The following is a 230,686-nucleotide window of genomic DNA, read 5'->3' as shown; positions in this document are numbered from 1 at the left end:
ACGGCCGGACAGGCTCGCCAGCACCCGCGCCCACGCCACATGGAACAACGTCGCCGGACTCGTCCCCAGCTGACGTGCCTGCTCCCGTATTCGCTGCGCCAGACCGTCGTCCAGGGCCGACCGCGCCCGCCGCGCGCCGGTGCCGTCGCCATGGGCATCAGCCAGGCCGAACGGCAGCGTCGGCTCCGTCACGTCACCCAGCAGATCCTCGAAGTACTCCTCATGCTCCTGCCGCGAGACACCCAGCCGGGCCTGTGCCACGAACTCGCGGAACGGAAGCGGCACCGGCAACTCATCCCCACGCCCCGCCAAGAACGCAGCGACCTCACCCAGGACCACTTCCAGCGCCGTGTGGTCCTGCAGCAGGTGATGCACCTGCACCAACGCCAGCCACCGGTCGCCGCCCGGCTCCGCCGCCACATGCACCCGCAGCAACGGTGCCAGCCGCAGATCCATCCACGAGCCGGCCGCAGCCAGCAGCTCAGTCACGGGGTCCGCGTCCCCTGACAGCTCCACCTCGGTCACCGGTACGACCGCACGGCGCCGCACCACCTGCACCGGCTCCGGCAACCCCTCCCACACCAACGCCGTGCGGTAGATGTCATGCCGGTCGACCACCCACTGCAACGCCGCCACAAACGCGTCCAACCGCTCACGGCTGTCGAAGGCCAGCGTCATCGGCACGAGATACACGTCGGGAGTACCGGGCTCGGCGAGCAGGTGGTGGAAGAATATGCCCTCCTGCAGCGGCGCCAGCGGATACACGTCCGCCACGTTCGCCGCGCCGCCCTCCACCGCCGCACACACCAACTCCACCTGCTCAGGCGACAGATCCACCAACGGCAGCATCTCCGGCGCGATCACCTCCGCACCCTCCGGGATCCCGTTCGCCGGCACCTCCACCACACCACCGACGCCACCAGCCGCGGCCAGCGCCGCCGGAGTGGGCGACTCGAACAACGCCCGCACCGACACCCCCACCCCCCGCTCACGCAACCGCTGCACCAACGACACCGCCAACAGCGAATGCCCACCCAACTCGAAGAAGTTGTCCTCAGCACCCACCTGCTCAAGGCCCAGGACCTCCGCGAACGCCTCGCAGACGATCTCCTCAGCCACCGTGACAGGACCCCGTCCACCACCGGCCGCCCCGTACTCCGGTGCGGGCAAGGCGGCCCGGTCCACCTTGCCGTTCACCGTCAACGGCAGCTCGTCCAGCACCACCACCGCCGACGGCACCATGTACTCCGGCAACCGCCCGGCAGCGAACACCCGCAGACCCGCAGGCAGGAGCCGATCCTCCGCAGCGACGTCTCCGCCCTCGGGCACCACGTAGGCGACGAGGCGCTTGTCGCCGGGGGTGTCCTCACGGGCGATGACGACAGCCTGGGCGACACCGGGATGGGCGGCCAGGGCCTGCTCGACCTCCGCAGGCTCCACCCGGAACCCCCGGACCTTCACCTGCTCGTCCGCGCGCCCCACGAAGACGAGCTCACCGCCCGCGGTCCAACGGGCCAGATCCCCCGTCCGGTACATCCGCTCACCCGGCCCACCGAACGGACACGCCACAAAACGCTCCGCCGTCAGGGCCGACTGGGCCTGATAACCACGGGCCAGACCAGCCCCCGCCACATACAACTCCCCCGCAACCCCCGGCGGCACCGGCCGCAGATACCCATCGAGCACATACGTACGGGTATTGTCCAACGGCCGCCCGATCGGCAGCACCGCCGACACCGCCCGGGCATCCGCCGCCACACATTGCGTGGCACACAACGTGATCTCCGTCGGACCATACAAATGCCGCACCACCACACCCGGACACGCCTCCAACACCTTCGCCACCGACCCCGCCGGCACCACATCCCCACCCGTCAGCACCTCACGCAACCCGCCAAAACACCCCGGATCCTCATCCGCCAACACGCGCAACAACCCCGCCGTCACATGCACATGACTCACCCCATGCACAGCAACCAACGACCGAATCGCCTCACCGTCGAGGTCACCGGCCGGAGCCAGCACCACCGTCCCACCACGCCCCAACGTCACCCACAACTCAAACACCGACGCATCAAACGCATACGGCGCATACCCCAACACCCGCCCCAGCTCCGTCCAGCACCCATCCGAGACCAGCGCCACCACATCCCGCTGAGACACCACCACACCCTTCGGCGCCCCCGTCGACCCCGACGTATACATCACATACGCCGCCACATCCGCAGACACCGGCACCGGCACCGGCACCGGCAGCACCCCCGCACCCACCACACCCGGATCATCCACACACACCACCGGCACACCCAACTCCCGCCCCACGCCGGAAGCCGCCACCACACACACCGGCCCCGCATCCGCCACCATGAACCCGATCCGCTCCCCCGGATACGACGGATCAACCGGCACATACGCAGCACCCGCCTTCCACACCCCCAACAACGCCACCACCAAGTCAACAGACCGCTCCAACATCACCGCGACCACGGACTCAGGCCCCGCCCCACAAGACACCAGCACCCCAGCGAACCTCGACGCCCGCTCATCCAACTCCGCGAACGACACCTCCTCATCCCCACACACCACCGCCACCCCACCCGGATCCACAGCCACCCGCCCCGCAAACAACACCGGCCAGGTCACATCGGCAGCGGCCACCGCCGTGTCGTTCCAACCCTTCACCACCAGCTCACGGTGGGACGCAGGCAGCACCTCAAGCTCACGCAAGGCTGTCCGGAGGTCGCCTTCCAGTTCCCCTACGAGGTTCTCGATCGCCGCGCGCAGCATCCCGCACACCAGCTCCGGGTCCCCCGGTGCGACGGCGTCGGCCGTGATCCCGAAGACCGTCTTCATGTCGTCCACCGACACGGCCAACGGATAGTTGGTGAGCTCCGTGTCGTACACCATCTCCACGCCGGTCAGACCAGCGGATGGCCGATCAGTTGCCCGCCGGCCGTGCCGGTAGTTGAACAGGGAGGTGAACAAGGGGGCGGACGCCGGGATACCGGTGGTCTTCTGTGCGAGTGCCAGGGGGGCGTGCTCGTGCACCAGCAGGCCGGCCAGCTGGGACTGCATGGCCTTGACCGCACCGACCACATCATGAGCGGCGGTGTCGAGCCGTACCGGCAGGGTGTTCATGAAGGGGCCGGGTATGCGGTCCGCGCCCGCACCCGCGTTCATCCGGCCCAGCAGTACCGTCCCGAACACCACGTCCGTACGCCCGGACAGACTTGCCAGCACCCTTCCCCATGCCACGTGGAACAGCGTCGCCGGACTCGTCCCGAGTCCACGCGCCTGCTCCCGCACCCGCTTCGCCACGCCCTCGTCCACCGTCACCCGTGCTCGTCGCGCACCGATACCGTCGCCATGGGCATCAGCCAGGCCGAACGGCAGCGTCGGCTCCGTCACGTCACCCAGCAGGCCCTCGAAGTACTCCTCGTGCTCCTGCCGGGACACGCCCAGCCGGGCCTGTGCCACGAACTCGCGGAACGGAAGCGACACCGGCAACTCGTCACCACGCCCCGCCATGAGCGCAGATACCTCAGCCATCACCACTTCCAGCGCCGTGTGGTCCTGGAGCAGGTGATGCACCTGCACCAGCGCCAGCCAACGCTCACTGCCCGGCTCGGCCGCCACATGCACCCGTACCAACGGGGCCCGTCGCAGATCCATCCACGCACCCGCCACGGCCAGCAGTTCAGCCGCAGCCTCCCCGGCCCCGGGCAGGACCACCTCGGTCACCGGTAGCACGGCACGGCGCCAGACCACCTGTACCGGTTCCGGCAATCCTTCCCACACCACTCCGGTGCGGTAGATGTCATGCCGGTCCACCACTCGCTGCAAGGCCGAGAGGAACGCGTTCAACCGCTCGCGGGCGTCGAAGGCCACCACTGTCGGTCCCAAGTACACATCCGCCTCGCCAGGCTCGGCGAGCAGGTGATGGAAGAAGATGCCCTCCTGCAGCGGGGCCAGCGGATACACGTCCGCCACGTTCGCCGCGCCGCCCTCCACCGCCGCACACACCAACTCGACCTGCTCACGAGACAGATCCACCAGCGGCAGCATCTCCGGCGTGATCACCTGGGCACCGTCCGGGATCCCGTTCGGCGGCACCTCCACCACACCACCGACACCGTCACCGGCCATCGCCAACGCCGCCGGAGTGGGCGACTCGAACAGCGCCCGCACCGACACCCCCACCCCACGCTCACGCAACCGCTGCACCAACGACACCGCCAACAGCGAATGCCCACCCAACTCGAAGAAGTTGTCCTCCACCCCCACCCGTTCCAGACCCAGCACCTCGGCGAACACCCCGCACACGATCTCTTCCGACACCGTGGCAGGACCCCGCCCACCACCGGCCGCGGCATACTCCGGTACCGGCAACGCGGCCCGGTCCACCTTCCCGTTCACCGTCAACGGCAGCTCATCCACGATCACCACCACCGACGGCACCATGTACTCCGGCAACCGCCCGGCAACAAACCCCCGCAGCTCCTCCCCCACTCCAGGGCCGTCAACGGGGACGGCATAAGCGACCAGTCGCACGTCGCCGGGAGCGTCCTCGCGTACCACCGCCACCGCTTGAGCCACGCCAGGATGCGCCGCCAGTACGGCCTCGACCTCGCCCAGTTCGATCCGGAAGCCCCGCACCTTCACCTGGTCGTCGACACGTCCCACGAACACCAGCTGGCCGTCGGCCGTCCAGCGGACCAGGTCCCCGGTGCGGTACATCCGCTCACCCGGTGCCCCGAACGGACACGCCACAAAGCGCTCCGCCGTCAGCGCCGGCCGGTCGTGATACCCCCGCGCCAGCTGAGCGCCTGCCACATGGAGTTCACCCGCAACCCCGGGAGGCACCGGCTGCAAGAACCTGTCCAGTACATACGCCCGGGTGGTCGCGAACGGCCGGCCGATCGGCACCGGCCCCTCGCCCGTCTCACCAGCACCGACCGGGTAGTGCGTACAGCCGACCGTCACCTCCGTCGGACCGTAGTGATTCACCACTGCGACGCCCGGATACCGGTCACGCCAACGCCGCACCTGCCCCCAGCTGAGCGCCTCCCCTCCCACCATCAACTGTCCGGTGGGGGCACACTGCTCCGGCAACTCCTCCAGGACCGGCAGATGGCTCGGCGTCACCTTGAGGAAGGTCAGACGCCGGTCGCCCAGCAGCGCAGGCAATTCCTCGTCCAACGCACCCACATACACGCAACCACCGCTGACCAGGCCTCCGAACAGACCCGTCACGCCCGCGTCGAACGACACCGGCGCATGCAGCAGACTGCTCTCACTCACTCCCGGATACGCCTTTCGGCACCACTCCGCATAACTGGCCAACGCCCCGTGCGACACGACCACGCCCTTCGGGCGTCCGGTCGACCCCGACGTGTAGATCACATACGCCGCGTTCTCCGCCGTCGGCCGCGCTGTCACCGGCTGTGCCGACTCGTCGACCACGGGCGGGGTGTCCACGCGCACTACCGGAAGAGGCGGACTCTGCGGAAGACCTTCGGCCAGATCACCGGTCGTCATCAGACACACCGGTCGGCAGTCGCCCAGCATGAACGCGATCCGCTCGTCCGGATTACCCGGATCGATCGGCAGATAGGCGCCACCTGCCTTCCACACCGCCAGCAGCGCCACCACCAGATCAGCCGACCGCTCCAGCATCACCGCGACGACCGACTCCGCGCCCACTCCATGGGACACCAACGCCCCCGCCAGACGCGACGCACGCTCGTCCAGCTCCGCGTAGCTCAGCTCCTGGTCCGCGCCCACCACGGCGACCGCATCCGGAGTCCGCGCCACCTGCGCCTCGATGAGCTCAGGCACGACGGTTCGTGCCTCGATCACACCCGAGTCGTTCCAGGTGACCAGTGCCCGCTGCCGCTCATCTTCCAACAGCACGTCGATCTCACTCGACCGAAGCCGGGCATCGCCCACCAACGCCGTCAGCACCCGCACATACCGCTCGGCGATCGTCTCAACACTCGGCTGGTCGAACAGATCCGCCGATCCGGTCAGCGACCCACGCAAACCACCGGGACGACCGTCGATCGTGGCCTCGCTCAGGCTCAGATTCAGGTCGAACCGTGCTGCCATCGGCCCAGCCGCGGCCGGCGTGGCCCGCAAGCCGACCAGGTCAAGAGTAGGAGTGGCGTTGTTCTGCAGGCTGAGCATGACCTGGAACAGCGGGTGCCGGGACATCGAACGATCCGGAGCCAGCGACTCCACCAACCGCTCGAACGGCACATCCTGATGCTCCAGAGCCGCCAGACCCGCCTCCCGCACCCGACCCAGCAACTCCGCGAACGTCGGATCACCCGACACATCAGTACGCAACACCAACGTGTTCACGAAGAACCCGACCAGATCATCCAACGCCTGATCCGTCCGCCCCGCCACCGCCGTACCCACCGGAACGTCCTCACCCGCACCCAACCTCGACAACAACACCGCCAACGCCGCCTGCACCACCATGAACACCGTCACACCCTGCTCACGCGCCAACACCACCAGCCGAGCATGCACCTCCGCAGGCACATCCACCGCCACCACATGCCCCCGATGCGACGCCACCACCGGACGCGCCCGATCCACCGGCAGCACAAGCTCCTGCGGAGCCCCCGCCAACGCCTCCCGCCAGTACGCCACCTGCCCAGCCAGGACGCTCTCCGGATCCTCCTCACCACCCAGCAACTCCCGCTGCCACAACGTGTAGTCCGCGTACTGCACCGGCAACGACGACCACCCCGGCACGCCCCCCGCACACCGCGCCGCATACGCACGCGACAGGTCACGGGCCAACGGCCCAACCGACCAACCGTCACCCGCCACGTGATGCAACACCACCACCAACACACCCGCATCCGCACCGGTCTCGACCAGCAGAGCCCGCAACGGAACCTCGACCGCCAGGTCGAACCCATAACCGACCTCAGCCGCCACCAGACCCGCAACCTCACCCTCGCCGGCCCGCACGACGCGCAGCACCTCACCCACCTCACCAGGCGCCACCACACACTGGAACGGCTCACCCCCATCAACAGGAAACACCGTACGCAACACCTCATGCCGTGCGGCGACATCCGTCAACGCCATCGTCAGCGCGGCGACGTTCACCTGGCCGTCCAGGCGCAGCACCACCGGCAGGTTGTACGTCGGACTCGGCCCCTCCAACTGCGCCAGGAACCACAACCGCCGCTGCGCGAACGACAACGGCACCCGCTCAGGCCGCTCCCGAGGCGCCAACCCCACCCGCGCCGGACCCGCACCACCGACCCGCACCGCCAACTCAGCCGGAGTCGGCGACTCGAACAGCGTCCGCACACCGAGCTCAGCGCCGAACAGCAACCGCACCCGCGACACCAACCGCGTCGCCAGCAGGGAATGCCCGCCCAGCTCGAAGAAGTTGCCGTCCGCACTGACGTGATCCACACCGAGTACGTCGGCGAACGCCCCGCACATGAGCTCCTCGGCCACCGTGGCAGGACCCCGCCCACCATCGGCCGCCGCATATTCCGGCGCCGGCAACGCGGCCCGGTCCACCTTCCCGTTCACCGTCAACGGCAGCTCATCCACGATCACCACCACCGACGGCACCATGTACTCCGGCAGCCGCCCGGCAACAAACCCCCGCAGCACCTCCCCCACCACACCATCGCCCGCGGACACCACATACCCGACGAGGCGCTTGTCACCACTGCTGTCCTCACGGGCAACGACCACGGCCTGAGCCACGCCGGAATGAGCCGCCAGCACCGCCTCGACCTCAGCAGGCTCGACCCGGAACCCCCGGATCTTCACCTGCTCGTCCGCGCGTCCCACAAAGACGAGCTCACCGCCCGCGGTCCAACGGACCAGATCCCCCGTCCGGTACATCCGCTCACCAGGAGCCCCGAACGGACACGCCACAAAACGCTCCGCCGTCAGGGCCGACTGGGCCTGATAACCCCGGGCCAGACCAGCCCCCGCCACATACAACTCCCCCGCAACCCCGGGCGGCACCGGCCGCAGATACCCATCGAGCACATACGTACGGGTATTGTCCAACGGCCGCCCGATCGGCAGCACCGCAGGTATCCCCTCACCCTGTCCGGTCACGCACTGCGTGGCACACAACGTGATCTCCGTCGGACCGTACAAATGCCGCACCACCACACCCGGACACGCCTCCAACACCTTCGCCACCGACCCCGCCGGCACCACATCCCCACCCGTCAGCACCTCACGCAACCCGCCAAAACACCCCGGATCCTCATCCGCCAACACCCGCAACAACCCCGCCGTCACATGCACATGACTCACCCCATGCACAGCAACCAACGACCGAATCACCTCACCGTCGAGGTCACCGGCCGGAGCCAGCACCACCGTCCCACCACGCCCCAACGTCACCCACAACTCAAACACCGACGCATCAAACGCATACGGCGCATACCCCAACACCCGCCCCAGCTCCGTCCAGCACCCATCCGAGACCAGCGCCACCACATCCCGCTGAGACACCACCACACCCTTCGGCGCCCCCGTCGACCCCGACGTATACATCACATACGCCGCCACATCCGCAGACACCGGCACCGGCACCGGCACCGGCAGCACCCCCGCACCCACCACACCCGGATCATCCACACACACCACCGGCACACCCAACTCCCGCCCCACGCCGGAAGCCGCCACCACACACACCGGCCCCGCATCCGCCACCATGAACGCCACCCGCTCCCCCGGATACGACGGATCAACCGGCAGATACGCAGCACCCGCCTTCCACACCCCCAACAACGCCACCACCAAGTCAACAGACCGCTCCAACATCACCGCGACCACGGACTCAGGCCCCACCCCACGAGACACCAGCACCCCAGCGAACCGCGACGCCCGCTCATCCAACTCAGCGAACGACACCTCCTCATCCCCACACACCACCGCCACCCCACCCGGATCCACAGCCACCCGCCCCGCGAACAACACCGGCCAGGTCACATCAGGAACAGCCACCCCCGTGTCGTTCCAACCCACCACCACCCGACCACGCTCCACCTCCGACAACACCTCAACCCCACCCACCCGCACCAACGGATCCGCCGCCACCACCGACAACACCCGCACCAACCGCTCAGCAAACAACCCCACCGAATCCACATCAAACAGATCCGCCGACCCGATCACCGACCCCCGCAACCCCACCGGCCGACCCACACCATCAGTCACCTCACTCAACGTCACTTCCAGGTCGAACTTGGCCGCCGCCAGTCCGCTCTGCATCTGCTGCGCCGTCAGTCCCGGGACCTCCAGGGTCGCCGGACCGGTGTTCTGAAGGGTGAGCATCACCTGGAACAGGGGGTGCTGGGCCAGGGAGCGGTCCGGGGCCAGGATCTCGACCAGGCGCTCGAAGGGCACATCCTGGTGGTCGAGGGCCGCGAGGCTGGTCTCGCGCACCCGCTCCAGGAGGTCGGTGAAGGTCGGTTCACCCGTCAGATCGGCACGGAATACGAGTGTGTTGACGAAGAAGCCGACGAGGTCGTCCAGCGCCTGGTCGGTCCGGCCGGCCACCGCCGTACCGATCGGGATGTCCTCACCCGCGCCCAACCGCGACAGCAGTACCGCCAACGCGGCCTGCACCACCATGAACAACGTGACACCCTGCTCACGCGCCAACGCGGTCAACCGCTCGTGCAACTCGGCAGGCACATCCAGTGCCACCACATGTCCCCGGTGCGATGCCACCGCCGGGCGCGGCCGGTCCACCGGCAGAGTGAGTTCCCGCGGTGCGCCCGCCAGTACCTCCCGCCAGTACGCCACCTGCTGGGCCAGGAGGCTCTCCGGGTCCTCCTCGCTGCCGAGCAGTTCCCGCTGCCACAGCGTGTAGTCCGCGTACTGGACCGCCAGCGGTTCCCATCCGGCCCGGCCCCCCTTGCGCCGGGCCTCGTACGCGAGGGAGAGGTCGTGCGCGAACGGGCCCATCGACCAGCCGTCGCCTGCTATGTGATGGATGACCACGAGCAGTAGATGGGCGTCCGTGGCCGTCTCGATCAGGAGTCCGCGCAGCGGGATCTCCGCCGCCAGATCGAAGATGTGCCGGACCTCGGCCGCCACCAGTCCCGCGACCTGTTCCTCGGCGGCGTGGGTGACGTGCAGCACTTCACCGATCTCGTCAGCCGCTATGACCTGCTGGAACGGCTCTCCTTCAGCGACGGGGAACACTGTGCGCAGCATCTCGTGCCGGGCGACCACGTCCGCGAGTGCCGCCCGGAGGGCGCCGGTGTCCAGCGGCCCGTCCAGACGCAGTACGACGGGCATGTTGTAGGTGGGACTCGGTCCTTCCAGTTGGGCCAGGAACCACAGCCTGCGCTGTGCGAACGACAACGGCACCCGCTCGGGCCGCTCGCGCCGGGCCAGGCTCACCCGTGCCGGTGCGGCGTCCGCGATCCGTGCCGCCAGTGTGGCGGGGGTGGGTACTTCGAACAGCAGCCAGATGCCTGCTTCGACGCCCAGGACGGACCGGATCCGGTTCACGAGCCGGGTGACCAGCAGGGAGTGTCCGCCCAGTGCGAAGAAGTCGTCGTCGGGGCCCACGTGTTCCAGGCCCAGGACGTCGGCGAAGATCTCGCACAGGAGGCGTTCCTGCTCGGTGGCGGGCTCGCGGGTCTCGGCATCCGTGCGGTATTCGGGGGCGGGCAGGGCTGCCCGGTCCACCTTGCCGTTGACGGTCAGTGGCAGCTCGGTCAGCTCGACCACGGCGGCGGGCACCATGTGGTCCGGGAGGCGCTCGCCCGTGAAGGCGCGCAGTTCGCTCGCCAGATCACCGTCCGCGCCGTTCGCGCCGTCCGCGCCCTTCGCGCGCTGCTCGCTGTGCTCGGTGTCGGGGACGACGTAGGCGACGAGACGTTTGTCTCCGGGGACGTCCTCGCGAGCGATCACCACGGCCTGGGCGACCCGCTGATGGGACGCCAGGACGGCTTCGACCTCGCCGGGTTCGATCCGGAACCCGCGGACCTTGACCTGGTCGTCGGCCCGTCCGGCGAAGACCAGCCGGCCGTCGTGGGTCCAGCGGGCCAGGTCCCCGGTCCGGTACATGCGCTCGCCGGGCCCTCCGAAGGGACAGGCCGCGAAACGCTCGGCGGTCAGGCCGGGCCGGTCGTGGTAGCCGCGGGCCAGGCCGGCCCCGGCCACGTACACCTCTCCCGTCACTCCTGGCGGCACGGGGGAGAGGCCGTCGTCGAGGAGGTAGATCCGGGTGTCGTCCATCGGCCGGCCGATCGGCAGGATCTCCGGGACGGGCCCGGCGCCCGCGACCAGGTGCTGGGTGGCGCAGAGTGTGATCTCCGTGGGCCCGTACAGGTGCCGGACCGCCACACCGGGGCAGGCCGCGAGTACGGCCGTCACTGCCGAGGCCGGTACCACGTCGCCGCCGGTGAGTACCTCCCGCAGCCCGGTGAAGCACCCCGGGTCCTCTTCGGCCAGTACCCGCATCAGTCCGGCCGTCACGTGCACGTGGCTGAGTCCGTGTTCTTCCGTCAGGGACCGCAGGGCGCGGCCGTCCAGGTCGCCCGCGGGAGCCACGACGACGGTGCCGCCGCCGGCCAGGGGCACCCACAGTTCGTACACGGAGGCGTCGAAGGCGTACGGCGCGTGCCACAGCACCCGGTCGGGCTTTCCCCAGCACCGGTCGGACACCAGCTCGACCAGGTCGCGTTGAGAGACCACCACTCCCTTCGGGGTGCCCGTCGAGCCCGATGTGTACATCACGTACGCCGTCACGTCGGCGGGCCATCCGGCGGGCGGATTTGCCGCGTCCTCGTCGTCGCCTGCCTGTGGCGGGAGGATCGCTGTTCCGGCCGCGGCGGCCGCCTGTCCGAACGTGCCGTCGGCCGCCGCCGTGTCCGCCAGGGCGACGCGCGCGCCGCAGTCGTCGAGGACCATCGTCATCCGGGCCGCGGGCCAGCCGGGATCCACCGGCAGAAGCGCTCCGCCGGTCTTCCAGACGGCCAGCACGGCCACCACGAGTTCGACGGAGCGGTCCATCGCCACCGCCACCGCGGACTCGGGACCCACCCCGCGGCGGGCGAGGGCTCGCGCCAGTCGGTTGGCCCGCGCGTTCAGCTCCGCGTAGGTGACGCTTTCCTGCTGGGACACCACTGCCACCGAGCCCGGTGTGCGGGCCGTCTGCTGTTCGAAGAGCGCCGGCAGGGTCCTGGGGGCCTCGGCGGTGTTCCACCCGCCGAGAACCTGCTGTCGTTCGGTGTCGGTGAGGATGTCGATCTGCCGGACCCGCGCCTGAGGCTTGGCGGCCACGCCGGTCAGCACCCGGGCGAACCGCTGACCGATGGTGTCCGCCGTCGCCCGGTCGAACATGTCCGCCGCGACCGTCAGCGAACCTCGCATGCCGGCGGGACGGCCGTCCTCGAAGGTCTCGGTCACGGTGACGCTGAGGTCGAACTTGGCCGGCTTCGTCTCGGGCGGCAGCGCTTCCATCCGGATGCCGGGGAGTTCGAGTGTCGTCGAGGATTCCTTCTCCACCGCGAGCATGACCTGGAAGAGCGGGTGACGGGCCCGCACCCTGGTCGGGGCGAGTACTTCGACCAGCCGCTCGAACGGCACGTCCTGGTGGTCGAGGGCTGCCAGGCTCTGTTCGCGTACGCGTGCCAGCAAGTCGGTGAAGGCCGGGTTGCCGGTGAGGTCGGTGCGCAGGACGAGGGTGTTGACGAAGAAGCCGACCAGCCGCTCCAGTGCCTGGTCGGTGCGCCCTGCCACGGCGGTGCCGATCGGGATGTCCTCACCCGCGCCCAGCCGGGCCAGCAGCACCGCCAGCGCGGCCTGCACCACCATGAAGGAGGTGACGCCGTGCTCGCGGGCCAGTGCCGCCAGCTGCTCGTGGACGGCACGGGGGATGTCGAACGTGACCGGGTGTCCCCGATGCGACGGTACGGCGGGTCGTGGCCGGTCTCTCGGCAGCGTCAGCTCCTGCGGAACACCGGCCAGCGTCTGCCGCCAGTAGTCGATCTGGGCGGCCTGGAGCGTTCCCGGGGTGTCGTCCGCGCCGAGCAGTTCACGCTGCCACAGGGTGTAGTCGGCGTACTGGACCGGCAACGGCTGCCAGTTCGGCGCACGACCCTCGCAGCGCGCCGTGTACGCCACGGACAGATCCTCGCTGAGCAGGTCCGTCGACCAGCCGTCCCCGGCTACATGGTGGATCACCACGACCAGCAGTGCGGTGTCCTCGCCCGTTTCTGTCAGCAGCGCCCGCAGCGGGATCTCCGCGGAGAGATCGAAGCCGTGCCGGAGTTCGGCGGCCACCAGAGTGGCGGCCTGTGCTTCGGTGGTGGCCTCGGCGAGCCGCAGTACCTGCCCGACCCGGTCCGGCTCCAGGATCCGCTGGCAGGGTTCCCCGTCACTGTCGGGGAACACGGTGCGCAGCACCTCGTGCCGGGTGACGAGGTCATGGAGGGCCGCTCCCAGCGCGGCGGCGTCGACGCGTCCCCTCAGGCGCAGCACCACCGGCAGGTTGTACGTCGGGCTCGGGCCCTCCATCTGTGCCAGGAACCACAACCGCCGCTGTGCGAACGACAACGGCACCCGCTCGGGCCGCTCGCGCCGTGTCAGCCCCGCCCGCGCCAAACCGGCGTCCCGGCCCGCGCCCGCGATCCGTGCCGCCAGACCGGCCGGAGTGGACGTCTCGAACAGGACCCGCACCCCCAGCTCGACACCGAAGACCGACCGCACCCGCGACAGCAGCCGCATCGCCAGCAGCGAATGACCGCCCCGCTCGAAGAACCCCTCGTCGGCGCCGACCCGGTCGACACCGAGGACCTCCGCGAACAGACCGCACACGATCTCTTCCGGCGCCGTGGCCGGGGCGCGCCCGCCGGTGCCCGCCGCGTACTCCGGCGCGGGCAGGGCGGACCGGTCCACCTTGCCGTTCACCGTCAGCGGCAGCCCGCCCGGCAGCAGCACCACCGCCGACGGGACCATGTACTCCGGCAACCGCTGGGCCGTATACCCGCGCAGCTCGGTCGGCAGGTCCCGGTCGGCACCGGCGGGGCCGTCCTCGGGCACCACGTAGGCGACCAGCCTCCTGTCGTCGGCGGCATCCTCGCGGACGACCACCACGGCCTGCGCCACCTGGGGATGCGCCGCCAGGGCGGCCTCGATCTCACCCGGCTCGATCCGGAAGCCCCTGATCTTCACTTGGTCATCGGCCCGTCCCATGTAGAGGAGTCGCCCCTCAGCCGTCCACCGGCCCAGATCACCGGTGCGATACATCCGCTCTCCCGGCCCGCCGAACGGGCACGCCAGGAACCGCTCCGCCGTCAGCCCGGCACGACCCGCGTATCCCCGCGCCAACTGCCCGCCCGCCACGTACATCTCTCCCGTGACACCTGTCGGTACCGGCCGCAGGAAGCGGTCCAGGACGTGGACGCGCAGGCTCGGCAGCGCCCGTCCGACCAGGCTTCCGCGGGGCAGCCCACCGCCGGCGGGCGGCCGCACCTCGTCGAAGGTGACATGGACCGTGGTCTCGGTGATTCCGTACATGTTCACCAGGACCGGCCCGCCGGCCCGGTGGTGTGCCCACCACTCACCCAGCCGGTCCGTGTCCAGGGCCTCACCGCCGAAGACAACCCACCGCAGCGCGGACTCTCCCCCGGCCAGCCGCCCGGAGCCCTCCGCCCGGAGCAACTCGTGGAAGGCCGACGGGGTCTGGCTCAGGACCGTCACCCGTTCCTCGGCCAGCAGCCGCAGGAACGCGTCCGGAGACCGCGACACATGGAAGGGCACGACCACGAGTCGGCCTCCGTGCAGCAGCGCTCCCCACATCTCCCACACCGAGAAGTCGAAGGCGAAGGAGTGGAACCACGACCAGGCGTCGCCGGGGCCGAGGCCGAACCGTTCGCGAAGCGCGCCGAACAAGGTCACCACGTTGTGGTGTGTCACCAGCACACCCTTCGGCGCCCCCGTGGACCCCGACGTGTAGATCACATACGCCGGATGCGCACCCGCCGCCTCCGGCCGGTTCTCATCCCGGAGGTCCGCGGGCGACTCCCCCGCGAGGTCGGACGTCATCTGCGGGCCGTCCAGCACCAGCACCGGTACGGCCGGCTGGGCGGGCAGCACGGGCGCGAGCGCGTCGGTTGTCAGCACACACACCGGCTTCGCGTCCGACAGCACGAACGCGATCCTGTCCTGCGGGTAGGCAGGGTCCACCGGCACATATGCGCCCCCGGCCTTCAGCACGGCCAGCAACGCCACCACCAGGTCGGCGGAGCGGTCCATCAGCACCGCCACCACGGACTCCGGCCCCACCCCCCGCCGTACCAGGACCCGCGCCAGCCGGTTCGCGCGACCGTTCAACTCCTCGTAGGTCAGGCGCTGTTCGCCGCTCACCAGGGCCACCGCCGCCGGCGTTCGCCCCGCTTGCTCCTCGAACAGCGCCGGCAACGTCACATCAGGCGCCGGCACCGGCTCGGGCACCAGGACCGGCTCCGGCTTCCGCTCCGGCTTCCGATCCGGCTCCGGCTCCGGCTCCGGGAAGAGCCGGTCGCGCTCGTCCTCGGACAGGACGTCGATCTCGTGGAGGCGTACATCCGGGTCCGCGGCCGCCGCCACCAGCACGCGGACCAGCCGGTGGGCGATCGCCGTGACGGTGTCCGCGTCGAACAGGTCCGCCGCCCCGATGACCGAGCCCCGCAGTCCCGCCGGCCGGCCGTCCTGGAGGACCTCGGTCAGCGTGACGTCCAGGTCGAACTTGGACGGCAAGGGCACCTCTGCGTGCGCTGCGCCTTGCACGCCAGGGAGATCGAGGATCGCGGGGTCGTTGTTCTGGAGGGTGAGCATGACCTGGAACAGCGGGTGGCGTGCCATGGAGCGCGGCGGTGCGATGAGTTCCACCAGTCGCTCGAACGGCACCTCCTGGTTCTCGAACGCCTCCAGGTCGCGTTCACGCACCCGGCCCAGGATCTCGGCGAAGGTGGGATCGCCGTGCAGATCGGTACGCAGCACCAGGGTGTTGACGAAGAAGCCGACGAGTTCGTCGAGGGCCTGGTCGGTGCGGCCGGCCACCGCGGTACCGATCGGGATGTCCTCGCCGGCGCCGAGGCGGGACAGCAGCACCGCCAGTGCCGCCTGAACCACCATGAACAGGGTGACGCCCTGCTCGCGGGCCAGCGCGGCGAGCTCGGCATGTGTGTGCGCCGGGATGTCCAGACGCACCGTGTGTCCCTGGTACGAGGCCTCGGCCGGCCGGATCCGGTCCGCCGGCAGGGCCAGCTCCTGCGGGGCACCGGCCAGCGCCTGCCGCCAGTAGCCGACCTGGGCTGTCAGCAGACTGTCGGGACCGTCTTCGGCCCCGAGCAGCTGCCGCTGCCAGAGCGTGTAGTCGGCGTACTGCACCGGCAACGGCTCCCACTCCGGCGGCCGGCCCGCACGGCGGGCCGCGTAGGCGCGGGAGATGTCACGGGCGAGCGGTCCCATGGACCAGCCGTCTCCCGCGATGTGATGGAACACCACCACCAGTACATGCGCGTCCGGCCCGGTCTCGATCAGGAGCACGCGTACCGGTATCTCCTGGGACAGATCGAAGCCGTGACCGCTCTCAGCGGCCACCAGTTCCGCGACCCGCTCCGCACCGGCGGCCCGGTCGAGCCGCAGCACCTCTCCGATCTCTGCCATGTCCAGCACCCGCTGGTACGGCTCGCCGTCGTGGGCGGGGAACACCGTGCGCAGCACCTCGTGCCGTGCCAGCACGTCTTTCAGCGCCGACCTGAGCGCGGTCGCATCGACGGGCCCGGACAACCGCAGCGCCGCCGGCATGTTGTAGGTCGGGCTCGGGCCGTCCAACTGGGCGAGGAACCACAGCCGCCGCTGTGCGAACGACAACGGCATCCGCTCAGGCCGCTCGCGCCGTGTCAGGGCCGCGCGCGCCGGGCCCGCGCCCGCGATGCGCGCTGTCAGACCGGCCGGAGTCGACGTCTCGAACAGGACCCGCACCCCCAGCTCGACACCGAAGACCGACCGCACCCGCGACAGCAGCCGCATCGCCAGCAGCGAATGACCGCCCAGGTCGAAGAAGCTCTGCTCGACCGCGACCCGTTCCAGGTCCAGCACCTCGGCGAACACCGCGCACATGAGTTCTTCGGCGACCGACGACGGTCGCCGCCCGGTGTCGACCGTCGCATGGTCCGGCGCCGGCAGGGCGGACCGGTCCACCTTCCCGTTCACCGACAGCGGCAACTCGTCCAGCACCACGACCGCGGACGGCACCATGTACTCCGGCAACCGCCGGGCCGCCAGTGTCCGCAGTTCGAGTGCCAGGTTCTCTGTCGCCGCGCTGTCCGATCCCGCGCCGCCCGGCACCACGTAGGCGACGAGGCGTTTGCCGCCGGGGGCGTCCTCGCGGGCGATGACGGCGGCCTGGGCCACGTGGGGGTGAGTGGCCAGGGTGGTCTCGATCTCACCGGGCTCGATCCGGAAGCCGCGGATCTTCACCTGCTCGTCCGCCCGCCCCGTGAACACCAGCACCCCGTCGCCCCGCCATCGCACCAGGTCACCGGTGCGGTACATCCGCTCACCCGGGCTCCCGAACGGGCAGGCCACGAACCGTTCCGCGGTCAGCGCCATGCGCCCGACGTAACCGCGCGCGAGCGGCAACCCCGCTATGTAGAGTTCGCCGGCCACGCCGGGCGGCACCGGCCGCAGGAAGTCGTCGAGGACGTAGAGGCGGGAGTTGGGGATCGGACCGCCGATCGGCGGCACCGCGTCCTCGTCTCCGCCGCAGCGGTACCAGGTGACCGAGATGCAGGTCTCGGCCGGTCCGTATCCCTGCACCAGGTCGGTCTGCGGGAACAACGCGAGGGCGCGGTCCCGAAGGGCGCCGGGAACTCCCTCGCCGCCACTGGCCAGCTGCCGCAGGCTGGACAGACCGGTCACGGCCGGCTCCTCCAGCACCCCGGCCAGCGCCGAGGCGATCAGGTGCAGCACCGTCACACCGTGCCGCCGCGCCAACGCGACCAGGTAGCCCGGATCGGCCGCACTGCCGGCCGGCGCGATCACACAACTGCCACCGCTCACCAGGGGACAGAACAGCTGCCACACCGACGGGTCGAAGCCCAGCGGCGCGGTCAGCATGAACCGGTCCGACGCCTCCCAGCCGAACTCGGCGATCCGGGCGAGCAGATGGTTGACCACCGCCTCATGGGTGACGACCACACCTTTCGGCGTGCCGGTCGAACCCGAGGTGTACATCACGTACATGGGGTGCGCGGGCAGCGGCGGACGATGCCCGTCGACCGCACCCGCACCCACACCGGCACCGGCACCGGCCGGGCGGGGCGCGTCGGTGATGCCGTGCCCGTCGACCGTGAGCACCGGCACGTCGAGCCCGCCCGACAGCACCTCGGCCAGCACATCCGGCAGGGTTCTGTCGGAGATCACGCACACCGGCCGGGCGTCCTCCAGCATGAAGGCGACGCGCTGCGCCGGATGCGCGAGATCGACCGGCAGGTAGGCGCCGCCGGCCTTGAGCACGGCCAGCAACGCCACCACCAGGTCGACCGAGCGGTCCATGGCCACCGCAACCACCGACTCCGCACCCACACCCCAGCCCGCCAGCACCTCCGCCAGCCGCGACACCCGCTCCGCCAGCGGGGCATAACCGATCTCCTCGTCACCGCAGACGACCGCTACCGCGTCCGGCGTACGGGCCGCCTGACGCTCGAACAGCTGCGGCACCGTCACCTTCGGCACGGATCGGGCGGTGTCGTTCCACTGCGCCAGCAACTGCTCACGCCGGTCCGGCGCCAGCACCTCCACCGCACGCAGCGGTGCCGGCGGCCGCTGCTCCAACGCCACGAGCAGTTCCTCGACCGCCGTCCGCACCAGACCGCACACCAGCTCCGCGTCCCCCGGGGCAACCACCCCGGCCGTCAACGCGAACCCGGTCCCGGAGTCGTCGACCGAGACCGCCAGCGGATAGTTCGTGCGGTCCTCGGCGGACAGCACGCTCATGCCCGCCTGCTCCCCCGGCTGCGGTTCTCCAGCGACGTCGTGGTTGACATGGCGGTAGTTGAACAGCGAGGTGAACAGTGGTGCGGAGGCGGGGACACCGCTCGCGTTCTGCGCGAGGGCCAGCGGGGCGTGCTCGTGCACCAGCAGGCCGGCCAGCTGGGCCTGCATCGCCCGTACCGCACCGAGCGCGTCCACGCCCGCCACGTCCAACCGCACCGGCAGCGTGTTCATGAACGGGCCGGGGGTCCGCTCGGCACCGGCTCCTGCGCTCATCCGGCCCAGCAGCACCGTCCCGAACACCACGTCCGAACGCCCGGACAGGCTCGCCAGCACCCGCGCCCAGGCCACGTGGAACAGCGTCGCCGGGCTCACCCCGAGCTGACGTGCCCGCTCCCGGATCCGCCGCGCCAGACCGTCGTCGACCGGCTGCCGGATCCGCCGCACACCGGTGCCGTCCCCACGTACGTCGGACAGACCGAACGGCAGCGTCGGCTCCGTCACATCACCCAGCAGCTCGCCGAAATACTCCTCGTGCTCCTGACGGGACACACCCAGCCGGGCCTGCGCCACGAAGTCACGGAACGGCAGCGGCACCGGCAACTCGTCCCCACGCCCCGCCAGGAATGCCTCGACCTCGCCCAGCACCACGTCCGACGCGGTGTGGTCCCGCAACAGGTGGTGGACCTGCAGCAACGCCAGCCAGCGGTCGCTGCCCGGCTCCGCCGCCACATGCACCCGCACCAACGGCGCACGCCGTACGTCCATCCACCGCCCGGCCGTCATGGGCAACTCGACTGCCGGGTCCGCGTCCGCGGACAGCGTCACCTCGGTCACCGGCACCACCGCGCGGCGCCACACCACCTGCACCGGCTCGGTCAGCCCTTCCCACACCACTCCGGTGCGGTAGATGTCGTGCCGGTCCACGACCTGCTGCAACGCCGACAGGAACCCGTCCAACCGCGCACGGTCGTCGAAGCCGACGGTGAGAGAGAGCAGATATGGATCCACGTCCCCTGATCCGGTGAGCAGGTGGTGGAAGAAGATGCCTTCCTGCAGCGGGGCCAGCGGATACACGTCCGCCACGTTCGCCGCCCCACCCTCCACCGCCGCACACACCAACTCCACCTGCGCGGGCGACAGATCGACGAGCGGCAGCATCTCCGGCGTGATCACCTCCGCACCGTCCGGGATCCCGTTCGGCGGCACCTCCACCACACCACCACCGTCACCGGCCGCGGCCAGCGCCGCCGGGGTGGGCGCTTCGAACAGCGCCCGCACCGACACCCCGATCCCCCGCTCACGCAACCGCGACGCCAACGACACCGCCAGCAGGGAATGGCCGCCCAGCTCGAAGAAGTTGTCCTCCACCCCCACCCGCTCCAGGCCCAGCACCTCGGCGAACACCTGGCAGACGATCTCTTCCAGCACCGTGGCGGGTCCTCGGCCCTCGCCGGTCGAGCCGTACTCCGGAGCCGGCAGCGCGGATCGGTCCACCTTCCCGTTCACCGTCAGCGGGAGCTCGTCCAGCACCACCACCGCCGACGGCACCATGTACTCCGGCAACCGCCGGCCGACATGCGCACGCAGCTCACCGGGCAGCTCACCGACCGGTGCGCTGTCACCGTCGGGAATGGCATAGGCCACCAGACGCTTGTCCCCCGGGATGTCCTCACGGACGACCACCACCGCCCGGGCCACCGCCGGATGCGCCGCGAGGACGGCCTCGATCTCTCCCGGCTCGATCCGGAAGCCGCGGACCTTCACCTGATCGTCCACCCGGCCGGCGAAGACCAGTTGGCCGTCGGCGGTCCAGCGCGCCAGGTCCCCCGTCCGGTACATCCGCTCACCCACCGCACCGAACGGACACGCCACGAACCGCTCCGCCGTCAGCCCCGGACGCCCGAGATACCCACGGGCCAGCTGAGCACCCGCGACATACAACTCCCCCGCCACCCCCGGCGGCACCGGGCGCAACCGCTCGTCCAGCACATACGTCCTGGTCGTCGCGAACGACCGCCCGATCGGAACCGCTCCCTCCCCCCGTTCTTCCCGGCCGATCGGATAGTGGGCGCTGCCGACCGTCCCTTCCGTCGGCCCGTAGTGGTTGACCAGCGCCAACCCCGGGTGCCGGTCCTGCCATCGCAGCACCCGACCCCAGTCGAGCGCCTCCCCACCCACCATCAACTGCCCCGTCGGCACACACTCCCGGGGCAGCGCCTCCAGCAACGGCAGATGACTCGGCGTCACCTTCAAGAAGGCCAGCCCGCCGCCGTCCAACACGGCCGGCAATCCCTCGTCCAGAGCGGCCACATACACACACCCACCGCTGACCAGAGTCGGATACAGACCCGTCACACCCAGGTCGAAGGATACCGACGCATGCAGAAGACTGCTCTCCCGCACCCCCGGATACGCCCCCACACACCAGGCCACATAGGCGGCCAGCGCCCCGTGCGTGACCACCACGCCCTTGGGCCGACCCGTCGACCCCGACGTGTACATCACATACGCCGCATCCCCCGGCTCCGGCACCGCCCCCACCCGTGCCACCGACCCCACCGGTCCTTCAGCAACCTCCGCACCGTCCACCGCCACCGCAAGACCGTCCGGCAACCGGTCCGCCAAACCCCCGCTCACCACCACACACGCCGGCGCCGCGTCGCCCAGCATCAACCCCACACGCTCCGCCGGATACTCCGGATCGACCGGCAGATACACACCCCCCGCCTTCCACACCCCCAGCAACGCCACCACCACATCCACCGACCGCTCCACCATCACCCCCACCACCGACTCACGTCGCACCCCGCGCGCCACCAACACCCCAGCCAACCGCGACGCCCGCTCATCCAACTCCGCATACGTCAACCGCTCGCGCGCATCCACCACCGCCACCGCATCCGGAGTCCGAGCCACCTGCTCCCGGAAGCGCACCGGCACAACCTCCGCCGCCCCCACCACACCCGTGTCGTTCCAACCCACCAGCACCTGCGCCCGCTCACCCTCCGACAACACCTGGAGTGTGTGCAGCGGTGTGCCGGGGCTGTCGTCCAGTGCCCCGACGAGATTCTCGACCGCCGTGTGCAGCAGCCCGCAGACCAGGCCTGGATCACCGGGTTGCAGTGCGTCGACCGTCAGCTCGAAGCCGACCTCCGTGTCATCCACCGCTACGGCCAGCGGATAGTTCGTGCCTCCTCGCCCGTACACCGTCGTCACGCCGTCCCAGGCGAACCGGTCGCCGGCGCCGGGCTCTCCGTCCGTCCGACGGCTGTGGCGGTAGTTGAGAAGAGAGGTGAACAGCGGTACGGAGGCGGGGACACCGCTCGCGTTCTGTGCGAGGGCCAGCGGGGCGTGCTCGTGCACCAGCAGGCCGGCCAGCTGGGCCCGTATCGCCCGTACCGCACCGAGCGCGTCCACGCCCGCGACGTCCAACCGCACCGGCAGCGTGTTCATGAACGGGCCGGGGGTCCGCTCGGCACCGGCTCCTGCGCTCATCCGGCCCAGCAGCACCGTCCCGAACACCACGTCCGTGTGTCCGGCCACAGTCGCCAGCACCCGCGCCCAGGCCACGTGGAACAGCGTCGCCGGGCTCACCCCGAGCTGACGTGCCCGCTCCCGGATCCGCCGCGCCAGACCGTCGTCGACCGGCTGCCGAGTCCGCCGCACACCGGTGCCGTCCCCGCGCGCGTCGGACAGACCGAACGGCAGCGTCGGCTCCGTCACATCACCCAGCAGCTCGCCGAAATACTCCTCGTGCTCCTGACGGGACACACCCAGCCGGGCCTGCGCCACGAAGTCACGGAACGGCAGCGGCACCGGCAACTCGTCCCCACGCCCCGCCATCAGCGCCGCGACCTCGCCCAACACCACCTCCAGCGCGGTGTGGTCCTGGACCAGGTGGTGTGCCTGCACCAATGCCAGCCAGCGGTCGCTGCCCGGCTCCGCCGCCACATGCACCCGCACCAGCGGCGCACGCCGTACGTCCATCCACTCGCCTGCTGAGGACAGCAGCTCGGCCGCCCAGTCGCCAGTCTGTGAGAGCGTCACCTCGGTCACCGGCACCACCGCGCGGCGCCACACCACCTGCACCGGCTCCGGCAACCCCTCCCACACCACCGCGGTCCGGTGGACCTCGTGCCGGTCCACGACCTGCTGCAGCGCCGACAGGAAACCGTCCAGCCGCTCACGACCGTCAAAGCCCAGCACCAGGGGCACCAGGTACACATCCGCCTCGCCGGGCCCGACGAGCAGGTGGTGGAAGAAGATGCCTTCCTGCAGCGGGGCCAGCGGATACACGTCCGCAACGTTCGCCGCCCCACCCTCCACCGCCGCACACACCAACTCCACCTGTGCCGACGACAGACCCACCAGCGGGAGCATCTCCGGCGTGATCGCCTCCGCACCGTCCGGGATCCCGTTCGGCGGCACCTCCACCACACCACCACCGCCGACGTCGGCCGGCGCCAACTCCGCCGGAGTTGGCGACTCGAACAGCGTCCGTACCGAGACCCCGAGCCCCCGCTCACGCAACCGCGACGCCAACGACACCGCCAGCAGGGAATGGCCGCCCAGCTCGAAGAAGTTGTCCTCCACCCCCACCCGCTCAAGACCCAGCACCTCGGCGAACACCTGGCACACGATCTCCTCAGCCACCGTGGCGGGCCCCCGGCCGCCAGCGGACCCCGCGTACTCCGGAGCCGGCAACGCCGCCCGGTCCATCTTCCCGTTCACCGTCAGCGGGAGCTCGTCCAGCACCACCACCGCCGACGGCACCATGTACCCCGGCAGCCGCTCGGCGGCGAACGCCCGTAGCTCGCCGGACAGTTCACCGTCGGCGCCGCCATCGCCGTCGGAAACGGCATAGGCCACCAGACGCTTGTCGTTCAAAGTGTCCTCACGGACGGCCACCACCGCCCGGGCCACCCTCGGATGCGCCGCGAGGACGGCCTCGATCTCTCCCGGCTCGATCCGGAAGCCGCGGACCTTCACCTGATCGTCCACCCGGCCGGCGAAGACGAGCTGCCCGTCATTCGTCCAGCGCGCCAGGTCCCCCGTCCGGTACATCCGCTCACCCACCGCACCGAACGGACACGCCACGAACCGCTCCGCCGTCAGCCCCGGACGCCCGAGATACCCACGGGCCAGCTGAGCACCCGCGACATACAACTCCCCCGCCACCCCTGGCGGCACCGGGCGCAACCGCTCGTCCAGCACATAGAGGCGAGTGTTCGCCACCGGCCTGCCCACCGGCGGCGCAACAGCGGTGTCAGCGTCCACCGGGCCGGTCGTGACCATGACCGTCGCCTCGGTCGGCCCGTACGTGTTCACCAACACCCTGCCGTCGGCCCACTCCCGCGCCAGCTCGCCGGTCAGCAACTCCCCGCCCACCAGGACCCGTGACAGCCCCGGCACCGCCGCCGGATCGACCACAGCCAGCAGCGACGGCACAACGCTGGCCACCTCCACCCCGGTCCGGACCATCAGGTCGGCCAGCAGCCCGGCATCCGCCCGCTCGTCCGCGGTGGCCACCACCAACCGGCCGCCCGACGCCAACGCCACGGCCACGTCCAGCACGGAACCGTCAAAGCCGAACGACGCGAACTGCAGCGCACCGACCCCCGGACCGGCCCCCAGCACCGGGCCCAGTCCCGCCACCAGATTCAGCAGCGCGCCCTGGGTCACCACCACACCCTTCGGCGCGCCCGTCGACCCCGACGTGTACATCACGTAGGCCGCGCGCGAGCCGAGAGGCGCAGGCCAGATGCGCCCGCCGGCCGCCGCCGCCGGTTCCGCCGCCACCGCCGGGTCGTCCACCGCCACCACCGGCACCGCACCGCCCGCGGACAGCCCGTCGGCCAAGCTGCTCGTGGTGACCACGCACACCGGTGCCGCATCCGCCAGCATCAATGCCACGCGCTCCGCCGGATACGACGGATCGACGAACACATACGCACCCCCCGCCTTCCACACGGCCAGCAGCACCACCACCACGTCCACTGACCGCTCCAGCGCCACCCCCACCACGGACTCGGGCCCCACTCCCCGGTCGGCCAACGCCCGCGCCAGCCGCGCCGCCCGGTCGCCCAGCTCCCCATAGGTCAGTTCCTCGTCACCGCACACCACCGCCACCGCGTCCGGGGTCCGCGCCGCCCACGCCTCGAACAACTCCGTCAACGTCATCTCGGGCACCGCCACACCCGTGTCGTTCCAGCCCTCCACAACCCGGGCACGTACCGGCTGGGGCAGCACGCCGATACCGTCCAGCGCCGTGGCCGGAGCAGCGCTCACCGCCCCGATCAGCTCCTCGGTCGCGGTGTGCAACAGCCCGCACACCAGCCCGGGATCCACCGGCGTCACCGCATCGACAGCCAGCACGAACCCGGTGCCCAGGTCGTCCACCGCGACTGCCAGCGGATAGTTGGTCCGCTCCTGCGCGAACAGCAACTCGACGCCCTCGGCGCCGACGTCCCCACCTCCACCGCTCGCGGACCGGCCACCGTGCCGGTAGTTGAACAGCGAGCTGAACAGTGGGGCGGAGGCCGGGACGCCGCTCGCCTTCTGCGCGAGCGCGAGCGGGGCATGCTCATGCACCAGCAGTCCCGTCAACTGCGCCTGTACGTCCCGCACCGCACCGACCACATCCACGCCCGCGACGTCCAGCCGCACCGGCAACGTGTTGATGAACGGCCCCGGGATCCGCAATGCGTCCCGTCCGGCGTTCATGCGGCCCAGCAGCACCGTCCCGAACACCACGTCCGTGCGACCGGACAGGCTCGCCAGCACCCGCGCCCACGCCACATGGAACAACGTCGCCGGGCTCACCCCCAGCGCGCGTGCCTGCTCCCGCACCCGCTGTGCCAGGCCGTCGTCCACCCGCAACCGCTCCGACCGCACGCCGGTGCCGTCGCCATGGGCGTCGGCCAGGCCGAACGGCAGCGTCGGCTCCGTCACATCACCCAGCAGCTCGCCGAAATACTCCTCGTCCTCCGCACGCGAGGCACCCAACCGGGCCTGGGCCACGAACTCGCGGAACGGCACGGGCGCCGGCAACTCATCTCCCTGCCCGGCCATGAATGCCGCGACCTCACCCAACATCACCTCCAGCCCGGTGTGGTCCTGGAGCAGGTGATGCACCTGCACCGACGCCAGCCACCGGTCGCCGCGCGGCTCCGCCGTCACATGCACCCGCAGCAACGGTGCCCGGCCCACGTCCATCCACGAGCCGGCCGCCGACAGCAGCTCAAGGGCCAGGTCCCCGGTTCCGGGCACGACCACTTCGGCCACCGGCACCACGGCGTGGCGCCACACCACCTGCACCGGCTCGGCCAGCCCTTCCCACACCACGCCTGTCCGGTAGATGTCGTGCCGGTCCACGACCCGCTGCAACGCCGACAGGAACCCGTCCAGCCGCGCACGCCCGTCAAAGCCCAGCACCATGGACATCAGGTACGCGTCCGCCTCAGCGGACCTGGCCATCAGGTGGTGGAAGAAGATGCCCTCCTGCAACGGCGCCAGCGGATACACGTCCGCCACGTTCGCCGCCCCACCCTCCACCGCCGCACACACCAACTCCACCTGCGCGGGCGACAGATCCACCAACGGCAGCATCTCCGGCGTGATCGCCTCCGCACCCTCCGGGATCCCGTTCGCCGGCACCTCCACCACACCACCGACACCACCACCACCCGCCACCGCCAACCGCTCCGGCGTAGGCGCCTCGAACAACGCCCGCACCGACACCCCCACCCCCCGCTCACGCAACCGCTGCACCAACGACACCGCCAACAGCGAATGCCCACCCAACTCGAAGAAGTTGTCCTCCACCCCCACCCGCTCAAGACCCAGCACCTCAGCAAACGCCTCGCAGACGATCTCCTCAGCCACCGTGACAGGACCCCGCCCACCACCGGCCGCCCCGTACTCCGGTGCGGGCAAGGCGGCCCGGTCCACCTTGCCGTTCACCGTCAACGGCAGCTCGTCCAGCACCACCACCGCCGACGGCACCATGTACTCCGGCAACCGCCGGCCCACATACGCACGCAGCTCACCCGGCAGGTCACCGACCGCCCCGCTGTCGCCGCCGGGAACGACATAGGCCACCAGACGCTTGTCGTTCAGGGTGTCTTCGCGGATGGTCACCACGGCCTGGGCGACGTCGGGATGAGCGGTCAGGACGGCCTCGACCTCACCCGGCTCGATCCGGAACCCACGCACCTTCACCTGACCATCCGCACGCCCCACAAACGCCAACTCACCATCAACCGTCCACCGAACCAGATCCCCCGTCCGATACATCCGCTCACCCACCCCACCGAACGGACACGCCACAAACCGCTCCGCCGTCAACCCCATACGGCCGTGGTAACCACGCGCCAGCCCCACCCCCGCGATATACAACTCCCCCACCACACCCGGAGGCACCGGCCGCAACCACCCATCCAGCACAAACACCCGCGTATTCCAGATCGGCCCACCAATCAACACACCACCCGACCCACCCCCAAACACCCACGCCGTCGAATCAACCGACACCTCCGTCGGCCCATACAAGTTATGCAACTCCGCACCACACACCCGCACAAACCGCTCCGCCAACCCCCCCGACAACGCCTCACCCGAACACACCACCCGCCGCAACGACCCCCACCCAGCCGGATCACCACCCTCCACAAACACCTCCAGCATCGACGGCACAAAATGAACCGTCGTCACCCCCTCCGCACGAATCACCTCCGACAGATACACCGGATCCCCCTGCCCACCCGGCCGCGCCAACACCAACCGCGCACCCGACACCAACGGCCAGAACAACTCCCACACCGACACATCAAAACTCACCGACGTCTTCTGCAACACCACATCATCCGCACCCAACCCGAACCGGTCCTGCATCCACAACAACCGGTTCACAATCCCCGCATGCGACACCACCACACCCTTCGGCACCCCCGTCGACCCCGACGTATACATCACATACGCCGCCCCACCAGAACCACCAGAACACACCCGCCCCACCACCGGCACACCAACACCCCCACCACCCTCACCACCCTCCACACCGGAAGCCGTCACCACACACACCGGCCCCGCATCCGCCACCATGAACGCAACCCGCTCCCGCGGATACGAAGGATCAATCGGCAGATACGCAGCACCCGCCTTCAACACCCCCAGCAACGCCACCACCAAATCAACCGACCGCTCCAACATCACCCCCACCACAGACTCCGGCCCCACCCCACGCTCCACCAGCACCCCCGCCAACCGCGACGCCCGCTCATCCAACTCCGCAAACGTCACCCGCTCCTCACCACACACCACCGCCACCACACCCGGAGACCCCACCACCTGCGCCTCGAACAACTCCGCCAACGTCACCCCCGGCACCACCACACCCGTCTCGTTCCACCCCTCCACCACCCGCCACCGCTCCGCCTCCGACAACACCTCGACCTGGCTCACCCGCGCCTGCGGATCAGCAGTCACGGCCCCAAGCACGCGTATCAACCGGTCGGCGAACGACTTCACGGTTCCCGGATCGAAGAGGTCCGCCGAACCCGTGACCGACCCTCGCAACCCCACCGACCGGCCGTCAGTGCCTGTCACCTCGCCGACCGCGACGTCCAGATCGAACCTGGACGGCAACGGTCCCACCGGCATCGGCGTCACCTGCAGACCGGGCAGCCCCAGGGCCGACTCATCGACGTTCTGGCCGGTGAGCATCACCTGGAAGAGGGGGTGCCGGGACAGCGAGCGGTCGGGCGCGAGCAGTTCCACAAGTCGCTCGAACGGCACGTCCTGGTGTTCCAGGGCCGCCAGGCTCAACTCCCTCACCCTCCCGAGAACCTCGGTGAACGAGGGGTCCCCGGACAGATCCGTACGCAGCACCAAGGTGTTGACGAAGAAGCCGACGAGGTCGTCCAGCGCCTGGTCGGTGCGCCCGGCCACCGCCGTGCCGACGGGGATGTCCTCACCCGCGCCCAACCGCGACAGCAGCACCGTCAGCGCCGCCTGGACGACCATGAACACGGTGGCACCGTGTTCGCGCGCCAACGCCGCCAGCCCGGCATACACGTCCTCGGGAACCTCCAGGGCCACCGTGTGCCCGCGGTGCGAGGCGACGGCCGGCCGGACCCGGTCCGCCGGCAGCACGAGTTCCGCGGGGGCCCCCGCCAACTCCTCCCGCCAGTAGCGGACCTGGTCCGCCAGCACGCTGCCGGGGTCCTCCTCCTCACCGAGCGACTCCCGCTGCCACAAGGTGTAGTCCGCGTACTGCACCGGCAACGGCTCCCACCCCGGGGCCCGTCCTTCGGACCGCGCCGCGTACGCCCGGGCGAGGTCGCGGGCGAACGGCCCCAGCGACCAGCCGTCCCCCGCGACATGGTGCATCACCAGCACCAGCACATATGTGTCCGGACCGGTCTCGATCAGCACCGCCCGCACCGGCACCTGTGCCGAGAGATCGAAGCCGCGCCCGGCTTCAGCCGCCACCAGGTCCGGCACCTGCTCCTCGGGAGCGCGGGTGACCCGCAGTACGTCCCCCACCTCGTCAGGCGCCAGCACCTGTTGGAACGGCTCACCGTCCGTCGGCGGGAAGACCGTGCGCAGCACCTCGTGACGCGCCACGACGTCCGTCAGCGCCATCCGGAGCGCGTCGACGTCGAGGGGGCCGGTCAGGCGCAGGGCGCCGGGCAGGTTGTACGTCGGGCTCGGCCCCTCCAACTGTGCCAGGAACCACAACCGCCGCTGTGCGAACGACAACGGCATCCGCTCGGGGCGTTCCCGCCGAGCCAGGGCCGCCCGCGCCGGGGCCGCACCCGCGATCCGTGCCGCCAGACCGGCCGGCGTCGGTGTCTCGAACAGCATCCGGACGCCGACCTCGACACCGAGGCCGGTGCGGACCCGGGAGGTCAGACGAGTGGCCAGCAGAGAGTGCCCGCCCAGGGCGAAGAAGTCGTCGTCCGGCGTGACCCGTTCCACACCCAGTACGTCGGCGAACGCCTCGCACAGCACGTGCTCTTCACGGGAGGCGGGCGCACGCCCACCGCTCGTCTCGGCGGTTCCCGGCGCAGGCAGTGCGGCGCGGTCGAGTTTGCCGTTGGCGGTCAACGGCAGCGTGTGCAGGGACACGAACACCGCGGGGACCATGTGACTTGGCAGCCGCCCGCCGACGTGGGCGCGCAGATCCGCGGCCAGGTTGTCGTCCGGCCGGGCACCGGTGTCGGCACTGTCCGGGACGACATACGCGACGAGCCGTTTGTCACCATGGGTGTCTTCGCCGACGGTCACCACGGACTGGGCGACGCGCGGATGGGCGGCCAGAACCGCCTCGACCTCCGCCGGTTCGATCCGGAACCCCCGGATCTTCACCTGATCGTCCGCTCGCCCGAGGAACAGCAGCTCCCCGTCAGCGGTCCAGCGGGCGAGATCCCCGGTCCGGTACATCCGGTCACCCGCACCGCCGAACGGACAGGCCACGAAGCGCTCCGCCGTCAGGCCCGCGCGACCGTGATAGCCGCGAGCCAGACCTGCCCCGGCCACATACAGCTCCCCGGTCATCCCGGGCGGAACCGGCTGCAGAGATCCGTCGAGAAGGTACACGCGGGTGTTGTCCATCGGCCGGCCGACGGGCAGCACGTCCGGCACCGCCCCGGCCGCCGCGGCCGCGTACTGCGTGGCAGCCAAGGTGATCTCCGTCGGCCCGTACAGGTTCCGCACCACCACGCCCGGGCAGGCCTCCAGCACCGCCGCCACCGCGGACGCCGGCACCACGTCCCCGCCCGTGCGGACCTCACGCAGTCCGGCGAAACACGCCGGATCCTCCTCCGCCAGCACCCGCAAGAGCCCCGCGGTGACGAACACATGGCTCAGGGCCCGGGTCTCGACCAGCGACCGGATCGTTTCGCCGTCCAGGTCGCCTGCCGGAGCCAGCACCACCGTGCCGCCCTGTGCCAGCGTCACCCACAGTTCCAGCACCGAGGCGTCGAACGCGTACGGCGCGTACCCCAGCATCCGGGCCGACTCGTCCCAGCACCGGTCGGACGCCAGCTCGACGAGGTCCCGCTGAGTGATCACGACGCCCTTCGGGCGCCCCGTCGATCCGGAGGTGTACATCACGTAGGCCGCAGCATCAGGCAGCACCGGCCCCGGCGGCACGTGCGGTTCCACCGCCGCCGGCTCCGCGGCCACAGCCGGATCGTCCACCCGCACCGTCGGGACCGCGCCGTTGGACGGCAGCGCCCCCGCCACACCGGAAGCGGTCAGCACGCACACCGGCCGCGCGTCCGCCAGCATGAACGCGATCCGTTCCTGCGGATACGACGGATCGACCGGCAGATACGCGGCACCGGCCTTCCACACGCCCAGCAACGCCGCCACCAGGTCGACCGACCGCTCCAGCACCACCGCGACCACGGACTCGGGCCCCACCCCGCGCGCCACCAGCACCTCAGCCAGGCGGGACGCCCGCTCGTCCAGCTCCGCGAACGACACCTCCTCGTCCCCGCACGCCACCGCCACCGCGCCTGGCTCAGCAGCCACCCGCTCGGCGAACAGCACCGGCCAGGTGACGTCGGGAACGGCCACCGACGTGTCGTTCCAGCCCGCCACCACCTGTCGGCGTTCCGCGTCCGACAGGACGGGCGCGCGTCCGGCCCGCTCGGTCGGAGCGGTTCGGGACATCCAGGTCAGCACTTTCTGGAAGCGGTGGGCTATGTCCTCGGCGTCGTCGGCGTTGTAGGTGTCGGGGTTGACGTCGACGGCGATCTGGAGCGCCGTGCCGGTCCCACGGTCGTACAGGGAGATGTCGACGTCGTCGACGGGCCCGTTCGAAAGGTTGTGGGCCGTCGTCGTGCAGTCCCCGAACCGCACCCCGTAGTCGAAGGACATGACGTTGACCGTCGTGCCGAAGAGGGGTCCCGATCCCACCCTGTTGAGGTCTCTGAGCAGGTCCGCCTGTGGGTAGCGCTGGTGACCGAGCGCGGTGCGGATGGTGCGGGACGTGGTGCGTACGACGTCCGCCAGGGTGGCGCGGGGGTCCAGTCGGGAGCGCAGGGGGACGACGTTGCTGCTCATCCCGGAGGTCGCACGGGTCCTGGCGCCGGTCCTCCCCAGGACGGGGATGCCGAGAGTGATGTCGTCGGTCCCGGTGTACCGGTGGAGGTAGGTGGCTCCGGCCGCGATGGCGAGGCCGGCCGTACTGGTTCGCAGTCCGCGGGCGGCCGATCGGATCCGCGCCGCGTGGTCCGCGTCGATCTGCACCAGGTGCCGGTGGGGAAGGAACTGTGCGCGGCGGACGGGAGAGCCGCTCACCGTGACGGTCTCAGGGTGTTCGGCGAGTGACTCGCGCCAGAACTGCCTGTCCTCCTGGTATTCCGCCGACTGCCGGTACGCGAGGTCCGCTCGCAGCAGGTGGGCGGACGACTGCAGTGCGGCTGCCGACGGGTCGTCTCCCGCCAGCAGTGCGGCATAGATCTGTGCCAGCCTGGCGACGAGCACCGAGCCGGTGAAGCCGTCGCCCACGAGGTGATGGCAGCTCTGGTACCAGAAGTGGCGGCGCTCCGCTATCCGCACGACCGCGTTGGTGACAAGCGGTCCACGGGCGAGATCGAAGGGCCTTCTGATGTCTGCCCGCATCCATTCGAAGGCGGCCTGTGCCGGGTTGTCGGACGAGCTGAGGTCCAGAACGTGGACGGGCAGCGCGTCCGGGGCTACGGGGTATTGCCGGACCTCGGTGCCGGTGCTCCGGAAAGAGGCTTGGAACGCGTCGGCTTCGCTCAGCATCCGGCGAAGCGCGGCCACGAAGAGATCCGTGTTCAGATCTCCTCGGATATCCAGGTACTCGCCGATGTTGTAGATCGGGTCGGTCGGTCCGAGTTGCTGTGCGTTCCAGATGGCGCGTTGTGCCGCCGTCAGCTCCCGACCGTCAATCGCAGCATGGGACATATCTGGACTCCTCGACTGTCGACCGCCCTTTGACGACACAGCGCCATCCTCGCGTCCGGCCGGCGGACCGGCCTTCAACGTGTCAGGACTGGCTTTTCTCCATGGCTTCGATCAGGCTCTTGGGACGCAGGTCGCGCCAGTTCGTCTCGATGAAGTCCAGGCATTCCTGGCGGCTCTTCTCTCCGAAGACGACCTGCCATCCGGCCGGCACGTCGACGAAAGTGGGCCACAGCGAGTGCTGGCCTTCGTCGTTGACGAGCACGAGGTAGTCGGCGTCGGGGTCCTCGAACGGGTTCGTCATTTTCGTTTCCTTTCCGATAACTGGCGGTAAGGGGCGGTCGCATCGGACTTTCGCCGGGTCAGTCGTCGTTCTTGTGCAGGAACTCGATGATGGCCGCGTTGACTTCTTCTGGGCGTTCGAGGTAACCGAGGTGGCCGCAGGCCGCGATCTCGACGTAATCGCAGTCCGGAATCGCCTCGGCGACTTCGGCGCCCAGCAGAGGCGGCGTGACGAGATCGTCGGAGAAGGCGATGACCCGGCAGGGGGCCGAGACGCCCCGCAGTGCCGCGCGCCGGTCGGCGCCGGCCAGTCCGGCCCAGGTCTGCCCGGGCGCCGCGCCCGCGCCGCTGTCCGGGAGCTGGAAGACATCCAGCCAGAGCGAGACCGCGTTCTCGTCGTCGAGGGTCGCGGGCGAGAGCATCTGGAAGACCGACATGGCCGCGGAGTACTCGGGCGGGAGCTGGACACCGGATTCCGCGAGTGCGCGATGAGCCGCCTCGTGCGCGCTGCGGGCCGCGTCGGAACGTGCCTTGGTGGACACCAGCACGGCGCAGCGGACGAGATGCGGCGATGTGATCAGCAGTTCCTGCGCGATGAGGGCGCCCAGGGAGACCCCGACGACACGGCAGGGGCCGAGCCCCAGCCCCTCGATCAGTCCTCTGGTGTCGCTGACCATGTCCGCGAGTGCGTATCTGCCCGGAGGACAGTCGGACGGCGGTATTCCGCGGTTGTCGAAGGTGATGGCCTCATATCCCGCGCGTACGACCGCCGGTGTCTGGTGGACGGTCCAGACCCGTCCGGCAGCGCCCGTGCCCATGATGAACAGGACCGGCGCACCGGATCCGTGCCGTTGATAGGCGAGCCGGATGCCATTGGTCGGCAGCTGACGCACGGGTTCACCGCTCAGCGCCATTTCCGCTGCCCACGATCTGATGTGAGGCCGTTTCCGACGTGTCGTCCCGTGAACTCGGCCGCCTGGTCCGGCCGGCAGTAATTGTCGTTGTGACAGGTCGCCATGACGTGGACCACGAGCCGCTCTTCCTCCCCCTTGGTGAGCATTCGATTCGCCGGCCCTCGGGCCCATGGCGGTACGGCACGGACTCATGGCCAGGGAGCCCGCCCCGACGAATACTGTCTCGCCGAGCAGGTTGGCGCAATACGGTGCCGCCGGTCATCCGTCGTCCCGGCCGCCCCGGGAAGACATCGGGGCCGCGGCACCCGGTCGGTGCTGCGTGCGGGCGGTGTTCAACTGCGGCATGGACTCACTTGAACGGGCACCGCACCGGCCCCGGCCCCGAAAACTGACTTCGCTGTCCCGAGTCCCTAAGGTGTGCCGGGAGTGTGTGCGGTACCGCGAGGAATCCCCGACGTTGGCGCGTTGATTTCGGTGGAGGAGAGACGGATGATCCGCAAGTACGTGAGAAAGGTCGTCCACTGGGCGGAGCAGAAAAACCGTCAGCATTCCCTCGTGCCCACGACTCCCTTCATCACTGACGAGAAGTTCCCGTGGGCCCGCGAAGTCGAGGCACGCTGGCAGGAGATACGGTCGGAACTGGACGCGGTGCTGTCCTACCGGGACGACCTGCCGAACTTCCAGGACATCTCCACGGTGCAGCGGGCGCTGTCCCAGGACGACCAGTGGAAGACCTTCATCTTCCACGGATACGGATTCAGGTCCGCCGACAATCTCGCACGGTGCCCGAAGACCGCCGAGGCACTCGCCGGGATCCCGGGTCTGACCACCGCCTTCTTCTCGGTGTTCGGTCCGGGTAAGCGGCTGCCGGTGCACCGCGGCCCCTACAACGGTGTCCTGCGTTACCACCTCGCGCTGAAGATTCCCGAGCCCGCCGAGTCCTGCGGCATCGAGGTCGGCGGCGAGACGCGGCACTGGCGAGAGGGTGGGGGGATGTTCTTCGACGACACCTACCCGCACTCGGCCTGGAACGAGACCGAGCAGGACCGGGTCGTGCTGTTCCTGGATGTCATGCGGCCGGTGCGCTTCCCGTTCAACATCCTCAACCGGTTCGTCGTCTGGACGATCTCCCAGTCTCCGTTCATCAAGGGTGCCCGGCGTAACCAGGAGGCCTGGGAGGAGCGGTTCGAGCAGCTGCGGGCCGGGCAGGCGTAGCACCGGGCCGCAGCGGCCGCCGGCAGGGTCCGTCAGCGCCGTGCCTCGTGCTCGATGTGGTCGCCCAGCCTCTCGATGCCCTCGCTGATGTCGGTCTGGGTCAGGTAGCTCGTCGACAGGCGGATGCTGAAGTCGCCGCCACCCCGCGGGTAGAAGTAGGACATCGGTGTCCAGATGACGCCGAAGTCCTGCGCGGACCGGGCGAGCGCCTCGTTGTCCGCGCGGTACGGCACCCGGACGGTCAGGAAGAAGCCGCCGCTCGGCGCGTTCCACCGCACGCCCAGGGCCTCGCGGACCCCGGGCGGGAAGCGCTTTTCGAGGTGCCGGAGGGTGGACTGCATCGCCTCCTGGTAGAAGGCGGACGTCCGGTCGTTGAGCCCGGCGGCCTGCCCGCCGCCGGCGAGCAGCATGCCGGCCACCGCGGCCTGGCTCAGCGGGGACGTGTTGACCGTGACCATGCTCTTGATCTTGGCCAGCTCGTCCGCGAGCAGTCCGGTCCGGCCCGTCGCGTCCGTCACCGGCTGGTCCGCGACGGCGAAGCCGAGGCGGGCGCCCGGGAAGAGCGTTTTCGAGAAGGAGCCCAGGTGCACCACTCGGCGGCGCCGGTCCAGGGCCTTGAGCGTCGGCAGCCGCGGCCCGGCGCTCACCAGCCGGTAGGGGCTGTCCTCCAGTACGAGGATGTCGTGGCGGTCGGCCAGGTCGAGCAGTTCGTGCCGGGTTCGCAGCGGCATCGTGGCGCCGGAGGGATTGGAGTGGTCGGGTACCACGTAGAACGCGCGCGGCCGGCGGCCTCGGGCGGACTGGGCCTGGATCACCTGCTCCAGATCGGCGCAGCGGAACCCGTCCTCCTCTTCCTCGACCGGGACGAGTTCGACGTCCAGCAGGCGGGCGACGCCGGTGATCCCGACGTAGCAGGGGCTGGCCACGAGGAGGACGTCGTCCCGGCCGGCGATGAGCGCCCGTACGGCGAGGAGCATCGCCTCCTGGCAGCCGACGGTGACGACGACGGCTTCCGGGGCGACGTCGATGTCCTCGTCCCGGCGCAACGACTCGGCGATGAGTTCACGGATCCGCCCGGCGGTCGGGCCGTACTGGAACATCGCGTCGCGGATGTCTTCCGGAGAATTCCCGTTGTCCGCGAGATGATCCAGGTAACGCTGAATGTGCTGGAATATCTGGCCGGTCTCGAAGAAACCGTCATAGGGGCGGCCGGGTGCGAACGAGATGGCGTGCGGATACCGCAGGGTGATCTCGTTGAGGAAATTCATCGTGTCCAGCGTGGGATCGGACACGCTGCCGTGCAGATCCGCCCTGTGGAGTACGGGGATATTCTCAGTCGTCAACGTCACCCTCCTGCGCCAGGGGGCGGTGGCCCGCGCACACCGTGCCGACACCGCTGCTCGCCTGCCGGAATCCGTTCAACTGCGGCGTGGAGGCAGTTGAACGGCAATTCCGGGGTGCGCTGCTCCGGGGATGCTAACAGTGCCTCTCCGGGTCTCACCAGTGACCGCGACCGCGCAATCCGCGGGGGCCGGGGGCGTGTTGTCAGCCGATCCCGCAGCGGGGATACTCGGCTGACAAATTGACGACGAAGGGGCGGGTGTATTTCGTCCTCCGGTCTGCCCGCGGCCAGTCTTTTCCCAAGACGCGGAACATGATGACGAAGGAGGTCCGCGCCCCCATGGCTGGAGGCACGGCACCGGCCCGGCTGCGCCTCGGTGACTCGGTCACCCGTCAGCAGGTCAAGCCCGGCACGCTCAGACGGATCATTCCTTATGCGAGGCCCTATCGGTGGCGTCTGGCACTGCTGATGCTCGTGACGGCGTCCGACGCGGTCATCACCGTGACGAATCCGCTGATCCTCAAGTCGATCATCGATGACGGTGTCGTACCGCGCCGGGTCTCGGTCGTCGTCGCCCTGTCCCTGACGATCGCCGCGCTGGCGCTGCTGGACGCGCTGGTCCTCTACGTCCAGATCAGGTGCTCGGCCCGGATCAGCCAGTCCCTCATCTACGACCTGCGTACCCAGGTGTTCCGGCATGTGCAGCGGCAGCCGCTGGCGTTCTTCACCCGGGCGCAGACCGGGTCCCTCGTCAGCAGGCTCAACACGGATGTGGTCGGGGCCCAGTTGGCGGTGACCTCACTGCTGTCGCAGGCGGTGTCCACCCTTCTCACGCTGGTTCTCGTGTTCCTGGCCATGTTCTATCTGTCCTGGCAGATGACCGTGGCCGCGCTGGTGGTGATCCCGCTGTTCCTGCTGCCGGGCAAGGTGATCGGGAAGCGGCTGCAGCGGCTCACCCGGGAGCAGATGCAACTGGACGCGGACATCGCCTCCCTGATGAACGAGCGGTTCAACGTCGCCGGTGCGCTGCTCGTCAAGCTCTACGGGCGGCCCGAGGAGGAGTCCGGGCTCTTCGAGAGCCGGGCGGGCCGGGTCCGTGACATCGCGACGGTCAGTGCCGTGTACGGACGTTCCTTCTTCCTTCTCATGGGTCTGCTCACCTCTCTGATCACGGCGCTCATGTACGGGCTCGGTGGCAGTCTCGTCGTCGACGGGAGGTTCCAGCTGGGCACCCTCGTCGCGCTCGTCACGCTGTTGAGCCGGCTGTTCGGCCCGATCAACCAGCTGTCGAACATGCAGGTGGATGTGTTGACCGCCCTGGTGAGCTTCGACCGGGTCTTCGAGGTGCTGGACCTGAAGCCGCTCATCGCCGAGCGTCCCGGCGCCCGTCCTGTCATGGCCGACGCGGACAGCGGCGCGCCGGAGGTCGAGTTCGACGAGGTGTCGTTCTGCTACCCGGCGGCGGGCGAGGTCTCGCTGGCGTCCCTGGAGTCGGTCGCGGCGGTCGTGCCCGAACGCGCGGACCGTACCAAGGTCCTGGACGGGGTGAGTTTCCGCGCGCCCGCCGGCCGGCTGACGGCACTGGTCGGCCGTTCCGGGTCGGGCAAGACGACGGTCACCCGGCTGGTGCCCAGGCTGTACGACCCCGACTCGGGGACCGTACGCATCGGCGGCCACGACATCCGGGACGTGACCCTGGAGTCGCTGCGGGAGACGATCGGTGTGGTCAGCCAGGAGGCCCATCTGTTCCATGACACGATCAGGGCCAATCTGGCCTATGCCCGGCCCGACGCGACCGAGCGGGAGATCGCCGAGGCGTGTCGTGCCGCCCAGGTCTGGGATGTGGTCTCGGCGCTGCCCGAAGGGCTCGACACCGTCGTGGGTGATCGCGGTTATCGCCTGTCTGGCGGTGAGCAGCAGCGGATCGCCATGGCGCGGCTGCTGCTGAAGTCCCCGTCGGTCGTGGTGCTGGACGAGGCGACCGCGCATCTGGACTCGGAGTCCGAGGCGGCGGTGCAGCGCGCTCTGAAGACGGCGCTGGACGGCAGGACATCGCTGGTGATCGCGCACCGCCTCGCCACGGTTCGCGAGGCCAGTCAGATCCTGGTCATCGACGAGGGCCGGATCGCCGAGCGGGGAACGCATGAGGAACTGCTCGCGGCCAAGGGACTGTACGCGGAGGTCTACCGTACGCAGTTCGCCCCGCAGCAGACGGCGCCGGCAGAGCCGTGAGCGGGAGCCGGCCGCGCTAGCGCGCGGGCCGCCGCCCGCCCTGGGGAAGCTGCCAGAGCAGGCCGTCCGGTGAACCGACCAGTCCACCCGGGAACAGCGGGGTCTCCTCCTCCGAGTCCTCCCCGAGCATCGCCCGGCTCTGGACCTGGCCGCCCTCCCGCATCGCGTTGCGCACCACCTCGGAGCGGAAGAGCGGCACCATGGTGGCGTCGCCGCCCGCGGCGACCTGGTCCACCGCTTGCGAGAACTCCGCCGACCTCGACCTGAGATCCGCCACGGCGGTGGCGCGGCTGGTGAGGGCGGTCTCCCCGGAGGCGACGCCGCCGACGAGTTCGATGAACGACTCGAACTCGGCCGCCGCGCTGCCGGTGACCTTCTTCGCCTGCCAGAAGTACGACCCCTCGGTGGCGTTCATGTCGTAGAAGGAGACGAGGAACTCGTAGAAGACGCTGTACTCCCGGCGGTATCTGGCTTCGAACTCCCGGAAGGCGGTCTCCTCGTCGACCGTGCCGGCGAGGACGCTGTTGATGGAGCGGGCGGCCAGCAGAGCGCTGTAGGTGGCGAGATGGACGCCGGAGGAGAACACGGGGTCCACGAAACAGGCGGCGTCGCCGATCAGGGCCATGCCGGGGCGCCAGTACGCGGTCGCCTGGTAGGAGTAGTCCTTGCGCACCCTCACCTGCCCGTACTGGCCGGTGGTGACGCGCTGGGCGTCGGCCAGGTACTCCTTGATCAGCGGGCATTCGTCGATCAGCGCGAACAGCGCCTTCTCGGGATCGCCCTGGACCTTCTGCGCCATGTCGCGTCGTACCACGGCCCCGACGCTGGTGAGTTCGGGGCTCAGCGGTATGTACCAGAACCAGCCGCTGCCGAACGCGGCCGAGAGGATGTTCCCGGAGTCGGGTTCGGGCAGCCGCTTGCCGCCGGTGAAGTACCCGAACAGCGCGAGGTTCCTGAAGAAGTCCGAGTACTTCCTGGCGCCTCCGGCGCTGTCGTGGATCTGGCTCCTGTTGCCGGACGCGTCGACCACGTACCGGCTCAGGATCTCGTGCCGGGTGCCGTCCTCGGCCGTGTAGCCGACGCCACGGACCCGGGCGCCGTCGTCCAGTACCCGGTTCACCGCGCTGCCCTCGCGGACGTCCACGCCGAGGCGACGGGCGTGGTCGAGGAGGATCTGGTCGAACTTGGCGCGCTCCACCTGGTAGGCGAAGGACGACGGTCCGGCCATCCTCGGCGACACCGAGAAGGAGAAGGTCCACGGGTCCGGGTTGGTGCCCCAGCGGAACGTCCCGCCGCGTTTCCTGGTGAAGCCGGCGGCCGCCAGTTCGTCGGCGACGCCGGTGAGGCGGCAGACTCCGTGGACCGTGGCCGGCAGCAGCGACTCGCCGATCTGGTAGCGCGGGAACCTCTCCTTCTCCAGGAGCACCACCCGGTGTCCCCGCAGGGCGACGAGGGCGGCGAGGGTGGAGCCGGCGGGGCCGCCTCCCACCACGACGACGTCGGCTTCTGCTGTCCGCACCTGCTCCATGCCGCTCCTCCGCTCGGGCGCTCGGTGGCTCAGTGGCTCAGCTCGCGACCGGCGGCGTGCTGCCGGTCGACCGCCTCGTAGAGGGCCTTGATGTTGTTGCTGCCGAAGGTGCGTCCGCCGCGTCGGTCGATGAGCTCGTAGAAGAGGGTCTGCCGGGGGTGCCGTGATGCGGTGAAGATCTGGAGCATCTGCCCCCAGTGGTCGCGGTCGGCGAGGATGTTGAGCTCGCGCAGTTCGTCCACCGGCACCGCGAGTGTGCCGAGCCGCTCGGTCAGCACGTCGTAGTAGCCGGACGGAGTCGACAGGAAGTCGACGCCGTGTTCCGTGAATTTCCGCACGGCGGCAGAAATGTCCTCGGTGAGGAACGCCACGTGCTGCACGCCCGCACCGTCGTGCAGCCTGACGAACTCGTCGATCTGTCCCGGCTTCTTCGTGATGTCCGGCTCAAGGATCGTCAGGGTCAGTCCGCCGGACTCGCTCTGCACGACTTTTGAATCCATCGCCTGGTCGCCGACGATGATTCTCTCGTCGAATATCTGGGTGAGGCCGAATACCGACCGATAGTGGTCCACCGTGCGGTCGAGTTCGCCGGCGGGTACACAGACGGCGATGTGGTCGATGCTTTTCAGCAGTCCCGGTGTGGTGTCCTGCGGGTGCTCGTCCGAGATGCGGCCGGGGGCGAACGGACCGTCGGCCGCGTCCCGTTGGACGAAGCGCTGCGCGACGTCGCCGAATCCGGCGACCGAGGCGAACGTGACCCGTGCCCCCTCGTCCGCCAGCCGGACCGGAGGTGCCACGGCCGCGGCACCGCGCGTCACGGCCTCGGCGAACGCGGCGTCGGCGTCGTCGGTCGCCACGGCGATGACGGCGACGCCGTCACCGTGACGCCGGACGTACTCGGCGACCGGATGGTCCGCGCGGAGCGCCGACGTCAGAAGGAGGCTGATCGCACCCTGACGCACCAGCACCGAGCGGCATCCGGGCAGTCCGGTCTCCGGGCCGCCGCGACCGCATATCCGGAACCCGAACGCGTCGCGAAAGAAGTCGGCCGAGCTCTCGGAGTCGGCCACATAGCACTCAAGATGATCGATCGCACCAATATCCATGGGATTCCCCCGGTATCAGAATCGCATCCGCGTGCACTCTGCATTCGATGCGGAGATGTCCCGCACGCTACCTCACGGTGCCGGTGAATGGGAACGAAGGTAGTCCTGTGAAACGGCCTGGTTTTTCTCGCCGTTGACATCGGTCGATATCGGTCCGCGCCTTGTCGGAGCGGCTGTTCATTGACGGCCGATGCGCCGGGTCAATAACCTGCGGATGTGTTTCCTGTAGCCATCAGCGATGCCCAGCTCCGCTCTCTGCTCCGGGAAGCGAGCGATCATCAGGCAGACCTTGAGACCCACCTCGCGGCGGCGGCCTTCGCCGGCCTGCCACCGCATGGAGCGTTCGTACTGGGAGCCATGGCGTTTCGAGGCGGGGCGGCCGGTGGTCTCAAGCACGTCCTGGGGATCACCGACCAGCAGGCCGGCGAAATCGTGGACGCCCTGGTCAGGCACGGTTACCTGGACCTGCTGGTCGATCCGGCCGACCGCCGCCGGGTGCGGATCGGGCTGACCGATCGCGGCCGCGCCGTCGCCCTCGCCCTGTGGGACTTCCTGCGCATGTCGAGGTGGCGTCAGTTCTCCTTCAGACCGGGTGACATCGTCGTCAGCACACCCGCCAAGAGCGGTACCACGTGGATGCAGATGATGTGCGTCCTGCTGATCCTGCGGACCGCGGACCTCCCGGCCCCGATGCCCGAGCTGTCGCCGTGGCTGGACGACATGGCGTGCCCGCGCGACGAGGTGTTCGCCGCGCTCGCCGGTCAGGCGCACCGGCGGGTGGTCAAGACCCACACGCCGCTGAGCGACATCGTCATGGCACCCGAGGTCACCCACATCGTCGTCGCCAGGCATCCGCTGGACACCGCGATCTCGCTGTTCCACCAGAGCCGCAACGTCGACTCGCCCCGCGGTGTGGGAGGGGCCACGCGGCCACGTCCCGAGCCGGACCAGGCGTCGGCGCGGGAGTGGCTGGCCCAGTGGATCGAGGACGACTCCTCGCGCGAGGGGCAGCCGTCCTCGCTGCCGGGCATGATGTGGCACTGGTCGGACGCCTGGTCCCGCCGTGACGACACCGGAGTCCTCCTCTTCCACTACGAGGACCTCTCGGCGGACCTGTCGGGGCAGATGACGCGCCTGGGGCGGCACCTCGGTATCGGCACAGGGGGCGCCGGCTGGGCGGACCTGGTGGCGGCCGCCTCGTTCGAGCGGATGCGTGCCGACGCGAACCGGATCCAGCCGCTGGGCCCGGCCCGGAACAACACGGCCTTCTTCCGGCGGGGCGGATCCGGATCCGGTACGGCCCTGCTGACCGACGGTGAACTGTCGAGGTACCACGCCCGCGCCGCCGCCCTGGCGCCCCCCGACCTCCTGGACTGGCTCCACCACCGGTGAGCGCGGGTCACGGCCAGGTCGTCACGTCCGGTGAGTAGCCCATCTCGGCCGCCAGCGACATCACGTCCTCGCCGGCCAGCACGGGCCGCAGCACGTCGTGGTTGCGGTACCACTTCGCGCGCTTCGGCAGGGTGATCGAGTTCATGGGTGTCATCCCCCGGACCGCCGGTTCCAGGAAGTGCGAGCGGTCGGTGCCGAGCCAGTCCGCCAGTTCGTCGATCGCGCGGGTCCGCTCCGATGCGGTACCGATCAGGTCTTCGTAGGTGAGCCGTAGTACGTCGATGTCCTTGTTCCGGGCGAGGAATTCGAAGATCGCCGTGTGCGAGGCACACCACTGCGCCGCGCAGACCTCTTCGAGTGAGGATCGGGTGAGGTCCTGCCACCCCGGCGGGAAGTCGAGTTTCCACCAGTTCCGGCTCCACGGGCGTCCCGGCTCGGTGTATCCGCCGATGTCCAGCGGCAGGCCGACCGGGGCGTTGAAGAACCAGGGCGACAGCCACGCCTCACGGTAACTGCTGATCGCGGCGCCGGGGTTGCGCGTCAGATGGATGACCCTGATGCGGGCCTCGGGGAAGAACGCGCGCAGGGCGTCCATCTTGTAGACGTTGACCGGTGTCTTGGTGATGACCGTCCGGCTCACCACGTCCTGGCGGGTCGCCCGCCGCCACGGTTTCGGGACGGCGAGGGGGGCGAACTCGATGACCGTGTCACCGTGCGGACCCTGCGGCCGCGGCAGGTCCGGGAGGATTTCGGCGATCTCGGCCGCCGACACGTCGGCGTAGTAGGGATTCACCTCCCGACAGCGGGTCGCCAGCATCTTCAGCAGCGCCAGGCTGACTGCCCGCGTGGGGTCGCCGCCCTGCTCCGGCCCCTCGGCCGCCTGCTCGCCGAGGGCCTTCTCCAGCATGTCCTCGACCTCTGCCAGAGTCAGCGGCAGCATGGGCCACTGCACGATCCAGCGCCAGAGGACGTCCTGGGCGTAGCGCGACCAGTCGATGCCGTTCCAGTCGCTCACCGGGTTGCCGATGTCACTCCCCAGTTCCCGTTCGAGGAAGGCGACATCCCCGGTGAGGCCGGCGATCCGCTCGGAGTCCGCCCCGTTGTCCGGATACGTCCACCCCGCGAGCCGCAGGACGGGCTGCATCTCGGCCTGGAAGTGGAGCAGGTCCGGAGCGCCCCGGAGGAGTTCCGTCAGCAGCGTCGTACCGCCTCTGAACGGGGACGCTATGACCACCAGGTCCCTGACCGCGGTCCGGAAGTCGTCGACCGGCGCCCGAACCGCGCTCAGGGCGTCGAGCCGCTGCCGGGCGACGGCGATGACGGGATCGTGGGGGCCGCTTCCTGCGTCGGTTGCTGCCGGGTCGGGCTGACGGTTCGTCACCGCACACCTCCAGTGTGTCGCGCGTTGTCGGATGATTGCCGGGGTTGCCGATCGGCCCTGTCCGCGGGCGGCTCATGGAGGGGTCGCGGGCGCTGCCCCGGTGAATCGGGCGGCCTTGTCGCTCACATCCTCGGCGTGCAGCCGGACGGCCTGTTGCAGCGCGAACTCGGCTGCGTAGGCGCGGAACGCGTCGAGGGGCTCTTCCGCGAGGTTCAGCATGCGGCGGTTGGGCACCACCGCCGGGGCGCGCAGCGCGTCGGCGGCCCGCTCGACGGCCGCGTCGATCCCGTCGGGCTCCACGACCTCGTCGATCAGCAGGCGCGCGTCCGGTTCCGTCGCGCGGATCCGGCGGCCGCCGAGGACGACCTGGCGGGCCAGGCGCGACCCGGCGACCCGGCCGAGCCTCAGGTTGGACACCCCCGGGATGATCCCCTCCTGGGCGGCGGGCAGGCTGACGTAGGCGTCCGCACCGGCGATCACGTGGTCGAACACCAGTAACAGCTGGCAGCCGCCCCCGATGGCGAACGTGTCGACGGCGGCGACCCACGGCTTCTCGACCGTGGCCGACCGCCAGGAGTCGTCCCGTTCGAGGAGCACGCCTCTGACGAGCTTGCTGATGTAGCCGAGTTCACGCCGCAGAAGGAAGTCGACGAGCGAGATCTCCCCGGCGTGCAGGGCCTTGAGGTTGATGCCGGCGCTGAAGACGCGTCGGCCCCGGTAGCGGGGGTGGGTCATGGTCCCGCCGCGCAGCACACCGACCCGCACGGCGGGGTCGAGCAGGGCCAGGTCGACGGCGGTCTCCATGTCGTCGACCTGGCGGTTGTCCTCGGCGTTGAGGCAGTCGTCCCGGCACATGGTCAGGTGGGCCACGCCGTCGCGGCGCTCCAGCCGGACGGAGGCGGTCTGGACGACTCCGGTCCTGCGGAACTCCGGGAGCAGTCGCAGCGCGCGTTCGGTCGGCTGGAGCATCGACGTCAGCAGATGCCCGCCGGCGGCCGGGGAGCGCAGCACACCGCGTAGGAAGATGCCCTGGTCGATCTCCCGGCCGGCCTTGTCGGCCCGTGGCTCGGCGGGGTCCGCCGGCGGCACCAGCGCGGGGAAGGCGCCGGCCGCCGCGGCCACCAGTTCCGCGATCCTCGGGCGCGCCGACCGGCCGTCGGTGAGCCGGTCGTAGATCTCGTCGGCATGCCGGTCCATGAACGCGACCCGCAGCGTCCGGACCTGGTCCGTCGTGCGGGCGTGGGCGGCGATCCGGTCCAGGTCGCGGCGCAGGGCTGTCCCCAGCCCCTCGGGCGTCCGCGTCGTCACCGGCTCGCTCCCGAGTCCGAGGAGGTCTGGCGGAGCATCCGGTCGCACGCGGCCAGGTGGGCGCCGAGCGCCTCCTCGAAGCTGGTTGTCGTGGCGTCGTGCATGAGCCGCCGCCTGATGGCCAGTTCGCGGCCGGAGCGAAGGCCGGCCGCGGCGGTCGCCACGGCCAGCGCGGCGAGGGGCGCGTCGGTGATCTCGTCGACCAGGCCCAGTGCCATGGCCTTCGCCGCCGTCAGCGGGTGCCCGAGCAGGACCGTCCGCCGGATCGGTGCGATGCCGGTCTGCTGGACCAGCCGGTAGAGCGCCATGCCGGGCCAGGCGGCGGCACCGTCCGGGGAGATCTCCAGCCGCGTGTCGGGGGTCACGATGCGGTAGTCGGTGGCGAGAAGCGTGTCGAGGGCGATGCCGCCGACCGCACCGGAGGCGACCGATACCGTTGTCGCGGGCAGCCGTTCCAGCCGTCGCAGCGCCCGTTCCCACTTGCTGACCAGGGCGACATCGGCGTAGGTACGCGTGTCGTCAGGCGCGGCGGCGACCGACACGGCGAGGAGACCGGCGCGCTCGGCCTCGGCACAGGCCGCTTCGACCGCGTGGACCAGGGAAGGTGTCAGGTGGCCGGATCCGTCGATCTCCAGCCCGAAGCTCACGCCGCTCACCATTGGACCAGCGCCGTCTCAAGAGTGGAGCCGGGCCCCATGGTCATGAGCACCCCGTAGTCGCCCGGGCTGGTCACCTGTTCGTTCAGCAGGCGTTCGTAGGAGAACAGGAACGATCCGCTGGAGACGTTCCCGTAGTCGCGCAGGACGCCGGTGGTGTGCCGCACGTCGTGACGGCTCAGTCCGAGGTTGACGACGACGGCGTCGATGACCTTCTTGCCGCCCGAGTGCACCAGCCAGTGGCCGATGTCTCCGCGCAGCAGACCGGTCCCCGCCAGCAGCCGGTCGACGACGATCTCGGCGTGCGCGCCGACGACGTAGGGGATCTGCGGATCGAGGTAGAAGCTGAACCTGTCGAGGTCCCGGTCCCAGTCGTAGCGCATGGCGTCCACGGCCTCGGGGATGATGCAGCTGGCGAACCGCAGGATGCGCGGGCCGACGCCGCCGGGGCCGTCGGGGGGCGTGCCGGCGGCGTTGCCGTCGGCGACCAGGGCCACGGCGGCGGCTCCGTCGCCGAACAGGCTGTTCACCACGGCGGTCCGCATCGTGGTGTCCATCGCGTAGGCGGCCGAGCAGGCTTCGGAGCACACCACGACGGCAAGGTCGCCGGGATTGGCCACCGACCAGCCGGAGACCAGGTTCAGGGCGTTCAGACCCGCGTTGCAGCCCATGCCGACGATGTCGGACCGGCTGCAGTGCCGGTCGATGCCCAGCTCGCGGATGATCAGCGCGCTCAGCCCCGGGGTGAGGAACCCCGTCGAGGTGACGCAGCACAGGTGCCGGAGGTCGGACAGACTCGCGCCGGCCCGCTTCAGGCAGGCCTCCAGCGCGCGGATGCCGGAGGCGACGGCGTGGGTCTTGTGCTTGTCGAGCAGGTCTCCCTGCGGTTCGCCGACGGGGCGGCCGTCGGCGCCGATGGGGGGCAGCACCAGGTGCCGCCGGTCGATCGAGCTGTTGAGGAACACGCCCCGTGCCTTGGGGTCGGTGATGCCGAAGAGGTCCAGCACCTCCTGCTGCGAGTACGAGAGCGGTGGAACCGCCGTACCCACGCCGACGATTCTCGCCCGGACGGTCGTGGCGGGCTCCGCTCCGGCCGGTGCCGGCAGCACCCCTGGCCGCACGCTGTCGATGGTCACCGGAAGGTCCACCCCCACATGCGTCGCTTACTGCGGATGATTCGTTTGACGCTCCAGTCGTGCCCCACGCATCTCTCCTTTCCTGCCTCGGTTTCTGCTGCAGTTTCTGCTTCGGTGTGAAGGAAGCTCGCGTTCCCGGCGGCGCCCGGCGACAACGGTCACATGCACCGCGCGGCAATCCGTTCGGCCACCCCGTCCTCCCTGAGCGCGGCCGCGGTGAGGCGGCGGCGCGGCCGGGCCGCCACCAGCGGACGGTCCTGCGCGAGGCGGCGCCGACCGCCTCCGGTGATGTTCAGCAGGACGACCGAGTCCCGGTCGACCTTTCCCTGGGCCACGGCATCACGCAGACAGGCGACCGCCACACCGGCGGCGGGCTCTATGTCGATCCCTTCCAGCTCGGCGAACATGTCCCTGGCGATCAGTACGGAGGTGTTGTCGGCGACCAGGACGTCGCCGGCGCTCTCCCGCAGTGCGTCGTGCAGGCCACCGCGGATGCTGTAGGGGGGAGCCCGGTTCGTCAACTCATCGGCGTGCACCTTGGCGACGGCCTCCCGGTAGCCCTCGGTGAACCCGCGCTCCAGGGCGCCCGCTCCCATCCGCCACGCGTCGTGGACGGGGGTGAACGGCAGGTTCTGACAGAGCATGAGCCTGGGCAGTGCGAGGCCGCCCGCGGCGGCGCTGAGCCGGCGGGCGGCCTCCAGCACCGCGATCGAGCCGGTACCGCTGCCCACGGCCTGGAAATAGTGCGACGGCAGGCACGTCATCTCCTCGTAGGCGGCGAGCAGCACTGCCGCCAGCCCGTCCCTGCGGCCGACGTTCTTCACCCCGCCCTCGGCCTGGAAGGGCGGGGTACGGCAGATCGAGGCCGCGAGCTCGATGGCGTCGGGATAGTCCCCGTCGTCGATGACCACCAGCGCCACACAGGGATCCAGCGGGGCGGGGAAGCGCAGTCTGTGCAGTCCCTTGTCCGGCACGACGATCAGGCAGGGCACCTGCTGCTGCGAGCAGGCCCAGGCGAAAGCCGCGCCGGTGTTTCCCGACGAGGCCACGGTCAGGACCAGTTCGCGGTCCGGCAGCCTCCCGAGCACCGTGTGCGCCTCAAGTTCCTTGAAGGTCCCCGTGTCGAGCAGGGCGCCGCGCTCCGGCCAGTACCCGTTGAACCCGATCCACAGCTCGGGCAGTCCCAGCGCGCCGCCGAGGCCCCGGCTGCGGTACACGGCGACCCGGCCCGCGTCCTTCGGGGAACGAACCACCGGCAGCCACTCGTGGTAGCGGAACAGTCCGTCTCGCCCCGGGTCGGGGGTGAACCGCGGGTTGGCGTATTCCGTTGTGAGCAGTGCGGGCGGATGGTCCCGGGGGCAGTCCAGGATGAGACCGTCATCGGGCTGACGGCGGCCGCACAGAGAACACACCAGTGTGTAGTGCCGCGCCTTGTCCTCGGTGTCCCCGCTCGGACATCGCCCCGTCCCGGCCATGCGACTGCCTTTCTCCGTGGCGGCCTTTTCCCTTAGCCGTTCTTGATGCGGATACGGCTCAGGGACGGAGCCGTGAATTACGCCGGAAAAGGCGAGTCGTTCCGGCAGCGCTGTACGGAGCAGGTGTGCGAAGTGGAGTTCCTCAAGAGCGGAACGCTCGTCGTGGATTTCCCTCTCCGGTCAGGAAACTCCCGCGATCCAGCAGTCAGAGTACGGCCGCGGCGTCTTCCGATCTACAAACGCGACGCTCGGCCTGCACCGGCGCAGCGGGGTGTTCAACTGCCGCGCCTATTCAGTTGAACGGGCCGGTCCGGACCGTCGCACGGTGGCACACCATGTGACTGGCGCCGCACGGCTCGTATCCGGTATAGGTGGTTGGGCCTATGCCTGGGTGCCGCTCGGTGGTCCGGGTCGGGGTCAGGAGCCCGCGAGGAACGTGACGCGCACCTTTCGCTGTGGGTTGTCCCTGTTCGTATCGACCAGGCACACCGACTGCCAGGTGCCCAGTGCCAGGCGGCCGTTGATCACCGGGAGGGTGGCGTGCGGGGGCACGATCGCCGGGAGGACGTGGTCGCGGCCGTGGCCGGGGCTGCCGTGCCGGTGCTGCCAGCGGTCGTCGGCGGGGAGCAGGGTGTGCAGGGCGGCCAGCAGGTCGTCGTCGCTGCCGGCGCCGGTCTCGATGACCGCGATGCCGGCCGTCGCGTGCGGCGTGAAGATGTTGAGCAGGCCGTCCCGGCCGGCCGCGGCCTCGCGGAGGAAGGCCTCGCATTCGCCGGTCAGGTCGACGACCCGCTCCCGGCTCCCGGTGGCGACATCGAGCTCTCGTGTGGTGAAGGCATCCGACATGCCTCCATCCTGGCCCATGCGCCGGCCCGGCGTGCGAGTGGCCGTACCGGGAAGATCCACGGCCCTTCCCGCTGTTGGTAGAAGCGTGAACAATGCGCGTGAGGTCGAGGTTGTCGTCATCGGTGCTGGTCAGGCCGGTCTGTCCAGCGCCTTTCACCTGCGGCGCACCGGCTTCGAACCGGACCGTGACTTCGTGGTGCTCGACCACTCCCGCGCGCCCGGCGGTGCCTGGCAGTTCCGGTGGGCGTCCCTGACGTACGGCAAGGTCCACGGGATGCACGCGCTCCCGGGCATGGAGCTGACCGGCGCCGACCCGGCGCGGCCCTCCGCCGAGGTGATCGGCGAGTACTTCGCGGACTACGAGCGCACCTTCGGCCTGCGGGTGCACCGGCCCGTCGACGTCCGCGCGGTGCGCGAGGGCGGCGGCGGCCGACTGCTCGTGGAGACCGACCAGGGGGACTGGTCGGCGCGGGCTCTGATCAACGCCACCGGCACCTGGGACCGGCCGTTCTGGCCGCGCTACCCGGGTCAGGAGACCTTCCGCGGGCGGCAGTTGCACACCGCGCAGTACGCCGGTCCCGAGGAGTTCGCCGGGAAGCGGGTGGTGGTCGTCGGCGGCGGGGCCTCCGGCACCCAGCATCTGCTGGAGCTCGCCCCGTACGCGGCCGCCACCACCTGGGTCACCCGGCGGCCGCCGGTCTTCCGCGAGGGGCTCTTCGACGAGGGCGCGGGCCGGGCCGCGGTGGCGCTGGTGGAGGAGCGGGTACGGCAGGGACTGCCGCCGCGGAGTGTGGTCTCGGTCACCGGGCTGCCTCTGAACGACGCGATCCGCCAGGGTCTCAAGGACGGCGTCCTGGCCCGGCAGCCGATGTTCGACCGGATCACCCCCGACGGGGTGGAGTGGAGCGACGGACGGCGCGTCGACGCCGATGTCATCCTCTGGGCCACCGGTTTCCGCGCGGCCCTGGAGCATCTGGCGCCGCTGCGGCTGCGCGAGCCGGGTGGCGGGATCAGGGTCGAAGGGACCCGCGCGGTCGCCGATCCGCGCGTCCACCTGGTCGGTTACGGCCCGTCCGCCAGCACCATCGGCGCCAACCGCGCGGGGCGCGACGCCGTTCGGGACATCAGGCGGCTGCTGGCCGGGGAGCCGGTCGCCGCGTGACGCGCCGGCCGCTCAGCGCGGCGACTGCGAGACCTGCGGCGACGGGTGGGCCTTGCTGCTCTGTACGGCGTTGAAGTCGGCGACATTGCGCTGGTGTTCGGCGTAGTCGGCGGTGAATCGCGTGTCCCCCGGCTTGACCGTGACGAAGTACAGCCAGTCGCCCGGCGTCGGGTTGAGCGCGGCACGCATCGCGTCCGCACCCGGGTTGTCGATCGGCGTGGGCGGCAGTCCCATGCGCTGGTAGGAGTTGTACGGGTTCTCGATGCGGGTGTCGTCCACCGTGGTGTTGAGGGTCCTGCGGTTGAGGGCGTAGTTGAGGGTGGAGTCCATCTGGAGCGGCATGCCGTGCTGCAGCCGGTTGAGGACCACCCGCGCCACCTTTCCCATGTCGGCCTCGTCGGCGGCCTCGGCCTGGACGATGCTGGCGATGGTCACCGCCTGGTAGCCGTTCATCGCGTCGCGCTGCGCGCCGGCGGCGACGGGTGCCGCGCCGAACCTCCGGTTGGCGGTGTCGACCATGGCCCGCAGCACCGACTGCGGGGTGGCGTCCTTCTCCAGGGGGTAGGTGGCCGGGAAGAGATAGCCCTCCGGGTTGCCGCCGGCGTCGCCGGGGAGCTTCAGGCCCGCGGTGCCTACGGAACTCCTGGTGCTGCCGGCCGGGAGGGCGAGGGCCTTGTCGACGGCGTCGTACACCTGGGACGCGCGCCAGCCCTCCGGGATGACCAGGCTGGCGGGCCTGGTCGTGCCGCCGGCCAGGGACAGCAGGGACACCGCCACCGCGGCGCCGGCCACGAGGACGCCGGTCACGCCGAGGACGAGCCTGCCCCGGCGGGTCAGCCGCATCGCCTTCCCGCGGCGGGAGACACCTCGGCTCGCGGTCGTCCGTCGACTCGGGTCCCGTGGCGGAGTGTTCATCTGCATGCGGGCACGTTAGCCCGCGTATCGTCATAAACCCGACATATCTTCAGCTTGTCGACTTCGATTTGCCACCTTCGACGGGACGAGCGAGGCGGACAGACCGGGCGGGCCAGTCATCCGGGGTGAGCGGTCTCGACCCACGACCGAGCGAACGGCCGAGGCGCCGCCACCCTGAGCGCGGTTTCGACGGAACCCCCGAAGCGCAACGGCTTCGGCCGAGCGGCCGACGTGGATCGACCGAGGTGGATCGGCCGGTTCCCGTCCGTCGGCTGCAGCTGTCGGCTCCCGTCCGTCGGCTGCAGCTGTCGGCTCCCGTCCGTCGGCTGCAGCTGTCGGCTCCCGTCCGTCGGCTTCAGCTCGTCGGCGGGGTGGCGTGTCTGCGGCTGCGGTCGCCTCGCCTCCGCAGTGGTCGCGGGGCCGCCTCCCACTGGGACACCCCGTCGCTTCCGGTCGGCTCCGTCGGCGTCTCCAGCCGGGCGTCCCGGCGCACCAGGGCCGCGTACCGGCCGTCGAGTTCCAGCAGTTCCTCGTGCGTGCCGCGTTCGGCCACCTGCCCCGAGTCGAGGACGACGATCTGGTCGGCGCCCTGGATCGTGGAGAGCCGGTGGGCGATGGTGACGGTCGTCCGGTTGGCCGACAGGGCGTCGATCGCGTCCTGGACCGCGTGTTCGGTGCGGGTGTCCAGGGCGCTGGTCGCCTCGTCGAGGATGAGGACCGGCGGGTCGCGCAGGATGGTGCGGGCGATGGCCAGCCGCTGCTTCTCGCCACCGGAGAAGCGGTGCCCGCGTTCGCCGACGACGGTGTCGTAGCCGTCGGGCAGCGAGGCGATGTGGTCGTGTATCTGGGCCGCGCGGGCGGCCGCGTGCAGCTCCTCGTCGGTGGCGTCCGGCTTGGCGAAGCGCAGGTTGTCGGCGACCGAGGCATGGAAGAGGTACGTCTCCTGGGAGACGACGCCGACCGCGCGGGCGAGGGTGTCGAAGTCGAGGTCGCGGACGTCGACGCCGTCCAGGGTGACCCGGCCGCCGGTGACGTCGTAGAGCCGGGGAACCAGGTAGCCGAGCGTGGACTTGCCGGCGCCGGTGGGGCCGACGACGGCCAGGCTGTTGCCGGCCGGGACGGTGATGTCGATGCCGTCGAGGACGGGGCCACCCTTGTCGTCGTAGCGGAACTCGACCTGCTCGAAGCGGACCTCGCCCTTCACCTGGTCCAGGTGGACCGGCTCGTCCCGCTCGGTGATGTCGACGGGCAGGTCGAGGTACTCGAAGATCCGCTGGAAGAGCGCGAGGGAGGTCTGGATCTGGACGCCGGTCGCCAGCAGGCTCACGGCGGGGCGGAACAGGCCCTGCTGAAGGGAGACGAAGGCGACGATGGTGCCGAGCGAGATCTGCGGGCCGCCCATCTGGAGGGCCATGCCCGCGGTCCAGTAGATGACGGCGGGCATCGCGGCCATCACGATCGTGATCACGGCCATCCGCCAGCGGCCGGCCATGTTCGACCTCACCTCCAGGTCGACCAGTTGCTCGGACTCCTCGGCGAAGGAGGCGGTCAGCGAGTCGGCGCGGCCCATGGTGCGGCCGAGCAGGATGCCGCTGACGGACAGCGACTCGGTGACCGTGGCGGCCATCGCGGCCATCTGCTTCTGGCGCTGGGTGGTGATCTTCTTGCGCTCGTTGCCCACTCGGCGGCTGATCCACACGAAGAGCGGAAGCAGGACCATCGAGACGATGGTGAGCCGCCAGTCGAGGGCGGTCATCGCGACGATGGTGGCGACGACGCTGGTCAGGTTGGAGACCAGGGAGGTGGCCGTCGAGGTGACGGTGGCCTGCATACCGCCGATGTCGTTGGCGATGCGGGACTGCACCTCGCCGGTGCGGGTGCGGGTGAAGAAGGCGAGCGACATGCGCTGCAGCCGGCCGTAGACCGCGGTGCGCAGGTCGTGCATGACGCGCTGGCCGACGGTGGTGGAGATCAGCGTCTGCAGGACGCCGAAGACGCTGGTGAGGACGGCACTGAGGATCATGCCCAGCGCGAGCAGGCTGAGCAGTCCGGTGCGGCCCTGCGGGATCGCGGTGTCGAGGGTCGCCTTGAGAAGGAACGGGGTGGCGACCGAGACCAGCGAGGCGGCGCCGACCAGCAGGCCGACGATCGCGAGCCGGCCGCGGTAGGGGCGGAAGAGCTTGAGGATGCGGCGCACCTGGCGGGGCTGTCCGGCCGAAGCGCCCTCGGGGGTCCAGTTGATCTCGTCTCGGGGCATGGCTCCTACGGATGGGTGTGGTGTGTATGGACTCACGGAGCTTAGCTCACTGTTACCTATACTCACAATGAACATAGTCCTGATATTGTTCCCGCATGAGCACCCCCGACCCCGACGGCCCGCTCGCCGAGCAGTTGCTGCGCCTCACACGCCGGGTGTGGCGCATCCAGAAGCGCCATCTCCAGGCGCACGAGCTGGGCGTCACCCCCGCCCAGTCCCGGCTGCTGCGCACCCTCGCGCACTACGACGCTCCCCCGCGCATGGCCGACCTCGCCGAGCGGCTGGAGGTGGTGCCCCGCGCCGTGACGACACTGGTCGACGGCCTGGAGGCGAGCGGCAAGGTGCGACGGGTGCCGGATCCGGCGAACCGCCGGGTCACCCGGATCGAGATCACGGACGAGGGGCGCGAGACCCTGCGTGAGCTGCGGGCGGCGCGCAGGTCCGCCGCCGAGGAGATCCTGGCTCCGCTCTCGGCGGAGCAGCGGGAGATGCTGGCCGGGCTGCTCGACACCCTGGTCGACGGGCCGGTGGCGGCGAAGCACTGCTGAGCCACGGCGAAGCGGCTCCCCCTGCCCGGCCTTCCGCCGAGGGAGCCGCTTGCGCAACTCGCGCACAACCCGGTTCAGCGATGGTCGTTCAGCAGTCGCGGCGATCCTCCGTCAGCACCCCCTGTTCGGTGGCCAGCGTGCGGTCGTAGCAGCCGTTCGAGCCGTACAGCCGGTAGCGCTCGCTGGACGTGCCGACCGCGTGCCGCTGATCGCGCGGCACGTTCAGGGTGTACGTCGCATCACCACGGTAGGTGTCGTCGAGTCGTGACCAGCCGCCGCCGGGCCGCCTGATCGCCGCCCGGTCGCCGAGGACGAGTCGGGTGCGCAGCCGGTCGTCGCTGCCGATGGTGGTGGCCCCGTTCATGGTGTAGGTGCGCCGGGTGCGGGTCGTCCGGGGCGCTCCGGCCGCCCCGACGGTGACACTCTGGCCGTCCGTCCAGGTGGCGTCGAGCGCGTCGGTCGTCTCGCCGTCGTTCCAGCGGTGCGCGGAGGTGGTGGCCAGCGTGCGGGTGACGGTGGTGGTCACCCGGCCGTGCGAGGTGTCGACGTACCCGGAGACGGTGAGCCGGTGCCCGGCGTCGGTGTCGACCCGGTACTCTCCCGAACCCGGGCTGTACACCGAGGAGTTGACGGGGCCGGAGGCCTTGGCCTCGGTGAGCCCGCCGGTGACCTGGGCCCGGTGCGCGTCCTGCCAGACCAGCACGTTCACGGGGGCGCTCCAGCCGGCCTGGCCCTCGGGCACGCCGGCGACGGAGACCTCGACCTTATGCGGGTGGCCGTCGTCGAGGAGCCCGGCGAACGGCGTCAGGTCGTATTCGATCGGCCGGACGTCGAACGCGCGCGGGCCCGGGATGACGTACCAGAGGAACGGGTCGGACCAGCCACCGGTCCACACGTTCGGGAACGGCGCCGCGATTCCGGCCAGTTGGCCGTCTACCTTGATCTGCACCTCCCGGTAGGGCCCCTTGTCCGCCTTGCAGGAGTACGGCGCCGGGTCGGCCACGGTCAGGTACCAGAACTCCTCGCAGCCACCGCCCGATCCGGTGGCGTACACCTCGGCGACGACGCGTTCGCTGTTGCGGGGGGTGGTGAGGGTGGTGCCGCCGGCCAGGGTGAGCACCTTGTCGGGGACGGAGGCCTCAGGGCGTCCCTGGTAGAAGGTGAGCGTGACCTTGACGTCGATGACGCCGGTGTAGGTGTCGTCGACAACGTTGCCGATGAGCATCTCGACGTCCTGCGGGCCGCGGAAGGTGTCGCTGTAGCGGGTGACGTCCTTCTCCACGTGCCACTCGATGCCGTCCGGTGAGGGCTCGGGGGTGGAGGTGCGCAGCACCTCGACGCCGCCGACGTGCAGATAGCCCAGTCGGTCGTACTGACGGCCCTTCACCTTGCCGTCCAGCCGCAGCACGACCTTGCTCCAGCGGCCGCCGCAGCCCTGCGGCGGCGTGTACGTTCCCCGGTACGGCGTGAAGTCGCGGAACTGGGCCTCGGCCAGGGTGACTTGGCAGGACCTGGCGCCCTTGGGCACGGAGACCGGCGGGGCCGCGGTCACCGGGTCGTGCCAGTCGGTACCGAACTCGGCCGGGACGTCGGCGGCTCGGGCCGCGGGAGCGCCCGTACCGAGGAGCGCGCTCGCCAGGAGGGTCACTCCGGCGAGCATGGACATGACTACCCGTCTTCTCATGGCCGGTGTTCTACGGGGAGTTGACCCCCGACCGCAATGACCGCACCGGCCGATGGCCGGCCCGTCGACCATCCCTCCCGACCGGTCGCCGCCCCTGCGGGCCGGCGCCCACGGTCGGCACATATGGTGCTATAAGCAGATCAACCTGACACAGTGCTGCCATGGAGATCATGACCGCTCGCGCCCTGCGCGTCGCCCTCGCGCTCACGGGAGCCGTCGCACTCACCGGCACCGGATGTTCCGCCGGTGTCCCGTACCGGGGCCACGGCTCAGCCGCCCCCGGTGCCTCCGCGGCCCCGAAGGGCCCCGCCCCCTCCCCCGGCGCACCCGGCATCGGCGACCCGCTCATGCCACGGGACGGCAACGGCGGCTACACCGTGCGCCGTTACACGATCGACCTCGACTGGCGGGCCCCCCAGACCCCCTTCCCCGCCGGTACCACCATCAGTGCCACCGCCACCCAGGCCCTGTCCCGTTTCGACCTGGACTTCGCGGGCAACACGCTGCACCGCGTCACCGTCGACGGCGCGCCGGCCGCCGCCGTGCGCGACGGCGACGAACTCGTCGTCACGCCCGCACGGCCGATCCCGCGCGGCACCACGTTCACCGTCCACGTCGCCTACACCGCCGACCCCACCCAGCGACGCCGGCGAAGCGACGCGATCCGGGAGTACGGCTGGGTGCCCACCGAGGACGGCACACTGATCTGTGCCCAGCCCGACGGCGCCAAGATGGTCTTCCCGGTGAACGACCACCCCAGCCTGCGGGCCGCCGTCACCTTCCGCATCACCACCCCACCGGGCCTGCGCGCGGTGGCCAACGGCCGGCTCGTCGATCGCGTCCGGCAGCCCGGCGGACGGATCCGCTGGACGTACGACTCCGAGGAGCCCATCGCGGCGCAGCTCGTCCAGATGGCGATCGGGAAGTTCACGTTCGTCGACAGCGAGGGACCGCGCGGCCTGCCGCTGCGTGACGTGGTCCCCGACGGCCTGGTCGCCGGCACCGAGGCGGACCGCTCGCTCACCCCGCAGCACCTGGCCTGGCTGGAAGAACGCCTCGGCCCGTATCCGTTCCGCCGCTACGGCGTACTCGTCGGCGACAGCGACCTGCCGGTGGCGCTGGAGACGCAGTCGCTGTCCCTCGTACCGAAGGACGACCTGCTGGGTGACCGGGTCGACGCCGAACGCGATCTCGTCCACGAGCTGACCCACCATTGGACCGGTGACAGCGTCGCCATCAAGCGCTGGTCCGACCTGTGGCTGAGCGAGGGTCACGCCCGCTTCTACGAACGGCTGTACTCCGCCGAGCACGGCGGCGTGAGCATGGAGGACGCCATGCGGGCGGCGTACGAGCAGCACGCCCAGTGGCGCCACGACGACGGGGCCCCGGCCGAGCCCACGGAGCCCACGCTGTTCAAGGTGATGCGCTACGACGGCTCGGCGCTGGTGCTGTATGCCCTCCGGGAGAAGGTCGGTGACGACACGTTCGGCCGGATCGAGCGCACCTGGGTGACGCGATACCGGGGGCGCGCGGCCGGTACCCGGGACTTCGTCGCGCTCGCCTCCGAGGTGGCGGGGGAGGATCTGACGCCTTTTCTGACGCCGTGGCTGTACGGGCCCGACACGCCGCCGATGCCCGGCCACCCCGACTGGCATACGGACCCGGTCGAGGACTGAGTCCGCACGGTGCACGACCGCCGCCGGATGCCGAGCCCGTTGCCCGCCGACCGGGTGGCCTCGGCCGGGGCGCTGGGCCACCCGGTTGACGCTCGGCGCGCCGTGCCGCGCCGGGCACGGAAACGTACAGGGGGTGACGTGAAGGGCAACCCCGTTGCCCTGGTTGCGACGAGCGTCGTTTGAGACCCTCAGCAAGCGGTTGGAGACCCTCTGGTATGAGAAGAACTGTCGCTCCACGTGTGCCCAGTGCCCTCCGGACGTGCCGCCTGACGGCGTGCCTGATCGCGACGGCCGCACTGCTGCCACCGCTGCTGATCCTCCCGGCGTCCAGCGCCGACGAAGGGGAGGACCAACGCCTGCAGAACGCCTTCACGGACGCCGCGCGTGAGTTCCACGTGCCGCGCAGCGTGCTTATGAGTGTGTCCTACATGCAGTCCCGCTGGGACACCCACCCGGGTACCCCGAGCGTCGCGGGGGGCTACGGCCCGATGCACCTGGTGGACACCGCCCGCGCCCATGCCCCGGCGACGGCCCCGGGCCCACCGGGGGCGAACGGCCGCGAGGCCGACCGGCCGGCGGGAACCGCGTCCGCCGCGGGCGGCCACGCGGTGCAGCCGGCGGACCTGGAACACGCCGCACGGCTGATCAAGGTTCCCGCCGGACAGCTGCGGACGGACGCCGTGGCCAACGTACGCGGCGGCGCGGCGCTGCTGGCCGCCGCGCAACGGCACCTCGGCAAGCCGCTCAGCTCCGACCCGGAGGACTGGTGGCAGGCGGTGGAACGTTTCCCCGGCACCCGTGACGTCACATCGGCGACGACGTACGCCGACGACGTCTTCGGCCTGATCCGCCGGGGCGCCCACCGCACCACGGCCGAAGGGCAGGAGGTCACCCTCCCCGCCACCCCCGGGGTCCGCCCGCGCCCCGGCTCGCAGGCCCCCAAACGGCCGAAGAACGTCGAGTGCCCGCCAGAACTGTCCTGCGACTGGCTCGCCGCGCCCTACGAGGAGATCGACGACGACGGCGACTACGGCAACCACGACCTCGCCGACCGGCCCCGCGACCAGAAGATCGAGTACATCGTCATCCACGACACCGAGTCGACGCTGCCGAACATGTTCAAGACCGTGCAGGACCCGACCGAGGCGTCCTGGCACTACTCGATCCGTTCCAGCGACGGCCACATCACCCAGCACGTCAGGACCAAGGACGAGGCGTGGCACTCCGGCAGCAAGTTCGTCAACGCCCGCTCGATCGGTATCGAGCACGAGGGTTTCCTCGCCCACCCCGAGACCTGGTACACGGAGCAGATGTACCGGTCCTCGGCCCGCCTGGTGCGCTACCTGGCGAAGAAGTACGGCGTCCCGATGGACCGGCAGCACATCTTCGGCCATGACAACGTGCCGTCCCCGACCGGCGACAGCATCCCCGAGATGCACGAGGACCCGGGGCCGTTCTGGGACTGGCGGCACTACTTCGACCTCCTCGGCGCACCGCTCAAGGCCACGGCCGGACCGGACAGCCCCATGGTGATGATCCTGCCGGACTACGCCACCCACAAACCGCGGTACACGGGGTGCGAGGGCGCGGGCAAACGGTGCCGGCCGCACGGCTCCAGCGCCGTCCGCCTGTACACCCGGCCGGACGAGAGGGCTCCGCTGATCCAGGACCCGGGCCGCAGGCCGGACGGCGACCCCTCCACCGAGGACGTGAGCGACCTGGGTTCGCGGGTCTCCACCGGCCAGACCTTCGCCGTGGCCGACCGCAGCGGCGAGTGGACGGCGATCTGGTACCAGGGCAACAAGGCGTGGTTCAAGAACCCCTCGGTGCACCCGACGGCCGTCGGGGCGAGCGGCCGCATGGTGACGCCGAAACAGGGCCTGGACGAGATCCCGGTGTTCGGGCGGGCCCTCCCGGAGGCGGAGGCCTACCCGGACGGAATGGAGGAGGAGGACGCCTCGCCACTGCCGTACAGCCTGCGGGCCGGTCAGCGGTACGTGACACAGTCCGGCCTCGGCGGCTCCTACGTCGACCGGTCCACCTTCTCCGACACGCCTCAGCCCGTGGTGGTGGGCCAGGAGAGGTACTACGAGATCCAGTTCGGCCACCGGCTCGCCTACGTCCGGGCGGACGACGTGGACCTGGTGGACGCGCGCGCCGGCACGGCCGCCCCGTCCGGCGGCGCGGCGGGCCCGGACGGACAGTGACACCGCGCGGGGCCGGGGTCCGGGGCCGCCTCAGGACAGCAGGGCCGGCCTGTCCCCCATCACCACGACGGGGTCGCGGGCCGGGTCGAGTGTGCGCAGCAGGTACTCCATGGCCTCCTTGGGAAGGCCGATGCACGCCGAGGTGCCGCTGCCGTGGTCGAGGTGCAGCCAGATGCTGCCGCCCCTGCCGTCGCCCCAGGGGTGGGTGGTGTCGTGTGGCGGTGTGCCGCGCAGGCGGTTGTAGTCGATGGCGATGACGTAGTCGAAGTCGTGCTGGTATGCCGGGCGCCAGTAGCGCGGGGGTGCGTAGAGTTCCCGGCCCTGGTCGTAGGAGAGCCGGGTGCCCGGATCGGGGAGCACCCCGCCGGCGTCGGTGACGGTGAACACGCCCACCGGGCTGCGTCCGTCACCGGCGTAGTGGTCGGTGGTCCAGCCGGACCGACCGTTGTGGGCGGGCCAACTGCCCACCGGCCGCCAGCCGCCGCCCCGGATGCCGCGGGAGCCCCCGGTGTCCTGCGTTTCCCGGGTGTCCCGGGTGTACAGCACGACCGTGGAGTCGGCCGAGTCCTTGTCCTCGCCGTACACGGCGACGACCTGGCCGGAGTCGGCGGGAATCTCCGCCCGCAGCAGCTCGCCGACGCCGGGGATCCGGCCCGGATCCCCGGCGGGCGCGGCCCGGTCCTGCTGCCCTGCCGGGCCCGCTGCGGCGGTTCGTGACACCCTCGGAGGCCGGGCGTGCGGCCCCGGCAGGCCGTTCTTCGCGCCACCGCTCTGCGACGCCTCGCAGGCGCTCAGGGCCACCAGGACGGCTCCGAGGACCGCCATCGCCGTGACGGTCGCCCGCCGGACGCTCTTGATCTGCACCCGGCCATCCTGACATCACATACCGGGCAATTTATTAGATCTACCGATATTCGGAGCGTGTTGTGCGGCGAGCCCTGGCCGGAAGGGGGCGGATTTCGACGGCCGCCAGGGAAAACCGTTTGATTTCGACGACGCTCCGAGGCGAACCTTTCACGGCTTGTCGCCACCTCCCCCGACCCGAGCCGCTGGGACGCCATGCAGATTCAAGATCTTCCGTATTCCGATCCGGGCGTGCCGGACGCGCGTTCGGGCCCCCGCTTCCTGTGGTGGCTGGGACGGAATCAGCTGGGCGGTCAGCTCAAGGCACTGGCCTGGGGACTGCTGCACTTCGTGTCCGTCTCCGCGCTCCCGTTCTGCGTGGGCCTCGCCGTCCAGGCCGTCGTCGACCACTCCGGCACCCGGCTGGCCCTGACGGGCGGTCTGCTGGTCCTGTGCGGCACGGCGATCGCCGTCGGCGACACCTTCCTGCACCGGGCCGCCGTCACCAACTGGATCACCGCGGCCGCCCGCGTCCAGCAACTGCTGGCCCGCAAGGCCACCCAGCTGGGCTCAGCACTGACCCGGCGGGTGGCGGCCGGTGAGGTGGTGGCCGTCTCCACCGGCGACGTCGAGAAGATCGGCTGGTTCGTCGAGGCGGTCTCCCGCTTCACCGCCGCCGCCCTGACGGTCGTCGTGGTCGGCGTCGCCCTGCTCTTCTACCTGCCGGCGCTCGGCTGGGTCGTCGCCGCCGGCCTGCCGCTGGTCGCGCTGTCCGTGCTGCCGCTGCTGCCCCGGGCCACCCAGCGCGCCGACTTCCAGCGTGCCAAAGCCGGCCGGGCCACGGAGCTGGCCTCGGACACCGTCGCGGGGCTGCGCGTGCTGCGCGGCATCGGCGGCGAGGACCTCTTCCTCGACCGCTACCGCCGCGCTTCCCAGGAGGTACGGCACGCCGCCGTACGCAGCGCCCGGATGTGGTCGCTGATCTCCGCGATCCAGGTGCTGCTGCCCGGGCTGCTGCTGATCGCGGTCGTCTGGCACGGCGTGAACCTGGCCCGGCAGGGCCGCGTCACCGTCGGCGAACTGGTCACCGTCTACAGCGCTGTCATGATCCTCAACTACCCCTTGCAGCACTTCACCGAGATCGCCATGGCCTACTCCTTCTCGCGCCCGTCCGCGAAACGGGCCGCCCGGGTGCTCTCGCTGGACCGGGCCACGGACACCGGTGGCTCGCGCGCCGACACGGTGCCGGACGGTGACCTGTACGACCCCGCCACCGGCCTGCTCGCTCCCGCGGGCCGGCTGACCGCCGTGGTCTGCGGTGACCCCGACGCGGCCGGACACCTCGCCGAACGGCTGGGCGGCCACCCGGCCGAGGCCGGCACCTCCGTGCTGCTCGGCGGTGTCCCGCTCGACGAACTGCCCCTGGAGGCCGCCCGCACCGCGGTGCTCGTCCAGGACAAGGACCCGGTGCTGCTGTCGGGTTCACTGCGCGAGCTGCTCGACGTGCCGGCCTCCGGAGCCGTGCGGGCCGAGGACGCGCTGGCCGCCGCCCAGTGCGCGGACGTCCTGGAGGCCCTGGTCCAGGGCTCACTGGACGTCACCGACCCGCTGGACGCCCGGATCACCGAGCGGGGCCGGTCGCTGTCGGGCGGCCAGCGCCAGCGGCTCGCGCTGGCCCGGTCGCTGATCACCGACCCCGGGGTGCTCGTCCTGGACGAACCCACCTCCGCCGTCGACTCGCACACCGAGGCCCGGGTCGCGGAGGGCATCCACGCGCTGCGGTCCGGCCGTACGACCGTGGTGTTCACCTCTTCGCCGCTGCTGCTGGACCGGGCCGACCGGGTGGTCCTCGTCCACGAAGGGGAGGCCGTGGCGGTCGGCGTGCACCGCGAACTGGTGCGCACCGAGCGGCGGTACCGGGCGGTGGTGACACGTGAGCCGGACGACGAAGCCGCGCTGCGGGGCGCGACGCCGGAAGAGAAAGAAGTCGCGCTCCGAGGCGCGGCCCTGGAAGAGATCGAGGAGAGCGCATGATCGGCGTCGCGCCACCGGCGTACGACCCGGCGGCCCCGACGACGGCCACCACCCTGCCCGTCGGTGCCGCCGCGACCGTGCGTGCCTACGTGGCCGAACTGTTCCGCCGGCACCGCCGGGCCTTCACCCTGCTCATCGCCGTCAACACGGTGGCCGTGGTCGCCTCCATGGCCGGCCCTTACCTGCTGGGCGGGCTCGTCGAGCGGGTCTCCGACGGCGCTCGCGACCTCCACCTGGGCCTGACCATCGGCCTGTTCGTGCTCGCGCTCGCCGTCCAGTCCGTCTTCGTGCGCGAGGTCCGGCTGCGGGGTGCCGTGCTCGGCGAGCGGATGCTGGCCGATCTGCGCGAGGACTTCCTCGTCCGGTCGGTCGGGCTGCCGCCGGGCGTCCTGGAGCGGGCCGGCACGGGCGACCTGCTGTCCCGGATCACCACGGACATCGACCGGCTCGCCAACGCCATGCGGGAGGCCGTGCCGCAGTTGTCGATCGGCGTGGTGTGGGTCGTGCTGCTGATCGGCGGGCTCGTCGTCACGGCTCCGCCGCTGGCCGCCACCGTGCTGCTGGCCCTGCCGGTCCTGGTGATCGTCTGCCGCTGGTACTTCCGGCGGGCACCCGCCGGCTACCGCTCCGAGGCCGCCGGGTACGCGTCCGTGGCCGCCGCCCTCGCGGAGTCCGTGGACGCCGGGCACACCATCGAGGCGCACCGGCTCGGCGCCCGCCGCATCGCCCTGTCCGAGCGCCGGGTCAAGGAGTGGACGGCGTGGGAGCGCTACACCCTGTGGCTGCGGTCGGTACTGTTCCCGGCGGTCAATGCCACCCACACCACAGTCCTCGGCTCGGTGCTGATGATCGGCGGCGTCTTCGTCCTCAAGGGCTGGATCGACGTCGGCCAGCTGACGACGGGCGCCCTCATCGCCCAGATGCTCGTCGAGCCGGTGAACCTGATCCTGCGCTGGTACGACGAGGTCCAGGTCGCCCAGGTGTCCCTGGCCCGGCTGGTCGGCGTCCGGGACATCGAGCCGGACGCCGGGGATGCCGCGCTGGCCCCCGCCGGCCGGGAGGTGCACGCGGACGAGGTCCGCTTCGGCTACCTCCAGGGCGTCGACGTGCTGCGCGAGATCTCCCTGGAGGTAGCCCCCGGCACCCGGCTGGCCCTGGTCGGTTCCTCGGGGGCCGGTAAATCCACCCTGGGCCGGCTGCTCGCCGGGATCTACGCGCCCCGGGACGGCCGGATCACCCTGGGTGGCGCGGAACTGTCCCGGATGACCGCCGAGCGGGTCCGTTCCCATGTCGCCCTCGTCAACCAGGAGCATCACGTCTTCGTGGGCTCCCTGCGCGACAACCTGCTGCTCGCCCGGACCGACGCGACGGACGCCGAGCTGTGGGCGGCACTCGGCGCGGTCGACGCGGACGGCTGGGCACAGGCCCTGGAGGAGGGTCTGGACACCGAGGTCGGCTCCGGCGGGCTCGCCCTGACCCCGGCGCAGGCGCAGCAGACCGCGCTGGCCCGGCTGGTGCTGGCCGACCCGCACACACTGGTCCTGGACGAGGCGACCTCGCTCCTGGACCCCCGCGCCGCCCGCCACCTGGAACGGTCCCTGGCCCGGGTCCTGGACGGCCGCACCGTGGTCGCCATCGCGCACCGGCTGCACACCGCCCATGACGCGGATGTCATCGCCGTGGTCGAGAACGGCCGGATCAGCGAGCTCGGCAGCCACGACGCGCTGGTGGCGGCCGACGGCGCGTACGCGGCGCTGTGGCGGTCGTGGCACGGGTGACAGGCCGCGGCGCCAGAGGCATGGGCCGGGGCACGACCTGCGGCGCGCCGCAGGTCGTGCCCCGTGCCGTTGCGCGGGTGCGAGCAGGGGTGGAAGGCTGGAGAGCGGCACCGGTACGGGGGCCGGCCGGGAACCATCCGGTTCTCGGCGCACGCGCCCGCCGTCCGGGGTGCCGGCGGCCCGCCGTACGGACCGCGTCCTCACTCCCTGGAGGTAGCCGTGACCACCGCCGATGGATGGGGGGACGACGTCTACCAGCCCGATGAGTCCGAGATCCGGGAGGACTCGGGTGTGCTCGACGTCGAGGACACACTGGACTTCGACGGCGTCGCCGATCCCCTCGACCGCGGCTGGTCCCCGCCGGAGCGGCCGTGGGCGGTGGAGCACACCGGGGTGACCGCGGCGGAGCGGCACCAGGGCGAGACCCTGGACCAGCGGCTCGCCGAGGAACTGCCCGAGCTGCCGGTGCCTGACGGCGACGGCATCGGTGACTGCGACGGCACCGACGGCGAGCCCTTGGACAACGAGGTCGGTGACCTGCGCTCCGGCCGGCTCGTGGCCCCGAACGAGGGGGCGCACGAGGACGACGAGAACGGCCTGGTCGCCAGCGACGTCGGCATCGACGGCGCCGGGGCCTCCGCCGAGGAGGCCGCGGTGCACATCGTCGACGAGGACGCGGCCTACGACTGAACCCGGCCGTTTCTGCCCGACCGACCCGTTCTTCGAGGAGCCGCCATGCAGCAGGACAAGCACCCCGACTACCACCCGGTGGTCTTCCGGGACCGTGCCGCCGGATACGCCTTCCTCACCCGGTCCACCGCGAGCAGTGACCAGACCATCGAGTGGGACGACGGCGAGACGTACCCGGTGGTCGATGTGGAGATCTCCTCCGAGAGTCACCCCTTCTACACCGGGAAGGCCCGCACCGTGGACTCCGAGGGCCGCGTCGCCGCGTTCGAGCGCCGCTACGGGAGTGACTCGGGGACGGCAGGCTGACCCGCGGGTCAGATCACGTTCAGAGCGGCGGCGCAGCCTATGCCGCCGAGCACCATGAACACCGGCATGAGCACCTTCAGCTCGACCCAGCTGCCGGCGCGGAACCGCATCATCTTCGGCGGGCCCATCGGATACCAGCGCTTGCGGCCGATCGGGATGGGCCACAGGATCGGGCAGCCGGAGACGGTCAGCGCGTCCCCGATGTCGTGCACCAGCGCCCCCAGAACCACCGGCAGCCCCAGCCACAGGTACTCCTGACCGGGCTGGGTGAAGAGCCAGTCCGAGCCGTTGCCCGGCTTGTCCAGGGTGCCGGCCAGGATCCAGGCGCTGGTCGCGGCCAGCAGCCACACCAGCACATCGCTGCTGGAGCCGCGGGCCGCCCGCCACAGCAGACCCTCGATCGCCAGCACCATGTGCGCGAAGAGGATCGCCAGCACCGCCCAGCGGCCGCCCAGGATCGCGGCGGCCGAGCAGCCCCCGCCGATCAGCGCCGCCCACAGCCAGGTGTGGGTCAGTGTTCGGTGGCCGCCGGAGCGGCGCGGGTCGCCCTGCTTCCGGGTCGCCTTGTAGACAGCGTAGGAGAGCTTGTCGACGATCTCGCAGAGCCAGCGCGACAGCGGTCCGAAGGCGCGTGAGATGGTGGCGGCCTTGTGGTCGAGGTCGGGGGCGAGCGCGGCACCGGCGCAGATCAGCGCCCCGACCAGCAGCACCGGCCAGGGCATCGGGTGCCCGGCCGCGGCTGCCGCCGCTCCGACGCCGAGCCAGGCGGCGGCTCCCGACAGTGAGTGTGCTGGTCCCATCATGGCCGTTGCCCGCCCTATTCCTCGTGTACCGCTGTCCAGTTGACCGGGTGCGTTGACGCTCCGTCGGCGACACAGCGTAGCGGCCATGATCTTCGTACTCGAAGCCGATTCCCCCCTCGGCGGGTGGGCCAGGCAAGATGGGGGCGTGACCCTCATCGATCAGCTGCCGCCGACCGCCGACCCCGACGCCCTGTACGAAGCCTTCGAGGCGTGGGCACAGGAGCGCGGTCTGACGCTCTACCCCCACCAGGAGGAGGCGCTGATCGAGGCGGTCTCCGGGGCGAACGTGATCGTGTCGACGCCGACCGGCTCCGGCAAGAGCATGATCGCCGCGGGCGCGCACTTCGCCGCGCTGGCCCGGGACGAGGTCACCTTCTACACGGCCCCGATCAAGGCGCTGGTGTCGGAGAAGTTCTTCGAGCTGTGCAAGCTCTTCGGCACCGAGAACGTCGGCATGCTCACCGGCGACGCCTCCGTGAACTCCGACGCGCCCGTCATCTGCTGCACCGCCGAGGTCCTCGCCTCCATCGCGCTGCGCGACGGCAAGCAGGCGGACGTCGGCCAGGTCGTCATGGACGAGTTCCACTTCTACGCGGAGGGCGACCGCGGCTGGGCCTGGCAGATCCCGCTCCTCGAACTGCCCCAGGCGCAGTTCATCCTCATGTCGGCCACCCTCGGCGACGTCTCCTTCTTCGAGCAGGACCTCACCCGCCGCACCGGCCGCCCCACCGCGGTGGTCCGCTCGGCGACCCGCCCGGTGCCGCTGTCCTACGAGTACAAGCTCACCCCGCTGACCGAGACGCTCACGGAGCTGCTGGAGAGCAAGCAGGCACCGGTGTACATCGTGCACTTCACGCAGGCGCAGGCGGTGGAGCGGGCTCAGGCGCTGATGAGCATCAACATGTGCTCGAAGGAGGAGAAGGAGCAGATCGCCGAGCTGATCGGCAACTTCCGGTTCACCACCAAGTTCGGCCGCAACCTCTCCCGTTACGTCCGGCACGGCATCGGTGTTCACCACGCCGGCATGCTCCCCAAGTACCGGCGCCTGGTGGAGAAGCTCGCCCAGGCCGGTCTGCTGAAGGTCATCTGCGGCACCGACACCCTGGGCGTGGGCGTCAACGTGCCCATCCGCACGGTGCTGTTCACCGCCCTCACCAAGTACGACGGCAACCGGGTGCGCACCCTGCGCGCCCGTGAGTTCCACCAGATCGCCGGCCGCGCGGGCCGGGCCGGTTTCGACACGGCCGGGCTGGTGGTCGCGCAGGCACCCGAGCATGTCATCGAGAACGAGAAGGCGCTGGCGAAGGCGGGAGACGACCCGAAGAAGCGGCGCAAGGTGGTGCGGAAGAAGGCGCCGGAGGGCTTCGTCGGCTGGACGGAGAACACGTTCGAGAAGCTGATCGCGTCCGAACCGGAGCCGCTTACGTCGCGGTTCCGGGTGACGCACACGATGCTGCTGTCCGTGATCGCCCGCCCGGGCAACGCCTTCGACGCCATGCGCCACCTCCTGGAGGACAACCACGAGCCGCGCAAGCAGCAGCTGCGGCACATCCGCCGGGCCATCGCCATCTACCGCTCGCTGCTCGACGGCGGCATCGTCGAGAAACTCGACGAGCCCGACGCCACCGGCCGTATCGTGCGGCTCACGGTCGACCTCCAGCAGGACTTCGCGCTCAACCAGCCGCTGTCGACCTTCGCCCTGGCGGCCTTCGAACTCCTCGACCCGGACTCGCCGTCGTACGCCCTCGACATGGTGTCCGTCGTGGAGTCCACGCTGGACGATCCGCGCCAGATCCTGGCCGCCCAGATGAACAAGGCGAAGGGCGAGGCCGTGGCCGCGATGAAGGCGGACGGCGTCGAGTACGAGGAGCGGATGGAGCGCCTCCAGGACATCACCTACCCGAAGCCCCTGGAAGAGCTGCTGTTCCACGCGTACAACACGTACCGCAAGAGCCACCCCTGGGTCGGCGACCATCCGCTGTCGCCGAAGTCGGTCATCCGGGACATGTACGAACGGGCGCTGACCTTCACGGAGTTGGTGTCGGTCTACGAGCTGGCCCGCACCGAGGGCATCGTGCTGCGCTACCTCGCGGGCGCGTACAAGGCCCTCGACCACAACATCCCGGACGACCTGAAGTCCGAGGACCTGCAGGACCTGATCGAGTGGCTGGGAGAGATGGTCCGCCAGGTCGACTCCAGCCTGCTGGACGAGTGGGAGCAGCTCGCCAACCCGGAGGAGATGACCGCCGAGGAGGCTCAGGAGAAGGCCGACGAGGTCAAGCCGGTCACCGCCAACGCGCGGGCCTTCCGGGTCCTGGTGCGCAACGCGATGTTCCGCCGGGTCGAGCTCGCCGCCCTCGACCAGGTCGACGAACTGGGCGAGATGGACGCGGAGTCCGGCTGGGACGCCGAGGCCTGGGGCGAGGCGATGGACAAGTACTGGGACGAGTACGAGGACCTGGGCACCGGCCCCGACGCCCGCGGTCCCAAGCTGCTCGTGATCCAGGAGGAGCCGCAGAACGGGCTGTGGCGTGTCCGCCAGATCTTCGACGACCCGAACGACGACCACGACTGGGGCATCAGCGCGGAGATCGACCTGACGGCCTCCGACGCCGAGGGCCGGGCGGTCGTCCGCGTCACCGATGTCGGCCAGCTCTGAGCAGTTCCGGAACAGGTCCCAGCACAGGAGAATCCCACCCATGACCAACCCGGCCGAGAGACTGGTCGACGTGCTCGACCTGGAGCAGATCGAGGTCAACATCTTCCGGGGCCGCAGCCCCCACGAGTCCCTCCAGCGGGTCTTCGGCGGCCAGGTGGCCGGCCAGGCCCTGGTCGCCGCCAGCCGCACCACGGAGGGCGACCGCCCGGTGCACTCGCTGCACGCGTACTTCCTGCGCCCGGGCCGACCGGGCGTGCCGATCGTGTACCAGGTGGAACGGGTCCGGGACGGGCGGTCGTTCACGACGCGCCGGGTCACCGCCGTGCAGCAGGGCCGCACGATCTTCAATCTGACCGCCTCCTTCCACAAGCCTGAGGTGGGAGCTTTCGAGCACCAGCTGCCGCAGTTTCGCGAGGTGCCGCACCCGGAGTCGCTGCCTACGCTCGCGGAGGAGATCCGCAAGCATCTGGGCGAGCTGCCCGAGCAGCTGGAGCGGATGGCGCGCCGCCAGCCCTTCGACATCCGCTATGTCGACCGGCTGCGCTGGCACCCCGAGGAGATGGCGGGCGCCGAGCCGCGCAGTGCGGTGTGGATGCGCGCGGTCGGCCCGCTGGGCGACGATCCGCTGGTGCACACCTGTGCGCTGACCTACGCCAGCGACATGACCCTCCTGGACGCGGTCCGGGTCCCTGTCGAACCGCTGTGGGGGCCGCGGAACTTCGACATCGCCTCACTGGACCACGCCATGTGGTTCCACCGGCCGTTTCGCGCGGACGAGTGGTTCCTGTACGAGCAGGAGTCCCCCATCGCCACGGGTGGTCTGGGCCTGGCCCGCGGCCGGGTCTACGACCTGGACGGCCGGTTGCTGGTGTCGGTGGTCCAGGAGGGGCTGTTCCGCGCGCTCTAGGGCCGCGGCAGCGGGCGCGGTCCGGGTCCGCCGGTCAGCGCGCGGGCCGCGGGCTTCTGCGCAGCAGCCAGCCGCGCAGGCCTCGGGAGAGTTCGCGCCGGCCGGGGGCGGGGTGCCGAGACGGCGCGGCGGGGCGGGCAGCCGGCCGGTGCGTGCGGGCTTGCGCCACTTCCCGTGCCAGGTCGTGCCTGAACCACTCGATCTCGTCCGGGTCGGCCGCTGTCATGAGTTCCTCGGCGAGTTGGGCGGCCGGTGAGCCCGGCACGCCGTGCGCGGGCGGGCCCGGCCGCAAGGCCGTCACGTGGGCGCGCTCGTGAGGGTCCGTGAGTACGTCGTCGATCTCACCGGGGTCCAGGAAGCCGGCCACCACCCCGGCCCGCTCCCACGGTCCGTCCGCCTGCCGCAGCAGGAACCCGCAGTGGCGTCCGCGCCAGTTACGGGCCCGCTGGTCCGCGCCCGCCCTCAGCCGGTCGGTCAGTTCCGCGGGTGTACGGCCGGTGAGCAGCCGGGTGTTCTTCTCGTCGGCCGCGAACCGGCGTAGTTCCTCCGTCAGATAGAGCCAGACGACGGCCCGGTAGCGGTTCGGGTACCACTTCACCGGAGTCACCAGGCCGAGTTTCGCCACCCGGGTGAACCTGCCCGCCGAAATCCCCATCAGGGCCGCGCCGTCGGTCGTCCCCACGACCTGCACGCTCTCGCGGAGGGATTCCGCCCGGCCCTGGAGCCGGTCGATCTCGGCCCGTGGCACGCGGCGGTCTCCGCCGCCTCCCTCGTCGGGCACGGTGCGGATCCGTCCGAGGTGTACCGCGAGGTCGAACTCACCCCGCCGGAGGCCCAGTTCGCGGGCGGCGCGGGTCGGCGCGCAGGTGAGCGGGCGGGATGGGGTGAGCGTGGTGCCTGACATGGTCGTTCTCCCCCGCGGAGTGGGTGGCTCGCGCCCGGTGCGCTCGCCGTGGAAAGACCGTAGCCGTTTCGGCGAGACTCGTGGCAGGCCTGTGGATAACTCCACAGCAGGGGATGAATCCGCAGGTCAGAGGTCCATCACCGAGGAGCGCTCCGGTTGCCGGGCATCCACCGCGAGGTGTTCGCCGACGCGGTTGACCAGCAAGGTCATCTCGTAGGCGATCTGGCCGATGTCGGCCTCCGCACCGCTGAGCACGCACAGGCAGCTGCCGGTTCCGGCCGCGGTGACGAAGAGGACCGCCTCGTCGTACTCGATCATCGTCTGCCGGACCTGGCCCGCGCCGAAGTGGCGACCGGAGCCCTTGGCGAGGCTGTGCAGCCCGGAGGCAACGGCGGCCAGATGCTCCGCGTCCTCCCGGCGAAGGCCGGTGCTCGCTCCCGTGACCAGTCCGTCGTTCGACAGGACCAGCGCGTGCCGCACGTGCTCCACGCGCTCGGTCAGGTCGTCGAGCAGCCAGCCGAGTCCCTGGTTCTGCGCCATGTCCAGCGTCTCCCCGCGTACCGTCTCCCCCTGGCTGGAGGATCTCCCCGCCAGCCTTCCCCACCACCGGCGTCCGGGCAAGGAGGATGGGCGCATGGCAGAGAAGATGACCGACGAGGAATGGCGGGCGTTCGTCTCGCACGGCACCCGCACCGGCAAACTGTCCACCGTCAACGCCGACGGCAGCCCGCATGTGGCGCCCGTCTGGTTCCTGCTGGACGGGGACGAGCTGGTGTTCAACACCGGCAAGGACACCGTGAAAGGGCGCAATCTCGCCCGTGACGGGCGTGTCGCCCTCTGCGTGGACGACGACCGGCCGCCTTTCCATTTCGTGGTGCTGAACGGGCGTGCCCGACTCTCGGAGGACCTGGGCGAACTGCGTGATTCGGCCACCCGGATCGCGGCCCGTTACATGGGCGCGGAGCGCGCGGAGGAGTTCGGCGCCCGTAACGGCGTCCCAGGCGAGCTGCTGGTCCGGGTCACCGTGGAGAAGGTGGTGGCGCTCAAGGACCTCACGGGCTGAGGCTCAGCCCACCGAGTCGAGGAGCCGGGCGGTGTGCATCCGTCCGGCGTACTCGACGAGCCGGATCAGCACCTCCTTGCCGGAATCCCGGTCCCGGGCGTCGCACAGGACCACGGGCGTGCCCTGGTCCAGGTCGAGGGCGCGGGAGACGTCGTGGGCGCCGTAGCTCCGGGCACCGGTGAAGCAGTTGACGGCCACGACGAACGGGATGTGCCGGTGCTCGAAGTAGTCGACCGCCGGGAAGCAGTCCTCCAGACGGCGGGTGTCGGCGAGGACGACGGCGCCCAGTGCTCCCTGCGACAGCTCGTCCCAGAGGAACCAGAAGCGATCCTGGCCCGGGGTGCCGAAGAGGTACAGGGAGAGGCCGGAGCGGATGGTGATGCGGCCGAAGTCCATGGCGACGGTGGTGGTGACCTTCTGGTCCACGCCGTCCGTGTCGTCCACCAGCTGGCCCGCTTCGCTGAGCATTTCCTCGGTGCGCAACGGCCGGATCTCGCTGACCGCGCCGACCAGGGTGGTCTTCCCGACGCCGAAGCCGCCGGCGACCAATATCTTCAGCGCCATGGCCGACGTGTCGTCGGCGGTGGACTCGGAGTGCTCGGAGACCATGATCACTTCTCTCGGGAGAGCCTGGGGGACCTGCTGCGGTGGACGTCGGGACACCGGCGAGGCGGCACGGGACGAGGCGAAGCCAGCATCATGGCAACTCCCGCCCCACCGCGGAGGGATGGACCGGAACGCGTCAGTTTCGACCGGCTGGGGCCCGGTTGGTTCCGGATGCTCATCTACAGTGCCCGCAATCCCTCGATGACCTCGCGCAGAATCCGTTCGTCGGGCAACTGGGCCGGTGGCACCGGTCGGCTCACGGTGACCCGGCCCAGTTCCAGCAGGTCACCCAGGAGCACCCGGACCACGCCCACGGGGAGGTCGGCGCCGGCGGCGAGTTCGGCGACGGACTGCGTCTCCAGCCGGCACAGGTCGACCAGCGCCCGGTGTTCGGGGCCCAGCGCGGTGTCGTCGTCGGTGCCGGCCGCGCCCGTGTCGAGCGTGACCAGGGCGATCAGGTCGTACTTCACGCCGGTGGGGCCGGACGTGGTGCGGCCCCCGGTCATGGCGTAGGGGCGGACCAGGGGCCCGGCCTCGCTGTCGTACCACTGGCTGCCCGGCTCGCACGGGGCTCCGGTCGTGTACTCGGTCATGGACGGCGGTCTTCCGGCTCAGCCGGCGGCGGGCGGCCGGGCGGCGACGCGCGGCGCGGTGTAGAGGTGCTCGCCGACGCGCTTGACCAGGCGGGCCATCTCGTAGGCGACCAGGCCGATGTCAGCGGTCACGTCCGTGAGCAGGGCGAGGCAGGAGCCGTCGCCCGCGGCGGCCACGAAGAGGAAGGCGTCGTCCATCTCGACCATGGTCTGGCGCACCCCGCCCGCCCCGAAGTGGCGTCCGGCGCCCTTGGCGAGGCTGTTGAAACCGGAGGCCACGGCGGCGAGGTGCTCGGCGTCCTCGCGTTTGAGGCCGGTCGAGGCGCCGACGGCGAGGCCGTCGTTGGACAGCACCACGGCGTGCCGTACTTCGGTGGCGCGCAGCACCAAATCGTCCAGCAGCCAGTCGAGTTCGCCGGAACGCCGGTCTGCCCTCGTGCTCGGGTCCTGGATCATGGGCGGTCTCCTTCGGTGCTGTCGGTGCCCTCTTCGGCTTCCGGGGCGGCGCCGCGTCCGGGTTGTCTGCCGCCGCCGCGCGCCCAGCCGTCGCGGTAGGCGCTCATGCGGTCGCGGACGAGTTCGGGGGTGCGTTCGTCCCCGTTGCGGGCGGGCGCGGGCTCCTCGGCCCGGCGATCGCGCAGTTGGGGGGCGAGGCTCGCCTGCCGGACGCGGCGCGGGAGGTCGTCGTCGGCGGGCTCGGAGTCGTGCGGAGGGCGGTGCGGCCTCAAGGTGGTGACTCCGGGGGGCGGGGGCTCGGGCGCGGGGCGCGGTGGGGTGTGGGTGGCGGCAAGGGCGGGCCGGCCGGCGGGGGCGGACTCGGCGAGGGCGGCGCCGGGCACGCGCGCGTAGGCGCGTTCCGCCGTCTGTTCGGTGGCGGCGGGCGGGCGGGCTGAGCGTTCCGCCGAGCCGCCGTGCAGCAGGGCCTTCGGCAGCAGCACCACCGCGGTGGTGCCGCCATACGGCGAGGTGCGCAGATGCACCTTGATGCCGTGCCGGGCCGCGAGCCTGCTGACCACGAAGAGACCGAGCCGGTCGCTGTCGAACAGGTCGAGGGCCTCCGACTGCTCGATGCGCCGGTTGGCCTCCGCGAGGGTCTCCTGGCCCATGCCGAGCCCGCGGTCCTCGACCTCCAGGGCGTAGCCGTTGCCGACGGGCTCTCCGGTGACGCGCACACGCGTGTGCGGCGGCGAGAACTGAGCGGCGTTCTCCACGACCTCGGCGAGCAGATGCGTGAGGTCGGCGACGGCCGCACCGACGACGGCCGCCTCGGGGAGCTGTCGTACCTCCACGCGCGCGTAGTCCTCGACTTCGGACACTGCGGCCCGTACGACGTTGGTCAGGGACACCGGCATCCGCCAGGCCCGGCCGGGGGCGGCTCCGGAGAGGATGATCAGGCTCTCCGCGTGGCGGCGCATACGCGTGGTCAGGTGGTCGAGACGGAAGAGGTCGCTCAGTTCGCTGGGGTCGTCGGAGCGGCGTTCCATGCTGTCCAGCAGGCTCAGCTGGCGGTGGACGAGGATCTGACTGCGGCGGGCGAGGTTGACGAAGACTCCCGAGATGCCGCTGGCGAGTTCGGCGCGTTCCACGGCGGCGCGCAGGGCGGCTCGGTGCATGGTGGCGAGGGCCTCGGCGACCTGTCCGGTCTCGTCCTCGGTGGGTGGCCCCGGTGGCGCCTCGGCACGGACGTCGATCTCCTCGCCGGCCCGCAGTCTGCGCATCGCCTCGGGGAGTTTGCGGCGGGCGATCTCCAGAGCGCTGTTACGCAGGCTCACCAGCTCGACGACCAGGCCGCGTCCGATGCGCACGGAGATGACGAGCGAGGCGGCCACGGCGAGCAGGCCGAAGAGGACGGCGGCGCCGGCCGGGGTGAGCAGGCCACGTGCGAACGGATCGGCCCGGCCCGCCACCGCGCGTGCCGTGTCGGCCTCGATGCCGCGCATGCCGTCCTGCACGCGCGCGTGTGTGGTGTCCCAGCCGGCTTCCGGGGCCGCGCCGACCGCTCGGGCTCCGGGTGAGCTGGCGAGGATCCGGTCCTCGGCGGCGCTCAGCACGGTGTAGTTCTCGCCGTCGGCGAGTCGCTGCCAGGCGGTGCGCTGGGTCCCGGGCAGATCGGCGACGGCCGCGTCGGTGAGGACGCGGCGGGTGTCGACGGCGCCGGTGAACAGCCGCAGTCGCTGGCCGTCGAGGCCGCCGGCCAGCCGGGCGCCGCCGAGGACCGTGTCCTCCTGGGCGAGTGCCTCGCCCGCGCGGGAGAATTCGAGCAGCACACGCGCGTCGGAGCCCATGTCGTCGGCCTGGATGCCGGTGAGGGCGCCGTCCACGGCGAAGGCCGAGGTGATGGCCTGGGTGTACTGCTGGTAGGCCGCGTCCCAGCCTGCGCCGCGGTTCTGCACCGCTCGGCGCAGCGTGGGCAGCCGTTCGGCGCCGGTGACGAAGGCTTGCAGGCGCCGGGCGACACCGGAGGGCAGCTCCGTGCTGTCGGCGACGGTGCTGTCCTTGCCCAGCCGTAGTGCGGCCACGGCCTGGTCGGTGCGGGCGCCGAGCCTCTTGAGGTCGGTGCTCTGTTCGGAGGCGGGATCGGTCGCGTACCGGACGGCCGCGGCCCGCTCGGTCTGGAGCGCGGCGACGGCGGCGGCGACCGGGGTGCGCAGCGCGGCGTCGACGCGCTGGGACTGGCGCAGCCGGGCGACGTCCTGTGCCGTGGTGACCGTGGCGTACGCCCACAGCGCGAGCAGGGACATGACGGGCACCATGAGCAGGCAGACGACCTTGGCCCGCACGGTCCGTGGGCGGATCCGCCAGCCTCCCGCGCGCACCGGCGCGTTGTCCGCCGCGGTACCGGCGACGTCGTCGGCCGGTTCGTCGGCGGGTGGTTCGTCGGCGGGTGGTCCGGCGTGCGCGCGGCGGCCTCGCGGCGGCTGCGGTGACGGTGTCTCCGGGCCTGCTGTGGGGGTCCTACGGGGTGTACGCATGGCCTCCTCGCTCGGGAAAGGTGGGGCGGGCGCCGGGTCAGCGCGCGGCGCCCGTGACGGGCCGCTGGGCCGAGGCGGACGCCTCGCGCTCCCCGGCCGTGGGCGAGAGCGCGACGAAGGCCGAGGTGAGGAACAGATAGGACCCGAGGCCGACGGCGAGGGGGAAGATGAACTGCATCGCCGTGGCCCCGGGCAGGGGGCTGCCGGAGGGCGTGACGTGCACGCTGACCGCGAACATCCCGGTGTAGTGCATGCTGCTGACGGCCGCTCCCATGACCAGGGAGGCGACGGTGACCGCGACGGGTGACCTGATGTTGAGCGCCGCCCACAGGGCCGCGGTCGCGGCGACCACGGCGATGAGGACGGAGAGCCCGACGAGCATCGGGTCGTAGTGGACGGCGCCGTGCAGCCGGACGGCCGCCATGCCGAGGTAGTGCATGCTGGCGACGCCCAGCCCGGTGGTGAGTCCGCCGACCAGGAGCGCGCGGTTGCGGTCGCGGCTGTAGCCGACGGCGAAGACGCCGGCGCTGACGACGACCACGGCGACGAGCAGGCTGAGGATGGTCAGCGGTACGTCGTAGCGGATGTCGGTGCCGCTGACGCCGAAGCCGAGCATGGCCACGAAGTGCATGGTCCAGATGCCGGTGCCGAGTGCGGAGGCCGCCGTGAGCAGCCAGTTGCGGCGCGAGCGGCCGGTGCTGCCGAGCGCGCGGACGGTGCAGCGCAGCCCCAGTGCGGCGCCTATGCAGGCCATGACGTACGACAGCACGGGGGTCAGCCAGCCGAAGGTGGCGTGGTCCAGGTGTCCCATGGCTCAGGGACGCTAGGGGGCACGGGCGCACAAAGGGGGCGCATTTCGAAAGGTGTTGCAATATGACTCAGAGATGTGCCGGAACGATCGCCTCACGCTCGAACGTGCGCGCAGGGTCGTCCTCCGTGACGGTGAGGGATCATGCGGACCATGAGCGATGACCACACACATGTCCGGGAGTTCTTCACCGCGCGGGCGGCCGACTGGGACAGCAGGTTCCCCGACGACGGTCCCGCGTACGCGGCCGCCGTCGCCGATCTCGGGCTGCGCGCGGGCGACCGGGTGCTCGACGCGGGGTGCGGCACCGGGCGCGCCCTGCCGCCGCTCCGCCGGGCCGTGGGACCCACCGGCGTGGTCCTCGGGATGGACCTCACCCCCGCCATGCTGCAGGCCGCCCGGCGGGCCGGCCGGGACCGTGACGGGCAGTTGCTGCTCGCCGACGTCGGCGCGCTGCCGGTACGTCCGGGATCCCTCGACGCCGTGTTCGCCGCGGGCCTGATCGCCCATCTGCCCCGTCCGGCGGAGAACCTGCGGGAGCTCGCGCGCGTGGTCCGCACCGGCGGCACCCTGGCCCTGTTCCACCCCATCGGCCGGTCCGCCCTGGCGGCGCGCCAGGGACGGCAGATCACGCCGGACGACCTGCGCGCGGAGGGAAACCTCGGCCCGTTGCTGGCCGGTGCGGGCTGGCGCATGACGTCGTACGTGGACGAGGACGCCCGGTTCCTGGCGCTGGCGGTCCGCGGAGACTAGCCGGCGACCGCCGCGGCGAAGGCATCGGGACCGAAGCCGGGGCCGGGTCGGGCCGAGACATCCAGGCGACGCCCTCTTCTGTTGCCGGAGCTTCAACTATGTTCGACAGAGAAAGGCAAGTGTTTCGGAGGCGACAGGGGCAAGGGGGCTCGCGTGTTCGACCGAACCCGCAGGTACGCAGGCAGATTTCGTGGCGCTGAGAAGAAGAGCGCGCCGGAACCGCGTGCGAGCCGTGAGCGGCGTACGCACAACTTGTTCGAGGCCGCGGCCGCCTACGTCGCGGCCCGGGCGGAGGACGACCAGGACCGGGTCGAGGAGACGGCAGGCTGGGTGTCGCCGGAGGCGTTGTCCTTCGGGGTGAGCGAGCTGGCGTGCCGGGCCGTGATCGCCCTGGCCCGCGAGCGCGACGAGTCGCCGGCCACGGTGGCCCGCGACCTTCTCGGGCTGCCCGTGGCCTGACCCTTCGGTACCGCCGAGCTCGATGCCACTTATTCCTCGCCACCGAGGTCGTTTCGTCCCGTCCCGGTGGAAAACTGCAGCTCCGCATGAGTGGCCGGTCGTGACAACGGCCTTCCCCTCGCACTAGGGTGCGCGCCGTTGGAAGAACCACTGGGGAGGCAGGGATGGCCGGGACCGACGAGGAGGCCGTCGCCGCGGACGAGGCGCTGTACGTGCTCACGGCGGTGCTGCTGACGCCCGCGCAGTTTCCGAGCGTGCTGGGCGACGACTATCCGGAGGCCTGCGCGGCGCTGGAGCTGGCGCCGCGCGCCGACGGCTACGGGCTGGTGCTCGGCCAGGACGGCGACGGGGCACGCTGGACGGTCGTCATCGACGACGTCTCGCTGGTCGCCGTGGCGATCGCGTCCTGGGACTGCGGCATGGAGTACGACCTGTCGCCGGACGAACGCACGGTGGTCGCCGCCCTGCCCGGCTGGCCGCTGGCGGTCGCCGTGGCGGCCCCGAACGTGCCCGCGCCGCACGACCCCGGCCCGGAGGTGGCGGACCGTGCCGCGCTGACCCCACCGGACACCAGCACCTGGGGCCCGGCGCAGCGGCGGCTGGGCGCGGACGAGATCGCCCTCCAGTGGGCGGTCTGGCGGGAGCAGATCAGCGACGACCACTTCCCGGCACCCGCGGCCGCGGCCGCGGAAGCGTCCGAGGAGGCCCCGGCGGACGCCGAGGCGGCCCCGAAGGGTCACCTCGGCATCCGGCGCGTGCTGGCCGAGGCGCGGGCCTACGTGGACGCTCCACCGCCGCTGGGCCGGGTCCGCTCCTCGTTCGCGCCGGGCGACGCCCGCACGCTGCGCGCCGACGGGCCGGGCTGGTCGCTGGTGGCCCGCACCGACGACATCGCCTTCGTGCTCCTCGACGAGGAACCGGGCGAGGTCCTGCCGGTCGGCCGGGGCCCCGAGCTCCCCGGCCTCCTGGAAGCCCTCGACAAGATGGCCGTACGGCCCCTGTGAGTCCTCCCTGGCCCCCTCCCGCCCACAACCGCGTCAGAGCGGGTGATGGTCCCGCGCAGGCGACTCAGCGGCCGGTCAGCGGCCGATCTCCTTGCGCGTGACCCGGCGCAGCCTGCGCCGCTGCGAGGGGTCGAGGGTGAGGTACGCGGCCACCGGGACGCCCACCACGATCAGGAACGTCACCCACCAGGGCAGCCATATCAGCAGGATGAGCCCGACCGCCACACCTCCTGCGGCGATCTTCGCGTTCTTCGACATCAGCGTCGCCTCCTTCGCGGCCCTTGCCGCTCTCTGATCTGAAAACGGGCCCGCGCTTCCCGCGGTTCCGGACGGCGACCCTGAGACATCCCTGACGAGCGACCCCTACTGGCCCCTGAGCCCCGAGTCGAACAGATTGTGAAGCAGCTCCGTCCCCAGCGTAACCATTCCGGTGCGCACTGAGCGTTCACGCGAGCCGCGGAATCCGACGGTCCGCCACCAAGCGGCCGAATCCGATGATCCGCCGAGTGGCGGTCGCCCTCCGTTCACCGGCCGGTCGAGCGGTGTTCCTCCTGAGGCCCAACTCTGGCCGCTGCCAACGAACCTGTCTCCAGGAGGCCACCGATGTCCCCGCATGCCACCGGCAGACGCCGCGTCCACCGTTCCGTCGCGACGGGTCTGCCCCTGGTTCTGGCCGCCGCCCTCGTGGCGGCGGGCACGGCCGAGGCCTCGTCGTCCGGCGAGGCGCATGTCACCCGCACCGCCACCCTCGGCGACATCCCGCTCGGCGCCTTCAGCAACGCGCTGCTCCCGGGCAGCGTGGACAACGACCGGGGTGTGGACCTCGGAGGCATCGGCAGCGACATCTACCCGGCCGGCCGCAAGGGCGAATACTGGACGGTCACCGACCGCGGTCCCAACGGCCAGATCAAGGTGGACGGCAAGAAGCGCCGGACCTTCCCGGTGCCCGGCTTCGACCCGGCGATCGTGAAGATCCGCGTCCTGGGCGACGCCATCAAGGTGATCGACGCGATCCCGATCACCACCTCCTCCGGCAAGGCCGTCACCGGGCTGTCCAACCAGGCGAGCCGGGACGAGGCGCCGTACTCCTACGACGCGAAGACCCCGCTGTCGTACGACCCCGACGGCCTGGACACCGAGGGCATCGTGCGGGCGGCGGACGGCACGTTCTGGCTCGTCGACGAGTACGGGCCGTCGCTGGTCCACCTCTCTGCGCGCGGGAAGGTGCTCACCCGTTACGTGCCCAAGGGGCTGAACCTCACCGGCACCGGCTACCCGGTGGTGGAGGCCCTGCCGTCCGTCTTCCTGCACCGGAAGATCAACCGCGGCTTCGAGGGACTGGCCCTGCTTCCCGACGGGGATCTCGTGATGGCTCTGCAGAGCCCCCTCTCCCTGCCCGACGGGGATGCCGGGGACGCCTCGCGCACGACCCGGCTGCTGCGTTTCTCGCCCCGTGAGAAGGCGGTCACGGCCGAGTACGCCTACCGCTTCGACCCGGTGAACGTGGTGGACCCGAGCGAGGACGACACCTCCGAGCTGAAGATCTCCTCGATCGTGGCCGTCGGCGGCGACCGGCTGCTGGTCGAGGAGCGCACCGACAAGGCCGCGCGGCTGGAGGTGGTGAAGCTGGACCGCAGGTCGGACATTCTCGGCGGCGTCTACGACGACGACACCGCGTCCCCGTCGCTGGAGCAGCTGGACGACCCGGCCGCCGCCGGGGTTCCGGTGCTCGGCAAGCGTCTGGTGGTCGACCTGAACACGGTGACCGGGGTGCCGCTGAAGATCGAGGGCATCGCGCGCGTGGACCACGACACGCTCGCCCTGATCAACGACAACGACTTCGGGATGACCGACGGAGCGGGCGCCTTCGACGCACAGGGTCGTCTCGTCGACAGCGGCATCGAGACGACCCTGGTGTACGTCCGGCTGCCCAAGGGGCTGTGACCCAGGGAGCCGCGCCTACCCCAGCAGTGAGGGCAGCATGGAGTCCAGGCCGCTCGGCAGCTCGCTGGGCAGCCCCGACGGCCACTGCGAGGGGAGTTCGCTCGGCAGGCCCGACGGCAGGCTGCTGGGCAGCCCCGACGGCCACTGCGAGGGGAGTTCGCTGGGCAGGCTGAACGACGGGCGGTCCGAGCCGGACGGGCTGGGGCTGCTCGTGGTGGGTTTGTCGTCGGTCGAGCCGTCGCCGCCGGACGCCATCAGAACGACGGCGGCGACAGCCACCGCGGCCACCAGCAGGGCCAGTACGGCGAAGAGCGGCCCGCTGCGCCGACGGGGCGGCCGCGGAGGACGTGGTGGCATCCAGCCGACGGCGGTGGGCGGGTCCTGGCCGCCGGGCGGGGCGCCGAAGCCGACGTGCGACGGCCGGTCGAACACGTCGTCCGGCGGTGGGCCGAAGCCCCCGCCGGAGGACATGCCGAAGCCGTCGCCCGGGTGCGGTCCGAAACCACCGTACGGAGGCGGGTCGTAGCCGCCGGGCGGCGGCGTGCCCTCCGGTGGGCCGGGCGGTCGTGGCGGTACGGGCGGCATGGCCATAACGCCAAGAGTCACCGCGTTCCGGTCAGCACGCGAGCCCCACGCGGGAGTTGGCACGGACTCATGCCACGGATCGCACGATTCCGGAGCATTTCCGGTGCGAACCCGTCGTGCGGGCACAGGAAACGACACGCGCGCGTGCGGGTGTCCGCTTCGAAGGCGGCCCGCACGCGCGCGTACGGGTCAGCCCCGCGCACCCAGCAGGTGGTCCATCGCCAGCTGGTCGAGGCGCTCGAAGGCCATCCCGCGCGCGGCGGTCGCGTCCGCGTCGAACTCCTCGAAGGCCGTCCGGTCGGCGAGGAGCGCCTGGAGGCCGTCCGCCGCGGTCGGCAGGGCAAGCTGGTCCAGACGGGAGGCGCGCAGGGCCTCCTGGACCTCCGGGTCCGCACGGAAGGCGGCCGCGCGCTCCTTGAGGATCAGGTAGTTGCGCATGCAGCCGGCGGCCGACGCCCACACACCGTCGAGGTCCTCGGTCCGCGGCGGCTTGAAGTCGAAGTGCTTCGGCCCCTCGTAACCGGCGCTCTCCAGGAGGTCGACCAGCCAGAAGGCGGCGCGCAGGTCGCCGGCGCCGAAGCGCAGGTCCTGGTCGTACTTGATGCCGGACTGGCCGTTGAGGTCGATGTGGAAGAGCTTGCCCGCCCACAGGGCCTGTGCGATGCCGTGCGGGAAGTTCAGGCCGGCCATCTGCTCGTGGCCCACCTCGGGGTTGACGCCGTACAGCTCGGGGCGCTCCAGGCGCTCGATGAACGCGAGCGCGTGGCCGACGGTGGGGAGCAGGATGTCGCCGCGCGGCTCGTTCGGCTTGGGCTCGATGGCGAAACGCAGGTCGTAGCCCTGGGAGGTGACGTACTCGCCGAGGAGGTCGAAGGCCTCCTTCATGCGGTCGAGGGCGACCCGCACGTCCTTGGCGGCGCCGGACTCGGCGCCTTCACGACCGCCCCAGGCCACGTAGGTCTTCGCACCCAGCTCGGCGGCCAGGTCGATGTTGCGGATGGTCTTGCGCAGCGCGTAGCGGCGCACGTCACGGTCGTTCGCGGTGAACGCGCCGTCCTTGAAGACCGGGTGGGTGAAGAGGTTCGTAGTGGCCATCGGGACGGTCATGCCGGTCGCGTCGAGGGCCTGCCGGAAGCGCTTGATGTGCGATTCGCGCTCGGTGTCGGAGGACCCGAAGGGGATCAGGTCGTCGTCGTGGAACGTCACGCCGTAGGCGCCCAGTTCGGACAGGCGCTGCACCGTCTCGACCGGGTCGAGGGCGCGGCGGGTGGCGTCGCCGAACGGGTCCCTTCCCTGCCAGCCGACGGTCCACAGGCCGAAGGTGAACCTGTCCTCGGGGGTGGGCTGGAAGCTCATGCCGCGGCTCCTTGCTCGGGGGCTGTGCTCGATGACTGCGGTGGATGACTGGTGGATGACTGTCGTGCCGACTATTTCGTCATCGCGGTTTACAAATTAGTATGCCGACGCGTCCCTGGGAAGGGTCACCATGTCCCCGAACGGGCGAAAACCGGGTCGCGACACCCCGACGAACCGGGAAAACTGCAGGTCAGGTCAGGCGCGAGCCGCGCAAAAAGGGAGAGTCCGATGTCAGCAGCCGAGGGTCCGCTCGTCGTCGGCGTGGACACGTCCACCCAGTCCACCAAGGCGCTGGTCGTCGACGCAGCCACCGGCGAGGTCGTGGCGAGCGGTCAGGCACCGCACACCGTGACCACCGGGGCGGGGCGGGAGAGCGATCCGCGTCAGTGGTGGGACGCGCTGTGCGAGGCGCTGCGCCAGTGCGGGGACGCGGCGCACGAGGCGGCGGCCGTGTCGATCGGCGGGCAGCAGCACGGCCTGGTCACGCTGGACGAGCGTGGCGAGCCGGTGCGGCCCGCGCTGCTGTGGAACGACGTGCGTTCGGCGCCGCAGGCGCAGCGGCTGATCGAGGAGCTGGGCGGACCGAAGGCCTGGGCGGAGCGCACGGGCAGCGTGCCGGGCGCGTCGTTCACGGTCACCAAGTGGGCCTGGCTGGCCGAGCACGAGCCCGAGGCGGTCCGCGCGACCAGGGCCGTACGGCTCCCCCACGACTACCTCACCGAGCGCCTGACCGGGCAGGGCACCACCGACCGCGGTGACGCCTCCGGCACCGGCTGGTGGGCGTCGGCGGCCGAGGCGTACGACGAGGAGACCCTCGCGCACGTGGGCCTGGACCCGGCGTTCCTGCCCCGAGTGGTCCGGCCCGGCGAGGTCGCCGGCACCGTGCGCGACAGTCATGACCTGCCGTTCTCCAAGGGCACTCTGGTGGCGCCCGGCACCGGCGACAACGCGGCGGCCGCCCTGGGGCTCGGACTGCGCCCCGGCACGCCCGTGCTGAGCCTCGGCACCTCGGGCACGGTGTACGCCGTCTCCAAGCACCGCCCCGCCGACCCCACGGGCACGGTGGCGGGCTTCGCCGACGCCCACGGCGACTGGCTGCCGCTGGCCTGCACCCTGAACTGCACCCTCGCGGTCGACCGGATCGCGGCCCTCCTCGGCCTGAACCGCGAGGCCGTCGAGCCCGGCACCTCGGTGACCCTGCTGCCGTACCTGGACGGCGAGCGCACCCCGAACCTGCCCCACGCCTCCGGCCTGCTGCACGGCCTGCGCCACGACACCACGGCGGGCCAGCTCCTCCAGGCCGCCTACGACGGCGCCGTGCACGCCCTGCTGGGCGCCCTGGACCTGGTCCTCGACGAGGACGCGGACCGGACCACCCCGTTGCTGCTGATCGGCGGCGGCGCCCGGGGCCGCGCCTGGCAGGAGACGGTACGGCGGCTGTCGGGGCGACCGGTGCAGGTGCCCGAGGCGAAGGAGCTGGTCGCCCTCGGCGCCGCCGCGCAGGCAGCCGGGCTGCTCACCGGTGAGGACCCGGCGGCGGTGGCCCGGCGCTGGAACACGGCCGCGGGGCCGGTGCTGGACGCGGTGGAGCGGGACGCGGCGACGCTGGCCAGGATCTCCGGGGTACTCTCCGACGCGGCCCCGCTGCTGGAACGGGCGCCGGAGAACCGCTGATCAGCAGAGGACGTTCCAGAGGATTGATGGAGGCATGACCGCACCGCTGCACGAGGCCCGCCACACGGCGACCGGCCGTGCCCTGCCGGACACCCAGCAGGGCATGCGCCGGCGCAACCTCGCGCGTGTGATGCACGCGGTCAGCGCGGAGGGCTCGCTGTCGCGGGCCGCGGTCGCCTCCCGCATCGGCCTCACCAGAGCGGCCGTGTCGACCCTCGTCGACGAGCTGGTCCGCTGGGGACTGCTGGAGGAACTGGGCCCCGAGCGGCCCAGCCGTGTCGGGCGGCCGGGTTCGGCGCTCGCGGTCAGCGGGCGCGGCCCGGCAGGTGTCGGGGCGGAGGTCGGGGTCGACCATCTCGCCGTGTGCGCGGTGGACCTGCGCGGCGAGGTACGCGCGCGTGCCGTGCGGCACGGCGCGAACCGGGGCCGGGACCCACGTCCGGTGCTGACGGAGCTGACCGGGCTGGTGCGGCGGGTCGTGGCGGACGCGGAGCGGAACGGCCTGTGGGCCGCCGGTCTCGCGGTCGCCGTCCCGGGCCTGGTGGCCCGCGACGGACACACGGTCGTCCACGCTCCCAACCTCGACTGGCACGACACCGACCTCGGCGCGCTGCTGCCCGCCGGCCTCCCGCTGACGGTCGACAACGAAGCCAACTTCGGCGCCCTGGCCGAGCTGTGGCTCGGGGATGCCACACCGCGGGACTTCCTGCACGTGTCCGCCGAGATCGGCATCGGCGCCGCCGTCGTCGTGGACGGACAACTGCTGCGCGGGAAACGCGGTTTCGCGGGCGAACTCGGCCATGTGCCGGTCCGCCCCGACGGGCCGCGCTGCGCCTGTGGCGGACGCGGGTGCCTTGAGCAGTACGCCGGAGAGGAGGCGGTGCTGCGCGCGGCCGGCCTCGAATCCCGCGAGGACGCGATAAGCCAGCTGGCACAGCGGGCGGGCGCGGACGACGAAGGCGTACGACGCGCCCTGCACGACGCCGGTACGGCCCTGGGTATCGCCCTGACCGGCGCCGTCAATCTCCTCGACCCCGAGTCGGTGGTGCTGGGCGGTGCCCTGGCCGGGTTCGCTCCCTGGCTCCTCCCCTCCCTGGAGGCCGAACTGGCCGACCGCACCACAGGCCCCGCCTGCCCGGTCTCCGTCTCCCGGCTGGGCCCCGAGGGCCCTCTCCTGGGCGCGGCCCACTCGGTGATCCGGGCCGTCCTGGACGATCCGGCGACGGTGGCCGAGCGGGCCTGACAGAGGCGGCCGCCTCACACTCCCCTTCACCCGTCCGGGTGAGCAGGTTGTCCACAGTTCATGCCCTGTCCACGGAACCACCAGGCGCTCTTCTGCCCAACCCTCGGCCGCCGTACCGTGATTCACGCGAGGCATCCGCCGACACCAGGGGAAAACGCACATCAGGGGGACGTATGTCGGGAGAGGCGGCCGTGGGGCTGCGGCGGGATGCGGTGGGGTTGCGGGAGGTGCTGTTCCAGGGCGTCACGGCGATGGCGCCCGCCGCAGCTGTCGCCGCGTCCATTCCGGCGGGAGCGGCGTTCGCCGGTGGCAGTCTGCCGCTGGCCGTGGTGATCGCTCTGGTGGCCTGTCTGGCCACCGCGTCCTGCGTGGCCGAGCTGGCGCGGGAGTTACCTGCCGCGGGCTCCGTCGCCACGTACGCGGCGCAGGGGCTGCATCCGGCCGTGGGGTTCCTGGTCGGCTGGGGCTATGTCTTCGTGGAGGCGCTGGTTCCGCCGTTGCTCCTGCTTCAGCTCGGGTTCACCGCGGCGGGGACCCTGCATGACGAGTGGGCCTCCTACCCGGCCGGCCTGTGGTGGCCGTGGGCGCTGGCCGGAGCCGCCGTCATCGGCGTCACCGGGTATCTGGGAGTACGTGCCTCCGCCCGGTTCGGGACGGTTCTCGGGGTCTTCGAGGTCGCGGTGTTCCTCGTCTTCGCCGGATGGCTGATCGTCAGGGCCGGCGGTCACAACTCCCTTTCGGTGTTCGGCACTTCGCACACGGCGCCGGGCCATGGAGGGGTCAGCGGAGTCTTCGCCGGTTCCGTCTACACCGTGCTGGCCTTCGCCGGCTTCGAGGCGGCCGCGCCGCTCGCCGAGGAGACCCGCGACCCACGCCGTACGATGCACCGGGCGGTGCTCGGCGCGGCCCTGGGAATCGGCCTGTTCTACGTGGTGACCACCTATGCGATGACCGTGTACTTCGGCCCCGGCCGGTTCGCCTCCTTCGGGGCGGCGGGCGAGGCGTCCTGGGAAGGCGTCGCCCGGGCGTCCTTCGGGCTCTTCTGGGTACTCGTGTTCCTCGCGGTCGTGAACTCGACGATCGCCAACGCCAACGCCTGCGCCAACGTCTCCACACGGACCGCCTTCGCGCTGGCCCGCATCCGGGTTCTCCCGCGTGTGCTCGCCACGCTCCATCCCAGGTACCGCTCCCCCGTCGCCGGCATCGCGGTCCAGACGGTCGTGGCGGTCGGGGCCGTGCTGGGGCTGGGTTTCGGCTACGACCCGGTGACCGCGTTCCTGCTGCTGGCCACGGTGATCGTCACGGTCGTCATCGGCGTCTACATCGTCGTCAACCTCGCCTGCGCGGGCTACTTCCTGCGCCGCGGCCGCCAGCCCGTCAAGCCCGTACGGCACCTGCTGCTCCCGCTGCTGGGCATCGTGGCCTTCGTCCCGGCCCTGCTCACGGCGGCCGGCCTGCCCGTCTTCGACTTCGTGACGAAGCTGACCGCGCCGGTGTCGTACGCCGGTCCGGTGGTCGGCGTCTGGATGGCGATCGGTGCGGTCGTCCTGCTGGTGCTGATCCGGCGCCACCCCGAGCGCATAGCCGAGACCGCGCGGGTCCACCTCGAAGAGAACATTCCTGGCACGGTCGCCCCACAGGACGGAGCAACACCGCGATGACCGACCCCCGCATCCTCACCGTCCGGCCCGGACCGGACGACTACGCCTGGACGTTCGGCGGGGCGCCGCCGGTGGCGCGGATCGTGCCGGGCACGGTCCTCGACCTGTACACGGAGGACTGCTTCGCCGGGCGGGTGCGGTCCGAGAAGGACCTGGTGTCCGAGGTGTGCGAGTTCCCGTTCCTCAACCCGCAGACCGGGCCCTTCCACATCGAGGGCGCGGAGCCGGGCGACACCGTCGCCGTGCACTTCGTGTCCATAGAACCGGCCCGGGACTGGGCGGCGTCGACGACGGTCCCCCTGTTCGGCGCGCTCACCTCGACGCACACCACGGCCACCCTTCAGCCGCCGCTGCCGGAGACGGTCTGGATCTGGCAGCTGGACCGCACCCGGCGCACGGCCCTGTTCCGGGCGCGCGAGGGCGGCATCGAGCTGGAGCTGCCGCTGGACCCGATGCACGGCACGGTCGGGGTGGCCCCCGCGAATCTGGAGGTGCGCTCGGCCCTGGTGCCGGACGCCCACGGCGGGAACATGGACACGCCCGAGATGCGGGCCGGTGTCACCTGCTACCTCGGGGTCAACGTCGAGGGCGCGCTGCTCAGCCTCGGCGACGGGCACGCCCGGCAGGGAGAGGGCGAGACCTGCGGGGTGGCCGTGGAGTGCGCGATGAACACCAAGGTGATCGTCGAGCTGCTGAAGGGGCTCGCGACGCCGTGGCCCCGGCTGGAGTCGGACACGCACATCGTCTCGACGGGGTCGGCGCGTCCGCTGGAGGACGCTTTCCGGATATCGCAGCTCGACCTGGTGCAGTGGCTGGTGCGCGACTACGGGTTCGGCGAACTCGACGCGTACCAGTACGCGACCCAGGCGGTGGAATCGCCGTTGGCCAACGTGTGCGACACCAACTACACGTGTGTGGCCAAGCTTCGCAAGGAGTGGCTGCCGGCGCGCGAGACTTACCGCGGACTGCATGCGCGGCTGCGCGAGACGGCGGCCGCCCTGCGCCGCTGACCGCCCCTCGACTCCCCCGTGCTTCGAGCACGCTTGCGAAAGGCACTTCACCCATGGACCGGGCACGACCGCTCCCCAGCAGGCGACGGCTCCTGAAGGGCGCGGCCCTCGCCGCGGTCCCGTACGCGCTGCTCCCCGCGGGCCGGGCCGGAGCGCAGACCGGAGTCGTCGACTATCCGTCGGCCGAGTGGCAGGCGGCGAGCAGCGACAACCGGACACCGGCCCAGCGCCCCGACGAGTACGCGATCGACCGCGTGATCATCCATGTCACGCAGCAGTCGTACGCCGGCACGCTGTCCATCTTCCAGAACCCGAAGAAGCGGGTGTCCGCGCACTATCTGGTGCGCTCGGCCGACGGGCATGTCGCGCAGTGCGTGCGGGAGTCCGACGTGGCCTGGCACGCGGGGAACTGGGACTACAACACGCGAAGCATCGGCATCGAGCACGAGGGCTGGGTGGACAAGCCGGAGTACTTCACCGACGCCCTGTACAAGGAGTCGGCGCGGCTGACGGCGTCCATCTGCGACCGCTACGGCATCCCGATGGACCGGGACCACGTCATCGGCCACGTCGAGGTGCCGGGGACCGACCACACCGATCCGGGGAAGCACTGGGACTGGGTCCGCTACATGAGTCTGGTCGGCGTGTCCTCGCAGTGAGACTCGTCGGGGCCGCGCGACGAGGCCGGTCGAAACGGTTGTCGGAGCGAACACCCCGCGTGACGATGTCCCCGAGCCGCATCGCCGTCGGGAGGCCGAGTTGACCGATCCCTGGGTGGCCCTGGAGCCAGGGGCCGACCCTGCCGAGCGCGTCCGGGCGCTGCGCCGGGCGCACGAGACGTTCACCACGGCGGGCACCGTGCCGCGCCCGGTGCGGTCCGTGGTGGCCGAGTCGTGGCGGCGTTCCGCGCGGGCCGGGGTGGGACCGGACGGTGCGGCGCGCGTGGAGCTGACGGACGGTGACCTCGGGACCTATCGGGCGGAGCATCCGCTGGCCCGGGTGATGCCGCTGATCCGGGAGCTGATGGGCACGTTCGCGGCGGACGGCGAACATCTGCTGGCGGTGTGCGACGCGGACGGCAGGCTGTTGTGGGTCGAGGGGCATCCGGCGACCCGGCGCCGGGCGGACCGGATGAACTTCGTGCCGGGCGCGCGCTGGTCGGAGACCGCGGTCGGCACCAACGCGCCGGGCACGGCGGTGGCCGTGGACCGGTCGGTGCAGGTGTTCGCGGCGGAGCACTTCATCCGGCGGGTGCAGCCGTGGACGTGCGCGGCGGCGCCGGTGCACGATCCGCGCACCGGGCGGGTGCTGGGTGCCGTGGACATCACCGGCGGCGACCGGCTGGCGCATCCGCACAGCCTGGGCTTCGTCCAGGCTGTGGCGCGGGCCGCGGAGTCGCAGCTGGCGCTGCTCGATCCGCCGGTGCCCGCGGACGAGGTGCCCGCGCTGACGGCGCTCGGCCGTGACGAGGCCGCGCTCCGCCTGGACGGCCGCCGGCTGCGGCTGGGCCGCCGGCACAGCGAGTTGCTGGTGCTGCTGTCCCGCCACCCGGAGGGGCTCACCGGCGACGAGCTGCTGTGCGCGCTGTACGAGGACGAGTCGGTGACGCCGGTGACGCTGCGGGCGGAGCTGGTGCGGCTGCGCCGGCTGCTGGGCCCGGGGCTGCTCGCCTCCCGGCCGTACCGGCTGACCGCGCGGGTCGAGTCGGACGTGACCGTGGTGGAGCGACGGCTGGAGGCGGGGGCGGTGACGGCGGCCGCGGGAGCGTACACCGGGCACCTGCTGCCGGGCTCGCAGGCACCCGCGGTCGTACGGCTCAGGCAGCGGCTGGCGGACGGGCTGCGGACCGCGCTGATCGCGGGCCACGACCCGGACCTGCTGGCGGACTGGGCGCACGCGCCGTGGGGCGAGGACGACGTCGAGGTGTGGCGGGCGCTGGCGGCGGTGCGGCCCACGGCGGTCGTACGGTCCCGGCTGGCGGCCCTGGAAACGGAGTTCGCGGCGCCGCCCGGCTGAGCTGCGGCGCAACGTGCTCGCAACCTCCGCTCCCCTAGCCTCCGCGCCGGAAGCTGCCCGACGGCGGGCAGCGCATCTGCAAGGAGGCAGGCCACCATGACCCGTTACGCGGCGCCCGGCACCGAGGGCGCGATCGTCTCCTACCAGGCGCGCTACGACCACTTCATCGGCGGCGAGTACGTGCCGCCGGCCCGGGGGCAGTACTTCGAGAACCCGTCGCCGGTGAACGGGCTGCCGTTCACCGAGGTGGCGCGGGGCACCGCCGAGGACGTGGAGCGGGCGCTGGACGCGGCGCACGCGGCGGCGCCGGGCTGGGGCCGTACGTCGGTGACGGAGCGCTCCGACATCCTGCTCAAGATCGCCGACCGGATGGAGGCCCACCTCGAACCGCTCGCGGTCGCCGAGAGCTGGGAGAACGGCAAGCCGGTACGGGAGACACTGGCCGCCGACATCCCGCTCGCGATCGACCACTTCCGCTACTTCGCGGGGGCGATCCGCGCGCAGGAGGGGTCGCTGGGCGAGGTCGACGACGACACGGTGGCGTACCACTTCCACGAGCCGCTCGGTGTCGTCGCGCAGATCATCCCGTGGAACTTCCCCATCCTGATGGCGACCTGGAAGCTGGCGCCGGCCCTCGCGGCCGGGAACGCGGTCGTCATCAAGCCGGCCGAGCAGACCCCGGCCTCCCTCCACTACTGGATGAGCCTGATCGCGGATCTGCTGCCGCCGGGCGTGGTGAACATCGTCAACGGGTTCGGCGTGGAGGCGGGCAAGCCGCTGGCGTCGAGCCCCCGGGTGGCGAAGGTCGCCTTCACCGGTGAGACCACCACGGGGCGGCTGATCATGCAGTACGCCTCGGAGAACATCAAACCGGTCACGCTCGAACTCGGCGGCAAGTCCCCGAACATCTTCTTCGACGACGTCTGGGCGCACGACGACGACTTCCGCGACAAGGCCCTTGAGGGCTTCACGATGTTCGCGCTCAACCAGGGCGAGGTCTGCACCTGCCCGTCCCGGGCGCTCGTCCAGCGCGGCCACTACGCCGAGTTCATGGAGGCGGCGGTCGCCCGGACCCGCCTGATCAAGCCGGGTCACCCGCTCGACACCGACACGATGATCGGCGCCCAGGCCTCCAACGACCAGCTGGAGAAGATCCTCTCCTACCTGGACATCGGCCGGCAGGAGGGAGCGAAGGTCCTCACGGGTGGTGAACGCATCGACTACGACGGCGAGTTGAAGGGCGGTTACTACGTCCAGCCGACCATCTTCGAGGGCGACAACCGGATGCGGATCTTCCAGGAGGAGATCTTCGGCCCGGTGGTCTCGGTGACGTCGTTCGACGACTTCGACGACGCGATCAAGATGGCCAACGACACGCTGTACGGGCTCGGTGCGGGCGTGTGGACCCGCGACATCAACACCGCGTACCGGGCCGGCCGCTCGATCCAGGCGGGCCGGGTGTGGACCAACTGCTACCACGCGTACCCGGCGCACGCGGCGTTCGGCGGCTACAAGCAGTCGGGGATCGGCCGCGAGACACACAAGATGATGCTGGAGCACTACCAGCAGACCAAGAATCTACTGGTGTCGTACTCGCCGAAGAAGCTGGGCTTCTTCTAGAGGTACAGAAAAGGGCGCCTGAACTGGGGAATCTCCCGTCAGGCGCCCTGCTGCGGCGCTGTTCAGCAGCAGAACGAAAAGACGCCCTACTGCCGTTTTGCCCCACTGGCGTGCCGTCCGGAGACGGCGAGCTCTCCCAACGGTTCATCGCCTCCTCTATCAACTGGTTGGCGTGGTCTCGGGTTCCGGCCAGGAACTTCGCGTAGTAGCGGAAGAGGACGTGGACGCTCTGGTGTGCCTTGCGGGCGCATTCTGCGGGGTCCACCCCGGAGGCCGGCCAGAAGGAGATGCCAGCGTGGCGCAGGTCGTACGGCCGCTTGACGAGGTTCAGTGCGTGCTCGTCCAAGGTGAGTGCGGCTTCCCTGGCACGTCCCCAGGCGAACCGACGAAGCGCACGCGCGCGCGGGCGTGTCGCTGCGCCGGTGGCTCGGCTCCTCGACCGGCAGGTGCAGGAACCTGTCGGCCTTCAGGACGGTGGAGTCGACGAAGAACGGGATCTCGGCCGCGGCGACGCCGAGTTCGGCGAAGATCCTCTCGCTGCCCTCCGTGGCGTTCAGGTCGCTGCCCGGGAACAGGGGCATCACCGGGCCGACGGACTCGGCGGAGCTACGGCTGCCGGTGGCCCACGCGAACATGATTCACGAAACCCTCGCCGGCCTCGGCCCGGCCGGCGTGCTCGCCGCGCACGGCACGCTGATCGAGTTGGCCAGAGCCGTGACGACAGGCCGCTTCGACGACGTGGAGCCGCTGCTGGCGCCGGCGCTCGTCCAGGCGGCGAAAGACCTCACGGACCGTCACCTCACCGACGCCGGACCGTCCTCGGCGATGCAGGCGCGCGAACTCGGTGTCTCCGCACGCACCTTGCAGCGGTCGTTCGCCACCGCAGGGGAGTCGGTGACCGCCTGCATCCGCCACCGGCGGCCGGCATGGGCCCTGCTCGCCCCCAACTCGCCCGCGGACCGGCCGAGCGTCTCCGAACTCGCCGCCCACTGGCAGTTCGCGGACAGCAGCCACTTCATCCGCACCTTCATGAAGCACCACGGCCAGGCACCGACCGCATACGCCCGCTCGGCCGAGCAGGCCGAGAGCTGAGGTGGACCCGACGCTCATCCGCCGCTCGCCATGACGGCAGCAGCGAGACGAGCGGCTCCCGACCCGGTGGCTCGGTACCGACAGGGAGCTGGGAGACGGCACTCGGCAAGCACCGGAACGACCGAGAGCGTGTCGATCAGACGTTCCATGTCGTGCTGCCGGAGTCCCGCCCGGCCCCATGCCCGCTTGGCCAGGAAAGGCAGCATGACGCCGGCGAAGACCAGGGACGGCATGGCCGCGAGGCCGGGCGGCGAGCTGATAGCCGATCACCGAGGCCACGGAGGTCCGGTGCTGCTCACTTCGGGTGTGTCAGACTCACCCGCACGTTCAGCTCGCCCCTGTTGTCGGCGGAGCAGGCCCCGGCGGTGTCGTTCATGCCCATTTCCAGGGTGCCGCTCCCTGCCGCCTTGAAGGTCAGCTCCCGTCCGACGGTGTGAACCGGGGCGTTCTTGACACCCGCGAGAAACGCCAGCAGAGCACCGAACGGCGCTGAGGACTTGACCTTGCAGTCCTTCGCAAATTCAAACTTCTTGTCGATCTGCGCGCCGTATCCGGTCGGCCCGATCATGGGCATGTTTCTGTGGTCGGCCGTCCACTCCCCCGAGACGAACCGCACGGTGATCCGGTCGCCCCGCTGGACGGACACACCGGCCACCGGCTGCCAGCCGGTGGCCGACTGAACGACCTGGCTTACGGTCGTCGTGTCGGTGCCCCTCTGGAACGGCAGCGCCCCGGTGAGAAACAGCGCCGCAACGGCCGCCGCGGCCGGCACTGCCGTACCTGCCAGCACCCACCGCAGCCGCTTCGGACCCCCTGGGCGGGACAACTGAGTCGGTGTGGGCTCCAGCGACGTGGTACTCCACTGTGTCGGCACCGGCTCTCCGAACACGGCGGTGCCCGACTGTCCTCTGGTCACGGTCTCCGCGTCGGCCCACCGAGCGGAAACCTCCAGTCCACGCGCACCTTCCGAGAGCTGCGGCCCTTTGCCCGCCTCACCCCCCATGACACGCCGCAACTCGGAGCCAACGACAGCCGCGGCAGGGCGCTCCTTCGGGGACTTACGCAGCAGCGCCCCGACGACCGGCCGCAACGGACCCAGCCTTTCTGGCAGGACGGGCTCCTCGTATGCCACGGCGTGCAGGGTCGCCGGCCCGGCCGGCCTGCGGAACGGAGAGTGCCCGCCACAGACCGTGGCGAGGGTGACGCCCAGGGACCACAGGTCAGAGGCCGGCCCCGCCTCCGCGCCGGTCACCCGCTCGGGTGCCATGAATTCCAGGGAACCCACGAATTCGCCGGTGGTGGTGAGGAAGTCGCCGTCGTCGAGGGCCGCGATGCCGAAGTCCGTGAGAACCGCGCTGCCGTCGCGGCGCAGCAGAACGTTGCCGGGTTTGACGTCGCGGTGCAGGGCACCGACCGCGTGTACGGCTTCGAGCGCATCGAGGACTTGCAGACCGATCGCGGCCGTCTGCTCCGGCGTGAGCGGTCCGCTCTCGGCGATGCGGTGAGCCAACGAGGGGCCGTCGACAAGTTCCATGACGATCCACAGCCGGTCCTCGTACTCGACCAGGTCGTGAACGCCGACCACATGCGGGTGTGGCACTCGGGCTACGGCCCGCGCCTCGCGGATCGCCCGACGCAGCCGGGTGCGGTGCTCCTCGTCGCCGGCGGTGAGGATGTGCAGTTCCTTGACGGCCACCGGACGGTCCAGCAACTGGTCGTGGGCGCGCCAGACCGTGCCCATCCCACCTCTGCCCAGGACCCCGTACAACCGATAGCGGCCGGCGACCAGCCGCTCCAAAGCACGTTCGAAACCAGTTACCGCGTCAGCGTCGCCATCTCCGGATATCACGCGCTCGCTCATCTTTCCTTCCCGGCGGTTTCGGCGTCCACCGGCGCCGTCGCCCGTTCGAACGGCATGAGCATAGCGGAGCAGATTGCGCTTACCTGTCGTCAACTTCCTTGAGCCGAAGGCCTTTTGAGGAACACTGTATTGCAGGTCACATGCAACCGCTGCATCGCGGAGTGGAGGCAGGGCGTCCTCCTCTCAGGGGGACCAGGCGCCGTGGTCCGGGTAGTCCGGGTAGGAAGACGCCGCATTTCCGGCAGGGGCCAGGGTGGGATGGCGCAGCGCTCCGCGACAGAGGGAACCGACATTGCCCTTCGGGTACAAGTGGGTCGACCGCGAACTGGCGGGCCTGGACCCCGAGACGGACTGGGAGCGGATGATCTCGCTCTACGTCGGCCATCGCATCCCGGAATTCGCCCTGGCGATGACGATCTACCCGGGCACGATGCGCATGATGCAGCCGGCCATGACCGCCGCCACCCTGGCCCACACCGGGAAGCTGGAGAAGAGACCGCACCGGCGCTTCCAGGACGGCAACGAGTTCCTGATGGCCTGGATGGTGGACGGCCTCTCCAGCGCCGCGGGTCGCAGAGCCGCCGAACGCCTGAACCGCGTCCACCGGGCCCTCGCCCACGGCACCCCGCACCTGCCCGGCAACTTCGACGACATCGACGACTTCGTCTATCCCCTGGTCCTGCTCGCCACGTTCGGCGACCGCCTGCAGACCTCGCTGGGCCTGCCCGGCACCAGCGAACCCATGAAGGTGGCCTGGCACCACTGGGCCCGGGCCCTCTTCCACCTCCTGGAACGCGAGTCCGGACCGCTGGCCGGCGAGGCGTTCCCCGAGGACTGGACCGCGATGACCGAGTTCGCCGCGAAGTTTGACGCACGGCCGTACGAGCAGACGGAGTCGGGCCACCGGGTCGCCACCGCGATGATGGACTTCTTCGCCGAACGCTGGTTCCCCGTCCCCTTCAGGGCGTTCGGCCGAGACCTGACCCGCTACCTCGCCGGCGAGAGCGTCTGCCGCCTCCACCGCATCGGCTGGATGAGCCCTCGCCGCGAGCGTACGATCCGGTTCTTCCTGAAGTCGGCGTTCCGCGCCCAGGCGCTACTGCCCGACCACCGCACACCGCTTCCCGAACGACTCCGGCGAACTCGGCTCACGTCCGAACAACTCCGCTCCCTTGAGCCCCGTCAGACCAGCCGTGCCGACACGCCTGAACAGGCTGCGCATGAGTGGCACTCCGAGTCATGAGCAACGGGTACGCGCCGCGCCGCCGGGGCGAACTCCACAGGACCTCGGAGGCCGCCAGGTCTCCGAGCCGGTCGCGACCAGGTGCTCGAACTCAGCCCGGTGGTCCTCCAACCATGAGAGGTGGGACAAGCCTTGGTTGATCACTCCAGGATCAACACCCCCGCTTGCACTCGACGATGGCTGGCGCCCGTTCTCGTCCAGTCCCAGCGAGTCGATCCGCCCTCGTGAATCGCTCCGGTGCGGTACTCACTGGCCACGGACCGGATACCCGGCAGCGACTGCACGCGCGCCTCTGCAAGGCCCTGCACCTCGGCCTCAACCTCAGCGTTGGTCAGAGGCTGCTGAGAAGTGCCAGACGTTCGGCGCTGGTGGAGCCCTGGTCGGCGTAGTAGACGACAATCAGCTGGTGGGCCTGCGGGCGCACCATCTTCTCGTAGTGCAGGTCGAGTTCGCCGACGAGCGGGTGGTTCAGCCGGGTGAGGCCGGTGTCGCGGCGGCGGACCTCGCGGCGGGTCCACAGGGTGCTGAACCGCTCGCTGGCGAGGGTGAGTTCGCCGATGGTCTCCAGTAGCTCCGGGTCGGCCTCGTCGACGTCGATCATGGCGCGCAGTCCGGAGACGGCCTTCGCGGTCATGTCGTCCCACTGGGGGTAGAGGCTGCGCATCTCGGGTTCGAGGAAGGCGGCCCGCAGCGGATCGTGGCCGATGGCGTAGAAGGGGCACAGGAGCACGGCCAGCCGGTTCGCGGCGACGACCCGTCCGCTGGGGCCCTGGGCGTAGGCGGGGGTCTGCTGCCAGCTGTCCAACAGTGGTTGCAGATCGCCCTGGTGGGTACGGGCGCGGCCGCGTGGCCTGCGGGTGGGTGGGGCGGGGTGGGCGAGGCGGTGCAGGTAGGCGACGGCGTCCTCGTCCAGCTGGAGGGCACCGGCCAGGGCGGTCAGGATCTGGTCGGAGGGGTTGAGGTTGCGGCCCTGCTCCAGGCGCAGGTAGTACTCGGGACTGATGCCGGCGAGCTGGGCGACCTCTTCGCGCCGCAGTCCGGGGACCCGGCGCCGCTCGCCGACGGGCAGGCCGACCTGCTGGGGGCTGATCTGCCCGCGCCGGGCCCGCAGGAACTCGCCCAGGGTATCGGCCGTCTCGCGCGTCATGCTCCTGACGCTAACCGTTCAGCACTCCGAGGCGGACCAGGCTCTCCGCGGTGGCCACGACGGCGTCCTCGTTGGAACGCGGGGACCAGTCAAGCTCCTTGCGGGCCTTCGCGTTGGAGGCGCGGCGTACGACACCCAGCTGCGGCACCGTCTCCCGCAGCGCCGGGTTGACCGCGGCCAGCAGGCGCAGCAGCCAGGCCGGGGCCGAGCCGGTGGGTGCCTTGGCGGCGGCCTCGCCCAGCCGCGCGCGCAACGCCAGGGCGATGTGATGGAAGGAAACCGGTTCACCGGCGAGGGCCAGGTACCGCTGTCCGGCTGCCTGAGGCGCCGTCATGGCACGAAGATGCAGGTCAGCCGCGTCGCGTACGTCGACCGTGTTGGTCCAGATCGGCGGCGCCGCGCGCATCCCGCCGGTCAGCATCGCGTGGATGACACGGATCGACGCGGAGTAGTCAGGTCCGAGGACCGGCCCGAAGATCCCCACAGGGTTGACGACCGTCAGCTCCAGGCCGTCGCCCTCGCGCTCGACGAAGTCCCAGGCTGCCCGTTCGGCAACCGCCTTGGACTTGATGTACGCCGACACCCCAGGCCCGTCGGTCTGCGTCCAGTCGTCCTCGCTGAACGTCCGTCCGGTCCGGCCATGGCCGTAGCCCACCGCGGCGAAGGAGGAGGTCAGCACCGTGCGCCGGACCCCGGCGTCCCGGGCGGCCCGCAGGACCCGCAAGGCTCCGTCACGGGCCGGGACGATCACCTCGTGCTCGTACTTCGGCCGCGCTCCGGGAAACGGCGAGGCCATGTGCAGGACGAAGTCGACTCCCGCCACGGCCCGGTCCCAGCCCCGGTCAGAGGTCAGATCCGCCTCCAGGTAGGAAACACTGTCCGTATGCGGGGCTCCGGCCACGGCGAGCATCCGCTCGACGTCAGGGCGTCGTGCCAGGGAGCGCACCGTGGTCGTGACCGTGTGCCCGGTGGTCAGGAGCCGCGCAATCATGTGGGAACCCAGAAACCCGGTTCCGCCCGTGACGAGTACGTGTGCCATGCCTTCATGGTCGATGCCCGGATCATCGCCATCCAGGTCTCGCCGATACCAGTACTCAGAGGGACAGGCTCAGCGACGCTGCCCCCTACACGTTGCTGGATGCGGCGCCAGACCAGAGGCCCGGAAGAGGGCGCCTGAACTGGCGAATCCCCCGTCAGGCCCTTGTCGGTCACTGTTCAGGCAGCACAGCGAAAAGGTTCCTTGCCCCAGATTTATCCCACCGGTGTCCCAGCGTTGCCCCCCTGATCCGGAATATTTCCGGACCAGATTCCGGTCACGGACGAGTCGGCCCAGGCGGGGGCGGGTGACGTTGATCGAGGGCTCGTCGGCCGCTGCGAGCGAGTGCGGGACGAAGGAACCGTCGCGGTCGCCCCGCCCCGCGTGCTCGCCATCGGAGGGGCTCGGCGGTCAGCTGCCGACGAGCATCTGCCAGGTCTGCGGGCCTATCTGGCCGTCCACTCCCAGGCCGTGCGCGGACTGGAAGGCCCGGGCGGCGCTGTCGGTGCCGGAACCGAAGCTGCCGTCGACAGTAAGGCCGTAGCCGAACTTGTTCAGCTCCACCTGGGCGGCCCGGACGTCGTCGCCGCTGGAGCCCTCCTGGACCTGGACGATCAGCGCCGACCAGGTCTGCGGACCTATCTGGCCGTCCACTCCCAGGCCGTGCGCGGACTGGAAGCTCTTGGTCGCGGCGAGAGTGGCCGGCCCGAACTGGCCGTCGGCGGTGATCGAGGCACCGTGGTAGCGCAGCAGGTACTGCGCGGCCAGCACATTGTTCCCGGTGTCGCCGTCGATGACATTCGGCCAGGGCGGCGCGACGGTGCTACCGCCCGAGGCGCCGTTCCCGGTACCCACGAGCATCTGCCAGGTCTGCGGTCCCACCTGGCCGTCCACGCCCAGGCCGTGCGCGGACTGGAAGGCCCGGGCGGCGCTGTCGGTGCCGGAACCGAAGCTGCCGTCGACAGTAAGGCCGTAGCCGAACCGGTTCAGCTCCACCTGGGCGGCCCGGACGTCGTCGCCGCTGGAGCCCTCCTGGACCTGGACGATCAGCGCCGACCAGGTCTGCGGACCTATCTGACCGTCCACGCCCAGACCGTGCGCGGACTGGAAGCTCTTGGTCGCGGCGAGAGTGGCCGACCCGAACTGGCCGTCGGCGGTGATCGAGGCACCGTGGTAGCGCAGCAGGTACTGCGCCGCCTGCACGCTGGGCCCCGTCATGCCTTCGGTGATGTTCGGCCAGGACGGCAGGATGACACCGCCGCCGGTGCCGCCCTTGCCGCCCCACTGCCCGAAGTCGGCGGCCATCGCCTGGTCGAGGTCCGCGTCATGGCCGGCGACCGTGATGTCGTTCTGGACCTGCCGCAACTGTGCGCGGCTGTCCCAGTTCCCGCCGGACCACGCGTACGTCTGCCAGCCCCAGGCTATCTTCCCGTTGTCGAAGAGTTCCTGGATCACGTGGTAGCCGCCGTACGCACCGGTCCGAGACCGGCCGATCACCGAGGCGACGCCGTCGAAGTAGGAGTTGAGCGCGGAGTACATCGAGGGCTGAAGGTCGAAGTCGACGCTGAAGTAGATCGGCCGCGACGACGGCATCCCGTTGGCCAGCGCTTGCCGCTGCGCCTCGGTGGCATGCCCGGCCCCCTGCGAGTAGGGGTCGGAGGGGACGCCGCTCTGCCAGGACTGCAGCCCGTCGGACTCCCAGTTGGAGACGATGCCCAGATCCGCGGCGGTCAGGGCCTGAGCCTCGGACAGGGTGAGGACCTTCGGGTTCGGCAGCCAGCTGAGGTAACGGCACACGAAGCCATAGCCTGCCGCGGCGACCGAACCGGCGGTGAGCGACGCGTCGGAGTAGTCGATCCCGTAGCCGGTCGCCGCGGACGCCGCGGACGCCGACTGGGCGAATCCGATACCGGCCGCGGTGGCCAGCGCGGCGCCGCCTGCGAGGGTCAACAGCCTGCGTCGAGACAATTGATGACTGCGGTCAGGCAGGTTCATGACATATACCAATCCTTGACGTCTGGTTGCGGTGAGCAACGCGGGGGCCGCTGGGCGACGGGGCATTCGAGTGCTGCCCGAGCCAACTGTCCGGCGCTTGGGCGGTGCCAGTCGGAAGCAGCGCTGCAGGTGATCCTTGGGCCCCGGTACGGCCCGCGTCCACAGCGAGTCGGGATCTGGTGGGATTGCGGGACGACACCGGCACTGACCTGCCGGGATCCGTAGCAGCGTGACGGTTGAGCGGGTCGGCTCCGGCCCGGCCGCCGAACGGGCCGGCTGCGTGGGAGCCGGCCCAGGTCTCGGCCACGGGGACGCTGGTGCCGTGGAAGCAGCGGGAAGCCGCCCAGAGCTTTCCGGGGTCCTCGAACACTGTTCGGAGCGGTGAGCGACGCCAGCGCAAGATCCTGGCGATCGTGCGGGAGGCCGCCGGCCCGGTGCGGGTCAGGGCGGTCGGCGAGTGGCTGGGCCTGAACACCACGGCGCGTGGCAAACCGGAGCCGCTGCGCGTAGAGAGGACCAGGCATCGCCGACCGCGGCGGGCTGCACAATCGGGAGTGGTGGGCCGGTTCTTGGCGGTCAGCGGCCCGTGATGGCGATGCGGCCGACCTCGACGGTGGTGCCGTACCGCGACGACCAGTTGTCGCAGTCCCCGCTGCCGTACGACTTCGTGGTCCAGGCGCCGTCGACGTAGTACGTCACCGTACCGCTGTTGTTGCCGAAGCAGATTCCGTACGACGTCCAGGTGTTGACGGGCGGGTTGAAGCCGTACGTGATGGTGCCGTTGTTCGCGTAGCACACCGGGTAGCCGTGGTACTCGGTCCACAGGCGCAGCCAGTCCGTGCGGGAGCCGCAGGTGACCTGGTTGATGGCGGGCTTGACCGTTGCTGCCGAGGTCGACGTCGTCGCGTGGGCGGTGGGGGCCCCTGCCAGGGCCGCGGTGGCGCCGAGAAGTGCTGCGGCCAGCAGAGCAGGCCTTCGGAATGTGAGGGTGTTGCGCATCGTGAGCGTCCTCCTTGGATCTGGGTACATGCCGGCAGGGCCGCTGTGCGCAGGCCCGGGGTTCGTCCCCTTGCGTCACCACCGTCCTCGGCCGGCCTGCCGCAAACCTTGGACAAGCCTTGAATCGCCTGTTCAAGGCGTGTGTCTGAGGCCTAGAGTCACGCCCCGGAGGTGGCGTCGTGTCAGCGGAGTTCACACTGCTCGGCCATGTCGAGGCACGTGTCGGCGGACGCGCTGTCGACCTGGGCCACGCCCGGCAGCGGTGTGTGCTGGCGGTGCTGCTGGTCGAGGCGAACCAGGTGGTTTCGGCCGACCAGCTCGTCGATCGTGTCTGGGCCGACCATCCTCCGCAGCGAGCCCGAAACACGCTGTACGGCTATCTGTCCCGTCTCAGGCAGGCGTTGGCCGGGACGGAAGGGGCGGTCATCGTTCGGAAAAGCGGGGGCTACGTACTGCCGGTGGAGGCGGTGGCGGTGGATCTGCACCGTTTCCGCGACCTCGTGTCACGGGCGCGGACAGCCGAACGCAGCGGGCAGGACGGGCCGGCCGCGACACTGTTCGATCAAGCACTCGGTCTGTGGCGGGGGGAAGCCTTCGCTGGTTTGGACACACCTTGGGTCAACGCTCTGCGTGACGTGGTGAACCAGGAACGGGCCGCTGTCGAACTCGATCGGGCCGACGTCCTCCTGCGCCTGGGACACCATGCCGAGTTACTGACCGGCCTGGCCGCCCGGGTCCGTGCGTATCCGCTGGACGAACGGCTGGCCGGCCAGTTCATCCTCGCCCTGTACCAGGGTGGCCGCCCGGCCGACGCCCTGGGCCACTACGCACGGACCCGGTCGCTGCTGGCCGAGGAACTCGGATGTGACCCAGGCCTCCCACTAAGGGAGTTGCATCAGCGCATCCTCACCGCCGACCCTTCCCTGAACGTCTCCGCCGTCAGCAACGGGCGGGGCACCACCCGTGAGAGATCAGTCCCGTCACGCGTGGCTGCACCGGTGCAGCGGTCCCGTGCGAGGGGGCGTTTCATCGGGCGTGCGGCCGAGCTGGCGAGCCTGGACCAGGCCGTGCATGACACCTTGGCCGGTGTGCCCGCAGTGGTCGAGATCGTGGGAGAACCGGGCATCGGAAAGACCCACCTTCTTGACGAACTGTGCGAGCGGGCACGCGAGCGCGGTTTCCTGGCCCTGGACGGGCGGAGTGCGGAGTTCGACCAAGCACCGTACGGCGCGTTCGTGGATGCGTTGGACGATCACCTCGGCCATGTGGTCACCCTCCAGCCGCATCCGGACGGATCGTCATCGCCCGGCACGGTCGATGTGCTGGGCACGGTCTTTCCGGCGCTCGCCGACCGGTTTCGCACCGGAGAACGGACGGTGGTTGTCGAGCGGTACTGGATGCATCGGGCCGTACGGGCACTCCTGGAGACGCTCAGCGCCGACGACGGGCTCGTGCTCGGCCTCGACGACGTGCACTGGGCGGACGACGCCACAGCCGAGTTGATCGACCATCTGGTGCGCCATCCACCGCGCACTCCGCTGCTGCTCGCCGTCTCTTACCGTCCGCGGCAGGTGCCGGTGCGGCTGGCCGCAGCGATGGCCCGGGCGAGTGAGCAGGGGCGAGTCACCCGGATCGATCTGGGTCCGCTGTCCCGAGCTGAGGCAGCGGAGTTGTGCGGGGCCAGGACGGATCATGAGGACTTCCAGCGGTGTTATGAGGCCAGCGGCGGCAACCCGTTCTATCTGGAGGCACTGATCCGTATGGCTGGGCGGGAGAGCCGAGGGGCCTTCTTGGCCGGTCCGGCGGTGGCACGGGCCGATCCGGCGGCCGATACCGACGCTCTGCCTCAATCGGTGAAGGTCGCTCTGCTGGCGGAGATGACTGGTCTGTCGGCCACCGCGAGGGCCTGTGTGCAGGCGGCCTCGGTACTCGGGGACGCCTTCGAAGCCGACATGGTGGCGGTGGTGGCCGGGACCAGCCAGGCGCGGGCACTCGCGGCCCTGGACCAGGCCGCGGAACGCGATCTGGTACGCCAGATCGGTTCGACACTCCAGTTCCGGTTTCGTCACCCGCTGGTGCGGTCGGCGGTGTACCAGGGGGCGGGTGCCGGCTGGCGGATCGAGGCGCATGCCCGGGCTGCGGACGGGCTGACGCGTCGCGGGGCACCACTGTCCGCGCAAGCCCTGCACGTCCAGTATTCGGCGCGGACAGGAGACGAACAGGCTGTGGACATCCTGGTCCGGGCCGCCCGGCAGACGATGACGATCGCGCCGGCCACCGCCGCACACTGGACGGCACAGGCACTGCGACTGCTCGGCGATCAGAACCGACTGCGGCCCGAACTGTGGATCCAGCAAGCCGACGCCCTTGGCCTGGCCGGACGCCTTCACGAGTGCCGCGCCGTCCTGCGGACTGCGGCATCTCTTCTTCCCGTCCAGGAGCGGAAGCAGAGGGCGCGTGTGACGGCCGCCCGGGCCACGACGGACTGGATGCTCGGCCGCTACGACGATGCCAAGGCGCTCTTGTTCAAGGAGCTCGCGGGTCGCGACGGGCATCCGGAACCCGAAACAGCCGCGTTGGAGGTGGGGGTTGCCGTCGTGGCCCTGCGTACGAACGACTTCCCCACCGCTGTCGCGTGGAGCGAACGCGCGCTGCGCACGGCGCTGCAGGCCGACGACCCGCAGATGATCAATGAGATCCGAGCCGTACTCGCACTGGCCTGTATCGGCGACGGCGACACCGCACGGTCAGCCGGCCTTCTCGGCACGGTGCTCGCGGTACTCGACGCTGCCGACGACGAGTATCTGGCCGAGAACATGAACACTCTTGTCGCGGTGGGGTGGACGGCGATGTTCCACGGGCGCTACGACACCGCGCTGCGCCACCTGCACCGCGGGCTCGACCTGTCTCGGCGCACCGGTCGCAGCCACCTGCTCGCCGACCTGTTCGCCGCGTCCGCCTACGCTTTCCTGTGGCTGGGACGTCTCGACGAGGCCGCAGTGTACGCCGACGACGCCTTGGAAGCGGCATCACTCGTCGGCAGCAGCGAGCCTCGGTCGCTGGCAGAGGTGGTCAGCTCAGCGGTCTCGATGTGGCGGGGGGACTTCTCCGGGGCGCGGAAGATCTGCGAGGACTCGCTCGCCCAGGCCGGCGCAGTACCAGGAGCACGGAGATCAGCGATGATCGCGATGCTCGGCAACACGCTGCTGTTCAACGGCGATCCGGCCGGCTGCGTCTCCAAGGTGCTGGAAGCCGGCGGCGGCCCCGAACTCCTGGGATTCGAGGCCCCGGTGCGCCCCCTGTGGTTCCGGGTCCTTGTCACGGCAGAGCTGGCGTTGGGCAACACAACAGCTGCTGAGACCTGGGCCGGCCGCGCGTCCGCTGCCGCAGGCCCTGACGGGTTGCCCGTCGAGCGCGGTTTCAGCCTGCTCGCGCACGCCGAGGTACAGCTCGCCTGCCAGGACCCGGCAGCGGGTTCGACCGCATGCAGGGCCGCCACCGAGTTCACCGCGGCCCGGTCCCCTCTCCACGAAGCCGTGGCGCGGCTGACGGCCGGTCTCGCGCTGGCCTCCTCCGGCCGCCAGGCCGAGGGACTTGCACAGCTGGAGCAGGCCAGATCCTTGGCTGCCGGTTGCGGAGCGGTCGCTCTGTCCGAACTGGCAGATCACGAACACCAGCAGATCACGACCGGCGCACCGCCCCGGGGATGAGGTGAGACACTCCTGTATGTGGGCGTCGGGCCGCTCGGGCAGGTCCGGCGACGAGATCATCCGTCAGCGGGTGATGTCCCGGTTCGTCAGCACGAGCAGGGCTCGCACCAGCGCGGTCGACCACTTCGGGTCGGTGCGGACCTTGCCGAGGACGCGCCGGTTCCTCAGAAGGGGGCCGCACCGCGGAGATCCGCACCGAGTTCTTCGTGCACCCGAGGTCGGTCAGGGCGCCGACCTGGATCGAGGTGTCGGTGAATGCCCTACCGCGCGTGAGCCGTGCATTACGCGGGGTCCGGTGCGTACGCACCGGACCCCGCGTCCACGGCGTGAACGTCCACCGGGGGCGGCCTCAGTTCGGCTTGAGGAGCACCGCCTGACCGCCGGCGGGGGTCATGGCCACGGTGAGCACGGTCGTGGTGGTGACCGTCTGGGTGCTGACCACGACGGGGGTCTGGTAGGCGCTGGTCCCGGGCGTGCCGTCGGCGTAGATCGTCGCTGTCCAGGTGCCGCTGCCGAGGAAGGACAGCGGGAGCGACAGCGTGCGGGCCGACTCGTTCGTCATGGCCCCCAGATACCAGGTGGTGCCCGCGCGGCGGGCCACGGCGATGTACTCGCCGATCGCTCCGTCGAGGGTGCGGCTCTCGTCCCAGGTGGTGGGAACGGCGTCGAACCATGGCAGGCCGGGCCAGTTGGCGGCGTTGGAGTATTTGGACGGGGAGTCGTACCAATAGAGGAAGTTCAGCGGCTGGTAGTAGACGGCGGCCATCGCCATCTGGTGTGTGTTGGTGGTCTGGTCGCGCGACTGTCCGTAGCAGATCGTGTAGTCCATGGGGCCGCCGATGTTCCGGGCGAACGGCAGGGTGACGTTGTGCGAGGCGGTCGGGAAGTGCTCGTTGCCTCGTACGCCTTCCAGGCTGACCCAGTTGGGGTAGGTCCGCTCGTAGCCGAACGGCCGTACGTCGTCATGCATGTCGATCAGGAGGCCGTGCGCGGCCGCGGTCTTCGCCCAACCCGTGATCTGGTTGGTCATGGTCTGGGTGCCGTCGTTGATGAAGCCCAGCTTCACGCCCGCGACACCCCAGCTGCGGTAGAGGGCGAAAAGACTGTCGGGGTCGGTCAGCGCGATGCGGTTGACGTAGAGGATGACCCCGATGCCCTTGCCGGTGGCGTAGGAGATCACCGACGGCAGGTCGATGGCGTCGATGGGCGTGGTGGCGTCGGTGGTGCTGCCCTCCGGGCCGTACCAGCCGGCGTCGTACTCGATGTACTGCAGCCCCCGGGCGATCGCGAAGTCCACGCCGGCTGTGCCGGCCGCGGTGGTCAGGTTGCAGCGGAAGACCTTGCCGGGCTTGATCCAGGAGGTGTCGGCCAGCGCGCTCGCGGGGGCCAGGTTGAGCACCAGTTCGGCGTTGTCGACCAGTTCGGCGTGGGTGGAGCCGGTCACCACCGCGCGCCAGGGGGTGGCGAAGGGGGTGGTCACCGTGGAGGTCGTCTGGACCGTGCCGCTCCCCCGGGCGGTGTGCTCCATCAGGTATGCGGCCAGTGTGTTCGGCTGTCCGGAGACCGAACCGAGCATCAGCCGCGGAAAGTTGATCCGAGACGATTCGCAGACACAGGCGATCAGCCCGGCACGCGCGTACGTCGCGGTCAGCGGGAGGTCGGTCAGCGCGCCGGTGTCGGTGCTGGAGGTCCCGGTGGACGGGATCGAGCCGGGGGCGACGGGGTTGTACACGTCCTCGTCCCGGGCGCTGTAGACAAGCGTGCTGTCGGGGAAGACGAACGTCGTCAACTCGTCGGCGATGGTGGCGGTGCCCTTGTCGAGCAGCACGTATCGGAAGGCGACACCGGTCGGGTAGGCGCGGATCTGGACGCTGAAGTTGATCAGGGTGGTGGTGTCCTGGAGGTTCCAGCGCATCTCCTGGTACCGGTCGCGGACAGTGGCGTTGCGGCCGTAGACCGGGGTCCAGGTGGTGTCGGTGGTCCAGTGCTGGTAGTTGGTGACGACCGTGCCGCTGCGGCCGAGCATCGTCCCGTCGCTCAGCTTCAGACCGAGGGCCGACACATCGGCGACGGTCGCACCCCCGCGCTTGGCGGACCAGGACAAGGCGCCGCCGGTCAGGGACATGGTGATGGTGGTGCTGCCGTCGGGGGCCGTCGCGGTGACCGAGGTGTCCGCCGCCGCGGCCGTGGTCGTCGTACCGATCCCGATGGCGGCGGTGCCGGCGGCGGCTGCCGCGCCCTTGAGCAGTCCGCGCCGGGACACCTGGCGTGTTGGAATCTCCATCGCGGTGTGCCTCTCCATTGAGTGGACCCGGGTCGAGGACTGTCCCACGTCACCCCAACACAAACGAACAGTAATGAACGCTTTCCATCGACCCCGGGCAGTTGTACGCCCCGGAGCCTCACAAGGTCAACAGGTTCGGGCCGGTTAGGGAACCTTTCACACCCTGCGCGCATTCCGCTTCCGTCATGAACAAACAAAATCGATCGCGTCTCTTGACACCACGACAGACCGAAAGCTCTGATTTCCCACTGAACACCACAGCCGCTTCCGCACGTTCACCACGCTTGCCGCCAATCGCGGCCGCACTTCCCCCTCCAGCCTGCCGGCAGGCGACCGCGTCGTGCGGGCGAGGGTCATGTCAGCACCTCGAAGGAGAGGCAGAGCATGCCGAATCGAGCACCCCACCACAGATCCCCGCGTGAGCGCCGACGGACGGCCGCCGCCGCGTTCCTCGCCCTGCTCGCAGGCCTCGCGGCACTGTTGCTGCCCGCCGCCCCCGCCAGTGCCGCCTCTGTCTCCTTCACCCTCGGCGCCACCCGGACCGACCAGAACGGCAACACGCTCCAACTGCACGGCCTCGGCATCGTCAAGGTCGGCGGCACCTGGTACGGCTTCGGGGAGGACAAGACCGGCGAGACCTCGTCCGACACGTCCTTCCAGGACATCCCCTGCTACACGTCCACCGACCTCTCCACCTGGACGTACCAGGGAGTGGCCCTGGCCAGGACCGCCAGTGGCGATCTGGGCCCGAGCCGGATCGTGGAGCGGCCGAAGGTTATCTACAACGCGTCGACCAGCACGTACGTGATGTACATGCACATCGACAGCACCAGCTACGGAGACGCGCGCGTCGGGGTGGCGACCAGCAGCACCCCCTGCGGGGCCTACACCTACCAGGGCAGCTTCCGCCCGATGGGCAACCTCAGCCGTGACATGAACCTCTTCCAGGACACCGACGGCACCGCCTACCTGCTGAGCGAGGACCGCAACAACGGCCTGCACATCTACAAACTGTCCGCCGACTACCTCTCGGTGGACAGCGCCGTGGCCCTCCTGGGCGGCAGCGGCTCGGCCAGCTACGAGGCCCCCGCCATGGTCAAGAGCAACGGCGTCTACTACCTGCTCGCCTCCCACCTGACCGGCTGGAGCGCCAACGACAACGTCTACACCACCGCCACCTCGCTGAGCGGGCCATGGGCGGCGATGCGGAACTTCGCGGCACCGGGCACCCACACGTACAACAGCCAGACGGCGAACATCATCACCGTGCAGGGCAGCTCCGGCACCACCTACATCTACGCCGGCGACCGGTGGAACACCAGCGACCTCGGCAACTCCCAGCTGATCTGGCTGCCCATGACCATCCGCGGCACCGTGGTCAACGTCGGCCAGTACCCCAGCTGGTCCCTCGACACCACCGCCGGCACCTGGACACCCGACTCCGGTGTCCCGACCAACGCGGTGCACACCCTCACCAACGCGGGCAGCTCGATGCTGATGGACGTCTCCGGCGCATCCACGGCCACCGGCGCCAAGGTCATCCAGTGGACGTCCACCGGTGGCAACAACCAGAAGTGGACACTGAACCGGGTGGCGGACAACGTCTACACGCTCGTGAGCGTCAACAGCGGGCTCTGCCTCGACGTACCGGGCAAGTCGACCGCGGAGAGCGTCCAGCTGCAGCAGTGGACCTGCAACGGCGGCGCCAACCAGCAGTTCGCCGCCGACCTCGTGGGCAGCCTCACCGGCACGAAGTTCATGCTCGTCAACGTCAACAGCGGACTGAACATCGGAGTGGACTCCTCCTCCACCAGCGCGGGCGCCGGCATCGTCCAGCTGACCGGCACCGGAGCCACCAGCCAGCAGTGGACGATGTCCTGACGAGACGTCACCGGCATCGGGAGGGCCGCCGCACCCACGGCGGCCCTCCCGCACATCACCTGCCGCGCCGCGGCCGCCGCTCGCGCGGGCACTGACGCCGTCGGCCGGCCGCGGGAAAGCGCCCTGGCCGCCACCGGAGAGATTCTCGTTCTCTCGGGTGGCGGCCAGGGCGGATGTCGTTCTGCCGCGAGGACCCGGAGGTTCAGGTCGTGGCGGGCCGGACGAGGCGTTCGTCGGGGATGACCGCGACGCCGAGGATCTCGATCAGGGCCTCGGGCTGCCACAGGCCCGTGGTGCCGATGCCGGCCATCGCGGGATAGACCGGTCCCGCGAGTTCGCGCCACGCCGCGCCGATCTCCCTGCCGTGGGCCTGGTAGTCGGGGATGTCCGTCAGGTGGAGCGTGATGCTCACCAGGTCCTCCGGGATGCCACCGGCTTCCTTCAGCGTGGCCAGGACGTTGCCGAACGCCTGCCGGAACTGCTCGACGATCCCGCCATCGACGATCTTCATGTTTTTGTCTAGAGCCGTCTGACCGCCCAGGTAGAGCGTGTTGCCGCTGAGCGTTCCGTGCGAGTAGCCGCTGGGCTTGGGCAAGGACGCGGGGTTGACCGGAACCGGGGCCGAGTTGGTCGCCATGGAGAGCTCCTGCGGGGGCGTTGCCGGGTCTGTGCCGGATCTGTGCTGTCTGGCGCCACACCGTAGCATCTATTGACATAGATATGACGCTCGCGGAAATAATGAAATATCTGAGGGGGTGCACAGCGCCGAAGAGAGGGAAGAACCCATGCGTCTTTCGACCGTCGTCCACGCCGCCGGTACCAGCGCCGCGGTGCTCGACGGGAGCGCCTGGCGGGCGCTGCCGGCCGCCGACCTGTCGGCCCTGCTGGCGGCGGCGCCGGTCCAGCGGGTGGCCGACCTGGCCGGGGACGCGCTGGTGGACGCCGTTCCGGTGCTGCCGCTGCCGGCTCCGGGCAAGGTGATCTGCTGCGGGCTGAACTACGCCGACCACATCCGGGAGACGGGGCGCGAGCTGCCGTCGTACCCCACGCTCTTCCCGAAGTACGCGGACACCCTCACCGGGCCCGATGCCGACATCGTGCTGCCGGGCGGCCTCCAGGTGGACTGGGAGGCCGAGCTGGCCGTGGTGGTCGGCGCCACCCTGCGCCGCGCCGACCGGGCGACCGCGCTGGCCGGGATCGCCGGCTACACCGTGGCGAACGACATCTCGGTGCGCGACTGGCAGTACCGCACCCTGGAGTGGTTCCAGGGGAAGGCGTGGGACGCCTCCACCCCCGTCGGCCCCGTGGTCGTGACCCCGGACGAGCTCGACCCGGCCGCGGGCCTGGAGGTGATCTGCCGGGTCAACGGCGAGGAGGTCCAGCGGGACACCACGAAGACGCTGGTGTTCGACGCCGCCGACCTGCTCGCCTACATCTCGGCCTTCACCGTGCTGCGCCCCGGCGACCTCGTGCTGACCGGCACGCCCGGCGGCGTCGGAGTGGCCCGGCAGCCCCAGCGCTTCCTCGCCGACCGCGACGTGGTGGAGACCGAGATCCCCGGTATCGGCACGCTGCGCAACACCGTGCGGTTCACGCACTGAAACCCGCCGGCACCCGCTCATCCCCACCGACGAGGAGTCCTCATGAACCCCGATCCCAGTCAGAACGTCCCTGGTCAACAGGTCCCCGGGCCGTACGTCCTCGACGGCGACAACTCGATGTACGCCACCGAGAGCGGCCTGGTGGTCCCGGTCGTCACGCGGAGCGGCAGCGAACCCGGTGACACCGGACAGTCCGCCGGCGCCACCCGGATCTCGGGCGTGAGCATCCAGCACACCCCGGCCACCAGGATCTGGTTCGGGAAGGTCCACAACGACGGCGGCTACCGCTCGGTGCCCCACCACCACGGCGAGGCCGAGACCGGCGGCTATGTGCTCTCGGGCCGGGCCCGGATCTACTTCGGCGCGAAGTTCGAGGACTACATCGACATGACGGAGGGCGACTGGGTGTTCGTCCCGCCGTTCCTGCCCCACGTCGAGTGCAACCTCGACCGCAACAACCCGCTGACCTGGATGACGACCCGTACCCCGGAGAACATCGTGGTCAACCTCCCCCAGGTCGCGGACGCGGACCTGCGCGACTGGACGGACCGCCCCTGATGACCGACACCACCTCCGAGGTCTTCACCGCCGCTGTCACCCTTACCCCGGCCGAGGCAGAGCGTTTCGACCTCGCCTTCACCGCGGTCACCCAGCCCTGCCCGTGGCCCAAGGCGTACGGCGGCGACCTGGTCGCCCAGGCCGCCGCGGCGGCGATGAAGTCCGTCGACGACGGCAAGAGGCTGCACTCCATGCACTCCTACTTCATGCGCCCCGCCGACATCGGCGCCGAGGTCCGCTACGAGGTGGAGCTGCTGCGCGACGGCCGCGGCTACGCGACCCGGCAGGTGCGCGGCTACCAGAACGGCAAGCCGCTCTACGTCTGCCTGGCCAACTTCGCCGCGGGCGAGCCCGGCGGGACCTACACCGAGCGCCTGCCCGGCTGGCTGGATGCCTCGGGGCTGCCCGGCCCCGAGAAGCTGCTCAGCTCCTCGGAGTACCTCGCCGGGCGGACCGGCGGCACGATGACCGAGGTCTCCAGGGACTACTGGTGCGGCGGCCGGGGCTTCGACATGCGTCATGTGCCGGGCCCGGTCTACCTCGACGTGGAGGGTGAACGCAAACCCCATCAGGCGGTCTGGGTCAGGCCGTTCGACGCCCTGCGGCCGGTCGACGGGCTCTCCGACGCGCAGCGTGACACGGCCGCCCTCGCCTACGTCTGCGACTACACGATCCTGGAGCCCGTGCTCCGCGTCCTGGACCTGCCCTGGGCACGGGAAGGGCTGGTCACCGCCAGCCTCGACCACGCTATGTGGTTCCACCGCGCGCCGCGGGCGGGTGCGGTCGACGGCTGGCTGCTCTACGCCCAGGAGGCGGTCGCGGCCGACGACGGCAGGGGGCTCGCCGCGGGGCGCTTCTTCACCCCGGACGGCACCCACCTGGCCACCGTCGTCCAAGAGGGAATGATCCGCGCCGGCGCCGGAGGCCACCGATGACCCTGTCGCCCTCCGGGCACACCGACACCTTCGCCCGCGACCATCTCCCGCCGGCCGGGCAGTGGCCGGTGCTGGAGTTCACCACCGAGGCGCTCCGGTACCCGGAACGGCTCAACGCCGCCGTCGAGCTGATCGACGTTCCGGTGGCGGCCTTCGGCCCCGACCGGCCCGCGCTGCGCACTCCCGACGGCGACATCTGGACCTATGGCGAGCTGCGGCGGCGGGCCGGCCAGGTCGCCCAGGTGCTCACCGAGGACCTCGGGCTGGTGCCCGGCAACCGGGTGCTGCTGCGCTCTCCCAACACCCCCTGGGCCGTCGCCGCGTGGCTGGGCGTGGTCAAGGCCGGCGGGATCGTCGTCACCACCATGGCCGTGCTGCGGGCCGGCGAGCTCGCGCCGGTCGTGGAGAAGACCCGGCCCACCGTCGCGCTGGTCGACCACCGCTTCCTCGACGACGTGTTCGCGGTGCGGGACTCGGTCGCGCCGGACCTGGCCGTCGTGCCGTTCGGCGGCGACACCAACGACGACCTGAGCAACCGGGCCGGGACGAAGGCGGGCCGGTTCGCCGCGGCCGACACCGCCGCGGACGACGTCGCGCTCTTCGGGCCGACGTCCGGCACCACGGGCGTCCCGAAGATCACCGCCCACTTCCACCGCGACATCCTGTCGATCGACAACACCTTCGGAAAGCACACGCTCCGGCTGCTCCCCGACGACCTGGTCGCGTGCACCGCCCCGCTCGCCTTCACCTTCGGCCTCGGCCTGCTGGTCGTCTTCACCCTGCGGGCGGGCGCCTGCGCCTTCCTCACCGAGTCGATGCCGCCGGCCGGGCTCGCCGACCTCGTCGCCGAGCACGGGGTGACCGTCCTGGCCACCGCACCCACCGCGTACCAGCAGATCCTCAAGTCCGGGAAGGCGGACCGGCTCACCGGGCTGCGGCGCGCGGTCAGCGCGGGCGAACACATCCCGCAGGGCCTGTGGGAGGAGCTGCGCGACCGGCTCGGCCTCAAGGTCATCGACGGGATAGGCGCCACCGAGATGCTGCACATCTTCATCTCGGCCGACGGCGACGAGATCCGCCCCGGGGCGACCGGCAAGCCCGTGCCCGGCTACCGCGCCACGATCCTGGCACCGGACGGCACGGAGCTCGGCCCCGGCGCCGAGGGCCTGCTCGGCGTGATCGGCCCGGTCGGCTGCCGCTACCTCGACGACGAGCGTCAGGCCGCCTACGTCCTGGGCGGCTGGAACATCACCGGTGACACCTTCCTCCGTGACGAGGAGGGCTACTTCTGGTACCGGGCGCGCAACGACGGCCTGATCGTGTCGTCCGGGTACAACATCGCCGGTCCCGAGGTGGAGGCCGCCATCCTCACCCACCCGGACGTCATGGAGGCGGCGGTCGTCGCGGAGCCGGACGCCGAACGCGGCTCGATCGTCTGCGCGTTCGTCGTGCTGCGCGAGGGCGTGGCCGGTGACGCGGCGACGGCCCGGGCCATCCAGGACCACGTCAAGCAGCAGATCGCGCCGTACAAGTACCCGCGCGACGTGCGCTTCACCGACTCGCTGCCGCGCAACCCCAGCGGCAAGCTCCAGCACTTCAAGCTCCGTCAGATCGTGACGGAGCGGATCGTGGAAGGACAGCCATGAGGATCGCTATCGCCGGCGGCGGCCCCGGAGGGCTGTACTTCGCGGCTCTGATGAAGCAGCTGGACCCCGCGCACGAGGTCACCGTCTGGGAGCGCAACGCCCCTGACGACACCTTCGGGTTCGGCGTGGTCTTCTCCGACGAGACCCTGGGTGGCATCGACAACGCCGACGACGTCGTCCACGCGGCGATGGAGAGCCGGTTCGCCCGCTGGACGGACATCGACGTCGAGGTGGACGGCGACCGGTTCACCGTCGGCGGCCAGGGCTTCGCGGCGATGAGCCGCAAGGAGCTGCTGCAGATCCTCCAGCGGCGGGCCGCCGATCTCGGTGTCATCGTCCACTACCGCACCGAGGCCCCCGACGTGGACGAGCTGCGCGCCACGCACGACCTGGTGCTGGCCGCCGACGGCCTCAACTCCGCCATCCGCACCAAGTACGCCGACGTGTTCGGGCCGTCCCTGGACCGGCGGCGCAACAAGTACATCTGGCTCGGCACCGACCTGGTCTTCGAGGCCTTCCAGTTCTTCGTCAAGCAGACGGAGTGGGGCACCATGCAGATCCACGGCTACCCCTACTCCGACAGCGGCTCGACCTTCATCGTCGAGATGCACGAGGACGTCTGGCGGCGGGCCGGCTTCGACCGCACCGAGGACCAGGTGTTCCCGCCGGGTGTCAGCGACGACTACGCCGTGGCCCGGATCGCGGAGATCTTCGCCGCCGAGCTGAAGGGCCACCGGGTCCTCACCAACAACTCGAAGTGGCTGAACTTCACGACGGTCCGCAACGAGCGCTGGTCCGACGGCAACGTGGTGCTGCTCGGGGACGCCGCCCACACCGCCCACTTCTCGATCGGCTCGGGCACCAAGCTCGCCATGGAGGACGCCCTCGCCCTGGCGGCCTGCCTGCACGAGCATCCGACGGTGGCCCAGGCGCTGGCCGCCTACGAGACCGAGCGCAAGCCGGTCGTCGAGTCGACCCAGCGGGCCGCGCAGGCATCGCTGGAGTGGTTCGAGAACATCGGCATGTACGCGGGCCAGGACCCGGCGCAGTTCGTCTTCAACCTGCTCACCCGCTCGCGGCGCATCACCTTCGAGAACCTCAAGGAGCGCGACGCCGAGTTCGCCGCGCTGCTGGAGTCCGAGTTCGCGCGGCACCAGCAGGCTCCCGAGGTCGCCCCGGCGATGTTCCAGCCGGTCCGGATCGGCCCGCTCGAACTGAGGAACCGCGTCATCGTCTCCCCGATGGACATGTACTCCTCGGACTCCGGTGTCCCCGGCGACTTCCATCTGGTGCACCTGGGCTCCAAGGCGCTGGGCGGAGCCGGCCTGGTCATGAGCGAGATGGTGTGTGTCTCGCCCGAGGGCCGGATCACGCCGGGCTGCCCGGGGCTGTGGACCGACGAGCAGCGCGACGCCTGGCGCCGGATCACGGACTTCGTCCACGGCCGTACGACCGGGAAGATCGGCCTCCAGCTCGGCCACTCCGGCCGCAAGGGCTCGACCAGGCTCATGTGGGACGGCATGGACGAGCCGCTCGACGACGGCAACTGGGAGGTGATCGCCCCCTCGGCGCTCCCGTACGGCGCCGGCTGCCACGTGCCCCGGGAAGCGACCCGCGAGGACATGGACAAGGTGGTCGCCGACTTCACCGCCGCCGCCGTGCGCGGAGTGGCGGCCGGCTTCGACCTCGTCGAGGTGCACGCCGCCCACGGCTATCTCCTCTCCTCCTTCCTCTCCCCCGTCGCCAATCGGCGCACCGACGAGTACGGCGGCTCCCTGGAGAACCGGCTGCGGTTCCCGCTGGAGGTCTTCGACGCGGTCCGCCAGGTGGTCCCGCTCCACATCCCGGTCACGGTCCGTATCTCGGCGACCGACTGGATGCCGGACGGCAACACGGCGGACGACGCCGTCGGCATCGCCCGCGCGTTCGTCGAGCACGGCGCGGCCGCCATCGACGTCTCCTCCGGCCAGGTCGCCAAGGACGAGAAACCGGCGTTCGGCCGCTCCTACCAGACCCCGTTCGCCGACCGGATCCGCCACCAGGTGGCCGGCCCCGCGGGGGTGCCGGTGATCGCGGTGGGGGCCATCTCCTCGTACGACGACGTGAACTCGATCCTGCTCGCCGGGCGGGCCGACCTGTGCGCCCTGGGCCGTACCCACCTCTACAACCCGCAGTGGACGCTGCAGGCCGCGGCGGAGCAGGAGTACCGGGGGGCCGGTGCGCAGTGGCCGGTGCAGTGGGCGGCGGGCCGGCGCAAGCCGCCCACCTCGCGTACCGACAAGATCCCGCCCCGGCTGTCGCTGCTGCGCGAGGGCGCCGGCGGCGACGTGCACCTGCGCTGGACCCCGGCCGCGAGCACGGTGCCGGCGTGACCGCGCCCCCGGCCGCGCACGCGGTCGGCGTGCACCGGACGCGTGTCGAGTGGATCGACACGGACGCGGCCGGCATCTACCACAACAGCACGGTCGTACGGTTCGTGGAGGCGGCGGAGGCCTCGCTCATGGCCGGGCTCGGCCTCCACGACTACTTCCCCGCGGCGCCCCGCGTCCGCTACGAGGTGGACTTCGAGTCGCCGCTCCTCTTCGGCCAGGACGTGCGCACGGTCGTGGAGCTGGTGCGGATCGGCACCAGCTCGATGACCTTCGCCTTCGAGGTCTGGGGCGAGGAGTTCCGGGGCCGTCCGCGCGGCCGGGCCGCGCACGGCCGCTATGTGACCGCGCACATCGGCCGTGACCAAGCGGGCGGTGCCGTGAGCGTGCCCTGGCCCGAGGAGTGGGTCGCCGCTCTGACCGGGCCGGTGCGATCATGCGATGCCGGTCCGGCATACTCACTGGAATGAGCGAGACGAAGGGCGACCGGCCCACCACAGCCGCGCGTCGGTCCCGGACCGTCCTCGTGAGTTTTCTCGGCGCGATCGTGCGCAAGATGGGCAACTGGATGCCCATCGCCGGCACGGTCGAGCTGCTGACCGCGTCGGGGCTGGACGCCGCGAGCGTCCGGACGGCGGTCTTCCGGCTCAAGAAGCGCGGCTGGCTGGAGTCGGAGAGCCGCGCGGGGATGCGCGGTTACGCGCTGACGCCGGCCGCGCTGGAGGCGCTGGCCGCCGGTGACGAGGTCATCTGGCACGCCCGCCAGCCGGCCGAACTCGGCGACGGCTGGTGCTTCGTGAACTTCTCCGTCCCCGAGTCGGCCCGCGCACTGCGCCACCGGCTGACCGCCCACCTGACCTCGCTGGGCTTCGGCAACATCGGCTCCGCGGTCTGGATCGCGCCCGCCCGGATGCTCCCGGCCGCGCAGCGCGCCATCGCCGAACTGGAACTCACCGGGCAGTGCGCCGTCTTCGTCGGCGACTACGTCGCCGGGCAGCCTCTGACGGCCATGGTGCGGGGCGGCTGGGACCTCGACGAGATCGACCTGCGGTACCGGGAGTTCCTCAGCGTGTACGAGGGTGAGGCGGACCGGCTCACCGAGGCCGCGGTCATCGACGGACGGCACGCCTACGTCACGTATCTCGCCGTGATCGACCACTGGCGCAAGCTTCCGTTCCGCGACCCCGGGCTGCCCCGCGAGGTACTCCCCGCGAACTGGTCCGGTCCCGCCGCCGTCCAGCTCTTCGAACGCATGGTCACGATCCTGGAGGGCCGGGCCCTGGCCCATGCGGCCGCCTACTGGTCCACGTCCTGACCGCCCTGCGGCTTCCCGGCCCGGCTCTCCGCTTCCTGCACACCCACGCCCTGGGCCTGCGGCAGGCGCCGGGCTCGGTCGCCTGGGAGTCCTTCGAGGTCGCGCCCGTCCCGCATCCGTCGCTTGGCCGGGCGGTCCGGGCGGAAACAGCGGAGCGGATACCGGGAACCGTGCCGGGGAAACAGGATCGCCCCTGTAGCTTTCACTCTTGAGAAATCAAGATCTCCCTGCCAACTGCCCTTTCCCCACGAGCACTTCGACGAGGCGCGCATGTCCAACCCCCCATCCCCCGTCCGTACGACCGCTCGTCACCGCAAGGCGAGAACCCTGCACCCCGCACTCCGGCGGGCCGCCGTCGTCGCCGTGACGGCCCCCATCGCGGGGACGATCCTCTTCGGCACGAGCGCCTTCGCCGCCGACAAGGCCGTCTCCAAGACCCCGGCCACAGCGCTCGACCCCGCCGAGCAGAAGATCGCGGACAATCTCAACACCCGCGTCCAGGACACCCGGCTCGGCTCCACGCTGAGCGGCGTCGTCATCGACACCAAGTCCCACAAGGCCGTCTGGGGCCATGACGCGACCACCGCGCTGATGCCCGCGTCCAACACCAAACTCGGCACCGCCACCGCCGCGTTGACCGTGCTCGGCCCCGACCACCGGTTCACCACCAAGGCCGTCTACGGCAACGGCACGCTCACCCTCGTCGGCGGCGGCGACCGCACGCTGACCAGTGCCGACCTCGACGAGATGGCGAAGACCGCCGTCGCGGGACTCAAGAGCGCGGGTCTCACCTCGGTCAAGGTCCAGGTGGACGACAGTCTCTTCCCCGAGCCGACGCTCGCCACCGGCTGGAACGACGGCTACTACCCGGACTCCGTCGCACCGGTGCGGGCCTTGGTGGTCGACGGCCAGCACGTCACGGACACGTCCCTGGACGCGGGCGAGACCTTCGCCGGGTTCCTCGCCCAACAGGGCGTCACCGTCACGGGCGCCGTCACCCACGGGACGGCCGCCACGGGCGACGTGCCGGTCGCCCAGCACCGGTCGGACGCCCTGTCCACCATCGTGCAGCACATGCTCAAGGTGAGTGACAACGATATCGCCGAGACACTGCTGCGGATGACCGCGATCGGTGCCGGCCGCCAGCCCACCTTCGAGGACGGCACGGCCGTCGTACGGGAGGTGCTCGGCCGCTACGGTGTCTCACTCGACAACTACGAGATCCACGACGGCAGCGGGCTGTCCCGTGCCAACCGCATCCCGGCCCGGACCATCGCCGACATCCTCGACGTCGCCGACGCCCCGCGCAACGCCAAGACCCTCAAATACATCATCGACGGCCTGCCCGTCGCAGGAGAGGCCGGTTCCACCCTGGGTCCCGAATGGGGTCGGTTCGACACCGCGGACTCGCAGTGCGCCGTCGGCAAGGTCATGGCGAAGACGGGCACCCTCACCGGCGCGATCGCCCTGAGCGGACTGACCAAGGCGGAGGACGGACGCTGGAAGATCTTCTCCTTCATCGAGAACAACTCCACCGCCGACCCGGCCGCCACCAAGGACGCCCTCGACGGCCTGGCGGCCACGGTCAACGGCTGCTGGGCATAAGGCTCTCGTTCGCCGCGGATCGTTGGTTAGGGTGACAAGCGGAGACTGATCCCGATACCGCGCCGGGGGGATGGCCGGGCCGGCGAGTACGGGGGCGCTGGTCGCACACGACGGGGGGCGCGTTGGATCGCCTGACAGGAGCGGACCGCCGCCATACGGCGGACAGCGGCGATCGGGTGACCGGCCGGCCGGCGCGCGCGGTGCTGCCCCCGTCGCTGAGCGGGTGGCTCGGGGCGGTGGCGGCGCTCGCCACGCTGGTGGTCGTCGTACTCGGGGTCCTGTACGCAGGCCACGGCGAGCCCGGCAGGGTGGACAGGTGGATCATCCTGCCCACGGCGGACAGTGTGCGGCCGCCGTGGCGGCATGTGGCTCTGGCCCTGGACTTCCTGGGAGAACCCGCGGGATCGACGATGCTGGTCGGGGCCTGCGCGGCGGGCTGCCTGCTGTTCCGGCGCCCCCGCGCGGCGGTGTTCGTGGTTGCCGGCGTCGGCATGACCGTGGGGACGACCACGCTGCTCAAGCATCTGGTGGGACGCACCATCCACGGCCCCGGCAACCTCTCCTACCCGAGCGGGCACACCGCCTTCTTCACCGCGCTGGCCCTCATGGCGGCGCTGCTCGCGGCCGGCCGGCCGGGCCTCGGCAGGACGGCCGGCCGGTCACTCGTGCTCGCCGCGTCGCTGGTCGCCGGAACCGCCATGGGCTGGGCGGAGGTCCGCCTGGGCGCGCACTACCCGACCGACGCCGTCGGTGGCTGGTGCACCGCGCTGGCGGTGATACCGGCGACCGCCTGGCTGGTCGACCGCACGGCCGACCGAATGACCGGCCAGAGGGTCGGGCGGACGACCGGCCCAGGCCGGTGGCAGCGCCGCTGACCGTCGACTCACGCCAAGCGGCGGAACACGGGCTTCACCGCCCGCCCGGCCAGACAGGGGGTCGGGTCGGAGGCGTCCCGCGCCCTCCGGTAGAGCGCACATGCCTGGGCCACCACGTCGACGGTGCGGTCGCCGACGCCCATGGCGGCGGCGTCACGGACACCGGCGGCCAGCCGCTCGCCGAGGGTGTGCAGCCGCGCGGTGATGCCCTCTTCGACATAGACCGTCTGCACGGCCGGCGCGGCTGCCAGGGAGTGCGTCTCCGCACCGTGCGTGGTGGTCAGCAGGTGCACCCGGTCGCCGGAATCACGCAGCCAGCCCCGTTCCATGAGGTCGCGTCGCCCGGCCAGCGCCGAGACGGCGAACCCGTTGCCCAGCGCCTTGCCGAACGTGGAGAGGTCGGGGACGACGCCGTACAGGCCCTGCGCGCCCGCCTCCGACCAGCGGAAGCCGGCGGTCATCTCGTCGAAGACAAGTACGCAGCCCTGCCGGTCGGCGAGGGCCCGCAGGCCGGCGAGGTACCCGGGCGGCGGCTCGGTGTAGGTGGCGGGTTCCAGGATCAGGCAGGCGATCTCGTCCGGGTACCGGGTGGTGCGCGCAGAGCGCCACCCGCGAGCGCCCTCGGTGCAGGTGTGCGCGGCCGACCTCAGGTCTCCCGGTGCTTCAGGACCTCGGCGAGGCTCGGCGCCTCCCGGTCCCGCTGGGACATCGATGTGACCGGCAGCGGCCAGGGAATGGCGAGCTCCGGGTCGTCGAAGGCGATCGTCACGTCCTCGGACGGATCGTGCGGGCGGTCGATCCGGTACGAGGTGTCGGCCGTTTCGGTCAGCGCCTGGAAGCCGTGCGCGCACCCCGCCGGGATGTACAGGGTCGCCTGTGTCTCGCCGGACAGTTCGAAGAAGGCCCGGCCCAGGTAGGTCGGCGAGTCCGTGCGCAGGTCCACGACGACGTCGAAGATCTTCCCGTACGAGCAGCGCACCAGCTTGGCCTCGCCGGCGCCGGAGCGCAGGTGCAGGCCGCGCAGCACGCCCCCGGCCGAGCGGGACACGCTGTCCTGGACGAAGGCGTGCGGGTCGAGACCCACCGAGCGGAGCACCTCGGCGTCGAAGGTGCGGCAGAAGAAGCCGCGCTCGTCGGCGTACGGCGTCGGCTCGAACAGGTACGCGCCGGCGATCGCCGGGACCTCGGTCGCCTTCATGGAGTCTCCCTCAGGGTCTGGGTGTGGTCTGCCGCCGGGAACAGGACCGCGGTCAATTCGGTGAACTGGTCCTTGAGACGCCGGCCCGCGGCCTGGTTCCGCTCGGTGAGCATCCGCCGCAGTTCCGCCGATCGCTTCTCCAGCGCCCGGAACTGTTCGAGCAGCCGGTCGGCGTCGACCTCGCGAGCCGGGTGGCAGTACGCGCCCAGGCCCATCTCCGCCATGAGTGCGTCGCTCTTCGCCGCATAGCTCAGTGCGAGCGTCGGCGTGCCGACCTTCAGGGCGCAGATGAGGTTGTGGTAGCGGGCCGCCACCACGGCGTCGGCAGCCGCCATCTCCTTCATCAGGTCAGTCAGCGAGGACGCCTCGGAGGCGGTGGCCAGCGGCGAGTCCACCGCGTCGAGGACCGCGCCGACCGCCGGCATGTCGACCTCGTCACCGATGAGCAACCGGACCTGCCTGCCGTCCTCGACCAGCGTGCGGACGAACCGGGTCATCCCGTCGATGTAGCGCCGGTTGATCTCCTCGGCCCGGGCCCGGTCGTCGTTGCTTCCGTAGTAAGCCATGACGCCGACGCAGACCGGGCCTTGCGGGCCCTCGGGTGCACCGCTCGGCGGCGTCGGCAGGGAGAACACGAGGTCCGAGTAGACCTTGTCCCGCGCGGTGTCGACGCCCATCGCCCGGATCGCGTCGCGGGACACGGCGTCCCGGTAGGACCGGTAGGTGGCGAGCCGCGCCGACCAGCGGACCAGGGCACGGGTCGGCCGGTGGCCGATCGTGTCGGCACCGACGCCGACCAGCGCGACCTTGGTGCCGAACAGCCGGCCGGTCGTGCTGAGCAGGAACATCGAGTACGGGAAGCCCCACGCCCTCAGCGGCAGCGTGGTCTCCAGGACGCCCGCGCCCGGCACGATCACGACATCGTGCCGGCGCACCCAGGCGGCAACGCGAAAGGCGTCGATGAGTTTGCCCAGGCCCTTCACCGCGATCGCGCCCGCACGCGACGCGGTGCGGTACTCCCCCCGGTTCCAGTGCAGCCGCGTCGCGGGGATCCCGTACCGGGCCGTGACGACCTCGGGTCCACCGCACAGGGCGTCCACGGCCGCCTCCGGGTGCTCGGCGCGGAGATACCCGAGCAGGGCCTCCAGCGACCCGTCGTTGCCCAGGTTGCCGGAACCGAGCACGCCGCACAGCCCGACGCGCACCGCGGTCGTGTTCGCAGACGTCATGACTGCCTTCCTTCACGGCCGGCGACGAGGGCGTCGACGGAGACGGTGATCCGGACCGGGTCGACCGGTGCGCGGTCCTCGACCCGCTCGCCGGATCCGGGCCTGATCCGGCTGGTCGCCCAGGCGAGCAGGTGGCGGTGGCACGCGCGCCGGTCGGCCGGGGAGAGCGGCACCCGCCGGATGGCCGCGACGTAGCCCCAGACGTACTCGGCGAGCAGCCGGGGCGTCGGGTGCAGCCGTCCCGCTCGGCGCGGGTCCAGGTTGATGCACCGGGACCGCTTGCCGGGGTGCGCGCGCTCGGCGCGGGTGGGGTGGTCGCGGCGGAAGTACAGCACTTCGGGCACCTGGTGGAAGGGGCCGTGCAGGCTGATCTCGGCGGTGAAGGTGCGGTCGGCGTGGTGGTAACTGTCGAGCGGTTTGACCCGGCGAAGGACCTCGGCGCGCATCACCCCGTACATGTCGTCGCCGCCGGGCTCGAACAGCATGCTGCGGAACCGCTCCGGCGGGTGCGGGGAGTCGGTGGCGAGCCCGTACTCGTACGGGACCCTGACCTGGCCGTCGCCGTCGATGACGGCTTCCGCGGCGTGCGCGAGGACGACCTCCGGCCGCTCGTCCAGCGCCTCCACACAGCGCCGCAGCAGGTCCCGGGCGTACAGATCGTCGTGCGAGGCCCACTTGAACAGCTCGCCGCGGCTCTCGGCGAACACGTGGTGGTGGTTCGGCGCGGCACCGATGTTCCTGGGCAGCCGGGTGTACCGGATGCGCGAGTCCCGTGCGGCGTACCGGCGGCAGATGTCCGCGGTCCCGTCGGTCGAGGCGTTGTCGGAGATGAGGAGTTCGAAGTCCTCGTAGGTCTGGCCGAGCAGGGCGTCGAGTGCCTCGGCGAGGTACTCCTCGCCGTTGTAGACGGGCAGGCCGATGCTCAGCCTGGGGTGGGCGGTCATGCGGTCCTCACTTCGCGGATCGGGTTCTTGCGGCGTTCGCGCAGGCCGGAACGGAGTTGCAGCCACCACAGGACTGAGCCGGTGAGGGTCGCGGCGGCGACGCCCCACGCCGAGCCGACCGTGCCGGCCGCCTCCGCCCCGCAGAGCCCGCCGCTGACGTAGAGGACGGAGGTGATCAGCTGACAGCGGAGGCTGCGCCGGGCCGCGCCGAGCGCCCGCAGCCCCACCGCCGCGCCGACGCCGAGGCTGGAGCCGGCGACGCCGAGCGCCGCCGGCATGATGATCGCCGAGGCGGAGTGCCAGACGACGCCGAGCACGAAGACACCGGCCCGCTCCGGCAGCAGCACCAACAGCGCCGCGCCCCAGAGCAGCGCGCCGACGGCCTGCCCGCCGCCGATCATGAGGCAGAACACGCCCAGCCGCTCCGGGGCCTGCCGCAGCACCCGCGCCGCCTCCGCGACGGTGGCCAGCGACAGCCCCATCAGGACCGCGAGGAACGGGCCGAGCAGGAGCTCGGCGCCCCGGACCGTACCCACCGCGTCGACCCCGACGATCGCGCCGAGTCCGTACGCCCGTAGTTGGCGGGCGCCGCTGAGGGCCACGTTCTCGACCAGGTACCGGTAGCCCAGGTCGCGGTGGTCACCGAGCCAGTCGCGCGCGCTGGTCAGGTGGGGCCTGATGCCGGACTGGAAGCAGCCGTAGCCCGCCGCCACCGCGGCGGACAGACCCCAGGCGAGCACGAAAGCGCCCACGCCGCCGACACGGGCCGCCACCACCATGGCCGGGACGAGCGCGACGCCCCACACGACGTCGTTGACGAACGCCTTCCGCCCGACTCCGGCGGCGAAGAACGAGAACCGCCAGGCGTCCTGCAGCAGCAGCGCCGGCAGGGTGACGCCGAGGCAGGCGAACGCGGTTCCCACCCGGCCGCCTGCCCCCAGCCCGGCCACCAGGCACACCGTTCCGGTGGCGGTCCCGACGCAGAGCGCGGTACCCGACGACCGGGCCACCGCGGTACGCCAGGACGCGGCCTGCACGCCGCTGAAGCGCACCATGAGGGGGTCGGTGGCCAGCCCGCGCGAGACGCTGAGCAGCACGCCGTAGGTGACCCAGACCAGACTGAACACACCGAACGAGGCCAGCCCCAGCGAGCGGGCGACGTAGGCCCCCACCAGGAAGTTGCTCAGGCTGGAGGCGGCCTGGTCGGCGAGTCCCCACGACAGCCGGCCGGCGATGGCCCGCCTGGCGGACCGCCGGGGCCGTCCGGCCGCGGCCGTCGGGGCCGTCCTCTCGCTCTCGGTGGTCATCGGCCTTCCTTGATCAGTCCGGCGTCGTGCAGGGCGTCGGCCGCGGCAGCGACGGTGTCGAACGGCAGCCCGGACCGCTCGGCGACGTCCAGCAGACTGTGCTCGCCGTCGGAGAGATTGAGCACCCAGAGCATGGCCATCTGCGCCTGCTTGGTGTCGCTGCGCCCGCCGAGCGCGTCGTACAGCCCGCGCCGGCCCAACTGCGGTTCGCCGTAGGGGCTGAGGTTGACGTACCGCCGGTCGCGGTCCAGGACGGCGAACGCCTCGCGGCAGACCGCGAGGGTGTCCGCCATCGCCTCCGGGGAGACGAAGTCCAGGTTGTCCGCCGAGGTGTGGTACTCGGGATAGCCCGCGTACGGGGTCCGGGTGAGCGAGCCGATGCCGAGGTTGAACCCGGGCGAGCAGTACTGCCGCTCGTCGTAGCCATACGGCGTGAACTCGGTGACGCGGTGCGGCCGTTCGGAGGCGGCCAGCACATGCCGCAGCACCCGGTCGATCTCCGCGTCACCGCGCCTGCTCTGCTTGTACGTCAACGAGCCGGGGTCGCCGGCGCACGCCAGCACCAGCCCGTGCTTGACCCGCTCGACCCTTTCCGCGTTGCGGGCCAGCCAGGTGATCGCGCCTATGGTGCCGGGCGCGAAGATGAACCGGTAGGTGTGGTACGGCGTTTCCTCGGCCAGCGCCCGGGCCAGGAGCACCGCCACCGCCACGCCGGCCATGTTGTCGTTGGCCAGCGACGGGTGGCAGACGTGACAGGAGACGATCACCTCGTCGGCGACCTGGCCGGGCACCACGTGCTCGGCGTAGGTGAGGTGGCCGTCGGCGAGCGTGGAGTCGATGCGCACCTCGTACTCGCCGTCCGGCATCGCGTCCAGGGTCTCCTGGGCCAGGCAGAACCCCCAGTCCGGCTTGTAGTAGCTGGTGCGGTACGGCACCCAGGACGGGCGGTCCGGCAGCGTGTGCAGATGCGGGCGCAGCTCGGACAGGGGCATGGTCGCCGACACCGGCACGCTGTAACCGAGCACGTGCAGGCTGGACTTGGCGAAGTCGACGACCCGGTTGCCCGCCCGGTCGGCGATGTACGCGTCCCGGATGTTCCACTCCTGCGGCACCGTCCAATCGAGCACCTGGGTTCCGGTCGGCACCTCGTGCACGTCCAGCGGGATGTACTCGCCGACGATGTCCAGGGTGGCGCGCACACCGTCGCCGGTGATGCTCCGGCAGAGCGGGTACAACCGCTCCACCAGGGCGTACATCTCCTCGCCGTGCTCGGTCACCGGCGCCACCGCAGGGTGTCGTCGACGGCGCCGGCGCCGGAGGCCGCGCGCAGCACGGCGAGGCGGGTGAAGCGCTGCTGGAAGTTCCCCTGGGTCAGCCCGTGCGCGCGGTACGCGTCGGCGAGTTCGAGCGCGCCCCGCTTCACCGTCCACTCGCAGTCGAAGCCGGGGATCGCGGCGCGGAAACGGGAGAAGTCCACCCGGTACGACCGCGGGTCGGCGCCGGTCTCCCCGGTGATCACGACCTCGGAGCCGGGCACCGCCTCGGCGACCTGCTCGGCGATCTCGGCGACCGTGACGTTGTTGGTCTCGCTGCCGATGTTGAACGCCCGGTCGTGCACGGCCTCGCGCGGCGCGGTCAGCACGGCCGTGAAGGCCCGTGCGATGTCGGCGGCGTGCACCAGCGGGCGCCAGGGCGTGCCGTCGGACATCACCAGCACCTGGCCGGACAGCAGCGCGTGGCCCACCAGGTTGTTCAGCACGATGTCGGCGCGCAGCCGGGGCGAGAACCCGAAGGCCGTGGCGTTGCGCATGTACACGGGGGTGAAGTCGCCGTCGGCGAGCTCGTGCAGGTCGTCCTCCACCCGCACCTTGGACTCCGCGTACGGCGTCACCGGGCGCAGGGGGGCGTCCTCGCCCACCAGGTCCTCGCCGCCGGCGGCGCCGTAGACCGAGCAGGTCGACGCGTACAGGAAGCGCCCCACCCCGGCCTCGCGGGCCAGCCGGGCCAGGTGGACGGAGGCGTGGTGGTTGATGTCGTAGGTGAGTTCCGGCGCCAGCGATCCCAGCGGGTCGTTGGAGAGCGCGGCCAGGTGGATCACGGCGTCGACGCCGGCCACGTGCTCGGCCGTGACGTCGCGCAGGTCCACCCGGTGCCCCTGCGGATCGGCGGGCTTCGGGCCCAGCACGCAGTCGGCGAACAGGCCGGCGTCGAGGCCGACGACCTCGTGCCCGGCGGCGGCGAGAACCGGGGCCATGACGGTTCCCAGGTATCCCTGGTGTCCGGTCAGCAGTACGCGCATGGTTCAACCCCCCAGGTTGAGCGTGAGTTTGGTGACGGCGAACGCTTCGGCGTATCGCTGGTGGCATTCGATGCCGCGGATCCGCGCGAGGCCGAGGAAGGCCTCCCGGTCGTACCAGGGCCGGTGCCGCTGCGAGGCGTAGTGCTCCTGCAGCAGCCGCACCTTCTCCTCGGCGGTCTCCACGGACAGCGGCTGGTACGCCGCCATCCGGCCGAGGTCGCCGTCCCACTTGACGATCTCGTAGCCGAGCACGAGGTGGTCGCGGAAGGCGGTGGGGACCAGCTGCGCCAGGCCGCGGTGGTCCTGGTGGGCGTCATCGGTGCGCGGGGCCAGGACCAGGTCCGGGTCTGTCTGCTCGCGCAGTTCCTCGACCGCGGCCTTGGCCTCCTCCCAGTGCGCGGGCAGCCGCCCGTCCGGCAGCTTGTGCACGGTGAGCCTGAGGTCGGCGTCCGGGCAGAAGGCGGCGAGCGCGGCCTGCTCCTCCTGCTCCCGCTCGCCGCCGCCGCCGGAGAGCACCAGTGCGTCGACGCGGATGCCCGGGCGCGCACGGCACAGCGTCAGCAGCGTGCCGCCGGCGCCGATGGCGATGTCGTCGCAGTGCGCGCCCACCGCGACGATCCCGTCCAGAGGCCCGGCCCCGAGCCCGATCACGGGGCCCCCACCGGGACGCCGTCCCGCTCCCACACGGCCCACGGCCGCTCGCCCCGGGCGTAGGCGGCGTCGAGCACGGCCCGCTCCTTCACGGTGTCGGTCGGCTGCCAGAAGCCACGGTGCTGGTATGCCACCAGGCGTCCGCGCTTGGCCAGTTGGGCGCAGCCGTCGGCGACCAGGTCGCCGTCCTCCGGGATGTGGTCGAAGACCTCCTGGCGGAGCACGAAGTAGCCGCCGTTCTCCCACAACGGCAGTTCGCTCACTGCGGTGATGCCCCCCACCAGGCCGTCCTCGCCCAACTCCACGCAGTGGAAGGACGACTGCGGCGGCACCACCATCATCGACGCCCCGGCGTCGCGCCGGGCGAAGTTCTCGATCATCTCCGGCAGCGGGGCGTCGGTGAGCACGTCGGCGTAGTTGGCGAGGAACATCTCGTCGCCGTCCAGGAAGTGCCGCACCCGGCGCAGTCGCTCCCCGATCGGTGACTCGATGCCGGTCTCCGCGAACGTGATCGTCCAGTCGGCGATGTCGGTGGACAGCAGCTCGGGCTGCCCGCCCCGCAGCACGAAATCGTTGGACGTCGTCTCCTTGTAGCCGAGGAAGAAGTCCTTGATGTGGTGCGCGCCGTATCCGAGACACAGGATGAACTCCGTGTGCCCGAAGTGCGCGTAGTAGCGCATGACGTGCCAGATCAGCGGTCTGGGACCGACCATCGCCATCGGCTTGGGCACGTCGTCGGAGGTTCCGTTGCGCATCCGCATCCCGTAACCGCCGCAGAACAGGACGACCTTCATGCTGTGACCTTTCGGGACGCGACCTCGACAATGCTCAGTTCCGGGATGGGAAAGACCAGCCGGCCGCCCCAGTCGTGGACGTAGGACAGCTGCTCGACCAGCTCGGCGCGCAGGTTCCAGGGCAGGACGAGCACGTAGTCCGGCTTGTCGGCGGCTATCTGCTCGGGCGGCAGGATCGGGATGCGGGTGCCCGGGGTGAACCTGCCGTGCTTGTAGGGGTTGCGGTCGACCGTGTACGCGAGCAGGTCGGGCCGGATTCCGCAGTGGTTGAGCAGGGTGTTGCCCTTGCCCGGGGCGCCGTAGCCGACCACCGTCTCGCCGCGCTCGGCCGCCTCGACGAGGAACTTGAGCAGGTCCCGGCGCACCTTGGCCACGCGGTTGGAGAACTCGGTGTACCCCGACAGCTCCTGCAGCCCGGCGGCCTTCTCCCGGGCCAGCACGTCGGCCACCCGCCGCGTGGGCTCGCCGGCCACCTCGACGGGCCGCGCCCACAACCGGATGGAGCCGCCGTGCGTGGGCAGCAACTCGACGTCCACGAGAGAGAGTCCGCCGCTCGCCAGGGCCCGGATCGCGGAGGCGACCGTGTAGTACTGGAAGTGCTCGTGGTAGATCGTGTCGTACTGGTTCTCCTCGATCAGGGTCAGCAGATGCTGCACCTCTACGGAGACCCAGCCGTCGTCGGCGACCAGGGCGCGCAGCCCCTGGGTGAAGCCGACCACGTCGGGGATGTGCGCGTACACGTTGTTGGCGACGACCAGGTTCGCGGGGCCGTGCTCGGCGCGGACGGCCGCGCCGGTCTCCGGGCTCAGGAACTCCGTGAGCGTGGGCACGCCCACGTCCCGCGCCGCCGCGCCGACGTTCACCGACGGCTCGATGCCGAGGCAGCGGATCCCCCGGTCCACCACGTGCCGGAGCAGGTATCCGTCGTTGCTCGCGACCTCGACCACGAAGGCGTCGGTGCCGAGGCCCGCCCGCTCCACGGCGTCGGCGACGAAGGTGCGCGCGTGCTCCACCCAGGAGGTCGAGAACGAGGAGAAGTAGGCGTACTCGCTGAAGGTCTCCTCCGGCGTGATCAGCGGAGGGATCTGCGCCAGCCAGCAGTCGGCGCAGACCCGCAGGTGCAGCGGGTACGCCGGTTCCGGCTGGTCCAGTTGGTCCGCGGCGAGAAAGCTCTCGCACGGCGGGGTCGCCCCGAGATCGACGACGCTCGCCAGCGTCGCCGAGCCGCAGAGTCGGCATCGTGTCATCTGTTGTTCCCATCCCCCCCGCTCGCGCGGGTGTCCCCGGCGCGAGTCTGTGCTGACCGGACCGCGATCGCGGTCCGGTACTCCTCCACCAGGCGCTCCAGCCCGACGGCCGGGCTGAAGGCCTGTTCGTAGCGGAGCCGGGCGGCTCGGCCCATCTCCCGGCCCAGGGCCGGATCGGCCGCGACCCGGCGTATGCAGGACGCGAGCGAGGCGGACTCGCCCGGCCGGTGCAGCAGCCCGGTCACGCCGTCCTCGACGAGTTCGACGAAGGCGCCGTGGCCGGCCGCGACGACCGGGACCCCCGCCGCCATCGCCTCCACGACCACCAGGCCGAACGCCTCCAGCCACGTCGAGGGAGCCACCACGGCGACCGACCGCGCGATGGCCTTCTGGCACTCCGCCGTGTCGTACAGGCCGACGTACCGCACGTCGTCCCGGCCCGCCGCCCAGGCCGTGACTTCTGCCTCCAGCGGCCCGGTGCCGGCGATCACGAGCGGTACGCCCACCCCGCCGCTCGCCGCGAGCTCGTCCCACGCGGCCATGAGCAGCCGTACGCCCTTGGCCTCGGCCAGTCGGCCGAGATAGAGCAGATGCTCGCCGTCGCCCGATCGACGGGCATCCGGATCGGGCACGAAGTTGTGCTTCACGGCCAGCCGTTCGGCCGGCATGCCGGCTCGCACCAGGACGTCGCGCTGTGCCGCGGAGATGCAGAGGAAGCGCTCCACGCCGGTCCACCACCGACGCCGGTTGACCGACAGGCTGACCGCGAGCGGTACCGTCGCGAGGCGGGAGCCCCGGTAGCAGCCGTGCCGGACGGCGGGCAGCGGTGCCGACCCGACGCACTCGGTGCACGGCTTGGCGTCCCGTTGCAGGGTGCCGGGCGGGCAGACCTGGGTGTAGTTGTGCAGCGTGGCGACGGCGGGCACGTCCGCGTCGGCGCAGGCGGCGAGGACCGCGGGCGACAGCAGCGGGAAGACGTTGTGGACGTGGACGACGTCGGGCCGCTCGGTGCGGAGCCGGGAGGCGAGTTCGGTGCGGACCGCCGGGTTCCACGGCACCCGCAGGGGCACCGCGACCTTGCCGAGGAGGGACATGGCGCCGATGTCGTCGCTGCGCCGCTCGAACACCTCGACCCGATGGCCGCCCGCCCGCAGCAGCGCCACCTCCTGGTCGACGACCTTGTTCTCCCCGCTCGGCTGCGCCGAGGCGTAACGGTTGTGCACCACGAGGATGTGCATGCTCAGGCCACCTCCCGGATCCGGGGCAGGGTGAGACGCCGCCGGCGGCCTTCGGGCGGCGGGAAGGACGTGGCCTCGGCGGGTGCCGCCAGCAGCGAGGCGGCCACGGCCAGATGCAGCAGGTACGGCGAGGCGTCACCCAGTCCGACCTCGGTGTACGAGGCGATCGCGCAGTAGCTGATCAGGAAGATCGCGCAGGCCCGCGGCAGCGACGGAGGCCGCAGCAGCGCGATGCCTCCCATCACGATGACGATCGCCGCCACGAGGGCGACGCCGAGCAGACCCTGCTCGTGGAAGACGGCCAGCCAGCTGTTGTCGATCGGCAGCCCGCCGAACGACTTGTCGCCGAGGCCCACGCCGAACACGTCCTCCGAGGGCGTCCGGGGGGCTGCCCGCAGGGCGTCCCAGACCTTCGCCCGTCCGGTGAGGCTGGCGAAGTTCTCCTGGCTCTGTCCGCGCAGGAACCACGTCTGCACCGCGGAGCTGAACCCCACCACGGCCACCGCGGCGCACAGCACCACCCAGGAGAAGAACCGGCGGGCGGCGCCGCTGGTCAGGACCAGCGAGCTGATCGCCAACGCCAGCCCGACGAGCAGGCCGAGCGTCGCCGTCCGGGTATGGGTCATCACGAGCAGGACGAGTGACGGCACGACGACCATGGCCGCGTCGGACTTCCTGGTCTGCCGGCCCACGGCGAGCAGCACGGTGAGCCCGATGATCACCGCGGCGTACTGTCCGATCTGTGGCGGGGTGAGCGGCCACAACGCGCCGACCAGCCGCCCTTGGTACTCACCCGGCATGGCGGCCCCCGGCGAGACGATCAGGCCGGCGGCCACCGTCACGAGTACCGCGAAGTACATCCGGATGTGGTGCCGGACGAACGTCACTCTGCCGTCCCACCAGCGGCTCAGCAGCCACAGCGTGCCGACGAAGAGAGCCAGCCGGGCGCAGCGGAACAGCGAGCCGCTTCCGGACTCCAGGCGTGCGCTGGAGACCACGCTCGTCGCCAGGAGGAGGGTCAGCAGGAACACGTAGGCACTGGGCCGGATGCGCAGCCGGAGGTTGACCAGGAGCGCCAGCAGGAACGCGGCGACCAGCGCGCCCATGGTGACCATCTGGATGAGGGAGCGGGGCAGCGGGACGATGGTCTTCGCCCCGGTGGAGCCGAGGGTGTTGAGGATCAGCAGCCCCCAGACTGCCCCGATGATCTTCGGTGTGCGGTCCGTGTCCATCTCATCCACCGTCCCCTGCGCGGAAGGTGCTGCCCGCGTCCTGCCGGTGCGGAGCGCCCTGCCACTGCGCGCGGGTGAGCACCCGGCTCGCGTCGTGCGTGACGAACTTCCATGGGCCGACGTAGACGTTGTCGTGCCAGCGGTTGTCCTGCTCGGTGGTGATCGCGTCGGCCACCCGCTCGCCCTTGTACGGCGACCAGTCGGGATAGGTGCCGTAGTTGGACAGCAGCGCCATGCGGTCGCACTTCTCCGTGCACTTGACGACGGTCTTGTCCAGCACGAAGCGGTTGTCGTGGATGTCCACACGCTGGGTCTTCCACCGGCAGTCGGAGTAGAGCGGTGCCTTCGCGATCGCCGGCTGGGCACAGCGCTCGGGGTTCTTCACCAGCAACGTGCAGTCACCGGACGACGTGTTGGCCGGACTGTTGCAGAACCGGTCGGCGTTCTCCCACAGGGTGATCCCGGACCAGTTGTTCTCCAGCACGTTCCCGTAGATCTCGATCTGATCGGTGCGGGCCCTGATCCGTGGTTCGCCGCCGGACTCGGACAGGTAGACGGTCGCGAACGGAAAGCTGTCGCCGGTGTGGGCCGCCGCACGGCCCTGGACCCAGTTGTTGTGCCGGATCGTGTTGTACCGGATGACCGCGTTGTAGCTGGCCTCGTAGATCAGCGCGGCACCGTCGTTGGCCTCGATCACGTTGTCCTCTATACGGAAGTCGTTGTTGTCGGTGTCTGCCCACAACCCCGCTCCCCGGTTGTCGTGCACCCAGTTGCCGCGCACGTCGGCGCCGTTGACGGCCCAGAACTTCACGCCTCCGGTGCAGCCGCAGCCCTGCTGCCGCCGTTCCCAGTCGTCGGCGTTGTTGCCCGTGATCTCGTTGTCCTCGACCACCAGGCCGGTGACGCCGGCGGCCTTGTACGCGTTCATGCCGTACTGGCCGTTGTCGCGCAGGCAGTTGGCACGGACATGCTGACGGGAGCCGGCCATCAGCCCGGCGCCGGAGTTGTCCTGCACCGTCGAGTGCTCGATCACCCACCCGTCGGCCGAGTCGTGGTTGACCACGCCCTCGTTCTGCGGGGCGACGAAATGCTGCACGGTCAGGTAGCGGATGGTGACGTCTTCGGCGGTTCCGCCGAACGCGTAGCTGTTGACCTTCCGGCCGTCGATCACCGCGCCCGGTGCGCCGAGGTAGACGTCCCCCTCCTTGGGGCTGACCTGGTCGTAGGGATCGGGACTGAGCGTGTGCGTGCCCGGTCTGAGCCAGAACGTGGTGTGCGGGGGGCTGTTGAGGGTCTTCGCAGCCAGATCACCGATCACCGCGGGGTCGACCGTCACCGCGCCCTCGGGCGCCCTGGCCGGCCCGGCCGGGGGATGGGCGCACACCCGGGCCAGGGAAGCGGACCGGGCCCCGGACGTGGTGGGCACGGCGGTCGGCTTCTCCCGCGCCGCGTGCGGCGTACCGTCACAGCCGCTCACCAGCAGCAGGGCCAGCACCAGCGGTGCCACCGCCTGCGCCCAGGGCCGCGTCCTGTTCCCCACGCGCCCCCCTAGCCGCGGAACCCGAGCACGGTGGTGAAGCCCTCCGTGCCGTCGGTGAAGCCGGAACCGACCAGCGTGGTGGCGGGTTCCTTGCGTCCGAAGCCGGCCGAGTACCAGCCCAGCACCGGATCGGTCTCGCCGCGGTGCGCCTGCCAGGACAGCTGCCCGGGCAGGTCGAGCACCGCGGAGCGGTCCTCGCCGTCCGTGGTCCAGGTGAGCCGTGCCCGGTTCCCCTCCAGGTCCGCGGTGACGGCCGGGCCGAGGTGGAACACCAGGTGTACGGCCCGGCCCGGACCGTGTTGGCCGCGGACCTCGTCGATCACCCGCAGCTCCCGGCGCGCGGCCGTCAGTTCCACCCGGCGGCGGTGCACGGAGCCCTCGTAGCCGTCGTGCTCGGCACACCAGGCGGCCACGTTTTCGCCGGCGGTGTCCACGGCCAGGACCCGGGTCTCGGCATGCCGGGTCCACAGGAACGGGCCGCCGGAGACGGACTGGTCACCGCCGTCCAGCTGCAGGGTGTTGTGGCCGAGGGTGGAGCGGAAGTACTGCCGCCACTCGGGCTGGCCGTGGTAGCAGTACGTCCCCGGGTCGGCGAGCACGTCGACACCGTCGTGCCGGACCTCCAACGACAGCGCGTCCGCGTGGGCGTGCGCGGCGATGGAGAGGAAGCCGTGCGGACCACCGTCGCAGCGGCACCAGATCTCCTCCGGCCCGCGCAGGATCGTCATGCCGGCGTCCGCGAAGTGCGCAGGCCGCTCCGCCGGACGGCGCGCGGACGGCTCGGTGGGTTTGATGAGCGCGGCGAGCAGCGGGGTGCGTACGTCGGTGCCGGTCACCGTCGGCCACCAGGGGAGCCGACCGAAGACGGCGTCGCCGGTGGCCAGCAGCGAGCCCCAGCGGTCGGTGCCCGCGCCGTCCACGACCAGGCCGTACCCGTCGTCCGCGTCCCCCTGACGCGGCGGCCGGAGCCGGTTGTCCACGATGGCCGCGAGCGCGTCCGTCATGCGCAGCAGCACCAGGCGGACCGACGCGGGGACCGGTACGCCGGCGGCGTCCGCCTCGGCCACCGCGGCCAGGCCGAGTTCGAGGACGAGGCCGTGGTACTCGGTGGCCAGCTCCCGGTTGATGCCGGAAAGGTAGGTGTTGCCACGCAGGTGCCGGTCCAGCGACCGCAGCGCGTCGGCCCGCCAGCGTCCCGACTCGGGGAACCAGTGGAAGGCGCAGGCCGCGGCGAACTGCCCGGCGGACTCGGCGATGACGTGGTTGTTCGCCGAGGACCCCCGGCTGGGGAAGGCGGCCAGCCAGCGCTGGTGGTGCCAGATCTGGTTCAGCGCCACCGGGTTGTCCTCGAACAGAGCGGCCGCGCCGGACCAGCCGTCCAGCAGCCGGCGGATCCACACCCAGGACAGCAGCCGGATGCCCAGCTCGATGCCGCTGATCCAGTGGACGCCGCGCAGCGGCGGGTTGGTCCGCCACCACGACCGCAGGTGCGCGGCCACCCGCTCGGCGTACCGCTCGTCCTCGGTGACCGCGTAGGCGGCGGCGAGCTGGGTGAGGTACTGGTGCCGGGACGGCTCCCAGATCTGCTTGATGTCCCCGACCGCGTCCTCGCTCCGGTACGGCACGTCGAAGGCGTAGCCGGCCGGAGCCCGGCGACCGGTCTTCGGGTCGAGCCACCAGTCCGGGTCGGCCAGGTCGTCGCGGACCACGCCGAAGTACGCGGCGTGCCCGTCCATGAGCCGGTCCGCGTCGGCGAGGAGACGTTTCACGGCGTCGGGAGGCAGAGCGGCGATCGTCCCGGCCGGCACGACCGCGGTGAAGCGCGCGCCGCTGACGCTCGGGCCCTCGGGCAGTGCCGAACGCCAGCGTCGCCGGCGCACCGCGTCGCCCACCCGGCCCGCGACCTCCTGCGGTCCCATCCGGGACAGCCGCCGCAGGTACCAGCCCGCGCTCATGGTCATCGCGCCCTCGCCAGCGTCACCGGGGCGCCGCTCGCCAGACCGGTCTGTACCGCGAGGGTGGCCGCCGTGGTGGCGACCAGCGACTGAAGCGGCACCGGCATCGGCCCGCCGGTCCGCACGGCCTTGACGAACGCGGCCAGTTCGGCGTTCTGGCCCTTGTCCCGGGCCTTGGGCAGCCGCGAACTGACCCACCGCTTCCGCCCGTACACCGAGGCGCGCACGAAGTCGTCCAGCCGCAGCGCGCGGCCGTCCGCGATCAGGTCCAGCGTCTCCTTGGGGAAGGCGGACGGGCCGGAGGTGACGTAGCTGATGGTGGCGGTGGACCCGTCCGGGTAGCGCAGCACGATCTGCAGGTCCTCGTTGCCGGACGGGGCGGTCGCGTACACGGACACCGGGTCGGCGTCGAGCAGCCAGCTCGCCGTGTCGATGAAGTGCCCGCCCTCGCCCACGAACCGCGAGCCCTCGGAGCCCTGCTGGAGGTACCAGCTGCCGTGGTCGAGGCGTCCGGCGTTGACCAGGTAGCGGAGGTTGGCCGGGCCGGTCCGGGCGCCGAAGCGCTGGCTGGCCTCCTGCAGCAGCGGCGCGAACCGCCGGTTGAAGCCCACCTGCAGCCGGTCGTTGCCGGACTCCTCCACCGCCGCGAGCACGCCGGCCAGCTCGTCCTCGGTGAGGGCGAGGGGCTTCTCCACGAAGACGGTCTTGCCGGCGAGGAGCGCCTTGCGGGTCAGTTCGGCGTGCGTGCTGTGCCGGGTGACCACGAACACCGCGTCGACGGACTTGTCGCCGAGCACGGCGTCGAGGTCGGTGGTCGCCTCCGCGAAGCCGAACTTCCGCTGTGCGTTGGCCGCGGACAGCGCCGTCGTGGTGACGACCCTCGACAACTCCACGCCTTCCCGCCGCGCCAGGTGCGGCAGCAGCATCGACGTCGCGTAGTTGCCCGCGCCGACGAACGCGATCCGCACGGGCGACTTGGCGAGCCGGGCCGGACTGAACTGCCCCTTCACGGTGGGCACGGCCACGGACGATGCCGCCGGTTCTGCCGCTTCCCCCGCTTCCCCCGCTTCCGCCGTGTGCGCGGGGTACCGGAACAGCACGGTCACGGCCTTCAGGTCGCCGTCCTTCAGGCGCTGGTACGTCTCGACGGCGTCGTCGAAGTCGGCGATGCGGGAGATCAGGGGTTCCACGTCGACGCTGCCGCGGGCGAGGAGGTCGAGGAAGCACGCCAGGTTGCGGCGCTCGGTCCAGCGCACGTAGCCGATCGGGTAGTCACGCCCCTCCAGCTCGTACGACGGGTCGTAGCGCCCGGGGCCGTACGAACGGGAGAACCGGACGTCGAGTTCCTTCTCGTAGTACGCGTTCCACGGCAGGTCCAGGCGGCACTTGCCGATGTCGACGACCCGGCCGCGGTCCCGGCAGAGCTTGGCGGCCAGCTCGACGGGCTGGTTGCTGCCGCCGCCGGCGGCCAGGTACACCTGGTCCACGCCGTGACCGTCGGTGAGTTCGGCGACGGCGTTCTCCACGGCCGCGGACGCCGGGTCGCCGCAGGCCATGGCGCCCAGCTGCTCGGCGAGTTCGCAGCGCGCCGGGTCGGGGTCGGCGCCGACGACGCGGACGCCCGAGGCGGTGAGGAGCTGCACCACCAGCTGCCCGATCAGCCCGAGACCGATCACCAGCGCCGCCTCGCCGAGCTGCGGCTCGCCCTGGCGGACGCCCTGCAGCGCGATCGACCCCACGGTGCCGAAGGCCGCGTGCCGCGGCGCGAGGCCGTCGGGGACGCGGGAGTAGAGGTTCTTCGGCACCCAGTTCAGCTCGGCGTGCAGCGCGTGCTCGTTGCCCGCGCAGGCGACGAGGTCGCCGACCTTCACGTCGTCGATGCCGGCGCCGACCTGCTCGACCACCCCGCACAGCGAGTAGCCCAGCGGTGTGTAGGAGTCCAGCTTGCCCATCACCTTGCGGTACGTGGCGGGCACGCCGTTGGTGGCCACGCTCTGCATGACCTTGGCCACCTGGTCCGGCCGGGAGCGGGCCTTGCCCAGCATCGACATGCCGGCCTCGGACACCTTCATGAGCTCGGTCCCCGTGGAGATCAGCGAGAAGGCGCTGCGGACCAGCACACCGCCCGGCTTGCACCCCGGCACCGGCACGTCGAGCACCGCCAGCTCGCCGCTCTTGTAGTTCTGTACAACCTGTTTCACCGGAACTCCCCTGTTTCCTAAGCCGTTTGCCGAGTGCTCTGGCCGGACCCAGAGGTCGCGTCGCGATACCAGTACTCGAGGGTCAGCACATGCCACAGATGCTTGGAGAAGTCCTGCTGCCCGGCGGCGTCCTCGGCGACCATCCGCGCCAGCGCGTCGCGGCGCAGGAACCCGGAGCGGACGAGCTCGCCGTCGTTGACCACCTCGCGCACCAGCGGCGCCAGATCCCGGCTCATCCAGGCGCGCAGCGGGGCGCTGAACAGGCCCTTGGGCCGGTACACGATCTCCCGGGGCAGGATCGAGGTGGCCGCCTCCTTGAGGACCGCCTTGCCCTGCCGTCCGACGATCTTGCGTTCGCCGGGCACGGCGAACGCCGCCTTGACGACCTCGACGTCCACATACGGAACGCGCACCTCGGTCGACGCGGCCATGCTGGAGCGGTCCGTGTACGTGAGGTTCAGGCCCGGCAGGAACATCCGGGCGTCGCCCAGGCACATGCGGTTGACGAAGTCGTCGAGCTCGTTGTCCGCGTAGACGTCCGCGTGTTCGGTCAGCACGTCGTCGACCGTCCCGGCCAGGTCCGGATCGATCAGGGCGAGCAGTTCGTCCCGGTCGTACATGGTGTAGCTGCGCCGGAACGCGGTCTCCTCCGGCAGATCGGCGAAGGAGAGGAACCGCTTGGCGAAGCGCACCGACCTCAGGCCCCGGCGGGACGTGGCGACCGGCAGCCGGTTCACGGCCGCGGAGACACCGCGCCGCAGGGGCCGCGGAACGCGCTGGTAGCGCAGGGCGAGCAGGTTGGCCAGGTGCTTGCGGTACCCGGCGAACAGCTCGTCGGCGCCCATCCCGGAGAGCATCACCTTGACGCCGGCCTCCCGGGCGGCCGTGCAGATCAGGAACGTGTTGATCGCGGCGGGGTCGCCGATCGGCTCGTCCAGGTGGTACGTCATCTGCGGCAGCAGGTCGAGCACGTTCGGAGCGATCTCGATCTCGTGCAGGTCGACGCCGAACCGCTCGGCCACCTGCCGGGCGTAGCGCAGGTCGTCCGGCATCGCCTCGAACCTGGCGTCCTCGGCCCGGAACCCGATCGTGTAGGCGGAGATCCCCGGCTGGTGGCGGGCCGCCAGCGCGGTCAGATAGCTGGAGTCGAGGCCACCCGACAGGAAGGTCGCGACCGGCACGTCGGAGAGCAGATGGCGCCGGGTCGACTCCTCGACGACGGCGGCCAGGTCCGGCTGCTCACCGGCCAGGGCCCGCTCCCGGCCCTCGGCGGCGACGTCCTTCAGGCTCCAGAACCGGCCCCGCTCGATGCTGCCGTCGGGCCGGCACTTCAGCCAGCTCCCCGGCGGCAGCTTCTCCGCCTCACGGAACGCGCACCGTGAGTCGGGCACCCAGTAGTACAGCAGCGAGGCCACCAGCGCCGCGTGGTCGACCTCCAGCGATCCGCCGGTCGCGCCGGCGAGCGCCTTGAGCTCGGAGGCGAACGCCAGGCCCTCGCCGCGCCGGAGCAGGAACAGCGGCTTGATGCCGAGCTGGTCGCGGACGAGCACCAGCTCGCCAGTTCGCTCGTCGAAGATGCCGAACGCGAACATGCCGCGCAGCCGGGGGAGACAGTCCGTGCCCCAGCGCCGCCACGCCTCAAGGAGCACCTCGGTGTCGGAGGTGCCGCGGAAGCGCACACCGGCGGCTTCGAGTTCGGCGCGCAGCTCGGGCGCGTTGTACAGCTCGCCGTTGTACGTCAGGGCGAGACCGCCCGAGACCATCGGCTGGGCGCCGGTCTCGGACAGGTCGATGATGGACAGCCGGCGGTGGCCGAGCTGCACTTCGCCGTCGCCGGCGGGATGGCCGTACCGGCCCGCCCCGTCTGGGCCGCGGTGGGCGAGGGTCTCGGTGAGCCGGTCGGTGACGATCTTCCCGTCCGGCCATCGGTAAGTGCCTGCGATGCCGCACATGTCCTACCGCACCTCCTGCTCGCTGTCCGGGACCCGTGCCGCCCACATCGGCTGCCGCTCCGTCCGCTGTCCCCGGCCCGCCCCGTTCTGCCGGGCGGGCCGGTCGTTCTGACCGCGCAGGGCGGTGTGCAGTCCGTCCCACAGCGTGCCGTCGGTCCGGTCGCGCGGATCTGGGTCGATCAGCACCACACCGATCACCGTGATGCGCTGGTCGGCGAGTTGCCGCGCCACGGTGTGCAGCCAGGCGGCGCTGCCGTGCCCGGCCCGCACGACGAGCACGGTCTGGGTGCCGAGGTACCGCAGGTCGGTCCACGCCGTGCCGGGCGCCACCGAGCCGACGCCCAGCGCGCGCTCCTGAGGCGATCGGGCCCCGGCGCGCTCGCCGCTGGCCACGGTCGGGTCTCCCGGTTTGGAGCGGCGGCCGGAGAGCTGCGAGCCGGGCAGACCGTCGATGACGACCACCGGCCCCTGCGACGCCAGGACCCTGGCGAGGTCCAGGGCGATCACGCTCGTGCCGCGCGCACAGCCCAGCTCCAGCAGCGACACCGGTTCCGTGGAGCCGCGCACGGTGCGCGCCAGGGATCCGGTGAGGCGTTCGCGGGCTGCCTGGTTCCGCCGACGGCGCCACACTCGGGGCGACCGGTGGGGGAGTTCCGCGATGACGGAGGCGCCGAGGTTCGCCGCGATCTCCCGGCGCAGCACGGGGCGGTCCGCCACCACCGCGCCTACCGAGGCCACCGCGAGCCCGAGGACGAGCCCGAGGACGAGCCCGATCGCGCCGTCGGTGACAGCGGCCTTGGGCAGGGACTGCCGCACCGCATGTGGTGCGTCCACGATCTGTGTGCCGGCGATGAGCTGGGGTGTGCCGATGCTCGCCTCCGCGGCCCGCTCGCCGAAATCGGTGATCTTGGAGGTGAGGTCGGCCCGGCGGGCGAAGAGCGTCTCCAGATCCGCCGCCGTCTGCCCCCCGCTCGCCGTCGATCCTTCTCCGATCGCCTTGTTGACCTGGGCGAGTTCGTCCCGCAGCCGGTCACGCTGGGTGAGGAGGGCCTTGGCCTCGGCGTTCGAGCTCTCCTGTATCCGCCGCACGTGGTCCGCGACGAACGCGTCGGCCAGCGCCTTCGCGCGGGCCTCCGCCTCGGCGTCGCTGGCACCTGTCGCAGTGATCTGCAGCAGGTTGTTGGTCAGACCGGCGCCGCTGTAGTCCCGCATGAAGGTCTCTGGTTTTTCCGGGGACTTGAGGGCCTTGAGGGCGGCATTGGCGATCCGCGTGGTATGCAGCAGCGCGACGTCGGTGCGGATCAGCGTTCCGGGGTCGGTCGGCTGGTCCTGCGCGTGCGCGACCAGCACCTTGGTCACCGCGCTCGGGGGCGCCGGCTTCAGGATCGCCACCGCCGACCCGATCAGCAGGCCGATGAGCGCCAGGGCGCTCCACAGGCGGCGGCGCCTGCGCACCGCCACCACCAGTGTGTGCAGGTCAAGGAGCGGGACTGCGACCGTCGACTCCGAAGTCGTGCTCGTCGTCACGCTGGACCTCCCGTTCCGTGACCCGGCAGCGCGAGCGCCAGGGTGGCGTCGTCCGGAAGCTGGCTGGAGGGCCGTGTGGGGCGGGCCAGGACCAGGCCGGCGACGACGATGCCGACGACCTCGTGTCTGGCGTCCGCACACGCCTCGGCGATGCCGGCGAGTTCCTCCGCGGTCCAGCTGCCCGCGCTGAGGACGACCAAGGCGCCGGACTCGGCCTCGTGGTCCGGAACTGTCGGCCGGTCCACCGAAACCTCCACCACTCGCAGCTGCAGACCGTTCTTGGCCTCGGCGGCAAGCTGCCCTGCGGCCCGGCGGGCCGTCTCGTCGCCGTCCGGCACGACGACCAGCAGCTTCTGGGCTCCCGGCAGTCGCTCCTTCAGACGGGCGCACACCCGCCGGTAGCGGATCCGGCTGCCGGCCTGGTCGCCGGACTTCCGCGGGGCGGGCATGTCCCACCGTTTGTCCGTACCGAGGAGGCGCCGGATCAGGGCTCGTGAGCCCCCGCCTTTCGGCCGGCGCGCAGGCCGTTCAGCGGGCACGTCGACGGTGCCGAGGAGAGTCGAGCCCAGCGCCGCGGCGATCTCCGGTTCGGTGCGCAGTCGGCGGTTCATCCGTACTGCGACGAGATGGCCGATGAGCGCGACCAGGAAGAACAGCAGCGCCCCGGCGATGATGAGCTGCAGCCTTGTAGGCGGCGCCTCGCCGGTCGGCCTCGGGGCCGGCCCCATGACGACCATGCCTGTTTTGTCGGTGGCGGGGTCGGCCTGGTCCAGCTTCTGCATGGCGTCCTCCAGCGAGCTGCGCAGCTGCTCCAGCTCGGTGCGGGCCTGCACGCTCTCCACGGTCTGTCCCGAATCGGCCCCCTTGGCCAGCTGACTGATGCGACGGTTGGTGTCCGCCACCTGCTTCCGCAGTGCCTCGGTCGCCGACGCCACCGGGTCGGTGCTGTTGCCCGAGACTTTCGTGGCGAAGGCGACGAACTGCTGTGCCACCTGATCGGAGAGACGCTGTGCGCGCGTCGGGGTGTCGGCCGTACCCGAGATCTTGATGATGTTCCCGTCCGCCGCCTTGGCGGTCACCCGGTCCTGCAGCGTGGTGCCGCTGACGCCGGACCAGTGCAGGGCGGCGGCCGTGCGGTCGAGCACCGCCGAACTGGTGGCGATGTCCACCTGGGTCAGCAGCTGGCGGTCCTCCCACTGCCCCGACAGCAGTACTGGTGCCGACGCGGTGTATCGCGTAGGGAACACCGCCACCGAGGCGCCGTAGCCGACGAGTGCGCCGACCACGGCGAGGGCGACGAGAAGTCGCCAACGCCAACGCAGTATCCGCCCGATGGTGGCTAGGCGGATCGTGTCTTCATTCAACGCCGCAGCCTCTTCCTCGTGCGGACCGGGTCGCCCGCTGACTCCGTGGTTCGATCGCGGCTCGCGGCGGCGTAGGCGGCGAGAAGCGACGCTTGCGAGTTGCGCCACGACAGCGGACCGCTGATCCGCTCCTGGCCGATCTTCCCCATCCGGGCCCGCTTCTCCGGATCGTCCAGCAGCACCGTGATCAGCTTGGCGAACTGGGCCTCGTCGTTGGCGGGCGCGTAGACGGCGGCGTCACCGGCGGAGACGCGCGCCTCCTTCAGGTCGAACGAGACGATCGCCCGGCCGATCGCCATGTACTCCAGGACCTTGTTCATGGTCGACACGTCGTTGAGCGGATTGCGCGGGTCGGGGGAAAGGCAGACGTCGGCGGTGGACAGGTAGCGCACCAGGTCGGCGTCCGGAATGCGTCCGGTGAACTGCACCTGATCCGTGAGGCCGAGCTCCCGGGACAGCTCCACCATCGCGTCGAAGGCGTCGCCGGAGCCGACGAACACCGCATGCCAGTCGGTCCGCCCGACCTCGTCGCGGAGTTTCGCAAGGGCCCGCAGGGCGTAGTCGACGCCGTCCTGAGGTCCCATGACGCCCAGATAGCACAGCAAATGAGGCTTGCCGCGCTTCAACTCCTGCTCGGGCGGGACCGGTTGGAACCGCTCGACGGCGGGCGCGCTGCGCACCACGAAGACGTCGTCGGGCCGCCGGCCGCCGCGGCGTATCGCCACTTCCCGGTAGCTCTCGTTCGTGGCCAGGACGACGTCCGCGGCCCGGTAGGTCCGCCGTTCCAGTGCGCACACGGCGCGGTAGAGCAGGTCCTGGCCGCGGTCGAACCGGGAGAGATACAGCTCGGGTACCAGGTCGTGCTGGTCGAAGACGAACCGTGCGCCGCGTCGCTTCAGCCACAGGGCCGGCAGGAACAGCAGGTCGGGCGGGTTGCAGGCGTGGACCACGTCGACCGGGCCGACCTTGCGGGCCAGCCGGGCGGTGTGCCACAGCGCCGATCCGTACTCCTTCAGGTAGCCGGCCGGTCCTCCGGTGGCCGCGCGCAACGGGTAGCGGTGGATCCGCACCCCGCCGATCTCCGCCTCCGGCTCCGTGTCGCGTTTGCTGCCCTGCGGACAGATGACGTCCACCGTCCAGCCCGCGTCGCGCAGCGTCGTGCATTCCTGCCACACCCGCCGGTCGAACGGCACCGACAGGTTCTCCACCAGGATCAGCGCGCGCCGTTTCGACCCGTCGCGGCTGACTGCGTTACCAAGCAAGGCCCATGTACCCCGGTTCGGTCCGGCGCGTCTCGGCGTCGGGAAGGCGGATGAGGTCGACGATCACGGGTCCTTCGCCGTGGGGCAGCGCCGCCAGCACGGCCGGCTCCCTGGTCCCGACCAGGCACACCTCGGCGTGGTCGAGCACCTCCTCGACGGAGTCCGCGAGCAGCTGCGCGAGGTGCGGCAGCCGGGTCTCGATGTACTCGCGGTTCGCGCCGATCAGCCGGGAGAGGCTCACGTTGGCGTCGTAGATCCGCAGGTCGTACCCCTTGCCGAAGAGCCGCTCCGCCAGCTCGACGAGCGGGCTTTCACGGAGGTCGTCGGTGCCGGGTTTGAAGGACAGCCCGAACAGACCCACCCGGCGCTTGCCGGTGCGCTCGACCAGGTCCACCGCGCGCTGCAGATGGTCGGAGTTGGAGGTCAGCACGTGGGCGAGGATGGGTACCGAGACATCGGCCCGCTGTGCCGCGTGGACCAGGCTGCGCAGGTCCTTGGGCAGGCAGGAGCCGCCGAAGGCGAAGCCGGGCCGCAGGTAGGCGGGGCTGATGTTCAGCTTGCGGTCGGACAGGAACACGTCCATCACCTGGTGCGAGTCCACGCCGAGCGCCTGGCAGACCGCGCCCAGCTCGTTCGCGAAGCCGATCTTGAGGCCGTGGAAAGCGTTGTCCGCGTACTTGATCGCCTCGGCGGTCGGGACCGGCACCCGGAACACCTCGCCGGGCAGGCCGTCGTACAACGCCGTCACCGCGTCGCCGCTTGCCGCGTCGAGTTCGCCGACGACGGTCTTGGGCGGGTCGAAGAAGTCCCGCACGCTCGTGCCCTCGCGCAGGAACTCCGGGTTGACCGCGACCCCGAAGTCCACGCCGGCCGTGCCACCCGTGTGCTTCTCCAGGATCGGTACCAGCAGGTTCAGGCAGGTGCCCGGCAGCATGGTGCTGCGGAACACGACGGTCTGCCGTCCGCCCCGCTCGGCGAGCGCGGCACCGATCTCCTCGGTGACCCGCTCCAGGTACGTGGTGCACAGGCTGCCGTTGGGCTCCGACGGCGTGCCCACGCAGACCAGCGACACCTCGCTGTCCGCGATCGCCTCACGGACGTCGCGGGTGGCGCGCAGGGCTCCGGTGCGCACGACCTCGGCGAGGAGCTCGCCGATACGTTCCTCCACCACCGGAGCCTTGCCGTCGTTGACCAGGTCGACCTTCACCTGGTTGACGTCCACTCCGATGACTTCGTGACCCATGCTGGCCAGGCACGCGGCTGATACGCAGCCCACGTAGCCGAGCCCGAAAACGCTGACTCTCATGACCCGTCCCTCCCCCCAGGCAGGCCCTTGTGGCCTGCGGTCCGCGCGTCGGCCTGACGACGCCCCCCGCGCATCAGTAGGCCCCCTGCCCGTGGAGCACCGCACGCATGGTCTTCCACAAGATCACCGTGTCGAGGGCGAGCGACCAGTCCTCCACGTACCGCAGGTCGAGGCGGACCGCCTCCTCCCACGGCAGGTCGCTGCGTCCGCTGATCTGCCACAGGCCGGTGAGGCCGGGCTTGACCAGCAGCCGCCGCCGGATGTCCGGGTCGTACGCGGCGCACTCCTCCGGCAGCGGAGGCCGCGGGCCGACGAGCGACATCGCTCCGGTGAGCACGTTGAGGAGCTGCGGGAGTTCGTCGATCGAGTACCGGCGCAGCACGGCTCCCACCCGGGTCACCCGCGGGTCCCGGCGGACCTTGAACAGCAGCCCCGCGCCCTCGTCGCGGTCGGCGAGCTCGGCACGGGCCCGGTGCGCCCCGACGACCATGGTGCGGAACTTGAGAATCGTGAACTCCCGGCCGTCCTTGCCGACCCTGCGCTGACGGTAGAAGGCCCCGCCCCGGCTGTCCGCCAGCACAAGCAGCGCGACGAGGGCCATCAGCGGTGCGAACAGCATCAGCAGGACGGCCGCGCCGACCCGGTCGACGACCTCCTTGATCGCCCGGCGGCCCCCGGTGAAGGTCGGCAGGCTGACCCGCAGCAGCGGGATCCCGAGCACCGCGTCGACGTGCAGCCGCGGACCGGCCACCTCCATCAGCACCGGGGCCACGACCATCTCGGCGTCGCTGCCTTCGAGGTTCCAGGCCAGCCGCTGCAACCGGTCCGGCGTCCAGTGCGGGTCCGGCGTGACCGCGACGACCCGGTAGCCCTCGTGGCGGACATGCTTGGCGACGTCCGTCAGCCGGCCCACCACCGGCACTCCGTCCAGTTCGTCACCGTCGAGCCCGCGGCCGTCCGTCGTGCACACCGCCGCCACCCGCCAGCCGATGTGCGGGTACTTGCGGGTCCGGGTGATCAGGTCGCACACGGTGGCCGGGCTGCCGGCGGCGAGCACCGGTCTCAGACACCACCCTTCCTTGCGCCGTCTGTGCAGGGAGAGGCGGAGCAGATACCGCTCGGACATGGTGACGAGTCCGAGCGCGGGGATCGCGACGAAGATCCAGAGCTTGATGTTGCGCGAGGTGAGGGCGATCCCGCCGAGTGCCAGTACGACGGTCGCCGCGAACAGCGAGCGTCCGAGCCGGCGGAATTCCTCGGCCCCCTGGCCGAGCACGGCCGGGGCCCACGCCCGGCCCACCGCGAGCGCCGACAGCACGAGCAGCTCGGTGCCGAAAGCGAGAATCTCCCACTTCTCGTGCCAGTTGGCCGCGTCCCGAGCCCCGAAGAACTCGCCGATACCCGCCACCACGAAGGCGGTGGCCACGGTGTCGCTGATGATCACGGTACGTCTGTACCGCTGCTCCCACTCGGTCGCCGGCCTGTCGATCTCCCCGTTCGACAGACGCCCGCGCGCCGGCGGAAAAGAGCCGACTAGTCCCCCCTGTCGCACAGAACCCCCCGGTCCCCAGTGGTTCGACATGGTGCCCTGACACGCTTCCTCCCCCGGGAGGCCCCCCGGCTCCCCGCGCCGCGCTGTTCTCCCGTGGGTGCCCCCGCCCCCGCGGAAGACATCCCGGCTTTCTCAGCGCTCCTGCACGAACCCGCTCTTGTCGCAGCGGACCCGCGTGCCCAGCATGGCTCTCAGGGTGCTCCGGGAGGCCGCCGGAACCTCGGATGCTCCCCGCACCCCAAGCCCCCTTCGACCCCCACGGTTGATCACCCCCACGTCTGACGCCAGAGACGCGGCTATCGGTCGTCTGTATCGCCGGACCAATAGATCATCATTTGTCGCCTCGTGTCCCAGCATGTGCGAAGCAGGGTCAATCTAGACCATCGGGGCCCACCTGGAGAGAGGGTTGTGTGGAATTTGTGGTCTTGATTTGAAGCCGGGTCAACGGAAAGGGAACCGCCCGCGGATGCCCGGGCGACGGAAGGCGCGCCTTGTGACCTGCGGTGACGTAAGCTCTCCCAGGCCGCCCCCACCGGCTGACCGGAGGCGTCCGGTCACTGCCAACTGGGGGGCGTTCAGCGCATGTTCGGCGGATTCTCACCGGGTGCGGCACGGGGCGGCGGCTGTGGAGGGGCGGTCGGCGGCACATCCGGACGATCGCGCAGCCGCAGCAGCACGCCGCCGGAGCGCACCCGATCAGCCTGCGGCGTCGCACCCCCTCAGCTTCGGCCGGCTCCCGCCAACTCCCGCCACAGACGTGCACGTTCGAGCAGCGCCCCGGGCAACGCCGACGGCCGACGACACCCCCTGAGCCGATCTCCCCCAAGAAAGCCCTTCCTGTCCAACGGAGCGGCCGTCCTGTGCGACCGCCCCCGAGCCGGCGAATTTTCCGCTCGGCCCCTCACACCCGGAATTCCGGCGACTTTCCGCCTTCCGTCTTCCCGCGCCGTGAAACAAAGGGAGAAAAAAATGACTGGTCAGGAATCAGTGATCCTTCCGTCTGAAGTGAGGGCGATTCACATCCGCTGCGGCTTTCCGGGCCCAGGCCGTCGGGGAAATCGGCAGCCGTTCCGGGGGGTCGGCGCCGTGGTTCCGGGACCGGCTGCGCATCCTGACCGCGCAGGCCCGGTTCCCCCAGGGACAGCCAGGTGGTCGCCGTCGATCCCTCCCAGGAGCACACACACGATGTCCTGGTCGGGGCCGAGACGGGAACCGGTTTCCAGGTCGCCGAGAGCACGCCGGAGGGAGCGCGCCGCCTGGTGGTCGAGGACACCCGGCACGCCTGCGAAACCGCCTGCGCCGCGCTGCCCCACTACTCGCGGCTCGTTCCCGAGGACGGTTTCTTCGTGATCGAGGACGGCGTGGTCGACGACCCCGGGCCGTGCGTCGGCATCAGGCCGCCGGGCGAGGCCGGCGGAGTCGTGCCGGCCGTGCGGGACTGGCACCCCGGTAGCCGTGAAAGCGCGTTCGAGAGGCGAACAGCCCTCATTAGGTACGGCATTTACCGCCGCGACGTGAGGCCGCGCCGCACAGCGGAAGCGGTTTCCGCTCCAGGCACCTGAGCGCGGCCGGCGCGTCGCGCGACGCGCCCGGTGGCAGCATGACCATCTCCGGCCAAGCCCCCCGGGAGGCGTCCGCCATGTCCGACCTCGACAGCCAGGTTCCCTACTGGGATGCCGCCGCGGCGACCAAGACGTTCACCCATCCACTGCATCTGCCCTGGCTCGACGGGATCGGCAGGCACGCCGCGATCCTCGACTACGGGTGCGGTTACGGCCGCACCATGGCGGACCTCCGACGGTCCGGTTTCGACAACCTCACGGGCGTCGACACCTCGCCGGGAATGATCGCACGGGCCCGCCGTCTGCACCCCACCATGCGCTGTGCGGTCCTGGACGCGCCACCGGCCCTGCCCTGCCCCGACGCCGGCTTCACCGCGGTCCTGCTCTTCGCCGTGCTGACCTGCGTCCCCGGCGACGACGCCCAGCACCGCCTGATCGGCGAGCTGTACCGTGTCCTCAGGCCCGGCGGAGTCCTCTACGTCAGCGACCTCCTGCTGCAGCACGACGAACGCAACCGCAGCCGCTACGAAAGCTGCGCCGGCCGCTACGCCGGCTACGGCGTCTTCGAAACCGGCGACGGCGCCGTCTGCCGCCATCACTCCCGCGAGCGGCTCTCCACCCTGCTCAGCAGGTTCGAAACCGTCGGCACCCGGACCATCCCGGTGCCCACCATGAACGGGCACACGTCGACAGGGATCCAGATCCTCGCCCGCAAGCCCGCGGCGACATGACCGCCGCCGCCCGGCGCGGCGACGGGTTGCCGGGTCGGCTACGCCTGCGACACGGATGCGATGTCCGTGTTCAGATCACTGTCGAGGACCTGATCACGGGTCTCCTCGGCGATCTCCCTGGCCTCCGCGAATCGACACAGCGCCGAAGCGGTGCCGCCGAGGGCGATGCCGAGCAGGCAACCGGCGGCGGCCCCTGCCGTCACGTCCGGGCCGGGGTGCCCTCGTAGGCCGCTCGCAGGACGGTCAGTGCGTCGTCGGTCGTGACCGGTCGGGGGTTGGCGTACGGCTGGCCGGCGACCTGGGCGGCGGCAGTGGCCAGGTCTGCTTCCTTCAGGCCGAGTTCGGCGAGGGAGCGGGGTGCGCCGAGGTGGGCCGCCAGTTCCTGGAGGGCGGTCGGGGCGTCGGCCGCGCCGAGCGCCCGGGCCACGGCGGCGGCCGCCTCCGGGGCAGCCGGCGCGTTGAAGGCGAGGGCGTACGGCAGGACCACCGTGTGGGTCTCGGCGTGCGGGAGGCCGAAGGTGCCGCCGAGGACATGGCACAGCTTGTGGTGCAGGCCCATGGTGGTGGCGCCGAGGCAGGCCCCGCACAGCCAGGCGCCGTACAGGGCGCGGGAGCGGGCCGGTACGGCGTCCGGGGCGACGACGATCTCCGTCAGGGCACCCGCCAGCGCCCGCACGCCTTCCTCGGCCATCAGCGCGACCAGCGGCGAGCCGTCGGGGGCGTACAGCGCCTCGACGGCGTGGGCGAGGGCGTTGATCCCGCTGGTCACCGAGAGCGGTACGGGCAGCGAGAGGGTGACCTCGGGGTCGTAGACGACGCTGCGCGGCAGGACGACGGGGTCGCGGCCGGTGCGTTTGACGCCGTGCTCGGTCAGGCCCCAGACCGGGGTCATCTCGGAGCCGGCATAGGTCGAGGGCACGGCGATCAGCGGGAGGCCGGTGCGCAGGGCGACGGCCTTGCCGAGGCCGATGGCCGAGCCGCCGCCGACGGCCACGCAGCCGTCGGCGCCCGCGGCCCGGGCCGCCTCGACGCCCCGGTCGGCGACCTCCGCGGGGACGTGCATCCGGGCCCCGGTGTGCAGGCCCGCGCAGGCCGGGCCGAGCGAGTCGGCGACCGCCCGCGCGGTGTCCGCGCCCCGCTCGCCGCTGATCACCAGCAGCCGCCGCAGCCCGAGGTGCCTGGCTTCCCCGGCGGGCGCGGTGAGCGCGGCGCCGGGCCGGAAGACCACCCGGGCGGGCCTGGTCTCGTACACGAAGTCCAAGGGGTTCACGAGCGCTCCAGGACCAGGTCGAAGCGGGCGTGCCGGAACGGGTTCGGCACGCCGTACTCGCCGGCCAGGGCCGGGTCGTCGGTCGGGGTGAAGTCCTTGACCAGGCTCTCCTTGACCGCGAACACCGCGTCGGAGTCCAGGTGGGCGCCGCCGGCGACGAAGATGTGCGCGCCGGTGCCCCGGAGGCTGTCGACGGCCTCTGCGGTGACTGCGTCTTCGGTGGTCATGCCGGCTCCTTGCGCGGAGGAACAGTGCCCTTGCCCTTGGGTGATCGTAAACCGATGGTCCGCCGCGGCTACTTGATGAGCGCGTTGGCCACGACCACGATCACCCCGAGCATCGCGTCCACCATGCCGATCAGCGCGGCGGCCGGCCAACTCCGGGCCGACCAGCGGGCGGTGACGAGGCCGAGGCCGAACAGGATCACGATGTTCAGGATGAAGGCCGGATACTCGACGCCCTTGGGCGGCCACCAGCCCCAGCCGGCGCCCGCGAGCAGGAAGACCGTGGGCAGGACGGCCGTGACCAGCGGCCACTCGTCGGCCAGGGCGTGCAGCGCGTCCCAGCGCCGGTGCGGGGCCCGCTCGGCGATGTAGTGGGCGTAGCCGTGCGCCAGGGCGGAGGCACAGGCGGTGACCAGGAGCCAGAGGGCGTCGTAACGGCGGCTGGCCTCGGAGGTGTGGCCGTACTGGGTGAGCGCGGCCACCATCGAGCAGGCCAGCACGGCGCCGTAGACGCCGCCGAACAGAACGGCCTCGCGGGTGTCGTGCGCGCGCGGCTGCGTCCCGGCCGTCGTGGAGTCAGCCATGTCCTCCACGATCACCCGGGCCGGTCCCGGCCGCCACCGGGCCCGGCCCGACGAAGTGTCCTCCCACCAGGCCGGATGCCCCACACCCTGTCCACGGCGGGGCGACCGGCCGGCTCGCTAGGGTCGCCGTATGACGACGCACAGCTTCGCCCTGCACATCCCCGGCGCCGAGCTCGAACCCGACCCGCTCGATCCGGCGCAGATCGTCTCCGGCACGCCCGAGGTCACCGGGAAGGTGGTCTGGGAGTCGGCGGACGGCAGGCAGATCCGCGGGATCTGGCAGATCACCCCGGGCGTGGTCACCGACACCGAGGCGGACGAACTGTTCGTGGTGGTCAGCGGCTCGGCGACGGTCGAGGTCGAGGGCGGGCCGACGTTCACCGTGGGCCCCGGGGACATGGCCGTACTGCGCGCGGGCGACCGCACCACCTGGACGGTGCACGAGACGCTGCGCAAGGCGTACGCGATCAGTCTGTGAGGGCCCGGCGAGGCGTGGGCACGCTCAGCGGTTCGTGGGCGCGGGCATGTTGTAGGGGGTGACCACCTGGATCGCCGACGGCAGTGTCGGGCCCGCCGGGGGCAGCGCGCCCTGGGCCCGCATCACCAGGTGGCAGGCCTCGCGCATGTCCTGGCGCAGATCGTGGTGGAGGACGGCGGACAGGCGGTGCTCACGCAGCAGCCGGGTGTTGTCGTGGTCGAGGTCGTGGGCGACGAACACGGCGCACTCCCGGCCGAGGTCGGCGAAGGCGCGCAGGGTCGCGATGTTGCCGCCGCCGATCGAGTAGACGGCGCGGATCTCCGGGTCGCGCTCCAGGGCGGCGCGGACCAGGTCGTACTGGGTGGCGTCCAGTCCCTGCCCCTCGGCGATCTCGACCAGGACGCGGTCGGGGTGTCTGGCCCGCATGGCGCTGCGGAAGCCCATCTCACGCTCCTCCTCGTTGCGGAAGAAACCGCTGCTGAGGCTCGTGAGGACATTGCCGGGCCGGTCGCCGAGCCACTGGCCCATCAGGTAGGCGGCGGTGGCGCCGGCGGCCCGGTTGTCGCTGCCGACGTAGGCCAGCCGGCCACTGGCGGGCAGGTCGGTGACGAGGGTGACGACCGGGATGTCCGCCGTTCTGAGGCGCCCGACGGCGGCGGTGACCTCGGGGACGTCCGGCGCCTTCAGGATCACGCCCTGCGAGCCGCGGCGGGCTATCCGGTCCAGGGTTCGTACCAGCTCCTCCACCGGCCCGGTCTCCCGGAAGTGGAACCGGGACCGCACCACCGCCGGGTGCAGTGCCGGCAGCTCGGCCTCCAGCGCGCCGCGCACCGCCGTGGTGAACCGTTCGGGCGCCTGCATCACGATGTCGACCATGAAGGTACGGCCCACCAGCCGCACCTGGGTGCGCTGCCGGTCCAGATCGGCGATGGCGCGCTCCACCTCGCGGGCGGTGCTCTCCCGGACGCCGCCCCTGCCGTTCAGCACCCGGTCCACGGTGGCCTCGCTGAGCCCTGCCTGACGGGCGATCTCACGGATGGGGAAGGGGTGGCCCACGAGCTGCCTCCTTGAGGGGTTTTTGATGGGGCGCTGCTGGTTGTTCGAGGGGTTTGTGCTGACAAGAATGGCAGAGCCCCGCCGTGGCCGTGACCGCGGCCGTGACCGAAAGCAGGACATCGATGTCCCTCGCCGCCGAACAGGGCCGTGCCTGGCTCTCGCAGCAGGACTGCGACCTCGACGTCTTCCGTGCCCTGGTCGAGCGGACCACGGACCCGGCCGGCTACCGGTACGCCTCGGCCGTCGAGGACAACGTCCTCGTCTACGACAGTGAGCGGCTGCGCACCGCCGACGCGGCCCACGACGTACGGACCGAACTCGTCCGGGCCCTGACCGACGGTCCCGGGGTCGTCGTCTTCAAGGGCGCGTTCCCCGACCCGCGGGTGGTCGACCGGGCCACCGCGGTGTTCGAGGCGCTCATCTCGGAGCAGCACGAGTCCGGCGCGGGGGCCGGCGACCACTTCGCGGCGCCCGGAACCAACGAGCGGGTGTGGAACGCCCTGGAGAAGGCGGCCCTGTACGACCCGGAGGTGTTCGCCGACTACTACGCCAACGACATCGTGGCCCTGGTCTCGCGGGCCTGGCTGGGCCCCGGATACCAGATGACCGCGCAGGTCAACGTGGTCAACCCGGGCGGCGCGGCGCAGACCGCGCACCGCGACTACCACCTCGGGTTCCTCTCCGACGAGCAGGCCGAGGCCTACCCGGCCCATGTGCACCGGCTCTCCCCCGTGCTCACCCTCCAGGGCGCGGTCGCGCACTGCGACATGCCGGTGGAGTCGGGGCCGACGATGTACCTGCCCTACTCGCAGACCTACGAACCCGGGTATCTGGCATGGCGGCGGCCGGAGTTCCAGGAGTACTTCAAGGCCCGCCATGTGCAGCTGCCCCTCGCCAAGGGTGACGCGGTGTTCTTCAACCCGGCGGTGTTCCACGCGGCCGGCACCAACCGGACCCTCGACGTGCGCCGGATGGCCAACCTGCTCCAGGTGTCGTCGGCGTTCGGACGGGCCATGGAGACCGTGGACCGGGAGGCGGTGGCCAACGCGGTCTACCCGGTGCTGCGCCGGCGCCGGTCGGAGGGGGCGGGCGAGGCGTGGCTGGAGCACGTCATCGCCGCGAGCGCCGAGGGTTACCCGTTCCCCACCAACCTCGACAGCGATCCGCCGGTCGGCGGCATGGCGCCGCCCTCGCAGGCGGACCTCCTGCGGCGGGCGCTGCGTGAGGGGTGGGTGCCGCGAGTCCTGCGGGACGCGTTGCGGGCGGCCGCGGCACGGCGAGAGAGCTGACGCCGACAGGTCGTGGCTCGGCTGCCCCGGGGGGCGCCCAGTGGCACCGTACATATCAACATCAAGGAGCAACACTCAATGCGTATCGGAATCCTCGGCCTCGGCCGCATCGGCGCCTTTCACGCCGAGACTCTCTCCGGGCTCGACGCCGTCGAGTCGCTCGTCTTCACCGACCCGTTCGCGGACGCGGCCAAGGCCGCCGCCGAGAAGTTCGGTGCCGAGGTCGTGGACTCGCCCGAGGCGCTGCTGGCCGCCGGCGTGGACGGCATCGTCGTCGCCGCCGCCACCGACGCCCACCCGGCGCTGATCCTGGCCGGTGTCGAGGCCGGTGTCCCGGTCTTCTGCGAGAAGCCGGTCGCCAGGACGATGGCCGAGGGCGTCGAGGTCCTCAAGGCCGTCCAGGGCAGCGGCGTACCGATCCAGATCGGCTACAACCGCCGCTTCGACGCGGGCTTCGTCGCCGCCCGGGCCGCCGTCCGGTCGGGCGAACTGGGCAAGCTGCACACGGTGCGGTCCACCACCCTGGACCCGGCCCCGCCGCCGGCCGCGTACATCGCCGCGTCCGGCGGGATCTTCCGGGACTGTTCCGTGCACGACTTCGACATCATCCGCTGGGTGACCGGCCGCGAGGTCACCGAGGTGTACGCGGTCGGCGGCAACCGGGGCGCCGACTACATCCGGGAGGCGGGCGACGCCGACGCCACCGGCGCGATCCTCACCCTGGACGACGGCACCATCGCGGTGGTCTCCAACTCCCGGCACAACGCCCGGGGTTATGACGTCCGGATGGAGCTGCACGGCTTCGCGGACTCCATCGCCGTCGGCCTGGAGGACAAGCTTCCGCTGCGCTCGGTCGAGCCCGGCGTGACCTTCCCGGCGGGCACCCCGCACGACTTCTTCATGGACCGGTTCACGGCGGCCTACCGCGCCGAGCTCACCGCGTTCACCGAGGTCGTGGCCGGTACCCGCCCCTCCCCCTGCACGATCGAGGATGCCCTGGAGGCCGGCTGGATCGCCGATGCCTGCACCCTGTCTCTGCACGAGCACCGTCCGGTGACGATCGCAGAGGTGCGCGGAGCCTGACGCCGCGCACGACGGCGGGGCGGGTCACAGGGGCCGAGCACGCGGTCCCCGGCCCGCCCCGTCGTCATGCCCGTCGGAGGGCCCGCGGCCGACAGTCCGCAGTCCGCAGTCCGCAGTCCGCCCACGGTGTCTCCTGCCGCCGGCTGCCGGACTTCGCCGTACGCCTCGCGGCCCGGTTCCGGGATCCCGCGCTGAGGGAGATCACCGAGAAGGCGGCACCGGCTGCCGGGCCGGCAGCCGGTGCCGGACCCCGTCGAGGGCCTGCTCGCCCGCGGCGCGGTCCGCGTCCCGGCGGCGGCTCAGAGGCCGTATCGCACCGCGAACTCGTCCGGGTCGTAGGCGTCCCGGTCCGGGTCGTGCGGCACCGCCGGCGTGGTCTGCACCATCTCCTCGGGGCGTATCCGCTCGGGCAGCGCGCCGAAGCGCTCCTTGCGTGTCACGGCCTCGGCGGCGGTCTCCTCGTGGCTCATGCTCGTCCTCCCCGTCCAGCGGATGGCACCCGTCACCTCACAAACGCGCGCGCCCCGGCGGGTGTTCCCGAACCCGCCGGGGCGCGCGGGAGCGCGCGGATCTCTCCGCGCGCTCCCCGGGAAGCGGCTGTCAGGCGCCGCAGGACCGCAGGAACTTCCGGGTGCGCACCGCGATGGGCAGCGGCTTGTCCGGCTCGCAGGGGTACATGTCCTGCTCGACGATCGCGAACAGCTCGACACCCAGCCGCTGCGCCGCCGCCAGTACCGGCGCCAGCTCCGGTACGCCCGCCGGCGGTTCGCACATCACGCCCCGGGCCACGGCCGGCCCGAACGGGGTGCCCTTGGCCTGGACGTCGGCCAGGATCGCCGGGTCCACCTGCTTGAGGTGGAGGTAGCCGATCCGCTCGCCGTAGGTCTCGATCAGCTTGACGCTGTCGCCGCCGCAGTAGGCGTAGTGACCGGTGTCCAGGCAGAGGTTGACCAGGTCCGTGTCGGTCGAGTCGAGGAAGTGCTCGACGTGCTCCTCGGTGTCGATGTGGGTGTCGGCGTGCGGGTGGACGACGATGTCCAGGCCGTACGCCTCCTTCACCTCGTGGCCGAGCCGTTCCATGCCTTTGGTGAGGTGGGCCCACTGCTCGCCGGTCAGCTCCGGCGGCTCCAGGATCTCGGCGGTCTTGTCGTCCCGCCAGAAGGAGGGGATGACCACCAGGTGCTCCGCGCCCATCGCCTGGGTGAGCGCGGCGACCTGGCTGACGTGCTCCCAGGTCGACTCCCAGACGGCCGGGCCGCGGTGCAGGCCCGTGAAGACCGTGCCCGCCGAGACCTTCAGGTCCCGCTTGGCGATCTCGTCGGTGAGGCGGGCCGGGTCGGTGGGGAGGTAGCCGTAGGGGCCGAGTTCGATCCAGGAGTAACCGGCCTCGGCGACCTCGTCGAGGAAGCGTTCCCAGGGGACCTGCCCGGGGTCGTCCGGAAACCAGACGCCCCAGGAGTCGGGGGCCGAGCCGACCCGGATGCGGTCGAGGGCGGTGGCCATGGGTGTCAGGACTTCCCTTCCGGGCCCGCCGCGACGGGTGCGGTGAGGTCCTCCTCTTCGGGGAGTTCCTCGGTGTCGACGCCGCGGACCTGGGAGAGCTCGTGCTTGAGGGCCGCGAGTTCGGCTCCGCCGGCCATGTGGTTGGTGAGTTCCTCCAGGGTGATGTCGCTGCGTTCGGCGGAGAGTTCGAGGGTGCCGAGGCGCAGGACGCTGAAGTGGTCGCCGACCATGTAGGCGTGGTGGGGGTTGTGGGTGATGAAGATGACGCCGAGGCCGCGTTCGCGGGCGGCGGCGATGTACTTCAGGACCACACCGGACTGCTTCACGCCGAGGGCGGCCGTCGGCTCGTCCAGGATGAGCACGCGGGCGCCGAAGTAGACGGCGCGGGCGATGGCCACGCACTGGCGCTGTCCGCCGGAGAGGGTGCCGATGGGCTGGTCCAGGTCGTCCAGGATGATGCCCATGTTGCGCAGTTCGCGGTCGGCGGTCTCCTTCATCCTCGCGATGTCGAGACGGCGCACGGGCCAGGGGCCCTTGGTCATCTCGGAGCCGAGGAAGAAGTTCCGCCACACCGGCATCAGCGGGACGGTGGCGAGGTCCTGGTAGACGGTGGCGATGCCCTTGTCCAGGGCCTCGCGCGGGGTGGAGAAGCGTACCGGGGTGCCGTCCACGAGGAAGTCGCCCTCGGTGTGCTGGTGCAGCCCCGAGATGATTTTGATGAGGGTGGACTTGCCGGCGCCGTTGTCGCCGAGCACGCAGGTCACGCGGTTGGGGAAGACCTTGAGGTCGACCCCGTGCAGGGCACGGATGTTGCCGTACGACTTGCCCGTGCCGCGCAGTTCGACGATCGGGGCGCCGTCGGTGGGCGCGTCGTCCTGGAGGACGGCGCCGTGGGTTCCGGTTCCGTTGTCAGTCATCGGGTCACCTCCTGGTCGCGGTCCGCTGGACCCACAGGTTGATCATCACGGCGCCCAGGAGCATGACGCCCAGGAAGGCCTTGAACCAGTCGGGGTTCCAGCCCGCGTACACGATGCCCTGCTGCACCATGCCGAACATGAAGGCACCGAAGACCGGGCCGATCGCCGAACCGGCGCCACCGGTCAGGAGGCAGCCGCCGATGACCGCCGCGGAGATGTAGATCAGCTCCTGGCCGACGCCCTCGCCGGACTGCACGGTGTTGAAGGAGAACAGCTGGTGCATGCCGACGAACCAGGCGCCGAAGCCGACCAGCATGAACAGCGAGATCTTGGTGAAGTTCACCGGGACGCCGACCGCGCGGGCGCTGTCCTTGTTGCCGCCGACCGCGAAGATCCAGTTGCCGTACCTGGTGCGCAGCAGCACCCAGGTGGCGATGGCGGCGAAGAACAGCCACCAGAAGATGGTGATCTTCACCTGGACGCCGCCGATGTCGAAGGAGGAGGCGAAGACGGCCTTGACCTGGTTGAAGCCGTCCATGTTGCTGATGTCGTCGGTGGCGACGTTGCCGGTGACCAGTTTGGTCACGGCGAGGTTCACACCCTGGAGGATCAGGAAGCTGCCCAGAGTGATGAGGAAGCTGGGCAGTCCGGTCTTGACGACCAGCCAGCCGTTGAGGAAGCCGATGGCCAGCGACACGATGAGCGCGACGATCACGCCCGCCCACACGTTGAGGGTCAGCTGGTAGCTGAGCATGGCCGCGGTGAGTGCCGAGCTGACGACCGCGACACCGGCGGAGAGGTCGAACTCGCCGCCGATCATCAGCAGCGCGACCGGCAGGGCCATGATCCCGATGGTCGACGACTGGTAGAGGATGTTCGCCATCGAGCTGGCCTCGCGCACCGGCGGTGCCGCGACCAGGAAGAAGACGTAGACCGCGACCGCGCCGAGGAAGACGCCGACGTCCGGACGGGCCAGGATCCGCAGCGCCAGGGGGCGCTGTGCGGTCCGCCCGTCCTTCTCCTTCGGGCCGGAGGCCGGCGGTGTCGCCACCGCCGGCTGTGCCTGCTGACTCATGTCGATCACCGGGTGCCCTTCGCGGCGAACTCGGCGACCTTGTCGACGTTGGACTTGTCGACGAAAGCCGGGCCGGTCAGGACCGGCTGCTCACCGCCGCCCATGTAGTTGCCGTTGTTCTTGTAGAGCCACAGCGAGTCGATCGCCAGGTAGCCCTGGAGGTAGGGCTGCTGGTCCACGGCGAACTCGATGGTTCCCTTGCTGATGGCGGTGGTCAGGTCCTTGTTGAGGTCGAAGGTGGCGACCTTCGCCTTGCTTCCCGCGTCGGACACCGACTGGACGGCGATCAGCGCGATCGGGGCGCCGAGTGTGACCACGTGGTCGATGGCCTTGTCCTGCGTGAGCTTGGCGGTGATCGTCGACTTGACCGCGGTCGGGGACGTGCCGTCGACGTACAGGGTCTCCGTGGTCCCCGAGAACGTCTTCTTCACTCCGTCGCAGCGCTGGGTGAGGCCGACGTTGCCCTGCTCCTGGATGACACAGACGACCTTCTTCGCGCCCTCGGAGTTCAGCCGGTTGCCGAGCGCCTCGCCCGCCACCGTCTCGTCCTGGCCGAAGAACTCCAGCAGACCGAGCTTCTTCCAGTCGCTCAGACCGGAGTTGAGGCCGACGATCGGGATCTTCGCGGCGTTGGCCTTGCCGATGACGTCCTTCATGGCGTCCGGCTTGGCGAGGGTGACGGCGATCCCGTCGACCTTCTGGTCGATCGCGTTCTGCACCAGGTTGGCCTGGTTGCCCGCGTTCGGGTCCGCGGAGTAGACGAGCTTGATGTTGTCCTTGTCCGCGGCGGCCTGGGCACCCTTGCGGACGATGTCCCAGAAGGTGTCGCCCGGCGACTGGTGGGTGACCAGCGCGACCGTCATACGGGGGGTGCTCGCCTTGCCCGCGGAGGCCGACGTGCCTCCGTCTTCGGACTTCTTTCCTCCGGAGCTGCTGGAGCAGCCGGCGAGGGTCAGGGCTGCCGCCGCGGCGACGGCCACGAAGGGGGCCAGCCTGCGCGAACGGGAGTGGGAAGAGCGGTCCATCCTGCACCTCACTGTGCGACCGGGGATTGGTGATCCGGCGGATCCGTGGGCCCGGGCCGACGGAGGCGGCCCGGGTCACTGCTGCGTTGGGACGGGATACAAGTCCCTGTGAGGCCCGCTGTCAATACTTTGTTAAGACATCATTTCACGCTCAGGTCCGAATGTAAGTACAAACCATTGACAGGGCGACCTGCCCCGATCTACACCTGAGGGGCATCCGCCCACCCGAAGACGATCTACCCGCTCGCACCGGGCGTACCCCTGGTCCGGCCCATCGACGCCCGCCCACCTCTGCACACCGACACCACCCCGTCCGAATGAGGTCCCCCATGAGCCAGCCGACCACCCGCCTGACCGTCGCCCAGGCGCTGGTGCGGTTCCTGTCCGCCCAGTACACCGAGCGCGACGGTGTCCGGCACCGGCTGATCGCCGGCACCTGGGGCATCTTCGGCCACGGCAACGTGGCGGGCATCGGCCAGGCGCTCCTTGAGTACGGCGACGTCATGCCGTACCACCAGGGCCGCAACGAGCAGGCGATGGTGCACGCGGCGGTCGGCCACGCGCGCCAGCTGGACCGCCTCTCGGCGCAGGCGGTCACCACGTCCATCGGTCCGGGCGCCACCAACCTGGTGACCGGCGCCGCCCTCGCCACCGTCAACCGGCTGCCGGTCCTGCTGCTCCCCGGCGACTACTTCGCGAGCCACGCGCCCGACCCGCTGCTGCAGCAGCTGGAGCACCCGACCGAGTTCGACGTGTCGGTGAACGACACCCTGCGCCCGGTCTCCCGCTACTTCGACCGGATCACCCGCCCCGAGGCGCTGATCCCCTCCGCGCTCAACGCCATGCGGGTGCTCGCCGACCCGGCCGAGACCGGCGCGGTCACCCTCGCCCTCCCCCAGGACGTCCAGGCGGAGGCGTACGACTGGCCGGAGGAGTTCTTCGCCGAGCGCGTCTGGCGGGTACGGCGCCCGGCCCCCGACCCGGTGGAGCTGGCGGACGCCGTGCGCGCCGTGACGGCCGCTCAGCGGCCGTTGATCGTCGCGGGTGGCGGAGTCCACCACAGTCGCGCGGAAGACGCTCTGAGGGCCCTTGTGGAGGCCACAGGCATCCCCGTCGCCTCGACCCAGGCGGGCAAGGGCTCACTGCGCCACGACCACCCGGCCGACCTGGGCGGGATCGGGCACACCGGGACCGCCGTCGCCGACGACCTGGCCCGCACCGCCGACCTGGTCATCGGCGTCGGCACCCGGTACACGGACTTCACCACGGCCTCCGGCACCCTCTTCCAGAACCCGGACGTCCGCTTCCTGAACCTGAACATCACCGGGTTCGACGCCCACAAGCTGGCCGCGCGGACGGTCGTGGCGGACGCGCGGACCGCTCTGGAGGCGTTCTCGGAGGCACTCGCCGGGCATCGTGTGGCCGCGGCCTACGAGGACGAGTACCGGGCGGGCAAGGAGCGTTGGGACGCCGTCGTCGAGGCGGCCTACCGCGCCGACGACGAGGACGCCGTGCCCACCCAGACCCAGGTGCTCGGCGCCCTTGACGCGGTCGTCGGCGATGACGACGTTGTCATCAACGCGGCCGGCTCGCTCCCGGGCGACCTGCACAAGCTGTGGCGGGCCCGCTCGCCGCGCCAGTACCACCTGGAGTACGGCTACTCCTGCATGGGCTACGAGATCCCGGCCGGCATCGGCGTGCAGCAGGCGGCGCCGGACACGGTGGTCTGGTCACTGGTCGGCGACGGCACCTATCTGATGATGCCGACCGAGATCGTCACCGCCGTCCAGGAGGGTCTGCCGGTCAACCTGGTGCTCATCCAGAACCACGGGTACGCCTCCATCGGCGGCCTCTCCGAGACGGTGGGCGGCGAGCGGTTCGGCACCGCCTACCGCTTCCGCTCGGCCGACGGCACCTTCGGCGGCGCCCCGCTGCCGGTGGACCTCGCCGCCAACGCGGCCAGTCTCGGCATGGAGGTGCTGCGTGCCAAGACCGTGCGGGAGCTGCGGGAGGCGCTCACCGCGGCCCGGGCGAGCGACCGGCCGACGTGTGTGTACGTGGAGACGGACCCGGCGCCCACCGCGCCCGGGGCCGAGGCCTGGTGGGACGTGCCGGTCGCCGAGACCGCCGCCCGCGAGGCCGCCGTACAGGCCCGTGAGGAGTACGACCGGCAGGTCGCCGACCGCCGCCGGCATCTGTGATTCCCCCGAACCCCGGAAGGAGGTGTCCCGGTGGCCCGTACCGGTGATTCCGCCCGCACCACGACCGTCTCGGCACTCGACGCCCTGGACTTCGCCCTGGACCGCGGCAGTCCGGTCCCGCTCTACTACCAGCTCGCCCAGCAGCTGGAGGAGGCCATAGAGCACGGTGCCCTCGCCCCGGGCAACCTCCTGGGCAACGAGATCGACCTGTCGGTGCGGCTCGGACTGTCCCGGCCCACGGTCCGCCAGGCCATTCAGTCGCTTGTCGACAAGGGCCTCCTTGTGCGCCGCCGGGGCGTGGGCACCCAGGTGGTGCACAGCCAGGTCAAGCGGCCGCTGGAGCTGAGCAGTCTCTACGACGACCTGGAGTCGGCCGGGCAGGGCCCGACCACCCGGGTGCTGCGCAACGAGCGGATCCCGGCGACCGCCGAGGTGGCCGCCGCGCTCGGGATCGCGGAGGGCGCGGAGGTGGTCGTCCTGGAGCGGCTGCGCTGCACGCACGGCCAGCCGGTGGCCTTCCTGTGCAACTACCTGCCCGCCGCCCTGCTCGAACTCGACACCGGGCGACTGGAGTCCACCGGCCTGTACCGGATGCTGCGGACGGCCGGCATCACCCTGCACAGCGCCCGGCAGACGGTGGGCGCCCGCAGCGCCACCGCCGAGGAGGCCGGACGGCTCGACGAGGAGGAGGGCGCCGCCCTGCTCACCATGCAGCGCACGGCGTACGACGACACCGGGCGGCCGGTGGAGTACGGCAGCCACGTGTACCGGGCCTCCCGGTACGCGTTCGACTTCCAGCTGCTCGTACGCCCGTAGGACATGCCGTGCGGGGCTGGTGGCAGCGGGTTTGACCGCTGGTCCCACCTCCCGAAACCAACACGCCCGCACACGAGCCCCCACGGAGTTTGTCCGCTGGGGGCTCCGTCGTACCGGTTTGTTCAACAAACCGGCAGGCGACCATGTCGATTACGTTTCGGGCAAGAGACGCGCGAGAGAGACGCAGGCTATTGACGCATGAGCGGACAAGCGGCTGTTATTGCGCCCACGATGTTCGGCCGAGTTGGTTTCTGATCGGTTTCGGGACCTTTCGAAGATCAACTCTTCCCCTTGCCGAACCCTGTTACTCAGGAGCCGCCATGCGCATCTCCCCGTCCGGTCTTCACGTGCCGGGTCCGAGCCGCCGTAACGTTCTGCGCGGTGCCGGTTCGGCCGCCCTCCTCGCGGGTGCCGGCATACCCCTGCTGTCCGCCTGCGGCGGCAGCGGTTCCTCCTCCGACCCGAAGACCGTCAGCCTCGGCTCCAACTCGTCCGACGCGGTGCCGAAGAAGGCCTTCGCGGAGATCTACGCGGCCTTCACCAAGCAGTCCGGCATCAAGGTCGACGTCAACACGAAGGACCACAACACCTTCCAGGAGCAGATCAACTCCTACCTGCAGGGCACGCCGGACGACGTGTTCACCTGGTTCGCCGGGTACCGCATGCAGTTCTTCGCGGCCAAGAACCTGGCCTCGCCGATCGACGACGTGTGGGCGAAGATCGGGGACAACTTCCCCGACGCGATGAAGCAGCTCAGCAAGGGCGAGGACGGCAAGTACTACTTCGTCCCGCTGTACACGTACCCGTGGGCGATCTTCTACCGCAAGAGCGTCTTCCAGGCCAAGGGCTACGAGGTCCCCACCACCTGGGAGGCCTTCGTCGCCCTGTGCAAGAAGATGAAGAAGGACGGCCTGGTCCCGATCGCGTTCGGTGACAAGGACGCCTGGCCGGCGATGGGCACCTTCGACCAGATCAACTTCCGCCTCAACGGCTACGACTTCCACAAGTCCCTGATGGCCGGCAAGGAGGCGTGGACCGACCCCAAGGTCAAGGCGGTCTTCGACCACTGGGCCGAGATCCTCCCCTACCACCAGGACGGCTTCATGGGCCGCACCTGGCAGGACGCCGCCCAGACCCTGGTGTCCAAGAAGGCCGGCATGTACGTCCTCGGCTCCTTCGTGGCCCAGCAGTTCACCAACAAGGCCGACCTGGACGACCTCGACTTCTTCGCCTTCCCGGAGATCAACTCGGCGTACGGGCAGGACACCGTCGAGGCACCCACCGACGGCTTCATGGTCAGCAAGTCGCCCAAGAACCACGACGGCGTCGTCAAGCTCATGGAGTACCTGGGCACCCCCGAGGCGGAGCAGATCTACCTCAAGGCCGACTCCAGCGTGGTGGCCGCCTCCAGCAAGGCCGACACCTCGTCGTACACCGCGCTGCAGAAGAAGGCGTACACGATGATCAGCGGCGCCAAGAACCTCACCCAGTTCATGGACCGCGACTCCCGCCCGGACTTCACCTCCACCGTGATGCAGCCCGGCCTGCAGAAGTTCCTGCAGAACCCCAAGGGAATCGACAGCCTGCTCTCGTCCATCGAGCGCCAGAAGAAGACCATCTTCGCGTCCGAGTGAGCATCCTGAATGACGACTGAGACCCCCACGAAGTCCCAGGAGGCGGCCGCCGTGCCGCCTCCTGGGCGCGCGTCCAAGAACAAGCGGGTCCCGCAGGGGCACAAGCGCCTGCTGACCCGCCGTGACCGGATCACGCTCGCCTTCATGGCGGGCGTGCCGACGATCCTCCATGTGGTCCTCGTCTGGGTGACCGCGATCGCCTCGATCCTCCTGGCCTTCACCAGCTGGGACGGCATCGGCTTCGACTCCATCAAGTGGGTCGGGCTCGACAACTTCAAACAGCTCTTCACCGACAACCCGCAGTTCTGGCCCGCGGTCGAGCACAACGTCATCTGGTTCGTGGTGCTCATCCTGATCCCGACCCCGTTCGGCCTGTTCCTGGCCGTGCAGCTGGACAAGAAGATCCGGTTCAGCCGGGTCTACCAGACGGCGTTCTTCCTGCCGGTCGTGATCTCCCTGGCCTGCATCGGGTTCGTCTGGCAGCTCATCTACAACCCGGACACGGGTCTGATCAACAGCATCATCGGCGCCAACAAGCCGGGCCACTACATCGACTGGATCGGTGACCCCAAGCTCAACCTGTGGGCCGTCCTCATCGCCGCCTCCTGGCGGCACACCGGCTACATGATGATCCTGTACCTGGCCGGCCTGAAGAGCGTCGACCCGTCGCTGCGGGAGGCCTCGGCCCTCGACGGCGCCAACGAGTGGCAGACGTTCAAGAACGTCATCTTCCCGACCCTCAGGCCGACCAACACCGTCGTCCTGGTCGTCACGATCATCGAGGCGCTGCGCGCCTTCGACCTGGTCTTCGTCTTCAACAAGGGCGCCCAGGGCACCGAGCTGCTCTCGATCCTGGTGACCAACAACATCATCGGTGAGTCCAGCCGGATCGGTTACGGTTCGGCGATCGCGGTGGTCCTGCTCTTCATCTCGCTGATCGTGATCATTCCGTATCTGATCGCGACCTTCCGGAAGGAGCGGCGCGCATGAGCACCGTGAGCGCGCTGGCCAAACAGCGCAACCCGATCCGCCCGGCCCGCGTCCTGCTGCACACGTTCCTGGCCGTCACGGCCCTGGCCTGGCTCGCCCCGCTGCTGTGGGCGGTCTTCTCGGCCATGCGCCCGTACAGCGAGACCAGCGCGCGGGGCTACCTGTCCTGGCCGCACACGCTGAACTTCGACAACTTCAAGAACGCGTTCACGCAGTCGGACATGACCCACTACTTCATGAACACGCTGGTCATCGCGGTCCCGGCCGTGCTGCTCACGCTGTTCCTGTCGTCGATGGTCGCGTTCTACGTCAGCCGCTTCGACTTCCGGGTCAACCTGTTCCTGCTGCTGGTCTTCACCGCGGGCAACCTGCTGCCGCAGCAGGTCATCATCACCCCGCTGTACCGGATGTACCTGCTGACGAACCTGCCGGGCATCACCGCGAGCGGCAAGCTCTACGACTCCGCGCTCGGCCTGGTGCTGATCCACGTGGCGTTCCAGTCCGGCTTCTGCGCGTTCGTGCTGTCCAACTACATGCGCTCGCTGCCGCACGAGCTCACCGAGGCCGCGCTGGTGGACGGCGCCTCGGTGTGGCGGCTGTACTGGCAGATCACCCTGCCGCTGTGCAAGCCGGCCATGGCGGCCCTGGCGACCCTGTTGTCGATCTGGATCTACAACGACTTCTTCTGGGCCCTGGTGCTGATCTCGACCGGTGAGAACATGCCGATCACCTCGGCACTGAACAACCTCTCCGGTCAGTACTTCACCGACCCGAACCTGGTCGCCGCCGGTTCCCTGCTCACCGCCATCCCGACACTGCTCGTGTACTTCGCGCTCCAGAAGCAGTTCGTCAGCGGTCTGACCCTGGGCTCCGCCAAGGGCTGATCCGGCCCCCTCCGAAAGAGAACCTCGTGCACAACCCGTTCACCCCGGTCGCCTCCGTGGCCGTGGACACGCGCACGGCCCGTGTCCACGAGGAGGGCTGGCAGTCCTGGTCGCCCAGTGGCTCCTACGCCCTCGGCGCGGTCCCGTACCGCCCGACGAACGACAACTGGGCGACCGTGTGTTACCGCCCCGGCCGCGGCGTGCCCGGCGGGGCCTTCCAGGGCGAGGGCCTGCTGGCGCTCGATCCCGGCGACGGCTCCCCGGTCCGGCTCTGGGCGGCGGCCGACCCGCCGCACGAGGTGCCCTCGATCCGGCTGACCGTCGCGGGCGGGGTCGCGGAGGTCGGGGCCGACGGCCCCGTCAAGGAGTGGACCGGCACGGACATCCAGTCCGTGCTGGCCGACTGGGCGAGCGCCCTGGCCCTGCCGGCGCCCCGCCCCGCGCCCACCGTCTGGTGCTCCTGGTACGAGTACTTCACGGCCGTCACCGAGGACGACATCCACGAGAACCTGCGGGCGATGGACACCCTCGACCTGCCGATCGACGTGGTGCAGATCGACGACGGCTACCAGAGCGCGCTGGGCGACTGGCTGACCCTCTCCGGCCGGTTCCGCTCCCGGCGCGGCATCGCGGACGCCATCCGCGCCCGCGGCCGCCGGGCGGGCATCTGGACGGCGCCGTTCCTGGTCGACCCGGCGAGCGCGCTCGCCGAGACGTACCCGGACTGGCTGGTCCGTGACCCCGACGGCAACCCCTTGCACGCGGGCCGCAACTGGGGTCACGACCTGTACGTCCTGGACACCACCCACCCGGCCGCCGCGGCCTACCTCACCGACGTCTTCGCGACGCTGCGCGCCGAGGGCTACGACTACTTCAAGGTCGACTTCCTCTACGCGGGCGCCATGGACGGCGTACGGCACTCGGGCGCGGACGCGCTCACGGCCTACCGGCTGGGCATCGCCCTGATCCGGGAGGCGATCGGCGCGGACGCCTACCTGCTGGGCTGCGGCGCGCCGATCCTGCCCTCCCTCGGCCTGTTCGACGCGATGCGGGTCAGCCCGGACACGGCTCCGCACCGCCGGCCCGAGGCCGACGACTTCAGCCAACCGGGCCAGGCCCCGGCCGAGTTCACCGGCGCCGGGCGTCAGTGGCAGCACGGCCGCCTCTGGGTCAACGACCCGGACTGCCTGATGGCCCGCCCCGCCGTGGAGACCCGTGCCCGCTGGGCGGCGCACGTGGAGACCGTCGGCGGTCTGGTCGCCTCCAGCGACCGGCTGCTCTCCCTCGACCAGTGGGGCGTGGAGACGACCCGCCGCCTTCTCACCGGAGCCACCGGAGTCACCCGATGAACGACCGCACCCTCTCCGTCCCCGGCATCGCCTACGGCGGCGACTACAACCCTGAGCAGTGGCCCGAGGAGGTGTGGGCCGAGGACGTCCGCCTGATGCGCGAGGCGGGCGTGAACATGGTCAGCGTCGGCATCTTCTCGTGGGCGCTGCTGGAGCCGTCCGAGGGGGTCCACGACTTCTCGCGGATGGACCGGATCCTCGACCTGCTGCACGAGAACGGCATCGCCGCCGACCTCGCCACCCCGACGGCCGCCCCGCCGGCCTGGTTCTTCCGCGCCCACCCCGAGGCGCTCCCGGTGGACCACGACGGCCGCGCCCTCTCCTACGGCAGCCGCCAGACGTTCTGCCCGAGCAGCCCCGCCTACCGCGAGGCCGCGCTCAGGATCGCGGGCGCGATCGCCGACCGGTACGCGAGCCATCCGGCCGTGCAGATGTGGCACGTCCACAACGAGTACGGCTGCCACAACGCGGCGTGCTACTGCGACACCAGCGCGGAGTCCTTCCGCCGCTGGCTGCGGGCCAGGTACGCCGACGACCTGGCCGCCCTCAACCACGCCTGGGGCACCACCTTCTGGAGCCAGTGGTACTACGACTGGGACGAGATCCTGCCGCCCCGGGCGACCGGTGCCGTGCCCAACCCGACGCACCAGCTGGACTGGCGGCGGTTCTGCTCGGACGAACTCCTGTCGCTGTACAAGGCGGAGCGGGACGTCCTGCGGGAGGCGGCCCCCGCCATCCCCGCCACCACCAACTTCATGGTGATGCACAACTTCGACGCCCTCGACTACTGGCGGTGGGCACCGGAGCTGGACGTGGTGGCCAACGACCACTACCTGATGTCCGCCGACCCCGAGTCGCAGATCGACGTCGCGCTGAGCGGCGACGTGATGCGCTCGCTGGCGGGCGGGCCGTGGCTGCTGATGGAGCACTCCACGGGCGCGGTCAACTGGCAGCCCGTCAACCGGGCGAAGACCGCCGGTGAGTTGCGCCGCAACGCGCTCGCGCATGTGGCGCACGGCGCGGACGGCATCTGCTACTTCCAGTGGCGGGCGGCGAAGGCGGGTGCCGAGCAGTGGCACTCGGCGATGCTGCCGCACGCCGGCACCGACAGCCAGATCTGGCGGGACGTCGTCCGGCTGGGCGCCGATCTGCAGGCGCTTTCCGAGGTGCGCGGCAGCACCGGCACGGCCGAGGTGGCCGTCGTCTGGGACTGGGACGCCCGCTGGGCCCTGGAGCTGCCCTCGCAGCCGAGCGGGGAGCTGCGCTACCTGGATCTCGTCCGCGCCTGGTACGAGCCGCTGTGGCGGGCCGGCGTGGCGGTGGACTTCGTCCGCCCGGACGGGGACCTGTCGGCGTACAAGGTGGTGCTGGCCCCGAGCCTGTACCTGGTGGACGACGCCGGCGCGGCGAACCTGACGGCCTTCGCCCAGGCCGGCGGTACTCTCGCCATCGGTTTCCACAGCGGCGCGGTGGACGAGAACTGCCATGTGCGGCTGGGCGGTTACCCGGGGGCCTTCCGGGAGCTGCTGGGCGTGTCCACGGACGAGCTGTTCCCGCTGTTGCCGGACGAGCGGGTGACGCTGAGCGAGGGCGGCACGGGCTCGCTCTGGTCGGAGCGGGTACGGCTCGCGGGCGCGGAGGCGGTGACGTCGTACGCCGACGGACCTCCCCCAGCCTCCGGCCGGGGGTACCCCCATCTCGCTACGCTCGCCGGCGTACCGGCGGTGACCCGGCACGGCTACGGCGCGGGCACCGCCTGGTACGTGGCGACCCTGCCCGACGCGGACACCCTCGCGGAGCTGCTCGGCCGGATCCGCACCGAGGCGGGCGTGGCCGCGGGCCGCACCGCCCCGGCGGGCGTGGAGGTCGCCGTGCGGCGCGGCGCGGACGCGGACTACGTGTTCGTGATCGACCACACCGGCAAGGGCGCCGAACTACCGGTCGCCTCCGGCTCGGTGGAGCTGCTGTCCGGCAAGCCGGCCGACGGCACGGTCACCGTGGCCCCGGGCGAGGTCGCCGTCGTGCGGGAGCCGCGCGGTCAGTGAGCCGCGTCCAGGCGGGCCCGCTGGTCAGGGGTCAGCTCCAGGTCCACGGCGGCGAGGTTCTCCTCCAGCTGGGCCACGGACGACACTCCCGCCAGCGGGACGACCGGCAGCGGCCCGCCCAGCAGCCATGCCAGCACCACCTGGTTCAGGGTCGCCCCCATCTCCCGGGCCACCTCGCCGAGCGCGGCGAGGCGGGCCGGGGTGCCGGGGTGGTCGTGGTCGGCGGGCAGCGCCTTGCCGGGCTGCGTGTAGGCGCCCTTGAGCAGCGGTGAGTAGGCGACCAGAGTGAGGTCCGACCCGGCGCGGAGATAGCTGCGCAGCTGGGCGTCGGCGGAGCCGAGGCTGCCGTCCGGGAACAGGTCCTCCGGGATGTCGGTGCGCGGGCGCAGGTAGCTGTGCTGGTACTGGAGCACCTCGTAGCCGGGCAGGCCGGCCGCGGCGGCGAGGGCGCGGGCGCGTTCCAGCCGCCAGACGGCATGGTTGCTGGCGCCGAGCAGGCCGACGGTGCCCTCCGCGACGAGCGCGGCGAACCCCTCGACGGTCTCGCGGAGCGGGACGGCGGGGTCCTCTATGTGGGCGTACAGCAGGTCCAGCCGGTCGACGCCGAGGCGTTCGCGGCTGCGCTCGGCCGACTCCCGGATCACCTTCGCGGACAGGCCCTCGGCGTTGTCGGTGTAGCTGGTGCCGGGCGCGAGGGGGCGGGCGCCGAGCTTGGTGGCGATGACGACCTCGTCGCCGATGCCGCGGCTGCGCCGCCAGCGGCCGAGCAGCTCCTCGCTCTGGCCGCCCTGGCTGCCGTCCTCCCAGAAGGCGTAGTTGTCGGACGTGTCGATGAAGTTCCCGCCGTCCTCGACATAGCGGTCGAGGACGGCGAAGGAGGTCTTCTCGTCGGTGCGGGACCCGAAGAGCATCGCGCCGAGCGCGAGGACGCTCACCTCGCGGCGGGTCCTCGGGTCGGTGCCGATGGTGCGGTACTTCATGCCGTCTCCTCCGTTGGCGCACCCGGGGGTTCGGGTGCACGGTGGCGAGTCTCCGGCTTGAAGTGCGCTTGAAGTCAAGGGCGTTGTGCGAACGGTCCGGTCAGGGCCGCCCACTGCAGCAGCATGATCGTCTTCGCGTCGGCGATCTCGCCGGTGCGGATCATCTCCAGGGCGCGCCGGAAGGGGAGTTCGAGGATCTCGATGTCCTCGCCCTCCTCGTCCAGGCCGCCCCCCTCGTGGGTACGGGTCGAGGGACCGTAGGCAGCGGCGTAGAAGGAGATCCGTTCGGTGACCGAGCCCGGGCTCATGTAGACGTCGAAGACGTGCTCGACCTCGCCGACGGTGTGGCCGGTCTCCTCGACGACCTCCCGGCGGACCGCGTGCTCCGGGTGCTCGGCCTCGTCGTCCAGCAGCCCGGCCGGGGTCTCGATCAGCATCCCGTCGGGGTGGCCGTTGACGTACACCGGGAAGCGGAACTGGCGGGTGAGCAGGACGGTTTCGCGGTCGGCGTCGTAGAGGAGGAGGGTGGCGCCGTTGCCCCGGTCGTGCGTCTCGCGTTCCTCGGTGTGCCAGGTGCCGTCGGCGTGCCGGTAGTCGAAGGTGGTGGCCCGCTCGACGTACCAGTGGCTGGACAGGAGTCTCACCGCCCGGACCTTCACACGCGGGTTGCCGGTCAGGTCCAGGCCGGCACGGTCGAGTCCGGTGCGGCCCCGGCGGTCGGGGGTGTCGATACCGGCGGTCACCGCAGGCCCGCCGGGCGGGCGGGGGCGTTCAGGTCAGTCATGATCACCTGTCTACCACCCGCCCGCGTCCGGAGGGCGTCCTTCTGGGGCGTGGGAGCGCCCCAGAAGGGGCGCGGGGCTGTGTCAATGTGCGGCTCCGCCGCGTGGGCGCGACCAGCCCCGACTATGCCGCAGCCAACCGACAACGCGCCCCGGCCCCTCCAGCGGAGCGCCTAGTGCACTTCGGCCCGCACCGGCCCCTCGTCGAGGAAGCCGCCCGACTGGTGCTGCCACAGCTTGGCGTAGGCACCCTGGGCGCCGAGCAGTTCGTGGTGCGTGCCCTGCTCGACGATCCGGCCGCGGTCGAGGACCACGAGCCGGTCCATGGAGGCGACCGTGCTGAGCCGGTGCGCCACCACCAGCGCCGTGCGGCCCTCCATGAGCCGCCACAGCGCCTCCTGGACGAGGATCTCGCTCTCGGAGTCCAGCGCGCTGGTCGCCTCGTCCAGGAGCAGGATCGGGGCGTCCCTGAGGATCGCCCGGGCCAGGGCGACCCGCTGGCGCTGGCCGCCGGAGAGCTTGACGCCGCGCTCCCCCACCATCGTCTCGAACCCGTCCGGCAGCGCGTCCGCGAACTCGGTGACGTGCGCGGCCTCGGCGGCCAGCCGGATCTCGGCGTCGGTGGCGTCCGGCCGGGCGAAGGCGATGTTCTCCCGCAGGGTGCGGTGGAACATCGCCGGGTCCTGCGGGACGTAGGCGATCTGGCTGCGCAGGTCGGCCTGGCGCAGCCGGCTGATGTCCTGTCCGCCGATCATGATTCGGCCCGCCTCGATGTCGGTCATCCGCAGCAGCAGCCGGGTCAGCGTGGTCTTGCCGCCGCCCGACCGGCCGACGAACCCGAACTTGGACCCGCTGGGCACGTCCAGTTCAAGCCCTTCGAACAGCGGTTTGGCACCCGCGTGGGTGAAGGAGACCTTCTCGAAGCGGACGTCGGCGGCCCGGGGCGCGAGCGGCTCCGGGGCCGGGGGGTCGGTGACGATCGGCGGTTCGAGGAGCAGTTCGGTGAACTGGGCCGCCTCCGTCATGGAGCTCTCCATGCGCCGGTAGATCTGGTTGAACTCGAACATGATCCGGGTCGCGTTGGTGTAGTAGGTGAAGGCGACCACGACCGCCTCCACGCTGTGGCCGCCGCCCGCCAGCGCCACCGCGAGCAGCAGGCCCAGCGCGCTGGTGGCCACGGACATCGGCGCGACGAACGTGTCGATGCGCAGGTTGCCGTAGTCCCAGGAGCGCAGGGTGCGCCGCCTCGACTCGGCGACCCGCGACCGGTGTTCGGCCGCCTCCCGCTGTTCGGCGGCGAACGCCCGGACCGTGTCCATGTTCATCAGGCTGTCGGCGACATGCCCGGACACCCGGGCGATCGCCTCCTCGCGCTGGGCGACCAGCCGCTGCCGGCGGCGGATCAGCGGGAACACGCACACCGCCGTCACCGCGAGCATCGCGAGCAGCGCGACGACGAGCAGCGGCTGGTAGCGCCACAGCACCACCGAGCCGAACGCCAGCGGCACGAAGCTGCCGACGATGTTGAAGGTCAGCGTGTCGCCGAACTCCTCGAAGCGGGTGGCGAAGCTCAGCACCCGCTTGGTGAGGGACCCCGCGAAGTTGTCGTGGAAGAACGCGGCGTCCTTCGCGAACAGTTCGTCCATGCCGATGACGTACAAGTGCTCGATGCCGAGGGCGTCCACCCGGTTCAGGCAGTGCAGACCGACCCGCCAGAGCGCCTCCGCCAGCAGCAGGACACCGGCGAAGCCGAGGACGTAGGGCAGCGTGGCACCGACGCCCAGGCCGTGGCCGTCGGCGATCCGGCCGACCAGCTTGGCCACGACCAGCGGGGCCAGGTAGTTGATTCCGATGTTGCCGAGCGCCGGCAGCAGCATCCCGGGCAGCGTGAGCCACTTGAGCCGGGCCAGCTCCCGTCCGTAGTAGCGCAGCGCGAGCAGGACCGCGCCCTGCCGGGGTCCGGTCGCAGGTAAATCGACTGAGGATGTCATCTCAACCCTGTGTAGTCGTCGTACGGCATGCCGAGTCGGCCGCCGCATGGTCCGCGACGGCCTGGAATCGGCAGGTCAGGAAAGGGAAGTGTCCCGCGACGGGGGTCGCTCAGTCCACGTGTTTTTTCGTCGGCGACTACGGAGCGAACACACGGTCGACCGAAAGGGGCCGGGCCTGCTGCCAGTCCCGGTCCGTGAGCGCGAGGAGCCGGTCGACGGCGGCCCTGCCGGGCAGCGGACCGTGATCCCCCGTCACCTTGAGCGCGGAGACGGCGGTGAGGTGACCGAGCCGGAGGGCACGGGTCGGTGTCTCCGCGCGCAGGAGCCCGGCCAGGAAGCCCGCCGCGAACGCGTCGCCGGCCCCGACCGGTTCCACCACGGCCGTCCGCAGCGCGGGCACCGTGCACGCGCCGTCCGCGGTCACGGCATCGCGGCCCGGGCGCCGTCCTTGACGACGAGGATCCGCGGACCGGGCAGCAGATCCCGCAGTCCGGTGACGGTCAGGTCGCGGCCCCACAGCTCCTGGGCCTCGTCGAGACCCACGAAACCGATGTCAGCGCGGTCGGCGAGGGCACGCAGCACCGCCGGCGCGGTGCCGTCCGGCCATAGCGCCGCCCAGTGGTTGACGTCGAAGCTGACGGCGTACGGCCGTTCGGCGGCGGGCGGGTCCAGGGCCCGGGTCACCAGGGCGCGGCAGGACGCGGAGAGAGAGGGTGATGCCGGTGAGGTGCAGGAGGGCGGCCGGGCCCAGGGGTTCGCCGTCGAGCAGGTCGGGGCCGAGCGCCGAGGCCGCCGAGCCGGTGCGGTAGTAGTGGACGCCGGTTCCGGCGGGGCCCGGGTCCTTGAGGAGGAGGCCCGTGGGGCGGTGCGGGTCGGTGCGGACATGCGTCACGTCGACCCCGGCGGCGGCGACCGCGGCGCGCACCCGGCGGCCCAGCGGATCGTCGCCGAGGGTCGGCCGGCGGCGAGGGCGGTTCGCAGATCCACGAGCGGGTTCCTTCCTTGGGTCTCAGGGGCAGCGGCAGTCGGCGGTCACGGTCAGCAGCCAGCGGACCTCGCCCGAGGCCGGGACGCGGGCGGCGTCGTCCGGGCCCGCGTCGGCGAGGTCGAAGACGCGGCCGAGCATCGGCTCGACGCCCGCACTGCGACAGGGACGGCCGGCGGGGAAGCCGCCGAGGTTGCGCCACAGGGCGACGGAGAGCGGCTGCCCCTCCGCCTCGACGGACAGGGCGAGCCGGTCCGCGCCGTCGTGCACACAGCACCGGCCACCGTCCACCACGGCCCCGACGGCCGTACCGTCGTCCGGCCCGAACCGGTCGAGCCGCAGCCCGAGAGGCGCGGGCCAGGTACCGGCCACCCAGGGGGCACCGTCCGGCCAGGGACCGTCCAGCAGGGGCGCCGCCTCCGGGAACAGCCGGGTGGGCGCCCCCTGACGGGCCCGCAGGACGGCCTCCTCGGAGAGGTCGAGCAGTGCGTGGGCGGCCCAGAGGAAACGGAAGCCGGGGTCGGCCCTCAGCACATAGGCGGCCTCGACGCCGTCGGCCGTACCGCGCAGCGTGCGTGTCAGGGTGAAGCGGTCGCAGCGGACGGTCTCCCCGCCACCGTCCCCCGCGCCGCTCACGACCCGGCTCCAGGGCCGGGACCAGGCGTCCCCGTGGTCGGGGGTGCCGCGGACGGTGGGGACGCACTCCTCCAGTCCCCCCGCGTCCACGAACGCGTCCCCCGGTGCCACGCGGTCGCGTTCGGGGCATTCGGGCCGCCACAGCCACTCGCGGCCGTCGTGCCGCAGCGAGGTCCAGCGGCCGCCGTGCGCGAGGTCGGTCACGACGTCGAGCGGCATGGTCACCACTCCGCGAAGGAGCCGTCGGCGTGCCGCCACACCGGGTTGCGCCACCGGTGTCCCGCGCGGTCGGCCGCGCGGACGGCCGCCTCGTCGAGCGTGATGCCGAGCCCGGGGGCGTCACCGCGGTGCGCGTGCCCGGCCACGAAGCGGAAGGGCTCGGGGTCGAGGAGGTAGGAGAGGAGGTCGGCGTCCTTGTTGTAGTGGATGCCGCGGCTCTGCTCCTGGATGAGGAAGTTGGGGGTGGCGAAGGCGACTTGGAGGCTGGCGGCCAGGGCGATGGGTCCCAGCGGGCAGTGCGGGGCGAGCTGGGCGCCGTAGGTCTCGGCGAGCGAGGCGATCCGGTGCACCTCGGAGATGCCGCCGGCGTGCGAGAGGTCCGGCTGGGCGACCGCGATGCCGGCGGCGAGGACGGGCAGGAACTCGGCGCGCGAGTACAGGCGTTCGCCGGTGGCGAGCGGCACCGGGCTGGTGGTGACCAGGCCGGGCAGCAGGTGGCCCTGTTCGGGGACGACCGGCTCCTCCACGAACAGCGGGTGCAGCGGGGCGAGTTCGGTGAGGACACGGCGCGCGCTCGCGGCGGTGAAGCGGCCGTGGAAGTCGACGGCGACGTCACGGTCCGGGCCGAGGGCGTCCCGGGCTGCGCTCACCCGGGCGACCACGGCCGCCGTCTCCGCCACCGTGGCCAACGGCGAGGTGGCTCCGGCGGCGTTCATCTTCACCGCGGTGAAGCCCGCCTCGACCTGGGCCGCTATCTGCTCGGTCAGCCGGCCGGGTTCGTCGCCGCCGACCCAGGCGTAGACCCGCACCCGGTCGCGCACCGGACCGCCCAGCAGGGCGTGCACGGGCGCGCCGTAGGTCTTGCCCGCGATGTCCCACAGGGCCTGGTCGAGGCCCGCGACGGCGCTCGACAGCACCGGGCCACCCCGGTAGAAGCCGCCCTTGGTGAGCACCTGCCAGTGGTCCTGGATGCGCAGCGGGTCCTGGCCCACCAGGTATTCGGCGAGGACGTCGACGGCCGAGCGGACGACCTCCGCGCGCCCCTCGACGACGGGCTCGCCCCAGCCGACCACGCCGTCGTCGGTCTCGACGCGGCAGAACAGCCAGCGCGGCGGGACGAGGAAGGTCTCTATCCGGTCGATCTTCACTGGCCGCCGCCGCCTTTCGTGTCGTCGGGCCCTGTCGCCTCGTCGGGCGCTGCCTCGTCGGGCGCTGCCTCGTCGGGCGCTGTCCCGTCTTCGGGGCCGTCGAGCCGGGCCAGGTCGCGACCCGCCTGGTCGAGCAGGGCCCGCATGGCGGTCTCGGCCGCCTGCGGGTCGCGGTCGCGTACGGCGTCCAGGACGGCGCGGTGGGCGGGCACCGGATCCTCGCTGTGCGGGGAGCTGTGCACGATCCGGTCGCGGTGGGCCAGCCCCGACTCGATCACCATCTCCATCCGTTCCAGCAGTTCGTTGTGGGTGGCGGTGAGCAGGGCGCGGTGGAAGGCCAGGTCGGCGTCGACGGCGTGGCCGGGGTCCGCCTCGTGCCGGCCCATCGCCTCCACGGCCGTCTCCAGGGAGAGCAGGTCGGCCTCGGTGCGCCGCTCGGCGGCGAGCCGGGCGGCGGCCGGTTCGATGATGGCGCGGACCTCGGCGAGGTTGCGCAGCAGCGACCGTTCCGCGCCGCTCGTGCGACCGCCCTCGAACTGCCAGCGCAGCACGTCGGCGTCGAGCAGGTTCCAGTCCGCCCGGGCCCGCACGAAGGTGCCGCGTTTCTGCCGGGCGTCGACCATGCCCTTGGCGGCGAGCACCTTGAGGGACTCGCGCAGCGCGGTGAGGCTGACGTCGAGTTCGCTCTGCAGCGCCACCAGGTCGAGCGTGGCCCCTTCCGGGATCTCGCCGCCCAGGATGCGGCGCGCCAGGGCCTCCACGGTCTGGCCGTGCACACCGCGGCGGGCGTAGGGCGTCATGTCGTACGGCCTTTCTGTTCGACGGGCGGTTCGACGGGGCTCATGCGGAAGCCTTCACGATGCTCCAGCCACCGTCCACGACGAGACTGGACCCGGTGATGTGGGAGGCCTCGTCGGCGCCGAGGAACGCGATCGCGGCGGCCACCTCCTCGGGGGTGCCGAAGCGGCGGGCGGCCGTCTGGGCGATGCTGCGTTCCCGTTCCGCGGGCGGCACCCGGTCCCAGGCCCCGGTCAGGATGGGCCCGGGGAGTACCGCGTTGACGCGCACCTGGGTCCCGTACTCGACGGCGAGCTGCCCGCACAGGGACAGCAGGCCGCCCTTGGCCGCGGCGTAGGCCGGGTGACCGGGGATGCCCGCGTGGGCGTGCACCGACGAGGTGAGCACCACGGCGCCGCGGCGGGCCCGCAGGTCGGGCAGGGCCGCTTTGACGCCGAGGAAGCCGCCGGTGAGGTTGACGGCGAGCTGCCGCTGCCAGGACGGCAGGGTCATCTCGTGGGCCGGCCGGACCTTGACGGTGTAGGCGTTGCCGACGAGCACGTCGACCGGGCCGAAGGCGTGGGCGGTGGTCACGATCCGCGCCCAGTCCTCCTCGGCGGCGACGTCCGCGTGCACGTACCTGGCCCGGCCGCCGTCCTTCTCGATCCCGTCCACCACGGCCTGCCCGCGCTCGTCCGCGATGTCGGCGAGCACGACGGCGGCGCCCTCCCCGGCGAGGCGTGCGGCGGTGGCGGCTCCGATGCCGGAGGCGGCGCCGTTCACCACGGCGGTACGGCCGGTGAAGCGGGCACCGTACCGTCGTACGGACTGGTCCATCGGGCTCCTTAGAGGGTGGGCTGCTGGAAACATATGCGTCCTACAGGCGTCTCAGCACCACCAGATCGGCATCGTGTTCGGCGCTCCACGCGAACGGCAGGCCGTGGTGGAGCAGATGGGCTCCGCCGTACGACGCTCCCGTCGCCGTGTCCCGGTAGCGCGCCGCCGGGTCCAGGCCGCGCAGCCGGAGCCGGTCGGGGCGGCCGGGCAGCAGCGGTGCCCCGTCGAGGCGGCCGGTGGAGAGCGCGGCGACGACGGTTCGGTCGCCGGCGTCGAACTGCACGCCGCAGCTGGTGTCGTCCGGTGTCCCGAGCAGCCGGGCCTCCCCGTGGTGGACGACGTCCCGCACCTCCTTGTAGCGGGCGATCCACCGGGCGGCCTCGGATCGCTGCCGCGGGGTCCAGGCGCGCAGGTCGGCGCCGATCCCGAGGACTCCGCACATGGCGTTGACGAAGCGGAAGGCGAGGCTGCGCGGGCGCGGGTCGAGGATGCCGGGGGCGTCGGTGACCCAGGAGCTCATGACGTGCGGCGCGTGGGCGTGCAGGAATCCGTGCTGGATGCGCAGCCGGTCCAGGGGCGCGGTGTTGTCGCTGGGCCAGACGACGTCGGTGCGGGCGAGGGTGGCGTGCTCGATCCGTCCGCCGCCGCCGGCGCAGCCCTCGACGGTGACGCCGGGGTGGGCGGCGCGCAGGTGGTCCAGGACCCGCAGGTATCCGGCGACGTGCTCGGCGTCCAGGTCGATCCGGTCGGCGGGTGGGGTGCCGGGGCGGCCGCGTTCGGTGGGCGGGCGGTTCATGTCCCACTTCAGGTAGCCGATGCCGTAGCTGCCGAGCAGCCGGTCGAGGGTACCGATGACGAAGTCCTGGACGTCGGTCCGGCCCAGGTCGAGGAGCAGCTGGTTGCGGACGAGACGGGCCGGGCGGCCCTCGACGCGGTAGACCCACTCGGGGTGTTCGGTGTGCAGCCGGCTGCCGGGGCTGACCGCCTCCGGCTCCACCCACAGGCCGAAGTCCAGGCCGAGGCCGCGGACGTCCGCGACGAACCGGTCGAAGCCCTGCCCGAACGCCTGCGGGTCGGGATACCAGTCGCCCAGTCCCCCGGTGTCGTCGCGACGGCCGGTGAACCAGCCGTCGTCCACGACGAACAGCTCGGCCCCGATGTCGGCGGCGGCCTTCGCCAGCTCCAGCTGACCGGCCGCGTCGACGTCGAAGCCGGTGGCCTCCCAGGAGTTGTAGAGCACCTTGCGGGGGCGGTGCAGCCGGTCGCCGGCCAGACGGCGCTCGTAGCGGTGCCAGACCCGGGACAGACCGTCGAGTCCGGCCGCGCTGAACGCGCAGGCGAGCCGGGGCGTCACGAGGGTCTCGCCGGGGGTCATGCGTACGGCGCCCTCGTGCGGGACCCGTCCGGCCCGGATCCGGACGGTCCCGCCCGGCTCGGCCTCCGCCGTGATGTGCCAGTTGCCCGCCCATTCGAGGGCGACACCGTACGCGGCCTGCTCGTCCTGCACGGCGAGCCAGGGCGCGTACGCGTGCCCGGCCACACCTTGCAGGCTGCCGATGGTGAACGTGCCCCTGGAGAGGTCGAGTCGGGTGCGCTGGAACTCCTGCGACCACTGCCCGGCGAGGTAGGTCAGCCGGGCCGCGCCGGTGACGGGGACGGTGACGGCGGCCGAGTCGAGCCGTTCCAGGCGGAGTTCGGCCGTGGCGGTGAACTCGGCCCAGCGGAGGATCACGTCGGTGCCGGGGACGGTCTCGTAGCAGAGGACCGTCCGCAGGCCGATCACCTCGTCCACGAAGGCGAGCCGAAGAGCCCCCTCCGTCTCCTTGGCGCCGTCGAACTCCCACCACACGCCCCGGCCCGCGGCCAGGTCTCCCACCACCAGCTCGGATCCGGTGAACGGCCGCAGTCCGTAGGGCAGATACTCGGCCGGAGCCGCGTCGGCGGGCGTGATGAAGTGGGTGCGGTGGGACCAGTCCAGGGCGGACGGCCCGTCCTCGACGCCGAGCGGGCCCCAGGCGTCGAGCTCGGCCCAGGGGCCGTCCGGGGAGAGGCGGACGGTGTAGCTGGTGTGCTCCGTCCGCAAGGTCCAGCGTCCGTTGGTCACTTGACCGCTCCCAGGTTGAGGCCGGCCACGAAGTGCCGCTGGAAGCGCAGGAACACGGCGACCGTGGGCGCGGCGGCGATCACGGACCCGGCCGCGATCACGTTCCACATCGACACGTACTGGCCCTGGAGTCCGATGAGGGCGGCGGTGATCGGCATCTTGCTGTCGCTGCGCAGCACGGTGATCGCCCAGAGCAGGTCGTTGAAGATCCAGGTGAAGGAGAGCGCGCTGAGGGCGGCCAGGGCGGGGCGGGTCAGCGGGAGGATGATCCGCCAGAAGATCTGCCAGGGCCCCGCGCCGTCCACGACCGCCGCCTGCTGGATCTCCACCGGGATCGACCGCATGAACCCGTGCAGGACGAAGACGTAGAAGCCGACGCCGAAGCCGATCTGCACGCCGATGAGCGCGGGCAGGGTGTCGTAGACCCCCATCACTTCGCTGAGTTTGGACACCGGGATGAGCAGGATCTGGGGCGGGAGCAGGTTGCCGCCGAGCATGAGCAGCAGCAGGGAGCGACGGAAGGGGAGTTCGTAGCGGCTGAGGGCGAACGCGGCCATGGCGGCGAGCGCGAGGGTCACCAGGACGCAGGGGACGGTGACGAGCAGGCTGTTGATCAGGGCCTGCTGCTGGCCGCCGTCGGTCCAGGCCCGGCCGAAGTTGGACAGGGTGAAGGAGTGCGGCCGGCTGCCCAGGCCGTGGGCGGCGATGTCGTCGAAGGAACGCAGGCTGGTCACCAGGACCAGGGCGATGGGCAGCAGCCACAGGACGGCCAGGGCGCCGGCACCGAGGTGGAATCCGGCGGTGGCCGCTCTTCTGCGGCGCACTGCCGTGGAGCCGGCCGTGGAGTCGGCGGACATCAGTCGGCCTCCCGGAACGCGCGCACGAGATAGGAGGCGATGACCCCGAAGGCGAGGACGAAGATGACGACGGCCAGGGCGGAGCCGTAGCCGAGTCGCAGGGACTGGAAGGCGGTCGAGTACATGTAGGTGCTCAGCAGCTCGGACGAGTGGTAGGGGCCGCCGCGGGTGAGCGACCAGACGACGTCGAAGGAGCGCAGCGAGTCGATGACGATGACGGACAGAACGACCGCGTTGACACTGCGCAGTTGGGGCAGCGTGATGTGCCGGAGGCGCTGCAGTGCGCTCGCCCCGTCGACCTTGGCGGCCTCGTGGAGCGCCGGGTCGATGCCCTTCAGGCCCGCGAGGTACAGCACCATGACGTAGCCGATCTGGCGCCACAGCGCGGGCACGATCACCGCGTACAGGGCGGTGTCCTGGTCGGCGAGCCAGGCGTGCTGGAGGCTGCCGAGGCCGACGGCGTCCAGCAGGCGGTCGAGGACGCCGTCGGGCTGGTAGATCGCCTGCCAGACCAGGGCGGTGGCGACCAGCGAGAAGACGACCGGCAGGAAGAGGGCGGCCCGGTAGAAGCCGACCCCGCGCCGCTCCTGCTGGAGCAGCAGCGCGGCGGCGAGCCCCAGTACGGCGGAGAGGCCGCCGAAGAGGACCAGCCAGAGCACGGTGTGGCCCGCGGCACTGCGGAAGACGTCGTCATGGGCCATCTCCCGGAAGTTGTCCAGGCCGACGAACTGCGGCGGGGAGACGCCGTCCCACTTGGTCAGGGCGAGGTAGAAGCCCTGGAGCGCGGGCCAGAACACCCACAGGGCCTCGGCGAGCAGCGGCACCAGGACGAAGGCGAGGACCAGCGGCGGGGTGCGCCGGGAGCCCCGGGCCCGCCTGCCGCCGGTGGGCGTGCGGGCCGGGGACCTCCTTTCGGGCGCGGTCAGGACGGCCATGTCAGGCGTTCCAGATCTTCTCGGCGTCCCGCTGCCAGTCGGTCAGGATGCCGCCGACCGACTTCGGCCTGGCCAGGAACCTGGTCAGGGCGGTGTCCGCGGTGGGCTGGAGGGCGTCGCTGGAGTCCCGGTTGAAGAACTGGGTGATCTCGGCGGCCGCGGCGACATGCGCGCGGCCCTTCTTCACCAGGGCGGTGCCGGAGTCCTTGGCGTCCGGGTTGCAGGGCAGGACGGTCCCGGAGGAGCCCTTGATGTAGATCTCCTGGGCTTCGGCCGTGGCGAGGTACGTCAGCAGGGCGCGGACCTGGTCGCGGCGGCCGGTGCGGGCGCTGGCGAAGTAGCCGTCGACGGGAGCCTCTTCAGCAAGGGGGACCTTGGAGTCGATGACGGGGAAGCGGAAGAAGTCGATGTCGTCCAGGGCGCTCCTGGGTGCCGAGTCGGCGAAGAAGGTGCCGATGAGCATCATGCCGGTCTTGCCGCCCAGCAGGGCGGTCGTGGCGTCCTGGAAGGCGAGGGCGGTGCCGTTCGGGTCGAAGTACGGCAGCACCTCCTGCCAGCGGGCGAAGACCCTGCGCACCTCGGGGTCGTCGAACCGGTGCTTCCCGGCGAGGAGTTCGCGATGGTACTGGGCGCCGTTGACGCGGATGTCGAGGTAGTCGAACCAGGCCGACGCCACCCAGGGGGTGTTGCCGCCCGCGCCGAGCCCGATCGGGGCGACTCCCTTGCTCTTGAGCTTGTCGCACAGGTCGAGGAAGCCGTCCCAGCTCGTGGGCTCGCTCACGCCCCACTTGGCGAAGTGGGACTTCCGGTAGAACATGCCCCACCAGTAGTAGGTGTTGGGCACGAAGACCTTCTTGCCGGAGCTCGCGGTGCACAGCGAGTGCAGCGCCTTGGTGTACCGCTTGAGGTCGGGCGAGGAGCTCCACACCTCGTCGAGGTCGAGCAGCAGGCTCTTCCTGGCGTAGGCGTCCGCGACCGAGCCGGGGTACCAGGTGTACACGTCCGGCGGGTTGGCGGAGGTGAGGTAGGTCGGCAGCTGGGTGCGGAAGGTCTCGGCGGCGACCGTGTTGAGACTTGCCCGGCCGGGCCCCTTCTTGCCGTAGGCCGCGACCAGGTCCTCCATCGCCGCCTTGGCCTGCGGGGCGGACAGGTTGGACTGGAGGGTCACCGCGCCCGTCGAGGAACCCTTGCCGGAGGAGGTGGAGGTGACGCAGCCGCTGAGCAGTGCCGCGGTTCCGGCGGCACCGAGTCCGGTGAGGAAACGCCGTCTGCTGGTCTGGGGGTCGGCCATGGTGGATTCCTCGTTCACTTGAGTCGGGTCCGGTACACGTGGCCGTCGACTCCGCGGAACACCGCGTCCACGGCTCCGTCCGGGCCGGCGACCGCGCCGAGTGCGCCGTCGAACGCGGCGCTCGGGAACTCCTGCCGCTTGCTCCAGCCCTGCCAGGCGCCGTCGGCGTACCGCTGCTGCCAGAGCGTGTAGTCGGCGGCCCGCACGTAGAGCAGCACCGTGTCCTGGACGGAGACCAGCGTCGGGCTGCCGCTGACGGTCCCGCCGAGGGACGTCCATCCGGACCACTCTCCCGAGGTGTCGCGGGTGCGCGTCCACACGTCGTCCGCGGCGGTGCGTACGGCGACGTGGACGCGTCCCTGGGCGTCGACGACGGCGGAGGGGCGGCCGCGGGCCTGCCGGTCACCGGGTGCGCCGAGCGAGGACCAGCCGGAGGCCGGGCCGCGCTGCACGACCGTGCCGTCGGCGCCGCGTGCGAACAGCGTCCAGTGGCCGGGGTCGGTGAAGGCGACGGACGGTGCGTCGGTCAGCTCCCCGCCCAGGGACTGCCATCGACCCCAGCGGCCGTCGGCCTGGACCCGCCGGTAGGCCCGCGAGTCGGCGCCGCGTACGAAGACGTCGATCCGGCCGTCGGCGGAGGCGTACACGGCGGGCTGGCCGAGGATCTTGCCCTGTGCGGGACCGCCGAGGTCCTTCGTGCGCCCGCCGGTCCTCTCCACGAGCGAGCCGTGCGGCCCCCGGAAGAAGGTGGAACCGTCGCTCGCCACGGCCGGGCTCGCCGTGGCGGTCACGCCCAGGTCCGTGCCCGGCAGCGCGTCGGCGCCGGTCAGCCTGAGGAACGCGGTGCCGTGCGCGGGGACCTCGACGGTGTACGACCCCGTGTGCGTGCCCCGGTCGGCACGCGCCCGCAGGTCACGGACGCGCACCGGGCCGCCGAGGCCGGTGTCGGCGAACTGCACGGTGCGCAGGGCCGGTTGGCCGGAACGGTTGAGGAGCACGACCGCGCGCTGCCCCTGCCTCCGCAGCACCTTGCTGTAGACGTCGCCGACGGAGTCGGTCGCCACCCGTACCCCCTGGACGGCGAGGGGGTCCTGGTCGACGGCGATGATCTCCGGATTGCGGAGGGTCGCGGTCATCGCGTCGGGCAGTGTGCGCGGGTCGGAGCCCAGCATCAGCGGTGAGCCCATCTCGGCCCACATCACGAACTGGGTGGTGGACTCCTCCTGCGTGAGCTCGTACGACCCGTCCGCCATCTTCCGCATGGGGATGAGGTAGTCGGGGTCGTTGTAGTGGCCGGGGCCCTGTGCCTCGGGATGCCAGGCGTTGGCGTCCATGTTGCGCAGGATGTCGGGCCATTCGCCGGGACTGGGGGTGCCCCAGGCGATGTCGGTGCCGGTGCGCCAGGAGTCGGCGATCGCCGGGGCGTAGACGTAGGCGTTGTGGGCGTCCTGCTCGGGGGTGTGCGGCAGGCCCCAGTCGTCGGTGAGCGGGTTGCAGAGGTTCAGCAGCATCCTGCGCCCGGACTTGGCGACCGCGTCGCTGAACTCCTTGAAGGCGGGGCCCGGATCGAGCTTCGCCCCGATTCCGCAGAGGAAGTCGACCTTGATCGCGTCGATCTTCCAGCTCGCGAACTGCCGCGCGTCCTGGTCGTAGTACCCCCGGCTGCCGAGACCGCAGCTCTTGCCGCCGTCGTAGGTACCGGCGTCGGTGTAGATGCCGGCCCGCAGTCCCCGTTGGTGCAGGTAGGAGACGAGGGCCGGGATACCGGAGGGGAAGCGGTCCGGGTTGGCCACCAGCCGGCCCTGGGCGTCGCGGGGGTTGTCGGCCTGCCAGCCGCCGTCCAGCCACACGATGTCGTAGCCGCTGTCCCTCAGGCCGCTGCTGACCAGCTTGTCCGCTACGGCGCGCACCTCGCTCTCGGTGGGCGCGCCGAGCCCGTAGTAGGTGTTCCAGCCCATGTAGGGCGTCGGCGCGAGGCCGCTGTCGTAGGCGGCGGGTGCGCCCTGGTCGACGGTCGTCTGCGCGACGGCGTCGGGGGTCACGGTGGCGGCCAGGACCACCGCGACGGCGGTGGCGAGGGCCGGCCGGGCGGCCCGGTGGTGCCGGGGTCTGCGTGCGGGCGGGTGCGGGGTCACGTGCCTCTCCCAGGGGTCGGGAAGCAGGAGAACGAGACGCGGGCCGCGCTGCTGCAGCGGGCCGACGACGTCACGGCGACGACTGTGGTGCGTGGCCGGAATTGCGTCAAGGTTAATTACTAATTTAGTAGAAGCAGGGCGAGGATGCGCACAGAGTCTTGACAGGTCCATCTCGCGAGGGCAACGTTCGGCAACGTTGCCAGAAGGTCTGGCAACGTTGTCATCACCTCGGTACCCGGCTCGAACTCACCTGATCGGAGCCCTCGTTCCTGTCGGATCAGTCAACTCCGCCGTCCCGCCGTGCCGTTCTCTCCGCCGGAACCACCCCGCCGGCCGGATTCGGGCTCCCCACGGGCCCGTTCGCCACCGCCGCGACGGCCCGATCCGGACAACCGCCGCAGGGCTCCTCCGGTGGTGGTCACGGGAGGGAACTCGCCGCCTACCGGCCGGTCTCGGTGTCCTCCACCGACTACGCGGCCACGCCCGCGGAGTTCGCTGTGGACGGACTCGGCACGGTCGGCGTCCGCGGCTCCGGATGGCGTGCCGCGCCCGGCGACCCTGCCGTCGGCGGCCGAGGCCCTGGCCGCCGCCGCCCCCGACGAGGCTGGCCTCTTGCCGGGAGGGCAGCCTCGCGAGGATTCAGTCGTCGTGTCTGGTGTTCTCGCTCGGCAGGAACCTCTGGCGGGCCCAGAGGCTCACCAGTGCCGTTCCGCCGGCCAACAGCGGCACCGGGTCCCGGGCAGGCGGAGCCACCACGTATCCCAGCGCCGTGGCCGTGCAGACGGTCAGGGGAATGAACGCCGCCGCACCCTCCATCCCCCATCGCAGCGCAGGCCGAGCGGTGCCCAGGGCGCTGGCCCCGCCGGGCACCCAGGGGCTGACCGCGACCACCAGCAGTCCCGTCGTGGCGCAGGTGTCGACCAGCTGACAGGACATCACCTCGGGGCCGTGCGGGCCAGCCGTCCACAGTCGGAGGGTATCGCCGATCAGCATGAGGGACAGCCCGCCGATCCCCACCCACAAGGTGGCTCTCTGGTCGCTCCGTACGAGACGGCGCAGGGAGAACAGAAAACTGAGGAACACGACTTCAGCGGCCCACAGGACACCGACCATCCCCGTCCCCAGCCGCCAGCCGTCACCGGCCCCCCGCAGCAGTACCCAGCCCGTCATGAACACGGCCCCGGCTGTGACAACCCCGTCGAGCACCCGCCGCAGCAGCACGTGCCGACCTGTACCGGCATCGGCCGCGATTACCAGACCAGCCATCCCCAGGCCGACCGTCAGCGTCACTCCGGTGACCACCACCGAGCCCAGCAACGATCGCGCGTCCCGTCCCGAAGTCGGAGGCTCGGCCGACAGCACGGTGACCGCTCCCCGGTACACGCCTCCGGCTACCGCGGAACTCCCCAACAGCAGCAGACGTGTCCGCACCCGGCCGCTCGTTTCCCTGGCCCGGAGCATCAAGGAGGCCGCCAAGCCCCAGCAAGCGGTGGACGGCCCGAAAGCCACCATCCGCGCCGACCCGCTACCGGCGGCCCACGCCCCGCCGAACATCAGCACTGTTCCCACGAGACATGCCACGCCCACCGCCACCCAGGTCCGTGCACAGGTCCGACGGCATCGGGCCGCCCGGCCCCTGAGCACGTCCGGTGACTTCCCCAGCCCCGGCATCTGGTACGCCTCCCACCGTCCCCCGCCCGCAGGGCCGCACCCGCAGGCCCCCGGATCCATGCAGAAACCGTAGAAGACCTGGCACCGCCCCGAACGGAACCACCGGTTCATTCACTCGTACTGCGTAAGAGGGGAGAGATCGCCGACCCTCCGCCTCGCGCCGCACATGTCTCGGCGCCGAGAACCAGCGAGCCGAGCTCCGACTCCCGTGCCGGCACGGCGATCCGTGCTTCACCGAGCCTCGGCCGCCCCGGCGCCCCCTTCGGATCCCGGTGGCACGGCTTGTGCCGGAGGGAACCGCGGCCCCGGACGGGGTCGTGTCCTGGTAGGGGTGAAGGGGAAACCGAGCGAGGTTCGGGGGAGCCATGCAAATCATCGAGGTGACCGGATATGCCGTCCGATCTGCTGTGATCACCATGAGGCGGACAGGGAAGCCTCTTGAATTCGTGATCTTCCCGATGCTGCATGTGGCTTCGCCGACGTTCTACTCCCAGGTCCGCATCAGACTCAGGGAATGCGACCTCATAGTCATCGAGGGAATCCGAGGGAATTCGGTCGGAGTGAGTGCCCTCACACTCGCTTACCGGTTCGCCCCACGACGTCGGCGCAACGGCTTGCAGGAGCAGCGCGATGACCTGCTGCTTCCCGAGTCCGTGCCGGTGGTCAACCCGGATGTGACCGCGGCGGAGGCGATCGCGGATCTGAAGACACCGCCGCGGTGGACCTACCTGCTCCTCATGGTCGCGGCACCCGTGATGGGCCTGGTATTCGCGCTGCGCGGCCCGCGCGCCTTCCTCGATGAGGACCTGGTGGTCGACGATCTGCCGTCGACGCTGCGGGCGGAGATGATGGCCGACGGTCCTTTGGAGCATGCGATGACGGGCCGGCGCGACAGACGGTTACTCGACGCGCTCGGCGAGATCCACGCGGAGCACGCCGACGAGCCGATCCGGGTGGCCATCGTCTACGGAGCCGGCCACGTCCCCGCGATCGTATCGGGTCTGATGGATCGTTACGGGTACCGGGCACGTGAAGCGGAATGGCTTACCGTCCTTGTCCCGTCGTAGATCGCCGGTGAAACCGGGTTCTGCGCGGCCCGGCAGACGGCGGCGTTACGGCTGGGTCTGATCACGTGATGCCGAGTGCGGTCAGTGGCCGGTTGAGGTCGCGGAGTGTCTGCACTGCACAAGATCGCGGCCACCGGCACGGCGCTCTGCGCACACTTCAGCGTGCTGCGGCACCGCGCTCGCTGAGCCCGATCGTCGTGACCCGCTGATCCCGGTCAAGGGCGCCGGTCACCAACTGGTCCCAAGAATGATCGAGGGCCGGTTTCGGATGCCTCCGAATCCGGCCCTGACCTGCGACTTCGTAAAGTCGGGACGACAGGATTTGAACCTGCGACCCCTTGACCCCCAGTCAAGTGCGCTACCAAGCTGCGCCACGTCCCGGTGCGCCAACTCGCAGTGACCCGCGTGATCGCGCGAACAGCACCTTACCCCACGTCCCCGGGCGGGCTGAAAAAGGGCGGCGGGCGGTGGGGGGACAATCGGTCGTATGGGAGACGCCGCGGGGACAGGAGCACGGGACCGGGACACCGAGGGGCGGGCGCGCAACGCGCGGCCGCGCGACGGGCTCGGGCGGCCGCTGCCGTACGGCGCGCCGGGCGTCGAGCGGCAGCCCGAGGGGGTCGTACGGACCCCGGAGGAGACGGTTGCCGAGGCGCAGGCGCTGCTGGACGCCGGGAAGCCGTTCCACGCGCACGAGGTGTTCGAGGACGCCTGGAAGTCGGGGCCCGAGGCGGAGCGGACGCTGTGGCGGGGGCTGGCCCAGCTCGCGGTGGGGCTCACCCACGCGGCCCGCGGGAACGTGACCGGCGGGGCGCGGCTGCTGCGGCGCGGCGCGGGCGCGGTCGAGGAGTGGGCGGCCGGGGGCGGGGTGCGGCGATCGTACGGGATCGATGCCGACGGGCTCGCGGCGTGGGCGCGGGAGCTGGCCGGTCGGGTGGAGGACGGCGCCGGGAGCGTGGACGCGAGCGGCGAGGCGCCCCGGCTGCGCGGCGCCCGGTAGCACCGGGGTGACCCGCTGTCAGTGGCATGCGGCAGACTCGGGAGCGTGCGAAAGATTCATGTCATCGGTATCGGCGCGGGCGACCCCGACCAGCTCACCCTCCAGGCGGTCCGGGCGCTGAAGAGCACGGACGTGTTCTTCCTCCTCGACAAGGGCGAGGTCAAGGGCGACCTGACCCGGCTGCGCAGGGACATGCTCGACACCCACATACCGGACGGCGGTTACCGGCTGGTCGAGGCCCGCGACCCGGAGCGGGACCGGGCCGCGGGCGGCGGGGCGTACTCGCCGGCCGTCGGTGACTGGCGCAGCGCCCGCGCGGACATCTACGAGCGGCTGATCCGCGAGGAGCTGGGCGCCGAGCAGACCGGCGCCTTCCTGGTGTGGGGCGATCCGTCGCTGTACGACAGCACGTTGGCGATCCTGGAGGAGGTGCTGGCCCGGGGCGCGGTGCGGTTCGCGTACGACGTGGTGCCCGGCATCAGCAGTGTCTCGGCGCTGGCGGCGCGGCACCGCACGGGGCTGAACCGGGTGGCCCGGCCCGTGCAGATCACCACCGGGCGGCGGCTCGCCGAGGGGCTGCCGGACGGTGTGGACGACGTGGTGGTGATGCTCGACGCCCACCAGGCCTTCCGCCGGTACGCGGACCAGGACATCGACATCTACTGGGGCGCGTACCTCGGCACTCCGGACGAGCTCCTGGTCTCCGGTCCGATCGCCGAGGCCGGTCCGCGCATCGAGCGGCTGCGGGCCGAGGCACGCGAGCGCAAGGGCTGGATCATGGACACGTATCTGCTGCGCCGCCACCCGGAGGTTCCGAAGGAGGGCTGAGCGCCGGCCGACCTGAGCGGCGGACTGTCCGGACAGACGGCGAAGTCGGCGCCTGCCGCCAGGACCGGCTGACGGTCGGGGCGGTCACGCGGAGCCGAACCCCAGCCGTTCCAGTACGCCGGCGACATCCGGCACCACCGTCACGCCGTCCGGCAGCGGAGGCCGCCGTACGACGACCACGGGCAGCCCCAGCTCCCGTGCGGCCGTGAGTTTGGCGGCGGTGGCAGCTCCCCCGCTGTCCTTCGTGACCAGGACATCGATCAGGTTCCCCGCCAGCAGCGCCGTCTCGTCGGCCACGGTGAACGGCCCGCGGGCCAGCAGCACTTCGGTATGCCTGGGCAGGGGAGGCTCGGGGGGCTCCACGGACCGTACGACGAAGTGCCGGTCCGTCAGGTGGGCGAAGGCGGACAGGCCCAGGCGGCCGGTGGTGAGGAAGACGCGGGGGCCGAAGCGGGGCAGGACGGCGGCCGCCGCTGGCAGGGACGGGACCGGGTGCCAGTGGTCGCCGGGGCGCGGTTGCCAACCGGGGCGGCACAGGACTACGGAGGGGATCTCGGTGGCCCGGGCCGCGCGTGCCGCGTTCGCGGTGATCGTCTCGGCGAAGGGGTGGGTGGCGTCCACCAGCGCGTCCACGCGATGCTCGCGGAGCCAGTCGGTGAGGCCGGCCACCCCGCCGAACCCGCCGATCCGCACCTCACCGGCGAGCGAGCCCGGCTTCGCGACCCGGCCCGCGAGCGAGGTCGTGACACGGACTCCGGGACACCCCGACAACTCGGCGGCGAGACGACGGGCCTCGGCGGTACCGCCGAGGATGAGGACGTGCGGGGACATGGGTGGAGCGTACGGGGTCCCCCACGGGTGGCGGCGGCTCGGGGCCGGGGCTGGGCGCGAAGGGCGTCGAGGGAACGCCGGGACACGCGACGGCCGCCCGGCAGAGTCGCCGGGCGGCCGTCGCGGGCGGGACCTCCGTCAGCCCTGGCGGGCCTTGAAGCGGGGGTCCTTCTTGTTGATCACGTAGACCACGCCGCGTCGGCGGACCACCTGGGCGCCGGGCTTGGCCTTCAGTGAACGCAGGGACTTGCGCACCTTCATGGTTCTGTTCTCCTCGGGTCGGTCACCGGGCCGGGTCAGCCGCGGGCGGCGGCGGTGCGGCCGAAACGGCGCTCGAAACGCTCCACTCGGCCGGCGCTGTCCAGGACCCGCGCCTTGCCGGTGTAGAAGGGGTGCGACGCGGACGAGATCTCCACGTCGATCAGCGGGTAGGTGTTGCCGTCCTCCCACTCGATGGTCCGGGACGAGTCGGCGGTCGAGCGGATCAGGAACGCCGAGTCCGCGGCGCGGTCCCGGAAGACCACGAGGCGGGACGCGGGATGAATGCGGGCCTTCATGGGGTTTCCTCTCTTGGCTGCTGGTGCGCTTGCGCTCGGCTTCAGCGCTCTTCGCGGAAGTCGACGTGCGCGCCGGCCACCGGGTCGTACTTGCGCAGGACCAGCCGGTCGGGGTTGTTCCGGCGGTTCTTGCGGGTCACGTAGGTGACGCCGGTCCCTGCCGTCGACTTCAGCCTGACGACGGGACGCGCGGTGCTGCGTGCCATGAGGTCCTCCTTTCGCCCACACCCGGGATCTTTGATCCGAGCATGTCATTCACGACCTCTGCAACAACGCCTCCCGCCGTCGCATTCCCGCGCTGCCGGACCGGACGGACCTGACGGACCGGACGGACCTGACGGGCCGGACGGACCGGGCGGACCGGTCAGCGCAGGAGGAGCTGCAGGCCGCCCACGATGGTCGCCGCGATGACCAGCTGCTCGAACAGCCGCTGGTTGATCCGGTGCACCGCCCATCTGCCGATCACCGCGCCGGGGACGACGAACACCACGAGCGTGGCGTCCAGGAGCAGCGAGTTGCCGTCGATCAGGCCGAGGCCGGCGCTGAAGGGGACCTTGGAGACGTTCACGATCAGGAAGAAGAACGCCGAGGTGCCCAGGAAGCCGAGTTTCCGGAAGCCGGCCGACAGCAGGTACATCGACATCACCGGGCCGCCCGCGTTGGCGACCATCGTGGTGAAGCCGCCCAGCACGCCGTACGAACCGGCTTTCACCCGGCCCGCCCGGGTGGTGACGGCGTCCGGGTCGTCGGGGCGGTCGGCCGTGCGGCGCCGCCACAGTGTGACTCCGGCCATCAGCAGCAGGATCGCGCCGATCGAGGTCCGTACGACGCCGTCGTCGGCCCAGACCAGGAACACCGTGCCGATCACCACGCCGGCCGCCACCGCCGGGAACAGCCGCCACAGGGTGGGCCAGTGGGCGTGCCTGCGGTAGGTCGCCACGGCCAGCACGTCGCCCGCGATGAGCAGCGGGAGCAGGACGCCGGTGGAGGCGCGGGCCGGGAGGATCGCGGCGAAGATGGCGAGGCTGACGGTGTTGGCCCCGCTGACGGCGGTCTTGGAGAAGCCGACGAGCAGGGCGGCGAGTGCCAGGGCGGCGAACTCCCAGCCGGAGATGTGCCAGAGCGTCATCGTGTTCATGCGGGAACCGATGCTATGTCCGGACAACCGGGCGGTGTAAGTACCGTCTCGCTGATTGGCCCCGGCCCGGGAACGGGCGACCTCCTGGGGGCTGCCGCCCCCGGACACCCCGCTTCGGCGTGAACGGCCTCGTCCTCAAACTCCGGACGGGCTGAGCGAGGTGCGGGGTGGCCTTCGTCCTCGAAGACCGGACAGGCCGCTCGAACACCAGACAGGCCGAGTGGGGTGCGGGCCGTCCTTCGCCCCGAACACCGGACGGGGTGGGTCGTGGTGCGGAGCGGCCTTCGTCTCGGGCGTGGTCGGGGGCGTTTGCCGTCGTGGCGTCGGGGCACCCGCGCAGCGATGACGGCACAGCTCAGAAGGGAGATGCGCACCATGTCCGTGGTGAAGAGCACACTGCCCGACGAGGCGCTCCGGGTCACCGGGAACGCTCTCCAGGAGACCCTGGTGGACCTGCTCGGACTGTCCTTGATCGGGAAGCAGGCGCACTGGAACATCGTCGGGCCGCGGTTTCGCTCGATCCACCTCCAGCTCGACGAGGTGGTCGCCACCGCGCGCACCTACTCCGACACCGTCGCGGAGCGCGCCGCCGCCCTGGGGGTGTCGCCGGACGGTCGTCCGGAGACCATCGCCGCGGCCTTCTCGCTGCCCGGCGCCAAGGACGGCTGGCTGCGCGACGACGAGGTCGTCGACCTGATGGTGCGGAGCCTGGAGGCGGCGATCGGCCGGCTGCGCGAGCGCATCGCCGCGACCGACGAACCCGACCCGGTCACCCAGGACCTGCTGATCTCCCTCACCGCCGACCTGGAGAAGCAGCGCTGGATGTTCGCGGCGGAGAACAACTGAGCCTTCCGGAGGGTTCGTTCGGGGTCGGAAAGTCGAGCGCCGAGCCCGACACCGTCCGGCGGCGCACGGCCCTGTGATCGCCTCTGAGCCATGAGCTCACAGCCCCCGGTCGTGGTTCTTCAGCTCTTCCCCAGCGGAAAGAGCGCCCGTACCGTCCACCCGCCCGCCGCCCTCGGCCCCGCGTCCAGCGTGCCGCCGAGGGCGGTGACGCGTTCCGTGAGGCCGACCAGGCCGAAGCCGCCGCCGTGCGCCGCGTCCGGGAGCTGGGCGGAGCCGTGCCCGTCGTCGGTGACGGTCACCTCCAGGCGGTCCCCCGCCCGGCGCAGCCGCACGGCGATCGCGGTGGCGTCGCCCGCGTGCCGCCGTACGTTGGTCAGGGCCTCCTGGACCACCCGGAAGGCGGCCGACTGCACCTCGTGGGGCACCTCGGCGTCCAGGCCGGGAGCACGGTCGAGGGCGACCCGCTGGCCGGGCGCCGGGAAGCCGTCGGTGAGTTCGGCGATGGCGGCGAGGTCGCCGACCGGACGGCGGTCGGCCTCCGTACCGGTGTCCCGCAGCACGCCGACCGTCCGCCGCATCGACGCCAGCGCCTCGGTGGCCGCCCGCTCGATGCCGGCGAGGACGGGGTCCAGTTCCCGGGAGGGCGAGGCCGCCATCATGCGGGCCATCTGCGTCTGCACGAGGATCCCGGTGACATGGTGGGCGACGAAGTCATGCAGGTCGGCCGCGATGGCCAGCCGCTCCGCCCGGCGGGTCTCGCCCACGGCCACGGTCCGCCGGTAGTCCAGCGAGCGCAGATAGCCGGCGAACCCGGCGGTGAGGCCCACCAGGACGAGTCCGACGGCGACGAAGCCCAACGCGTCGCCGGACAGCGTCCGGGAGAGCCGGACCGGTGTCGTCAGCAGCGCGGCCGCGACGAGCAGACCGCACCCCACGGCCCAGCCGGGCCGGCAGTGCCGTACCGCGACGAACAGCAGGCACACCAGGAGCATGACCTCGCCGGGGCCGAACGGGTAGCTGCCGCCGGAGACCAGCGAGCCCACCGTGAGCAGGGCGGACAGCGCGCCGGGGACGGCGGTGCGCAGTTCGGGGGTCAGCCACGGCGGGCGGCGCGCGGCCGGCCAGAGCACGGCGGTGAGGCCGGCCGGCAGGACGACCGCGACCGGCCAGAGACTGTGCCCGGCCGCACCCGTGTTCAGGAGGTCGGCGACGCAGGCCACGACCAGCACGCCGACGCCGAAGCCCCGGAGGCAGCCGTAGGGGGAGACGGACTTCATGCGGATCACGTTAGACACCGCCGCCACCGGGCCGGATCGGCCGAACGGCCGAGGCGGGTGCGCCGGACCATGGCCGTACGGCCGAGGCGGGCGCCCGGGCCCGCGGGCGAGGGTGAAGCCAACGGAGCAGCTGCTCCCCCTTCGCCCCGTCAGGTCTTCAGGAGTACGCCATGCAGCGCAGCAAGTTCGTCGTGGGAGTCGTCGGTGGTGCCACCGCCGGCGTCGCCCTGGCCGGCCTCGGCACCTACTTCCTCGCCGACCCCGAGTCGACCAGCCGGCTGGACGCCTACTCCACGGTCACCGTCGACGGTCACAAGGCGCTCGCCGCAGACATCGTCGCGGGCCGCACCCAGAGCAAGTACCACCCGCTGCCCTGGGTCGGCGCCAAGATCACCGGAGTGACCTGCCCGTCCGGGCTCAAGGCCGTCGCCGGGGCCACCGTCACCTGCACCGGCAAGAAGGCGGACGGCTCCGGGGTCCGGATCCCGGTCCGTGTCGTCAGCGCCACGGACAAGTCCGTGACCTGGAAGTTCGAGCGCTGATCGGGGCCGGAACATGACCGAGGCACTGGCCGGACACGGCCTCGTGAAGAAGTACGGCGCCACGACCGCCCTCGCGGGCATCGACGTGGCGGTCGGCGAGCGTGACTCGCTGGCGATCATGGGCCCGTCGGGGTCCGGGAAGTCCACCCTGCTGCACATCCTGGCGGGGATCATCCGCCCGGACGGCGGTCAGGTGCTGCTGCGCGGCGAGCGCATCGACAAGCTGGGCGAGAACAGACTCAGCGAGCTGCGCCGCAAGCGGTTCGGGTTCGTCTTCCAGTCCGGCCAGTTGCTTCCCGAGCTGCCCGCCGAGGAGAACGTGGCCCTGCCGCTGATGCTGGAGGGCCTGCCGCGCCGCCGGGCGGTGCAGCTGGCCCGGCGCTGGTTCGACCCGCTCGGTCTGACCGGGCTGGAGCGGCGGCGGCCCGGCCAGCTCTCCGGCGGACAGGCCCAACGGGTCGCCATCGCACGGGCGTTGGCCGTCGAACCGGACGTGGTCTTCGCCGACGAGCCGACCGGCGCCCTGGACCAGGCCACCAGCGCGGAGGTGGTACGGCTGCTCACCTCCGTCACCCGCGAACAGGGCGCGGCCCTGGTGATGGTGACCCACGACGCGGATGTCGCCGCCCACTGCGACCGGATCCTCCAGGTGCGGGACGGCCGGATCAGCTCCCACACCCAGTACACGGTCGCCTGACCGGCCCGACCCTCCAGCGGAGACCCTGACATGCGTTCCCCCGTCCTGCCCCTGACGTGGCATCTCGCCAGATCGTCCGGCCGCCGCGGCCTGCAGAGCCAGCTGCTCGCGGCCGGTGCCGCCGCCGTCGGCTCGCTCGTCCTGCTGATCCTGCTCGCCGCGTATCTGGGCTCCGGCGTCCGCGCCGACCGCACCGCCTGGCGCACCCCCGACGCCGACCGGCACGGCACCGCCGTCCAGGCCCTCACCACCACCTATGTCCGCGACGCCCCCGTCACCGTCGTCTCGCTCGCCCAACTCCCGCACCACGCACGGACTCCCGCCCCGCCTGGCCTGTCCGCCTTCCCGAAGCCCGGCGAGGTGTACCTCTCCCCCGCCCTCGCCGAGCGCCTGCACGCCCTGCCCGCGGGCCAACTCGCCGACCGCTTCCCGAAGGTGCGGTCGTACGGCACGATCGGCGCCGCCGGTCTCGCCTCGCCGGACGAGCTGGTCGCCGTGGCCGGGCGGAGGCCGGGTGACCCGGCGGTCGCCGGCTCCGCCTCTCCGCAAGGGCTGTGGGACGACGGGCTGACCGCCCGCGCCGTGGTCTCCGGGTTCGGCGGTACCGGGCGGAGCGTGTTCACCTCCGCCGACCAGGACGCGGTGCTGCTCGGGGCAGGTCTCCTCGCCGTGCCGGTGGTCGTACTGGCCTCGGCCGCCGGGCGGTTGGGAGCGGCCCGGCGTGAACAGCGGCTGGCCGCGCTGCGGCTGGCCGGGGCGACCCCGCGCCAGATCCTCGCCATGACCGGCGCCGAGTCGGCGGCGGTGGGCGCGGCGGGTGCGCTGACGGGCGCGCTGGCGTACTGCGCGCTGCTGCCGCTGCTGGCCCGGGTCCCGTACGGGATCGGGAGTTGGTACGTCGGTGATCTCTGGGTAGGGCTGCCCTGGCTGCTCACGGTGGTCGCGGGGGTGACCGGGCTGATCGCGGTGAGCGCGATGTCGACGCTCTGGCAGGTGGCCGGTTCCCCGCTGGGTGTCGCGCAGCAGGCGAACCCGCGCCGCACCCGTCTGGTCCGGCTGCTGCTGTTCGTGGCGGTGCTGGTCTTCATCAAGGCGACCGCGCACGGCGACGAGCTGACGCCGCCTCGGGTCGTCGGTTTCATGGTGCTGTTCTACGGCGCCTTCTGGATGCTCGGGCCGTGGGTCGTGGACCGGCTGGGCCGGACCGTGAGCAGGTTCGCCCGGCGCCCGGCCACGCTGCTGGCCGGGCGCAGGCTGAGCGACGACCCGCGGGGGGCATGGCGGACGGTGAGCGGTCTGGTGCTGGCCGGGTTCGTGGCCGGGTTCTTCACGGTGGGCACCCTCGGCGTGACCGGCTCCGGCTTCCGGAGCGACGAGGTCGCCGTGCCCACCGCGCACGGCACGGTCGCCGGGGCACGGACCTTGCTGACGGACGCGGGTGTCACGGCCAGGGTCGGCCCGGGCGGGGACGACTTCCTGCTCGGCGGCCAGCGGGGAGTCGTCGCCGAGGTCACCGGCGGTCCCGAGCAGGTCGACCGGGCGCTGACCGCCCTCCAGCCCCTCGGCCACGGCCGGCTGCCCTACGGCAGGGCCTACGCCGACGCGCAGGACATCACCGTCTCCGACCGGCTCGCCCAGCTCGGCACCGCCACCCTGGCCGTGAGTTTCCTGATCGCCACCGCCTCGGCGGGCCTGACCGCCGCCGCGAACGTGCTGGACCGGCGGCGGGTGTACGGCCTGCTGCGGCTGTCGGGCGCCCCGCTCGGCGTCCTGGACCGGGCGCGGGTCCGGGAGACGGTCCTGCCGCTGGTGGTCCTGGCCGGCTCCACCACCGCGACCGGTCTGTACGCCGCGTACCAGGTGAACAAGGCAGGGCACGGCACGATCAGCGCCTCGGGCGCGATCCAGCTCGTCGTCTGCGTCACGGTGGGGGCGCTGGCCATGTTCGCCGCGATCGGCGGCAGCCGCCCGCTGCTGCGCAATGTCACGGCGGACCCGGTCCGAGCGGCCGACTGAGAGATCATCGAGACATGACCGCATCCGCTCCCGGCTCCGCCCCGCCCATCCGGGTCCTCGTCGCCGACGACCAGGCGATGGTCCGCACCGGCTTCCGGTTCTTCCTGGACGCCCAGCCGGACATCACGGTCGTCGCCGAGGCCGCCGACGGTGAGGAGGCGGTGGCGCTGGCCCGGCGACTGCGCCCGGACGTCTGCCTGCTGGACATCCGGATGCCCCGGCTGGACGGTCTGACGGCGACCCGGCTGCTCGCCGGGCCGGAGGTGGCCGACCCGCTGCGGGTGGTCGTGGTCACCACCTTCGACCTCGACGAGTACGTCTACGGCGCGCTGCGCGGCGGCGCCTGCGGGTTCCTGCTCAAGGACTCCGGGCCCACCCTCCTCGCGGAGGCCGTCCGGGCCGCCGCGGCCGGCGACTCGCTGGTCTCGCCCTCGGTGACGGTCCGGCTGCTCAGGCACCTCACCGAGCAGCCCGCACGGGCCGCCGGACCGGTCGACGCACCTTTGGCCGAGCCCCTCACCGACCGTGAACTGGACGTGGTGCGGCTGGTCGCCGTCGGCCGCACCAACGCCGAGATCGCCGCCGAGCTGTACATCTCCCTGTCCACGGTCAAGACCCACCTGTCCAGCGTCCAGGTCAAGCTGCCGGCCCGGAACCGGGTGGAGATCGCCGCCTGGGCCTGGCGCAACGGCCACGCCTGAGCGGGCCCGGACGCCGGCCGACCCGGCCGGGGCTCCCGTGGCAGGTCGATCACCGGACGGCACAGTGTCGGCCACGGCGTGGTCGTGGCAGGGCGGACGGCTGTCGTGCGCGGCGGCGGGACGCCGGGCCGACTCCCCGGCGCCGGTAGCGCAGTTCGGCGCGGTCGCCGTGAAACCCTGACCGGGACGCGTGCATCCGAGCCCGTCGAGGAGGACGTCGTATGCCACCCCTGGCCGCCCCCGTACCCGGCGGGAGCCCCGGCGATCTCGCCCGGGCCCATGCCCTGGCCCACGAACTGTCCGCGCAGGGCGTACGCGGGATCGTGCTGGCCTTCGTGGACACCGCCGGGGTGTGCAGGGTGAAGACGGTTCCCTGGCAGGGGCTGCAGCCGGCGGTGGCCTGGGGTGTCGGCATGTCCCCGGTGTTCGACACCTTCCTGGCGAACGACGCGATCGTGCGCACCGACGTGCTCGGCTCGCCCGACGGCGACCTGCGCCTCTACCCGGACCTGGACCGGTTGACGGTGCTCGCCGGGCAGCCCGGCTGGGCCTGGGCGCCCGTCGACCGGATCACCCAGGAGGGTGAGTGGCATCCCGGGTGCGGCCGGACCTTCCTGCGCCGGATCGTCGCCGACGCCGAGGACCGGCACGGCGTCACCTTCAGGGCGGGCGTCGAGATCGAGTGGGCGCTCGGCCGGGCCGCCGCGCCGGCCGACGAGTTCGTGCCGGCCACGTCGGGCCCGGCGTACGGCGCCGCCCGGCAGATCGAGCTGAGCGACTACACCGCCGACCTGCTCGCGGCCTTCGAGAAGCAGGAGGTGCCCGTCGCCCAACTGCACCCCGAGTACGCGCCCGGCCAGTTCGAGGTGTCCACCGGCGCCCTGGACCCGGTGGCGGCGGCCGACCAGAGCGTGCTGGTACGGCAGACGATCCGCGCCGTCTCGCAGAAGCACGGCCTGCGGCCCTCCTTCTCCCCGGCGGTCGCCGAACGGGGCGTCGGCAACGGCGGACACCTCCATCTCTCCCTCTGGCGCCACGGCGTCAACCTGCACGCCGGGGGCGAGGGCCGGTACGGCATGACGGCCGCGGCCGAGTCCTTCATCGCCGGGCTGCTGACACACCTGCCCGCGCTGACGGCGGTGACCGCGCCGAGCCCGGCCAGCTATCTGCGGCTCAAGCCCTCCCAGTGGGCGGGCGTGTTCACGGCCTGGGGCCGGGAGACCCGGGAGACCGGCGTCCGGGTCATCACCGGCTCGGCCGGCCACCAGGCCCAGGACGCCAACCTGGAGATCAAGCCGGTCGACCTGGCCGCCAACCCGTACCTGGCCCTCGGCTGCGCCATCGCCGCCGGACTCGACGGGCTCGCCTCGTCCGCGACGCTGCCGGAGGAGGTCACCGACGACCCGGCCCGGCTGATCCCGGACGAGGCGGTGGCCCGCGGCGTGCGCCGGCTGCCGACCTCGCTCGACCAGGCCGTCGAGGAGTTCCGCGAGGACAAGGTGCTGCGTACCGCGCTCGGCCCGGTCCTCGCGGACGCGGTGATCGCGGTACGCGAGGGCGAGACGGCGGCCGTGGCCGGTCTGGACGACGCCGGGGTGGCGGCCGCCTATCGCTGGAAGTACTGATGCCGGGACCGATCCGGGAAGCCCTCGACGCGCTCCCCCTCGTCGACCACCACTGCCACGGCGCGGTCACCGCCGACCTCACCGAGCCGGAGTTCGAGTCGCTGCTGACCGAGGGCGAGGCCTGGCCGGGCGTCTCACCGTTCGACAGCCCGGCCGGCATCGCCGTACGACGGCACTGCGCGCCCCTGCTGGACCTGGACCGGCACGCGCCCGCCGCCGACTACCTGGCGCGCCGCGCCGAACTGGGCTGGCAGGAGGTCAACCGCCGGTTCCTGGCGGCCGCGCACACGGACACGTTCTGCGTGGACACCGGTTACGCCCCGCACCCGGTCACCTCGCCCGCCGAACTCGCGGCGGCGGCCGGCGCGCGTGCGTACGAGGTCGTCCGTCTGGAGAGCATCGCCGAGGAGGTGGCCGCCCGGGGCATCGAGGCGTCCGAGTACGCGGCCGCCTTCCGGTCGGCGGCCGAGGAGGCGGTACGGCGGCCGGGTGTGGTCGCGGTCAAGTCGGTGGCCGCCTACCGCACCGGTTTCGCGCTGGACCCGGTGCGGCCGACGCACGCCGAGGTGATCCGCGCGGCCGCGCTGTGGTTCTCCCGGGGCGGCAGGCTCACGGACCCGGTGCTGATGCGTCATCTGCTGTGGACCGCCGTCGGTCTCGGCCTGCCGCTCCAGCTCCACGCCGGTTTCGGGGACTCGGACCTGCGGCTGCACCACGCGGACCCGGCCCTGCTCACCGACTGGCTGCGGCTGACCGCCGGCACCGTCCCGGTGCTCCTGCTGCACTGCTGGCCCTACCAGCGCCAGGCCGCCTATCTCGCCGCGGTCTTCGAGCACGTGCACCTCGACGTCGGGCTCACCCTGCACCACGTGGGGCCGGCCCGGGCCGCGGCGGTGCTGGCGGAGGCGATGGAGATCACCCCGTTCCGCAAACTGCTGTACAGCTCGGACGCCTATGGTGTGGCCGAGTTCCACCACCTCGGTGCGCTGTCCTTCCGGCAGGGGCTGGCCGGAATGCTCCAGGACCGGGTGGACGCCGACGAACTGAGCCCGACCGACGCGGTGCGGATCGCCGCCTGGACGGGACGCGACAACGCCCGCCGTCTCTACGGACTTCCCGTATCCGACCCCGGCCGCGACTGACCGCGCGCCCCGCCAGGAAAGTATGATCAAGCAATGTCTGACATGACCGAAACCACGCCCGGTTGGCTGTCCTCCGACGAGCTGGAGATGGCTCGCGCCCGCATGCCGATCCTGTACGTGGAGGCCGTGCCCGTGCGCGTCGACGACAGCGGCGAAGTCACCAGCATCGGACTGCTGCTCCGTATCGGCCCGGACGGCACGGTCAGCCGGACCCTCGTCTCCGGCCGCGTCCTGCACCACGAGCGGGTCCGCGACGCCCTGCTGCGCCATCTGGAGAAGGACCTGGGCCCGGTCGCACTTCCCCGGGTGCCGGCCTCGCTGCAGCCGTTCACGGTGGCCGAGTACTTCCCGACACTGGGTGTCACCCCGTACCACGACCCGCGTCAGCACGCGGTGTCGCTGGCCTACATCGTGCCGGTCACCGGTGACTGCCGGCCCCGGCAGGACGCTCTGGACCTGGTGTGGTTCAGTCCGCAGGAGGCCACGCTGGAGGCCGTGCAGAGCGAGATGCCCGGCGGCCACGGGGTGCTGCTGAAGCAGGCTCTGGCCCATGTGGGGTTCGTGAGCTAGGCGGTTCGGCGGTTCTCGGCTCGGAGAGCCGCAGCGGCGTTCAGCAGGACATCTGGGCTGCGGCCTGTCTGCTCTGGAATGTCACCTTCTGGGTGCCGTTCGGGATGTCCTGTTCGGTCCAGATGCATTTCGCGTCGCTGAGGTAGCGGGCGCCCCAGCGCCGGGACAGCGCGGCGACCAGCTGGAGTCCGCGGCCGCCCTCGTCGGTGTAGGTGGCGTGGCGGATGCGCGGGGTGCTCAGGCTGCCGTCGTAGACCTCGCAGGTCAGGATGCGGCTGCGCAGCAGCCGTAGCCGCAGGGGCCCCTTGGCGTGCCGGATCACGTTGCCGACCAGCTCGCTCACCAGGAGCTCGGTGGTCATCGACAGGTCGTCCAGGCCCCACCGGGAGAGCTGGCCGCGGACGAGTTCACGGGCCTGGCCGGCCGCCCGCGGGTCGTCGGGCAGACCGAAGGAGGCGATGTCCTCGGCGGCCATGGCCCTGGTGTGGGCGATGAGCAGGGCCGCGTCGTCGGTGGTGTGCTCCCGGTCCGGCACCAGCCGCGCGACGACCGTGTCGCACAGCTCCTCCACACCGCGCAGGTCCGCCTCCTGGTCGGTGCCGGTGAAACCGGCCGGGCGGACACCGGCCCCGCCCACCACGCGCTCCAGCTGCACCAGGCCCTGCTCGGCGTCCTGGGCGGCGGACTCGATGAGCCCGTCGGTGCACAGGACGACCAGGCTCTGGTCGGGGAGCGGGAGTTCGTGGACGGCGAACGGCGGAGTGGCAGCGCCCAGCGGCGGGTCGGGACTGACGACCGGACGGTGCACGGTGCCGTCGGGCTGCACGAACACCGGCGGCGGATGCCCGGCCAGGCAGTAGCAGCAGGTGCGGCCCACCGGGTCGTAGACGGCGTACAGGCAAGTGGCGTAGAAGTCCTCACCCAGGTCGCTGACCAGGTCGTTGAGGTGACCCAGCAACTCGTCCGGAGCCATGTCGAGGTCGGCGAGGGTGCGCACGGCGGTACGCAGCCGGCCCATGGTGGCGGCCTCGGCGATACCGTGCCCCATCACGTCCCCGATCACCAGCGCGACCCGGTCCGCCGAGAGCGGGATCACGTCGAACCAGTCACCACCCACCTGCTCACCCCGCCCCGCCGGCAGATACCGCGCCGCCGCCACAGCACCGGGCAACCGCGGCAGCACCCGGGGCAACAAGGCACTCTGCAGCTCCTGCGCACGGGCATGCTCCAGGTCGTACAGCCGAGCCCGCTCCAACGCCTGACCCACCAGAGCACTGAACGTGGTCAGCAGGGTCCGCTCCTCCTCGGTGAAGGGTCGCGGCCGGTTGTACGACAGGGTCGACACCCCGACCACCCGACCGGAGGCGATCAGCGGCAGGAACGCCCACGCCATCTTCGGCGAGGTGCCCATCAGGATCTTGTCGGTGACGGCGGGACAGCGCTCGTAGATCTGGGCCGGCGACTCCAGGAACAGCGGTCTGCGGGACCGCAGCACGTCGGTGACGGGCATGCCGGCGTTGAGCGGGCCCTCGAACCGCTTCAGGTAGTCCAGCGGGTAGCCGACCTCGCCGACCCTGGTCAGCCGGCCGTTCTCGAACACGGAGACGATCAGCCCGTCGGCGCCGAAGGGTGCCAGGACGTGCTCGGCGACGGCGCGTACCACGTCCTGGACGGTCACGGCCTCGGCGAGCGCCGCGGTCAGCTCCACCGTCCGGGCCGTCCGTTCGTGCGGGGGCGCGGGCAGCCCGTGCGGCTCCTTCCCGCCGGCGCCCTCCAGGTGCTCGGCGGTCCAGGCCGCGACCGCGTTCAGGAAGGACAGCTGTACGTCGTCGGGCTCGCCGGGCGCGGGCAGCAGCACCGAGAGCACTCCGACAGGCGCGTCGGCCCCGATCAGGGGGACCGCCACCGTGCCGGCCGCGCCGGTTCCCAGGCCGTCACCGGTCATCTGGACGAGGACACCGCGCCGCAACGCACGGGACGGCGGTGCGTCCTGTTCCTCGCGCAGCTCCGTCCAGGCCCGTGCCGCCTCGGCGTCGACACCGTCCACCGCCAGCAGGGTCAGCCGGCCCGCGCCGGGATCCCACCGGTGCAGGAGGGCGCCTTGGCCGCCGACACTCGCCGTCGCCTGCCGAAGGGCCAGCGCCAGCGTCCTGGCCCGCGCCGCCACGGGCGGGGACGACTCGGGTTCGGCCCCTTCCGGACGGTTCGGGCACATAACGACAGGTTAACGCGGCAGGTCGGAGCGACCACCGGGGCCGGCCCTGGGCACTGGGCAGCGCGCCGTGCCGTGCCCTAGTCCTTGGACAGCGCGGCGCGCAGCGCCTCGTCGATGCCGGGCTGCCGGAACGTGAAACCGGCCTTCAACAGACCGGCCGGAACAGCTCGGCAGCTGCCCGTGATGCCCTCGGAGAACTCGCCGAGGACCATCCGCAGCGCGAAGGCCGGAACGGTGGCGAGGGTGGGCCGGTGCAGGATGCGGCCCATCGCAAGGGTGATCTCGCGGTTCGTCAGTGGTTCGGGGGCGGTGAAGTTGAGGGGACCGGCGAGGTCGTCGTGGTCGATGGCGTGGCGCAGGGCGGCGATGTGGTCGGGGAGCGAGATGAACGGCCAGTACTGGTCGCCCGAGCCGAGCCGGCCGCCGAGGCCGAACCGGAAGAGCGGGAAGAGCTTGCCCCAGGCACCGCCGTCGGCGGAGACCACGAGACCGGTACGCGGGTGCACGACCCGGACGCCGGCCCGCTCGGCCGGCGCGGCGGCGGCCTCCCAGCCGACGCAGACGGCGGCCAGGAAGTCGCTTCCGGCCGGGTCCGACTCGGTGACGACCCGGTCGCCGGTGTCGCCGTAGTAGCCGGTGGCCGAGGCCGAGATCAGCACCCGGGGCCGCTCGGCCGCCTCGGCGCAGGCCTCGGCGATGGTCCGCGTGCTCTGGAGGCGGCTGTGCCTGATCTCCTGCTTGTACGCCGCGGTCCACCGCCGGTCGCCGACTCCCGCTCCGGCGAGGTGCACCACGGCGTCGACACCGTCCAGGACGGCCGGGTCCAGCCGGGCACCCGGCTCCCAGGACGCGGACTCACTGCCGTCCGCCGCCCGGGCCCCGGTCCGGCCGCGGGTCAGACGCAGGACGCGGTGGCCGTCGGCGAGAAGGGAACGGGTGAGGGCGGAACCGATGAGTCCGGTGGATCCGGTGATCGCGACGCGCATGACGTTCTCCGATGAGGCAGATGTTTGATAGTTCAAACTTCTTCCGAACAGCGTACTCCGACAGGGAGGTTGATTCCGTACATGCCCGAGCGTATAAATAAGCAACTTTCTTTCTTACAGAGCCCTGGGGGTGCCGTGATCCGCCGTTATCCAGCCGGCCCGCAGCGGCTGCTGCGTTCGCTCAACGGCCGTGCCGTTCTGGAGGCGATCGACGAGGCCGGCCCGGTCACGACCACCGACCTGGCCGGGCGGATCCCGCTGTCCCGGCCCACCGTGGCCGCCGCGGTCGGGCTTCTGCTGGAACGCGGCGTGATCACCGAGGTGGGTCCGGCGACCGGCCGCAAGGGCCCGGCTCCCGCCCAGTACCGGGTCAACGCCGACTGCGCCTTCGCCATCGGTCTCGACGTCGGCCACCGCAGGATCCGCGGCGCCGTCGCCGACGTCACCGGCCGGATCCGGGCCCGCGCCGAGGTCGAACAGCACGGCGAACGGGGCGCCGACGCGCTCGTCGGGCAGGTCCTGGAGATGTGCGTGGAGCTGGCCGGACAGGTGGGGCGGGAGCTGGCGGAGCTCACCCAGGTCGTGGCGGGCCTGCCGGCCGCGGTCGGTCCGGACGGGCGCCGGCTGTCGTACGCCGCCGGACTGCCGGACGCCGGGGCGGGCCTCGGCGAGGCGTTCGGCCGGGCGGTCCCGGTGCCGCTGGTCCTGGAGAACGACGTGAATCTCGCGGCGCTGGCCGAGCGCACCCATGGCCGCGGCACCGAGACCGATGACTTCGTGCTGGTCAGCCTGGGGGTCGGGCTGGGCCTCGGGCTGGTGGTGGACGGCCGGGTCCGGCGGGGCGCCACGGGTGTCGCCGGTGAGGCCGGCTATCTGCCCAGCGACCGGATGATCGCGCCCGTCGGGCAACGCCGGGACCTGGTCCAGGAGCATCTGGGCGCCCGCTACATCAGCGCCGAGGCGCGGCGGCTGGGGCTGCCCGGCGACGGCAGCCCGCGTACCGTCTTCGAGCTCGCCCGCGCCGGCCATCCCGGCGCCCTGGCGATCGTGGACGACACCGCCCGCAGCGTCGCCTACGTGGTGGCCTGCGTGGTCCCCCTCATCGACCCGGCACTCATCGTGCTGGGCGGCGCCATCGGCGCCAACGGCGATCTGCTGCTGGAAGCGGTCGCCCGTCATCTGGCGGACTTCAGTACTTTCCGGCCGCCCGTCGTCGCGTCCGGCCTCGGCCAGGACGCCGTGCTCACCGGAGCCACCACCATGGCGGCGGAGCTGGCCCGCGAGGCCGCCTTCGCCGCCGCCACCACTCCCGTCCCGCAGGCGGAGCCGTCGGCTCTGCCCTGAGGGACACCGCGGCGGCGCCGTCTTGCCGGACAGCGCCGCCGCTCCGGGTCACCGGGCATTGCCGTGCCCGTCGACCGACGACCGATCCGTCACCCAGGGAATCCCGTCTCCGAGGAAGGACGATCAGTGTTCAAACCTATCACCGGGGCCGCGGCCGTCACGGCCGCCGGCGTCCTGCTGCTGGCAGGCTGCACCTCCACCGGGCCCGCCTCCTCCCAGCCCGACTCCGCCATCTCCCCCGGCGCCTCGCACGCGGCCACCACGGTCACCGTCTGGACGTTCAACCACCTCCCCAACGAGGTGGCGGCGTTCAAGGAGACCCTGAACCGGCTGCACACCAAGTACCCGTGGCTCACGGTGAAGTTCGTACCCAACAAGGACGACGCCGCCTACGCCAAGGCGGTCGCCGCGGGCGATCCCCCGGACGTCTTCATCAGCTCCGCGCCCGACAACGTGGCCAAGTTCTGTTTCAACGGCACGGTCGCCGACATCGGCCCCTACCTCACCTCGGCCAAGATCGACACGGCCAGTACTTTCCCGGCCGCAACCCTCGCCTACACCCGCTACCAGGGCAAGCAGTGCGCGCTGCCGCTGCTGACCGATGCCTTCGCGCTCTACTACAACAAGCAGATGTTCAAGGCGGCCGGTATCACCAAGCCGCCTACCACCCTCGCCGAACTCACCGCCGACGCGAAGAAGCTGACCGTCAAGAACTCGGACGGCTCGATCAAGACCTACGGCTTCGTGCCCCGCTCCGACTACGACGTCAACCGGTACCTGTTCACCGGCGCGCACAGCGGTACCGAGTTCTACGGCAAGGACGGCAAGACCACCTTCGCGTCCGATGCCAAGTGGCAGCAGCTGCTGAAGTGGGACCAGGACCTGATCGGCTCCTACGGCGAGGCGAACGTCCAGAAGTTCGTGGGCCGTTACCAGCCGCACGCCGACGACGCCGGCAACCCGCTGCTGACCGGTGCGGCGGCCATGGAGTACGACGGCGAGTGGCACGTCGGCGAGATCGCCTCGGAGAAGAAGGACTTCGACTACGGCGTGGTGCCGATGCCGGTGCTGGACAACTCGTCGGGCACATACGGCGCGGGCAGCACCCTCGGCACGGTCGCCTACCTGTCGGCGGGCTCGCAGCACAAGCAGGAGGCGTTCTTCGCGCTCCAGCAGCTCACCACTGACACGACCTTCCTGAACACCCTCGCGGACACGGTCTACAACATCCCGACCACGTTCGCCGCGCTCAAGGCCTGGGACAAGCGGAACGACCCGCACTGGAAGCCGTTCGTCGACGTCTTCGAGAACACGAACTCCACCTACAAGACGCTCACCCCGGCGGGCATCGAGGACATGGACACCTGGCGGGCGTTCCTGCTCGACTTCGAGCAGGGCAAGGTGAGCAGCGCCGCGAGTGGTCTCGCCGGGGTCGGCAAGAAGATCGACGACCTCAACTCCGGGAGCGGGCAGTAGCCATGACGACCGTTCTCGCCCCCGTCGGCGAGGCCCCGGGCACGGCGCGCACGCGCGCCGCCCGAGGCGGGCGCCGCCGCGCGAGCGGGGCCCGCTGGTGGGTCGTGCTCGCCTTCCTGTCCCCGTTCGTCATCGGGTTCTGCGTCTTCGTGCTCTACCCGGTGGCCGCCACGCTCTACTACTCGCTCACCGACTTCCAGGCGGGCTCCTACCGCCCGGTCCAGTTCGTCGGGCTGCGCAACTACCGAGCCCTGTTCACCCAGTCCGACACCTTCTGGGTGTCCGTGCGCAACACGGTGTGGATGGTCGTCGTGATGGTGCCGCTGCGCACCGCCTGGGCCATGTTCACCGCCTGGGTGATCATCCGGGTCAAGCGCGGCCGTACCGTGTACCGCACGCTGTTCTTCCTGCCGTCCATGGTGCCGGTGGTGGCCGCTGCCCTGTCGTTCATCGTGCTGCTCAACCCGGTCGGCCCGCTCAACCGGCTGCTGGGCCGGGTGGGAGTGGACGGCCCCGGCTGGTTCTCGGACCCCGTCTGGTCCAAGCCCAGCCTGGTCCTGATGGCGCTGTGGGCGAGCGGCAACGTGATGGTCATCTTCTCGGCGGCCATGCTCGACGTGCCCCGTGAGCTGTACGAGGCGGCCGAACTCGACGGTGCGGGCGCGCTGCAGAAGTTCCGCAGCGTCACCCTCCCGGCGATCTCCCCGGTGATCTTCTTCGCGCTGCTCACCGGGATGATCTACACGTTCCAGTACTTCACCGAGGCGTTCGTCGCCTCCAGTTCCGCGAACGCCACGTCGTCCAGCAACGACCTGATCGGCTACCCCGCCAACTCGCTGCTGTTCTACTCGACCGAGCTGTACCGGCAGGGCTTCGGCTACTTCAAGACCGGCTACGCCTCGGCCATGGCCTGGCTGCTGTTCCTCGTCATCTTCGCGGCGACCGTGGTCTTCATCCGCGCCTCGCGCCGCTTCGTGCACTACTCGGGCGGTGGCCGATGAGCACTGTTCCCCTGACCAGGCCCCGGGCCGGGCGCCGCGCGCTGTACCTGCTCGCCGAACACGCGCCCGCCGTCGCCGTCGCGCTCTGCTTCCTCCTCCCGCTGACGATCGGCGTGCTGACCGCGTTCATGACCCAGCACCAGGCCGGCACCGGCTCGTTGTGGCCCTCGCCCTGGGAGTTCGGCAACTTCGGTGAGGTCTTCAAGGCCATGCCGTTCGGCCGCGACCTGCTCAACACCATGCTCTACGCCGGGCTGTCCACGATCGGCGTGGTCGTCTCCTCGGTGCCCGTGGCCTACGCGCTGGCGCGGCTGAAGTGGCGCGGCCGGGAGGCGGTCTTCCTGATCGTCCTCGCCGCGATGATGATCCCGGCCCAGGTCACCAGCCTGCCGCTGTACGTCATGTACGCGCACGCCGGCTGGGTCGGCACGCTGAAGCCTCTCATCGTGCCGTCGTTCTTCGGCGACGCGTTCAGCATCTTCCTGCTGCGCCAGTTCTTCCTGACCATTCCGGACGAGTTCACCGAGGCGGCCCGGGTGGACGGCGCGGGCGAACTGCGCATCCTGTGGCGGGTGCTGATCCCGATGGCCCGCCCGGCGATCGCCGCCGTGGGCCTGTTCGCGTTCCTCTACGCGTGGAACGACTTCTACAACCCGCTGCTCTACACGGGCAACAGCGACACCGGCCAGACCCTCGCGGTGGCCCTCAGCCAGCTCGCCAAGAACGGCCACCAGAACGCCTACCAGCTCCAGATGGCGGCCTCGCTGATGTTCCTGCTGCCGGTACTGGTGCTGTTCTTCCTGGCGCAGAAGGTGTTCGTCGAGGGCATCGCGCTGACCGGTGTCAAGGGCTGAGCCCCTCCCCTCAGCCCCCTCCCCTGAGCCCTTCCCCCATCTCTCTCCCGGGAGCACGAGTGAAGATCACCGTTGTCGGCGGTGGCAGTACCTACACACCCGAACTCGTCGAGGGCTTCGCCCGGCGCGCCGACGTACTGCCGGCCGGGGAGCTCATCCTGCACGACATCGACGCCGAACGCCTCACCGTCATCGGCGGCCTGGCCCGCCGTATCCTCGCCCGCCACGGCTTCCCTGGCCGGCTGACCGTCACGACCGACCTGGCTCAGGCGGTGGACGGTGCCGACGCGGTCCTCGTCCAGCTTCGCGTGGGCGGCCAGGCGGCCCGGCTGGTCGACGAGACCCTGCCGAACCGGTTCGGGCTGCTCGGTCAGGAGACCACCGGCCCGGGCGGCTTCGCCAAGGCCCTGCGCACGGTCCCGGTGGTCCTCGGCATAGCCGAGGAGGTACGGCGCCGGGCCCGGCCCGGCGCCTGGATCGTCGACTTCACCAATCCGGTCGGCATCGTCACCCGCGCCCTGCTGGACGCCGGGCACCGAGCGGTCGGGCTGTGCAACGTGGCGATCAAGTTCCAGCGGCAGCTGGCCGCCCGCTTCGGCACCGACCCCGGCCGGGTCCGCCTCGGCCACGCGGGTCTCAACCACCTCTCGTGGATCCGTTCGGTCACCGTGGACGGCGTGGACCGGCTGCCGGAACTCCTGACCGGCGACGCCCTCGACGGCCTCGCCGCCGAACTCCGCTTCCCTGCCGGGGCGCTGCGCGACCTAGGCGCGATCCCTTCGTACTACCTCCGCTACTTCTACTGCACGCGGGAGGAGATCCGCGCCCAGCAGAGCGGCCCGCACCGCGCCGAGCAGGTCCTCGCCATCGAGCGGGAGTTGCTCACCCTGTACGCGGACCCCGCGCTGGACCGCAAGCCGGAGCTGCTTGAGCGGCGCGGCGGGGCGTACTACAGCGAGGCGGCGGCCGCGCTGGTCACCAGCCTGCTCACCGGCGACGGCGCCCACCACTACGTCAACGTCCGCAACGACGGCGTCCTGGCCGGCCTCCCGGACGAGGCCGTGGTCGAGGTGGGCGCCGATGTGGACACCGGTGGCCCTCGACCGGTGCCCGTGCCGCGGCTGCCACCCGAGATGCTGGGCCTGGTCCAGGCGGTCACCGCGTACGAGACCCTGACCGTCGAGGCGGCCCTGACCGGCGACCGTACGGTGGCCCGACGCGCCCTTGTCGCCCATCCCCTGGTCCGCGAGTGGGCGCTCGCGGACACCCTGCTCGACGCGCTGCTGGCGGCCGACCGCCCGCACCTGCCCCGGTTCTTCGCCGGCGAGGCCGCCGATGCCTGATCTCGTGGTGGGCGTCGACGGCGGGAACTCCAAGACCGACCTCGTCCTCGCGGACACCGAGGGACGGCTGCTGTCCTGGGTGCGCGGCGTGGGCACCCGCCCGCACGCTGAGGGCATGGCGACCACCACCGAACGGCTCGCCCGCCTCGGCCGGCGCGCGCTGGCCGAGGCGGGCCTGCCGGCGACGGTCCCGGTCGCGGCCGGCGCGTACTTCCTCGCCAATGTCGACCGGCGCGCCCAGGAGCGGCTCGCCCGGCAGCAACTGACCGGTCTGGGCGTGGCCGGGCGGATCGTCGTATGCAACGACACCCTGGCAGTCCTGCGGGCCGGGGCACCGGACGGCTGGGGGGTGGCGGTGGTGTCCGGCGCCGGCATCAACGCCGCTGCCGTCCATCCGGGCGGCCGCTCGGCCCGTTTCCTCTCCCTGGGGGACATCACCGGGGACTGGGGCGGTGGCCTCGCGGTGGCCCGGGCCGGTCTGGGCGCCGCGGTCCGGGCAGGTGACGGGCGGGGGCGGACGACCCGGTTGCGCCGGGATCTGCCGGCGCACTTCGGCCTGGGCAGCGTGGAGGCCGTCGCGCTGGCCGTCAGCACCGGGGAGATACCGGTGACCGCTCTGCACGGCCTGGCGCCGCTGGTGTTCGCCGCCGCCGAGCACGGGGACGCGGTGGCGCGGGGCATCGTGGAACGGCTCGGCGACGAGATCGTCGCCATGGTGACCGCCCTGCTCCGCCGGCTCCGTCTGCTGCGCACGCCGACACCCGTGGTCCTGGGCGGCGGCACCCTGCAGAACGGTCACCTGCTGCTGCGCGACCACATCGGATCCCGGCTGGCCGCCGAGGCGCCGTTTGCCCGGCCCCGGGTCCTGGACGTGTCGCCGGTCGCGGGCGCGGCGGCGGAGGCCCTGGTCGCTGTGGACGCCCCCGCGGACGCCCAGCGGCGCCTCCGGGAGGCGATCGCCGCCCGCGAACCACCGGTCTCGGTCGTCGGCTGAGCATGCCGGACGTCCTGCCTAGGGCCTGGTCAGCCGTACCTCCTCCACACCCAGCAGACCGAGCAGCGGCACCTTGGCGGTCTTCTGCGTCGGGTCGACCACGAGGCCCGAGGAGCGGATCCGGTCCAGCAGCAGTTCGGCGAGCGGCATGACCATGTGGCGTCCCCAGCAGCGTTCCGAGGAGTGACCGAACGGCAGGTACCCCTGGGTGTCGTCCGGGTCGAGGTGCTCCCAGCGTTCGGGGCGGAAGGCATTCGGCTCGTCCCACAGGGCCGGGTCGCGGTGGGAGAGCAGTGGGAGCAGCAGCACGTCGTCGTCGGCTCCGATCCGGCCGTCGACGGCGGCGTACTCGGGGCCGGCGTTGCGCAGCATGTTCCACGAGGGCGGCAGCAGCCGCAGCGACTCGTGGATGATGTTGCGGTTCGGGACGCCGTCGTCGAACGGGGCGCCGAGCCAGAGCGCGTTGGCCACCAGCGTCGAGACCGTGAAGCAGACGGGGGCGGCGGCGCGCCGGTACACGCCCAGCGCGTACCGGCGGTTCTGGTAGCCGACCGCCGTCGCGGCCCGTCCGGCGAGGGTGGTGAGCCGGTCGTCGGGGCGGGGCCAGCCGGGCAGGGCGGCGCCGACGGTGATCACGGACCAGGTGAGCTTGGGCGTCAGTTCCAGGTAGCGGCTCATCAGCAGGCGCAGCCGATACGGGTCCTGGCCGAGGATCAGGTCACGCAGGAAGCGGTGTCCCACCAGGGGCCAGGTGCCCGTCAGGTCAACCCCTTCGGGCAGCGGACGGGCCAGGGCCGCGCGGACGTCGGCGGCAACGGCCCGGGTGACGGAGGACGCCTCGCCGCGGCTGATCGAACGGCCGTGGAGCGGCTTGAACGTGGGACGTTCCGTCTCCGTGGCCCGGCGTGCGGCGAGGATCCGGTCGGACACCTCGGGTCCGGCGACCCCGATCGTGTCGGGCTCCAGCCGGAAGACGTCCTGGCCGAGGTGGTCGCGGAGCAGGGCGGCCAGCCGTGGTGCGAGCACGGTGGTCCGGGACTGCTGTGCTGATGTCAGCGACATGAGTTCTCCGTCGGGACGTGGACGCAAAGCCGGTGTGACGCGGACCCGCCGTGCGACGACCGACAACGATGTCGCGGGTCGCCGCACGGCAAGCGTCAGAGGGCGGGCCGGATCAGTACCACAGGTACCAGGCGCTCGCCTTCAGGCTCCTGCGGGCGGCGGCCTTGTTGCGCATGGCGAAGAGAAACTTCATCACTGCACCTCCTCTCGTCGATGACGCCGGGAGACTCCCCTGCCGCTCGCGATCACAATCCGTCCATCGGGTGATGCTGCTTCCGCACCGCTACTTTCGGACGGTGCACACCGTGACCGCCTGTCCGTCACGCAACAACTCCCGTGCAGCCCACGTAACTTGAGATTCACCGACACTCCTGTCCCACTCTGGCCCCGGTCGCCCCGAGGCACCCGAGACCCAGCGGTCGGAGACCGCGGTCGGGTATACGAACTGCCCGTCCGCCTCTGTTCGAACATGGCCGATTGGCGCCGCCGGTCCCAGGGACGCCGTCAGGGCGCCCAACAGATCCCCAGGGCCTCTTCCCGCAGCCGGGGATGACCAGGGTCCGCATGTCGTCGGCGGCAAGCCGCATGGTCGCGCCGACCCGGTCACCCAGGCTCCCCGCTCCCCCGACGGCCAGGACAGGCAGCGCGGCTCCGGTTGCCCCCTCTTCCACCGGATTCAGTACGGGCGCCCCCGTCCGACTCACTGTGGCGGCAGGCCGGCTATGTCGTCGTCGCCCCCCTGCGACGCATCGCCGGCCACGGATCACTGACCATCACCCAGCGCTACCTGCGCCCCGACGTACACGAGATCACGGCCGCCGGGGCGGCGCTCTCCGCGCACCGCGCTCGCTGCCCAGCCCGATCGTCGTGACCCGCTGACGCCGGTCAAGGACGCCGGCCACGAACTGGTCCCCAGGAATGATCAAGGGCCGGTTTCGGATGCCTCCGAAACCGGCCCTGATCTGCGACTTCGTAAAGTCGGGACGACAGGATTTGAACCTGCGACCCCTTGACCCCCAGTCAAGTGCGCTACCAAGCTGCGCCACGTCCCGGTGCCGTTTGACCTGGGGTTTTCCCCGGGCGAAACGTGCAAGGAAACAATACCGCACTCGGTTCGGTGGTCGTACACGGCTTTTCCGGATACGGAACCGCAGCGCCTGGTCAGTCCTCGCCAGACAGGCCCAACTCCGGGTAGGAGTCGAGGAGTCGGGGCGGGGCCGCCTGCCTCCACGAGTCGGCGAGGATGTCACGCAGCTCGGCCTCGTCCTCCAGCGCGGCCAGCCGCACCCGGACCCAGGCGAACATCGCCTCGTGATCGGCGATCCAGAACTTCTCCGGCTCGGCGAGCACCAGTTCGTCGCGCTCCTCCTTGGGACAGCGCACCGCGATCGACGTCTCGTCCTCGGGAAGCGTGGCGAACATCTTCCCTGCGACCCGGAACGTGGGCATGTTCCAGGCGGTCTTCTCGGCGGTGTCCGGCAGGGACAGGGCGACACGGCGTACGTCTTCGGCTTCCGGCATGCCGAGAACCGTAGCCCCCGGCACTGACACTCACCGGGCCGGAGCGCCCACGCGCTTGTAGTACAGCGTCGTCGGGCGCAGCGCCCCGAAGGGGTCGAGCGCGTAGTCGGGGATGGTCCCGGCGCGGGTCCAGCCGGCCGTGCGGTAGAGGTACTCGGCGGGGCTGTCCGTCTCGGTGTCCAGATGGAGCAGGGTGATCCCGGCGGCCGCGGCGGCCTCCTCGGCGATGATCAGCAGCCCGCGGCCGACGCCCCGCCCGCGGGCGTCGCGGTGGACCATCAGCTTCACCACTTCGGCGCGGTGCCGGCTGTTGGGCTTCTCGGGGAAGGCGAGGCCGACCGTGCCGACGGCCCGGCCGGCGCCGTCCAGCGCCGCCCACACGGCGAGTTGCCCGGCCGCCACGGCGTCCACCCTCCCCTGCCACCAGGCGACGGCCTGCTCCCGGTCGAAGGGCGCGAGAAAGCCGACGGACGCGCCGGCGTTCACGGTGTCGGCCAGCAGCTCGGCCAACTCCTCCGTCCGCAGCGCCAGTTGCTCCGCCTCCAGACGCAGTACGGTCATGGCCGCACCACCGCCAGGACGTACCGCGCCTCCTGCGGTCCGGCGCACCTGAACCGCGTCGGCCCCCACACCCGCAGCCGCAGGCAGTCACCGACGTCCAGGAGATGCGCGGTCCCCTCCGCGGTCACGGCGAGCGTCCCGTCGAGCACCCAGAGGTGCTGTTCCAGGCCGGGGACCGGCGGGCGGTCGTAGGAGATGTCCGCGCCGGCCGCGAGCCTGCCCTCGACGAGTTCGCCGCGCAGCCCGCCGTGCGGCGGCGACACCGACCGACGCACGAAACCGGAGGCGCGGTCCTCCCACACCTGCTGTTCGGCCGCGCGCAGCACCGTCGCGGGTTCCGCCTCCACCTCGCTGAGCAACTGGGACATGGTCCGGCCGTAGACATTGCAGAGCCGGTTGAGGAGGGCGGCCGTGGGGCTGGTCTCGGCGCGTTCGGCCCGGGAGAGGGTCGACTTGCTCAACCCGCTGCGCTCCGCCAACTCGCCCAGGGAGAAGCCGTGTTCGGCACGCAGCTCGGCGAGGCGACTGCCGAGGCGGGCATCGAGGCCGGTGCCGACCGAACCAGGGGCGATCACTTCCTCGCGTTTCACATGCGGGACGTTATCCCGTAAATGAAACGCCCGCGTTAAGAACCGCTCACGGCCGTGCCGCCTCGCCCAGTGCCCTGAGCACCGGGCGGATCAGCGGATGTCCTTCCGCTCCGCGTCGTACGGCCGCGAAGACGCGGCGGGTCGGGGCGTCGCCGTCGACGGGGCGCACGACGACTCCGGTCAGGTCCATGCCGCGCAGCGCCGAGCGCGGGACGAGGGCCACACCCGCGTCGGCCGAGGCCAGGGCCACCACGGCGCGGAAGTCGTCGGAGGAGTGTTCGAGGCGGGGCTGGAAGCCGGCGCTCTCACAGGCCAGGACGACCACGTCGTGGCAGGGGTTGCCGGGGTAGGGGCCGATCCAGGTGTCCTTGGCCAGTTCGGCGAGGGGGACCTCGGGTGCCTCGGCGAGGCGGTGGTGGAGCGGGACGACGGCGTCGAAGGGCTCGGCGTACAGGGGCACGTGGGTGAGCCGGGGGTCGTCGGCGGACGGGGCCCCTCGGTACTCGACGGCGACCGCGACGTCGACCTGCCGGTCCAGGACCATCGGGAGGCTGGCGTCACCCTCGGCGTCCTGGACGCGGATACGGATGCCGGGGGCGGTGCGGGCGAGCCGGGCCACGGCCGGGGCGACCACCTGGGCGATGCCGGTGGCGAAGGCGGCCACGGTGACCGTGCCGGCCTCGCCGGAGCCATACGCGGCCAACTCGGCCTCGGCCCTCTCCAGTTGGGCGAGCACCGCGTTGGTGTGGGCGAGCAGGATCTCGCCGGCCGGGGTCAGCCGTACACCCTTGGCGCTGCGCTCGACCAGGCGGTGGCCGGTCTCCTGCTCCAGCGCCGCCAGTTGCTGGGAGACGGCCGACGGCGTCAGATACAGCGCGGCGGCAGCCGCCGTCACCGTGCGGTGGTCGGCCACCGCACGGAGGATGTGGAGCCGCCGCGCCTCGATCATGAGATTGATTATCGCAATATGTCGGGGCCGCCCGAGCCGCCGGCCCCGCTCAGCCCGCCGGCCCCGCTCTGCCCGCCGGCCCCGCTCTGCCCGCCGGCCCCGCTCAGCTCGGCGCTCCTGGTCGGCCCGCCGGCCCTGGTCAGCCGGCCAGCTCCGCGCGGGCCGCGACGAAGGCGTCCACCGCGCGGTCGACGTCGTCCGTCGAGTGGGCCGCGGACAGCTGGACCCGGATCCGGGCCCGGCCCTGCGGCACGACCGGGTACGAGAAGCCGATCACGTACACGCCCCGCTCCAGCAGCAGCTCGGCCATCCGGCCGGCCTCGGCCGCGTCTCCGATCATCACGGGGGCGATGGCGTGGTCGCCGGGGAGGATGTCGAAGCCCTCCTCGGTCATCCGGCGCCGGAACAGGGCGGTGTTCTCGGCCAGCCGGACCCGCAGGTCGTCCGCCGCCTCCAGCAGGTCGAGGACCTTCAGCGAGGCCGCCGCGATCACCGGGGCGAGGGTGTTGGAGAAGAGGTAGGGGCGGGAGCGCTGGCGGAGCAGGGCGACGATCTCGGCGCGGGCCGCGACATAGCCGCCGGAGGCGCCGCCGAGGGCCTTGCCGAGGGTCCCGGTGACGATGTCGACGCGGTCCGTCACGCCGTGCAGCTCGGGGGTGCCACGGCCGGACGGACCGACGAAACCGACGGCGTGCGAGTCGTCGACCATGACCATCGCGTCGTAGCGGTCGGCGAGGTCGCAGATCTCACGCAGCGGCGCCACATAGCCGTCCATGGAGAACACGCCGTCGGTGACGACCAGCCGGCGCCTGGCGCCCTGCGCCTCCTTCAACTGCTGTTCCAGGTCGGCCAGATCGCGGTTGGCGTAGCGCAGGCGGCGGGCCTTGGAGAGGCGGATGCCGTCGATGATCGAGGCGTGGTTGAGGGCGTCGGAGATCACCGCGTCCTCCTCGCCGAGGAGGGTCTCGAAGACACCGCCGTTGGCGTCGAAGCAGGAGGAGTAGAGGATCGTGTCCTCCTGGCCGAGGAACGCGGACAGGCGCGCTTCCAGCTCCTTGTGGACCTCCTGGGTGCCGCAGATGAAGCGGACGGAGGCCATGCCGTAGCCCCAGCGGTCCAGGGCCTGGTGGGCGGCGGCGATCACCTCGGGGTGGTCGGCGAGGCCGAGGTAGTTGTTGGCGCAGAAGTTGAGGACCTCGCCGGGGCGGCCGCCGGAGGTGACGTCGACGGTCGCGGACTGGGGGCTGCCGATGACGCGCTCGGGCTTGTGCAGGCCGGCGGCGCGGATCTCGTCGAGGGTGGCGCGCAGGTCGTCGCGCACGGAGTCGAACATCATCAGTCCTTGGGTGTCGTCAGTGGGTCCAGTCGAGGATGACCTTGCCGCCGCGGCCGCTCGCCGCGTCGGCGAAGGCCGCCTCGAAGTCGCGGTAGCCGTACCGGCCGGTGATCACGGGGGCGAGGTCGAGTCCGCCCTCCAGCAGGACCGACATCGCGTACCAGGTCTCGAACATCTCACGGCCGTAGATGCCCTTGATGGTGATCATCGAGGTGACGATCCTGGCCCAGTCCACGGGGAACTCCTGGGCGGGCAGGCCGAGCACCGCGATACGGCCGCCGTGCGTCATGTTGGCGATCATGTCGCGCATGGCCTCGGGCCGGCCGGACATCTCCAGGCCGATGTCGAAGCCCTCGCGCAGCCCCAGCTCCCGCTGCCCGTCGGCGATCTCGGCCCGCGACACGTTCAGGGCGAGGCTCACGCCGATCTTGCGGGCGAGGTCGAGCCGCTCCTCGCTGACATCGGTGATCACGACGTGGCGGGCGCCCGCGTGCCGGGCCACGGCGGCGGCCATGAGACCGATCGGTCCGGCCCCGGTGATCAGCACGTCCTCACCGACCAGCGGGAAGGAGAGCGCGGTGTGCACGGCGTTGCCGAACGGGTCGAAGATCGCGGCCACGTCGAGGTCGACGGGAACCCGGTGCACCCAGACGTTGCCTGCGGGCAGCGCGACGTACTCGGCGAACGCGCCGTCCCGGCCGACGCCGAGGCCGACCGTGGCCCGGCACAGATGGCGCCGCCCGGCCTGGCAGTTGCGGCACTTGCCGCAGACGAGGTGACCCTCGCCGCTGACCCGGTCGCCCACCTTGACGTCGGTGACGTCCCGGCCGGTCGACACGACCTCGCCGACGAACTCGTGCCCGACCACGAGCGGGGTGGTGATGGCCTGCCGGGCCCAGCCGTCCCAGGCCCGGATGTGCAGGTCGGTGCCGCAGATGCCGGTCCGCAGGACCTTGATGAGCACGTCACCGGCTCCGACCGCGGGCTCGGGCACGTCCGTGAGCCACAGCCCGGGCTCCGCCTTCTCCTTGACCAGCGCCTTCAACGCTACGGCTCCTGTGCGTGAGGTCCCGGCCGCGGGGACGCCGAGGCGGCCCGCGGCCGGGGAGGGGGGTGGAATCTCACAGCAATCTGCCGCACCCTGGCGCATCGGTCCATCGAGGATTTCTTAAGCGCCGCCACAGCTCCGCTTCACGCCCCCGCAACGCCCGGCAGGACACGGCTAGTCGAGGCGGGAGACCTGGTAGTGGGCGATGTACCAGTCCTCGCCCGTCCGGGTGACGAGGACGGAGAGCTTCACGTCCCGCGGGGGCTGGTCGGTGAACGAGAACTCCACGGCCAGGTAGCCGAGGACCACACCGTCGGCGGGCCGCCGGGTCTCCAGGACGCGGTACTCCGCCTTCATCCCGAGCGGCTGGGAGTCGTAGTACGCGGCGACGCCCTGACGTCCGACGCTGTACGGGTGCAGTCCCTGGAAGACGGCGTCCTCGGTGAACTGGGCGGCGACCCGTTCGGGTTGGTGTGCGTCGACGGCCGCCTTCCACCGGTCGAGCACCCCGGTCAGGATCGCCGTGTCGTCCGTCGTGCTGGTCATGTCCACTCCTTGGTGGTGACGTGCCGTGTGCCGCGGTGAAGTGACGTACCGTGCCGTCGGTCAGTGTCCGGCGCTCATGCCGCCGTCGACGTGCAGGATCTCGCCGGTGACGAACGGCGCGGTCTCCAGGAAGAGGACCGCGTCGACGATGTCGCTCACTTCACCCATCCGGCCGACCGGGTGCAGGGCCGCGAGGAACTCGTGGGTCTCGGCCGGGTGCATCGGGGTCCTGATGGTGCCGGGCGACACCGCGTTGACGCGGATGCCGCGGGTGGCGTACTCGATCGCCAGGGACTTCGTCGCGGACTGCAGGCCGCCCTTGGTCAGCGAGGCCAGCACGGAGGGGACCCGGGCGTCCGCGCTGTCGACCAGGCTGGTGGTGATGCTGACGATGTGCCCGCCGCCCTGGGCGAGCAGGTGCGGGAGGGCCTGCTGGGTGAGGTGGAAGAAGCCGGCGACATTGATGCCGGTCACGGCAGCGTAGTCCGCGGCGGTGTAGTCGGTGAAGGGCTTCGCGACGAACACACCGGCGTTGTTGACGACGGTGTCGACACGGCCGAACCGCTCGACGGCGGCGGCCACGACCCGCTCGGCGGTCGCCGGGTCGGCGATGTCGCCCTGGACGGTCAGGACGTCGGCGTCGTCGGCGGGGGCGATGGTGCGCGAGGTGGCGACGACGGCGAAGCCGAGCTTGCGGTAGCCCTCGACGAGGGCGGCGCCGATGCCCTGCGAGGCACCGCTGACGATCGCGACCTTCTGCTGCTGCGTGCTCATGATGACCTTCTCCGTAGTGGCTGGACCGGTTACTAGCCGACCGGTCGACTATTTGGAAGCTAGGGCGGTCCGGTCCGGGGCGCCAGGATCAGTTTCCTCCCGGCTGGGAGGCCGCGCCTCCCAGCGCAGCTCAGCCGGGGAGCGCGTACGGGTCGTCGGCGGGCAGCCAGGCGTCCGGGGCGTGGATCCCGAGGTCCCCGACACCGTCGCACAGGGCGTCGACGGCGGCCAGGACGCCGGCGCGGTCCTCGCTCGCCCGCCAGACCAGCGACCAGGTCCAGTACACCTTCGGCGCGACGATCTCGCGGCGGACCAGGTCGGGCGGAAGGGGAGCGGTCTGCCCCTTGGGCGAGTTGAGGACGGGCCGGGTGCAGCGCCGGACGTGGTCGAAGTAGGCGGGGCCGGTGACAGCACCGTCGGAGATGCGCACCGCGCGGGCGCCGACGGCCTGGGTGAGCTCCTCGGCGTACACGTTCCAGGAGGCCCAGGAGGTGATGTCGTCGTCGATCAGGATGTCGGCGTCCCTGGCCGGCAGGTCGCTCGTGTCGGTGCCCTTCGCGACGGCGTAGAGCCGGTCGGCGCCGACCAGCCGGGCCCGCAGCCCGAGCCGTGCGAGGTCCTCGGTGCGCACCCAGCAGACGGCGAGGTCCAGGCTGCCGTCGGCCACCCGCGCGGCCTGGGTGTGGGAGGGGGCGACCCAGGCGTCCACATGGACCCGGGCCACGGCGGCCGTCCTCGACGCCAGGTCCGGAGGCAGCCAGTTCACGTAACCGAGGCGTACCAACTGCGAACCGGACAGCCGGCCGGCCCGGCGTTCGAGGTCCTCGGCCCGCTCCAGCAGGGCGCGGGTGTGCGGGAGCAGGTCGGCACCGGCCGGGGTGAGGGAGACCGAACGGCGGTCGCGGTCGAACAGCCGCACGCCCAGGTCCCGTTCGAGCGCCTTGATCTGCTGCGAGAGCGAGGGACCGGCGATGAGCAGCCGCTCGGCGGCCCGGCCGAAGTTCAGCTCCTCGGCGACCGCGACGAAGTACCGCAGCTGGCGCAGTTCCACGCGCGCCATGCTACGCGCGCTGGGAGGCTGCGCCTCTCAGCAGCGAGGCCGCCGGTCGTGGCATCGGTGCCGTCGGCGGCGGACGATGGAGTCCGGCGACGAAGGGAGCACACCGTGCGAGAGTTCCTGGTCGAGATCACCACCACCGTCCCCGAGGGCACGGGCCAGGACGAGGTCGACCGGCGGCGCGCCGCGGAGGCCGTCCGGGCCCGGGAACTGGCCGCCACCGGCCATCTGGCCCGGCTGTGGCGTCCGGTGGGCGAGTTGCGCAGCATCGGCGTGTGGCGGGCCGCCGACGAGGAGGAACTCCACGAGAAGGTCCTCGGCACCCTGCCGCTGCGCCCCTGGATGACGCTGACCGTCACCCCCCTGGAGTCCCACCCCAACGACCCGGGCCGGGTCGACGGCACCCGATGACCCTTGCCTCCACCGCCCCCACCTCTCCCTGGACCCATGTCACGAGGGCGGCCGCCGCACTCGCCGCGGGCATGGGCGTCGGCCGTTTCGTCTACACCCCGATCCTCCCCCTGATGCACGCCCAGGCCGGCCTCTCCGCCGGGGCCGGGGCGAACCTGGCCACCGCCAACTACGCCGGCTACCTCGTCGGCGCTCTCGCCGGCACCCTGGCCCCCGCGCTGGTCCGGTCGCGCGCGGTGCTGCGCGGCTCCCTGCTCCTGCTGACCGCCACGATCGCCGCGATGCCCCTCGCCCACAGCACGGCGGTGTGGGCCGGGCTGCGGCTGCTGGCCGGAGCCGCGAGCGCCCTGGTCTTCGTGGTCGCCGTCGCCTCCCTGCTGCACCATCTGCGGGACCACCCGGCGCACCTGCCCGGCTGGGCCTTCGGCGGGGTGGGCGCCGGCATCGCGCTGTCCGGTCTGCTCGTCCTGGCCCTGCGGTCCATGGCCGACTGGCGGGCGGCCTGGTGGGCGGCGGCCGCGCTCACCGGGATGCTGGCCGCGGCCTCCTGGCGGCTGCGGCCCGAGGACGCGCCGGCCGCGGCGGGGTCCGGCAGCCGACCGGAGGCCCGCACCCACCGCTGGTTCGGCGCGCTGTTCCTCAGCTACTTCCTGGAGGGCGTCGGCTACATCGTCGCCGGCACCTTCCTGGTCGCGGCGATCGGGCAGGGCTCCCCCGGCCGGCTCGGCAGCGGCGCATGGGTACTGGTGGGGCTGGCCGCCGTACCGTCCTCGGCACTGTGGGCCCGGCTGGGGCGCCGCTGGTCCCGGCCCGGCCTGCTGCTCACCGCGCTCACGATCCAGGCGGCCGGCATCGCGCTGCCCGCGCTGACCGGGAGCACGGCAGCCGCCCTCGCCTCGGCCGTGCTGTTCGGCGCCACGTTCCTGGGCGTGAGCACCCTCGCCCTGGCCACCGGCGCGCACCTGCGCTTCCCGCGCTCCGTCGCCCTGCTCACCGCCGGATACTCCGTCGGTCAGATCCTCGGGCCGCTGGTCGTCGCCCCGCTGCTGCGCCACGGCTACCAGCAGGCCCTGCTGCTGGCCGCCCTGGTGGTCCTCGCGGCCGCCCTCGCCGCCGCCGTGCTGCGCATCGGTTTCCCACACCACATGGGCGGGGACCACACCGTGCGCGTACGGCAGCGGCAACCGGCCGAGGCCACCCGTCCCTAGGCCACCGGTCCCCTGGCCACCAATCCCCGGGCCACCCGCCCCTGGTCGTCCGTCGCGCCGAGCAGGGCACGGCAGTTCTGCCAGAGCTGGGTCAGCCGCCCGGTGCTGTTGTACAGCTTGGCGAACATCACCTGGCCCTCCAGCTGGGCCACCACCGCCCGCGCCGCCTCCCGGGTGTCGGTCACGCCCACGTCGCCGCGCTCACGGGCCTCGGCCACGACGGACTCGACCATGTCGACCTGGGCGTCGAAGATCTCCTGCAGCCGCCCGCGGATCGCCTCGGTCTGGTTGCTCAGCTCCAGGGCCAGGTTCCCGAACAGGCAGCCCGCCACGGTCCCGCAGCCCCGCTGGCCTGCCAGCTGACCGGCCTCGGTCTCCTCGAACAGCCGCCGCAGCCGGCGCAGCGGCTCCGCGTCACCGGTCAGGGCCCGGGTCCAGTCGCGCTTCTGGACCGCCCAGTGCTCGTCGACGACAGCGAGCGCGAGGGCCTCCTTGGACTCGAAGAAGTAGTAGAAACTGCCCTTCGGCACCCCGGCGGCCTTGCAGATCTCGGCCACCCCGAGCGCGGAGTAGCCGCGCCCTTCGATCAGCGAGCGAGCGGCGTCGAGGATCTTCCGCCTGGCGTCACTGGTGCGTCCCATGCGGCCAGGGTACGGAGGTATTCGACCGGTCGGCTAGTGACGGGGCTGTTCCCGTCGTCACAGCAGCGGCAGACCGTCGGCCTCGCGGCGCTCGATACGGGCCACCAGTTCCGCCGCCGACGACTTGATGGTCTCCAGGCCGGGCCGGCCCCAGGGCCGCGGCTCCACGTCGACCACGCAGACCGTGCCGAGCACCGTCCCCGTGCTGTCGATCAGCGGGGCACCCAGATACGACCGGATGCCGAACTCGTCGACGACCGGATTGCCCGCGAACCGCGGGTAGTCGCAGACGTCCTCCAGGACCAGCGCCTTGCGCCGGACCACCACATGGGGGCAGAAACCATGGTCGCGGGGCAGCTCACGGCCGAGGACCGGGGTGCTGCCGTCGGGCCGCACCACGGGCGGCGCCACGTCCGGCAGGTGCAGACCCGCGAAGAACTGACGGTTCACGTCGATGAAGTTGACCATGGCGTACGGCGCCCGGGTGACCTCGGCGAGCCGGTCCGCGAAGGCGTCGAGGGCGGGGTCCGGGTGTGCGCCCAGGCGCAGTTGGCCGAGGCGCCGGGTGCGTTCGGGTGCCTCCTTGTCCTCGGGCGTGAGCAGCAGCCGGCCGACCGGGCGCGGCGGGTCGTACCTCATGCGCGTGCTCCGTCGCGGTGGAGGTGGGTCATATATGGGCTCCGTCAGGGGTGTATTGGGTTCACATGTGGGCGCCGTGGCTCGGCGCGGAGACCGGAGCGTGGGCGATGAGATGGCGGACGAGAGTGAGCAGGGTCTGGACGCCGGAGCTGGAGATCCGGGCGTCGCAGCGGACCACCGGGATCTCCGGGTCGAGGTCGATGGCGGCGCGCACCTCGTCGGGGTCGTAGCGGTAGGAACCGTCGAACTCGTTGATGGCGACGATGAAGCCGAGGCCGCGCTCCTCGAAGAAGTCGACGGCCGCGAAGCAGTCCTCCAGGCGGCGGGTGTCGGCGAGGATGACCGCGCCGAGCGCGCCCTCGGACAGCTCGTCCCACATGAACCAGAACCGCTCCTGTCCGGGCGTGCCGAACAGGTAGAGCACGTGTTCGGGGTCCAGGGTGATGCGCCCGAAGTCCATGGCCACGGTCGTCTCGACCTTGTTCTCGATGCCTTCCAGACTGTCGGTCCCGGCACTGACCGTGGTGAGGAGTTCCTCCGTGGACAGCGGCGCGATCTCGCTGACCGCGCCCACGAAGGTGGTCTTGCCGACCCCGAACCCACCGGCCACCAGGATTTTCAGCGCGGTGGGGAAGGGATCAGAGCTGTCGTCGTAGGCCATCGAGCACTGCCTCCAGGAGGGACCGGTCAGTGGGGTTGTGGTGGAACACGGGGGGCTTGGCGGTCAGCGCCCCGCAGTCGACGAGGTCGGAGAGCAGCACCTTGGTGACCACGGCGGGCAGTTTGAGGTGCGCGGCGACCTCGGCGACCGGGACGGGGGCGCGGCACAGGTCGAGTGCCTGCGCGTGCTCGGGGCCGAGGTAGCCGAGGGGCGTGGACCCGGTCGCCATCACCTGCGACATGAGGTCGAGGGCGATGCTCGGCTCGGTACGGCCGTTGCTGACCGTGAACGGGCGCACGAGGCGTCCGGCCGCGTCGTCGAGCCAGGGCCCGTCGCCGGCTGCCGCCACCCTCAAGGCCTCATCGCCGTGGATTCGACGGCGTGCTGCCGGGGCGCGGTGACGAGGTACGGGCGGACACTCTTGACCAGCATCGCCATCTCGTAGCCGAGGACGGCGGCGTCGGCCTCCCGGCCCGCCAGCACGGCGAGGCAGGTGCCGGAGCCGGCGGTGGTCACGAACAGCAGCGTGGAGTCGAGTTCGACGACGACCTGGCGGACGTCCCCGCCGTCGCCGAACCGGACGCCCGCGCTGCGGCCGAGCGAGTACAGGCCGGAGGCGAGCGCCGCCATGTGGTCGGCGCTGTCCGGGTCCAGGCCGTGGACGGACTTCACCAGCCCGTCGCAGGACAGGAGCACCGCGCTGGTGGTGTGCGGTACGCGCTGCACTAGGCCGCTCATCAGCCAGTCGAGGTCGGATACCTGGGCGGTCGGCGCATCGCTCGCCATGGTGGATCGACTCCTTGGGGTACGAAGGTCTGCGGGAGCTGTGGGGGTGGGGGAGGTGACGGTGCTGGTCATCCGGCCGGTGCGCTCCCGTCGGGCCGGGCGGTGAATTCGGAGGTGTGCACCGGGCGCAGGGCCTGGGAGTACGACTGGGGCCGGGACGCGGACCGGGTGTCGGCCGGGTCCCGGTGTGTCCGGCTCAGGTGGGTGGGGGTGGGGGCCAGGTGGTCCGTGGCCGGGTGGCCTGTGGTCATCTGATCGGAGGTCATGCGATCCAAGGCCATGTGGTCGGTGGTCATGTGGCCCAACGCCATGTGGCCCGAGGCCAGAGGGTCCAGCGCCCTGGGGTCCGGCGTCACGGTGTCCGGCGCCATGGAGTCGGGCGTCATGCGGTTGCGGGCCGACTGGTCGGGCACCGTGTGGTCCGGAGCTGTGTGGCCGGGAGCTGTGTGGTCCGGAGTCAGGTGCCCGGCCTCCCGGTGTGCCGCGTCGACGTGCGCCGCCTCCATGTGCGTGGCATCCATGTGCGTGGCATCCATGTGCGTGGCGTGGGAGGTGTTGGTCGGCCGGTTGGTCGACCGGTCGCCGGATCCGTCGCCTGCGGCCAGGTCGGTGAACCCCGTAGCGGTGAATCCGTCGTGGAGGGATGCGCCATGTGTCCCGCCCACGGGCTCGGCGGCGGTCGGCTCCGCCTGGGTGGCCTCCAGGTGCTGCTGGGCCTCGGCGAGGCCGATGCCGCGTTGGAAGGCGGCCATCAGGCCGGGGTCGTGTCCGGCCGGGGACTCGTTGTCCTGGCGGGGCGCCGGGCCACCGCGGAGCTGGGGAACGATGTGCTCCTGGGCGCGGCGGCGCGGCAGTTGGGGTTTGCCCATGGTGCCGCGCACGGCGCCGACGCGCGGTACGGGCACGCTGCCCGCGTGCTCGGCGACCGCGGACCGGTCCTCGGGCCGGATACCGGGCAGTGCCTCGGCGGGGTTCGGGCGCGTCTCCTGGGCGCCGCGCACCGGCAGCGGCGCGGGCGCGCCTGCGGGCTGCTCGTGCCTGCGCCGGCCACCGGCACCGGCCATGGCGGGACCCTGCTGCTGTGCGGGCCCTCGGCCGGCCGGCGAACCGCCTGCGGCGGCCCGGCTGCCGGTCCCCACGACCGGCCCGGTGGCGAGGCCGCGGCCGCCCTCCAGCACCCCGGTGCCGCCGGACGGGCGTGCTCCCTGGGCTCCGGGCGGACCGCCCGTGGCGCCCGGCGCACCGCCCCCGTTCGCCGTGTCGCGCGGCTGCGGTACGGCACTGGGCGCCCCGGGTGTGCCCGGTGCCGTGCCCAGCAGCCCCTGCGGGACGACGAGTACGGCCTGGACGCCACCGTAGATGTTGGTCTGCAGGCGGACGTGGATGCCGTGCCGGCGGGCGAGCTGGGAGACGACGAAAAGACCGATGCGGCCGTCGGCCAGCAGGCTGGCGACATTGACCTGGTCGGGGTCGGCGAGCAGGGCGTTCATCTTGGACTGCTCGCCGACCGGCATGCCGAGTCCGCGGTCCTCGACCTCGACCGCGAGGCCGGAGGTGACGAGGTTGGCGCGGAGCAGCACCTGGGTGTGCGGGGCGGAGAACACCGTGGCGTTCTCGACGAGTTCGGCGAGGAGGTGGATGACGTCGGCGACGGCGTGCCCGCGCAGTTCCCCGTCGATCGGCGGGACGAGTTTGACCCGGGAGTACTGCTCGACCTCGGCGATGGCGGAGCGCAGCACCTCGGTCATGGAGACGGGGTTGCTCCACTGCCGCCGGGACACGGCGCCGCCGAGGACGGCGAGGTTCTCGGCGTGCCGCCGGATGCGGGTGGCCAGGTGGTCGACGTGGAAGAGGCCCTTGAGGAGGTCCGGGTCCTCGATCTCGTTCTCCAGTTCGTCGAGAATCGAGATTTCCCGGTGCACGAGGGACTGAAGGCGCCGCGCCAGGTTGACGAAGACCTCCAGCTTCTGTTCGCTGCCGGCCTGGCTGGAGAGCTGGGCCGCCTGCACGACGGCGGTGACGGCGCCGTCGTGCGCGCGGGACAGGTCGGCGGCGAGCAGCTCGAAGTCGTCCGCGTCCTCGGGTGGCCCGCCGCGCGGCTTGCGCGGTGGCGGCGTCTCACCGCGGCGCAGGGCGTCGACGAGGGCCAGCAGATCGGCTTCGCCGCGGGCGGCGTTGCGGCGCAGGACGCCGACGCGGTCGCTGACCGAGCGCGCGGCGCGGCCCGCGGCCACGGCGGCGATCACAATGCCCGCGGCCGTCACCGAGACCGCTCCGGTGAGCACGGCCAGCAGGGTGAGGCTGGGCCGGGCGCCGGTGGAGCGGACGGTGAACAGGACGGCCGCGCAGCCGCTGAGCGCCACCGCGACCGGCGGCAGCACCGCCAGGCGCATGAGCTGAGGCCGTATGTGGGTCTCGGGCAGCGCGGGAACGGGTCGGGCGACCGGTCGTCCGTGCCGGCCGCCCTCACGGCGGTCGGCGCGGTCGGCCGGTGCACGGAGGTGAGACATCTGCGTCCTCGTACTGGTCCGTCGGGCCTGGTTTCTCGCGCGGGTCGCGCGAGTCGGGCATGCGCCATCGCGGTGCCGGCCTAGGGGACCGCAAAAGAATTCGGCCCCGTGTCGCCCGGCGGACACTCACAGTAGTCGCCAAGGCATCATGTGCGGCGGGCAGTTGACAAAGTCCCCCGGAGATGGTCCCGCTCTGGTATGAGCCGTCGTACGAAAGACCGATAACCCCCTCGGCGACTCGCTCCCGATCAGTCACCGACCGATCCGACCTGCTCGGAAACGGTCAGACGCAGAAGTCGGAGAAGACATGGACCGAGGCTCCCACCACTCCGTCCCGCGCGCCGATCCTCGGTCCGCACGTCCCCGTCGGCCCGCCAGGAGCGCCGACCAGGCCTGCCGCACCCCTCCACCACCCCCCAGAACGTCACTCACGGTGACCTTCTTGGCCTCGGCTGCTCTTCGTCGGCGCGCGGGGTGGGCCGTCGTGGGCGTCGATGCCCGTCACGGCGTCGGTCGCGGCCCGGGTCAGGTCCGGGCGGCTCAGGACCTCGGTGCTGTCGATGAACTGGTCCACGGCTCCGGCCCGGCTCAACTCCCGTATGCCCGGGTCCTTGATGTGGGCGACGAGGGCCCGGGTGAAGCGGTCGGCGCGCAGCACCCGGAAGGGCCGGGAGTGGTAGGGGCGGGTGGCCGGGTCGACCCGGTGGGTGAGCTCCAGCTCGTTGTGCAGGTGGGCCACGATCTCGTACGCCTGGATCAGATGACGCTCGCGGAGTCGCCAGTCGCCGGCCGCGAGGACGGCGGTGAGTTCGGAGGCCAGCCGCGGGGCCGCGGGGGTCCGGGCGAAGGCGCTGCCGAGCCATTTGCCGTACGGCGGGTAGCGCCGGTCCATCAGCAGGGAGAGCCGCATCAGGTCGCGGACCAGGCGGGCGGCCTCGACCGCCGAGCCGAGTTCGTCGCCGACCTCGCCGCAGCGGCCGACGAAGGCTTCCTCCTGGGCGATGCGCTGCCACTGACAGGCCAGGACGTGGAGCCAGAGGTCGTGGGGGTACCAGCGCAGGGCGGTGCGGGCCGCGGTGAGCGTGTGGAGGCCGTCGTGGAACACGGCGCCGGTGGTGACCTCGGCGAGGAGCTGGGTGGGCAGGGCGAGCCAGTGCGCCGTGGTGACTCCGGAGGCGGGGTCGAAGCCGAGGGCGGCACGGAACCAGGAGGAGACGCCGGTCACTTCGACGCGGTGGTGCACGGGACCGTCGGTGGCCCGCATGACGCGGATGTCCCGGTCGCCCGTGGCGGCGAAGTGGGTGGGCCAGCCGTGGAAGGTCTTTGGAAGGTGTTCGGCGAGCACATGTCTGATGCGTCCGGCGTGGCGGCTCACATCGTGGGAGTGGAGGAAGAGCTGGAGGCGTGGGCCCCATTCGTGGTCGGCGGAGCGCTCGGTGTCGTAACCGAGCACCTCGGAGCCCGTGCCGATGCGGGCGGCGGAGTGGGGTATGCCGGGAGCGGCCTCCTCCAGGAGCGGGCGTACGGCCTCGGTGTAGAAGCGCCGGGAGAGCTCAAGTCCAGGTAAAAAGGCGGGACTTGGCATATGTGCATGGCTCATGACGATGCCCCTGCCCAGATTGTGCAGGGGCATGCACGCCACTTTCACTCCACCGCCACACCGGTGACGGCGTCACCAGCCCTCCGGTACGCGCTCCTCGCCACGACCGGTCACCGGGCCGGCGTCACAGTTCGCCCGCGAGGTCGAGGTCCCCCTGCCCGGGGGCGCCCTCCGGCCGCTTCCCGTGGTGCCACGGGCGGGCGATCGGCGCCGAGAC

At 71.3% G+C, this 230,686-nt stretch carries 173 protein-coding genes, 2 tRNA genes and 4 pseudogenes (2 of these 179 running past the window's edge); 70 read left to right on the top strand and 109 right to left on the bottom strand.

The window, feature by feature from the left end; all coding sequences use genetic code 11:
* From OHB00_RS44870 to OHB00_RS44860, 3 genes are all read right to left on the bottom strand, one after another.
* A protein-coding gene (locus OHB00_RS44870; protein WP_406443870.1) for a non-ribosomal peptide synthase/polyketide synthase crosses the window boundary here: on the bottom strand, nt 1-32,955 show its 5' portion. It extends 2,346 nt beyond the left edge of the window; the window shows 32,955 of its 35,301 coding nt (coding positions 1-32,955); the start codon lies at nt 32,953-32,955; its stop codon lies off the left edge, out of view.
* Nucleotides 32,956-33,037: 82 nt separating this feature from the next.
* On the bottom strand, nt 33,038-33,256 hold the full coding sequence (locus OHB00_RS44865) for an MbtH family protein (RefSeq protein ID WP_181804230.1): 219 nt from the start codon (nt 33,254-33,256) through the stop codon (nt 33,038-33,040).
* A 58-nt stretch (nt 33,257-33,314) separates the two neighbouring features.
* On the bottom strand, nt 33,315-34,127 hold the full coding sequence (locus tag OHB00_RS44860; protein WP_406443868.1) for an alpha/beta fold hydrolase: 813 nt from the start codon (nt 34,125-34,127) through the stop codon (nt 33,315-33,317).
* Nucleotides 34,128-34,703: 576 nt separating this feature from the next.
* On the opposite strand from OHB00_RS44860, the gene OHB00_RS44855 reads away from it, so the two are divergent.
* A complete protein-coding gene (locus OHB00_RS44855) occupies nt 34,704-35,363 on the top strand; it encodes an aspartyl/asparaginyl beta-hydroxylase domain-containing protein (RefSeq protein ID WP_406443867.1) in 660 nt (219 codons plus the stop codon).
* Between the two features lie 32 nt (nt 35,364-35,395).
* On the opposite strand, the gene OHB00_RS44850 is transcribed toward OHB00_RS44855, so the two are convergent.
* Nucleotides 35,396-36,631 (bottom strand): PLP-dependent aminotransferase family protein, encoded by a 1,236-nt coding sequence (locus tag OHB00_RS44850; protein ID WP_406446277.1) that lies wholly within the window; start codon nt 36,629-36,631, stop codon nt 35,396-35,398.
* A 413-nt stretch (nt 36,632-37,044) separates the two neighbouring features.
* Between OHB00_RS44850 and OHB00_RS44845 the strand changes: the two genes are divergently transcribed.
* Nucleotides 37,045-38,937, top strand: a complete 1,893-nt coding sequence (locus OHB00_RS44845; protein WP_406443865.1) for an ABC transporter ATP-binding protein — start codon at nt 37,045-37,047, stop codon at nt 38,935-38,937.
* A gap of 16 nt (nt 38,938-38,953) precedes the next feature.
* Here OHB00_RS44845 and OHB00_RS44840 read toward each other — a convergent pair whose 3' ends face one another.
* The 3 genes from OHB00_RS44840 to OHB00_RS44830 all read right to left on the bottom strand — a co-directional run bounded on the left by OHB00_RS44840 (nt 38,954) and on the right by OHB00_RS44830 (nt 41,907).
* Nucleotides 38,954-40,465, bottom strand: a complete 1,512-nt coding sequence (locus tag OHB00_RS44840; RefSeq protein WP_406443863.1) for a tryptophan 7-halogenase — start codon at nt 40,463-40,465, stop codon at nt 38,954-38,956.
* A gap of 29 nt (nt 40,466-40,494) precedes the next feature.
* Nucleotides 40,495-41,571 carry a 4-hydroxyphenylpyruvate dioxygenase gene (gene hppD, locus OHB00_RS44835; RefSeq protein ID WP_406443861.1) on the bottom strand — a complete coding sequence of 359 codons (1,077 nt, stop codon included), beginning with the start codon at nt 41,569-41,571 and terminating at the stop codon, nt 40,495-40,497.
* Nucleotides 41,572-41,748: 177 nt separating this feature from the next.
* Nucleotides 41,749-41,907 carry a hypothetical protein gene (locus tag OHB00_RS44830; protein WP_406443859.1) on the bottom strand — a complete coding sequence of 53 codons (159 nt, stop codon included), beginning with the start codon at nt 41,905-41,907 and terminating at the stop codon, nt 41,749-41,751.
* Between the two features lie 21 nt (nt 41,908-41,928).
* Between OHB00_RS44830 and OHB00_RS44825 the strand changes: the two genes are divergently transcribed.
* Nucleotides 41,929-42,963 (top strand): sulfotransferase domain-containing protein, encoded by a 1,035-nt coding sequence (locus tag OHB00_RS44825; RefSeq protein ID WP_406443857.1) that lies wholly within the window; start codon nt 41,929-41,931, stop codon nt 42,961-42,963.
* A 7-nt stretch (nt 42,964-42,970) separates the two neighbouring features.
* Here the strand turns inward: OHB00_RS44825 and OHB00_RS44820 are convergent, their stop codons facing one another.
* From OHB00_RS44820 to OHB00_RS44795, 6 genes are all read right to left on the bottom strand, one after another.
* The gene (locus OHB00_RS44820; RefSeq protein ID WP_406443855.1) at nt 42,971-44,344 is read right to left on the bottom strand and encodes a sulfotransferase; all 1,374 of its coding nucleotides are present in this window, start codon (nt 44,342-44,344) and stop codon (nt 42,971-42,973) included.
* 72 nt (nt 44,345-44,416) lie between these two features.
* Nucleotides 44,417-45,652, bottom strand: coding sequence for a (3,5-dihydroxyphenyl)acetyl-CoA 1,2-dioxygenase DpgC (dpgC, locus tag OHB00_RS44815; RefSeq protein ID WP_406443853.1), 1,236 nt, complete (start codon nt 45,650-45,652; stop codon nt 44,417-44,419).
* On the bottom strand, nt 45,649-46,299 hold the full coding sequence (gene dpgB / locus OHB00_RS44810; protein WP_406443852.1) for an enoyl-CoA-hydratase DpgB: 651 nt from the start codon (nt 46,297-46,299) through the stop codon (nt 45,649-45,651). Before dpgB ends, dpgC begins: the two co-directional genes overlap by 4 nt.
* Nucleotides 46,300-46,304: 5 nt before the next feature.
* Nucleotides 46,305-47,417: a 3,5-dihydroxyphenylacetyl-CoA synthase DpgA gene (gene dpgA / locus OHB00_RS44805; protein WP_406446276.1), complete on the bottom strand. Its 1,113-nt coding sequence runs from the start codon at nt 47,415-47,417 to the stop codon at nt 46,305-46,307.
* Between the two features lie 185 nt (nt 47,418-47,602).
* Nucleotides 47,603-48,919, bottom strand: coding sequence for a cysteate synthase (locus OHB00_RS44800; protein ID WP_406443850.1), 1,317 nt, complete (start codon nt 48,917-48,919; stop codon nt 47,603-47,605).
* A gap of 417 nt (nt 48,920-49,336) precedes the next feature.
* The gene (locus tag OHB00_RS44795) at nt 49,337-49,765 is read right to left on the bottom strand and encodes a secondary thiamine-phosphate synthase enzyme YjbQ (RefSeq protein ID WP_406443849.1); all 429 of its coding nucleotides are present in this window, start codon (nt 49,763-49,765) and stop codon (nt 49,337-49,339) included.
* Between the two features lie 85 nt (nt 49,766-49,850).
* On the opposite strand from OHB00_RS44795, the gene OHB00_RS44790 reads away from it, so the two are divergent.
* Nucleotides 49,851-50,927 carry an NAD(P)-binding domain-containing protein gene (locus OHB00_RS44790; protein WP_406443847.1) on the top strand — a complete coding sequence of 359 codons (1,077 nt, stop codon included), beginning with the start codon at nt 49,851-49,853 and terminating at the stop codon, nt 50,925-50,927.
* 12 nt (nt 50,928-50,939) lie between these two features.
* On the opposite strand, the gene mltG is transcribed toward OHB00_RS44790, so the two are convergent.
* The gene (mltG, locus tag OHB00_RS44785) at nt 50,940-51,848 is read right to left on the bottom strand and encodes an endolytic transglycosylase MltG (protein ID WP_406443846.1); all 909 of its coding nucleotides are present in this window, start codon (nt 51,846-51,848) and stop codon (nt 50,940-50,942) included.
* Nucleotides 51,849-52,311: 463 nt separating this feature from the next.
* Nucleotides 52,312-54,099 (bottom strand): annotated as a pseudogene (locus tag OHB00_RS44780) (ABC transporter ATP-binding protein); the annotation flags it as partial.
* 95 nt (nt 54,100-54,194) lie between these two features.
* On the opposite strand from OHB00_RS44780, the gene OHB00_RS44775 reads away from it, so the two are divergent.
* Entirely contained in the window at nt 54,195-54,647 is a 453-nt protein-coding gene (locus tag OHB00_RS44775) for a MarR family winged helix-turn-helix transcriptional regulator (RefSeq protein WP_406443845.1), read from the top strand.
* A gap of 88 nt (nt 54,648-54,735) precedes the next feature.
* Here OHB00_RS44775 and OHB00_RS44770 read toward each other — a convergent pair whose 3' ends face one another.
* Nucleotides 54,736-56,331, bottom strand: a complete 1,596-nt coding sequence (locus OHB00_RS44770) for a peptide-N4-asparagine amidase (RefSeq protein ID WP_406443843.1) — start codon at nt 56,329-56,331, stop codon at nt 54,736-54,738.
* 161 nt (nt 56,332-56,492) lie between these two features.
* Here OHB00_RS44770 and OHB00_RS44765 point away from each other — a divergent pair, with 161 nt between their 5' ends.
* Nucleotides 56,493-58,007, top strand: coding sequence for a M1 family metallopeptidase (locus OHB00_RS44765; RefSeq protein WP_406443842.1), 1,515 nt, complete (start codon nt 56,493-56,495; stop codon nt 58,005-58,007).
* 215 nt (nt 58,008-58,222) lie between these two features.
* A complete protein-coding gene (locus tag OHB00_RS44760) occupies nt 58,223-60,214 on the top strand; it encodes an N-acetylmuramoyl-L-alanine amidase (RefSeq protein WP_406443841.1) in 1,992 nt (663 codons plus the stop codon).
* A 30-nt stretch (nt 60,215-60,244) separates the two neighbouring features.
* On the opposite strand, the gene OHB00_RS44755 is transcribed toward OHB00_RS44760, so the two are convergent.
* Nucleotides 60,245-61,039 (bottom strand): L,D-transpeptidase family protein, encoded by a 795-nt coding sequence (locus tag OHB00_RS44755; protein WP_406446274.1) that lies wholly within the window; start codon nt 61,037-61,039, stop codon nt 60,245-60,247.
* A 234-nt stretch (nt 61,040-61,273) separates the two neighbouring features.
* Here OHB00_RS44755 and OHB00_RS44750 point away from each other — a divergent pair, with 234 nt between their 5' ends.
* From OHB00_RS44750 to OHB00_RS44735, 4 genes are all read left to right on the top strand, one after another.
* Nucleotides 61,274-63,091: an ABC transporter ATP-binding protein gene (locus tag OHB00_RS44750; protein ID WP_406443840.1), complete on the top strand. Its 1,818-nt coding sequence runs from the start codon at nt 61,274-61,276 to the stop codon at nt 63,089-63,091.
* A complete protein-coding gene (locus tag OHB00_RS44745; protein ID WP_406443838.1) occupies nt 63,088-64,869 on the top strand; it encodes an ABC transporter ATP-binding protein in 1,782 nt (593 codons plus the stop codon). The genes OHB00_RS44750 and OHB00_RS44745 overlap by 4 nt, the downstream gene beginning before the upstream one ends.
* Nucleotides 64,870-65,088: 219 nt before the next feature.
* Nucleotides 65,089-65,559 carry a DUF5709 domain-containing protein gene (locus OHB00_RS44740; protein ID WP_406443837.1) on the top strand — a complete coding sequence of 157 codons (471 nt, stop codon included), beginning with the start codon at nt 65,089-65,091 and terminating at the stop codon, nt 65,557-65,559.
* A 45-nt stretch (nt 65,560-65,604) separates the two neighbouring features.
* The gene (locus OHB00_RS44735) at nt 65,605-65,865 is read left to right on the top strand and encodes a type B 50S ribosomal protein L31 (RefSeq protein ID WP_406443836.1); all 261 of its coding nucleotides are present in this window, start codon (nt 65,605-65,607) and stop codon (nt 65,863-65,865) included.
* An 8-nt stretch (nt 65,866-65,873) separates the two neighbouring features.
* On the opposite strand, the gene OHB00_RS44730 is transcribed toward OHB00_RS44735, so the two are convergent.
* Nucleotides 65,874-66,668 carry a metal-dependent hydrolase gene (locus OHB00_RS44730; protein WP_406443834.1) on the bottom strand — a complete coding sequence of 265 codons (795 nt, stop codon included), beginning with the start codon at nt 66,666-66,668 and terminating at the stop codon, nt 65,874-65,876.
* 145 nt (nt 66,669-66,813) lie between these two features.
* Between OHB00_RS44730 and OHB00_RS44725 the strand changes: the two genes are divergently transcribed.
* Nucleotides 66,814-69,327 carry a DUF3516 domain-containing protein gene (locus OHB00_RS44725; RefSeq protein ID WP_406443832.1) on the top strand — a complete coding sequence of 838 codons (2,514 nt, stop codon included), beginning with the start codon at nt 66,814-66,816 and terminating at the stop codon, nt 69,325-69,327.
* Nucleotides 69,328-69,367: 40 nt separating this feature from the next.
* The gene (locus OHB00_RS44720; RefSeq protein WP_406443830.1) at nt 69,368-70,234 is read left to right on the top strand and encodes an acyl-CoA thioesterase; all 867 of its coding nucleotides are present in this window, start codon (nt 69,368-69,370) and stop codon (nt 70,232-70,234) included.
* 34 nt (nt 70,235-70,268) lie between these two features.
* Here the strand turns inward: OHB00_RS44720 and OHB00_RS44715 are convergent, their stop codons facing one another.
* Complete coding sequence (locus OHB00_RS44715; RefSeq protein ID WP_406443828.1) at nt 70,269-71,138, bottom strand: DUF6397 family protein; 870 nt, start codon at nt 71,136-71,138, stop codon at nt 70,269-70,271.
* A 126-nt stretch (nt 71,139-71,264) separates the two neighbouring features.
* Nucleotides 71,265-71,678 (bottom strand): roadblock/LC7 domain-containing protein, encoded by a 414-nt coding sequence (locus OHB00_RS44710; protein ID WP_406443826.1) that lies wholly within the window; start codon nt 71,676-71,678, stop codon nt 71,265-71,267.
* A 94-nt stretch (nt 71,679-71,772) separates the two neighbouring features.
* Here OHB00_RS44710 and OHB00_RS44705 point away from each other — a divergent pair, with 94 nt between their 5' ends.
* Entirely contained in the window at nt 71,773-72,201 is a 429-nt protein-coding gene (locus OHB00_RS44705; RefSeq protein WP_406443825.1) for a PPOX class F420-dependent oxidoreductase, read from the top strand.
* 3 nt (nt 72,202-72,204) lie between these two features.
* Here OHB00_RS44705 and OHB00_RS44700 read toward each other — a convergent pair whose 3' ends face one another.
* The 5 genes from OHB00_RS44700 to OHB00_RS44680 all read right to left on the bottom strand — a co-directional run bounded on the left by OHB00_RS44700 (nt 72,205) and on the right by OHB00_RS44680 (nt 77,183).
* The gene (locus tag OHB00_RS44700) at nt 72,205-72,810 is read right to left on the bottom strand and encodes an ATP/GTP-binding protein (RefSeq protein WP_365792750.1); all 606 of its coding nucleotides are present in this window, start codon (nt 72,808-72,810) and stop codon (nt 72,205-72,207) included.
* A 176-nt stretch (nt 72,811-72,986) separates the two neighbouring features.
* On the bottom strand, nt 72,987-73,400 hold the full coding sequence (locus tag OHB00_RS44695) for a DUF742 domain-containing protein (RefSeq protein ID WP_406443822.1): 414 nt from the start codon (nt 73,398-73,400) through the stop codon (nt 72,987-72,989).
* A gap of 18 nt (nt 73,401-73,418) precedes the next feature.
* On the bottom strand, nt 73,419-73,856 hold the full coding sequence (locus tag OHB00_RS44690; RefSeq protein WP_406443821.1) for a roadblock/LC7 domain-containing protein: 438 nt from the start codon (nt 73,854-73,856) through the stop codon (nt 73,419-73,421).
* Nucleotides 73,853-76,372, bottom strand: coding sequence for a nitrate- and nitrite sensing domain-containing protein (locus OHB00_RS44685; RefSeq protein WP_406443820.1), 2,520 nt, complete (start codon nt 76,370-76,372; stop codon nt 73,853-73,855). Before OHB00_RS44685 ends, OHB00_RS44690 begins: the two co-directional genes overlap by 4 nt.
* A 37-nt stretch (nt 76,373-76,409) precedes the next feature.
* The gene (locus OHB00_RS44680) at nt 76,410-77,183 is read right to left on the bottom strand and encodes an MHYT domain-containing protein (RefSeq protein ID WP_406443819.1); all 774 of its coding nucleotides are present in this window, start codon (nt 77,181-77,183) and stop codon (nt 76,410-76,412) included.
* A 150-nt stretch (nt 77,184-77,333) separates the two neighbouring features.
* On the opposite strand from OHB00_RS44680, the gene OHB00_RS44675 reads away from it, so the two are divergent.
* From OHB00_RS44675 to OHB00_RS44665, 3 genes are all read left to right on the top strand, one after another.
* On the top strand, nt 77,334-77,933 hold the full coding sequence (locus OHB00_RS44675) for a class I SAM-dependent methyltransferase (protein WP_406443817.1): 600 nt from the start codon (nt 77,334-77,336) through the stop codon (nt 77,931-77,933).
* Between the two features lie 153 nt (nt 77,934-78,086).
* Nucleotides 78,087-78,392, top strand: coding sequence for a hypothetical protein (locus OHB00_RS44670; protein WP_406443815.1), 306 nt, complete (start codon nt 78,087-78,089; stop codon nt 78,390-78,392).
* Between the two features lie 164 nt (nt 78,393-78,556).
* The gene (locus OHB00_RS44665; protein WP_406443814.1) at nt 78,557-79,396 is read left to right on the top strand and encodes a hypothetical protein; all 840 of its coding nucleotides are present in this window, start codon (nt 78,557-78,559) and stop codon (nt 79,394-79,396) included.
* Between the two features lie 75 nt (nt 79,397-79,471).
* On the opposite strand, the gene OHB00_RS44660 is transcribed toward OHB00_RS44665, so the two are convergent.
* Nucleotides 79,472-79,654, bottom strand: a complete 183-nt coding sequence (locus OHB00_RS44660) for a hypothetical protein (RefSeq protein WP_181809683.1) — start codon at nt 79,652-79,654, stop codon at nt 79,472-79,474.
* A 345-nt stretch (nt 79,655-79,999) separates the two neighbouring features.
* Between OHB00_RS44660 and OHB00_RS44655 the strand changes: the two genes are divergently transcribed.
* On the top strand, nt 80,000-81,340 hold the full coding sequence (locus OHB00_RS44655) for an esterase-like activity of phytase family protein (protein ID WP_406443812.1): 1,341 nt from the start codon (nt 80,000-80,002) through the stop codon (nt 81,338-81,340).
* A gap of 15 nt (nt 81,341-81,355) precedes the next feature.
* Here the strand turns inward: OHB00_RS44655 and OHB00_RS44650 are convergent, their stop codons facing one another.
* Nucleotides 81,356-81,931, bottom strand: a complete 576-nt coding sequence (locus tag OHB00_RS44650) for a hypothetical protein (RefSeq protein ID WP_406443811.1) — start codon at nt 81,929-81,931, stop codon at nt 81,356-81,358.
* A 183-nt stretch (nt 81,932-82,114) separates the two neighbouring features.
* Nucleotides 82,115-83,281, bottom strand: a complete 1,167-nt coding sequence (gene xylA / locus OHB00_RS44645; RefSeq protein WP_406443809.1) for a xylose isomerase — start codon at nt 83,279-83,281, stop codon at nt 82,115-82,117.
* Between the two features lie 228 nt (nt 83,282-83,509).
* Here xylA and xylB point away from each other — a divergent pair, with 228 nt between their 5' ends.
* From xylB to OHB00_RS44605, 8 genes are all read left to right on the top strand, one after another.
* On the top strand, nt 83,510-84,955 hold the full coding sequence (gene xylB, locus OHB00_RS44640; protein WP_406443807.1) for a xylulokinase: 1,446 nt from the start codon (nt 83,510-83,512) through the stop codon (nt 84,953-84,955).
* Between the two features lie 34 nt (nt 84,956-84,989).
* Nucleotides 84,990-86,198: an ROK family protein gene (locus OHB00_RS44635; protein ID WP_406443805.1), complete on the top strand. Its 1,209-nt coding sequence runs from the start codon at nt 84,990-84,992 to the stop codon at nt 86,196-86,198.
* A gap of 173 nt (nt 86,199-86,371) precedes the next feature.
* Complete coding sequence (locus OHB00_RS44630) at nt 86,372-87,859, top strand: APC family permease (RefSeq protein WP_406443803.1); 1,488 nt, start codon at nt 86,372-86,374, stop codon at nt 87,857-87,859.
* Nucleotides 87,856-88,869, top strand: a complete 1,014-nt coding sequence (locus OHB00_RS44625; RefSeq protein ID WP_406443801.1) for an acetamidase/formamidase family protein — start codon at nt 87,856-87,858, stop codon at nt 88,867-88,869. The genes OHB00_RS44630 and OHB00_RS44625 overlap by 4 nt, the downstream gene beginning before the upstream one ends.
* A gap of 53 nt (nt 88,870-88,922) precedes the next feature.
* On the top strand, nt 88,923-89,528 hold the full coding sequence (locus tag OHB00_RS44620; RefSeq protein WP_406443799.1) for an N-acetylmuramoyl-L-alanine amidase: 606 nt from the start codon (nt 88,923-88,925) through the stop codon (nt 89,526-89,528).
* A 100-nt stretch (nt 89,529-89,628) separates the two neighbouring features.
* Nucleotides 89,629-90,885, top strand: coding sequence for a GAF domain-containing protein (locus OHB00_RS44615; protein ID WP_406443797.1), 1,257 nt, complete (start codon nt 89,629-89,631; stop codon nt 90,883-90,885).
* Between the two features lie 96 nt (nt 90,886-90,981).
* On the top strand, nt 90,982-92,505 hold the full coding sequence (locus OHB00_RS44610) for an aldehyde dehydrogenase family protein (RefSeq protein WP_406443795.1): 1,524 nt from the start codon (nt 90,982-90,984) through the stop codon (nt 92,503-92,505).
* Between the two features lie 474 nt (nt 92,506-92,979).
* Nucleotides 92,980-93,597, top strand: coding sequence for a helix-turn-helix domain-containing protein (locus tag OHB00_RS44605; protein WP_406443793.1), 618 nt, complete (start codon nt 92,980-92,982; stop codon nt 93,595-93,597).
* Between the two features lie 295 nt (nt 93,598-93,892).
* On the opposite strand, the gene OHB00_RS44600 is transcribed toward OHB00_RS44605, so the two are convergent.
* Entirely contained in the window at nt 93,893-95,458 is a 1,566-nt protein-coding gene (locus tag OHB00_RS44600; RefSeq protein ID WP_406443791.1) for a serine/threonine-protein kinase, read from the bottom strand.
* A 292-nt stretch (nt 95,459-95,750) separates the two neighbouring features.
* Between OHB00_RS44600 and OHB00_RS44595 the strand changes: the two genes are divergently transcribed.
* Nucleotides 95,751-96,701, top strand: coding sequence for a DUF2236 domain-containing protein (locus OHB00_RS44595; protein ID WP_406443789.1), 951 nt, complete (start codon nt 95,751-95,753; stop codon nt 96,699-96,701).
* A gap of 331 nt (nt 96,702-97,032) precedes the next feature.
* Here OHB00_RS44595 and OHB00_RS44590 read toward each other — a convergent pair whose 3' ends face one another.
* From OHB00_RS44590 to OHB00_RS44575, 4 genes are all read right to left on the bottom strand, one after another.
* The gene (locus OHB00_RS44590) at nt 97,033-97,848 is read right to left on the bottom strand and encodes a helix-turn-helix domain-containing protein (protein WP_406443788.1); all 816 of its coding nucleotides are present in this window, start codon (nt 97,846-97,848) and stop codon (nt 97,033-97,035) included.
* Nucleotides 97,849-97,858: 10 nt separating this feature from the next.
* The gene (locus OHB00_RS44585) at nt 97,859-98,887 is read right to left on the bottom strand and encodes an NAD-dependent epimerase/dehydratase family protein (protein WP_406443786.1); all 1,029 of its coding nucleotides are present in this window, start codon (nt 98,885-98,887) and stop codon (nt 97,859-97,861) included.
* 408 nt (nt 98,888-99,295) lie between these two features.
* A complete protein-coding gene (locus OHB00_RS44580) occupies nt 99,296-100,879 on the bottom strand; it encodes a peptidoglycan-binding protein (RefSeq protein ID WP_406443784.1) in 1,584 nt (527 codons plus the stop codon).
* Nucleotides 100,880-101,455: 576 nt separating this feature from the next.
* A complete protein-coding gene (locus OHB00_RS44575) occupies nt 101,456-101,878 on the bottom strand; it encodes a hypothetical protein (RefSeq protein WP_406443782.1) in 423 nt (140 codons plus the stop codon).
* 179 nt (nt 101,879-102,057) lie between these two features.
* Between OHB00_RS44575 and OHB00_RS44570 the strand changes: the two genes are divergently transcribed.
* Nucleotides 102,058-105,588: a BTAD domain-containing putative transcriptional regulator gene (locus tag OHB00_RS44570; protein ID WP_406443781.1), complete on the top strand. Its 3,531-nt coding sequence runs from the start codon at nt 102,058-102,060 to the stop codon at nt 105,586-105,588.
* Between the two features lie 349 nt (nt 105,589-105,937).
* Here OHB00_RS44570 and OHB00_RS44565 read toward each other — a convergent pair whose 3' ends face one another.
* Nucleotides 105,938-107,872, bottom strand: coding sequence for a glycoside hydrolase family 97 catalytic domain-containing protein (locus tag OHB00_RS44565; protein WP_406443779.1), 1,935 nt, complete (start codon nt 107,870-107,872; stop codon nt 105,938-105,940).
* A 480-nt stretch (nt 107,873-108,352) separates the two neighbouring features.
* On the opposite strand from OHB00_RS44565, the gene OHB00_RS44560 reads away from it, so the two are divergent.
* Nucleotides 108,353-109,753, top strand: coding sequence for an RICIN domain-containing protein (locus OHB00_RS44560; RefSeq protein WP_406443777.1), 1,401 nt, complete (start codon nt 108,353-108,355; stop codon nt 109,751-109,753).
* A 202-nt stretch (nt 109,754-109,955) separates the two neighbouring features.
* Here OHB00_RS44560 and OHB00_RS44555 read toward each other — a convergent pair whose 3' ends face one another.
* A complete protein-coding gene (locus OHB00_RS44555; RefSeq protein WP_406443776.1) occupies nt 109,956-110,390 on the bottom strand; it encodes a RidA family protein in 435 nt (144 codons plus the stop codon).
* A gap of 148 nt (nt 110,391-110,538) precedes the next feature.
* On the opposite strand from OHB00_RS44555, the gene OHB00_RS44550 reads away from it, so the two are divergent.
* From OHB00_RS44550 to OHB00_RS44510, 9 genes are all read left to right on the top strand, one after another.
* Nucleotides 110,539-111,354 carry a fumarylacetoacetate hydrolase family protein gene (locus tag OHB00_RS44550; RefSeq protein WP_406443774.1) on the top strand — a complete coding sequence of 272 codons (816 nt, stop codon included), beginning with the start codon at nt 110,539-110,541 and terminating at the stop codon, nt 111,352-111,354.
* Between the two features lie 42 nt (nt 111,355-111,396).
* Nucleotides 111,397-111,912 carry a cupin domain-containing protein gene (locus OHB00_RS44545; RefSeq protein ID WP_406443772.1) on the top strand — a complete coding sequence of 172 codons (516 nt, stop codon included), beginning with the start codon at nt 111,397-111,399 and terminating at the stop codon, nt 111,910-111,912.
* Entirely contained in the window at nt 111,912-112,847 is a 936-nt protein-coding gene (locus OHB00_RS44540; protein WP_406443770.1) for an acyl-CoA thioesterase, read from the top strand. The genes OHB00_RS44545 and OHB00_RS44540 overlap by 1 nt, the downstream gene beginning before the upstream one ends.
* Entirely contained in the window at nt 112,844-114,493 is a 1,650-nt protein-coding gene (locus tag OHB00_RS44535; protein ID WP_406443768.1) for an AMP-binding protein, read from the top strand. Before OHB00_RS44540 ends, OHB00_RS44535 begins: the two co-directional genes overlap by 4 nt.
* Nucleotides 114,490-116,865: a bifunctional salicylyl-CoA 5-hydroxylase/oxidoreductase gene (locus tag OHB00_RS44530; protein ID WP_406443766.1), complete on the top strand. Its 2,376-nt coding sequence runs from the start codon at nt 114,490-114,492 to the stop codon at nt 116,863-116,865. The genes OHB00_RS44535 and OHB00_RS44530 overlap by 4 nt, the downstream gene beginning before the upstream one ends.
* Nucleotides 116,862-117,332: an acyl-CoA thioesterase gene (locus OHB00_RS44525; RefSeq protein WP_406443764.1), complete on the top strand. Its 471-nt coding sequence runs from the start codon at nt 116,862-116,864 to the stop codon at nt 117,330-117,332. Before OHB00_RS44530 ends, OHB00_RS44525 begins: the two co-directional genes overlap by 4 nt.
* A complete protein-coding gene (locus tag OHB00_RS44520; protein ID WP_406443763.1) occupies nt 117,329-118,177 on the top strand; it encodes a PaaX family transcriptional regulator C-terminal domain-containing protein in 849 nt (282 codons plus the stop codon). Before OHB00_RS44525 ends, OHB00_RS44520 begins: the two co-directional genes overlap by 4 nt.
* A 270-nt stretch (nt 118,178-118,447) precedes the next feature.
* Complete coding sequence (dacB, locus tag OHB00_RS44515) at nt 118,448-119,782, top strand: D-alanyl-D-alanine carboxypeptidase/D-alanyl-D-alanine-endopeptidase (protein WP_406443761.1); 1,335 nt, start codon at nt 118,448-118,450, stop codon at nt 119,780-119,782.
* 176 nt (nt 119,783-119,958) lie between these two features.
* Nucleotides 119,959-120,657 carry a phosphatase PAP2 family protein gene (locus tag OHB00_RS44510; protein ID WP_406443759.1) on the top strand — a complete coding sequence of 233 codons (699 nt, stop codon included), beginning with the start codon at nt 119,959-119,961 and terminating at the stop codon, nt 120,655-120,657.
* Nucleotides 120,658-120,665: 8 nt separating this feature from the next.
* Here OHB00_RS44510 and OHB00_RS44505 read toward each other — a convergent pair.
* The 21 genes and pseudogenes from OHB00_RS44505 to OHB00_RS44405 all read right to left on the bottom strand — a co-directional run.
* Nucleotides 120,666-121,247 (bottom strand): annotated as a pseudogene (locus OHB00_RS44505) (aminotransferase class III-fold pyridoxal phosphate-dependent enzyme); the annotation flags it as partial.
* 56 nt (nt 121,248-121,303) lie between these two features.
* Nucleotides 121,304-121,855 carry a dTDP-4-dehydrorhamnose 3,5-epimerase family protein gene (locus tag OHB00_RS44500; protein ID WP_406443758.1) on the bottom strand — a complete coding sequence of 184 codons (552 nt, stop codon included), beginning with the start codon at nt 121,853-121,855 and terminating at the stop codon, nt 121,304-121,306.
* Nucleotides 121,852-123,084 carry a polysaccharide pyruvyl transferase family protein gene (locus OHB00_RS44495; RefSeq protein ID WP_406443756.1) on the bottom strand — a complete coding sequence of 411 codons (1,233 nt, stop codon included), beginning with the start codon at nt 123,082-123,084 and terminating at the stop codon, nt 121,852-121,854. Before OHB00_RS44495 ends, OHB00_RS44500 begins: the two co-directional genes overlap by 4 nt.
* Nucleotides 123,081-124,028 carry a glycosyltransferase family 2 protein gene (locus tag OHB00_RS44490; RefSeq protein WP_406443754.1) on the bottom strand — a complete coding sequence of 316 codons (948 nt, stop codon included), beginning with the start codon at nt 124,026-124,028 and terminating at the stop codon, nt 123,081-123,083. The genes OHB00_RS44495 and OHB00_RS44490 overlap by 4 nt, the downstream gene beginning before the upstream one ends.
* On the bottom strand, nt 124,025-125,335 hold the full coding sequence (locus OHB00_RS44485) for a hypothetical protein (protein WP_406443752.1): 1,311 nt from the start codon (nt 125,333-125,335) through the stop codon (nt 124,025-124,027). The genes OHB00_RS44490 and OHB00_RS44485 overlap by 4 nt, the downstream gene beginning before the upstream one ends.
* Complete coding sequence (locus tag OHB00_RS44480) at nt 125,332-126,621, bottom strand: DUF4910 domain-containing protein (RefSeq protein ID WP_406443750.1); 1,290 nt, start codon at nt 126,619-126,621, stop codon at nt 125,332-125,334. Before OHB00_RS44480 ends, OHB00_RS44485 begins: the two co-directional genes overlap by 4 nt.
* Nucleotides 126,609-127,634 carry an NAD-dependent epimerase/dehydratase family protein gene (locus tag OHB00_RS44475; RefSeq protein WP_406443748.1) on the bottom strand — a complete coding sequence of 342 codons (1,026 nt, stop codon included), beginning with the start codon at nt 127,632-127,634 and terminating at the stop codon, nt 126,609-126,611. The genes OHB00_RS44480 and OHB00_RS44475 overlap by 13 nt, the downstream gene beginning before the upstream one ends.
* 3 nt (nt 127,635-127,637) lie before the next feature.
* Entirely contained in the window at nt 127,638-128,285 is a 648-nt protein-coding gene (locus tag OHB00_RS44470) for a PIG-L deacetylase family protein (protein ID WP_406443746.1), read from the bottom strand.
* Nucleotides 128,282-129,079 (bottom strand): sugar phosphate nucleotidyltransferase, encoded by a 798-nt coding sequence (locus tag OHB00_RS44465; RefSeq protein ID WP_406443744.1) that lies wholly within the window; start codon nt 129,077-129,079, stop codon nt 128,282-128,284. Before OHB00_RS44465 ends, OHB00_RS44470 begins: the two co-directional genes overlap by 4 nt.
* Nucleotides 129,076-130,326 carry a class I SAM-dependent methyltransferase gene (locus OHB00_RS44460; RefSeq protein WP_406443743.1) on the bottom strand — a complete coding sequence of 417 codons (1,251 nt, stop codon included), beginning with the start codon at nt 130,324-130,326 and terminating at the stop codon, nt 129,076-129,078. The genes OHB00_RS44465 and OHB00_RS44460 overlap by 4 nt, the downstream gene beginning before the upstream one ends.
* Nucleotides 130,323-131,564, bottom strand: a complete 1,242-nt coding sequence (locus OHB00_RS44455; protein ID WP_406443741.1) for a glycosyltransferase — start codon at nt 131,562-131,564, stop codon at nt 130,323-130,325. The genes OHB00_RS44460 and OHB00_RS44455 overlap by 4 nt, the downstream gene beginning before the upstream one ends.
* A 2-nt stretch (nt 131,565-131,566) precedes the next feature.
* Complete coding sequence (locus tag OHB00_RS44450; protein ID WP_406443739.1) at nt 131,567-132,796, bottom strand: O-antigen ligase domain-containing protein; 1,230 nt, start codon at nt 132,794-132,796, stop codon at nt 131,567-131,569.
* 1 nt (nt 132,797) lies between these two features.
* Complete coding sequence (locus tag OHB00_RS44445) at nt 132,798-134,336, bottom strand: right-handed parallel beta-helix repeat-containing protein (protein WP_406443737.1); 1,539 nt, start codon at nt 134,334-134,336, stop codon at nt 132,798-132,800.
* 8 nt (nt 134,337-134,344) lie between these two features.
* The gene (locus OHB00_RS44440; RefSeq protein ID WP_406443735.1) at nt 134,345-136,297 is read right to left on the bottom strand and encodes an alginate lyase family protein; all 1,953 of its coding nucleotides are present in this window, start codon (nt 136,295-136,297) and stop codon (nt 134,345-134,347) included.
* A complete protein-coding gene (locus OHB00_RS44435) occupies nt 136,294-138,492 on the bottom strand; it encodes a bi-domain-containing oxidoreductase (protein WP_406443733.1) in 2,199 nt (732 codons plus the stop codon). Before OHB00_RS44435 ends, OHB00_RS44440 begins: the two co-directional genes overlap by 4 nt.
* Before the next feature lie 17 nt (nt 138,493-138,509).
* Nucleotides 138,510-140,444 (bottom strand): asparagine synthase (glutamine-hydrolyzing), encoded by a 1,935-nt coding sequence (asnB, locus tag OHB00_RS44430; protein ID WP_406443731.1) that lies wholly within the window; start codon nt 140,442-140,444, stop codon nt 138,510-138,512.
* 3 nt (nt 140,445-140,447) lie between these two features.
* Nucleotides 140,448-141,971, bottom strand: a complete 1,524-nt coding sequence (locus OHB00_RS44425) for a Wzz/FepE/Etk N-terminal domain-containing protein (RefSeq protein ID WP_406443729.1) — start codon at nt 141,969-141,971, stop codon at nt 140,448-140,450.
* A complete protein-coding gene (locus OHB00_RS44420) occupies nt 141,968-143,335 on the bottom strand; it encodes a polysaccharide biosynthesis protein (RefSeq protein WP_406443727.1) in 1,368 nt (455 codons plus the stop codon). Before OHB00_RS44420 ends, OHB00_RS44425 begins: the two co-directional genes overlap by 4 nt.
* Nucleotides 143,332-144,597, bottom strand: a complete 1,266-nt coding sequence (locus OHB00_RS44415) for a glycosyltransferase family 4 protein (RefSeq protein ID WP_406443725.1) — start codon at nt 144,595-144,597, stop codon at nt 143,332-143,334. The genes OHB00_RS44420 and OHB00_RS44415 overlap by 4 nt, the downstream gene beginning before the upstream one ends.
* A complete protein-coding gene (locus OHB00_RS44410; RefSeq protein ID WP_406443723.1) occupies nt 144,587-145,903 on the bottom strand; it encodes a nucleotide sugar dehydrogenase in 1,317 nt (438 codons plus the stop codon). The genes OHB00_RS44415 and OHB00_RS44410 overlap by 11 nt, the downstream gene beginning before the upstream one ends.
* Nucleotides 145,904-145,976: 73 nt before the next feature.
* Nucleotides 145,977-147,455: a sugar transferase gene (locus OHB00_RS44405; RefSeq protein ID WP_406443722.1), complete on the bottom strand. Its 1,479-nt coding sequence runs from the start codon at nt 147,453-147,455 to the stop codon at nt 145,977-145,979.
* A 1,148-nt stretch (nt 147,456-148,603) separates the two neighbouring features.
* On the opposite strand from OHB00_RS44405, the gene OHB00_RS44400 reads away from it, so the two are divergent.
* Nucleotides 148,604-149,017, top strand: coding sequence for a hypothetical protein (locus tag OHB00_RS44400; RefSeq protein ID WP_406443720.1), 414 nt, complete (start codon nt 148,604-148,606; stop codon nt 149,015-149,017).
* A 38-nt stretch (nt 149,018-149,055) separates the two neighbouring features.
* Nucleotides 149,056-149,748 (top strand): class I SAM-dependent methyltransferase, encoded by a 693-nt coding sequence (locus OHB00_RS44395; RefSeq protein WP_406443718.1) that lies wholly within the window; start codon nt 149,056-149,058, stop codon nt 149,746-149,748.
* Between the two features lie 38 nt (nt 149,749-149,786).
* Here the strand turns inward: OHB00_RS44395 and OHB00_RS44390 are convergent, their stop codons facing one another.
* The 4 genes and pseudogenes from OHB00_RS44390 to OHB00_RS44375 all read right to left on the bottom strand — a co-directional run bounded on the left by OHB00_RS44390 (nt 149,787) and on the right by OHB00_RS44375 (nt 151,826).
* Nucleotides 149,787-149,951 (bottom strand): hypothetical protein, encoded by a 165-nt coding sequence (locus tag OHB00_RS44390; protein WP_406443717.1) that lies wholly within the window; start codon nt 149,949-149,951, stop codon nt 149,787-149,789.
* Nucleotides 149,948-151,009, bottom strand: coding sequence for a maleylacetate reductase (locus OHB00_RS44385; RefSeq protein ID WP_406446272.1), 1,062 nt, complete (start codon nt 151,007-151,009; stop codon nt 149,948-149,950). Before OHB00_RS44385 ends, OHB00_RS44390 begins: the two co-directional genes overlap by 4 nt.
* Before the next feature lie 5 nt (nt 151,010-151,014).
* A pseudogene (locus tag OHB00_RS44380) lies at nt 151,015-151,185 on the bottom strand (6-chlorohydroxyquinol-1,2-dioxygenase); the annotation flags it as partial.
* A gap of 128 nt (nt 151,186-151,313) precedes the next feature.
* Complete coding sequence (locus tag OHB00_RS44375; protein WP_406443715.1) at nt 151,314-151,826, bottom strand: hypothetical protein; 513 nt, start codon at nt 151,824-151,826, stop codon at nt 151,314-151,316.
* Between the two features lie 130 nt (nt 151,827-151,956).
* Here OHB00_RS44375 and OHB00_RS44370 point away from each other — a divergent pair, with 130 nt between their 5' ends.
* The gene (locus OHB00_RS44370) at nt 151,957-152,304 is read left to right on the top strand and encodes a cupin domain-containing protein (protein WP_406443713.1); all 348 of its coding nucleotides are present in this window, start codon (nt 151,957-151,959) and stop codon (nt 152,302-152,304) included.
* 24 nt (nt 152,305-152,328) lie between these two features.
* Here OHB00_RS44370 and OHB00_RS44365 read toward each other — a convergent pair whose 3' ends face one another.
* Nucleotides 152,329-153,360 (bottom strand): LacI family DNA-binding transcriptional regulator, encoded by a 1,032-nt coding sequence (locus OHB00_RS44365; RefSeq protein ID WP_406443712.1) that lies wholly within the window; start codon nt 153,358-153,360, stop codon nt 152,329-152,331.
* A gap of 122 nt (nt 153,361-153,482) precedes the next feature.
* Between OHB00_RS44365 and OHB00_RS44360 the strand changes: the two genes are divergently transcribed.
* Both OHB00_RS44360 and OHB00_RS44355 read left to right on the top strand, forming a co-directional pair.
* Nucleotides 153,483-154,649, top strand: a complete 1,167-nt coding sequence (locus OHB00_RS44360; RefSeq protein ID WP_406446270.1) for a phytanoyl-CoA dioxygenase family protein — start codon at nt 153,483-153,485, stop codon at nt 154,647-154,649.
* A gap of 78 nt (nt 154,650-154,727) precedes the next feature.
* Nucleotides 154,728-155,732, top strand: coding sequence for a Gfo/Idh/MocA family oxidoreductase (locus OHB00_RS44355; RefSeq protein ID WP_406443710.1), 1,005 nt, complete (start codon nt 154,728-154,730; stop codon nt 155,730-155,732).
* A 299-nt stretch (nt 155,733-156,031) separates the two neighbouring features.
* On the opposite strand, the gene OHB00_RS44350 is transcribed toward OHB00_RS44355, so the two are convergent.
* The 5 genes from OHB00_RS44350 to OHB00_RS44330 form a co-directional block, all read right to left on the bottom strand.
* Nucleotides 156,032-156,202 (bottom strand): hypothetical protein, encoded by a 171-nt coding sequence (locus OHB00_RS44350; protein ID WP_406443708.1) that lies wholly within the window; start codon nt 156,200-156,202, stop codon nt 156,032-156,034.
* Between the two features lie 130 nt (nt 156,203-156,332).
* Nucleotides 156,333-157,235 carry a sugar phosphate isomerase/epimerase family protein gene (locus tag OHB00_RS44345; protein ID WP_406443706.1) on the bottom strand — a complete coding sequence of 301 codons (903 nt, stop codon included), beginning with the start codon at nt 157,233-157,235 and terminating at the stop codon, nt 156,333-156,335.
* A 5-nt stretch (nt 157,236-157,240) separates the two neighbouring features.
* Nucleotides 157,241-158,152, bottom strand: coding sequence for an ATP-binding cassette domain-containing protein (locus OHB00_RS44340; protein WP_406443704.1), 912 nt, complete (start codon nt 158,150-158,152; stop codon nt 157,241-157,243).
* A gap of 4 nt (nt 158,153-158,156) precedes the next feature.
* Nucleotides 158,157-159,227 carry an ABC transporter permease gene (locus tag OHB00_RS44335; protein ID WP_406443702.1) on the bottom strand — a complete coding sequence of 357 codons (1,071 nt, stop codon included), beginning with the start codon at nt 159,225-159,227 and terminating at the stop codon, nt 158,157-158,159.
* Nucleotides 159,228-159,232: 5 nt separating this feature from the next.
* Nucleotides 159,233-160,252, bottom strand: a complete 1,020-nt coding sequence (locus tag OHB00_RS44330; protein WP_406443700.1) for a sugar ABC transporter substrate-binding protein — start codon at nt 160,250-160,252, stop codon at nt 159,233-159,235.
* A 329-nt stretch (nt 160,253-160,581) separates the two neighbouring features.
* Here OHB00_RS44330 and iolD point away from each other — a divergent pair, with 329 nt between their 5' ends.
* From iolD to OHB00_RS44295, 7 genes are all read left to right on the top strand, one after another.
* The gene (gene iolD / locus OHB00_RS44325) at nt 160,582-162,453 is read left to right on the top strand and encodes a 3D-(3,5/4)-trihydroxycyclohexane-1,2-dione acylhydrolase (decyclizing) (RefSeq protein WP_406443698.1); all 1,872 of its coding nucleotides are present in this window, start codon (nt 160,582-160,584) and stop codon (nt 162,451-162,453) included.
* A 30-nt stretch (nt 162,454-162,483) separates the two neighbouring features.
* Nucleotides 162,484-163,269 carry a GntR family transcriptional regulator gene (locus OHB00_RS44320; RefSeq protein WP_406443696.1) on the top strand — a complete coding sequence of 262 codons (786 nt, stop codon included), beginning with the start codon at nt 162,484-162,486 and terminating at the stop codon, nt 163,267-163,269.
* 320 nt (nt 163,270-163,589) lie between these two features.
* Nucleotides 163,590-164,903, top strand: a complete 1,314-nt coding sequence (locus OHB00_RS44315; protein WP_406443695.1) for an ABC transporter substrate-binding protein — start codon at nt 163,590-163,592, stop codon at nt 164,901-164,903.
* 9 nt (nt 164,904-164,912) lie between these two features.
* Nucleotides 164,913-165,893: a carbohydrate ABC transporter permease gene (locus OHB00_RS44310; protein ID WP_406443693.1), complete on the top strand. Its 981-nt coding sequence runs from the start codon at nt 164,913-164,915 to the stop codon at nt 165,891-165,893.
* Nucleotides 165,890-166,777, top strand: coding sequence for a carbohydrate ABC transporter permease (locus OHB00_RS44305; protein ID WP_406443691.1), 888 nt, complete (start codon nt 165,890-165,892; stop codon nt 166,775-166,777). Before OHB00_RS44310 ends, OHB00_RS44305 begins: the two co-directional genes overlap by 4 nt.
* Nucleotides 166,778-166,803: 26 nt before the next feature.
* Nucleotides 166,804-168,126 carry a glycoside hydrolase family 36 protein gene (locus OHB00_RS44300; RefSeq protein ID WP_406443689.1) on the top strand — a complete coding sequence of 441 codons (1,323 nt, stop codon included), beginning with the start codon at nt 166,804-166,806 and terminating at the stop codon, nt 168,124-168,126.
* Nucleotides 168,123-170,171 (top strand): beta-galactosidase, encoded by a 2,049-nt coding sequence (locus tag OHB00_RS44295; protein ID WP_406443687.1) that lies wholly within the window; start codon nt 168,123-168,125, stop codon nt 170,169-170,171. Before OHB00_RS44300 ends, OHB00_RS44295 begins: the two co-directional genes overlap by 4 nt.
* On the opposite strand, the gene OHB00_RS44290 is transcribed toward OHB00_RS44295, so the two are convergent.
* From OHB00_RS44290 to OHB00_RS44225, 14 genes and pseudogenes are all read right to left on the bottom strand, one after another.
* Nucleotides 170,165-171,151, bottom strand: coding sequence for an aldo/keto reductase (locus tag OHB00_RS44290; protein ID WP_406443686.1), 987 nt, complete (start codon nt 171,149-171,151; stop codon nt 170,165-170,167). The genes OHB00_RS44295 and OHB00_RS44290 overlap by 7 nt on opposite strands.
* 74 nt (nt 171,152-171,225) lie before the next feature.
* The gene (locus OHB00_RS44285) at nt 171,226-171,894 is read right to left on the bottom strand and encodes an NUDIX domain-containing protein (protein ID WP_406443684.1); all 669 of its coding nucleotides are present in this window, start codon (nt 171,892-171,894) and stop codon (nt 171,226-171,228) included.
* 212 nt (nt 171,895-172,106) lie between these two features.
* Nucleotides 172,107-173,924: an ABC transporter ATP-binding protein gene (locus tag OHB00_RS44280; RefSeq protein WP_406443682.1), complete on the bottom strand. Its 1,818-nt coding sequence runs from the start codon at nt 173,922-173,924 to the stop codon at nt 172,107-172,109.
* A gap of 136 nt (nt 173,925-174,060) precedes the next feature.
* Nucleotides 174,061-174,876 (bottom strand): annotated as a pseudogene (locus tag OHB00_RS44275) (sugar kinase); the annotation flags it as partial.
* Nucleotides 174,877-174,933: 57 nt separating this feature from the next.
* Nucleotides 174,934-175,764 (bottom strand): hypothetical protein, encoded by an 831-nt coding sequence (locus OHB00_RS44270; RefSeq protein ID WP_406443680.1) that lies wholly within the window; start codon nt 175,762-175,764, stop codon nt 174,934-174,936.
* Nucleotides 175,765-175,766: 2 nt separating this feature from the next.
* Nucleotides 175,767-176,912 (bottom strand): galactonate dehydratase, encoded by a 1,146-nt coding sequence (gene dgoD / locus OHB00_RS44265; protein WP_406443679.1) that lies wholly within the window; start codon nt 176,910-176,912, stop codon nt 175,767-175,769.
* A complete protein-coding gene (locus OHB00_RS44260) occupies nt 176,909-177,712 on the bottom strand; it encodes a FadR/GntR family transcriptional regulator (RefSeq protein WP_406443677.1) in 804 nt (267 codons plus the stop codon). Before OHB00_RS44260 ends, dgoD begins: the two co-directional genes overlap by 4 nt.
* A gap of 40 nt (nt 177,713-177,752) precedes the next feature.
* Nucleotides 177,753-178,526: an SDR family NAD(P)-dependent oxidoreductase gene (locus OHB00_RS44255; protein ID WP_406443675.1), complete on the bottom strand. Its 774-nt coding sequence runs from the start codon at nt 178,524-178,526 to the stop codon at nt 177,753-177,755.
* 40 nt (nt 178,527-178,566) lie between these two features.
* Nucleotides 178,567-180,630 (bottom strand): alpha-galactosidase, encoded by a 2,064-nt coding sequence (locus tag OHB00_RS44250; RefSeq protein WP_406443673.1) that lies wholly within the window; start codon nt 180,628-180,630, stop codon nt 178,567-178,569.
* On the bottom strand, nt 180,627-181,487 hold the full coding sequence (locus tag OHB00_RS44245; protein ID WP_406443671.1) for a carbohydrate ABC transporter permease: 861 nt from the start codon (nt 181,485-181,487) through the stop codon (nt 180,627-180,629). Before OHB00_RS44245 ends, OHB00_RS44250 begins: the two co-directional genes overlap by 4 nt.
* Nucleotides 181,487-182,422: a carbohydrate ABC transporter permease gene (locus OHB00_RS44240; protein ID WP_406443669.1), complete on the bottom strand. Its 936-nt coding sequence runs from the start codon at nt 182,420-182,422 to the stop codon at nt 181,487-181,489. Before OHB00_RS44240 ends, OHB00_RS44245 begins: the two co-directional genes overlap by 1 nt.
* Before the next feature lies 1 nt (nt 182,423).
* A complete protein-coding gene (locus tag OHB00_RS44235) occupies nt 182,424-183,713 on the bottom strand; it encodes an ABC transporter substrate-binding protein (protein WP_406443667.1) in 1,290 nt (429 codons plus the stop codon).
* 14 nt (nt 183,714-183,727) lie between these two features.
* Entirely contained in the window at nt 183,728-185,848 is a 2,121-nt protein-coding gene (locus tag OHB00_RS44230) for a glycoside hydrolase family 27 protein (RefSeq protein WP_406443666.1), read from the bottom strand.
* A 639-nt stretch (nt 185,849-186,487) separates the two neighbouring features.
* On the bottom strand, nt 186,488-187,114 hold the full coding sequence (locus OHB00_RS44225) for a hypothetical protein (protein ID WP_406443664.1): 627 nt from the start codon (nt 187,112-187,114) through the stop codon (nt 186,488-186,490).
* 28 nt (nt 187,115-187,142) lie between these two features.
* On the opposite strand from OHB00_RS44225, the gene OHB00_RS44220 reads away from it, so the two are divergent.
* Nucleotides 187,143-187,592 (top strand): hypothetical protein, encoded by a 450-nt coding sequence (locus tag OHB00_RS44220; RefSeq protein WP_406443662.1) that lies wholly within the window; start codon nt 187,143-187,145, stop codon nt 187,590-187,592.
* A gap of 292 nt (nt 187,593-187,884) precedes the next feature.
* Nucleotides 187,885-188,586, top strand: coding sequence for a hypothetical protein (locus OHB00_RS44215; protein WP_406443660.1), 702 nt, complete (start codon nt 187,885-187,887; stop codon nt 188,584-188,586).
* Nucleotides 188,587-188,893: 307 nt separating this feature from the next.
* On the opposite strand, the gene OHB00_RS44210 is transcribed toward OHB00_RS44215, so the two are convergent.
* Nucleotides 188,894-188,967, bottom strand: a tRNA-Pro gene (locus OHB00_RS44210).
* 106 nt (nt 188,968-189,073) lie between these two features.
* Here OHB00_RS44210 and OHB00_RS44205 point away from each other — a divergent pair.
* Nucleotides 189,074-189,586 carry a DUF309 domain-containing protein gene (locus OHB00_RS44205; protein WP_406443659.1) on the top strand — a complete coding sequence of 171 codons (513 nt, stop codon included), beginning with the start codon at nt 189,074-189,076 and terminating at the stop codon, nt 189,584-189,586.
* 45 nt (nt 189,587-189,631) lie between these two features.
* Nucleotides 189,632-190,414 (top strand): precorrin-6A synthase (deacetylating), encoded by a 783-nt coding sequence (cobF, locus tag OHB00_RS44200; protein ID WP_406443657.1) that lies wholly within the window; start codon nt 189,632-189,634, stop codon nt 190,412-190,414.
* Nucleotides 190,415-190,498: 84 nt separating this feature from the next.
* Here cobF and OHB00_RS44195 read toward each other — a convergent pair whose 3' ends face one another.
* The 5 genes from OHB00_RS44195 to OHB00_RS44175 all read right to left on the bottom strand — a co-directional run bounded on the left by OHB00_RS44195 (nt 190,499) and on the right by OHB00_RS44175 (nt 192,940).
* Entirely contained in the window at nt 190,499-191,245 is a 747-nt protein-coding gene (locus OHB00_RS44195; protein ID WP_406443655.1) for a cobalt-precorrin-6A reductase, read from the bottom strand.
* 138 nt (nt 191,246-191,383) lie between these two features.
* Nucleotides 191,384-191,506 carry a type B 50S ribosomal protein L36 gene (gene ykgO / locus OHB00_RS44190; protein ID WP_046728129.1) on the bottom strand — a complete coding sequence of 41 codons (123 nt, stop codon included), beginning with the start codon at nt 191,504-191,506 and terminating at the stop codon, nt 191,384-191,386.
* A gap of 35 nt (nt 191,507-191,541) precedes the next feature.
* Nucleotides 191,542-191,802, bottom strand: a complete 261-nt coding sequence (locus OHB00_RS44185) for a type B 50S ribosomal protein L31 (protein ID WP_406443653.1) — start codon at nt 191,800-191,802, stop codon at nt 191,542-191,544.
* A gap of 41 nt (nt 191,803-191,843) precedes the next feature.
* Nucleotides 191,844-192,008, bottom strand: coding sequence for a 50S ribosomal protein L33 (gene rpmG, locus OHB00_RS44180; protein WP_093497749.1), 165 nt, complete (start codon nt 192,006-192,008; stop codon nt 191,844-191,846).
* Between the two features lie 158 nt (nt 192,009-192,166).
* On the bottom strand, nt 192,167-192,940 hold the full coding sequence (locus OHB00_RS44175; protein WP_406443651.1) for a sulfite exporter TauE/SafE family protein: 774 nt from the start codon (nt 192,938-192,940) through the stop codon (nt 192,167-192,169).
* 375 nt (nt 192,941-193,315) lie between these two features.
* Between OHB00_RS44175 and OHB00_RS44170 the strand changes: the two genes are divergently transcribed.
* Nucleotides 193,316-193,786 (top strand): Dps family protein, encoded by a 471-nt coding sequence (locus OHB00_RS44170; RefSeq protein WP_406443649.1) that lies wholly within the window; start codon nt 193,316-193,318, stop codon nt 193,784-193,786.
* A 119-nt stretch (nt 193,787-193,905) separates the two neighbouring features.
* Here the strand turns inward: OHB00_RS44170 and OHB00_RS44165 are convergent, their stop codons facing one another.
* Nucleotides 193,906-195,063 carry a histidine kinase gene (locus OHB00_RS44165; protein ID WP_406443647.1) on the bottom strand — a complete coding sequence of 386 codons (1,158 nt, stop codon included), beginning with the start codon at nt 195,061-195,063 and terminating at the stop codon, nt 193,906-193,908.
* Between the two features lie 170 nt (nt 195,064-195,233).
* Between OHB00_RS44165 and OHB00_RS44160 the strand changes: the two genes are divergently transcribed.
* The 7 genes from OHB00_RS44160 to OHB00_RS44130 all read left to right on the top strand — a co-directional run bounded on the left by OHB00_RS44160 (nt 195,234) and on the right by OHB00_RS44130 (nt 202,356).
* Nucleotides 195,234-195,605, top strand: a complete 372-nt coding sequence (locus OHB00_RS44160; RefSeq protein ID WP_406443645.1) for a DUF4333 domain-containing protein — start codon at nt 195,234-195,236, stop codon at nt 195,603-195,605.
* A 13-nt stretch (nt 195,606-195,618) separates the two neighbouring features.
* Nucleotides 195,619-196,302, top strand: coding sequence for an ABC transporter ATP-binding protein (locus OHB00_RS44155; RefSeq protein ID WP_406443643.1), 684 nt, complete (start codon nt 195,619-195,621; stop codon nt 196,300-196,302).
* A gap of 30 nt (nt 196,303-196,332) precedes the next feature.
* Nucleotides 196,333-198,318, top strand: coding sequence for an FtsX-like permease family protein (locus OHB00_RS44150; RefSeq protein WP_406443641.1), 1,986 nt, complete (start codon nt 196,333-196,335; stop codon nt 198,316-198,318).
* A 14-nt stretch (nt 198,319-198,332) separates the two neighbouring features.
* Entirely contained in the window at nt 198,333-199,019 is a 687-nt protein-coding gene (locus tag OHB00_RS44145; protein ID WP_406443639.1) for a response regulator, read from the top strand.
* A 221-nt stretch (nt 199,020-199,240) separates the two neighbouring features.
* Nucleotides 199,241-200,644, top strand: a complete 1,404-nt coding sequence (locus OHB00_RS44140; protein ID WP_406443637.1) for a glutamine synthetase — start codon at nt 199,241-199,243, stop codon at nt 200,642-200,644.
* A complete protein-coding gene (locus OHB00_RS44135; RefSeq protein WP_406443635.1) occupies nt 200,644-201,786 on the top strand; it encodes an amidohydrolase family protein in 1,143 nt (380 codons plus the stop codon). Before OHB00_RS44140 ends, OHB00_RS44135 begins: the two co-directional genes overlap by 1 nt.
* Before the next feature lie 42 nt (nt 201,787-201,828).
* Complete coding sequence (locus OHB00_RS44130) at nt 201,829-202,356, top strand: NUDIX hydrolase family protein (protein ID WP_382726724.1); 528 nt, start codon at nt 201,829-201,831, stop codon at nt 202,354-202,356.
* 40 nt (nt 202,357-202,396) lie between these two features.
* Here the strand turns inward: OHB00_RS44130 and OHB00_RS44125 are convergent, their stop codons facing one another.
* On the bottom strand, nt 202,397-204,571 hold the full coding sequence (locus OHB00_RS44125; protein WP_406443633.1) for a SpoIIE family protein phosphatase: 2,175 nt from the start codon (nt 204,569-204,571) through the stop codon (nt 202,397-202,399).
* 77 nt (nt 204,572-204,648) lie between these two features.
* Entirely contained in the window at nt 204,649-205,557 is a 909-nt protein-coding gene (locus OHB00_RS44120; protein ID WP_406443631.1) for a TIGR01777 family oxidoreductase, read from the bottom strand.
* Between the two features lie 135 nt (nt 205,558-205,692).
* On the opposite strand from OHB00_RS44120, the gene OHB00_RS44115 reads away from it, so the two are divergent.
* The 6 genes from OHB00_RS44115 to OHB00_RS44090 all read left to right on the top strand — a co-directional run bounded on the left by OHB00_RS44115 (nt 205,693) and on the right by OHB00_RS44090 (nt 212,569).
* Nucleotides 205,693-206,901 carry an ROK family transcriptional regulator gene (locus OHB00_RS44115; RefSeq protein WP_406443629.1) on the top strand — a complete coding sequence of 403 codons (1,209 nt, stop codon included), beginning with the start codon at nt 205,693-205,695 and terminating at the stop codon, nt 206,899-206,901.
* Between the two features lie 126 nt (nt 206,902-207,027).
* Nucleotides 207,028-208,377 (top strand): ABC transporter substrate-binding protein, encoded by a 1,350-nt coding sequence (locus OHB00_RS44110; protein ID WP_406443627.1) that lies wholly within the window; start codon nt 207,028-207,030, stop codon nt 208,375-208,377.
* Nucleotides 208,378-208,379: 2 nt separating this feature from the next.
* Nucleotides 208,380-209,378 (top strand): carbohydrate ABC transporter permease, encoded by a 999-nt coding sequence (locus OHB00_RS44105; protein ID WP_406443625.1) that lies wholly within the window; start codon nt 208,380-208,382, stop codon nt 209,376-209,378.
* On the top strand, nt 209,375-210,232 hold the full coding sequence (locus tag OHB00_RS44100; protein WP_406443623.1) for a carbohydrate ABC transporter permease: 858 nt from the start codon (nt 209,375-209,377) through the stop codon (nt 210,230-210,232). Before OHB00_RS44105 ends, OHB00_RS44100 begins: the two co-directional genes overlap by 4 nt.
* 59 nt (nt 210,233-210,291) lie before the next feature.
* On the top strand, nt 210,292-211,575 hold the full coding sequence (locus tag OHB00_RS44095) for a 6-phospho-beta-glucosidase (RefSeq protein WP_406443621.1): 1,284 nt from the start codon (nt 210,292-210,294) through the stop codon (nt 211,573-211,575).
* Nucleotides 211,568-212,569, top strand: a complete 1,002-nt coding sequence (locus OHB00_RS44090; protein WP_406443619.1) for an N-acetylglucosamine kinase — start codon at nt 211,568-211,570, stop codon at nt 212,567-212,569. Before OHB00_RS44095 ends, OHB00_RS44090 begins: the two co-directional genes overlap by 8 nt.
* A gap of 18 nt (nt 212,570-212,587) precedes the next feature.
* Here OHB00_RS44090 and OHB00_RS44085 read toward each other — a convergent pair whose 3' ends face one another.
* From OHB00_RS44085 to OHB00_RS44030, 12 genes are all read right to left on the bottom strand, one after another.
* Nucleotides 212,588-213,631, bottom strand: coding sequence for a cytochrome P450 (locus OHB00_RS44085; RefSeq protein ID WP_406443617.1), 1,044 nt, complete (start codon nt 213,629-213,631; stop codon nt 212,588-212,590).
* 112 nt (nt 213,632-213,743) lie between these two features.
* Entirely contained in the window at nt 213,744-213,824 is an 81-nt protein-coding gene (locus OHB00_RS44080) for a tryptorubin family RiPP precursor (protein WP_406446268.1), read from the bottom strand.
* 785 nt (nt 213,825-214,609) lie between these two features.
* A tRNA-Pro gene (locus OHB00_RS44075) sits at nt 214,610-214,683 on the bottom strand.
* A 109-nt stretch (nt 214,684-214,792) separates the two neighbouring features.
* The gene (locus OHB00_RS44070; RefSeq protein ID WP_406443615.1) at nt 214,793-215,152 is read right to left on the bottom strand and encodes an MmcQ/YjbR family DNA-binding protein; all 360 of its coding nucleotides are present in this window, start codon (nt 215,150-215,152) and stop codon (nt 214,793-214,795) included.
* Nucleotides 215,153-215,182: 30 nt separating this feature from the next.
* Nucleotides 215,183-215,713, bottom strand: a complete 531-nt coding sequence (locus OHB00_RS44065; RefSeq protein ID WP_406443613.1) for a GNAT family N-acetyltransferase — start codon at nt 215,711-215,713, stop codon at nt 215,183-215,185.
* Nucleotides 215,710-216,303, bottom strand: coding sequence for a helix-turn-helix domain-containing protein (locus tag OHB00_RS44060; RefSeq protein ID WP_406443611.1), 594 nt, complete (start codon nt 216,301-216,303; stop codon nt 215,710-215,712). Before OHB00_RS44060 ends, OHB00_RS44065 begins: the two co-directional genes overlap by 4 nt.
* 46 nt (nt 216,304-216,349) lie before the next feature.
* The gene (locus tag OHB00_RS44055; protein ID WP_406443609.1) at nt 216,350-217,252 is read right to left on the bottom strand and encodes a LysR family transcriptional regulator; all 903 of its coding nucleotides are present in this window, start codon (nt 217,250-217,252) and stop codon (nt 216,350-216,352) included.
* 139 nt (nt 217,253-217,391) lie between these two features.
* A complete protein-coding gene (locus OHB00_RS44050) occupies nt 217,392-218,585 on the bottom strand; it encodes a glycine C-acetyltransferase (RefSeq protein ID WP_406446266.1) in 1,194 nt (397 codons plus the stop codon).
* Nucleotides 218,586-218,604: 19 nt separating this feature from the next.
* Nucleotides 218,605-219,633 (bottom strand): L-threonine 3-dehydrogenase, encoded by a 1,029-nt coding sequence (gene tdh / locus OHB00_RS44045; protein WP_406443608.1) that lies wholly within the window; start codon nt 219,631-219,633, stop codon nt 218,605-218,607.
* Between the two features lie 177 nt (nt 219,634-219,810).
* Nucleotides 219,811-220,182: a YybH family protein gene (locus OHB00_RS44040; RefSeq protein ID WP_406443606.1), complete on the bottom strand. Its 372-nt coding sequence runs from the start codon at nt 220,180-220,182 to the stop codon at nt 219,811-219,813.
* A gap of 60 nt (nt 220,183-220,242) precedes the next feature.
* Nucleotides 220,243-220,956, bottom strand: a complete 714-nt coding sequence (locus OHB00_RS44035; protein WP_406443604.1) for an SDR family NAD(P)-dependent oxidoreductase — start codon at nt 220,954-220,956, stop codon at nt 220,243-220,245.
* 130 nt (nt 220,957-221,086) lie between these two features.
* Nucleotides 221,087-222,016, bottom strand: coding sequence for a LysR family transcriptional regulator (locus tag OHB00_RS44030; RefSeq protein WP_406443603.1), 930 nt, complete (start codon nt 222,014-222,016; stop codon nt 221,087-221,089).
* Between the two features lie 105 nt (nt 222,017-222,121).
* Here OHB00_RS44030 and OHB00_RS44025 point away from each other — a divergent pair, with 105 nt between their 5' ends.
* On the top strand, nt 222,122-222,424 hold the full coding sequence (locus tag OHB00_RS44025) for a muconolactone Delta-isomerase family protein (protein WP_406443601.1): 303 nt from the start codon (nt 222,122-222,124) through the stop codon (nt 222,422-222,424).
* Nucleotides 222,425-222,495: 71 nt separating this feature from the next.
* A complete protein-coding gene (locus tag OHB00_RS44020; protein ID WP_406446264.1) occupies nt 222,496-223,632 on the top strand; it encodes a YbfB/YjiJ family MFS transporter in 1,137 nt (378 codons plus the stop codon).
* Here the strand turns inward: OHB00_RS44020 and OHB00_RS44015 are convergent.
* From OHB00_RS44015 to OHB00_RS43980, 8 genes are all read right to left on the bottom strand, one after another.
* On the bottom strand, nt 223,629-224,273 hold the full coding sequence (locus tag OHB00_RS44015) for a TetR/AcrR family transcriptional regulator (RefSeq protein ID WP_406443599.1): 645 nt from the start codon (nt 224,271-224,273) through the stop codon (nt 223,629-223,631). The two genes, OHB00_RS44020 and OHB00_RS44015, sit on opposite strands and share 4 nt — an antisense overlap.
* A gap of 57 nt (nt 224,274-224,330) precedes the next feature.
* Nucleotides 224,331-224,912: a GAF domain-containing protein gene (locus OHB00_RS44010; RefSeq protein WP_406443597.1), complete on the bottom strand. Its 582-nt coding sequence runs from the start codon at nt 224,910-224,912 to the stop codon at nt 224,331-224,333.
* Between the two features lie 61 nt (nt 224,913-224,973).
* Nucleotides 224,974-225,573, bottom strand: a complete 600-nt coding sequence (locus OHB00_RS44005; RefSeq protein WP_406443595.1) for a GTP-binding protein — start codon at nt 225,571-225,573, stop codon at nt 224,974-224,976.
* Nucleotides 225,551-225,922 (bottom strand): DUF742 domain-containing protein, encoded by a 372-nt coding sequence (locus tag OHB00_RS44000; RefSeq protein WP_366357425.1) that lies wholly within the window; start codon nt 225,920-225,922, stop codon nt 225,551-225,553. The genes OHB00_RS44005 and OHB00_RS44000 overlap by 23 nt, the downstream gene beginning before the upstream one ends.
* 2 nt (nt 225,923-225,924) lie before the next feature.
* Nucleotides 225,925-226,359, bottom strand: coding sequence for a roadblock/LC7 domain-containing protein (locus OHB00_RS43995; protein WP_089107225.1), 435 nt, complete (start codon nt 226,357-226,359; stop codon nt 225,925-225,927).
* A 68-nt stretch (nt 226,360-226,427) separates the two neighbouring features.
* Nucleotides 226,428-228,869 carry an ATP-binding protein gene (locus tag OHB00_RS43990; protein ID WP_406443593.1) on the bottom strand — a complete coding sequence of 814 codons (2,442 nt, stop codon included), beginning with the start codon at nt 228,867-228,869 and terminating at the stop codon, nt 226,428-226,430.
* A gap of 424 nt (nt 228,870-229,293) precedes the next feature.
* Nucleotides 229,294-230,454 (bottom strand): DUF4037 domain-containing protein, encoded by a 1,161-nt coding sequence (locus OHB00_RS43985; RefSeq protein WP_406446262.1) that lies wholly within the window; start codon nt 230,452-230,454, stop codon nt 229,294-229,296.
* Nucleotides 230,455-230,593: 139 nt separating this feature from the next.
* Nucleotides 230,594-230,686, bottom strand: the 3' portion of a protein-coding gene (locus tag OHB00_RS43980) for an MBL fold metallo-hydrolase (protein WP_406443591.1). The gene runs 1,095 nt beyond the window's last position; the window shows 93 of its 1,188 coding nt (coding positions 1,096-1,188); its start codon lies beyond the right edge, outside the window; the stop codon is at nt 230,594-230,596.

It is taken from the genome of Streptomyces sp. NBC_00631 (assembly GCF_045206895.1).
Lineage (GTDB): Bacteria > Actinomycetota > Actinomycetes > Streptomycetales > Streptomycetaceae > Streptomyces.
The sequence above is the reverse complement of the archived record's forward strand: the minus strand, read 5'-3'. Positions and strand labels throughout refer to the sequence as shown.

Excerpts from the sequence above, each read along its gene's own strand:
- OHB00_RS44580 (WP_406443784.1), bottom strand. The coding sequence starts at position 100,879 with ATGAACCTGCCTGACCGCAGTCATCAATTGTCTCGACGCAGGCTGTTG.
- OHB00_RS44755 (WP_406446274.1), bottom strand. The coding sequence starts at position 61,039 with ATGGCGGTCCTCGGAGCCGTCCTGGTGGCCCTGAGCGCCTGCGAGGCG.
- OHB00_RS44245 (WP_406443671.1), bottom strand. The coding sequence starts at position 181,487 with ATGTCCGCCGACTCCACGGCCGGCTCCACGGCAGTGCGCCGCAGAAGA.
- OHB00_RS44065 (WP_406443613.1), bottom strand. The coding sequence starts at position 215,713 with ATGACCGTACTGCGTCTGGAGGCGGAGCAACTGGCGCTGCGGACGGAG.
- OHB00_RS44070 (WP_406443615.1), bottom strand. The coding sequence starts at position 215,152 with ATGCCGGAAGCCGAAGACGTACGCCGTGTCGCCCTGTCCCTGCCGGAC.
- OHB00_RS44355 (WP_406443710.1), top strand. The coding sequence starts at position 154,728 with ATGCGTATCGGAATCCTCGGCCTCGGCCGCATCGGCGCCTTTCACGCC.
- asnB (WP_406443731.1), bottom strand. The coding sequence starts at position 140,444 with ATGTGCGGCATCGCAGGCACTTACCGATGGCCGGACGGGAAGATCGTC.
- OHB00_RS44080 (WP_406446268.1), bottom strand. The coding sequence starts at position 213,824 with ATGAAGTTTCTCTTCGCCATGCGCAACAAGGCCGCCGCCCGCAGGAGC.
- OHB00_RS44125 (WP_406443633.1), bottom strand. The coding sequence starts at position 204,571 with ATGTGCCCGAACCGTCCGGAAGGGGCCGAACCCGAGTCGTCCCCGCCC.
- OHB00_RS44255 (WP_406443675.1), bottom strand. The coding sequence starts at position 178,526 with ATGGACCAGTCCGTACGACGGTACGGTGCCCGCTTCACCGGCCGTACC.
- OHB00_RS44455 (WP_406443741.1), bottom strand. The coding sequence starts at position 131,564 with ATGCACATCCTCGTGGTGCACAACCGTTACGCCTCGGCGCAGCCGAGC.
- OHB00_RS44565 (WP_406443779.1), bottom strand. The coding sequence starts at position 107,872 with ATGGAGATTCCAACACGCCAGGTGTCCCGGCGCGGACTGCTCAAGGGC.
- OHB00_RS44655 (WP_406443812.1), top strand. The coding sequence starts at position 80,000 with ATGTCCCCGCATGCCACCGGCAGACGCCGCGTCCACCGTTCCGTCGCG.
- OHB00_RS44375 (WP_406443715.1), bottom strand. The coding sequence starts at position 151,826 with ATGGCTGACTCCACGACGGCCGGGACGCAGCCGCGCGCGCACGACACC.
- OHB00_RS44675 (WP_406443817.1), top strand. The coding sequence starts at position 77,334 with ATGAGCGATGACCACACACATGTCCGGGAGTTCTTCACCGCGCGGGCG.
- OHB00_RS44105 (WP_406443625.1), top strand. The coding sequence starts at position 208,380 with ATGACGACCGTTCTCGCCCCCGTCGGCGAGGCCCCGGGCACGGCGCGC.
- OHB00_RS44295 (WP_406443687.1), top strand. The coding sequence starts at position 168,123 with ATGAACGACCGCACCCTCTCCGTCCCCGGCATCGCCTACGGCGGCGAC.
- OHB00_RS44540 (WP_406443770.1), top strand. The coding sequence starts at position 111,912 with ATGACCGACACCACCTCCGAGGTCTTCACCGCCGCTGTCACCCTTACC.
- OHB00_RS44020 (WP_406446264.1), top strand. The coding sequence starts at position 222,496 with ATGGGCGTCGGCCGTTTCGTCTACACCCCGATCCTCCCCCTGATGCAC.
- OHB00_RS44700 (WP_365792750.1), bottom strand. The coding sequence starts at position 72,810 with ATGGTCTCCGAGCACTCCGAGTCCACCGCCGACGACACGTCGGCCATG.
- OHB00_RS44535 (WP_406443768.1), top strand. The coding sequence starts at position 112,844 with ATGACCCTGTCGCCCTCCGGGCACACCGACACCTTCGCCCGCGACCAT.
- OHB00_RS44270 (WP_406443680.1), bottom strand. The coding sequence starts at position 175,764 with ATGCCGCTCGACGTCGTGACCGACCTCGCGCACGGCGGCCGCTGGACC.
- OHB00_RS44690 (WP_406443821.1), bottom strand. The coding sequence starts at position 73,856 with ATGATCCAGGACCCGAGCACGAGGGCAGACCGGCGTTCCGGCGAACTC.
- OHB00_RS44745 (WP_406443838.1), top strand. The coding sequence starts at position 63,088 with ATGATCGGCGTCGCGCCACCGGCGTACGACCCGGCGGCCCCGACGACG.
- OHB00_RS44010 (WP_406443597.1), bottom strand. The coding sequence starts at position 224,912 with ATGAGGTACGACCCGCCGCGCCCGGTCGGCCGGCTGCTGCTCACGCCC.
- OHB00_RS44475 (WP_406443748.1), bottom strand. The coding sequence starts at position 127,634 with ATGCGCGTACTGCTGACCGGACACCAGGGATACCTGGGAACCGTCATG.
- OHB00_RS44260 (WP_406443677.1), bottom strand. The coding sequence starts at position 177,712 with ATGACGCCCTACGCCCGCCGCGGTGTGCACGGCCAGACCGTGGAGGCC.
- OHB00_RS44130 (WP_382726724.1), top strand. The coding sequence starts at position 201,829 with ATGACCGAAACCACGCCCGGTTGGCTGTCCTCCGACGAGCTGGAGATG.
- OHB00_RS44550 (WP_406443774.1), top strand. The coding sequence starts at position 110,539 with ATGCGTCTTTCGACCGTCGTCCACGCCGCCGGTACCAGCGCCGCGGTG.
- OHB00_RS44120 (WP_406443631.1), bottom strand. The coding sequence starts at position 205,557 with ATGCGCGTCGCGATCACCGGATCCACCGGACTCATCGGTTCCGCCCTC.
- OHB00_RS44440 (WP_406443735.1), bottom strand. The coding sequence starts at position 136,297 with ATGACCATGAGCGCGGGCTGGTACCTGCGGCGGCTGTCCCGGATGGGA.
- iolD (WP_406443698.1), top strand. The coding sequence starts at position 160,582 with ATGAGCCAGCCGACCACCCGCCTGACCGTCGCCCAGGCGCTGGTGCGG.
- OHB00_RS44715 (WP_406443828.1), bottom strand. The coding sequence starts at position 71,138 with ATGTCAGGCACCACGCTCACCCCATCCCGCCCGCTCACCTGCGCGCCG.
- OHB00_RS43990 (WP_406443593.1), bottom strand. The coding sequence starts at position 228,869 with ATGTCTCACCTCCGTGCACCGGCCGACCGCGCCGACCGCCGTGAGGGC.
- OHB00_RS44575 (WP_406443782.1), bottom strand. The coding sequence starts at position 101,878 with ATGCGCAACACCCTCACATTCCGAAGGCCTGCTCTGCTGGCCGCAGCA.
- OHB00_RS44465 (WP_406443744.1), bottom strand. The coding sequence starts at position 129,079 with ATGAAGGTCGTCCTGTTCTGCGGCGGTTACGGGATGCGGATGCGCAAC.
- OHB00_RS44765 (WP_406443842.1), top strand. The coding sequence starts at position 56,493 with ATGGAGATCATGACCGCTCGCGCCCTGCGCGTCGCCCTCGCGCTCACG.
- OHB00_RS44760 (WP_406443841.1), top strand. The coding sequence starts at position 58,223 with ATGAGAAGAACTGTCGCTCCACGTGTGCCCAGTGCCCTCCGGACGTGC.
- OHB00_RS44085 (WP_406443617.1), bottom strand. The coding sequence starts at position 213,631 with ATGTCGCTGACATCAGCACAGCAGTCCCGGACCACCGTGCTCGCACCA.
- OHB00_RS44310 (WP_406443693.1), top strand. The coding sequence starts at position 164,913 with ATGACGACTGAGACCCCCACGAAGTCCCAGGAGGCGGCCGCCGTGCCG.
- OHB00_RS44410 (WP_406443723.1), bottom strand. The coding sequence starts at position 145,903 with ATGAGAGTCAGCGTTTTCGGGCTCGGCTACGTGGGCTGCGTATCAGCC.
- OHB00_RS44530 (WP_406443766.1), top strand. The coding sequence starts at position 114,490 with ATGAGGATCGCTATCGCCGGCGGCGGCCCCGGAGGGCTGTACTTCGCG.
- rpmG (WP_093497749.1), bottom strand. The coding sequence starts at position 192,008 with ATGGCACGCAGCACCGCGCGTCCCGTCGTCAGGCTGAAGTCGACGGCA.
- OHB00_RS44555 (WP_406443776.1), bottom strand. The coding sequence starts at position 110,390 with ATGGCGACCAACTCGGCCCCGGTTCCGGTCAACCCCGCGTCCTTGCCC.
- OHB00_RS44215 (WP_406443660.1), top strand. The coding sequence starts at position 187,885 with ATGCAAATCATCGAGGTGACCGGATATGCCGTCCGATCTGCTGTGATC.
- OHB00_RS44620 (WP_406443799.1), top strand. The coding sequence starts at position 88,923 with ATGGACCGGGCACGACCGCTCCCCAGCAGGCGACGGCTCCTGAAGGGC.
- OHB00_RS44865 (WP_181804230.1), bottom strand. The coding sequence starts at position 33,256 with ATGACGAACCCGTTCGAGGACCCCGACGCCGACTACCTCGTGCTCGTC.
- OHB00_RS44145 (WP_406443639.1), top strand. The coding sequence starts at position 198,333 with ATGACCGCATCCGCTCCCGGCTCCGCCCCGCCCATCCGGGTCCTCGTC.
- OHB00_RS44635 (WP_406443805.1), top strand. The coding sequence starts at position 84,990 with ATGACCGCACCGCTGCACGAGGCCCGCCACACGGCGACCGGCCGTGCC.
- OHB00_RS44545 (WP_406443772.1), top strand. The coding sequence starts at position 111,397 with ATGAACCCCGATCCCAGTCAGAACGTCCCTGGTCAACAGGTCCCCGGG.
- OHB00_RS44135 (WP_406443635.1), top strand. The coding sequence starts at position 200,644 with ATGCCGGGACCGATCCGGGAAGCCCTCGACGCGCTCCCCCTCGTCGAC.
- OHB00_RS44590 (WP_406443788.1), bottom strand. The coding sequence starts at position 97,848 with ATGACGCGCGAGACGGCCGATACCCTGGGCGAGTTCCTGCGGGCCCGG.
- OHB00_RS44490 (WP_406443754.1), bottom strand. The coding sequence starts at position 124,028 with ATGACCGCCCACCCCAGGCTGAGCATCGGCCTGCCCGTCTACAACGGC.
- OHB00_RS44240 (WP_406443669.1), bottom strand. The coding sequence starts at position 182,422 with ATGGCCGTCCTGACCGCGCCCGAAAGGAGGTCCCCGGCCCGCACGCCC.
- OHB00_RS44195 (WP_406443655.1), bottom strand. The coding sequence starts at position 191,245 with ATGTCCCCGCACGTCCTCATCCTCGGCGGTACCGCCGAGGCCCGTCGT.
- OHB00_RS44345 (WP_406443706.1), bottom strand. The coding sequence starts at position 157,235 with ATGGCCACCGCCCTCGACCGCATCCGGGTCGGCTCGGCCCCCGACTCC.
- ykgO (WP_046728129.1), bottom strand. The coding sequence starts at position 191,506 with ATGAAGGTGCGCAAGTCCCTGCGTTCACTGAAGGCCAAGCCCGGCGCC.
- OHB00_RS44205 (WP_406443659.1), top strand. The coding sequence starts at position 189,074 with ATGGGAGACGCCGCGGGGACAGGAGCACGGGACCGGGACACCGAGGGG.
- OHB00_RS44825 (WP_406443857.1), top strand. The coding sequence starts at position 41,929 with ATGGCGTTTCGAGGCGGGGCGGCCGGTGGTCTCAAGCACGTCCTGGGG.
- OHB00_RS44450 (WP_406443739.1), bottom strand. The coding sequence starts at position 132,796 with ATGGACACGGACCGCACACCGAAGATCATCGGGGCAGTCTGGGGGCTG.
- OHB00_RS44850 (WP_406446277.1), bottom strand. The coding sequence starts at position 36,631 with ATGAATTTCCTCAACGAGATCACCCTGCGGTATCCGCACGCCATCTCG.
- OHB00_RS44100 (WP_406443623.1), top strand. The coding sequence starts at position 209,375 with ATGAGCACTGTTCCCCTGACCAGGCCCCGGGCCGGGCGCCGCGCGCTG.
- OHB00_RS44500 (WP_406443758.1), bottom strand. The coding sequence starts at position 121,855 with ATGAAGGCGACCGAGGTCCCGGCGATCGCCGGCGCGTACCTGTTCGAG.
- OHB00_RS44015 (WP_406443599.1), bottom strand. The coding sequence starts at position 224,273 with ATGGGACGCACCAGTGACGCCAGGCGGAAGATCCTCGACGCCGCTCGC.
- OHB00_RS44040 (WP_406443606.1), bottom strand. The coding sequence starts at position 220,182 with ATGACCAGCACGACGGACGACACGGCGATCCTGACCGGGGTGCTCGAC.
- OHB00_RS44350 (WP_406443708.1), bottom strand. The coding sequence starts at position 156,202 with ATGAGCCACGAGGAGACCGCCGCCGAGGCCGTGACACGCAAGGAGCGC.
- OHB00_RS44225 (WP_406443664.1), bottom strand. The coding sequence starts at position 187,114 with ATGGCTGGTCTGGTAATCGCGGCCGATGCCGGTACAGGTCGGCACGTG.
- OHB00_RS44170 (WP_406443649.1), top strand. The coding sequence starts at position 193,316 with ATGTCCGTGGTGAAGAGCACACTGCCCGACGAGGCGCTCCGGGTCACC.
- OHB00_RS44735 (WP_406443836.1), top strand. The coding sequence starts at position 65,605 with ATGCAGCAGGACAAGCACCCCGACTACCACCCGGTGGTCTTCCGGGAC.
- OHB00_RS44140 (WP_406443637.1), top strand. The coding sequence starts at position 199,241 with ATGCCACCCCTGGCCGCCCCCGTACCCGGCGGGAGCCCCGGCGATCTC.
- OHB00_RS43985 (WP_406446262.1), bottom strand. The coding sequence starts at position 230,454 with ATGCCAAGTCCCGCCTTTTTACCTGGACTTGAGCTCTCCCGGCGCTTC.
- OHB00_RS44610 (WP_406443795.1), top strand. The coding sequence starts at position 90,982 with ATGACCCGTTACGCGGCGCCCGGCACCGAGGGCGCGATCGTCTCCTAC.
- OHB00_RS44185 (WP_406443653.1), bottom strand. The coding sequence starts at position 191,802 with ATGAAGGCCCGCATTCATCCCGCGTCCCGCCTCGTGGTCTTCCGGGAC.
- OHB00_RS44460 (WP_406443743.1), bottom strand. The coding sequence starts at position 130,326 with ATGACACGATGCCGACTCTGCGGCTCGGCGACGCTGGCGAGCGTCGTC.
- OHB00_RS43995 (WP_089107225.1), bottom strand. The coding sequence starts at position 226,359 with ATGGCGAGCGATGCGCCGACCGCCCAGGTATCCGACCTCGACTGGCTG.
- OHB00_RS44830 (WP_406443859.1), bottom strand. The coding sequence starts at position 41,907 with ATGCGGTGGCAGGCCGGCGAAGGCCGCCGCCGCGAGGTGGGTCTCAAG.
- OHB00_RS44330 (WP_406443700.1), bottom strand. The coding sequence starts at position 160,252 with ATGGACCGCTCTTCCCACTCCCGTTCGCGCAGGCTGGCCCCCTTCGTG.
- OHB00_RS44485 (WP_406443752.1), bottom strand. The coding sequence starts at position 125,335 with ATGACCACCGAGAGCGAGAGGACGGCCCCGACGGCCGCGGCCGGACGG.
- OHB00_RS44770 (WP_406443843.1), bottom strand. The coding sequence starts at position 56,331 with ATGAGAAGACGGGTAGTCATGTCCATGCTCGCCGGAGTGACCCTCCTG.
- OHB00_RS44665 (WP_406443814.1), top strand. The coding sequence starts at position 78,557 with ATGGCCGGGACCGACGAGGAGGCCGTCGCCGCGGACGAGGCGCTGTAC.
- OHB00_RS44165 (WP_406443647.1), bottom strand. The coding sequence starts at position 195,063 with ATGAAGTCCGTCTCCCCCTACGGCTGCCTCCGGGGCTTCGGCGTCGGC.
- OHB00_RS44695 (WP_406443822.1), bottom strand. The coding sequence starts at position 73,400 with ATGACCGAGTACACGACCGGAGCCCCGTGCGAGCCGGGCAGCCAGTGG.
- OHB00_RS44090 (WP_406443619.1), top strand. The coding sequence starts at position 211,568 with ATGCCTGATCTCGTGGTGGGCGTCGACGGCGGGAACTCCAAGACCGAC.
- OHB00_RS44280 (WP_406443682.1), bottom strand. The coding sequence starts at position 173,924 with ATGACATCCTCAGTCGATTTACCTGCGACCGGACCCCGGCAGGGCGCG.
- OHB00_RS44680 (WP_406443819.1), bottom strand. The coding sequence starts at position 77,183 with ATGGGACACCTGGACCACGCCACCTTCGGCTGGCTGACCCCCGTGCTG.
- OHB00_RS44305 (WP_406443691.1), top strand. The coding sequence starts at position 165,890 with ATGAGCACCGTGAGCGCGCTGGCCAAACAGCGCAACCCGATCCGCCCG.
- OHB00_RS44155 (WP_406443643.1), top strand. The coding sequence starts at position 195,619 with ATGACCGAGGCACTGGCCGGACACGGCCTCGTGAAGAAGTACGGCGCC.
- OHB00_RS44495 (WP_406443756.1), bottom strand. The coding sequence starts at position 123,084 with ATGACGTCTGCGAACACGACCGCGGTGCGCGTCGGGCTGTGCGGCGTG.
- OHB00_RS44290 (WP_406443686.1), bottom strand. The coding sequence starts at position 171,151 with ATGAAGTACCGCACCATCGGCACCGACCCGAGGACCCGCCGCGAGGTG.
- OHB00_RS44150 (WP_406443641.1), top strand. The coding sequence starts at position 196,333 with ATGCGTTCCCCCGTCCTGCCCCTGACGTGGCATCTCGCCAGATCGTCC.
- OHB00_RS44520 (WP_406443763.1), top strand. The coding sequence starts at position 117,329 with ATGAGCGAGACGAAGGGCGACCGGCCCACCACAGCCGCGCGTCGGTCC.
- OHB00_RS44030 (WP_406443603.1), bottom strand. The coding sequence starts at position 222,016 with ATGGCGCGCGTGGAACTGCGCCAGCTGCGGTACTTCGTCGCGGTCGCC.
- OHB00_RS44840 (WP_406443863.1), bottom strand. The coding sequence starts at position 40,465 with ATGGAGCAGGTGCGGACAGCAGAAGCCGACGTCGTCGTGGTGGGAGGC.
- OHB00_RS44315 (WP_406443695.1), top strand. The coding sequence starts at position 163,590 with ATGCGCATCTCCCCGTCCGGTCTTCACGTGCCGGGTCCGAGCCGCCGT.
- OHB00_RS44585 (WP_406443786.1), bottom strand. The coding sequence starts at position 98,887 with ATGGCACACGTACTCGTCACGGGCGGAACCGGGTTTCTGGGTTCCCAC.
- OHB00_RS44395 (WP_406443718.1), top strand. The coding sequence starts at position 149,056 with ATGACCATCTCCGGCCAAGCCCCCCGGGAGGCGTCCGCCATGTCCGAC.
- OHB00_RS44660 (WP_181809683.1), bottom strand. The coding sequence starts at position 79,654 with ATGTCGAAGAACGCGAAGATCGCCGCAGGAGGTGTGGCGGTCGGGCTC.
- OHB00_RS44050 (WP_406446266.1), bottom strand. The coding sequence starts at position 218,585 with ATGTTCGACTCCGTGCGCGACGACCTGCGCGCCACCCTCGACGAGATC.
- OHB00_RS44845 (WP_406443865.1), top strand. The coding sequence starts at position 37,045 with ATGGCTGGAGGCACGGCACCGGCCCGGCTGCGCCTCGGTGACTCGGTC.
- OHB00_RS44685 (WP_406443820.1), bottom strand. The coding sequence starts at position 76,372 with ATGCGTACACCCCGTAGGACCCCCACAGCAGGCCCGGAGACACCGTCA.
- OHB00_RS44800 (WP_406443850.1), bottom strand. The coding sequence starts at position 48,919 with ATGGCCGGGACGGGGCGATGTCCGAGCGGGGACACCGAGGACAAGGCG.
- OHB00_RS44720 (WP_406443830.1), top strand. The coding sequence starts at position 69,368 with ATGACCAACCCGGCCGAGAGACTGGTCGACGTGCTCGACCTGGAGCAG.
- OHB00_RS44600 (WP_406443791.1), bottom strand. The coding sequence starts at position 95,458 with ATGAGCGAGCGCGTGATATCCGGAGATGGCGACGCTGACGCGGTAACT.
- xylA (WP_406443809.1), bottom strand. The coding sequence starts at position 83,281 with ATGAGCTTCCAGCCCACCCCCGAGGACAGGTTCACCTTCGGCCTGTGG.
- OHB00_RS44630 (WP_406443803.1), top strand. The coding sequence starts at position 86,372 with ATGTCGGGAGAGGCGGCCGTGGGGCTGCGGCGGGATGCGGTGGGGTTG.
- OHB00_RS44175 (WP_406443651.1), bottom strand. The coding sequence starts at position 192,940 with ATGAACACGATGACGCTCTGGCACATCTCCGGCTGGGAGTTCGCCGCC.
- OHB00_RS44235 (WP_406443667.1), bottom strand. The coding sequence starts at position 183,713 with ATGGCCGACCCCCAGACCAGCAGACGGCGTTTCCTCACCGGACTCGGT.
- OHB00_RS44335 (WP_406443702.1), bottom strand. The coding sequence starts at position 159,227 with ATGAGTCAGCAGGCACAGCCGGCGGTGGCGACACCGCCGGCCTCCGGC.
- OHB00_RS44705 (WP_406443825.1), top strand. The coding sequence starts at position 71,773 with ATGGCAGAGAAGATGACCGACGAGGAATGGCGGGCGTTCGTCTCGCAC.
- OHB00_RS44005 (WP_406443595.1), bottom strand. The coding sequence starts at position 225,573 with ATGGCCTACGACGACAGCTCTGATCCCTTCCCCACCGCGCTGAAAATC.
- OHB00_RS44650 (WP_406443811.1), bottom strand. The coding sequence starts at position 81,931 with ATGGCCATGCCGCCCGTACCGCCACGACCGCCCGGCCCACCGGAGGGC.
- xylB (WP_406443807.1), top strand. The coding sequence starts at position 83,510 with ATGTCAGCAGCCGAGGGTCCGCTCGTCGTCGGCGTGGACACGTCCACC.
- OHB00_RS44160 (WP_406443645.1), top strand. The coding sequence starts at position 195,234 with ATGCAGCGCAGCAAGTTCGTCGTGGGAGTCGTCGGTGGTGCCACCGCC.
- OHB00_RS44370 (WP_406443713.1), top strand. The coding sequence starts at position 151,957 with ATGACGACGCACAGCTTCGCCCTGCACATCCCCGGCGCCGAGCTCGAA.
- OHB00_RS44055 (WP_406443609.1), bottom strand. The coding sequence starts at position 217,252 with ATGATCGAGGCGCGGCGGCTCCACATCCTCCGTGCGGTGGCCGACCAC.
- OHB00_RS44625 (WP_406443801.1), top strand. The coding sequence starts at position 87,856 with ATGACCGACCCCCGCATCCTCACCGTCCGGCCCGGACCGGACGACTAC.
- hppD (WP_406443861.1), bottom strand. The coding sequence starts at position 41,571 with ATGGATATTGGTGCGATCGATCATCTTGAGTGCTATGTGGCCGACTCC.
- OHB00_RS44340 (WP_406443704.1), bottom strand. The coding sequence starts at position 158,152 with ATGACTGACAACGGAACCGGAACCCACGGCGCCGTCCTCCAGGACGAC.
- OHB00_RS44035 (WP_406443604.1), bottom strand. The coding sequence starts at position 220,956 with ATGAGCACGCAGCAGCAGAAGGTCGCGATCGTCAGCGGTGCCTCGCAG.
- OHB00_RS44710 (WP_406443826.1), bottom strand. The coding sequence starts at position 71,678 with ATGGCGCAGAACCAGGGACTCGGCTGGCTGCTCGACGACCTGACCGAG.
- dacB (WP_406443761.1), top strand. The coding sequence starts at position 118,448 with ATGTCCAACCCCCCATCCCCCGTCCGTACGACCGCTCGTCACCGCAAG.
- mltG (WP_406443846.1), bottom strand. The coding sequence starts at position 51,848 with ATGCAGATGAACACTCCGCCACGGGACCCGAGTCGACGGACGACCGCG.
- OHB00_RS44730 (WP_406443834.1), bottom strand. The coding sequence starts at position 66,668 with ATGATGGGACCAGCACACTCACTGTCGGGAGCCGCCGCCTGGCTCGGC.
- OHB00_RS44750 (WP_406443840.1), top strand. The coding sequence starts at position 61,274 with ATGCAGATTCAAGATCTTCCGTATTCCGATCCGGGCGTGCCGGACGCG.
- OHB00_RS44795 (WP_406443849.1), bottom strand. The coding sequence starts at position 49,765 with ATGTCGGATGCCTTCACCACACGAGAGCTCGATGTCGCCACCGGGAGC.
- OHB00_RS44360 (WP_406446270.1), top strand. The coding sequence starts at position 153,483 with ATGTCCCTCGCCGCCGAACAGGGCCGTGCCTGGCTCTCGCAGCAGGAC.
- OHB00_RS44775 (WP_406443845.1), top strand. The coding sequence starts at position 54,195 with ATGAGCACCCCCGACCCCGACGGCCCGCTCGCCGAGCAGTTGCTGCGC.